General features: G+C 61.7%; 208 protein-coding genes, 1 tRNA gene and 2 pseudogenes (1 of these 211 cut by a window edge). 114 read left to right on the top strand and 97 right to left on the bottom strand.

Annotated elements, in window-relative coordinates; translation table 11 throughout:
- The 11 genes from EFR00_RS13855 to EFR00_RS13805 form a co-directional block, all read left to right on the top strand.
- Positions 1-558, top strand: partial view of a homoserine dehydrogenase gene (locus tag EFR00_RS13855; RefSeq protein ID WP_077990596.1) — the 3' portion only. It extends 501 nt beyond the left edge of the window; 558 of the gene's 1,059 nt are visible here — the last part of the coding sequence; the start codon falls outside the window, past its left edge; it ends in the stop codon at positions 556-558.
- On the top strand, positions 555-1,964 hold the full coding sequence (locus EFR00_RS13850) for an aldehyde dehydrogenase family protein (protein WP_077990599.1): 1,410 nt from the start codon (positions 555-557) through the stop codon (positions 1,962-1,964). Before EFR00_RS13855 ends, EFR00_RS13850 begins: the two co-directional genes overlap by 4 nt.
- A gap of 133 nt (positions 1,965-2,097) precedes the next feature.
- Entirely contained in the window at positions 2,098-2,877 is a 780-nt protein-coding gene (locus EFR00_RS13845; protein WP_077990601.1) for an ABC transporter ATP-binding protein, read from the top strand.
- 38 nt (positions 2,878-2,915) lie between these two features.
- The gene (locus EFR00_RS13840) at positions 2,916-3,686 is read left to right on the top strand and encodes a transporter substrate-binding domain-containing protein (protein WP_009992142.1); all 771 of its coding nucleotides are present in this window, start codon (positions 2,916-2,918) and stop codon (positions 3,684-3,686) included.
- A 119-nt stretch (positions 3,687-3,805) separates the two neighbouring features.
- Positions 3,806-4,528 carry an ABC transporter permease gene (locus tag EFR00_RS13835; RefSeq protein ID WP_038691195.1) on the top strand — a complete coding sequence of 241 codons (723 nt, stop codon included), beginning with the start codon at positions 3,806-3,808 and terminating at the stop codon, positions 4,526-4,528.
- Positions 4,529-4,540: 12 nt separating this feature from the next.
- Positions 4,541-5,230, top strand: a complete 690-nt coding sequence (locus EFR00_RS13830) for an ABC transporter permease (protein ID WP_038691197.1) — start codon at positions 4,541-4,543, stop codon at positions 5,228-5,230.
- A 28-nt stretch (positions 5,231-5,258) separates the two neighbouring features.
- A complete protein-coding gene (gene dapA, locus EFR00_RS13825) occupies positions 5,259-6,140 on the top strand; it encodes a 4-hydroxy-tetrahydrodipicolinate synthase (protein WP_077990603.1) in 882 nt (293 codons plus the stop codon).
- A gap of 114 nt (positions 6,141-6,254) precedes the next feature.
- A complete protein-coding gene (locus EFR00_RS13820) occupies positions 6,255-7,529 on the top strand; it encodes a trans-sulfuration enzyme family protein (protein ID WP_077990605.1) in 1,275 nt (424 codons plus the stop codon).
- 20 nt (positions 7,530-7,549) lie between these two features.
- On the top strand, positions 7,550-8,959 hold the full coding sequence (locus tag EFR00_RS13815; protein WP_077990607.1) for an aspartate ammonia-lyase: 1,410 nt from the start codon (positions 7,550-7,552) through the stop codon (positions 8,957-8,959).
- Between the two features lie 11 nt (positions 8,960-8,970).
- A complete protein-coding gene (locus tag EFR00_RS13810) occupies positions 8,971-9,765 on the top strand; it encodes a phosphotransferase (protein ID WP_009996778.1) in 795 nt (264 codons plus the stop codon).
- The gene (locus tag EFR00_RS13805) at positions 9,762-10,205 is read left to right on the top strand and encodes an Lrp/AsnC family transcriptional regulator (RefSeq protein ID WP_009996780.1); all 444 of its coding nucleotides are present in this window, start codon (positions 9,762-9,764) and stop codon (positions 10,203-10,205) included. Before EFR00_RS13810 ends, EFR00_RS13805 begins: the two co-directional genes overlap by 4 nt.
- 269 nt (positions 10,206-10,474) lie before the next feature.
- Here the strand turns inward: EFR00_RS13805 and EFR00_RS13800 are convergent, their stop codons facing one another.
- Positions 10,475-10,648 carry a YdcH family protein gene (locus EFR00_RS13800; RefSeq protein WP_009996782.1) on the bottom strand — a complete coding sequence of 58 codons (174 nt, stop codon included), beginning with the start codon at positions 10,646-10,648 and terminating at the stop codon, positions 10,475-10,477.
- 228 nt (positions 10,649-10,876) lie between these two features.
- Here EFR00_RS13800 and EFR00_RS13795 point away from each other — a divergent pair, with 228 nt between their 5' ends.
- The 8 genes from EFR00_RS13795 (at position 10,877) to EFR00_RS13760 (ending at position 17,789) form a co-directional block, all read left to right on the top strand.
- Complete coding sequence (locus tag EFR00_RS13795; protein WP_009996784.1) at positions 10,877-11,080, top strand: YdcH family protein; 204 nt, start codon at positions 10,877-10,879, stop codon at positions 11,078-11,080.
- A gap of 42 nt (positions 11,081-11,122) precedes the next feature.
- Positions 11,123-11,617 (top strand): 5-(carboxyamino)imidazole ribonucleotide mutase, encoded by a 495-nt coding sequence (gene purE / locus EFR00_RS13790; protein ID WP_004679370.1) that lies wholly within the window; start codon positions 11,123-11,125, stop codon positions 11,615-11,617.
- Positions 11,614-12,684, top strand: coding sequence for a 5-(carboxyamino)imidazole ribonucleotide synthase (locus EFR00_RS13785; protein WP_009996790.1), 1,071 nt, complete (start codon positions 11,614-11,616; stop codon positions 12,682-12,684). The genes purE and EFR00_RS13785 overlap by 4 nt, the downstream gene beginning before the upstream one ends.
- A gap of 171 nt (positions 12,685-12,855) precedes the next feature.
- A complete protein-coding gene (ykgO, locus tag EFR00_RS13780) occupies positions 12,856-12,981 on the top strand; it encodes a type B 50S ribosomal protein L36 (RefSeq protein WP_003582204.1) in 126 nt (41 codons plus the stop codon).
- Between the two features lie 109 nt (positions 12,982-13,090).
- Complete coding sequence (locus EFR00_RS13775) at positions 13,091-13,705, top strand: tetratricopeptide repeat protein (protein WP_009996795.1); 615 nt, start codon at positions 13,091-13,093, stop codon at positions 13,703-13,705.
- A gap of 92 nt (positions 13,706-13,797) precedes the next feature.
- Positions 13,798-14,883, top strand: coding sequence for an alpha/beta fold hydrolase (locus EFR00_RS13770; protein ID WP_077990610.1), 1,086 nt, complete (start codon positions 13,798-13,800; stop codon positions 14,881-14,883).
- 74 nt (positions 14,884-14,957) lie between these two features.
- Positions 14,958-16,694 (top strand): gamma-glutamyltransferase, encoded by a 1,737-nt coding sequence (gene ggt, locus EFR00_RS13765; protein ID WP_077990613.1) that lies wholly within the window; start codon positions 14,958-14,960, stop codon positions 16,692-16,694.
- Between the two features lie 120 nt (positions 16,695-16,814).
- Positions 16,815-17,789 (top strand): threonine ammonia-lyase, encoded by a 975-nt coding sequence (locus EFR00_RS13760; RefSeq protein ID WP_077990614.1) that lies wholly within the window; start codon positions 16,815-16,817, stop codon positions 17,787-17,789.
- A 66-nt stretch (positions 17,790-17,855) separates the two neighbouring features.
- On the opposite strand, the gene EFR00_RS13755 is transcribed toward EFR00_RS13760, so the two are convergent.
- The gene (locus EFR00_RS13755; RefSeq protein WP_038691217.1) at positions 17,856-18,668 is read right to left on the bottom strand and encodes an SDR family NAD(P)-dependent oxidoreductase; all 813 of its coding nucleotides are present in this window, start codon (positions 18,666-18,668) and stop codon (positions 17,856-17,858) included.
- A 128-nt stretch (positions 18,669-18,796) separates the two neighbouring features.
- Here EFR00_RS13755 and EFR00_RS13750 point away from each other — a divergent pair, with 128 nt between their 5' ends.
- Entirely contained in the window at positions 18,797-19,741 is a 945-nt protein-coding gene (locus EFR00_RS13750; RefSeq protein ID WP_077990855.1) for a GlxA family transcriptional regulator, read from the top strand.
- A 52-nt stretch (positions 19,742-19,793) separates the two neighbouring features.
- Here EFR00_RS13750 and EFR00_RS13745 read toward each other — a convergent pair whose 3' ends face one another.
- Entirely contained in the window at positions 19,794-20,687 is an 894-nt protein-coding gene (locus EFR00_RS13745; RefSeq protein ID WP_077990617.1) for a LysR substrate-binding domain-containing protein, read from the bottom strand.
- Between the two features lie 117 nt (positions 20,688-20,804).
- On the opposite strand from EFR00_RS13745, the gene EFR00_RS13740 reads away from it, so the two are divergent.
- Both EFR00_RS13740 and EFR00_RS13735 read left to right on the top strand, forming a co-directional pair.
- Entirely contained in the window at positions 20,805-21,224 is a 420-nt protein-coding gene (locus EFR00_RS13740; RefSeq protein ID WP_009994968.1) for a tautomerase family protein, read from the top strand.
- Positions 21,221-21,772: a DUF4865 family protein gene (locus EFR00_RS13735; protein ID WP_009994969.1), complete on the top strand. Its 552-nt coding sequence runs from the start codon at positions 21,221-21,223 to the stop codon at positions 21,770-21,772. Before EFR00_RS13740 ends, EFR00_RS13735 begins: the two co-directional genes overlap by 4 nt.
- 8 nt (positions 21,773-21,780) lie before the next feature.
- Here EFR00_RS13735 and EFR00_RS13730 read toward each other — a convergent pair whose 3' ends face one another.
- The 3 genes from EFR00_RS13730 to EFR00_RS13720 all read right to left on the bottom strand — a co-directional run bounded on the left by EFR00_RS13730 (position 21,781) and on the right by EFR00_RS13720 (position 24,465).
- A complete protein-coding gene (locus EFR00_RS13730) occupies positions 21,781-22,416 on the bottom strand; it encodes a LysE family translocator (protein ID WP_009994970.1) in 636 nt (211 codons plus the stop codon).
- Positions 22,417-22,540: 124 nt separating this feature from the next.
- Complete coding sequence (gene pyk, locus EFR00_RS13725; protein WP_038691224.1) at positions 22,541-23,980, bottom strand: pyruvate kinase; 1,440 nt, start codon at positions 23,978-23,980, stop codon at positions 22,541-22,543.
- Complete coding sequence (locus EFR00_RS13720; RefSeq protein ID WP_086156370.1) at positions 23,980-24,465, bottom strand: DUF1036 domain-containing protein; 486 nt, start codon at positions 24,463-24,465, stop codon at positions 23,980-23,982. Before EFR00_RS13720 ends, pyk begins: the two co-directional genes overlap by 1 nt.
- Before the next feature lie 200 nt (positions 24,466-24,665).
- Here EFR00_RS13720 and EFR00_RS13715 point away from each other — a divergent pair, with 200 nt between their 5' ends.
- The 3 genes from EFR00_RS13715 (at position 24,666) to EFR00_RS13705 (ending at position 26,127) form a co-directional block, all read left to right on the top strand.
- Entirely contained in the window at positions 24,666-25,454 is a 789-nt protein-coding gene (locus EFR00_RS13715; RefSeq protein WP_077990856.1) for an N-formylglutamate amidohydrolase, read from the top strand.
- 15 nt (positions 25,455-25,469) lie between these two features.
- Complete coding sequence (locus EFR00_RS13710) at positions 25,470-25,775, top strand: DUF1244 domain-containing protein (protein WP_009996634.1); 306 nt, start codon at positions 25,470-25,472, stop codon at positions 25,773-25,775.
- 88 nt (positions 25,776-25,863) lie between these two features.
- On the top strand, positions 25,864-26,127 hold the full coding sequence (locus EFR00_RS13705) for a DUF2312 domain-containing protein (protein ID WP_003585771.1): 264 nt from the start codon (positions 25,864-25,866) through the stop codon (positions 26,125-26,127).
- A 167-nt stretch (positions 26,128-26,294) separates the two neighbouring features.
- Here the strand turns inward: EFR00_RS13705 and EFR00_RS13700 are convergent, their stop codons facing one another.
- Together EFR00_RS13700 and EFR00_RS13695 are read right to left on the bottom strand one after the other, a co-directional pair.
- On the bottom strand, positions 26,295-28,136 hold the full coding sequence (locus tag EFR00_RS13700) for a peptidoglycan L,D-endopeptidase MepK (protein ID WP_077990619.1): 1,842 nt from the start codon (positions 28,134-28,136) through the stop codon (positions 26,295-26,297).
- A gap of 178 nt (positions 28,137-28,314) precedes the next feature.
- Positions 28,315-29,862: a sigma-54-dependent transcriptional regulator gene (locus tag EFR00_RS13695; RefSeq protein WP_077990622.1), complete on the bottom strand. Its 1,548-nt coding sequence runs from the start codon at positions 29,860-29,862 to the stop codon at positions 28,315-28,317.
- Between the two features lie 207 nt (positions 29,863-30,069).
- Between EFR00_RS13695 and EFR00_RS13690 the strand changes: the two genes are divergently transcribed.
- From EFR00_RS13690 to EFR00_RS13645, 10 genes are all read left to right on the top strand, one after another.
- Entirely contained in the window at positions 30,070-31,923 is a 1,854-nt protein-coding gene (locus EFR00_RS13690) for a M3 family oligoendopeptidase (protein WP_077990625.1), read from the top strand.
- Positions 31,924-32,190: 267 nt separating this feature from the next.
- On the top strand, positions 32,191-33,297 hold the full coding sequence (locus EFR00_RS13685) for an aminodeoxychorismate synthase component I (protein WP_210281937.1): 1,107 nt from the start codon (positions 32,191-32,193) through the stop codon (positions 33,295-33,297).
- Positions 33,294-33,923 (top strand): aminotransferase class IV family protein, encoded by a 630-nt coding sequence (locus tag EFR00_RS13680; RefSeq protein ID WP_077990858.1) that lies wholly within the window; start codon positions 33,294-33,296, stop codon positions 33,921-33,923. The genes EFR00_RS13685 and EFR00_RS13680 overlap by 4 nt, the downstream gene beginning before the upstream one ends.
- A gap of 2 nt (positions 33,924-33,925) precedes the next feature.
- Entirely contained in the window at positions 33,926-34,210 is a 285-nt protein-coding gene (locus EFR00_RS13675) for a YciI family protein (RefSeq protein ID WP_077990632.1), read from the top strand.
- A gap of 164 nt (positions 34,211-34,374) precedes the next feature.
- Positions 34,375-35,826: a homospermidine synthase gene (locus EFR00_RS13670; RefSeq protein WP_077990635.1), complete on the top strand. Its 1,452-nt coding sequence runs from the start codon at positions 34,375-34,377 to the stop codon at positions 35,824-35,826.
- Between the two features lie 170 nt (positions 35,827-35,996).
- The gene (omp10, locus tag EFR00_RS13665; RefSeq protein WP_077990638.1) at positions 35,997-36,371 is read left to right on the top strand and encodes an outer membrane lipoprotein Omp10; all 375 of its coding nucleotides are present in this window, start codon (positions 35,997-35,999) and stop codon (positions 36,369-36,371) included.
- Positions 36,372-36,779: 408 nt separating this feature from the next.
- On the top strand, positions 36,780-38,792 hold the full coding sequence (locus tag EFR00_RS13660; RefSeq protein WP_077990640.1) for a bifunctional metallophosphatase/5'-nucleotidase: 2,013 nt from the start codon (positions 36,780-36,782) through the stop codon (positions 38,790-38,792).
- Between the two features lie 126 nt (positions 38,793-38,918).
- The gene (gene hemH / locus EFR00_RS13655; RefSeq protein WP_077990642.1) at positions 38,919-39,953 is read left to right on the top strand and encodes a ferrochelatase; all 1,035 of its coding nucleotides are present in this window, start codon (positions 38,919-38,921) and stop codon (positions 39,951-39,953) included.
- 174 nt (positions 39,954-40,127) lie between these two features.
- Positions 40,128-41,162: an SPFH domain-containing protein gene (locus EFR00_RS13650; RefSeq protein ID WP_039622177.1), complete on the top strand. Its 1,035-nt coding sequence runs from the start codon at positions 40,128-40,130 to the stop codon at positions 41,160-41,162.
- Positions 41,163-41,165: 3 nt separating this feature from the next.
- On the top strand, positions 41,166-41,621 hold the full coding sequence (locus EFR00_RS13645; protein WP_038691241.1) for an NfeD family protein: 456 nt from the start codon (positions 41,166-41,168) through the stop codon (positions 41,619-41,621).
- A gap of 14 nt (positions 41,622-41,635) precedes the next feature.
- On the opposite strand, the gene EFR00_RS13640 is transcribed toward EFR00_RS13645, so the two are convergent.
- The gene (locus tag EFR00_RS13640) at positions 41,636-42,631 is read right to left on the bottom strand and encodes a KpsF/GutQ family sugar-phosphate isomerase (RefSeq protein ID WP_009986194.1); all 996 of its coding nucleotides are present in this window, start codon (positions 42,629-42,631) and stop codon (positions 41,636-41,638) included.
- Positions 42,632-42,774: 143 nt separating this feature from the next.
- Here EFR00_RS13640 and EFR00_RS13635 point away from each other — a divergent pair, with 143 nt between their 5' ends.
- A complete protein-coding gene (locus EFR00_RS13635) occupies positions 42,775-44,295 on the top strand; it encodes an outer membrane beta-barrel protein (protein ID WP_077990646.1) in 1,521 nt (506 codons plus the stop codon).
- 116 nt (positions 44,296-44,411) lie between these two features.
- Here the strand turns inward: EFR00_RS13635 and galU are convergent, their stop codons facing one another.
- Positions 44,412-45,299, bottom strand: a complete 888-nt coding sequence (gene galU, locus EFR00_RS13630) for a UTP--glucose-1-phosphate uridylyltransferase GalU (RefSeq protein WP_038691247.1) — start codon at positions 45,297-45,299, stop codon at positions 44,412-44,414.
- Positions 45,300-45,502: 203 nt separating this feature from the next.
- On the opposite strand from galU, the gene EFR00_RS13625 reads away from it, so the two are divergent.
- Positions 45,503-46,726 carry a lytic murein transglycosylase gene (locus EFR00_RS13625; RefSeq protein ID WP_038691249.1) on the top strand — a complete coding sequence of 408 codons (1,224 nt, stop codon included), beginning with the start codon at positions 45,503-45,505 and terminating at the stop codon, positions 46,724-46,726.
- A 142-nt stretch (positions 46,727-46,868) separates the two neighbouring features.
- Positions 46,869-48,110 (top strand): SGNH/GDSL hydrolase family protein, encoded by a 1,242-nt coding sequence (locus tag EFR00_RS13620; protein WP_077990652.1) that lies wholly within the window; start codon positions 46,869-46,871, stop codon positions 48,108-48,110.
- A gap of 155 nt (positions 48,111-48,265) precedes the next feature.
- On the opposite strand, the gene EFR00_RS13615 is transcribed toward EFR00_RS13620, so the two are convergent.
- On the bottom strand, positions 48,266-49,720 hold the full coding sequence (locus EFR00_RS13615; protein ID WP_077990663.1) for a glutamate synthase subunit beta: 1,455 nt from the start codon (positions 49,718-49,720) through the stop codon (positions 48,266-48,268).
- Between the two features lie 225 nt (positions 49,721-49,945).
- Entirely contained in the window at positions 49,946-54,670 is a 4,725-nt protein-coding gene (gltB, locus tag EFR00_RS13610) for a glutamate synthase large subunit (RefSeq protein ID WP_183738771.1), read from the bottom strand.
- 539 nt (positions 54,671-55,209) lie between these two features.
- Here gltB and EFR00_RS13605 point away from each other — a divergent pair.
- Positions 55,210-56,262 (top strand): threonine aldolase family protein, encoded by a 1,053-nt coding sequence (locus tag EFR00_RS13605; RefSeq protein ID WP_077990666.1) that lies wholly within the window; start codon positions 55,210-55,212, stop codon positions 56,260-56,262.
- A 46-nt stretch (positions 56,263-56,308) separates the two neighbouring features.
- On the opposite strand, the gene EFR00_RS13600 is transcribed toward EFR00_RS13605, so the two are convergent.
- Complete coding sequence (locus EFR00_RS13600; protein WP_077990667.1) at positions 56,309-57,163, bottom strand: LysR family transcriptional regulator; 855 nt, start codon at positions 57,161-57,163, stop codon at positions 56,309-56,311.
- Between the two features lie 94 nt (positions 57,164-57,257).
- On the opposite strand from EFR00_RS13600, the gene EFR00_RS13595 reads away from it, so the two are divergent.
- A complete protein-coding gene (locus tag EFR00_RS13595) occupies positions 57,258-58,262 on the top strand; it encodes a bile acid:sodium symporter family protein (RefSeq protein ID WP_009997118.1) in 1,005 nt (334 codons plus the stop codon).
- A gap of 74 nt (positions 58,263-58,336) precedes the next feature.
- Here EFR00_RS13595 and EFR00_RS13590 read toward each other — a convergent pair whose 3' ends face one another.
- A complete protein-coding gene (locus tag EFR00_RS13590; protein ID WP_009997119.1) occupies positions 58,337-58,807 on the bottom strand; it encodes an Hsp20 family protein in 471 nt (156 codons plus the stop codon).
- A gap of 423 nt (positions 58,808-59,230) precedes the next feature.
- On the opposite strand from EFR00_RS13590, the gene EFR00_RS13585 reads away from it, so the two are divergent.
- Entirely contained in the window at positions 59,231-60,205 is a 975-nt protein-coding gene (locus tag EFR00_RS13585) for an alpha/beta fold hydrolase (protein WP_009997121.1), read from the top strand.
- 50 nt (positions 60,206-60,255) lie between these two features.
- Here EFR00_RS13585 and hisN read toward each other — a convergent pair whose 3' ends face one another.
- Positions 60,256-61,029, bottom strand: coding sequence for a histidinol-phosphatase (gene hisN / locus EFR00_RS13580; protein WP_009997125.1), 774 nt, complete (start codon positions 61,027-61,029; stop codon positions 60,256-60,258).
- Positions 61,030-61,310: 281 nt separating this feature from the next.
- Entirely contained in the window at positions 61,311-62,192 is an 882-nt protein-coding gene (locus EFR00_RS13575) for an N-formylglutamate amidohydrolase (RefSeq protein WP_009997126.1), read from the bottom strand.
- A gap of 189 nt (positions 62,193-62,381) precedes the next feature.
- On the opposite strand from EFR00_RS13575, the gene cpdR1 reads away from it, so the two are divergent.
- From cpdR1 to EFR00_RS13545, 6 genes are all read left to right on the top strand, one after another.
- Entirely contained in the window at positions 62,382-62,744 is a 363-nt protein-coding gene (gene cpdR1, locus EFR00_RS13570; RefSeq protein WP_003542883.1) for a response regulator CpdR1, read from the top strand.
- Between the two features lie 84 nt (positions 62,745-62,828).
- A tRNA-Val gene (locus tag EFR00_RS13565) sits at positions 62,829-62,903 on the top strand.
- A 100-nt stretch (positions 62,904-63,003) separates the two neighbouring features.
- Positions 63,004-63,285 carry a hypothetical protein gene (locus EFR00_RS13560; RefSeq protein ID WP_009997131.1) on the top strand — a complete coding sequence of 94 codons (282 nt, stop codon included), beginning with the start codon at positions 63,004-63,006 and terminating at the stop codon, positions 63,283-63,285.
- Positions 63,282-63,581, top strand: coding sequence for a hypothetical protein (locus tag EFR00_RS34210; RefSeq protein ID WP_009997132.1), 300 nt, complete (start codon positions 63,282-63,284; stop codon positions 63,579-63,581). The genes EFR00_RS13560 and EFR00_RS34210 overlap by 4 nt, the downstream gene beginning before the upstream one ends.
- A 356-nt stretch (positions 63,582-63,937) precedes the next feature.
- Positions 63,938-64,981, top strand: coding sequence for a porin (locus tag EFR00_RS13550; protein ID WP_077990669.1), 1,044 nt, complete (start codon positions 63,938-63,940; stop codon positions 64,979-64,981).
- 373 nt (positions 64,982-65,354) lie between these two features.
- The gene (locus tag EFR00_RS13545) at positions 65,355-65,849 is read left to right on the top strand and encodes a hypothetical protein (protein WP_086156472.1); all 495 of its coding nucleotides are present in this window, start codon (positions 65,355-65,357) and stop codon (positions 65,847-65,849) included.
- Positions 65,850-65,855: 6 nt separating this feature from the next.
- Here EFR00_RS13545 and EFR00_RS13540 read toward each other — a convergent pair whose 3' ends face one another.
- Positions 65,856-66,575: a hypothetical protein gene (locus tag EFR00_RS13540; RefSeq protein WP_077990861.1), complete on the bottom strand. Its 720-nt coding sequence runs from the start codon at positions 66,573-66,575 to the stop codon at positions 65,856-65,858.
- A 221-nt stretch (positions 66,576-66,796) separates the two neighbouring features.
- On the opposite strand from EFR00_RS13540, the gene EFR00_RS13535 reads away from it, so the two are divergent.
- On the top strand, positions 66,797-67,309 hold the full coding sequence (locus EFR00_RS13535) for an MgtC/SapB family protein (RefSeq protein ID WP_038691273.1): 513 nt from the start codon (positions 66,797-66,799) through the stop codon (positions 67,307-67,309).
- 57 nt (positions 67,310-67,366) lie between these two features.
- On the opposite strand, the gene EFR00_RS13530 is transcribed toward EFR00_RS13535, so the two are convergent.
- Both EFR00_RS13530 and EFR00_RS13525 read right to left on the bottom strand, forming a co-directional pair.
- Positions 67,367-67,546 carry a hypothetical protein gene (locus tag EFR00_RS13530; RefSeq protein ID WP_009983521.1) on the bottom strand — a complete coding sequence of 60 codons (180 nt, stop codon included), beginning with the start codon at positions 67,544-67,546 and terminating at the stop codon, positions 67,367-67,369.
- Between the two features lie 46 nt (positions 67,547-67,592).
- Positions 67,593-67,811: a hypothetical protein gene (locus EFR00_RS13525; RefSeq protein WP_009983518.1), complete on the bottom strand. Its 219-nt coding sequence runs from the start codon at positions 67,809-67,811 to the stop codon at positions 67,593-67,595.
- Positions 67,812-68,156: 345 nt separating this feature from the next.
- Here EFR00_RS13525 and EFR00_RS13520 point away from each other — a divergent pair, with 345 nt between their 5' ends.
- A complete protein-coding gene (locus tag EFR00_RS13520) occupies positions 68,157-69,248 on the top strand; it encodes a DUF475 domain-containing protein (protein ID WP_038691276.1) in 1,092 nt (363 codons plus the stop codon).
- 115 nt (positions 69,249-69,363) lie between these two features.
- Here the strand turns inward: EFR00_RS13520 and EFR00_RS33010 are convergent, their stop codons facing one another.
- The 12 genes from EFR00_RS33010 to EFR00_RS13465 all read right to left on the bottom strand — a co-directional run bounded on the left by EFR00_RS33010 (position 69,364) and on the right by EFR00_RS13465 (position 82,362).
- Complete coding sequence (locus EFR00_RS33010; RefSeq protein ID WP_086156371.1) at positions 69,364-69,534, bottom strand: hypothetical protein; 171 nt, start codon at positions 69,532-69,534, stop codon at positions 69,364-69,366.
- A 152-nt stretch (positions 69,535-69,686) separates the two neighbouring features.
- On the bottom strand, positions 69,687-71,204 hold the full coding sequence (locus EFR00_RS13515) for a tripartite tricarboxylate transporter permease (RefSeq protein ID WP_077990673.1): 1,518 nt from the start codon (positions 71,202-71,204) through the stop codon (positions 69,687-69,689).
- 83 nt (positions 71,205-71,287) lie between these two features.
- Positions 71,288-71,776, bottom strand: a complete 489-nt coding sequence (locus tag EFR00_RS13510; protein ID WP_064683230.1) for a tripartite tricarboxylate transporter TctB family protein — start codon at positions 71,774-71,776, stop codon at positions 71,288-71,290.
- Positions 71,773-72,717, bottom strand: coding sequence for a Bug family tripartite tricarboxylate transporter substrate binding protein (locus tag EFR00_RS13505; protein WP_038691282.1), 945 nt, complete (start codon positions 72,715-72,717; stop codon positions 71,773-71,775). The genes EFR00_RS13510 and EFR00_RS13505 overlap by 4 nt, the downstream gene beginning before the upstream one ends.
- 256 nt (positions 72,718-72,973) lie before the next feature.
- Entirely contained in the window at positions 72,974-74,419 is a 1,446-nt protein-coding gene (locus tag EFR00_RS13500) for a M20 family metallopeptidase (protein ID WP_077990675.1), read from the bottom strand.
- Between the two features lie 112 nt (positions 74,420-74,531).
- A complete protein-coding gene (locus tag EFR00_RS13495; RefSeq protein WP_077990676.1) occupies positions 74,532-76,073 on the bottom strand; it encodes an ABC transporter substrate-binding protein in 1,542 nt (513 codons plus the stop codon).
- A 28-nt stretch (positions 76,074-76,101) separates the two neighbouring features.
- Positions 76,102-76,884 carry a serine hydrolase gene (locus tag EFR00_RS13490; RefSeq protein WP_225887898.1) on the bottom strand — a complete coding sequence of 261 codons (783 nt, stop codon included), beginning with the start codon at positions 76,882-76,884 and terminating at the stop codon, positions 76,102-76,104.
- 82 nt (positions 76,885-76,966) lie between these two features.
- Positions 76,967-78,595, bottom strand: coding sequence for an ABC transporter ATP-binding protein (locus tag EFR00_RS13485; RefSeq protein ID WP_077990678.1), 1,629 nt, complete (start codon positions 78,593-78,595; stop codon positions 76,967-76,969).
- Positions 78,592-79,410, bottom strand: a complete 819-nt coding sequence (locus EFR00_RS13480; RefSeq protein WP_077990679.1) for an ABC transporter permease — start codon at positions 79,408-79,410, stop codon at positions 78,592-78,594. The genes EFR00_RS13485 and EFR00_RS13480 overlap by 4 nt, the downstream gene beginning before the upstream one ends.
- A complete protein-coding gene (locus tag EFR00_RS13475; protein ID WP_009995199.1) occupies positions 79,407-80,351 on the bottom strand; it encodes an ABC transporter permease in 945 nt (314 codons plus the stop codon). The genes EFR00_RS13480 and EFR00_RS13475 overlap by 4 nt, the downstream gene beginning before the upstream one ends.
- Positions 80,352-80,524: 173 nt before the next feature.
- Complete coding sequence (locus EFR00_RS13470) at positions 80,525-81,430, bottom strand: LysR family transcriptional regulator (protein WP_077990680.1); 906 nt, start codon at positions 81,428-81,430, stop codon at positions 80,525-80,527.
- Complete coding sequence (locus EFR00_RS13465; RefSeq protein ID WP_077990681.1) at positions 81,427-82,362, bottom strand: LysR family transcriptional regulator; 936 nt, start codon at positions 82,360-82,362, stop codon at positions 81,427-81,429. The genes EFR00_RS13470 and EFR00_RS13465 overlap by 4 nt, the downstream gene beginning before the upstream one ends.
- Before the next feature lie 109 nt (positions 82,363-82,471).
- Between EFR00_RS13465 and EFR00_RS13460 the strand changes: the two genes are divergently transcribed.
- Positions 82,472-83,863: an MmgE/PrpD family protein gene (locus EFR00_RS13460; protein ID WP_009994636.1), complete on the top strand. Its 1,392-nt coding sequence runs from the start codon at positions 82,472-82,474 to the stop codon at positions 83,861-83,863.
- A 40-nt stretch (positions 83,864-83,903) separates the two neighbouring features.
- Here EFR00_RS13460 and EFR00_RS13455 read toward each other — a convergent pair whose 3' ends face one another.
- Positions 83,904-84,968 (bottom strand): ABC transporter substrate-binding protein, encoded by a 1,065-nt coding sequence (locus tag EFR00_RS13455; RefSeq protein WP_038691285.1) that lies wholly within the window; start codon positions 84,966-84,968, stop codon positions 83,904-83,906.
- A gap of 349 nt (positions 84,969-85,317) precedes the next feature.
- Between EFR00_RS13455 and EFR00_RS13450 the strand changes: the two genes are divergently transcribed.
- From EFR00_RS13450 to EFR00_RS13385, 14 genes are all read left to right on the top strand, one after another.
- The gene (locus EFR00_RS13450; protein ID WP_077990683.1) at positions 85,318-87,186 is read left to right on the top strand and encodes an adenylate/guanylate cyclase domain-containing protein; all 1,869 of its coding nucleotides are present in this window, start codon (positions 85,318-85,320) and stop codon (positions 87,184-87,186) included.
- A 95-nt stretch (positions 87,187-87,281) separates the two neighbouring features.
- Positions 87,282-87,959, top strand: coding sequence for a response regulator (locus EFR00_RS13445; RefSeq protein WP_038691288.1), 678 nt, complete (start codon positions 87,282-87,284; stop codon positions 87,957-87,959).
- The gene (locus EFR00_RS13440; protein WP_077990684.1) at positions 87,956-89,338 is read left to right on the top strand and encodes a sensor histidine kinase; all 1,383 of its coding nucleotides are present in this window, start codon (positions 87,956-87,958) and stop codon (positions 89,336-89,338) included. Before EFR00_RS13445 ends, EFR00_RS13440 begins: the two co-directional genes overlap by 4 nt.
- Before the next feature lie 110 nt (positions 89,339-89,448).
- Positions 89,449-92,772 carry a transglutaminase family protein gene (locus EFR00_RS13435; protein ID WP_077990685.1) on the top strand — a complete coding sequence of 1,108 codons (3,324 nt, stop codon included), beginning with the start codon at positions 89,449-89,451 and terminating at the stop codon, positions 92,770-92,772.
- Between the two features lie 24 nt (positions 92,773-92,796).
- A complete protein-coding gene (locus EFR00_RS13430; protein ID WP_077990686.1) occupies positions 92,797-95,214 on the top strand; it encodes a circularly permuted type 2 ATP-grasp protein in 2,418 nt (805 codons plus the stop codon).
- Entirely contained in the window at positions 95,211-96,098 is an 888-nt protein-coding gene (locus EFR00_RS13425; RefSeq protein WP_077990692.1) for a transglutaminase family protein, read from the top strand. Before EFR00_RS13430 ends, EFR00_RS13425 begins: the two co-directional genes overlap by 4 nt.
- A gap of 119 nt (positions 96,099-96,217) precedes the next feature.
- Positions 96,218-97,453, top strand: a complete 1,236-nt coding sequence (locus EFR00_RS13420; protein ID WP_077990693.1) for a pilus assembly protein — start codon at positions 96,218-96,220, stop codon at positions 97,451-97,453.
- Between the two features lie 272 nt (positions 97,454-97,725).
- Positions 97,726-100,188 carry a glycogen/starch/alpha-glucan phosphorylase gene (locus EFR00_RS13415; RefSeq protein WP_077990694.1) on the top strand — a complete coding sequence of 821 codons (2,463 nt, stop codon included), beginning with the start codon at positions 97,726-97,728 and terminating at the stop codon, positions 100,186-100,188.
- Complete coding sequence (gene glgB / locus EFR00_RS13410; RefSeq protein ID WP_077990695.1) at positions 100,185-102,392, top strand: 1,4-alpha-glucan branching protein GlgB; 2,208 nt, start codon at positions 100,185-100,187, stop codon at positions 102,390-102,392. The genes EFR00_RS13415 and glgB overlap by 4 nt, the downstream gene beginning before the upstream one ends.
- An 18-nt stretch (positions 102,393-102,410) precedes the next feature.
- The gene (glgC, locus tag EFR00_RS13405) at positions 102,411-103,673 is read left to right on the top strand and encodes a glucose-1-phosphate adenylyltransferase (RefSeq protein ID WP_077990696.1); all 1,263 of its coding nucleotides are present in this window, start codon (positions 102,411-102,413) and stop codon (positions 103,671-103,673) included.
- Between the two features lie 3 nt (positions 103,674-103,676).
- Positions 103,677-105,119: a glycogen synthase GlgA gene (gene glgA / locus EFR00_RS13400; protein WP_038691307.1), complete on the top strand. Its 1,443-nt coding sequence runs from the start codon at positions 103,677-103,679 to the stop codon at positions 105,117-105,119.
- A gap of 6 nt (positions 105,120-105,125) precedes the next feature.
- Positions 105,126-106,757 carry an alpha-D-glucose phosphate-specific phosphoglucomutase gene (locus EFR00_RS13395; RefSeq protein ID WP_077990697.1) on the top strand — a complete coding sequence of 544 codons (1,632 nt, stop codon included), beginning with the start codon at positions 105,126-105,128 and terminating at the stop codon, positions 106,755-106,757.
- Positions 106,758-106,769: 12 nt separating this feature from the next.
- Positions 106,770-108,749: a glycogen debranching protein GlgX gene (glgX, locus tag EFR00_RS13390; RefSeq protein WP_077990698.1), complete on the top strand. Its 1,980-nt coding sequence runs from the start codon at positions 106,770-106,772 to the stop codon at positions 108,747-108,749.
- Between the two features lie 92 nt (positions 108,750-108,841).
- Positions 108,842-109,330: a MaoC family dehydratase gene (locus EFR00_RS13385; protein WP_038691313.1), complete on the top strand. Its 489-nt coding sequence runs from the start codon at positions 108,842-108,844 to the stop codon at positions 109,328-109,330.
- 12 nt (positions 109,331-109,342) lie between these two features.
- On the opposite strand, the gene EFR00_RS13380 is transcribed toward EFR00_RS13385, so the two are convergent.
- The 5 genes from EFR00_RS13380 to EFR00_RS13360 form a co-directional block, all read right to left on the bottom strand.
- Entirely contained in the window at positions 109,343-109,744 is a 402-nt protein-coding gene (locus EFR00_RS13380) for a VOC family protein (RefSeq protein ID WP_077990699.1), read from the bottom strand.
- Between the two features lie 47 nt (positions 109,745-109,791).
- The gene (locus EFR00_RS13375) at positions 109,792-110,340 is read right to left on the bottom strand and encodes a sarcosine oxidase subunit gamma (protein ID WP_077990700.1); all 549 of its coding nucleotides are present in this window, start codon (positions 110,338-110,340) and stop codon (positions 109,792-109,794) included.
- Positions 110,333-113,326, bottom strand: a complete 2,994-nt coding sequence (locus EFR00_RS13370; RefSeq protein WP_077990702.1) for a sarcosine oxidase subunit alpha — start codon at positions 113,324-113,326, stop codon at positions 110,333-110,335. Before EFR00_RS13370 ends, EFR00_RS13375 begins: the two co-directional genes overlap by 8 nt.
- The gene (locus EFR00_RS13365) at positions 113,323-113,664 is read right to left on the bottom strand and encodes a sarcosine oxidase subunit delta (protein WP_039622247.1); all 342 of its coding nucleotides are present in this window, start codon (positions 113,662-113,664) and stop codon (positions 113,323-113,325) included. The genes EFR00_RS13370 and EFR00_RS13365 overlap by 4 nt, the downstream gene beginning before the upstream one ends.
- Positions 113,665-113,773: 109 nt before the next feature.
- The gene (locus EFR00_RS13360; protein ID WP_004668351.1) at positions 113,774-115,027 is read right to left on the bottom strand and encodes a sarcosine oxidase subunit beta family protein; all 1,254 of its coding nucleotides are present in this window, start codon (positions 115,025-115,027) and stop codon (positions 113,774-113,776) included.
- A gap of 281 nt (positions 115,028-115,308) precedes the next feature.
- Here EFR00_RS13360 and EFR00_RS13350 point away from each other — a divergent pair, with 281 nt between their 5' ends.
- Positions 115,309-116,343, top strand: a complete 1,035-nt coding sequence (locus tag EFR00_RS13350; RefSeq protein ID WP_077990705.1) for a FecR family protein — start codon at positions 115,309-115,311, stop codon at positions 116,341-116,343.
- 160 nt (positions 116,344-116,503) lie between these two features.
- Here the strand turns inward: EFR00_RS13350 and EFR00_RS13345 are convergent, their stop codons facing one another.
- Positions 116,504-118,684 carry a CHASE2 domain-containing protein gene (locus EFR00_RS13345; RefSeq protein WP_077990863.1) on the bottom strand — a complete coding sequence of 727 codons (2,181 nt, stop codon included), beginning with the start codon at positions 118,682-118,684 and terminating at the stop codon, positions 116,504-116,506.
- A 267-nt stretch (positions 118,685-118,951) separates the two neighbouring features.
- Here EFR00_RS13345 and EFR00_RS13340 point away from each other — a divergent pair.
- The 5 genes and pseudogenes from EFR00_RS13340 (at position 118,952) to EFR00_RS13320 (ending at position 124,618) form a co-directional block, all read left to right on the top strand.
- A pseudogene (locus EFR00_RS13340) lies at positions 118,952-120,573 on the top strand (adenylate/guanylate cyclase domain-containing protein).
- A 155-nt stretch (positions 120,574-120,728) separates the two neighbouring features.
- Positions 120,729-120,941 carry a 30S ribosomal protein S21 gene (gene rpsU / locus EFR00_RS13335; protein ID WP_003585885.1) on the top strand — a complete coding sequence of 71 codons (213 nt, stop codon included), beginning with the start codon at positions 120,729-120,731 and terminating at the stop codon, positions 120,939-120,941.
- A gap of 134 nt (positions 120,942-121,075) precedes the next feature.
- Positions 121,076-121,945, top strand: coding sequence for a tetratricopeptide repeat protein (locus EFR00_RS13330; protein ID WP_039622258.1), 870 nt, complete (start codon positions 121,076-121,078; stop codon positions 121,943-121,945).
- Between the two features lie 386 nt (positions 121,946-122,331).
- Positions 122,332-123,984 (top strand): sensor histidine kinase, encoded by a 1,653-nt coding sequence (locus EFR00_RS13325; protein WP_038691326.1) that lies wholly within the window; start codon positions 122,332-122,334, stop codon positions 123,982-123,984.
- 151 nt (positions 123,985-124,135) lie between these two features.
- On the top strand, positions 124,136-124,618 hold the full coding sequence (locus tag EFR00_RS13320; protein ID WP_009994679.1) for a DUF992 domain-containing protein: 483 nt from the start codon (positions 124,136-124,138) through the stop codon (positions 124,616-124,618).
- Positions 124,619-124,718: 100 nt separating this feature from the next.
- Here EFR00_RS13320 and EFR00_RS13315 read toward each other — a convergent pair whose 3' ends face one another.
- The 6 genes from EFR00_RS13315 to EFR00_RS13290 all read right to left on the bottom strand — a co-directional run bounded on the left by EFR00_RS13315 (position 124,719) and on the right by EFR00_RS13290 (position 131,524).
- The gene (locus tag EFR00_RS13315) at positions 124,719-126,113 is read right to left on the bottom strand and encodes an NAD(P)(+) transhydrogenase (Re/Si-specific) subunit beta (RefSeq protein WP_077990708.1); all 1,395 of its coding nucleotides are present in this window, start codon (positions 126,111-126,113) and stop codon (positions 124,719-124,721) included.
- Positions 126,114-126,120: 7 nt separating this feature from the next.
- Positions 126,121-126,519, bottom strand: coding sequence for a proton-translocating transhydrogenase family protein (locus EFR00_RS13310; protein WP_010053318.1), 399 nt, complete (start codon positions 126,517-126,519; stop codon positions 126,121-126,123).
- Entirely contained in the window at positions 126,519-127,667 is a 1,149-nt protein-coding gene (locus tag EFR00_RS13305) for a Re/Si-specific NAD(P)(+) transhydrogenase subunit alpha (RefSeq protein WP_077990710.1), read from the bottom strand. Before EFR00_RS13305 ends, EFR00_RS13310 begins: the two co-directional genes overlap by 1 nt.
- 206 nt (positions 127,668-127,873) lie before the next feature.
- On the bottom strand, positions 127,874-128,098 hold the full coding sequence (locus EFR00_RS13300; RefSeq protein ID WP_038691333.1) for an aa3-type cytochrome c oxidase subunit IV: 225 nt from the start codon (positions 128,096-128,098) through the stop codon (positions 127,874-127,876).
- A gap of 225 nt (positions 128,099-128,323) precedes the next feature.
- A complete protein-coding gene (locus tag EFR00_RS13295; RefSeq protein WP_077990711.1) occupies positions 128,324-129,076 on the bottom strand; it encodes an N-acyl amino acid synthase FeeM domain-containing protein in 753 nt (250 codons plus the stop codon).
- A gap of 144 nt (positions 129,077-129,220) precedes the next feature.
- Positions 129,221-131,524, bottom strand: a complete 2,304-nt coding sequence (locus EFR00_RS13290) for a putative bifunctional diguanylate cyclase/phosphodiesterase (RefSeq protein ID WP_077990712.1) — start codon at positions 131,522-131,524, stop codon at positions 129,221-129,223.
- A gap of 393 nt (positions 131,525-131,917) precedes the next feature.
- On the opposite strand from EFR00_RS13290, the gene EFR00_RS13285 reads away from it, so the two are divergent.
- Positions 131,918-132,457 carry a TRAP transporter small permease subunit gene (locus EFR00_RS13285; protein ID WP_039622271.1) on the top strand — a complete coding sequence of 180 codons (540 nt, stop codon included), beginning with the start codon at positions 131,918-131,920 and terminating at the stop codon, positions 132,455-132,457.
- An 18-nt stretch (positions 132,458-132,475) separates the two neighbouring features.
- Positions 132,476-133,966, top strand: coding sequence for a TRAP transporter large permease (locus tag EFR00_RS13280; RefSeq protein WP_077990713.1), 1,491 nt, complete (start codon positions 132,476-132,478; stop codon positions 133,964-133,966).
- 82 nt (positions 133,967-134,048) lie between these two features.
- Here the strand turns inward: EFR00_RS13280 and EFR00_RS13275 are convergent, their stop codons facing one another.
- Together EFR00_RS13275 and EFR00_RS13270 are read right to left on the bottom strand one after the other, a co-directional pair.
- Positions 134,049-135,155, bottom strand: a complete 1,107-nt coding sequence (locus tag EFR00_RS13275) for a TRAP transporter substrate-binding protein (RefSeq protein ID WP_039622275.1) — start codon at positions 135,153-135,155, stop codon at positions 134,049-134,051.
- A 104-nt stretch (positions 135,156-135,259) separates the two neighbouring features.
- On the bottom strand, positions 135,260-135,469 hold the full coding sequence (locus EFR00_RS13270; RefSeq protein ID WP_125461989.1) for a hypothetical protein: 210 nt from the start codon (positions 135,467-135,469) through the stop codon (positions 135,260-135,262).
- Here EFR00_RS13270 and EFR00_RS13265 point away from each other — a divergent pair.
- Entirely contained in the window at positions 135,447-136,226 is a 780-nt protein-coding gene (locus EFR00_RS13265; RefSeq protein ID WP_077990718.1) for a gamma-glutamyl-gamma-aminobutyrate hydrolase family protein, read from the top strand. The genes EFR00_RS13270 and EFR00_RS13265 overlap by 23 nt on opposite strands.
- A gap of 22 nt (positions 136,227-136,248) precedes the next feature.
- Here the strand turns inward: EFR00_RS13265 and EFR00_RS13260 are convergent, their stop codons facing one another.
- The 3 genes from EFR00_RS13260 to EFR00_RS13250 form a co-directional block, all read right to left on the bottom strand.
- Entirely contained in the window at positions 136,249-137,205 is a 957-nt protein-coding gene (locus tag EFR00_RS13260; RefSeq protein ID WP_077990719.1) for a 2-hydroxyacid dehydrogenase, read from the bottom strand.
- Positions 137,206-137,233: 28 nt separating this feature from the next.
- Complete coding sequence (locus EFR00_RS13255) at positions 137,234-138,256, bottom strand: LacI family DNA-binding transcriptional regulator (RefSeq protein ID WP_029532233.1); 1,023 nt, start codon at positions 138,254-138,256, stop codon at positions 137,234-137,236.
- Positions 138,257-138,378: 122 nt separating this feature from the next.
- Positions 138,379-138,891: a MarR family winged helix-turn-helix transcriptional regulator gene (locus tag EFR00_RS13250; protein ID WP_009993768.1), complete on the bottom strand. Its 513-nt coding sequence runs from the start codon at positions 138,889-138,891 to the stop codon at positions 138,379-138,381.
- Positions 138,892-138,976: 85 nt separating this feature from the next.
- Between EFR00_RS13250 and EFR00_RS13245 the strand changes: the two genes are divergently transcribed.
- From EFR00_RS13245 to cysE, 5 genes are all read left to right on the top strand, one after another.
- Entirely contained in the window at positions 138,977-139,765 is a 789-nt protein-coding gene (locus EFR00_RS13245) for a creatininase family protein (protein WP_077990721.1), read from the top strand.
- A gap of 148 nt (positions 139,766-139,913) precedes the next feature.
- Positions 139,914-140,981 carry a CobW family GTP-binding protein gene (locus tag EFR00_RS13240; protein WP_077990724.1) on the top strand — a complete coding sequence of 356 codons (1,068 nt, stop codon included), beginning with the start codon at positions 139,914-139,916 and terminating at the stop codon, positions 140,979-140,981.
- Positions 140,981-141,970, top strand: coding sequence for a WD40 repeat domain-containing protein (locus EFR00_RS13235; protein ID WP_077990727.1), 990 nt, complete (start codon positions 140,981-140,983; stop codon positions 141,968-141,970). Before EFR00_RS13240 ends, EFR00_RS13235 begins: the two co-directional genes overlap by 1 nt.
- A gap of 16 nt (positions 141,971-141,986) precedes the next feature.
- Positions 141,987-142,466: a GNAT family N-acetyltransferase gene (locus tag EFR00_RS13230; RefSeq protein ID WP_077990729.1), complete on the top strand. Its 480-nt coding sequence runs from the start codon at positions 141,987-141,989 to the stop codon at positions 142,464-142,466.
- Between the two features lie 118 nt (positions 142,467-142,584).
- Positions 142,585-143,403 (top strand): serine O-acetyltransferase, encoded by an 819-nt coding sequence (gene cysE / locus EFR00_RS13225; RefSeq protein WP_077990731.1) that lies wholly within the window; start codon positions 142,585-142,587, stop codon positions 143,401-143,403.
- 67 nt (positions 143,404-143,470) lie between these two features.
- On the opposite strand, the gene EFR00_RS13220 is transcribed toward cysE, so the two are convergent.
- The 3 genes from EFR00_RS13220 to odc2 form a co-directional block, all read right to left on the bottom strand.
- Positions 143,471-144,499 (bottom strand): serine hydrolase domain-containing protein, encoded by a 1,029-nt coding sequence (locus tag EFR00_RS13220; RefSeq protein WP_077990733.1) that lies wholly within the window; start codon positions 144,497-144,499, stop codon positions 143,471-143,473.
- Positions 144,500-144,721: 222 nt separating this feature from the next.
- Entirely contained in the window at positions 144,722-145,312 is a 591-nt protein-coding gene (locus EFR00_RS13215) for a GNAT family N-acetyltransferase (protein ID WP_077990740.1), read from the bottom strand.
- Positions 145,313-145,406: 94 nt separating this feature from the next.
- A complete protein-coding gene (gene odc2, locus EFR00_RS13210) occupies positions 145,407-146,540 on the bottom strand; it encodes an ornithine/lysine decarboxylase (RefSeq protein ID WP_009994341.1) in 1,134 nt (377 codons plus the stop codon).
- Between the two features lie 523 nt (positions 146,541-147,063).
- On the opposite strand from odc2, the gene EFR00_RS13205 reads away from it, so the two are divergent.
- The 3 genes from EFR00_RS13205 to EFR00_RS13195 all read left to right on the top strand — a co-directional run bounded on the left by EFR00_RS13205 (position 147,064) and on the right by EFR00_RS13195 (position 149,797).
- Positions 147,064-147,957, top strand: coding sequence for a LysR family transcriptional regulator (locus EFR00_RS13205; RefSeq protein ID WP_077990742.1), 894 nt, complete (start codon positions 147,064-147,066; stop codon positions 147,955-147,957).
- 128 nt (positions 147,958-148,085) lie between these two features.
- Positions 148,086-148,727 (top strand): DUF1007 family protein, encoded by a 642-nt coding sequence (locus EFR00_RS13200; RefSeq protein ID WP_077990744.1) that lies wholly within the window; start codon positions 148,086-148,088, stop codon positions 148,725-148,727.
- Positions 148,721-149,797, top strand: coding sequence for a nickel/cobalt transporter (locus EFR00_RS13195; protein ID WP_077990746.1), 1,077 nt, complete (start codon positions 148,721-148,723; stop codon positions 149,795-149,797). The genes EFR00_RS13200 and EFR00_RS13195 overlap by 7 nt, the downstream gene beginning before the upstream one ends.
- 2 nt (positions 149,798-149,799) lie before the next feature.
- On the opposite strand, the gene EFR00_RS13190 is transcribed toward EFR00_RS13195, so the two are convergent.
- From EFR00_RS13190 to EFR00_RS13175, 4 genes are all read right to left on the bottom strand, one after another.
- Entirely contained in the window at positions 149,800-150,006 is a 207-nt protein-coding gene (locus EFR00_RS13190) for a hypothetical protein (protein ID WP_010059443.1), read from the bottom strand.
- Positions 150,003-150,698 (bottom strand): GNAT family N-acetyltransferase, encoded by a 696-nt coding sequence (locus tag EFR00_RS13185; RefSeq protein WP_077990748.1) that lies wholly within the window; start codon positions 150,696-150,698, stop codon positions 150,003-150,005. Before EFR00_RS13185 ends, EFR00_RS13190 begins: the two co-directional genes overlap by 4 nt.
- A 63-nt stretch (positions 150,699-150,761) precedes the next feature.
- Positions 150,762-151,481 (bottom strand): tellurite resistance TerB family protein, encoded by a 720-nt coding sequence (locus tag EFR00_RS13180; protein ID WP_039622297.1) that lies wholly within the window; start codon positions 151,479-151,481, stop codon positions 150,762-150,764.
- A 104-nt stretch (positions 151,482-151,585) separates the two neighbouring features.
- The gene (locus EFR00_RS13175) at positions 151,586-152,224 is read right to left on the bottom strand and encodes a 2-dehydro-3-deoxy-phosphogluconate aldolase (protein ID WP_077990749.1); all 639 of its coding nucleotides are present in this window, start codon (positions 152,222-152,224) and stop codon (positions 151,586-151,588) included.
- Between the two features lie 153 nt (positions 152,225-152,377).
- Between EFR00_RS13175 and EFR00_RS13170 the strand changes: the two genes are divergently transcribed.
- The 5 genes from EFR00_RS13170 to trhO all read left to right on the top strand — a co-directional run bounded on the left by EFR00_RS13170 (position 152,378) and on the right by trhO (position 155,346).
- Complete coding sequence (locus EFR00_RS13170; protein ID WP_009993598.1) at positions 152,378-152,866, top strand: CYTH domain-containing protein; 489 nt, start codon at positions 152,378-152,380, stop codon at positions 152,864-152,866.
- Between the two features lie 65 nt (positions 152,867-152,931).
- Positions 152,932-153,492 carry a CHAD domain-containing protein gene (locus EFR00_RS34205; RefSeq protein ID WP_406550266.1) on the top strand — a complete coding sequence of 187 codons (561 nt, stop codon included), beginning with the start codon at positions 152,932-152,934 and terminating at the stop codon, positions 153,490-153,492.
- Positions 153,493-153,499: 7 nt separating this feature from the next.
- Complete coding sequence (locus tag EFR00_RS34200) at positions 153,500-153,742, top strand: hypothetical protein (protein ID WP_406550265.1); 243 nt, start codon at positions 153,500-153,502, stop codon at positions 153,740-153,742.
- A gap of 127 nt (positions 153,743-153,869) precedes the next feature.
- On the top strand, positions 153,870-154,346 hold the full coding sequence (locus EFR00_RS13160; RefSeq protein ID WP_077990750.1) for a VOC family protein: 477 nt from the start codon (positions 153,870-153,872) through the stop codon (positions 154,344-154,346).
- A gap of 70 nt (positions 154,347-154,416) precedes the next feature.
- The gene (gene trhO, locus EFR00_RS13155; RefSeq protein WP_077990752.1) at positions 154,417-155,346 is read left to right on the top strand and encodes an oxygen-dependent tRNA uridine(34) hydroxylase TrhO; all 930 of its coding nucleotides are present in this window, start codon (positions 154,417-154,419) and stop codon (positions 155,344-155,346) included.
- A gap of 41 nt (positions 155,347-155,387) precedes the next feature.
- Here trhO and EFR00_RS13150 read toward each other — a convergent pair whose 3' ends face one another.
- Together EFR00_RS13150 and EFR00_RS13145 are read right to left on the bottom strand one after the other, a co-directional pair.
- A complete protein-coding gene (locus EFR00_RS13150; RefSeq protein ID WP_077990754.1) occupies positions 155,388-157,601 on the bottom strand; it encodes a putative bifunctional diguanylate cyclase/phosphodiesterase in 2,214 nt (737 codons plus the stop codon).
- A gap of 114 nt (positions 157,602-157,715) precedes the next feature.
- The gene (locus tag EFR00_RS13145) at positions 157,716-159,101 is read right to left on the bottom strand and encodes a GH1 family beta-glucosidase (RefSeq protein WP_077990756.1); all 1,386 of its coding nucleotides are present in this window, start codon (positions 159,099-159,101) and stop codon (positions 157,716-157,718) included.
- Positions 159,102-159,364: 263 nt separating this feature from the next.
- On the opposite strand from EFR00_RS13145, the gene EFR00_RS13140 reads away from it, so the two are divergent.
- Complete coding sequence (locus EFR00_RS13140) at positions 159,365-159,766, top strand: DoxX family protein (RefSeq protein WP_077990758.1); 402 nt, start codon at positions 159,365-159,367, stop codon at positions 159,764-159,766.
- 82 nt (positions 159,767-159,848) lie between these two features.
- On the opposite strand, the gene EFR00_RS13135 is transcribed toward EFR00_RS13140, so the two are convergent.
- The 5 genes from EFR00_RS13135 to EFR00_RS13115 all read right to left on the bottom strand — a co-directional run bounded on the left by EFR00_RS13135 (position 159,849) and on the right by EFR00_RS13115 (position 166,239).
- Entirely contained in the window at positions 159,849-161,036 is a 1,188-nt protein-coding gene (locus tag EFR00_RS13135) for a Gfo/Idh/MocA family protein (RefSeq protein WP_077990760.1), read from the bottom strand.
- Between the two features lie 200 nt (positions 161,037-161,236).
- The gene (locus EFR00_RS13130; protein WP_077990761.1) at positions 161,237-162,289 is read right to left on the bottom strand and encodes a sugar phosphate isomerase/epimerase family protein; all 1,053 of its coding nucleotides are present in this window, start codon (positions 162,287-162,289) and stop codon (positions 161,237-161,239) included.
- Between the two features lie 248 nt (positions 162,290-162,537).
- Positions 162,538-163,485 carry a substrate-binding domain-containing protein gene (locus EFR00_RS13125; RefSeq protein ID WP_077990763.1) on the bottom strand — a complete coding sequence of 316 codons (948 nt, stop codon included), beginning with the start codon at positions 163,483-163,485 and terminating at the stop codon, positions 162,538-162,540.
- A gap of 85 nt (positions 163,486-163,570) precedes the next feature.
- Positions 163,571-164,575 (bottom strand): ABC transporter permease, encoded by a 1,005-nt coding sequence (locus EFR00_RS13120; RefSeq protein ID WP_039622312.1) that lies wholly within the window; start codon positions 164,573-164,575, stop codon positions 163,571-163,573.
- Positions 164,576-164,712: 137 nt separating this feature from the next.
- On the bottom strand, positions 164,713-166,239 hold the full coding sequence (locus EFR00_RS13115) for a sugar ABC transporter ATP-binding protein (RefSeq protein ID WP_038691393.1): 1,527 nt from the start codon (positions 166,237-166,239) through the stop codon (positions 164,713-164,715).
- Between EFR00_RS13115 and EFR00_RS33005 the strand changes: the two genes are divergently transcribed.
- Positions 166,187-166,426 carry a hypothetical protein gene (locus EFR00_RS33005; RefSeq protein WP_164519013.1) on the top strand — a complete coding sequence of 80 codons (240 nt, stop codon included), beginning with the start codon at positions 166,187-166,189 and terminating at the stop codon, positions 166,424-166,426. The genes EFR00_RS13115 and EFR00_RS33005 overlap by 53 nt on opposite strands.
- Before the next feature lie 82 nt (positions 166,427-166,508).
- Entirely contained in the window at positions 166,509-167,540 is a 1,032-nt protein-coding gene (locus EFR00_RS13110) for a LacI family DNA-binding transcriptional regulator (protein WP_038691397.1), read from the top strand.
- A gap of 51 nt (positions 167,541-167,591) precedes the next feature.
- Here the strand turns inward: EFR00_RS13110 and xylA are convergent, their stop codons facing one another.
- The 5 genes from xylA to EFR00_RS13080 all read right to left on the bottom strand — a co-directional run bounded on the left by xylA (position 167,592) and on the right by EFR00_RS13080 (position 174,618).
- The gene (xylA, locus tag EFR00_RS13105) at positions 167,592-168,902 is read right to left on the bottom strand and encodes a xylose isomerase (RefSeq protein WP_077990766.1); all 1,311 of its coding nucleotides are present in this window, start codon (positions 168,900-168,902) and stop codon (positions 167,592-167,594) included.
- 173 nt (positions 168,903-169,075) lie between these two features.
- On the bottom strand, positions 169,076-170,530 hold the full coding sequence (xylB, locus tag EFR00_RS13095; RefSeq protein WP_077990768.1) for a xylulokinase: 1,455 nt from the start codon (positions 170,528-170,530) through the stop codon (positions 169,076-169,078).
- A 19-nt stretch (positions 170,531-170,549) separates the two neighbouring features.
- A complete protein-coding gene (locus tag EFR00_RS13090) occupies positions 170,550-171,575 on the bottom strand; it encodes a LacI family DNA-binding transcriptional regulator (protein WP_077990771.1) in 1,026 nt (341 codons plus the stop codon).
- A 206-nt stretch (positions 171,576-171,781) separates the two neighbouring features.
- Positions 171,782-173,383 (bottom strand): DHA2 family efflux MFS transporter permease subunit, encoded by a 1,602-nt coding sequence (locus EFR00_RS13085; RefSeq protein WP_039622322.1) that lies wholly within the window; start codon positions 173,381-173,383, stop codon positions 171,782-171,784.
- 26 nt (positions 173,384-173,409) lie between these two features.
- A complete protein-coding gene (locus EFR00_RS13080; protein WP_077990866.1) occupies positions 173,410-174,618 on the bottom strand; it encodes an HlyD family secretion protein in 1,209 nt (402 codons plus the stop codon).
- Between the two features lie 150 nt (positions 174,619-174,768).
- On the opposite strand from EFR00_RS13080, the gene EFR00_RS13075 reads away from it, so the two are divergent.
- The 5 genes from EFR00_RS13075 to lysS all read left to right on the top strand — a co-directional run bounded on the left by EFR00_RS13075 (position 174,769) and on the right by lysS (position 180,597).
- Positions 174,769-175,449, top strand: coding sequence for a TetR/AcrR family transcriptional regulator (locus tag EFR00_RS13075; protein WP_038691407.1), 681 nt, complete (start codon positions 174,769-174,771; stop codon positions 175,447-175,449).
- Between the two features lie 108 nt (positions 175,450-175,557).
- Positions 175,558-176,397 carry an AraC family transcriptional regulator gene (locus EFR00_RS13070; RefSeq protein ID WP_077990774.1) on the top strand — a complete coding sequence of 280 codons (840 nt, stop codon included), beginning with the start codon at positions 175,558-175,560 and terminating at the stop codon, positions 176,395-176,397.
- A gap of 219 nt (positions 176,398-176,616) precedes the next feature.
- The gene (locus EFR00_RS13065; RefSeq protein ID WP_039622327.1) at positions 176,617-177,366 is read left to right on the top strand and encodes a TerC family protein; all 750 of its coding nucleotides are present in this window, start codon (positions 176,617-176,619) and stop codon (positions 177,364-177,366) included.
- A gap of 245 nt (positions 177,367-177,611) precedes the next feature.
- Positions 177,612-179,078, top strand: a complete 1,467-nt coding sequence (gltX, locus tag EFR00_RS13060; protein ID WP_077990777.1) for a glutamate--tRNA ligase — start codon at positions 177,612-177,614, stop codon at positions 179,076-179,078.
- A 22-nt stretch (positions 179,079-179,100) separates the two neighbouring features.
- Entirely contained in the window at positions 179,101-180,597 is a 1,497-nt protein-coding gene (gene lysS, locus EFR00_RS13055) for a lysine--tRNA ligase (RefSeq protein WP_077990780.1), read from the top strand.
- A 68-nt stretch (positions 180,598-180,665) separates the two neighbouring features.
- Here the strand turns inward: lysS and EFR00_RS13050 are convergent, their stop codons facing one another.
- Positions 180,666-181,409, bottom strand: coding sequence for a hypothetical protein (locus EFR00_RS13050; RefSeq protein ID WP_039622333.1), 744 nt, complete (start codon positions 181,407-181,409; stop codon positions 180,666-180,668).
- Positions 181,410-181,588: 179 nt separating this feature from the next.
- Between EFR00_RS13050 and EFR00_RS13040 the strand changes: the two genes are divergently transcribed.
- The 7 genes from EFR00_RS13040 to EFR00_RS13010 all read left to right on the top strand — a co-directional run bounded on the left by EFR00_RS13040 (position 181,589) and on the right by EFR00_RS13010 (position 188,558).
- Positions 181,589-182,497 (top strand): LysR family transcriptional regulator, encoded by a 909-nt coding sequence (locus tag EFR00_RS13040; RefSeq protein ID WP_038691418.1) that lies wholly within the window; start codon positions 181,589-181,591, stop codon positions 182,495-182,497.
- A gap of 120 nt (positions 182,498-182,617) precedes the next feature.
- Positions 182,618-183,778: an ABC transporter substrate-binding protein gene (locus EFR00_RS13035; RefSeq protein ID WP_077990869.1), complete on the top strand. Its 1,161-nt coding sequence runs from the start codon at positions 182,618-182,620 to the stop codon at positions 183,776-183,778.
- A 231-nt stretch (positions 183,779-184,009) separates the two neighbouring features.
- On the top strand, positions 184,010-184,996 hold the full coding sequence (locus tag EFR00_RS13030) for an ABC transporter ATP-binding protein (protein ID WP_077990781.1): 987 nt from the start codon (positions 184,010-184,012) through the stop codon (positions 184,994-184,996).
- Positions 184,993-185,955, top strand: a complete 963-nt coding sequence (locus EFR00_RS13025) for an ABC transporter permease (RefSeq protein ID WP_077990784.1) — start codon at positions 184,993-184,995, stop codon at positions 185,953-185,955. Before EFR00_RS13030 ends, EFR00_RS13025 begins: the two co-directional genes overlap by 4 nt.
- On the top strand, positions 185,945-186,757 hold the full coding sequence (locus tag EFR00_RS13020; RefSeq protein ID WP_039622341.1) for an ABC transporter permease: 813 nt from the start codon (positions 185,945-185,947) through the stop codon (positions 186,755-186,757). Before EFR00_RS13025 ends, EFR00_RS13020 begins: the two co-directional genes overlap by 11 nt.
- A gap of 13 nt (positions 186,758-186,770) precedes the next feature.
- The gene (locus tag EFR00_RS13015; RefSeq protein WP_077990786.1) at positions 186,771-188,198 is read left to right on the top strand and encodes a gamma-aminobutyraldehyde dehydrogenase; all 1,428 of its coding nucleotides are present in this window, start codon (positions 186,771-186,773) and stop codon (positions 188,196-188,198) included.
- Between the two features lie 186 nt (positions 188,199-188,384).
- The gene (locus EFR00_RS13010) at positions 188,385-188,558 is read left to right on the top strand and encodes a DUF1328 domain-containing protein (protein ID WP_004678026.1); all 174 of its coding nucleotides are present in this window, start codon (positions 188,385-188,387) and stop codon (positions 188,556-188,558) included.
- 80 nt (positions 188,559-188,638) lie between these two features.
- On the opposite strand, the gene EFR00_RS13005 is transcribed toward EFR00_RS13010, so the two are convergent.
- The 3 genes from EFR00_RS13005 to tal form a co-directional block, all read right to left on the bottom strand.
- A complete protein-coding gene (locus tag EFR00_RS13005) occupies positions 188,639-189,082 on the bottom strand; it encodes a DoxX family protein (RefSeq protein WP_077990789.1) in 444 nt (147 codons plus the stop codon).
- A gap of 94 nt (positions 189,083-189,176) precedes the next feature.
- On the bottom strand, positions 189,177-189,845 hold the full coding sequence (locus EFR00_RS13000; protein WP_086156474.1) for a DUF1345 domain-containing protein: 669 nt from the start codon (positions 189,843-189,845) through the stop codon (positions 189,177-189,179).
- A 93-nt stretch (positions 189,846-189,938) separates the two neighbouring features.
- On the bottom strand, positions 189,939-190,904 hold the full coding sequence (gene tal, locus EFR00_RS12995) for a transaldolase (protein WP_039622348.1): 966 nt from the start codon (positions 190,902-190,904) through the stop codon (positions 189,939-189,941).
- A gap of 422 nt (positions 190,905-191,326) precedes the next feature.
- Between tal and EFR00_RS12990 the strand changes: the two genes are divergently transcribed.
- The gene (locus EFR00_RS12990) at positions 191,327-192,307 is read left to right on the top strand and encodes a sugar-binding transcriptional regulator (protein WP_009996522.1); all 981 of its coding nucleotides are present in this window, start codon (positions 191,327-191,329) and stop codon (positions 192,305-192,307) included.
- A 22-nt stretch (positions 192,308-192,329) separates the two neighbouring features.
- Here the strand turns inward: EFR00_RS12990 and EFR00_RS12985 are convergent, their stop codons facing one another.
- Complete coding sequence (locus tag EFR00_RS12985) at positions 192,330-193,202, bottom strand: methylated-DNA--[protein]-cysteine S-methyltransferase (protein WP_077990791.1); 873 nt, start codon at positions 193,200-193,202, stop codon at positions 192,330-192,332.
- 77 nt (positions 193,203-193,279) lie between these two features.
- Complete coding sequence (locus EFR00_RS12980; protein WP_077990793.1) at positions 193,280-193,777, bottom strand: DUF2244 domain-containing protein; 498 nt, start codon at positions 193,775-193,777, stop codon at positions 193,280-193,282.
- 22 nt (positions 193,778-193,799) lie between these two features.
- Here EFR00_RS12980 and nth point away from each other — a divergent pair, with 22 nt between their 5' ends.
- Complete coding sequence (gene nth / locus EFR00_RS12975) at positions 193,800-194,582, top strand: endonuclease III (RefSeq protein WP_077990796.1); 783 nt, start codon at positions 193,800-193,802, stop codon at positions 194,580-194,582.
- On the opposite strand, the gene EFR00_RS12970 is transcribed toward nth, so the two are convergent.
- On the bottom strand, positions 194,547-195,125 hold the full coding sequence (locus EFR00_RS12970; protein WP_077990801.1) for a TetR/AcrR family transcriptional regulator: 579 nt from the start codon (positions 195,123-195,125) through the stop codon (positions 194,547-194,549). The genes nth and EFR00_RS12970 overlap by 36 nt on opposite strands.
- Positions 195,126-195,207: 82 nt before the next feature.
- Between EFR00_RS12970 and EFR00_RS12965 the strand changes: the two genes are divergently transcribed.
- Complete coding sequence (locus tag EFR00_RS12965; RefSeq protein WP_039622355.1) at positions 195,208-195,633, top strand: VOC family protein; 426 nt, start codon at positions 195,208-195,210, stop codon at positions 195,631-195,633.
- Positions 195,634-195,636: 3 nt separating this feature from the next.
- Here the strand turns inward: EFR00_RS12965 and EFR00_RS12960 are convergent, their stop codons facing one another.
- Entirely contained in the window at positions 195,637-196,350 is a 714-nt protein-coding gene (locus EFR00_RS12960) for a sulfate transporter family protein (RefSeq protein WP_077990802.1), read from the bottom strand.
- Between the two features lie 235 nt (positions 196,351-196,585).
- Here EFR00_RS12960 and EFR00_RS12955 point away from each other — a divergent pair, with 235 nt between their 5' ends.
- Positions 196,586-197,440: a MurR/RpiR family transcriptional regulator gene (locus EFR00_RS12955; protein WP_038691442.1), complete on the top strand. Its 855-nt coding sequence runs from the start codon at positions 196,586-196,588 to the stop codon at positions 197,438-197,440.
- 137 nt (positions 197,441-197,577) lie between these two features.
- Here EFR00_RS12955 and EFR00_RS12950 read toward each other — a convergent pair whose 3' ends face one another.
- The 9 genes from EFR00_RS12950 to EFR00_RS12910 form a co-directional block, all read right to left on the bottom strand.
- Positions 197,578-199,161, bottom strand: a complete 1,584-nt coding sequence (locus tag EFR00_RS12950) for an FGGY-family carbohydrate kinase (RefSeq protein ID WP_077990803.1) — start codon at positions 199,159-199,161, stop codon at positions 197,578-197,580.
- A complete protein-coding gene (locus EFR00_RS12945; RefSeq protein ID WP_038691446.1) occupies positions 199,161-199,850 on the bottom strand; it encodes an HAD family hydrolase in 690 nt (229 codons plus the stop codon). The genes EFR00_RS12950 and EFR00_RS12945 overlap by 1 nt, the downstream gene beginning before the upstream one ends.
- Positions 199,851-199,908: 58 nt before the next feature.
- Entirely contained in the window at positions 199,909-201,390 is a 1,482-nt protein-coding gene (locus EFR00_RS12940) for a mannitol dehydrogenase family protein (RefSeq protein WP_077990804.1), read from the bottom strand.
- Between the two features lie 83 nt (positions 201,391-201,473).
- A complete protein-coding gene (locus EFR00_RS12935; protein WP_077990806.1) occupies positions 201,474-202,472 on the bottom strand; it encodes an ABC transporter ATP-binding protein in 999 nt (332 codons plus the stop codon).
- 16 nt (positions 202,473-202,488) lie between these two features.
- Positions 202,489-203,319 (bottom strand): carbohydrate ABC transporter permease, encoded by an 831-nt coding sequence (locus tag EFR00_RS12930; protein WP_039622366.1) that lies wholly within the window; start codon positions 203,317-203,319, stop codon positions 202,489-202,491.
- Position 203,320: 1 nt separating this feature from the next.
- On the bottom strand, positions 203,321-204,193 hold the full coding sequence (locus EFR00_RS12925; protein WP_038691454.1) for a carbohydrate ABC transporter permease: 873 nt from the start codon (positions 204,191-204,193) through the stop codon (positions 203,321-203,323).
- Between the two features lie 134 nt (positions 204,194-204,327).
- Positions 204,328-205,638: an ABC transporter substrate-binding protein gene (locus tag EFR00_RS12920; protein WP_077990808.1), complete on the bottom strand. Its 1,311-nt coding sequence runs from the start codon at positions 205,636-205,638 to the stop codon at positions 204,328-204,330.
- A 145-nt stretch (positions 205,639-205,783) separates the two neighbouring features.
- Complete coding sequence (locus EFR00_RS12915; RefSeq protein WP_077990809.1) at positions 205,784-206,737, bottom strand: sugar-binding transcriptional regulator; 954 nt, start codon at positions 206,735-206,737, stop codon at positions 205,784-205,786.
- 114 nt (positions 206,738-206,851) lie between these two features.
- Positions 206,852-207,430: an exopolysaccharide biosynthesis protein gene (locus EFR00_RS12910; RefSeq protein ID WP_183738805.1), complete on the bottom strand. Its 579-nt coding sequence runs from the start codon at positions 207,428-207,430 to the stop codon at positions 206,852-206,854.
- Positions 207,431-207,710: 280 nt separating this feature from the next.
- Here EFR00_RS12910 and EFR00_RS12905 point away from each other — a divergent pair, with 280 nt between their 5' ends.
- Entirely contained in the window at positions 207,711-208,628 is a 918-nt protein-coding gene (locus EFR00_RS12905; protein ID WP_077990811.1) for an ROK family protein, read from the top strand.
- Here EFR00_RS12905 and EFR00_RS12900 read toward each other — a convergent pair.
- From EFR00_RS12900 to EFR00_RS12855, 10 genes are all read right to left on the bottom strand, one after another.
- Positions 208,625-208,987, bottom strand: coding sequence for a family 20 glycosylhydrolase (locus EFR00_RS12900; protein WP_281040125.1), 363 nt, complete (start codon positions 208,985-208,987; stop codon positions 208,625-208,627). The genes EFR00_RS12905 and EFR00_RS12900 overlap by 4 nt on opposite strands.
- Positions 208,953-212,102, bottom strand: a complete 3,150-nt coding sequence (locus EFR00_RS12895; RefSeq protein WP_077990812.1) for an efflux RND transporter permease subunit — start codon at positions 212,100-212,102, stop codon at positions 208,953-208,955. The genes EFR00_RS12900 and EFR00_RS12895 overlap by 35 nt, the downstream gene beginning before the upstream one ends.
- A 24-nt stretch (positions 212,103-212,126) precedes the next feature.
- Positions 212,127-213,266 (bottom strand): efflux RND transporter periplasmic adaptor subunit, encoded by a 1,140-nt coding sequence (locus tag EFR00_RS12890; RefSeq protein WP_077990814.1) that lies wholly within the window; start codon positions 213,264-213,266, stop codon positions 212,127-212,129.
- A 49-nt stretch (positions 213,267-213,315) separates the two neighbouring features.
- A complete protein-coding gene (locus EFR00_RS12885) occupies positions 213,316-213,924 on the bottom strand; it encodes a TetR/AcrR family transcriptional regulator (RefSeq protein WP_077990815.1) in 609 nt (202 codons plus the stop codon).
- Between the two features lie 227 nt (positions 213,925-214,151).
- Positions 214,152-214,583, bottom strand: coding sequence for an OsmC family protein (locus tag EFR00_RS12880; protein WP_004668726.1), 432 nt, complete (start codon positions 214,581-214,583; stop codon positions 214,152-214,154).
- Positions 214,584-214,729: 146 nt separating this feature from the next.
- Positions 214,730-215,509, bottom strand: coding sequence for an SDR family oxidoreductase (locus EFR00_RS12875; protein ID WP_009993576.1), 780 nt, complete (start codon positions 215,507-215,509; stop codon positions 214,730-214,732).
- Complete coding sequence (locus EFR00_RS12870; protein ID WP_077990817.1) at positions 215,509-216,399, bottom strand: aldose 1-epimerase; 891 nt, start codon at positions 216,397-216,399, stop codon at positions 215,509-215,511. Before EFR00_RS12870 ends, EFR00_RS12875 begins: the two co-directional genes overlap by 1 nt.
- On the bottom strand, positions 216,396-217,346 hold the full coding sequence (araH, locus tag EFR00_RS12865) for an L-arabinose ABC transporter permease AraH (protein ID WP_077990820.1): 951 nt from the start codon (positions 217,344-217,346) through the stop codon (positions 216,396-216,398). Before araH ends, EFR00_RS12870 begins: the two co-directional genes overlap by 4 nt.
- A gap of 17 nt (positions 217,347-217,363) precedes the next feature.
- The gene (gene araG / locus EFR00_RS12860; protein ID WP_077990821.1) at positions 217,364-218,869 is read right to left on the bottom strand and encodes an L-arabinose ABC transporter ATP-binding protein AraG; all 1,506 of its coding nucleotides are present in this window, start codon (positions 218,867-218,869) and stop codon (positions 217,364-217,366) included.
- A gap of 68 nt (positions 218,870-218,937) precedes the next feature.
- Positions 218,938-219,921: an arabinose ABC transporter substrate-binding protein gene (locus EFR00_RS12855; protein ID WP_077990822.1), complete on the bottom strand. Its 984-nt coding sequence runs from the start codon at positions 219,919-219,921 to the stop codon at positions 218,938-218,940.
- Positions 219,922-220,124: 203 nt separating this feature from the next.
- On the opposite strand from EFR00_RS12855, the gene EFR00_RS12850 reads away from it, so the two are divergent.
- From EFR00_RS12850 to EFR00_RS12835, 4 genes are all read left to right on the top strand, one after another.
- Positions 220,125-220,886 carry a FadR/GntR family transcriptional regulator gene (locus EFR00_RS12850; RefSeq protein ID WP_406550264.1) on the top strand — a complete coding sequence of 254 codons (762 nt, stop codon included), beginning with the start codon at positions 220,125-220,127 and terminating at the stop codon, positions 220,884-220,886.
- Between the two features lie 65 nt (positions 220,887-220,951).
- Complete coding sequence (gene dgoD / locus EFR00_RS12845) at positions 220,952-222,100, top strand: galactonate dehydratase (RefSeq protein WP_077990825.1); 1,149 nt, start codon at positions 220,952-220,954, stop codon at positions 222,098-222,100.
- A 94-nt stretch (positions 222,101-222,194) separates the two neighbouring features.
- Entirely contained in the window at positions 222,195-222,590 is a 396-nt protein-coding gene (locus EFR00_RS12840; RefSeq protein ID WP_077990828.1) for a DoxX family protein, read from the top strand.
- A gap of 79 nt (positions 222,591-222,669) precedes the next feature.
- Positions 222,670-223,449: an SDR family oxidoreductase gene (locus EFR00_RS12835; RefSeq protein WP_077990830.1), complete on the top strand. Its 780-nt coding sequence runs from the start codon at positions 222,670-222,672 to the stop codon at positions 223,447-223,449.
- 18 nt (positions 223,450-223,467) lie between these two features.
- Here EFR00_RS12835 and EFR00_RS12830 read toward each other — a convergent pair whose 3' ends face one another.
- Positions 223,468-224,688, bottom strand: a complete 1,221-nt coding sequence (locus tag EFR00_RS12830) for an adenylate/guanylate cyclase domain-containing protein (RefSeq protein ID WP_077990871.1) — start codon at positions 224,686-224,688, stop codon at positions 223,468-223,470.
- 203 nt (positions 224,689-224,891) lie between these two features.
- Here EFR00_RS12830 and EFR00_RS12825 point away from each other — a divergent pair, with 203 nt between their 5' ends.
- The 4 genes from EFR00_RS12825 (at position 224,892) to EFR00_RS12810 (ending at position 230,554) form a co-directional block, all read left to right on the top strand.
- Positions 224,892-226,073, top strand: a complete 1,182-nt coding sequence (locus tag EFR00_RS12825) for a phytanoyl-CoA dioxygenase family protein (RefSeq protein WP_077990832.1) — start codon at positions 224,892-224,894, stop codon at positions 226,071-226,073.
- 153 nt (positions 226,074-226,226) lie between these two features.
- Positions 226,227-227,048 carry an SDR family oxidoreductase gene (locus tag EFR00_RS12820; RefSeq protein ID WP_077990835.1) on the top strand — a complete coding sequence of 274 codons (822 nt, stop codon included), beginning with the start codon at positions 226,227-226,229 and terminating at the stop codon, positions 227,046-227,048.
- 93 nt (positions 227,049-227,141) lie between these two features.
- Complete coding sequence (locus tag EFR00_RS12815) at positions 227,142-228,053, top strand: SMP-30/gluconolactonase/LRE family protein (protein ID WP_077990838.1); 912 nt, start codon at positions 227,142-227,144, stop codon at positions 228,051-228,053.
- 254 nt (positions 228,054-228,307) lie between these two features.
- Positions 228,308-230,554, top strand: coding sequence for a glycoside hydrolase family 2 protein (locus EFR00_RS12810; protein ID WP_077990841.1), 2,247 nt, complete (start codon positions 228,308-228,310; stop codon positions 230,552-230,554).
- A gap of 6 nt (positions 230,555-230,560) precedes the next feature.
- Here the strand turns inward: EFR00_RS12810 and EFR00_RS12805 are convergent.
- Positions 230,561-230,686 (bottom strand): annotated as a pseudogene (locus tag EFR00_RS12805) (sugar ABC transporter ATP-binding protein); the annotation flags it as partial.

Genomic DNA, 230,686 nt, shown 5'->3' with positions numbered 1-230,686 from the left:
ATGCTTGCCGGTTCTGGGCTCAACGGTTTCGAAGGTATTCTGAACGGCACCTCAAATTTCGTTTTGGGTCGCATGGAGAGCGGGCTCGGCTTTTCCGAGGCCATCGGTGAGGCGCAGGCACTTGGATATGCCGAGGCGGACCCAACTGCAGACGTCGAGGGCCATGACGTGCGGCTCAAAGTGGTCATTCTCGCGAACGAACTGCTGGGCGCCACGCTGACGCCGGGTGACGTTTCCTGCCGCGGTATCTCGTCGCTGACCGTCGGGGACATCGAGTCTGCGGCAAAGGAGCGATGCCGTTGGAAGTTAATCGGCTCGGCAATTCGTGGCGAGGACGGTCGGATCGAGGCCTCCGTGGCGCCACGGCGCTTGGCTCTCGACCATCCGCTCGCAGGGGTGGCCGGTGCCATCAATGCGGTTTCCTTCAATACCGACCTGCTTGGTGCCGTGACCGTCACCGGCCCGGGAGCTGGGCGAGTCGAGACGGCCTATGCGCTTCTCTCCGACATTGTCGCCATCCATCGCGCCGTCCACATGAACAAGGAAGCTGCCGAATGACTGCTGTAAAGCGCCAGATCGCCTCGACCGCCGCAGAGATCGCCGTTTTAAATCCCTATGATGGCTCCCTCGTCGAGATCGTTTCGGCCAGCGGTCCGAACGACATCGACGCGCTCCTTGCCCGCACCAGACATGGCGCCACGCTGTCGCGCGCATTACCCCGGCATCGTCGTGCAGCGATTCTGGAAAAGGCGGCACGGCTCGTCGAAGAACAGTGCGAGGCTTTCGCCCGTACCATCGTCAGCGAAGCAGGCAAGACGATCGTACAAGCGCGCAAGGAGACGTTACGCTGTATCAACACGCTGAAGCTCTCCGCAGAAGAGGCCAAGCGTAATGCCGGGGAGATCGTGCCGTTCGACGCCTATGCGGGCTCCGAGACCCGTCAAGGTTGGTTCACACGCGAACCCCTTGGCGTGATCGCCGCCATTACACCCTACAACGATCCTCTGAACCTCGTCGCGCACAAGCTCGGCCCTGCCATTGCCGGCGGCAATTCGATCCTGCTGAAGCCTTCGGAGTTAGCGCCGCTTTCGGCCCTGAAGCTCGTCGAGACGCTGGTTGCCGCGGGTCTCCCGGAAACGATCGTCACCGTCGCCATCGGGGGCGCCGACCTCGGACACGCCATCGTTTCTGCTCGCGATATTCGAATGGTGTCGTTTACCGGCGGATTTGTGACCGGCGAGGCCATTGCCCGGTCTGCCGGGCTGAAGAAGCTTTCCATGGATCTCGGCGGTAACGCACCGGTCATCGTCATGGCAGATTGCGATATCGACAAGGCCGCGGCGGGGTGCATTTCGGGTGCCTATTGGGCGGCCGGTCAAAATTGCATCGGCGTGCAGCGCATTCTTGTCCAGGCCAGTTGCTATGAGCGTTTCCGCCAGACATTCGTCGCTGGCACCGCCAAGCTTCTCGCCGGGGATCCGAGCCGTGAGGAGACGGATGTTGGCCCGATGATCTCGCCGACCGCGGCCAAACGCGCCGAAACCGCGGTTGAACAGGCGATCGGAGCCGGAGCCCGGCTTTTGTGCGGACACCAGCGCGATGGCGCGCTCTACAGCCCGACGGTGCTTGAGGGCGTTGGCCGCCAAAGCAGACTCTGGCGGGAGGAGATATTCGCGCCGGTGGTCATGCTTGAGCGCTTCGAGACGCTTGCCGACGCGATTTGCATGGCGAACGAGCCGGATTACAGCCTGCATGCCGGGATGTTCACCAGCAACCTCGCCGATGCGCTGGAGGCTGCCGCGGGCATCGAAGCGGGCGGGGTCATGATCAACGATTCCTCAGACTATCGTTTTGACGCGATGCCCTTCGGCGGTTTCAAGCATGGGAGCATGGGGCGGGAGGGCGTTCGCTTTGCCTATGAGGATATGACGCAGCCGAAAGTCGTCTGCATCAACCGCGCATAAGCCGTAAAACTGCGAGGTTTGAAAATATTCGCGGGGGAACGCCTCAAGGACGGCAAACTGCGCGGCCGAACCCCAGCAGACGGGGGTTAAACTCCTTGACCATAAGCCACGCAAAAAGTGGGGAACGAAGTGGATGACGAATGATATCTCCTGCGCTTTGCGGGTCGACGACGTGCACAAAAGCTACGGCGCTCATCAGGTGCTGAAAGGAATTTCCCTCACCGCGAGAAAGGGAGACGTCATATCGCTGATCGGCTCCTCCGGCTCCGGGAAAAGCACCTTTCTGCGTTGCATCAACTTTCTGGAGATTCCCGATCGGGGGCGCTTCGTCGTCAACGGTGAGGAAGTGGTCTTAAGGGCAGGATCGGACGGGCGCGCCCACCCTGCGAATTGGCGGCAAGTGGAGCGCATTCGCACCGGCCTCGGCATGGTGTTCCAAAGCTTCAACCTCTGGGCCCACATGACCGTTTTGGAGAATGTCGTCGAAGCGCCGATCCATGTGCTCGGCATAGGCCGCAAGGAGGCGACGGAAAAGGCGGAGGCGCTGCTGCAAAAGGTCGGCCTATATGAGAAGCGCAACGTCTATCCGGCCTTCCTGTCGGGCGGCCAGCAGCAGCGCGCCTCGATTGCGCGGGCGCTGTGCGTCGACCCCTCCGTGATGCTGTTCGACGAGCCGACCTCGGCGCTTGATCCCGAACTGGTAGGGGAAGTGCTCAAAGTCATTCGTGATCTCGCCGACGAGGGTCGGACGATGCTGCTCGTCACCCACGAGATGAAGTTCGCGCGCGATGTTTCGAGCCATGTGATGTTCCTCCATCAGGGTCGTGTTGAGGAAGAGGGCAGGCCGGAGCAGGTCTTCGGCGCCCCCAGTAGCGTCCGATGTCGCGAATTCACAAGCTCTTCACGCCACTGAGCACCGTTACCGGCCAATCAAAAACAAAGGGAACTGACATGAAAACTACAATCTGCCTCATTGCCGGAGCCACTCTTCTCGCCTCGGCCGCCGGTGCGAACGCGGAGATCCGCTTTGGCATCATGAACGAAGCCTACCCACCGTTCTTTACGAAGGACGCGAGCGGCAATTGGGTCGGCTGGGAAATCGACCTGATGAACGCCGTTTGCTCCGAAATGAAGGAAACCTGCTCGGTCGTCGACATGTCGTGGGATGGCCTAATTCCCGGCCTCCAATCGAAGAAGTTCGACGTTATCTGGTCTTCCATGTCGATCACCGACGAACGCAAGAAGACGGTCGCTTTCACCAACAAGTACTACAACACGCCGAGCAAGCTGATCGGCGCGCAGGATGGAAAGACCGGCACCGCGGTCGAGGATCTCGCCGGCAAGACGATCGGCATCCAGGTTTCCACGATCCAAGCGGATTACTACAAGAAATATTATGCGAGCGTTGCCTCCGAGAAGACCTATGCCACGCTCGACGAAGCGTTTCAGGATCTGGCCGTCGGCCGCATCGATTACGTCTTCGGTGATTCCATCCCGCTGATGAGCTTTCTCCAGACGGATTTTGGCAAGGGCTGCTGCGAGGACAAGGGCAACGTCAAGGATGACCCGCAGGTTCTGGGACAGGGTATCGGCGGCGGCTTGCGCCAGGAGGACACCGAGCTTCTGGCAAGGCTGAACACTGCCATCGCCGCTGTTCGAGCGAACGGAAAATACGCTGAAATCTCCAAAAAATATTTCGACTTCGACCCCTACGGCAAATGAACGGAGTGCTCAGGCGCGGCTGACGCGCCTCGCTGCGTCTATCCAACCCGATACCTTCTCAGAGAGAGAAAAGCGTTCGAGCCGCAGGGCCCTCGGTCGAACGCCAAGGAGCTGTTTTCATGGCGACAAGCTCATCCATTGTGGAACTGCTTTCCCCATATCCGCCTGGGTGGGGTGGGGTGCTGCTTGCCGGCGCTGCCTCAACCATCCTGATTTCGCTCGGTGCGTACGTGTTCGGCATACTGATCGGGCTGACCGGTGCGACAGGTAAACTCAAGGGCAGCCGTGCCGTCGTTACCCTGCTGGATTTTTATACGACGGCGGTGCGCGCCATTCCCGAGCTGATCCTGATAATCGGTCTTTATTACGCCGGGACGGACGGCATCAACAGGATGCTGTCCACGCTCGGCTTCCCATCGATCGAGATCAACGGCTTCCTTGCCGCGGTCGTCGTGCTGGGCATCGTCCAAGGCGCCTACATGATTGAGGTATTGCGCGGCGCGATTCTCGCCATTCCCATTGGCCAGATAGAGGCCGCGAGCGCCTTCGGCATGCGACCCTGGTTGCGCTTCCGGCGGGTCGTGCTGCCGGCGCTAATGCCGAACGCCCTGCCCGGCATGGCCAATTTGTGGATGTCGGTGACCAAAGACAGCGCGCTGATTGCCGTCGTCGGCTACCAGGAACTGGCCTTGGCGACGCGGCTCGCCGCCGGTAACACCAAGCATTACTTCCTGTTCTTCTTGGCCGCCGCCGTCCTCTACCTGGCGATCACGCTCGTCTCCAATGTCGTCTTCGGAGGCCTTGAGACTCATTTCCGGCGTGGTCAGCCGAAATCAGCCTGAGGGGGATAGGCAGTGAATTTCTCATGGGTTTCCAACTATTGGCCGCTTCTCGCCGCAGGCGCGACGCAGACCGTAATGCTGCTTGTCATCTCGGTCGCTCTCGGCTTCGTCCTGGCGATTGGTCTTGCGCTCGCGCAGATCGGCGGACCCCACTGGCTGCGATGGTGCGCCAAGAGTTACTGCACCTGCTTGCGCGGCACACCTTTGCTCATCCAATTGTGGTTGCTCTACTACGGTGTCGGATCCTTGCTGCCCATGATCCCGGGTCTGCGCTCAAGTTTCGTTTGGCCGATCGTGCGTGAGGGCTTCTTCTTCGCGGCGGTTAGCTTCACGCTCAACTACGCGGCCTACGAGGCCGAGGTATTGCGCGGTGCGCTACTTGCCGTGCCGAAGGGCGAACTGGAAGCCGGTCGCGCCTTCGGCATGACCCACTGGACGCTTCTGCGACGCATATGGTTGCCGCGGGCGATCCGCATCGCCCTGCCGACGATCGCCGGCGAAGTGGTGCTGCAACTGAAGGCAACGCCGCTCGCCTTTACCGTCACAGTGATGGATCTCTATGCCGTCGCCTACAAGATCAGGCAGGATACGCTGCTCGTCTACGAGCCTCTGATCGTCGTCACCATCTTCTATGTCTGCCTCACCATCGTCATCACCCGCGCTTTTCGCATTGTCGAAAGGCAGGTGCCGGCGAGGCGCTGACGCTCTTTTGCAATTATCGGAGAATGCAATGTTCAAAGGATCGATCACGGCGCTCGTCACGCCCTTTCTCGACGGCAAGGTTGACGAGGAGGCCTACACTTCGCTGGTGGAGTGGCAGATCGCGGAGGGCAGCCATGGCGTTGTTCCCTGCGGGACGACCGGCGAGAGCCCAACCCTCTCGCATGCCGAGCACAAGCGGCTGGTCGAACGAACTGTAGAAGTGGCGAGGGGGCGAGTTCCCGTGATCGCTGGCGCTGGTTCGAACAGCACCGACGAGGCGATTGATTTTTCCCGGCATGCGCAGGCGGCGGGTGCCGATGCGCTGCTCATCGTCGCGCCCTACTACAACAAACCGACCCAGGAAGGCCTCTACCAGCATTTCCGAGCCATCGACGCAGAAGTCTCCCTACCGATCATTGTCTACAATATTCCTCCACGCAGCGTCATCGACATCTCCGTGGATACCCTTGCTCGGCTCAAGCGGGATTGCCGTAACGTGGTCGGCGTGAAGGACGCCACCGCAAATCTGCTGCGTCCGTCTCTGGAACGCATGGCGTGCGGCCGCGATTTCAACCTGTTGTCCGGGGAGGACGGCACAGCACTTGGCTACATGGCGCATGGCGGCCACGGCTGCATTTCAGTGACCGCCAATGTTGCGCCCCGGCTTTGCGCTCAATTCCAGACGGCATGCCTTTCGGGTGATTTCCGCCGTGCACTGGAGCTTCAGGATCGGTTGATGCCGCTCCATCGCGCGCTTTTCCTGGAGACCAATCCGGCAGGGCCGAAATATGCGCTCTGGCGCCTGGGCCGGATGCGACGCGATATGCGCCTGCCGTTGGTCACCGTCTCGCTCGGGGTGGAGGCCGAAATCGATCTGGCCATGCGCCATGCCGGCCTTCTGACTGATTAGCTCCATTGCCGCGCAGACAACTCCTCCGCACGCCTCAAGCGGCTAGCGAGATTACACGGCTGAAAACGACGCCACCTCCCTCAATTCAAGGGAACGAAATTGCAGGAGAATGCGATGACCGCAACAAGACTCTCAGATCTGCCCGCGCGCGGCATCGACCAGCACAAGGTGGTGCCTGCCGCAAACGCTGGGCAACCTAGTCGAGAAACCCTGGCGCTGAACGGCGGGCTCGTCATCGACCCGGCGACGAAGGCGATCGCCCCGAACATTTCGATGTCCGTCAACAATGTGTTGACATCTGGCGACGGCCCATTTTCCGCCGATGGCGTCGACGACCTGACGGCGCTGCCCTTTCTCTATGCGCGCTGGACCAACCCGACCGTGCGCCAACTGGAACAGCGCCTCGCCGCGCTCGAAGGGGCCGACGACGCGGTGGCCACAGCGACGGGCCTCGCCGCGATCGGAGCCACCTTCTTCACCTTCCTCAAGAAGGGCGACCATCTGATCCTAAGCGATATTTGCTACGCCGGCGCCAACGAGCTCGCCCGGCGGATATTGCCGGACTACGGCATTGAGGTTACGCCGGTCAACATGTCCCGCCCCGAAGATGTGGCGGCCGCCTTCCGGCCCAACACGCGGCTCGTCCATTGCGAAAGTCCGTGCAATCCGATCCTGCGCCTGACCGATCTTGCGGCCATTGCCGAGCTTGCGCGAAAACACGGGGCTTTGATGTCGGTCGATTCGACGCTTGCCACCCCGGTGGCCACGCAGCCGCTCTTGCTTGGCGTGGATCTCGTCATCCATTCGCTGACGAAGTTCATCAACGGCCATGGCGACGCATTGGGCGGGGTTGTCTGCGGACGGAAGGAATTGGTGGAGAAAATCCGCTCGCGCGCCGGCGTCTATCTCGGTGCGGCGATGCCGGCCATGAACGCCTGGCTGATCATGCGTGGCATCGATACGCTGTTTCCCCGAATCCGCACGATCTCGGAGTCGGCCGCGAAAATCGCGGCCTTCCTTCAGGGCCATTCCGCTGTGGAGGCGGTGACCTATCCCGGACTTGCCTCCCATCCCCAGCATGATCTGGCGAAGCGCCAGATGGGCATGTTCGGGGGCATCTTGACCTTCCAGGTGAGGGATCCCGGCCAGATGGCGCAACAACTCGCTGAGCGCCTCAAGGTTGTCCATTATGCGTTTTCGCTCGGTCATCAGCGCTCGATTGTCGTGTTGCTCGACACGCAAGAGATCATGAAATCCACTTACCAGCTTACCGGCGAGCAGCTTGAGGATTATCGCCGTTTTGCGGGCCACGGCGTGTTCCGCCTGTCGGTTGGGCTGGAAGCGACGGACGATCTGATCGTGGATCTCGACCAGGCTATTTCCGTCTGAGCGAGAAAGGAGAAGGGGCCATGGCGATAACGCGCATCGAGACAGATCTCTTGGGTAGCCGGGAATTGCCGGCCGATGCTCTGATCGGTATTCATACACTTAGGGCTGTCGACAACTTTGATATTTCCGGCATTAAACTCCAGAATTTTCCGGAGTTCCTCCAATCTTTCGCAATGATCAAGAAAGCTGCCACCGCAGCCAATCTGGAGCTAGGGTTGCTCGATCCCGTAATCGCGAGGGCGATCGATCGAGCCTGCGACAGGCTGATCGCCGGTGAAATCCTGGCGCCGCATTTTCCGATCGATATGATGCAAGGCGGGGCCGGGACCTCGACCAACATGAACGTCAACGAGGTCATCGCCAATCTGGCCCTTCAGGGCATTGGCCTGTCGGCTGGCAGCTACGACACCGTCAACCCGAACGATCACGTAAACCTTTGCCAGTCAACCAACGACGTCTATCCGACTGCGATCCGGCTGACGATATTGCGGGAAAGCGAGACACTCTGCTCGGCGCTATCTGCTCTGGTCGCCGCCTTCCGGCGCAAAGGGGAAGCCTTCGCCGATATTGTGAAGGTCGGAAGAACGCAGCTTCAGGACGCTGTACCAATGTTCCTTGGTCAGGAGTTCGAAGCCTTCGCCGAAACGCTGGAAGAGGACATCGAGCAATTTCTCAGCGCGGCTGAGTTGATGCGCGAGGTCAATCTGGGCGGAACGGCGATCGGCACCGGCGTAAACGCACCGGTGGGCTTCTCGGCTGTGGTCTGTGCGCACCTATCCACGATCTCCGGCATTGCCGTTCGTCCGGCGCGAAATCTCGTCGAGGCTACTTCCGATACTGGCGCTTTTGTTTCGGTATCGGGCATGCTCAAACGTATGTCGGTGAAGCTCTCCAAGATCTGTAACGACCTTCGCCTCCTGTCGAGTGGTCCGCGGGCCGGCTTTGGCGAGATCCGTCTTCCGGTTATGCAAGCGGGCTCTTCAATCATGCCGGGCAAGGTCAACCCGGTGATCCCTGAATTGCTGAACCAGATCAGCTTCCAGGTAATTGGCAACGACCTGACGGTCACACTCGCCGCCAGCGCGGGGCAACTGCAGCTGAACGCCATGGAACCGGTCATCGTGCTCAACATTCTGCAATCCATGCGGCTATTGGCGAGAGGAATGGATACACTTCGCACTCGCTGCATCGACGGAATCGAGGCGGATCCGCAGCGATGCCGGGCGCTTCACGACGGTGCTCTCATTCTTGCCGCAGCACTCAATCCCTTCGTTGGATACGCCCGGGCAGCCGCGCTTGCCCGAACCGCGCTGGCGGAAGGAATTCCGCTGCGAGAGGCGGTCGAGCGCGACAGCGGTTTGCCTACGGCTCAGATCGAGATGATCTTCGGCATGAAAACCATCGAAACTAACGAGTCGGCGCGGCATTGAAGGGAAGGGAAATGGCTGTTTTCACGGATCTGTCGGAGGCGGACTGTGGCCGGATCGCGACAGCCTATCGCCTAGGAAGCCTTACATCGGTAATCGGCATTGCCGATGGCGACGCCGAAACCACCTACCTTTTCCGCTCCGGGCGCGGCGAGTTCATCGTCACCCTGTTCGAAAGCGGTGCCGAACCATTTGACGTCGAACGCGCCTTCCAGACTATGGAAACGCTCTCCGGCGCCGGCATTCCTTGTCCGGCAACCTTGCGCACTGATGTCGGTGCGGCCACGATCACCGTGGCGGGCAAGCTTGTCGCGGTTGTCGGTTTTGTGCCAGGTTCTCGACTAAGCGAAGCCACTCCCGGCAAATGCCATGCCCTTGGCACCTGTGTCGCGCGGATCCATCAGACGCTGGGGCGCTCAAGGAATAGAGTGCCGCTCGGCCTGCCGACGGGCCCCGTGCACGGTGCGCTTAATCGCGATAACGTCTTCTTCGTCGACGAGATGGTGAGCGGTGTCATCAATTTCCGCTTTCGCCATAATGATGTTCTGATCGCCGAACTCGCTGAGGTCATTTTGCATTGGGCTGTGACAGCAGACGGCACTCTCGAAAGGACGCTGGTCCGCGCATTGCTCGCTGGGTACGAAGACATCAGGTCCCTCAACGAAGCGGAGTGGCGGGCCGTGTCGGCTTTCGTCATGGCAGCGGCCGCCACCGTATTTGCGCGGGATGGCAGGCTAACCGATCTCGAAGCCGCCACACAGCGGGTCTTTCTCTCCGCCAAGAATTGCATTGAGGAAATCCGGCCATGAAGCGAACCCTCGACCGATCCGACGAGCGCATCCTCACCGAGCTAACCCGCAATGGGCGGATTCCCCACGCGGAACTGGCCGAAAAAGTCCACCTGTCGCGCAACGCCGTTCGCCAACGCATCGAGCGATTGGAACGCGACGGGCTGATTCAGGGCTATACGATTGTCGTGGGCGAGGGAAAACCGCGGGCCGCAGCCATCACAGCGATGATCTTCGTGTATCGCCACGACCGCATGCGCGGCGGCGACGTCATTCAGACGCTCAAAGGGATACCGGAGGTCATCTCCTGCGACATTATGAGCGGTGAATTCGACCTGGTAGTGCGGGTTGAAGCAAGCGCGGCAGACCGCATCCGCGAAATCTGGCAAGAGGTTTCGGCGCTACAAGGCGTGCGCGACACGCTGACGGCATTTGCCCTGTCTTCGATGATCAAGCGTTGAGCGAAGTGGGCGGCAGGTCAATGGCATAACCAATACACGGCACGCTTGCGATTTGACGGCATCGGGATTCTGTCATTGAACGGATGTAGTTACATTTTTTCGGCCACTACAGCGCCGAGTTCGTCCTCGCAAAAGCGCCAGCCGCGATGCCGCGAGCATCGGGCTGGCGCAATTCTGGTGTCAAATCACCGGGTCTTGCAAATTTTAGGCGGAATGGATGGATTTACCTCTTCATACGCAAGATGATCGGCCGGCGACCCTTGGGAAGATCAGTGGACGGATGACTTGAGACGCTGAATCTCGTCCTTGATGCGCAGCTTGCGGCGCTTGCATTCGGCAATTTCCGTATCGGAGATAGAGGGAGCTGTTCTGAGCGCGTGCAGCTCCTCTTCGAGAGCAACATGCTTTTTCTGGAGTGATTCAAGATGAGCTTGAACTGTCATTTGACCCTTCCTTCCTCTTACCCTCCCCGGCCATCATCGTCGGGGATCAAGGTGTCAACGCGCCGGACTGTGACATATTTTTGAAGGCTTGTCGAAGGCGAAAAGATGAAGATGAGATGGCAAATTCATGATCAAGACTAACTAGCCGTTACCCGTATTTGGTGATAGGAGCTTGCGGAAATCATCGGCAGATCGGACAACATCCGAAGACGACAACGGGGAATGCATATGGCCGATCAGGAACAGGCGGAAATCAGGCTCATCGTGGCGCGTCTGCGTCAGGAGCACGAGGATTTCGACGCCGCGATCAACGCCATGATCGAGACCGGATGCGACGCTCTGCGAATCCAGCGCATGAAAAAGAAGAAGCTCGTTATCAAGGACAAGCTCTCCAAGCTGGAAGATCAGATCGTCCCTGATATCATCGCCTGATCGCATCGCCCGATCGCATCGCTTGGAGGAATAGCGGCAACGATGACAGACAGACCACCCGTCGCCATTATCATGGGCAGCCAATCCGATTGGGAAACCATGAAGAACGCGGCCGACACTCTGGAAGCCCTGGAAATCCCTTATGATGCGCGCATCATCTCGGCGCACCGCACGCCCGACCGCATGGCGAATTTCGCCAAGGGCGCACGCGCCGAGGGCTTCAAGGTCATCATCGCCGGTGCCGGCGGTGCCGCCCATCTGCCGGGCATGACCGCATCGATGACGCCCCTGCCGGTCTTCGGCGTCCCGGTCCAATCGAAAACCATGTCCGGCCAGGACAGTCTGCTGTCCATCGTACAGATGCCGGCCGGCATTCCTGTGGGAACGCTCGCCATCGGCAAGGCGGGCGCCGTCAACGCCGCCCTTCTCGCCGCCGCCGTACTTGCCCTTTCCGACGAAGAAATCGCCGAGCGGCTCGACGAATGGCGCGAACGTCAGAGTGCCAGCATCGCCGAATACCCGATGGACGACCAATGACTGTAAGAACGATCGGCATTGTCGGCGGCGGCCAGCTCGGCCGCATGCTGGCGATCGCCGCCGCCAGACTGAATTTCCGCACGGTCATTCTCGAGCCGCAGGCGGACTGCCCGGCCGCTCAGCTCGCCAACCGGCAGATCACCGCCGCCTATGATGATCCGGCGGCGCTGGCCGAACTTGCCGCCGCCTGCGATGTCGTCACCTACGAATTCGAGAATGTGCCCGTCGCGGCCGCAGAAACGCTTTCGGCAAGCATTCCCGTCTATCCGCCGCCGAAGGCGCTGGAAGCCGCTCAGGACCGCCTGGTCGAAAAGCGCTTCCTCAACGATTGCGGCATCACCACCGCCGGCTTTCACGCGATCGACAGCCAGGCCGATCTCGAGGCGGCACTGAAGGATTTCGGCGGTCAGGGCGTATTGAAGACCCGCCGGCTCGGTTATGACGGCAAGGGACAGAAGGTTTTCCGTTCAGTGGCCGACAGCCCTGATGGCGCCTATGCCGCGCTCGGCGGCGTGCCGCTGATCCTCGAAAGCTTCGTCGCCTTCGAACGCGAGGTCTCGATCATCGCCGCGCGCACCGCGGAGGGGACGGTCGTCTGCTTCGATCCCGCCGAGAATATACACCGCAACGGCATCCTCCATACCTCGACGGTTCCCGCCGCGATCTCCACAACGACGGGCGAAGCCGCACGTCGTTCGGCCGAAAAAATCCTCGCGGCATTGAACTATGTCGGCGTCATCGGCATCGAATTCTTCGTGCTTGCCGACGGCGGCCTGATCGCCAACGAGATGGCACCGCGCGTCCACAATTCCGGACATTGGACCGAGGCGGCCTGCGCCGTCAGCCAGTTCGAGCAGCATATCCGCGCCGTCGCCGGCCTGCCGCTCGGCGATGGCGCCCGCCATTCCGACTGCGTCATGCAAAACCTGATCGGCGACGATATCCTTGCCGTTCCCGACTGGCTGCGACGCCCCGATACGCTGGTCCATCTCTACGGCAAGACGGAGTGGCGCCCCGGCCGCAAGATGGGCCATGTCACCACATTGGCGCCGAAATTGCCGCTTTGACGGTGACAAAACGGTCTTGCAGCTTGGGAAAAACACCGCCACGTGGTTGACACGGAAAAGGTGACGGGGTATCTGCACCCCCACCTAAAGAGCGCGCCCCGACGGCGCGCTTTTGATTGTTAAAGTTACGGGCGAATGTGAATTCCCCCATAGAGATCGCGGATCAGAAAAATGAAGATCAAGAATTCGCTCAAGTCGCTCAAGGCTCGTCACCGTGACAACCGTCTGGTTCGTCGCAAGGGCCGCATCTACATCATCAACAAGCTGAACCCGCGCTACAAGGCTCGTCAGGGCTGATTGCGCGCATCCGGATCGCCGCGCCGCGCAGATTGCGCCGTCCGACATCCGGTAGGTCGCTGCGGTGATCACGTCAAATTTGTTTGATCTTCGGCGTTGGCGGGCTAATATGTCCGCCATGCGCTTTTTTGCTTTGATGCCGGCGGCATTGCCGCTCTTCCTCGTCCTCTCCACCTCTCCGCTTCCTGCCATCGCGGCGGAAAAGGATGTCATCGTCGAGCAGAGGAACACCGACAATTCGCCGAAGCAGCGCCTCGACCAGCTCTTCAGCCAGCTGAAGCGCGAGCGCGATCCCGACAAGGCCAGCAGCATCGCCAACGAAATTCGCCTGGAATGGAATGATTCCGGCAGCGCGACCGTCAATTTGCTGATGCAGTGGGCCGACAAGGCGATTGAGGAAAAGCGCAATCCAGCCGCTCTCGATTTTCTCGACGAGGCAATAGCGCTGAAGCCCGATTACGCCGAAAGCTGGAATCGGCGCGCCACACTGAATTTCGTCATGGGCAATTACCGCAAGTCGATGTCCGACATCGAACACGTGCTGGATCTTGAGCCGCGCCATTTCGGCGCGCTCTCCGGCATGGCCGCGATCCTCAGCAATGCGGGGAACGATCAACTGACGTTGAAAGCCTGGGAGCGGTTCCTCGACATCTATCCCGCCGAGCGCACCGCGCAGGAGCAGGTTAATACGCTGTCAGAAAAACTTGCCGGCAACCGCACTTGATGTCGACCGCACAAGTTTAGAATCCTCGAGGGGCCACGCGGCGCTTCGCCCACCCCTCTCGAGAACCGCCGCGACCATCGCCCGTAAAGATCATGCTTGCAGAAGTTTCCGCTCTTCTCGCTCCACTTGCCGCCGCCATCGGCTACTCCTCCTACAAGGCGCGGCGGCTCGAACAGACCTATCCCAATATCGGTGAACTGACGGATGTCGGCGGCTACCGCATGAATGCCGTCCATATCAAGCGTCCGCAACATGCGGATCTGCCCCCTCTCGTCTTCATTCACGGCGCCAGCGGCAATCTGCTCGACCAGGTCGTCGCGTTCCGCACCGCACTCGAGGGCCGGGCCGAAATGCTGTTCGTCGATCGTCCCGGTCACGGCTATTCCGAACGTGGCGGCCCTGAAAACGCGGTCCCTTCCGGCCAGGCGGATGCGATCGCCCGGCTGATGGAGGCACGCGGCATCGAGAGGGCGATCATCGTCGGTCATTCTTTCGGCGGCGCGGTCACTGCAACCTTCGGCCTGCGCCATCCCGAAAAGATATCCGGCCTGCTCTTTCTGGCACCCGCCACCCATCCCTGGCCGGGCGGTATCGACTGGTATTATCATGTCGCGACGGCGCCGGTCGTCGGCTGGCTGTTCAACCACGCCATCGTCGTGCCGCTGGGACTCAGCAGGCTGGAACGCGGCACGCTGAATGTCTTCCGTCCCAATGCGCGCCCGCTCGATTACATCGAAAGGACCGGCCCATCGCTGGTGCTGCGGCCCCGCACCTTCCGCAACAACGCCGCCGATTTCAAAAGGCTGCTTGCCTATCTTAAGGAGCAATCGCCGCTCTATTCGCAGATCACCGCGCCGACCGTGATCATAACCGGCGACAGCGACGAGATCGTCTGGGAACACCTTCATTCACGCGGCCTTGCCCGCGATATAGCAGGCTCCGAACTCATCACCGTGCGCGGCGTCGGCCACAAGCCGGATTATCTTGCGACCGATGTCGCCATCGCCGCCATGGAAAAGATCGCCGGCAAGCCGCGCGACCTGCAGGCAATCGCCCGCCGGGCCGAGCAGCGGCTCGCCGCGGCGTCACCCGATCGGACATCGCTGCCATCACTGGAGCCAGGCGCCCCGCCCAGGCATGACCCTTCAGCCGGAAACTCGATCGAACGCCTCGCATAAAGCCGATCGCTGCATTGCCTCGCGCCGGCGCAGCCCCATATGTTTTTCCGTTGTTGTCCATAGGAGGGGAAATCATGGGCCGCCTGCATATCGGGACGATCTCGGTCATATCGGCATTGTCGCTCTGCCTGACCTCGGCTTTCGCGGCCTCGCCCGCACCTGTTGAAGCCGAACACGGCATGGTCGTCACCGCCCAGCATCTGGCCACCGATGTCGGCGTCGAGGTGCTGAAGAGCGGCGGCAACGCCGTCGATGCGGCCGTCGCTGTCGGTTACGCGCTGGCGGTCGTCTATCCCTCGGCCGGCAATCTCGGCGGCGGCGGCTTCATGACCATCCGCCTGAAAGACGGCACCAAGACCTTCCTCGATTTCCGCGAACGCGCGCCGCTCGCCGCAACGAAGACCATGTATCTCGATGCCAAAGGCGAGATCGTGCCGCGCGCCAGCCTCGACGGTTATCTCGCCGTCGGCGTTCCAGGCTCGGTCATGGGTTTTGAAACGGCGCGCGAGAAATACGGCACCCGCTCACGCCAGGATCTGATCGCGCCGGCGCTCCGCTTCGCCAAGGAGGGCTTCACCCTGGAACAAGGCGATGCGGCCATCCTCGCCGGCAGCGCCAAACGCCTCGCCAAGGATGAGACGGCGGCGAAAATCTTTCTGAAGCCGGATGGCCAGCCCTATGCATCGGGCGAAAAACTGCAGCAACCGGATCTCGCCGCGGTCCTGGCCGCCATCTCCGAAAAGGGCCCCGACGCCTTCTACAAGTCCGCTCCCGCCGAGGCGATCGTCACGGCGAGCCAGTCCAAGGGCGGCATTCTCGCCAAGCAGGATTTCGAGCAATATGCCGTGCGCGAACTGAAGCCGATCGAGTGCAATTACCGCGGCTACGACATCATCTCCTCGCCGCCGCCCTCCTCCGGCGGTATCATCATCTGCGAAATCCTCAACGTCCTCGAAGGTTATCCGCTCTCCTACCTCGGCTATGCCTCGGCCGAAACGGTGCACGTGATGGTCGAGGCGATGCGCTACGCCTATGTTGACCGCAATGCGGCGCTCGGCGATCCCGATTTCGTCGAGAATCCGGTCGGAAAACTGCTCGACAAGAACTACGCCAAGGAGATCGCGGCAAAGATCGACCCTTACAAGGCCGGCACATCGGCGGATTTAAAGCCGCTCGGCGGCAAGGAAAGTAACGAGACGACGCATTATTCGATCATCGACGACGAGGGCAATGCGGTTGCTGTCACCTACACGCTGAACGGCTCCTTCGGCGCTGCCGTCGTAGCACCCGGCACCGGCGTCCTGCTCAACAACGAGATGGACGATTTCACCTCCAAGCCGGGCGTGCCGAACCTCTACGGTCTGGTGCAGGGCGAGGCGAACGCCATCGCCCCGAAAAAGACGCCGCTCTCCTCGATGAGTCCGACGATTATTACCCGCGACGGCAAGCCCTTCATGGTGATTGGCAGCCCCGGCGGCTCGCGCATCATCACCATCACGCTGGAGGCGTTCCTCAATGTCGTCGATTTCGGCATGGACATCAGCCAGGCCGTCAACGCCCCGCGTTTCCATCACCAATGGCAGCCTGACAAGATCTTCCTCGAGCCCTATGCGCTTTCGCCGGATACGGAGAAGGCCCTCGCTGCCATGGGTTACAGTTTCGACGGCGGCAATGATGCGCCGCTCTGGGGCCAGGCTGCCGGCATCCTGGTCGGCGGCAAAAGCCTCGCCGCCATCGCAAAGGGCGGCGGCGCCCGCTATAACGGCGCCATGGACGCCCGGGCGGCGGAAGGGTCGGCCGGCGGCTATTGATGGCGCCAAAAAGGTTCAGGCGGCGGATCTCCATTCATGTCACGGTGACAAAGTCGACGTTCACAAACGGCGTGCCGCATCCTATGCATGTGCGAACTCTCCAAGCAGGACGATTCCCGAATGGCAAGCATTGAAATGATTGTCGCCGCCCGCGCTCGTCTGCGCGGCCATATCAGGCGCACGCCGCTTCTCTCCTCCCCCTTCCTCAACGACATCGCCGGCCGGCGCCTGTTCGTGAAGGCGGAATGTCTGCAGCATTCCGGCTCCTTCAAATTTCGCGGCGGCTGGTCTGCCGTCTCCGGCCTCGATCCGGCCGTGCGCGCCCGCGGCGTCATCGCCTTTTCCTCCGGCAACCATGCCCAGGGTGTGGCGCTGGCTGCCAAGCTGCACGGCGTGCCCGCCGTCATCATCATGCCGAGCGATGCGCCGAAGCTGAAGATCGCCAACACCCGCGCCTTCGGCGCCGAAGTCGTGCTCTACGACCGCGCCAACGAGGATCGCGACGAGATCGGCGCCCGGCTCTCGGCCGAGCGCGGCCTGACGCTGATCAAACCCTTCGACGAACCGCTGGTCATCGCCGGCCAGGGCACGACCGGCCTCGAGATTTCCGAACAGGCCGAAGAAGAGGGCGTGACATCAGCCGACGTTCTCGTGCCCTGCGGCGGCGGCGGATTGACCTCCGGCATCGCCCTTGCCCTCGAAGCCAGTGCCCCCGGCCTTCGCGTCCGGCCCTGCGAGCCCAGGGATTTCGACGACACGACCCGCTCGCTCGCCTCCGGCAGGATCGAGCGCAACGCGTCGATATCAGGCTCGATCTGCGATGCGATCCTGACGCCCCAGCCGGGCAACATCACCTTCCCGATCCTCAAGCGCCTTGCCGGCGCCGGTATCGTCGTCACCGACGACGAGGCGCTGCGCGCCATGGCGCTCGCTTTCGTCAGGCTGAAGATCGTCGTCGAGCCCGGAGGCGCCGTGGCGCTCGCCGCCGCGCTCTTCCATGGCGAGGCGCTGGAAAGCGACGCGGTCATCGCCGTCACTTCCGGCGGCAATGTCGATGCCGATATCTTCGCTATGGCTCTCGAACGTTTCGGCTGAATATCATGCGAATGAACGCCGTTCGCCATCCGCGCAACAGCCGCGGATGGCCTTTGCCCATGGCAATCAGGCAATGTTGTAGCGCTTCGCCGGCGCGGCGCGCGACAGATTCGGCATCAGTGCCTGGCGCGCCTGCTCGTAGGCGGCAAGCAGACCGGCATCCTCAAGCGACGGGATCGTCGCGAATTCGCCCTGCTCCAGGCCGGCGAGCGACGCATCGACCATGTCTTCCGCCGACATTACGATCTCGTTGGGCAGATGCTCGACCGGCGTGCCGGCGATGCCCCAGAATTCCGTTGCCGTGGCGCCGGGCAGTACGGCCTGGATGCGGATGTTCTTCTCCGCCAGCTCATGCTTCAGCGACTGGCTGAATGCGTGCACGAAGGCTTTCGTACCGCCGTAGACGCCGTTCAGAAGCTCCGGCGCGATCGCGACGATGGAGGCGATGTTGATGATCGTGCCGCCGCCGCGTGCGACGAAGCCGGGAACCGCGGCATAGGTCAGCCGCGTCAGTGCCGTGACGTTGAGCTCGATCATCTCCTGCATCTTGTCGACATCGGCGGAAAGCAGCGGCGCCGTTCCGCCGAAGCCGGCATTGTTGACGAGAAGCGTGATGCTCCGGTCTTGCCTAAGCACGCCTTCGACGCGGGCAAGGTCTGCCCTGTTGCCGAGATCGGCGGTGACGGTCTCGACGGTCCGGCCGGTTTCATCGGTCAGCCGGCTTGCCAGCGCCTTCAGCCGCTCGCCGTTGCGGGCGACGATGATCAGGTCGTAACCCTGCTTCGCCAGCCTATGGGCATAGATTGCTCCAATGCCCGAAGATGCGCCGGTTATCAGCGCCGTGCCCCTATGCTCCGGTATATTGCGTTCCTGCGTCATGGCCCGTCTCCTTCAATTGCGCCGGCCCGATGCCTTGCGCTTGAGGAGAGTCTTACGCCCGATTGCGAATGACCTGAATGTCATATATACCACCTTTCAGGACATCCTCTTTTCAGGACTCGATGACCATGCAGCGAATCGGCTTTCTGCTCTATCCCGGCTTCCAGATCATGAGCCTGGCGGCGATCTCAGCCTTCGAGTTCGCCAATCTCGAACTCGAGGAAAAGGTCTACGAGATCCGCTACCTCTCCGAAAATGGCGGGCCGATTGCAAACTCGCTTGGTATGGTGATGGAGACGGAGGCCTTCGGCGAGCCGAACTTCGATACGCTGATCGTGGCCGGAGCACCGGGTATCAGGCTTCCGAATGCTGCGGAAGCCGATTTCATCCGCGCCGCCCTGCCCGCCACACGTCGTCTGGCCTCGATCTGCACCGGCGCCTTCTTCCTTGCCGAAGCCGGTATCCTCGACGGCCGCCGCGCGACGACGCACTGGTATGTCTCCCGCGAACTGCAAAGCCGTTATCCCAAAATAAAGATGGAAGAAGACCGGATCTTCATCGTCGACGGATCGGTCTGGACTTCGGCCGGCATGACGGCCGGTCTCGATCTGGCTTTGGCGATGGTCGAGAAGGACCATGGTTTCGAGGTAGCGCGCGCCGTTGCCCGCACGCTCGTCGTCTATCACAGGCGCGCCGGCGGTCAGTCGCAATTTTCAGCCCTGCTGGAACTGGAGCCCAAATCCGACCGCATCCAGAAGGCGCTCGCCCACGCCCGCGGCAATCTGAAATCGACGCTTTCCGTCGAAGAATTGGCGGAAGCGGCCCATCTCAGCCCTCGCCAGTTCAGCCGCGCCTTCCGCGCCGAAACCGGACAATCACCGGCCAAGGCCGTCGAGAACCTGCGGCTTGAAGCAGCCCGCCTGATGATGGAGCAGGGCCGGCACCCGATCGACGTCGTTGCCCGCGAAACCGGTTTCGCCGACCGCGAGCGCATGCGCCGCGCCTTCCTGCGCGCTTTCGGCCAGCCGCCGCAGGCGATCCGCCGCAGCGCCCAGCAGCAACATCAGGCTTGAGGCATCCGGCCCTTTCAAGCCGGATGCCACGATCAACCGTCAGCAGGAAGGGTCAATGTGCAGAGACCAACGCCTCATGCACGGATTGCATCACCAGTTCGCCAAGCCGCGCCGCCGCCGGTTGCAGTTCGGCTTCGGCCCGATGCAGGACCAGACCAAGCTTCGGCAGGTCGGGCAGGCCGAGCGTCGCGGGCGTCAGCGGCCGGAGCTTCGCCGGCAGGCCGATTGGCGTGCGGATGGTGAGACCGAGGCCGGCTGCCGTCGCCGCCCAGAGGCCGCCGAGACTTGCACTGACGAAGGCGAGCCGCCAGGAAATGCCGGCCGCATCAAGCGCCTTTGTCGCCGCGGTGCGCAACAGGCACGGCGCCTCCAGCGAAGCGAGCGGCATCGGTTCGCCGCTGGCCGCATGCCAGCCGAGCGGCCCCTCGACAGGCCCGATCCAGCACATCGGCACTTCGCCGATTCGCTCGCAATGTGCCGTCATCGCGCCGTCGCTCCAGGCAAGCGCCAGATCGAGCTTGCCTGATGTGACGCGCTCGAGCAGTTCGGTATTGCGTGCCACCCGCGCCTCGATGCGGACCTTCGGATGGGCGCGGGCGAAACGGCCGAGCACCTCGGGCAACAAGGTCTCTCCGAAATCCTCCTGCAGCCCAAGCCGCACCCAGCCCTCCAGCTCGATGCTGTGCACGGCGGCGGCCGCCTCGTCGTTGAGTTCCAACAGCCGCCTGGCATAGCCGAGCATCGTCTCACCGGCATCGGTCAGCGCCAGCCCGCGCCCCGCCTTGCGGAAGATCGGCGTGCCCGCCTGTTCCTCCAGCTTCTTCAGCTGCGCGCTGACCGCCGAGGTCGAACGCCCGAGCCTTTCGGCCGCCTTGGCAAAATTGCCGAGCTCCATGCCGGTCGAAAAGGTTCGAAGCACGTCAAGATCGAAGATGGTCCGCCGCATCACACAGTCCAGATTTTCGGGATTATTTATCCAAAATATTCTGATTTTCAGCATCATCGTGCCGTGCGATGGTGCTGTTGTCAAGGCCGCCGGACGGCCCCAACAATGGAGATCCCGATGCCCTTTGTTCGCATTTCCCTTCGCAAAGGCAAGTCGCCGGACTATCTCGCGGCACTCGCCGACGCCATCCAGCGCGCCCTGGTCAAGACCTTCGACGTGCCTGAGGACGATCGCTTCCAGGCCATCCACCAGCATGATGAGAACGAGCTGATCTTCGACAGCAGCTATCTCGCCGGCCCGCGCTCCGGCGATTTCGTCTATATCTCGATCACCATCGGCCGACCCCGAACGGCCGAGATGAAGGCGGCGCTCTATCGCCGGCTTGTCGATCTCCTGGCGCAATCGCCGGGTCTTCGGCCGGAAGACGTGATGATCGTCATCAGCACCAGCGCCCCGGAAGACTGGTCCTTCGGCAACGGTATCGCGCAGATGACGGATCCCGACTGGCGGCTGCGGGCAGCAGGGGAACGCTCATGATTGCCATGCAATACAGCTTCACCCTGCCCGCCGATTACGACATGTCGATCGTCGACCGACGCATCCGCGACAAGGGGCCGCTGCTAGACGGTTTTCCCAATCTCGGCTTCAAAGCCTATCTCGGCGCCCGCCGAGGCGAATGCGCCAGCCGCGACAATCTCTATGCGCCCTTCTATCTCTGGCAGAAACCGGAAGGGGCAAGCGACTTTCTCTGCGGCGCGGGATTCGAAGCCCTGACCGGCGCCTTCGGCTGGCCTACGGTCAGAACCTGGATTGTCTGGCAGGCCGAGCTTTCGGCTGAGATCGCTGCTGCAAGATTCGCGACCCGCGATATCCTGTTGACTGAGCCTTACGCGCCCCTCGCTGATATCCGGCGGGCCGAAAGCGCGCAGGCTGAAGCCGAGGTTGCGGCAGGCGGCGCGCTCGCCTCCGTCTCCGGCTTCGAACCGACGACATGGACGCGAGTGCGCTTCAGGCTATGGCGAGAGATTCCAGAGATCGGCGCGCAGACGCAGGCCTATCGCGTCGGTCACCTGTCCCTTCCCTGACGCTGACGTCAAACGGTCGCTCGGCGATAGAAGGCAAGCGAGCCCGCAAGCGCCAGGAGCGCGCCGCCGCAGGCCCGCTCCAGCCAAAGGGTGCCTGAGCTCTTCAGGAAACGCACCGCCTGCGAACCGAAGAACGCGTAGCCGAACATGATGACGAAATCGAGCGCGGCAAAGACCAGCGCCAGCAGCGCATATTGCCCTGCCTGCGGCTGGGTAGGATCGATAAACTGCGGCAGGAAAGCCGAGAAGAACAGATAGCCCTTCGGATTGGTCGCCGCGACCATGAAACTCTTCAGGCCGATCGAGAAAGTCGACGCCGCGCCGGCCGGCGCACCTGCTTGCAACGCCGCATCGATCCCGCCTCTCGAGCGCAGCAGCATGATGCCGAGAAAGGCAAGGTAAGCAGCACCCGCCCATTTCAGCATCGAGAACCAGAATTCGGATGCCGCCAGCAGCGCGCCGAGCCCGACCGCCACGGCGCCGATCAGCACGAAATCGGAAAGCACCGCGCCGATCATTCCGGCAATTGCCCGGCGCAGACCATGCCGCGAACCGTTGGTCAGGGCCAGCAGCACTGTTGGCCCCGGCGTCGCAATACCGACAAAGGAAACGGCTGCAAAGGCGGCAAGCGTGACGATATCCATGACGATCCCTCCCAATCCACCGGTCGAAACTTGCACGCCCAGGAGCTCTTGGCAATGATACCCTATCAACGAAAAAGCCCGCCGCCTCCTCGAGGCAGCGGGCTTTCGAACGGACGCGATCGGATCAGATGCCGCTCTGGCCGTCGGAACCGATATAGGCAATGCGGATCATGTTGGTGGCGCCGGGCGTGCCGAGCGGCACGCCGGCCGAGATGATGATGCGGTCGCCCGGCTTGCCGAAGCCTTCGTCCGCAACGATGCGGCAGGCGCGGTTGACCATGTCGTCGAGATCGGTGGCGTCATGGGTGACGACGCAATGCAGGCCCCAGACGATGGCAAGCCGGCGCGCCGTCTTGATGATCGGCGACAGCGCCAGGATCGGCACCTGCGGACGCTCGCGCGAGGCGCGAAGGCCTGTCGTGCCCGACGAGGTATAACAGACGATCGCCGACAGCTTCAGCGTTTCGGCGATCTGGCGGGCCGCAAGCGAGATCGCATCGGCGCCGGTCGCTTCCGGCTGGGCGCGCTGGGCATAGATGATGCCGGGATAATGCGGCTCGCGCTCGATGGCCGTGGCAATCGACGCCATGGTCGAGACGGCTTCGATCGGATAATCGCCCGAAGCCGATTCGGCCGAGAGCATGACGGCATCGGCACCTTCGAAGACGGCGGTCGCAACGTCCGACACTTCGGCGCGCGTCGGCACCGGCGCCGAGATCATCGATTCCAGCATCTGCGTGGCGACGACGACCGGCTTGCCCGAACGGCGGCAGGCGCGGATCAGCTGCTTCTGGATGCCGGGAACCGATTCGAGCGGCATTTCGACACCGAGATCGCCGCGGGCGACCATCAAGGCATCGGAAAGCTCGATGATTTCCTCGATGCGCTCGAGGGCCTGCGGCTTTTCGATCTTCGACATCAGGCCGACACGGCCACGGGCGATCTTGCGCACTTCGGCAAGGTCGTCGGGACGCTGGACGAAGGACAGCGCCACCCAGTCGACATCGTCCGTGGCAAGCACGGCGTCGAGGTCGGCGCGGTCCTTGTCCGTCAGTGAGCCGACGCCGAGCAGCGTGTCGGGAAGGCTGACACCCTTGCGGTCGGAAATGCGGGTACCGGATATAACCGTCGTGACGATGCTCTTGCCGTCGCATTTTTCGGCGCGGAGCGCGAGCTTGCCGTCGTCGATCAGCAGGCGATGGCCGGGCTGCACCGATTCCAGGATTTCCGGGTGCGGCAGATAGACACGGGTCTGGTCGCCGAGCGCTTCGTTGTTGTCGAGCGTGAAAGTCTGGCCGGGCTTCAGATCGACCTTGCTGTCGACGAACTTGCCGACGCGCAGTTTCGGCCCCTGCAGGTCGGCCAGAATGCCGATCGGCCGGCCGGAGCGGGCCTCGACCGAGCGGATACGCTGGATGAGCGTACGCATCAGGTCGTGGCTCGCATGGCTCATATTGATGCGGAAGACATCGGCACCGGCCTGGTGCAGCTTCTCGATCATCGATTCCTCGGAGGAGGCGGGCCCGAGGGTGGCGAGGATTTTAATTTTGCGATTACGCTTCATCAATTCTGGCTTTCTTGCGTCCCTGGGGTGTCGGAGAGTTGGACCATCCAGCTGCCCTGACGGCCGGTGTCGTATTCCTTGAATCCCATCTTCTGGTAACCGCGGGCATAACAATCCTGCACACCCGAGATCTTGAACTCATTTTCCGCCACGCACATCTGGACATCCCCCGTCCATCGTCCTCCCCGGGCGGCGTCCTCTGCGTAGAGGTAATAATAACGCGACTGCAGTTCTCCCTCGATCAGCGTGGCGCAGGTCGTTGCCGGCACTTGCCACCAGCCTTCCGTGACCCAGCCATCCTTGGCCCTGTATCCGATCGCAACGCCGACGAGATTCTGTGTTCCGTTGCAGACGCGAAAATCGGCGCGTGCGGCATCTGCGATGAAGAACGGCATAAAAGCTGCAAGAGCGAACAGAGCGAGTCGGACCAGCGGTCCGGACCGCGTGCGGAAACTTGGCGCGGCTTGAATCAACACGGCTCCCAAATAGCTCCACGGTTATTCGTATCCGTGTCTTCTTGCGCCGCCGTCATGCGAAAGTCAACGCGATGCTAATCGATTATATTTCCTTTCATAAACTGCGCGTCAAGGGTCGTCTCCGTTCTCGCCGCTTGTCGCGCTTGAACCGGCGGCAGCCCCATGCGATCAGTGAGGCCGACTGCGCAATGACGAATGGCAAATCCTTCATGGACGACTTCCAATCCTTCGAAATCCTACCCGGCAAACATGACAAAGGCATGGTGATCCTCGCCGATCACGCGATGAACCGCCTCCCCGCGCGATATGGCCGGCTCGGCCTGCCCGATGCGGCCTTTGCCCGCCACATCGCCTATGACATCGGGATCGAGGGCCTGACGCGGCAGCTCTCGGCGAGACTCGGCGTGCCCGCGGTGCTTGGCGGCTTCTCGCGCCTGCTGATCGACCCGAACCGCGGCGAGGATGATCCGACGCTGATCATGAGGATTTCCGACGGGGCCGTCATCTCGGGCAATCATCCGATCGGGCGGCAGGAGTGGGAGTATCGTATCGAGACTTTCCATCGCCCCTATCACAATGCCGTGGCGGCAACGATCGATAAGGTGGCGAATGCCGCCGGCCGGGCGCCGCTGGTGCTGTCGCTGCATTCCTTCACGCCGGCATGGAAAGGGATCCCCCGTCCCTGGCATGCCGCAGTCCTCTGGGACAGCGACCGACGCGCCGTCGGCCCGCTGCTCGACATGCTACGCGCCGATCCGGACCTCTTCGTCGGCGACAACGAGCCCTATGACGGCGCCCTGAAGGGCGATACCATGTACCGGCACTGCATGATAACCGGCATCCCGCATGCGCTGCTCGAAGTGCGCCAGGATCTGATCGCAGACGAGACCGGGATTGCTGCATGGGCCGAACGCCTTGCGCCGATCTTTGCGGCGATGAACGCCGATCCTGCCCTGCACGAATACGACGTCCATCCGTCGCGCACCGGCCCCTATTGAATGAAGGAAAGCGAGATGACCGCGCTCAGCAAAGAACAGCAGACCGAATTCGAAGCCGCCGCCTTCCGCCGCCTCGTCGCGCATCTTCGTGAGCGCAGCGACGTGCAGAACATCGACTTGATGAACCTGGCCGGCTTCTGCCGCAACTGCCTGTCGAACTGGTATCGCGAAGCGGCCGAGGCCGAGGGTGTGGCAGTGACGAAGGACGAATCGCGCGAAATGGTCTACGGCATGACTTACGAGGACTGGAAAAATCTCCACCAAAACGAGGCCTCGCCTGTGCAAAAGGCCGCTTTTGAACTGAACAACCCGCACAAATAGCCCATCACGCGGCGAATAGGCTTGACCCTCGCGCCGCTTCGCGGCAGTCACGGGCATCCAAAATGATCATCCCAATCAGGAGAACACGATGTCTGATGCTCATGGCGTCGCCCGCGACCAGCTTCGCGCTTTCATCGAGCGCATTGAACGGCTGGAAGAAGAAAAAAAGACAATCGCCGACGACATCAAGGACGTCTACGGCGAAGCCAAGGGAATGGGCTTCGACACCAAGATCCTGAAGAAGGTCGTGGCGTTGCGCAAAAAGGACGAGCAGGAGCGCATGGAAGAGGAAGCGATCCTCGACACCTACCTGCACGCGCTCGGCATGATCGAGTCCCCGCCGGAAGGCTGATCCGACTGGTATCGCTGATATGTCGACAAGCCGCTGGAGCAATCCGGCGGCTTTTCTTTTGCGGAAAACGCGCCGGGCCGAACATCGACAGAGTCCGATCGAACCAACCAAAAGAAAAACCGCCGGATTGCTCCAGCGGTTTTTCGATATTCCGATGATCGGCACGCTCAGTTCGTGTTGAACTTGCGCACTTCCATGAAGTTGACGGCCGTGCCACTAAAGCGAGCCGGATCGACCGAAGCGGTCTTGACGTTGAAGCCTTCGGCATAGACGGCGGTCGGCTGGGCGCGCATCGTCTGGCTGACGAAGCGCGGCGCCTTGACCTGCTTGGAGGCCATTTCGAGACGGGCATTGGTCAGCGCCCACTGCGAAATCATCTTCTGCGTCAGCTTCGGCTCGGTACGCACCGTCGCGCGGCTGGCGTCTGCTGCGGCGGCCTGCTTCTGCGTCGGGCGGCCACCCTTGGTGGGAAGAGCCGGCACCACGGCGTTTTCGGCGGCCGGTTCGTCGAAGGCGTCGCCGAAGCTTGCCGACTTTGTTGCTGGCGCCAGGGCTGCGAGTTGAAGCGACGGTTTCTGGGCAGGCGTCTGTTGCGGCATCGCCGCGTTGATCGCCTGCTCCACCGTCATCTCGGGCGCATGCGCGGCGACCTGGTTTTCGTCACCCTTGTTCTGCTGGTCGAGCGCATCGGCAAGGGCAGGAGACAGTCCGCCGTCCTGATCGGCCTCGTCGGCCTCTGCTTCCGGATCGGCATTGGCCGCAGCGAGAAGCTTCTCGGCAAGGGCAGGACGTTCGACCGGCGTCGGAACCGGCATGCCGTTCGACATGGCGGGATCGGTCGACGCGACTTCGGCATCGCCGGGCGCGCGGCGCTGACCAAGAAGCGAGGGAACCGGGATGCTGTAGGCGCTGAGATCGGCGAATTGCTGCGGCTGGGCCTGATCGGCCGGGAGCGCGGCGGCTAGAGCCTGCTGCGCGGCATTACCCGAAGACGGCGCGACCAGCGCGTTTGCCACTTCGCTGCCGGCCGGCTGGTTGCTGAATGCCGGACGAACCTGCGGCACCGGCGCGTTCACATCGGCGACCTCGGTCTGCTGCGGCTCGGCAGGGGCAGGCTCGGCCTTCGGCGGCGTTGCCTTGGCGACGGCGACCGGGGCCGAATCGTCGGAATCGTCTTCCTGCTCGTCGGCTCCGCCACCGAAAAGCGCCTCAAACAGCGTCTTGTGCTTCGGTGCCGATTCGGAAGCGCTGGCGATCTCGATCTGCGTGCCGCTGGCGCGGCGCTTGTAGTCGGCCATTGCCTGCTGATAGCCCGGCAGCGGCTTGCCGTCGGCCGGAATATGGATGGTATTGCCGTTCGGGAAAAGCCGGACAAGCTCGTCGCGGCTCATGCGCGGCCAGGCGCGAACACCGCCGACGTCCATATGCACGAAGGGCGAACCGGACTTCGGATAGAAGCCGACACCGCCGACCTGCATCTTCATGCCGATGGCGCGAAGCGTCGCCAGCTTGACGTCGGGAATGAAGAAGTCCATCGCCTTGCCGAGCATGTGCTGGCTCTTTTCGGCAACGCCGGATTTGCGTGAGCGGCCGCGCAGCATTTCATTGGTCGCCGGCGAGCGGAAACCGCAGACGACGTTGATGTAGTCCCGTGAACCGCTCTGGCGATAGACTTCCCAGATCAGGTCGAACAGGCGTGGATCCATCTTCGTCGGCTGGTTCTTGCGCCAGTCGCGCAGAAAGCGGTTCAGCTGCTCCAGACCCTTGGGGTCGAACTTGCCGTTGCGCTTGTAGGTGATGACGGCTTTTTCGCCGGTATGGATGAAATAGAGCTTGAGGCTGCGGGTGTCGCCCGCTGCCTGAGACGGCGTACTGACGAATACCGGCGAGGAAACCGCAAGCGCAAGAAGGGCGGCCGCCGCCGTCCTCACTGCCTTTCCGCAGATGTCGGCGCACAAAGAACGCCAGCTCAAGCGCGAAGGCTTGGAATTCCCATTCAGATTCGGCAACTCGATCCCCGTCAGACAGACAATGTCCCGTACTGTCTCAGATGACTGTCAAATGCGGTCACACGATGGCAAAAATGCCACACATGATCAACCTTTTCTTTACATAGTGAACGAGCCACTAACAAGTGGTTTATGATCAGTAACAAATCGTGGTTGCCTGAGTCTTAATAAATAGGGCTTAAGCCGCATCTTTCTGGGGATTATCGGGGTCGATGCCGTAATCTTTGAGTTTGCGATAAAGTGTGGATCGTCCGATGCCAAGCTTGCGCGCCACTTGACTCATCTGTCCGCGATAGAATTTGAGTGCGAATCGGATGAGCTCCTCCTCGACATCGGCAAGCTTGCGCACGTCGCCTGAGGGGTTGACGCTGGCGATTGCATTTTCGGGGGTCTCGGACAGGCGGTGGTGGTGAACCTCCCCCTGCATCGGCGCCCGGTATTCTTCGCTATAGGCTTCGTCCGGGTCGAGGCCGGTATTGTCGGCGACGAGCGCCAGGTGATCCACCACTTCATATTCCGGAAGCTGGGCGGCGATCTGCGGGAAGTCCGCCTCGGTCAGCTCCGGCCCCTCGGCGAGAACGACCGCGCGGAAGATCGCGTTTTCGAGCTGGCGGATATTGCCCGGCCAGTCATAGGCGGTCAGCAGCGCCAGCGCGCCTGAGTTCACCGTCATGCGGCGGCCGTTCTTCTGCTCGCTGGAGAAGCGGTCGGCAAAGACGCGCACCAGGTGCGGAATGTCTTCCTTGCGCTTGCGCAGCGCCGGGATGGTGATCGGGAAGACATTGAGGCGATAGTAGAGATCCTCGCGGAAGTGGCCATTCTTGACCTCTTCGATCAGATCCTTGTTGGTCGCCGAGATCAGCCGGACATTGACCTTGTGGGCAGTGCGCGCACCGACGGTCTCGATCTCGCCCTGCTGCACCGCGCGCAGCAGCTTCACCTGTACTTCGAGGGGCAGGTCGCCGATCTCGTCGAGGAAGATGGTGCCGCCGTCGGCCTCCATGAACTTGCCGATGTGACGTTCGGTCGCGCCGGTGAAGGCGCCCTTCTCGTGGCCGAAGAGAATGCTTTCGACAAGGTTGTGCGGGATCGCCCCGCAATTGACGGTGACGAACGGCTTGTTCGAGCGTTCGCCGCCGGACTGGATGGCGCGTGCCACCAGCTCCTTGCCGACGCCGGATTCACCTTCGAGCACGACGGGAATGTTGGATTGAGCCGCCCGCTGAGCGAGATCGATGACGCGGATCATCGCCGGGCTTGCCGAGACGATGTCGTCGAAACCTACCGCGCCCGAGCGCGACCGGCGTCCAGCCCGTGCCTTGACCTCGCGCTGGTCGAGCTTCATTGCATTGGAGATCGACGTGGCGATGCGTTCGGGAGAGACCGGCTTGACGACGAAATCGAAGGCGCCGGCGCGCATCGCCTGTACCACGGTTTCGATGCCGCCTTGGCCCGTCTGCACGATGACCGGGATCTGCGTGCCGAATTCGTGAAGCGCGTCGAGGAATTCAAGGCCGGTCATCTCCGGCATCATCAGATCGAGCACGATGACGTTGAAAAGGCCGCTGTCGCGCTTGACCATTTCCAGGCCGATCCGGCCGTTCTCCGCCTGGTGCACGACATGGCCGTGACGCTCGATTGCGTTTTTGAGCAGGCGGCGCTGCACCGGGTCGTCTTCGACCACGAGTATTTGCCCTGCTCCCTTGAGCTCATTGTAACCGGTCATTGTCGCTCCACTTCATGCGAAACCTTGGAGGGCACTCTGGCAGAAAGGCTTGAACATCCAGTTTTGAGAAATAATTGCATTTTAACGATTGCGACGGCCGTTTTTCGTGCCGAAGCGGGGCCTTCGATGGGCCGAAAGGCCCTTGATGCGGCGCCTTCTCACGCTTATTCAAACAGACCTGTAATAAAGTGGAGAGGAATTGCGTTCATGAAAATCAAGCTCCAGCACGCCAGCCTTCGTTTGTCGCCTGCAGCCCCAGCCGGGCCCGCCGATCCGGCGCTCGGCGATCTGCCGGTCTGGAAGCTGCAGGACCTTTACCCCTCCGCCACGTCAACCGCCTTCGTCGCCGACATGGAAAAGGCGGGCAAGGCCGCAATCACCTTCGAGGAAAGGTGGAAGGGCAAACTTGCCGAGGCCGCGACGAAAACCGGCACCGAGGGCATCGGCGCGGCGCTGAAAGAATATGAAGCGCTTGATGACATTATGGGCCGGCTCGGCTCCTTTGCCGGCCTAACCTATTTCTCCGACACCACAAACCCGACCAACGGCAAGCTCTACGGCGACGTGCAGGCCAAGCTCACCGAATTCTCGGGCCATCTCCTGTTCTTCGCGTTGGAGCTGAACCGCATCGACGACGCGGTCATCGACGCCTGCATCGCCAGCGACCCCGATGCCGGCCATTATCGTCCCTGGCTCATCGATCTCAGGAAAGACAAACCGTATCAACTCGACGACAGGCTGGAGCAGCTCTTCCTCGAGAAGTCGATGACTTCGGCCGCCGCCTTCAATCGCCTGTTCGACGAAACCATGGCGGAACTCCGCTACGAGATCGATGGCGAGAAAGTGCCGCTCGAGGTCGCCTTGAACATGTTGCAGGAGAAGGATCCGGAAGTGCGCCGCAAGGCCGCCATGGCGCTCGCCGAAACATTCAAGGCCAATATCCGCATCTTCACGCTGATCACCAACACGCTTGCCAAGGACAAGGATATTTCCGACCGCTGGCGCGGCTTCGAGGACATTGCCGACTCCAGGCACCTCGCAAACCGGGTCGAACGCGAGGTCGTCGACGCGCTCGCCGCCGCCGTTCGCGAAGCCTATCCCCGCCTTTCGCACCGCTATTATAAGATGAAGGCTAAATGGCTCGGCATGGAGCAGATGAACTTCTGGGACCGCAACGCGCCGCTTCCGGAAACCTCCAGCGCCGTCATCTCCTGGTCCGACGCGAAGGACACGGTGCTGTCGGCCTACGGCAATTTCGCTCCTGAGATGGCTGATATCGCCAGGCGCTTCTTCGACGAACAATGGATCGACGCCCCGGTCCGCCCCGGCAAGGCGCCCGGCGCCTTCGCCCATCCGACGGTTCCCTCGGCCCATCCCTATGTGCTCGTCAATTACTTGGGCAAGCCGCGCGACGTGATGACGCTTGCCCATGAACTCGGCCACGGCGTGCACCAGGTTCTGGCCGGCGCGCAGGGAGCGCTGATGTGCCAGACGCCGCTGACGCTTGCCGAAACCGCCTCCGTCTTCGGCGAGATGCTGACCTTCCGCGCGCTCCTCGAAAAGACCACCGACAAGCGTGAGCGCAAGGCGATGCTCGCCCAGAAGGTCGAGGACATGATCAACACGGTCGTGCGCCAGATCGCCTTCTACGAATTCGAGCGTAAGCTGCACACTGCCCGCAAATCAGGTGAACTCACCGCCGACGACATCGGCGAACTCTGGCTCTCCGTCCAGTCCGAAAGCCTCGGGCCGGCGATCAGCATCTCCGAGGGCTACGAGACCTATTGGGCCTATATCCCCCATTTCATCCACTCGCCCTTCTATGTCTACGCCTATGCCTTCGGCGATTGCCTGGTGAATTCGCTCTATGCCGTCTACCAGAAGGCCGAGACGGGTTTCCAGGAGAAGTATTTCGAACTGCTGAAGGCCGGCGGCACCAAGCATCATTCGGAACTTTTGAAGCCTTTCGGCCTCGACGCCACCGATCCGTCGTTCTGGAGCCACGGCCTGTCGATGATTGAAGGGCTGATCGACGAACTGGAAGCTTTGGATAAGGCTTAAGAGAGCGAGTCCCTTCTCCCCTCGGGGAGAAGGTGCCGGCAGGCGGATGAGGGGGCTGCACGGCAGCCGCTCTCCTTCGCATATGCTCAGGACGTCGCTTCGCTCCACCCCTCATCTGCCCTTCGGGCATCTTCTCCCCGAGGGGAGAAGAGAGAAAATGTCTGACGCTCCCGATCGCATCCGAGCCATGGGGAGCAGAACAACTGAAAGCGTTGCGTGTCCGATCAACCCTATATTCTCTTCCGCGACGACACGACCGGCCAGGTGATGCTTTTCGCTAAGCCGTCGGAACTCATCGTCGCCAGGACGAGCACCGAATTCTTTGCCGGCCTCGCCCGCATGGAAGAAGCAAAGGCCGCAGGCAAATGGCTCGCCGGTTACATGGCCTACGAGGCCGGATACCTTTTCGAGGACAAACTCGCCTCCTTCGCCGACGAAATCCGCGAAACACCGCTTCTCCTTTTCGGCGTCTTCGAAGCCCCGCAAGCGGACACACACCCGCTTGCCCAGCCGAAACAGCGTCTGGAAAACGAGGAATTCCTCACGGCCCCGAAAGCCGCTTGGGATTTCCCTATATATAAAGAGCGTTTCGACCGTCTTCACGAGCATCTCAGGCTCGGCGACGCCTACCAGGCGAACCTCACCATGCCAGTCGAGACCCGCTGGAATGGCGATCCGCATGCCGCCTTCTGGTCGCTGATCGAACGCCAACCGGTCAAATATGGTGCGCTGGTCGATCTCGGCGGCCCCGTCATCCTGTCGCGCTCGCCCGAACTGTTCTTCCGCACCGATGAGCAAGGCTGGATCGAGACCCATCCGATGAAAGGCACGGCCAAACGCGGCGCCACCGCCGCCGAGGATGCCGAAATCATCGAAGCCATGCGCAATGATATCAAGACGCAGGCCGAAAACCGCATGATCGTCGATCTGCTGCGCAACGATATCTCACGCATCACCGAGGTCGGCACGCTCGATGTCCCGAAGCTCTTCGATGTCGAGACATATCCGACCGTCCACCAGATGGTCAGCCATGTGCAGGCAAGGCTCATCCCCGGCCTTTCGATCCGCGACATCTTCTCCGCCCTCTTTCCCTGCGGTTCGATCACCGGCGCACCGAAGATGCGGGCGATGGAAATCCTCCACGCGCTGGAGGATGCTCCCCGCGACGCCTATTGTGGCGCGATCGGCATGATCTCGCCGAGCGGCGCCATGCGTTTTTCCGTCGCGATCCGCACCATCACGCTTTTTGACGGCGGCAGGGCTGTCTTTAATGTCGGCGGCGGCATCGTCTTCGATTCGACCGCCGAGGCCGAATATGAGGAATGCCTGCTCAAGGCCCGCTTCGCCGTCGGCGACCAATGGATCGCGCGATGACGGATTTTTCGTTGATCGAGACGCTGCGCTGGCAGCCTGGCGACGGCTTCATCCGCCTGCGGCTGCATTTCGCCCGGCTTTCCCGCTCCGCCCGTCGCCTTGGCTTCCCGCAGCCGGTCGATGCCGCCGCCAAGCTCGAGGACGCCGTTGCGGGCGCCGCCGGTCCGCTGCGCATCCGCCTGACCTTCGACGCGCAGGGTCGCATCGAGGTAACGAGCGCGGCTTTCGTGCCGCTGGCGCCGGAGACGGTCTGGACGGTGCGCATCGCCGAGACCCGTCTTGATTCCACCGACAGGCTGCTACGCCACAAGACCACCCGCCGCGCCGTCTACGAGGTGGCGCGAGCCGAATATGCGCCGGATGAGGCCGACGAAGTCATCCTGCTGAACGAGCGCGGCGAGGTTTGCGAGGGCACCATCACCTCCGTCTTCCTGGATGACGGAACCGGCACGCTGCGCACTCCGCCGATCTCCTGCGGCCTGCTTGCGGGCGTGCTGCGCACCGAACTCATTTGCACGCGCAAGGCGCGTGTCGGCCGCCTCACACTGGCCGAACTCGATGCCGGCACGCTTTATATCGGCAACTCGCTGCGCGGCCTGATCCGCGCCAAACTTGTCAGGAACTGAAAATGTTCATTCTCTCCCTCACCTATCGTAAGTCCAACGAGGAAGCCGACAGGCACATGGAGCCGCACATGGCCTGGGTGAAGGAGGGTTATGCCAAGGGCTGGTTTCTCGCCTCCGGCCGCAAGGTGCCGCGCACCGGCGGCGCTATCCTCGCAATCGGCGAGCGCGCCGCAATCGAGGCTTATGTGGCAGCGGACCCCTTCACCATCCACAACGTCGCTGAATACGAGATTACCGAGCTTGCCATGACGACGACCGCCGAAGGGCTTGAAATTCTGAAACGTTGATTTTCGGTTAGATGATCTCGTCCCGATATTCGACCTTTCCCGGTCAACACTCTTTATTGTGACGCCGTTTTGTGGTTAGAGCCGGTCACCTCGCATTTCTGCGGCAATTTCAAAAAAGAATTCTTCAGGCTGAACGCCTTCGTCCCCTTCCACAGGAGAAAAGAATGACGGACAAGAACCACCCGGTATATGCCGAAATTACCGGTCCGATCGTGATGATCGGCTTTGGCTCCATTGGCCGCGGCACCCTGCCGCTGATCGAGCGCCACTTCAAATTCGACAAAAGCCGGATGGTCGTCATCGACCCACGTGAAGAACCCTCCGACATGGAAATTCTGAAGAAGCACGGCGTCCGCCACATCAAGGAATATGTCACCAAGGACAATTACAAGGAGCTGCTGAAGCCGCTCCTGACGGAAGGCGAAGGCCAGGGTTTCTGCGTCAACCTCTCGGTCGACACTTCCTCGCTCGACATTATCAAGCTCTGCCGCAAGCTCGACGTCCTCTACATCGACACGGTCGTCGAGCCCTGGCTCGGCTTCTATTTCGACAAGGGCATGAGCAACGCCGACCGCACCAACTATGCGCTGCGCGAAACCGTGCGCAAGGAAAAGGCCAAGAACCCGGGCGGCGCCACCGCTGTCTCGACCTGCGGCGCCAACCCGGGCATGGTTTCCTGGTTCGTCAAGCAGGCGCTCGTCAACCTCGCCAATGACATCGGCCTGAAGTTCGAGGAACCGGACCAGCACGATCGCGAAGGCTGGGCGAAGCTGATGAAGAAGCTCGGCGTCAAGGGCATCCACATTGCCGAGCGCGACACCCAGCGCACCAAGCATCCGAAGCCGCTCAACGTCTTCTGGAACACCTGGTCCGTCGAAGGCTTCATCTCCGAAGGCATGCAGCCGGCCGAACTCGGCTGGGGCACCCATGAAGAATGGATGCCGAAGAACGCCAAGCAGCACAAGAAGGGCAACAAGGCGGCGATCTACCTGGAGCAGCCGGGCGCCAACACCCGCGTGCGCACCTGGTGCCCGACGCCCGGCCCGCAGTACGGCTTCCTCGTCACCCATAACGAGTCGATCTCGATCGCCGATTATTTCACGGTCCGCGACAAGGACGGCGAAGTGACCTTCCGCCCGACCTGCCACTACGCCTACCATCCGGCCAATGACGCCGTGCTCTCCCTGCACGAGATGTTCGGCAATGGTGGCACGCCGCAGCCGGTCCATCACGTTCTCGATGAGGACGAACTGGAGGACGGCATCGACGAACTCGGCGTTCTGCTCTACGGCCATGAGAAGAACGCTTATTGGTATGGCTCGCGACTATCGCTCGAGGAAACCCGCCGCATCGCGCCCTATCAGAACGCCACCGGCCTGCAGGTCACATCAGCTGTTCTCGCCGGCATGGTCTGGGCGCTGGAAAACCCGACGGCCGGCATCGTCGAAGCCGACGAGATCGACTACAAGCGCTGCCTCGAAGTGCAGATGCCCTATCTCGGCCCGGTCGAAGGTCATTACACCGACTGGACCCCGCTCGACGGCCGTCCGGGCCTCTTCCCAGAGGATATCGACACCAAGGATCCGTGGCAGTTCCGCAACATTCTCGTTCGCTGAGAGTGCTCGCACAAGCTCGATGATGCCCGCCGCAAGGCGGGCATTTTTGTAACGCTGGCTGTATAAATGGCGCCCCCGCCGCGCCAAGCCTTGCCATCATGGCGGGCGCACGCCATGTTTTGCCCGAACTTGGCGGGTGACCGCCACGCCGAATCGCCGGGAGAAGCCTTATGAAAATCAGAACTGGTCTCGTTCTTGTCGGAGCCGCGGCCGCTCTTGCCGCCTGCGTTTCATCGGAGCCGCGACAGAGGGTGGTTGCAGCCGCCCCACCCGTTACGAATTCTGTTGAAGGCGAATGGACGGATGCCAATGGCTTAACCTCCACCTTCACAGGTGGGCAGTTTGTAACTCGCACAAGCGACGGAACAAACACGCAGATGGCATCGGGAACTTATACGGTCGGACCTGATCAAATTATTCAGATTAACCTTTACTCGAATGTGAAAAAAACAACCTCTCTCGTCAATTGCGCCCTCATTGGACCAACCCAGCTTAATTGCACCACCGCAACAGGGTCCCAATTCACGCTTTCCCGCCGCGGCTGAAGCGTGAGGCCATAGGCCGAGCACACCATCCGGGCCATCGCCGGTTACCTCATTCTGCTCGCAATACCGCTTGCCGCGTTGGCCGTCGTTTTGCCGGCCAACGTCTATCGCGCCCGCTGCAGGTTGGTCTTCGCCTTGCCGGTCGTGCTGATCTATGGCGTCAGCGCGCTTCCTTCGGTTCCGAATATTACCGAGGCTGTGCACGAACTCCACCGTAATGACGCCGGTGGCGAATGCCGGAGCAGCCGGCTTTTTTGTCCCGCCCCTCTTGGAAAGAGTGCCGCCTGGCCCAGCTTTCCCTTGCAGACCTATGCCGTGTCATGGAACATCGGCAAGCCGGGTACCGCCCCGGCGGACTATGGAAGGGATCGGCGAGGGGGATCTTTCGCCTCAATCAGGAGAACAGGGATGACGAAGTCTTTCAGCTTCGGTCTTTTGACCGCGTCCATGCTGGCGCTGAGCGCGGGCGCCGCCTTTGCGGATTACGAACTCAATATTCTTCATATCAACGATTTCCATTCCCGCATCGAATCGATCAACAAGTTCGATTCCACCTGCTCGGCCGAGGAGGAAGGCAAGAAGGAATGCTTCGGGGGCGCTGCCCGCCTGAAGACCGCGATCGACCAGCGCCGCCAGGCGCTATCGGGCAAGAATGTCCTTCTGCTGAATGCCGGCGACAATTTCCAGGGCTCGCTCTTCTACACCACCTATAAGGGCGCGGCCGAAGCCGAATTCCTCAACCTGATGAAGTTCGACGCCATGACCGTCGGCAACCATGAATTCGACGACAGCGAAGACGGGCTTGCCACCTTCCTCGACAAGGTGCAGTTCCCCGTCGTGACGGCCAACGTCAAGGCGACGGCTGCCTCCAAGCTCGGCGACCGCATCAAGCCCTCGCTGGTGCTCGACGTCGGTGGCCAGAAGATTGGCATCGTCGGCGCCGTCACCAACGATACGCCGGAGCTGTCTTCGCCCGGCCCGAACGTCACCATCGAAGATGACGTTCAGACCATCACCGCCGCGGTCCAGGACCTGAAGGGCCAGGGCGTCAACAAGATCATCGCGCTGACCCATGTCGGCTATCCCCGCGACCTCGCTTTCATCGCCAAGATTCCCGACGTCGATGTCGTCGTCGGCGGCCATTCGCACAGCCTGCTGTCCAACACCGATCCGAAGGCCGAAGGCCCATATCCGACGATGGTCGACAATCCCGGCGGCTACAAGGTGCCGGTCGTCCAGGCCGCCTCCTACAGCAAATATCTCGGTGATATCGTCGTCAATTTCGACGATAACGGCGTCGTCAAGGATGCCAAGGGCGACCCGATCCTGATCGACTCGTCCTTCACACCCGATCCGGCTGTCGTCACCCGCGTCGCCGAACTGGCAAAGCCGATCGAGGAATTGCGCAAGAAGGTGATCGGCGCCTCCGAAGGCCCGATCGAGGGCGATCGTAAGGTCTGCCGCGTCAAGGAATGCTCGATGGGCAATCTGGTGGCCGACGCCATGCTCGACCGCACGAAGAACCAGGGCGTCACCATCGCCGTTCAGAACGGCGGCGGCCTGCGTGCGTCGATCGATGGCGGCGATGTCACCCAGGGCGAGGTCATCACCGTCCTGCCTTTCCAGAATACGCTCGCCACTTTTGAGGCCACCGGCGCAGACATCGTCAAGGCGCTCGAAAACGGCGTCAGCCAGATTGATCAGGGCGCCGGCCGCTTTCCGCAGGTCGCCGGCCTGAAATTCTCGTTCGACCAGTCGAAGCCCGTCGGCAGCCGCGTCAGCGATGTCCAGGTGAAGGAGGGCGACAATTTCGCTCCGATCGACCAGGCCAAGACCTATAAGGTCGCCACCAATAACTTCATGCGGGCCGGCGGCGACGGCTATTCGATCTTTAAGGAAGGCAAGAACGCCTATGACTACGGTCCGGATCTTGCCGACGTGACAGCCGAATTTTTGGCCGCCCACTCTCCCTATAAGCCCTATACCGATGGCCGCGTCACAGAAATCGGCGCGACCATAGCACAGGCACCCGCTGCCGAACCGGCTACTCCCGCTCCCGCGCCGGCAGCACCTGCACCGGCAACAGAGCCCGCGCCTGCCCCTGCGACACCCGCACCGGCTACCGAGCCCGCCCCTGCGGCACCGGCCACGCCAGCACCAACCACCGAGCCTGTCCCTGCTGCGCCAGCCCCGGCCACGCCAGCAGCACCCGCGCCTGCTCCGGAACCAGCGCCGGCTGCCTCCGCGCCTGCCACCACGACGCCGTCCACCCACGTCATCGCGGCGGGCGACACCTTCTGGGACCTCGCCGTCACCTTCTATGGCGATGGCACCCTGTGGCGGAAGCTCTCGGAGGCGAACGGCAGTCCGAACCCGCGCCACCTGACGGTTGGCAAGGAGATCGAAGTTCCGGCGAAATAAGACAATTTGTCCCGGTTGCAACGGCCGGTCCGGGGTTTCCCGGGCCGGTTTTTCTTTCTATAGGGTGAACCATGGTCTTCCGGCTGCGTATGAGCCGACGAGACAGACGAGAGCGTTGGGGCCAGAATGACAGCAGATATTTCTCTCCGCCCGGCCGACCATCCGGCGGTCAAGTCAGGCAAAATCGGGGTCCTGCTGGTCAATCTCGGCACGCCTGACGGCACCGACTACACGTCGATGCGTCGCTATCTCAGGGAATTCCTGACCGATCGCCGTGTCATCGAATGGTCTCGCTGGAAGTGGTACCCGATCCTGTTCGGCATCGTGCTCAATACCCGCCCGCAGAAGGTCGGCAAGGCTTATGAGCTGATCTGGAACAAGGAAAAGAACGAAAGCTATCTGCGCACCTACACGCGCAATCAGGCAGAGTTGATGGCCGGGCGCCTCAAGGATCTTGAGAACGTCAAGGTCGACTGGGCAATGCGCTACGGCACGCCGTCGATCGCCTCGCGCATCGAGGCGCTGAAGCAGGAGGGCTGCGATCGTATCGTACTCTTCCCGCTTTATCCGCAATATGCCGCGGCGACGACCGCAACCGTCAACGACAAGGCCTTCCATAAGCTGCTGTCCATGCGCTGGCAGCCGGCGCTGCGCACCGTGCCCGACTATCATGACGACGAGACCTATATCGAGGCGCTTGCCCAATCCGTCGAAAGTCATCTCTCGTCGCTCGACTGGAAGCCGGAGATGCTGCTCGCCTCCTTCCACGGCATTCCGATGTCTTATTTCAAGCAGGGCGACCCTTATTACTGCCAGTGCCGGAAGACCGGCCGGCTGCTGCGCGAGCGGCTCGGCCTCACCCAGCAAAATTTCATGGTCACCTTCCAGTCCCGCTTCGGGCCGGAGGAATGGCTGCAACCCTATACCGACAAGACGGTGGAGAAACTCGCCCAGGACGGCGTCAAGCGCATCGCCGTCATCAACCCCGGCTTCGTTTCCGACTGTCTGGAAACTCTTGAAGAGATCGCCGAACAGGCCGCCCACTCCTTCCACGAAAACGGCGGCGAGAAATTTGCGCATATTCCCTGCCTCAACGACAGCGATGACGGCATGAAGGTGCTGGAAAAGGTCGTCCGCCGAGAATTGCAGGGCTGGGCCTGAGAATAACGGCGCCGCAGGGATAACCGGCGGCAGCCCGCGGATCTTAGCGAGAGGAAACCTGCTTTTCACGTGGAGGTGGAAGTGTGGCCTCCGTGTGGCATTTCTTCCTCGCGAAGAACGTGCTAACTCCCCACATCAGTGAGTGGGCGCACGCGCCGTTGGGAGGAATTTTTCATGCTGTTCGGCGGCTTCGACATCGTCGTGATCGTGCTCGTCATCTTCGTCATCCTGGTGCTTTTTGCCGGGATCAAGACCGTGCCGCAAGGCTACCGCTACACGATCGAGCGCTTCGGGCGTTATACCCGCACGCTGGAGCCTGGTCTGAACCTCATCACCCCCTTCATCGAGCGCGTCGGCGCGCGGATGAATGTGATGGAACAGGTGCTTGATGTGCCGACGCAGGAGGTGATCACCAAGGACAATGCATCGGTTTCCGCCGATGCCGTCGCCTTCTATCAGGTGCTGAACGCCGCCCAGGCCGCCTATCAGGTTTCCCACCTCGAAAACGCCATCCTTAATCTCACCATGACCAATATCCGCTCGGTCATGGGTTCCATGGATCTCGACGAACTGCTTTCCAACCGCGATGCGATCAACGACCGCTTGCTGCGCGTCGTCGACGAGGCCGTGCAGCCCTGGGGCATCAAGGTCACCCGCGTCGAAATCAAGGACATCCAGCCGCCACGCGACCTCGTCGATGCCATGGCCCGCCAGATGAAGGCCGAGCGCGAGAAGCGCGCCCAGGTCTTGGAAGCCGAAGGCTCGCGCAACGCGCAGATTCTGAGGGCCGAAGGCGCCAAACAATCCGCCATCCTGCAGGCGGAAGGCCAGCGTGAGGCCGCCTTCCGCAATGCGGAAGCCCGCGAGCGGCTTGCCGAGGCTGAAGCCAAGGCGACGAGGATGGTCTCCGAGGCGATTGCCGCCGGCGACGTTCAGGCGATCAACTATTTCGTTGCGCAGAAATACACAGAAGCGCTCGCCTCGGTCGGTTCGGCGCCCAACTCCAAGATCGTGCTGATGCCGATGGAAGCCTCCTCTATCCTCAGTTCCCTCGGCGGCATCGGCGCCATTGCCCGCGAGGTCTTCGGCGATGCCGGCAACAACTCGGCAACGCCGCCGCCGCCGCGTCCGCGCCCCGCACCCGTCCGCTCGACCCCGCCGATCAATCCGCCGAGCCCCAATCCCTTCAATCCCGATCAGGAGCGCTAAGCCATGCTGGCGAAGATCATCGCCGAACTCGGTCCGTGGAGCTGGTGGGTTGTTGGCCTGGTTCTGCTCGCCGCCGAAATGATCGTGCCCGGCTTCTTCCTGGTGTGGATCGGCCTCGCCGCCTTGATCGTCGGCGCATTGTCGCTGCTCTTCTGGGATAGTGCCTTCTGGGTCTGGGAGCTGCAGGCGATCTTTTTTGCCCTGCTCGCCGTTGCCACGACCTTCGCCGGCCGCAGGCTGATGCTACGCAATGCCGCCACCGACGAGCCCTTCCTCAATCAGCGCGGCGCGAGCCTGGTCGGCCGTACCGCGACGCTGCACGAGCCGATCCGCGAAGGCCGCGGCCGAATCCGTCTCGACGATACATTGTGGCAGGTAATGGGGCCTGATCTGCCCGTGGGCACACAGGTGAAGGTGGTGGCGAGCAACGGCCGCGACCTCAGGGTCGAACCCGTCTGATCAAACAGGGCCGATCAGGCGACGCCGATCCGCAGCAGGTCATGGAAATGCACCAATCCGAGCGGCCGTCTGTCCTCGTCGATGACGATCAGCGCGCCGATGCTGTGCTGATTGAGCAGCGCCAGGGCCGCGGTCGCCAGCATCGTCGGCTTCACCGTCTTCGGCGTCTTCGTCATGATGTCGTCGACGGCAAGCTCGGCGAGATTGCGGGTCAGGTTTCGCGCCATGTCGCCTTCGGTGACGATGCCGCAGAGCCGTCCCTCTTCGTCGAGCACGCCGACGCAGCCGAAGTGCTTGCGCGATAGCACGGTGATCGCTTCCGGCATCGGCGTGCCCTTGGCCACGAGCGGCACCCGCTCGCCGGTATGCATGATGTCGGCGACATGCGTCAGGCTGGCGCCGAGTTTGCCGCCGGGATGGAAGACGTGGAAATCGGTGGCGGTAAAGCCGCGCGCCTCCAGGAGCGCTACTGCCAAGGCATCGCCAAGCGCAAGCTGCATCAGTGTCGAGGTCGTCGGCGCCAGCCCGTTGGGGCAGGCCTCCTGCTCGTTCGGCACGAGAAGCACGATATCGGCGGCCGTGGCAAGCGAGGAGTGTTCGCCGCAGGTGAGCGCAATCAGCGGAATGGAGAAGCGCCGCGTGAAGGAAATGATGCTCTTGAGCTCGGCGCTTTCGCCACCTTTGGAAATCGCCAGCACGACGTCGTCGCGCGCGATCATGCCGAGATCGCCGTGATTGGCTTCGGCCGCATGCACGAAGAAGGCGGGCGTCCCGGTCGACGCGAAGGTCGCCGCCAGCTTGGCGCCGATATGGCCGCTCTTGCCGACGCCGGTGACGATCACCCGGCCGGAGATATCGCCGATGACTTCGATCGCGCGGGTGAACGGGCCGGCCAATCCATTGTCCAAGGCCTGTTCGAGCGCTTCAAGACCGCGTTTTTCGATTTCAATCGTGCGTTTTGCTGATTCGAGCACGCCGTTTTCGACCAGTTTTATCGCTCTTCTGTTCATGGAATTGCGTTAGACCTTTTCACTTTCCAAGTCCACCCCGGCCTCTTTCCGAATTGTGAACGGCGCCCACCGTCGGCAACGAATGATTAACCACGAGGCTTTACCTTTGGGTAAGAACCGAAAGCATGTCAGGCGCGAATTGCATGGGCCAGCCAAATCAGACGAGCAGTGTGACGCCGCTCCGCGCCATGAGCCGTGCCGTCTCCTTTGCTGCATTCGGCTGTCTGCTTCTCGGCCAGACCCCCGCCTTCGCGCAGTCCGCCTCACAGCCGTCGGCAAGCGCGACGAACGACCGCACCACAAACAATACAGCCATCGGTTTCGATGAGGAAACCGATGTTTCCACCATGCCTGCGGCAAACGGCACGGCCGCGAAGGCGAATGACGCCCAGCAGCGGCCCGCCATATCGGACGCACAATCCGGCGACGAGATTACCGGCTCCATCCTCGACGAGAACATGCGCCGGCTGAACACCCGTGAGGCGCGGGTCGACGAGACCCTGCCGGGGCGCCGGGTTGCCGAAAGCGCCTCGACGGCGGAAACGCCGGGCATTCCGCTCGGCACTTTCGTGCTCCGTCCGAGCGTCACCCAGAGCATCAACACCGAAACCACCAAGGATGGCGACACCAGGCAGCGGCGCGCCTTCCTCGAAACAGATGCGGCAGCGACGCTGACCTCCGACTGGGGCCGCCACCAGCTGAGCGTCACCTCGGAAGGCGCATGGCAGAGGAATATCAGCGGCGAAGGCGAGGAGCAGCCTTCCTTCAAGATCAACGGCGATCTCAGACTGGACCTTCCCCAGGATACGGTGGCGCACCTCACCGCCGGGTATAATTTCTACCGCGAAGATACGGACGACCCTGACGCGGTCGCCAACGCCACGCAGCAATCCGATGTGCAGGAGTTTTCGGCCGGGGCCTCCGTAGAACGCGATTTCGGCATCCTGCGCGGCACGACGGCGCTGGCGCTCACCCGTTCGATCTATTCCGACGCCACGCTGGCCAGCGGCGCGACCGTCGCGCTCAGCGACCGCAATCAGACGACGGGTACGTTGCGCGGCCGCGTCGGCTACGAGCTGTCGCCCGCGCTGATCCCCTTCATCGAGGCCACGATCGGCCGGACGCTCTATGACGAGACACGCGATTCCGCCGGCTACGAGCGTTCGGGCCATAGCTACGGCGTCAAAGCCGGCGTCGAGGTCGATCTCGGTGAAAAGCTGAAGGGAGAAGTCGGCATCGGCTACGCGAGGGCGGACTTCGAAGATAACAGGCTCTCGTCGATCGACACGGCCACGCTCGATGCGAGCCTGCTCTGGTCGCCGATCCGCAGCACCGATGTTAATCTCGACCTGCAGACGAGCATCCAGCCTACGACTACGGCGGGCGAGAGCGGTTACGTCTCGCACGCGCTGACGACGACGGTCACGCATCAGTTGCGCGACAATCTGGTCGGCACGATGATCGGCGGGGTCATCTGGCGCGATTATCCCACCGACAGCACCATCAACGATGAGCTCGTCTATACCGCGGCGACCGGCCTGACCTGGAACATCAACCGCTATCTCGATCTGACCAGCACGCTTGGCTACGAGCTGACGACGCGCAAGGAAGGCACCGATTCGCAGCAATGGCGCGCCGGCGTCGGCCTTAAGCTCAAACGCTAAGCCTGATGTTGAAGTGTGAGCGGTTTGCGGACGACATCAGGCTAAAACATTAATAAAGAGCGCCGCGCATCTGGGAGGATACGCGGCGCTCGTCATTCATATGCTGTACGGAAAACTTACCTCAGGCCGGCAAGCAATTCCTTGAAGCCACCTTCGACGGTCGGGCGGATATCGGCGCGTTCGAGGGCGTAGGCGACATTTGCCAGGATGAAGCCGTCCTTGGCGCCGCAGTCGTAGGTCGTGCCGCGGAAGTGATACCCGGCGAAATCCTGTTCCTTCAGTAGCTTGAGCATGCCGTCGGTGAGCTGGATCTCGTTGCCGGCGCCGCGCTCCTGGGTTTCGAGGATCTTGAAGATCTCCGGCTGCAGGATGTAGCGGCCGTTGATGAAGAAGTTGGAGGGCGCCGTTCCCTTGGCGGGCTTTTCAACCATGCCGGTGATTCGGAAGCCCTCGCCGATCGCTTCGCCGACGCCGACGATGCCATATTTATGCGCCTGGTCGGGCGCGCATTCTTCAACGGCGATGATATTGCCGCCGCTCTGGCCGTAAAGGTCGATCATCCCCTTCATGCAGCCCTTGTCGCCCTTCATGATCATGTCGGGCAGCAGCAGCGCGAAAGGTTCGTCGCCGACGATTTCGCGGGCGCACCAGACCGCATGACCGAGGCCGAGCGGCTCCTGCTGGCGGGTGAAGCTCACCGTGCCGGCCTTCGGCAATTGCTGCTGCAGGAGAGTAATTTCCGCCTTCTTGGCGCGCTCCTTAAGCGTCTGCTCAAGCTCGAAATGAATGTCGAAATAATCTTCGATGACGTGCTTGTTGCGCCCGGTGACGAAAACCAAATGTTCAATCCCGGCCTCGATCGCCTCATCGACGACATATTGAATGATTGGCTTGTCGACGACGGTCAACATTTCCTTCGGAACAGCCTTTGTCGCCGGCAGGAATCGCGTCCCCAACCCGGCAACCGGAAATACTGCTTTACGAACTTTGTTATGCTGAGCCACACCCGGCCTCCTGCTTCGCCATATCGCTTTGGAAAAAGAGCCTTTTGGCTCTACCTAGTATAGAATTGCTACTGTTTTGCAATGGTGACCGCAGCCGACCGCCATGGTAAAGAATTTGTTGACTCCGTTCCTGTAGTCTCGGGTCTGGGCGGACATGACGCCTCTGCTGCACCGAAAACTGAAGATGACGGATACGACTGTCGATGATCCAGAATCACAAAAACTCCCTTCGTGGTCTTGCTCTCGCCCTCGTTGTCGCCGCCCAGGTAGGCCTGGTTCCCGACAGCGCGAAAGCTGATTCCCGGTTCCAGAAATGGATCGCGGATTTTTACCAAACAGCCGCTCAGAGTGGCATCAGTAAGGCAACCTATCAAAAGGCCTTTTCCGGGGTGAGCGAGCCCGATCCCACCGTGCTCGAGAAGGCGGCCTATCAGCCCGAATTCACCTCGAAGATCTGGGACTACGTCGATTCGCGCGTCAATCCCTACACGGTCAGGATCGGCCGCGAGATGGCCGCCAAGCACGCCCGCACGCTCAATGCGATCGAGCAGCGCTTCGGCGTCGACAAGAGCATTCTGCTCGCCATCTGGTCGATGGAATCGAACTATGGTGCGATTCTCGACAAGGATGACCGGCTGCACTACGTGCCGCGCGCGCTGGCGACGCTTGCCTATGCCGACCCGAGCCGCGCCAAATTCGCCAAGAAGCAGCTGGTTGCCGCGCTGAAGATCCTGCAGAACGGCGACGTGCCGGCACGCGAGATGACCGGCTCCTGGGCGGGCGCCATGGGCCACACCCAGTTCATCCCGACAAGCTACCTGCTTTACGCCGTCGACGCCGACGGCAACGGCCATCGCGACATCTGGAATTCGGTGCCGGATGCGCTGGCGACCTCGGCCAATCTCCTGATGAAGAACGGCTGGGATACCGGCAAGACCTGGGGCTACGAGGTCGTCGTTCCCGCTGCCGCCGCCAAGCAGGCCGGCAAGACCCATACGCTTGCCCAATGGGCGGAGCTCGGCCTGAAACGCCCAAACGGCAAGGCCTTCCGCGAAGGCGCCACCAAGGCCGTGCTGAAGATGCCGGCCGGACCGAACGGCCCGGGCTTCCTGATGACCGCCAACTTTTTCACCATCAAGAACTACAACGCCTCGGATAGCTACGCGCTTGCCGTCGGCCTGCTGGCCGATCAGATCGCCGGTTATGGCGGCATGCAGCAGCGCTGGCCGCGCCCGGACGGCGCCCTTGATATCACCGAGAAATTCGAGCTGCAGACCCGCCTGAAGACCCTCGGCTATTACAATGGCGAGGTCGACGGCAATTTCGGCTCGGGTTCGAAGGCGGCGATATCGGCGGTGCAGGAGCGCATCGGCATGCAGCCGGACGGCGAGCCCTCGCTGCCGCTCCTGAACGCACTTCGCCGCTAGAACAGGATGTGGTCCGAAAACCGCTGACACTTTTCGGCATCATGCTCTAGCGCCATGCCGAAAAGTAAGCCCTGATTGGAAGCGGCAGAACCGTGACCTACATGAATAGCGGGAGTGGACGCTGACCTATCCTGCGTGCAAGATGCCGGCAGATGCGGAACTGCCCATGATGAAGAAAACTGATCGGACCCCGAAAATCCGTTGGCTGGTGCTCGCCTTGACGGCGGCTTCGCTGTGCGTCGGCGCGCTTGCGCCGGTGCATGTCGCCGAGGCCCAGGAACAGCGCTACGAGCGCCGGTCGATCCTCGATTTTTTCCTTGGCCGGCGCTATCTCGATGACGGGCCGCAGGCCCCTGATGCCCAGCAGCCGAGGCGCCAGCAGCAGCGCAAGCGCCCGCCGGCGCAGAAGGCGGTGATCAATCCCCGCACCGCGCCGCCGGTGCGGCCGCCGGTGCAGGAAGAGCCCGTCGTGCAGAAGCTCGGCGACGCCAAGAAGATACTGATCGTCGGCGATTTCCTCGCCAGCGGCCTCGGCGACGGCCTGACCGCCGCCTTCGAGACCTCGCCCGGCGTCGTCGTCGAAGCCCGCGGCAACGTCTCCTCAGGCCTTGTCCGCGACGATTATTACGACTGGCCGGGACAGCTGCCGAAGATGATCGACGAGCTGAAGCCGGCAATGGTCGTCGTCATGATCGGCGCCAATGACCGCCAGCAGATGGTGACCGACACCGCCAAGGAAAAATTCCGCACCGACGGCTGGTTCGCCGAATATCGCCGCCGTGTCCTTTCCTTTGGCAAAGAAGTCACCGACCGGAAGATCCCGCTGCTCTGGGTCGGGCTGCCCGCCTTCGAATCCGATCAGATGACGGCCGACGCCGTCCAGATGAACCAGCTCTACCGCAACCAGGTCGAAAGCATCGGCGGCGAATTCGTCGATATCTGGGATGGCTTCGTAGACGAAAACAGCAACTTCATCGTCACCGGTTCGGATGTAAATGGCCAGCAGGTGCGCCTGCGCACGTCCGACGGCATCAACCTCACGCAGGCCGGCCGCCGCAAGCTTGCCTTCTATGTGGAAAAGCCGGCCCGCCGCATTCTCGGCACCCAAGCAAGCCCGGATCTGGTGCGGCTGGACGAAAGTGCCCTGCCCGGTCTCGGCCTTCCCACCAATCCGGTCGAACACACCGTGCCGATCAGCCTCTCCGATCCCAATCTCGACGGCGGCACCGAGCTTCTCGGCGCAAGGCCGCCGCCTATCACGCTGACGAAATCGCCGCGCGATCTGCTTGTCGAGCAGGGCGAGATGACGCCGGCCCCAATCGGACGCGTCGACGATTATCGCATGCCGGCGACCAAGACGCCGGCCGAAGTCTCGGTGAAATGAGAAAGTCGGTGCAAGCATGATGCTGAAAAGTGTCGGCGGTTTCGGACCACAATAAAAAGTCCGCCTGTGAACTGCCCCCCGAAAGTTGAACAACAACATTCGGGGTCAGTTCACAGGCGGAGTTCGTATCGTCATGAGCCCGTGTGAGCCGACAGTCAGTTCGGCAGCACGCTCGAGCCCATCAGAGCCTCGTCGATGGCGCGAGCAGCCTGGCGGCCTTCGCGGATCGCCCAGACCACCAGCGACTGGCCGCGGCGCACGTCGCCCGCCGTCCAGAACTTCTCGATCGAGGTCTTGTAGTCCCGGTCGTTGGCGACGACGTTGGTCGAGCCGCGCTTATCGGTATTGAGCGTCAGCTTGCCCTCGAGCTCCTTCAGCACGCTCGTCGTAAACGGGCCGCGGAAACCGATGGCGATGAAGGCGAGATCGGCGCGGATGACGAATTCCGTGCCTGGAACCGGCCGCCGGCGCTCGTCGACCTCGCAGCACTTGACGCCGGTCAGCACGCCGTCTTCGCCGACGAATTCAAGCGTTGCCACCTGGAACTCACGCACGGCGCCCTCGGCCTGCGAGGAGGAGGTACGCATCTTCGTCGCCCAGAAAGGCCAGACGGCGAGCTTGTCTTCCTTCTCCGGCGGCTGCGGCCGGATGTCGAGCTGGGTGACCTTGACGGCGCCCTGGCGGAACGCCGTGCCGACACAGTCCGACGCCGTATCACCACCACCGACGACGACGACATGTTTGGCGCCGGCCAGAATCGGGTCCGACGGCCAGCCGACGCTGTCGATGTTCTCGCGCCCGACACGGCGGTTCTGCTGCACCAGATAGGGCATGGCATCATGCACGCCGGCAAGGTCAATGCCCGGAATGCCCGCCTCGCGCGGCGTCTCGGAGCCGCCGCAATAAAGCACGGCGTCATGATCGGCGAGCAGCTGCTCGACCTTGACATCGACGCCGACATTGACGCCGCAATGGAAGGTGACGCCCTCGCCCTTCATCTGCTCGACACGGCGGTCGATGAAGTTCTTTTCCATCTTGAAATCGGGAATGCCGTAGCGCAGCAGACCGCCGGGCTTGGTCTCGCGCTCGTAGACATGTACCTCGTGGCCGGCGCGGCCGAGCTGCTGGGCGGCCGCCATGCCGGCGGGACCAGAGCCGATGACGGCGACCTTCTTGCCGGTATGGACGGTGGCCGGTTGCGGCCGGATGAAGCCGAGCTCATAGGCCTTGTCGGCGATCGCCTGCTCGACCGTCTTGATGGCAACAGGCGCATCTTCGAGATTCAAAGTGCAGGCTTCCTCGCAGGGCGCCGGGCAGACGCGGCCGGTGAACTCCGGGAAGTTGTTGGTCGAATGCAGGTTCTGGATCGCCGCTTCCCAGTTGTTGTTGTAGACGAGGTCGTTCCAGTCGGGAATCTGGTTGTGCACCGGGCAGCCGGTCGGGCCGTGACAATAGGGGATGCCACAGTCCATGCAGCGCGCGGCCTGTTTCTGCACTTCCGGATCCGACATCGGGATCGTGAATTCGCGGAAATGGCGGATACGATCCGACGCCGGCTGGTACTTCGCCACCTGCCGGTCGATTTCCAGAAACCCTGTTACCTTACCCATCTCTTCGTCCCTTACCCTCATGACCGGCTCATCCGCGGCCAATTGTCTGTCGTCAGTCCCGGCATTCCGGGCGGGTTACTTCTCTTGACCGTCATTGGAACATATCCCCTGAAACTTCCGGGCGATCTCGACGGCCGTCGGCCGTCGCATGATCGTCACGGATCATCGAGACGTTTCCGATATTCGCCACCCGCAATCAGCACGTGGCGAATATCCCGGTGCAAATCACTCCGCGGCGATGCCCATCCGGCTGCGTTCCATTTCCTCGAGCGCACGGCGGTATTCGACCGGCATGACCTTGCGGAACTTCGGACGGTAGTCGGCCCAATGATCGAGGATCTGCTTGGCGCGGGTGGAACCCGTATAGTGCAGATGATTGGAGATCAGCTGGTAGAGGCGCTCCTCGTCGTGGCGGGTCATGTCGCCCGAGACGTCGACGCGTCCCTTGTGCATGAGATCGCCGCCGTGATGATGCAGCTTCTCCAGCATGTCGTCTTCTTCCGGCACCGGCTCGAGTTCGACCATCGCCATGTTGCAGCGGCTGGCGAAATCGCCGGTTTCATCGAGCACATAGGCGACACCGCCGGACATGCCGGCCGCGAAATTGCGGCCGGTGGCGCCGAGCACCACGACGACACCGCCGGTCATATATTCGCAGCCATGGTCGCCGACACCCTCGACGATGGCGATCGCGCCGGAATTGCGCACAGCAAAACGTTCGCCCGCCACCCCGCGGAAGTAGCATTCGCCCTCGGTAGCACCGTAAAGCACGGTGTTGCCGACGATGATCGAGTTTTCGGCGACAATCCTCGAATTCTCCGGCGGCCGGATGATGATCTTGCCGCCCGAAAGGCCCTTGCCGACATAGTCGTTGCCGTCGCCGATCAGGTTGAAGGTGACGCCGCGCGCCAGGAAGGCGCCGAAGCTCTGACCTGCCGTGCCGCGAAGCGTCACGTTGATCGTATCTTCCTTCAGCCCGCGGTGGCGGTAACGCTTAGCGACCTCGCCGGACAGCATCGCGCCCGCCGAGCGGTCGACGTTCTTGATTTCGACCTCGAAGGCGACGGGCGTCTTGTCGGTCAGCGCTGGCTGCGCCTGTTCGATCAGCACGCGGTCGAGAATGTCGTCGATCGGGTGCTGCTGCCGGCTCGTCCAGAAGGTCTCCTCCTTGGCGGCATCGACTTTGTGGAAGATGCGGCTGAAGTCGAGACCCCTCGCCTTCCAGTGCGCCAGCATCTCGTCCTTCTCCAGCAGCTCCGAAGCGCCGATGATATCGTCAAGCCGGGTAAAGCCGAGCGAGGCGAGGATTTCACGCACTTCATTGGCGACGAAGAAGAAGTAGTTGATGACGTGTTCCGGCGTTCCCTTGAAGCGCTTGCGCAGCACCGGATCCTGTGTCGCCACGCCGACTGGACAGGTGTTGAGATGGCACTTGCGCATCATGATGCAGCCGGCCGCGATCAGCGGCGCGGTGGCGAAGCCGAATTCGTCGGCGCCGAGCAGCGCCCCGATGATGACGTCACGGCCGGTCTTCAGACCGCCGTCCACCTGCAGCGCAACACGCGAACGCAGGCCGTTCAGCACCAGCGTCTGCTGGGTTTCGGCAAGGCCGATCTCCCAGGGGCTGCCGGCATGCTTGAGCGAGGTCAGCGGCGACGCACCCGTGCCGCCGTCGAAGCCGGCGACCGTGATATGGTCGGCGCGCGCCTTGGCGACGCCGGCGGCAACCGTGCCGACGCCAACTTCGGAGACGAGCTTGACCGAGACATCAGAGGTCGGGTTGACGTTCTTCAGATCGTAGATCAGCTGCGCCAGATCCTCGATCGAATAGATGTCGTGGTGCGGCGGCGGCGAGATCAGGCCGACACCCGGTGTCGAATGGCGGGTCTTGGCAACCGTCGCATCGACCTTGTGACCGGGCAGCTGGCCGCCTTCGCCGGGCTTGGCGCCCTGCGCCACCTTGATCTGCAGCACATCGGCGTTGACCAGATATTCGGTTGTGACGCCGAAACGACCCGACGCGATCTGCTTGATCGCCGAACGTTCCGGGTTCATCGAACCATCGGAGAGCGGCATGTAGCGATCGGATTCCTCGCCGCCCTCGCCGGTGTTCGACTTGCCGCCGATCCGGTTCATGGCGATCGCCAGCGTCGTATGCGCCTCGCGGGAGATCGAACCGAAAGACATCGCTCCGGTCGAGAACCGCTTGACGATATCGGCGGCCGGCTCGACCTCGTCGATAGACACTGGCTTGCGGCCAAGCGCCTCGGCGCTCTTGATGTTGAACAGCCCGCGGATCGTGTTCATCCGCAGCGCCGAATTGTTCACCATCTCGGCGAATTCGCGGTAGCGGTCCTCGGCATTGCCGCGCACGGCATGCTGCAGGGCGGCGACCGCGTCCGGCGTCCAGGCATGGCTTTCGCCGCGCATGCGGTAGGCGTATTCGCCGCCGATATCGAGCGTCGTCGCAAGCAGCGGATCCTTGCCGAAGGCGGCGTTGTGGCGGGCGACGGTCTCTGCGGCGATTGCCTCGAGGCCGATACCTTCGATCATCGTTGCGGTACCGAAGAAATACTTGTCGACTAGTTCCGACGACAGGCCGATCGCATCGAAAATCTGCGCGCCGCAATAGGACTGATAGGTCGAGATGCCCATCTTGGACATCACCTTGAGGATGCCTTTGCCGACCGCCTTGATGTAGCGGTAGACGATTTCCGAGGCATCGACTTCCTTCGGGAATTCGCCCTTGGCATGCATGTCGAGCAGCGTGTCGAAGGCGAGATAGGGGTTGATCGCCTCGGCGCCGTAGCCGGCGAGCAGGCAGAAATGATGCACTTCGCGCGGCTCGCCCGTCTCGACGACGAGACCGACGGAGGTGCGAAGCCCCTTGCGGATCAGGTGATGGTGGACGGCCGCTGTGGCGAGCAGTGCCGGAATGGCGATTCGATCAGGCCCGATCTGCCGGTCGGAGAGCACGATAATGTTGTAGCCGCCCTTGACGGCCGCTTCCGCGCGCTCGCAGAGCCGGTCGAGCATCTCGGGCATGCCTTCGGCGCCGCGCTCGATATCATAGGTGAAATCGAGCGTCTTGGTGTCGAAACGGTCTTCCGTATGGCCGATCGAGCGGATCTTCTCGAGATCGCCATTGGTCAGGATCGGCTGACGCACCTCGAGACGCTTGGCGTTCGCCATGCCTTCATGGTCGAGAATGTTCGGACGCGGACCGATGAAGGAGACGAGGCTCATGACCAGCTCTTCGCGGATCGGATCGATCGGCGGGTTGGTCACCTGCGCGAAATTCTGTTTGAAATAGGTGTAGAGCAGCTTCGGCTTTTCCGACATCGCCGAGATCGGCGTGTCCGTGCCCATCGAGCCGATCGCTTCCTGGCCCGTCGTCGCCATCGGCGACATCAGGATGCGGGTGTCCTCGAGCGTGTAGCCGAAGGCCTGCTGGCGGTCGAGCAGCGACACGTCGCGGCGCAGCGCCCTGGGCTCCACCGGCTTCAGCTCTTCGAGGATCAGCTGGGTCCGGTCGAGCCAGCTGCGATAGGGATGCGCGGTCGCAAGCTGCGACTTCACCTCGTCGTCGGAGATGATGCGGCCTTCTTCCATGTCGATCAGCAGCATCTTGCCCGGCTGCAGGCGCCACTTCTGGATGATCTTCTCCTCCGGAACCGGCAGAACCCCGGCTTCGGACGCCATGATGACGCGGTCGTCATCGGTCACGAGGTAACGCGCCGGCCGCAGGCCGTTGCGGTCGAGTGTGGCGCCGATCTGCTTGCCGTCGGTGAAGGCAACGGCAGCCGGCCCGTCCCAAGGTTCCATCAGCGCGGCATGATATTCGTAGAAGGCCTTGCGTTCGGCCGCCATCGACTGGTTGCCGGCCCAGGCTTCCGGGATCAGCATCATCACCGCATGCGCCAGCGAATAGCCGCCGCGCACCAGGAATTCGAGCGCATTGTCGAAGCAGGCGGTGTCCGACTGTCCCTCGTAGGAAATCGGCCAGAGCTTGGAAATATCTTCGCCGAACAGCGGCGAGGAAACCGAGGCCTGGCGCGCCGCCATCCAGTTGACGTTGCCGCGCAGCGTGTTGATCTCGCCGTTATGGGCGACCATGCGATAGGGATGGGCGAGCTTCCACGACGGGAAGGTGTTGGTCGAGAAACGCTGGTGCACCAGGGCGACCGCGCTTTCGAAACGCGGGTCCGACAGGTCCTTATAATAGGCGCCGACCTGATAGGCCAGGAACATGCCCTTATAGACCACCGTCGCCGACGACAGCGACACCGGATAGAAATTGCTCTCCTCGCCGTCGAACTCGTCATAGATGCGGTTGGAGATCACCTTGCGCAGCGTGAACAGCCGGCGCTCGAACTCGTCGTTGTTTTCGGCATCCTCGCCGGCACCGATGAAGACCTGGACGTGATGCGGCTCGGTGGCGGCAATGGCCGGCGCCTTAGAGAGCGAGGAATTATCGACCGGCACGTCGCGAAAGCCGATCAGGACCTGGCCTTCCTCTTCAATGACGTCCTTGATGACCTTCTTGAAGTGCTCGATCTGATTTTCATCGCGCGGCATGAAGATATGGCCGACGCCATATTCGCCGGCCGGCGGCAGGGTGATGCCCTGCCCGGCCATCTCCTCACGGAAGAAGCGGTCGGGAATCTGCACCAGAATGCCGGCGCCGTCGCCCATCAGAGGATCGGCGCCGACGGCGCCGCGGTGCGTCAGGTTCTCGAGGATGAACAAGCCGTCCTTGACGATCTGGTGCGACTTCTCGCCCTTCATATGCGCGACAAAGCCGACGCCGCAGGCATCATGCTCGTTACGTGGATCGTAGAGGCCCTGTTTCTTCGGCAGGCCGGAGGCGCATTTGGACATATTGGCCGTCGCGCGCATCTCAGCAGCGGCAAACCGGTCAAATTCCATGGATGGCGTCTTCGTCATCATCTTTCCTCCTGTCGAAACCCGCGGGCCGCGGGCGGCTTTTCGTCCCGCACCGCAACCCGAAGATAGGTTCGGCGCATGACAGCGCTGTTGCATTGTGAAGATCGCCGCAGACATCTGCTTTTAGGGAAAGCAAACCGTCGCGTTCCGCGCCTGCCATTCGCCTCCGTGCACCGCCCGTCCTGGGGCTTGGCGCTCGGAAGAACTATAGCGTGAAAGCCCGCCTGTTCCAGGGCTTTCGGCGCCTCTTCGGCCGCAAAGGCCAAAATAGGACAGCAACACTGTCCTAATTCAGCTGTTCTATGCCAGAAAGCATTTGGCTTCGCAAGAGCACCGGGACAAAAATCGTCATTTTGCGACGTAAGATTACCAAATCAGTCGCAATCACGAAATAAAATTACGCTACTCCGGCTTATTTTATTTATTGATTGCGCCGGTCAATTTTCGTGATGGATTATGGGCAATAGCCTTGATCCCGTAAAGGATTGACGTAATGTCCGCTGCGACCCTCCCAATCTGTTTCACTCCCCACGGTCTCCGCTATGTTCTTTGCATCCGACAATTGGGCCGGCGCCCACAGATCCATTGCCGAACGCCTGCTGGCGGAATCGGCTGGCTTTGCCCCTGCCTATGGCGCTGGCGATCTCGACAAAAAAGTCGAGACCCGCTTCTGCGAGATCTTCGAACGTAAGGTTTCCGTCTTCTTCGTCGCCACTGGCACGGCCGCCAATTCCCTGTCGCTGGCAAGCGTCCAGCGCCCCGGCGGTATCACCTTCTGCCATTCCGAGGCCCATGTGATCGAGGATGAATGCGGCGCGCCGGAATTCTTCTCCGGCTCCGCCCGCCTCGTTGCCGTCGACGGCGAAGCCGGTAAGATCGATCCGGCGAAACTCTCCGCAAAAATCGCCAACTTTCCAGAGGACGCCCTCCGTCACGGCCGTGCCAGCGCCGTCACCATCACCCAGGCAACCGAGATCGGCACCGTCTATTCCCTGCCGGAGATCGGCGAAATCGCCGCCATATCACGAAAGCGCAACCTGCCGCTCCACATGGACGGCGCCCGCTTTGCCAATGCGTTGATTGCGCTCGGCGCCACCCCGGCCGAAATGACCTGGAAGCGCGGCGTCGACATGCTCTCCTTCGGCGGCACCAAAAACGGCTGCTGGTGCGCCGAGGCGATCGTCTTCTTCGATCCGGAACGGGCGCGCGAAATGCCCTTCATCCGCAAGCGCGCCGCGCAGCTCTTCTCCAAGTCGCGCTTCATCGCAGCCCAGTTCGACGCCTATTTCGAAAAGGGCCTCTGGCTCGACCTCGCCCGCCATTCCAACGGCATGGCCGATCGCTTGCGCGCCGGTATCGGCGCCAGCAACGCCGCACGGCTCGCCTGGCCGACCGCGTCAAACGAAGTCTTTGCCGTCATCAGCAAAAGTGCGGCGAAAACCGCCGAGGAAAAGGGTGCGAAATTCTATGAGTGGCCGGTGCCTGCGGCAACGCCCGAACTCGTCTCCGAAGGCGAAACCCTGATCCGCCTCGTCACCAGCTTTGCGACCACGGACGCGGATGTGGATGGTTTCCTGAAGTGCCTGGCCGCCTGATCGGTCGAGCCCGCCTGCCGGGCAGGCTCCGGGTGCCGACGGTGGCTCACGCCGACCTCAGCCCCCTCACCTTTTGCAGAATATCGTCCGAGAGTGCGGCGACCAGCGCCTGATCGGCGCCCTTGCGCGGCACAAGCACGAATTCCACGTCCTCCAGCGCCGGCAGTCTTCCCGCGGCGATCTCTTTCAGCCCCGATGGCGCCATGCTGCGCGGCTGCACCAGCACGCCCATCCCGGCCCGCGCCGCCGCCGTCAGCCCGCTGAGACTGCCGCAAGTACAGACGATCCGCCAGGGTACGCCGTTGCGCCCGAGCGCTTCCAGGGCGATCGCCCGTGTCACGCTCGGCGGCGGGAAAGCAATCAACGGCAGTGGCCCGGCGGCCAGCAGCCGCTCAGGATCACGCGCCAGCCAGACGAGCGGCTCGCGATAGACGAGCTGTCCGCGTGAGTCACCGAGCCGGCGCTTGGCAAGCACCAGATCGATGTCGCCATTGTCCTGCATCTCGTAGAGGACGCCGGAGAGCGCCACGGTCAGCTCCAGGTCGACGGACGGGTGCGACCGAACGAAATCCTCCAGCGCCGCCGGCAACTGGCTGGTGACGAAATCCTCCGAGACGCCGAGCCGCAGGCTGCCGCGCAAGCTGTTGCTCTTAAACAGCGACTGCACCTGCCCCTCGATCGAAAGCATGGCGCGCGCATGCGTCAGCAGCGCTTCGCCGTCGCCTGTTAGCATGACCTTGTGTGTGTCGCGCGCCAGAAGTTTGCGACCGAGCGTCGCCTCCAGCCGCTGAATATGCTGACTGACCGTCGATTGCCCGAGACCCAGCCTGTCCGCGGCGAGCGTGAAACTGCCCATCTGTTCGACGGCGACGAAACTGCGCAACTGCGAAAGGTCCAGCATGACATCCGGATTCTTGATAACTGTTATTTCTTGCATCCTGGATCATAATGGAGGACAGAACAATCACCAAACTTGTTTTTGCCGCGAGACCGCTATGCGCCGCTTTCTGCCCGATACATTCACCAGCCTGCTTGTCTGCACTGTCATCCTCGCCTCGCTGTTTCCGGCAAGCGGCACCTTCGCGGCTTATTTCGGCCTCGCCACCGATCTCGCCATCGCCGCCCTGTTCTTCCTGCACGGCGCCCGCCTCTCCCGCGATGTCGTCATCTCGGGCCTCCTGCACTGGCGCCTGCATCTCGTCATCCTGCTGACGACCTTCGGCATCTTCCCGCTGCTTGGCCTGGCGCTCGGCTTCATTCCGGACGCGATCCTGCCGCAGCCGCTCTATCTCGGCATCCTCTTCCTCTGCGTCCTGCCGTCGACGGTGCAGTCATCCATCGCCTTCACCTCGATGGCCGGCGGCAACGTGCCCGCCGCCATCTGCTCTGCCTCCGCCTCTAATATCTTCGGCATGTTTCTGACGCCGCTGCTCGTCGGCCTGCTCTTTTCCGTCGGCGGCCATGGCGGCTTCTCCCTCGACGCGCTTCAGCAGATCCTGCTGCAACTGCTTGCCCCCTTCATCGTCGGCCAGATCCTGCAGCCCTGGATCGGCGACTGGATTCGCGCCAGGAGGAAAATCCTGATGCCCGTCGACCGCGGCTCGATCCTGATGGTCGTCTATCTCGCCTTCTCGACGGCCGTCGTCGAGGGCCTCTGGCATACCTTCTCGCTCGCCGATATCGCCGTCGTCATCCTTGCCGACATCGTGCTCCTGGCGCTCGTGCTCGTTTTGACGATGTTCGGCAGCCGCTGGCTGGGCTTCAACAAGGCCGACGAGATCACCATCACCTTCTGCGGCTCCAAGAAAAGTCTCGCAAGCGGCGTGCCGATGGCAAACGTCATTTTTGCCGGCCAGTCGATCGGCGCGATCGTGCTTCCGCTGATGCTCTTCCACCAGATCCAGCTGATGGTCTGCGCCGTCATCGCCCAGAAATACGCCGCCGCCGCGGCCCGCCGCGCAACGGAACAGCAGATCAAGGATGCCGCCAGCCCCGCCTGAACAGCAACAAGCGAACGGCAATAAAAAACGGCGCCCCAAGCGGAGCGCCGTCCTTTATCCACGTGGGATAATGATCAGTTGTTGACGACCTGCGCCTCGATGGCCTTCGGAGCCTCGACCGGCTCTGCGGCAATCGCGATCCTGCGGGGCTTCATGGCCTCGGGAATGTTGCGCAGAAGGTCGATGTGAAGCAGGCCGTTCTTCAGCGAAGCTGCGGTCACCTCGACATGGTCGGCGAGCTGGAAACGGCGCTCGAAGGCGCGCTTGGCAATGCCGCGATAGAGGAATTCGCCGCCTTCGGCGGTATCCTCGTTCTTTTCACCCTTCACGGAAAGCACATGGGCATGGGCTTCGATTGAAAGTTCGGTCTCGTCGAAACCGGCAACAGCCATGGTGATGCGATAGGTGTTTTCACCGGTGCGCTCGATATTATAGGGCGGATAGGTCTGCGCCTGCTCCGGCTGAGCGAGGCTGTCGAGCATGGTGAACAGCCGGTCGAAACCGACCGTCGAACGATAAAGGGGAGAGAAGTCTACGTGACGCATGATGTCCTCCTGTGGAAGCGACGTGTTGCGATAAATGTCCCTGAAACCCCATGTTCGGCGGCCCCGGAACGGCTGCGCGGGCCCTTCTTGGCACCCGTAGCAAGGAGATGGTGATGGGATTTGCGAAGTTCAAGACCGTTTCGAACTCGCCCTGAACGGCCCGTGAACCCTGCATGAACGGCCGGTTCGGAACGCATTCAGACGCATGCGCCTAGAAATAGCAGCGTCGGGTAAAATCTGGTCCCGGCGGCTGAAGTGCATCGTCCCTTCTTCTTCAGCCTCAACTTAGGCCGGCTGCGGGCACCCTCATGCTCCTGCCGGCCCATTTCTCCCGCCGCTTTGCGGACGCCGCCGCTTTCCAAGGCGGGAGCCATGCGTTATCCCTGATAGCGAAGCAGTCAGCAGCGGCGCATTGGCAAAGTCATGGATCAGGTTCTCTATTCGACGCCCGACAATCCCGCCCCGGAAAACCGCACGGAAGGGTATTTTGAAACCCATGACGGCCACCGGCTGCGTTACGCCGTCTTTCGCTCCGGCGCCCAGGTCGCCAGGGGCACGGTGGTCATTCTCCATGGCCGCAATGAATATATCGAAAAGTACTTCGAGACCATCCGCGACCTGACGGCGAAAGGCCTCTGGGTCGCGACCTTCGATCTGCGCGGCCAGGGCGGTTCGCCGCGGCTGATGAAACGCCGTAATCACGGTCACATCCGCCGCTTTGTCGATTACGAGCACGATCTCGACACCTTCCTCGAAAAGGTGGTGCTGCCGGATACGCGCCTGCCTTTCTACCTGCTCGGCCATTCCACCGGTGGGCTGATCGCGCTGTCGGCCGCCCCTTATCTGACGACCCGCATCGACCGCATGGTGCTGTCGGCTCCCTTCATCGGCCTGACCGGCCAGGCGGCCTCGCCCCGTGCCATCCGTGCCCTTGCAGGCACGCTGACCGCTCTCGGCCTTGGTTTCCTGCCGTTGACCTCGAAATTGAAGGAGCCGGACTTCAGCCACAACCCGCTGACCTCGGACGAACAGCGTTTCGACCGCAATGCCGCGATGATGACGGCGCATCCGGAGCTGACGCTCGGTCCGCCGACAGCCCGTTGGCTCAGCGAGGCGTTCCGGACCATAGATCGGGTCACCTCGCCCAACCATCTCTTTTCGATCACCATCCCGACCATCGTCATCGCCCCGACCCGTGACGGCGTCGTGCCCTATACGGCGCAGGAGCGGCTCTCGCGTTATTTCCGCGCCGGTCAGCTGGTGCCGATCAACGGCGCCCGCCACGAGATCTTCCAGGAACGGGATATCTACCGCGCCGCCGCGCTCGCCGCCTTCCACGCCTTCATTCCTGGCAGCGATGCCGAGGAAAACCAGGATGTCGCAGCCCTCGGCACGTGAGGCCGGATCAGTGGGGCTGACCGGGGGATTGGCCCGGTCAATCCTCGGGATCAGCGTTGCAGCACGGCGACTGCCTGCTCGTAGACCGCCCGGCTGCCGGCGGCGATGATCGAGCCGCCATTTTCCGGCCGGCCGCCGTCCCAGGTGGTGATGATGCCGCCCGCCCCCTCGATGACGGGAATGATGCCGCCGACATCATAGGGCTTCAGGCCGTTCTCGATGACGAGATCGATATGGCCGGCAGCAAGCAGCGCATAGGCATAGCAGTCGCAGCCGTAACGGAAGAGCCGCACCTGGCTCTCGATCTCCCGGTATTTCTCCATCTCCGCGCCGGCGAAGAGATGCGGCGAGGTGGTGAACAGGATGGCGTCCGAAAGCCTGTCGCACTGGCGCGTCACCAGCCGCCGCTCGCCCTCGGGCCCGCTATAGATCGAGCCGTTTTCGTCGGCGAAATAACGCTCGCCGGTAAAGGGTTGTTCGATCATGCCCATGATCGCCCGGCCCTCCTTCTGCAGGCCGATCAGCGTTCCCCACACCGGCACGCCCGCTATGAAGGCGCGGGTTCCGTCGATCGGATCGATTACCCAGACATAGTCACGGTCGAGCCCGACATTGCCGTGCTCCTCGCCGAGAATGCCGTGATCGGGGAAATTCTCCTCGATCAGCGCTCGGATGGCGAGCTCGGCAGCCCGGTCGCCTTCCGTCACCGGATCGAACCCCGAGGAAAGCTTGTTGGTGACATCAAGGCCGGAGCGGAAGCGCGGCAGCGTCTCGGCGCGGGCGGCCTCCGCCAGACGATTGAAGAACGAACGGTCAGGAAGCATGGTGGCACCATTTGGCTGGCGGGAACGGGGTTTCATAGCGAAACGTGACGGGAATGCAAACGCAGCGGGCAATTTCGGACGAATTCCCAAAGATATCGCAGCGCAATATATTGCTTGACATTTGTGCAATGCAATAGTAGCGTCGTCGGTACAGTCTTCTGACTGTAAATACCCTCCTTGGGTGTTTCCTCCCTAGACTTAGCCGCGCTGACCAGCGCGGTTCTTTTTTGGCCGTTACGAAAGACGACGGCCACACGAATATCGCCAAATTGAAAAGAAGATTATTCGGCGGCCAGCGCCCGGTCGCCGGCGAACTTTTCGACGTAATCGGCCATCTGCTGCATGAAGGCCGTCACGGCCTCGGCCACCGCGGCAAAATCCTCGCGCTTCTCCAGCGTCACCTCGTCGACATAGATCGCCCGGTTCACCTCGATCTGCAATGCATGCAGGCCGCGCGCGGGGCGGCCGTAATGTTCGGTGATGAAACCGCCGGCATAGGGCTTGTTGCGGATCGCCGCGAAGCCCATTTCCTCGAGGATGGCGATGGCGGCGCGCGAAAGTTCTGCCGAAGCGCTGGTGCCGTAGCGATCGCCGATGATAAAATCGGGCCGCCCGGTGCAGCCGGCGACGCGCACATTGCCGGGCATCGAATGGCAATCAATCAGCACGCCGAAGCCGAACTGTACATGGGTGCGCGCAATCAGCCGGCGCAGCGCCGCATGGTAAGGCTTGTAGACCGCTTCGACCCGATCCAGCCCCTCCTGCACCGGCAGGCGCCGCGCATAGATCTCCATGTTCTCGGCGACGATGCGCGGAATGGTGCCGAGTCCGCCGGCGACCCTCAGCGAGTTGACATTGGCATAGGGCGGCAGCAGCCCGTCGAACATCCTGGGATCGAGCTCGTAAGGCTCGCGGTTGACGTCGAGATAGGCGCGCGGAAAGTTGGCGGCGAGAAGCGGTGCGCCGAGGGTGACGGCCGAACCGAAGAGCTCATCGACATAGTGATCCTCGGAACGGCGGATGGCGATGCCTTCGAGCCTCGACTGGGCGATGAATTCCGGTGGATAAATGCGGCCGCTATGGGGGGAGTTGTAGACGAAGGGAATGGTCTGCGACACGGGCTCATGGACTTCAAAAAGCTCGTATTCGCGGATTTCCGGCACTTTCTGCCCTCTTTACCATGTCATGAACTGACTGCTTCGGCCATGTTGCCAGTTGCCCGGCCTCAAGTCCATACTATGTAGAAGGGATGGCAATCACGCACAGGCAATTCACCGGTTGTTTACCGGGCAAAGACTAGTGTAAACGGCTGGCAGCCCCACCCAAAACCTATTGATCAGCGGTCTGGATTGATGACTCAGAAGATACTTCTCGCCGAAGACGATAACGACATGCGCCGCTTCCTGGTGAAAGCGCTGGAAAAGGCCGGTTACAAGGTCCTTTCTTATGATAACGGCGCCAGCGCCTACGACCGGCTGCGCGAGGAACCGTTTTCCCTGCTGCTGACCGATATCGTCATGCCCGAGATGGACGGCATCGAACTGGCGCGCCGCGCCACCGAACTCGATCCCGACCTCAAGGTGATGTTCATTACCGGTTTTGCCGCCGTGGCGCTGAACCCTGATTCGAAGGCGCCGAAGGATGCCAAGGTCCTTTCCAAGCCCTTCCACCTGCGCGACCTCGTCGACGAGGTCAACAAAATGCTTGCCGCGTAAGGCTTGCCGGGCGGCGCGTCACAAAACTGAAAAAAGCCTATTGACGGCTCCGAATGTTTTGTGATCTATGCGCCGCCATCGGATGGGCGTGTAGCTCAGCGGGAGAGCACTACGTTGACATCGTAGGGGTCACAGGTTCAATCCCTGTCACGCCCACCATCCAGATTGCTTGATCTAGAAGGCCTTTCGAGAAATCGAGAGGCCTTTTTACATCGCCGCTCGCGGGTGTGATCCACCTGCACCAGTAGGAGTTCTAGACTTGGCCCAGGTCATCAAACGACGCAAAACTCTTGTGGTTTCCAACGACAAGATTTCCCTCGCAAAAGGTATCAGCCTTCCTGAGGGACGCTACCCCGTCACTGCCGAGTACGTCGTCTCCCATATGCGCGGCAGACCGGTCGAGCAGGCCGGCCGGATCATGCTTCACCTGACGCGTCAGAACCTCCTGGACTACGGTGTCGATCTGACCGGCAGCGCGATGTTGGGCAGTGATATCGATGTGAGCGGCAATGTCGCCCGCAAGGAAGCCACCCTGGAGTGAATTCTTGGGGCACAGGTGTTCGTCACGGCGTCAAGGCAGCAATTCAAGCCGAGAACACCCCCAATTACGTCGCAGCACCATGCGAATACCTGACCTTCCAGCGCACGGCGGTTCGCCGGCGCAGACAGCGTTGGGAGATCTCTCGCCCGGCAGCCGCCGCCCTTGTTTCCGCCGTCCTCGCCTTGCCGGCCTTTGCCGCGCCTGAGACACTTCCCGGCACCGCTGGCGTCATTACGCTTTCCGGCAAGCGCGCCAAACTGGTCGTCGCCACTCCTCTCTCCCCGGCAGCTTATTAGCCATCCCCGGATTCGCACAGATTGCGGTTATGGCGTGTGCGCATATGAGGACATGCTTACGCGAGCACGAATTGCATATTGTTTTCGTGGCTCAGCCCACCGTTGTTCACGGCAAGATTTGCGACAGACACGTGACAGATTCGTGACAAAATACGTGTTATTTCAGCAACATAGCTGCGCCAGCCTGCTGTCATGAACAACATCCTTATTGCGACGCAACATCCGCTATGTAACGTCCGCGGCGAGGCAGGCACCTGGTCAAAAAGGCGCCGCTTCGCTCACACGGGGTGAAGATCCGTAGGGGCTGCCGATGGCAACGGTCTTCATCCTCTCGCATCTGAACTGGAGGTTATTCCATGAACATCAAGAGCCTTCTTCTCGGCTCCGCTGCTGCTCTCGCAGCAGTATCCGGCGCTCAGGCGGCTGACGCTATCGTTGCTGCCGAGCCGGAACCGGTTGAATACGTCCGCGTCTGCGACGCTTACGGCACCGGCTATTTCTACATCCCCGGCACCGAAACCTGCCTCAAGATCAACGGTTATGTCCGTTTCCAGGTTGACGTTGCTCCGAACGCCAGCTCGATCGGCGCCGGCGGCGGCGGTTCCGTTGCCAACGACTCGGACTGGGATGCCCGTACGCGCGGCCAGGTTCAGTTCACGGCCAAGAGCGACACCGAATATGGTCCGCTGACCGGCGTTATCGTCATGCAGTTCAATGCTGACAACGCTTCGGCCCAGAAGGCCCAGCTCGACTCCGCTTACCTCGACATCGCTGGCTTCCGCGCTGGTCTGTTCTACAGCTGGTGGGACGACGGCCTCTCGGGTGAAACCGACGATATCGGCTCGCCGGTCACGCTGCATAACTCCATCCGTTATCAGTACGAAACCGACGGATTCTACGCTGGCATCAGCGTTGACGAGCTGGAAGACAGCCCGTTCTACAACGGCGAAACCGCCAACAACGTCGGTGTAGCCGTTGGTCTCGGCGGCAAGGCTGGTATCTTCAGCTACCAGATCACTGCCGGTTACGACACCGACAACGAAGAAGGCGCCGTCCGCGCTATGGGTACGGTTGCCGTCGGTCCGGGTACGCTCGGCCTCGCAGTCGTCTACGCATCCAACCCGAACGCCTACTACAACAAGGCTGAATGGGCGATCGCTGCCGAATACGCCATCAAGGCAACTGACAAGCTGAAGATCACCCCGGCTGTTCAGTACTACGACAACTACGGCATCACCGCTGGCGAGTTCAACGATGACGTCAACGCCTGGAAGGCCGGCGTAACGATCGACTACCAGATCGTCGAAAACTTCTCGGCCAAGGTTTCGGTTCAGTACCTCGATCCGGACAATGCCAGCGACGTCACCTCGGGCTACTTCCGCCTGCAGCGCGCGTTCTAATGAAAAGGGCTGCCGGCTCGTCCGGCAGCCGCAAATTCCTGATCCGACTGACCTCCGATCGGGAAAGAATGGGTCTGGACTTCCCTGCCTAGACCCATTCCCCCTGATCAGACAGTGCATTCAAGACGGCAGGCGCTCGACGAGTGCCTTGCCACCGTCATATCATGCCGGCCTGTTGTCGATAACTGGCAGCTGCGCCATTGCCGAGCCTCCCGGCCAACAAGTTCAACGGGCTTGTTCAAAGATCACCGCAGCCGGTGATAATCTTGTTAAGCGGAAGTGGCGGAACCAAATTCGGACACAGAACCATGCCATGGCGAATCGAGGATGAGGCAGTGATTCGCCTCGCCAGCACATGGGGTTTGAATTCGAAATGAACTTATCCGCGCTTGCCGCCGCCGCATTTTTGTCCGCCGCCTTTGCATTGCCGGCGACCGCCGCGCCGGCCTCTCCCGCCGAAACTTTTCCCGGCGCCCCCGGCGTCATTACGCTTTCCGGCAAATGCGCCAAGCTTGTCGTCGCCAAGTTCGACGCCACCAAGGGCTGCAAGAACGAGCTTGCCAGCGTTACGCTGGCCAACGGCTCGGTGACGTTCATCTTCACGTCGGATGGCAAGGCGCTCGGCTTCCAGGGCGATGGCGCCGGCATCAAGCCCGCGTCCAATGGCAATGCCCGACTGCCGCTCAGCCTGGTCACGACAGGCGTCGGCAACAAGATGACCGGCCAGGTCAAGGTCGCCGGCTTCTGCACCTTCGGCAATCCCTATGCCGGCAAGCCGATCGCGATCGAATGCACGGCCGAAAGCAAAGATTCCTCCTTCACCGGCAGCTTCCGCACCGGCGGCAAACTGGTGAAAAAGGGCAAGTAGCTTCCGTCAGGCGGCGCACCAGGCGCCGCCGGCAGCCCCTGGCTTGTGCGCCAGCCCCTCATTGATCAGCTGCACGCCGAAAGAGCGCCCGTCACGCGAGACCACGCGCGGCGCGCCTGCAGGGTCGGTCTTTCCAGCCGCATTCATGGTGAAGGGTCCGGCGTTCAGCAGCGACAGCAGACGCAACTTGGCGGCAAAGGCCACCCGGCGTTCGTCATCGCAGCGCGCCCGGTCGGCCACCGGGCTCTCCATGTCGGCAATGACGATCTTTTCGCCCTTATACCAGAAGACGCCGCCGTCGCCGACGCAATTGATGTGGGCGCCCTGCCCGCAATAGCCGAAGGCGCCCGTACCGGTTTGCGGGGTCGCGGGAGAAGAAGCAGACGGCGTCGCCTTTACCGGCTGAGCCGTCGGCGTGGGAATGGCCGCCGGTGGCAATGGTTGCGCGGGCGGCGTCACTTTCGGCGCCTGCGCGGCAAGCGCCACCTGCTTCGGTGGCGCATCCCTCCTGATTGCGGGCTTCGTCTCCGCGCTCTCCCGCATCGCCACAGCCGGCTGTTTGCTCAGCATTGGCTTGATACTCTTCCAATTGTCATAGGCGGCGATGCCTGCGAATGCGGCAACGCCGATCACCATCCACGGCAGCAGTCCGCCACCGCCGCTGCGCGCCTTGCTCTTTCCTCTCGCCGGCGCCTTGCGGCGGCCGCGTGTCGCTGTCTTGGCCATCTGTCCGAATCCCGTGAGGCCGGGATTATCGCCGCCCAATCCTTTCCGAAAGGTTGGCGCGACAGAAGGATAATGTATCCTCCACCGATCCTTCCCTCCGGCGGCCAGGCTCGATCATGAATGTGGGCGCAGAAGTCGAAACGCGTGGCCGGCAAAAGCCGAACAAATCCCGCGCTACGACGTTAGCCAGCGATGAATCCGATATCCCTGAAGGAATTTCCATGGATCTTATTATCGCCGATATGATACCGGCATCGCGCATCCACTATCCCGTCATCTTCGCCCGCCTGCTCGGCGCCATCGTCTTTGGCGGGCTCATCGGTTTCGAACGTGAGGCGCGCGATCGCCCTGCCGGCTTCCGTACGCATATTCTGATCAGCCTTGCCGCTGCCCTCTTCGCCATAATTTCCATCGAGGCCGTGCATATGCCGGGCTTCGCCGATGGCCAGCAGGTCCGCATCGATCCGCTGCGCGTCATCGAAGCCGTGACCGCAGGCGTCGCCTTCCTGGCCGCGGGGATGATCGTCTTTGCCAGGGGTCGCATCCATGGACTGACGACGGGCGCGGGCATGTGGCTCTCCGGCGCGATCGGCCTCGCCATGGGCTTCGGCTATTGGCCGGTTGCCTTCTTCACGACGCTTGCTGCAATTTGCGTTCTCTTCGCCTTCGGCAAGCTCGAGCAGTGGCTCGGCTATAATTCCGGGCAACGTGTCGACCGGGATGAGAGGCGATAGACAAGCAAAACGCCCGGCTTCATGCCGGGCGCCCATGCTGAGATTATTGTCTGCTGCCTACTCGGATCGTGCGGCCGAAGCATCGCCTTTCCCAACCGATGCCGGGTGATTGCCGGATGTGCCGAACGGTCGCTGGCGCTTGCCGATATCGATGCGTTCGTCGGCCGCTTCACGAACGGCCTTCCATTCATTTTCGTGCCGGATGAAGATATCGCGGGGCACAAAGTTCACAGTCATATGCTTCTTATCCTCTTTCGATTTGCCGGAGTGCCAAAGGGCAGCTTCATTTTTTGCTTTTGATGTCGGGGCCGCCCTTGGAGAGGTCGGCACCGGTCACATGGGCCGGCACATGAATGTCGTGGATGACGCCGGGCGTCAGGGTCAGGTCGACATGATGCGGCGGCAGCACCTGCGCTTTCTGCATGCGGTTCGGCCTTGCCCGCTTCATGCGGTCGGACGCTTCCGTGCGTTTGTCAGGAACATGGGTCGAGGTGTGCATCATCGGCCTCCTTCAAGCTCAACCGAAGTCTAACGGGCGGGGGGCCGGATGGTTCCCTAAAAAATGCCGATTTCTGTGTCGCGATTGGGCTTGACTGGTTTGGGAAGTTCATTACCTAGGGCATATCCCGCAGCCTCCCAGACATCGGCTGCGGGGAACATTGGTGCCGGGCCCCTCTGGCGAGAGTTTTTACGGCGCTCTCGTGATGTCGGTACCGCCTGCAGCTCAGCCGGCGGATTTTTCATCGATGAAAAAGCTCACCATGCCTTATCCGCATGCCTATTGTGGCGTGCTTCGTTTTTCCCTCTTCACCCTTCCCAGCAAGGTTTGCGGCCGCGAGGTGCGGCCATGAATCAGATCGGGACCGATAAATCCTCGCTCAGCTATTTTCGCTGGGCGTTCATCGTCACTGCCCTAGGTCTCGTTCTCGGCGCCGTGCTCGGATGGCAGACAACAGGCACGATCGGCGGCATGGCGACCGTCTTCTTCATCTGTGCCGTGCTTGCGGTGCTGGAGATTTCACTCTCCTTCGACAATGCCATCGTCAATGCCAACAAGCTGAAGGAGATGACGCCGGTCTGGCAGCACCGATTCCTTACCTGGGGCATCATCATTGCCGTCTTCGGCATGCGCATCGTCTTTCCGCTGGCGATCGTCGCCATCGCGGCGCGGATCGGCCCCTGGGACGCGCTGGTGCTGGCTGCCCGCGAACCCGCTGAATATGCCCGCATCATGAACGATGCGCATCTGCCGATCGCAGCCTTCGGCGGCACCTTCCTGATGATGGTCGGCCTCAGCTATTTCTTCGACCACGAGAAGAAGATCCATTGGCTTCGCGGCCTGGAAAAGGTGATGGCGCGCTCGGCCACCATCAGGGGCATTGAAATCGCCTTCGTGCTGGCGCTGATGCTTGTGTTCTCCTGGCTGATCGGCGGCGAGGAAGCCAGCGTCTTCGTCCATTGCGCCATTTACGGCCTGCTCACCTTCCTCGCGGTCGAGGTCGTCGGCGAACTGCTCGATGCGTCGCAGCAGACGATGAGCGCTGCCGCCAAGGGCGGCCTCGGTGCCTTCATCTATCTGGAGGTGCTGGATGCCAGCTTCTCCTTCGACGGGGTCATCGGCGCCTTCGCTTTGACGCAGAACCTGTTTGTCATCGCCATCGGCCTCGGCATCGGCGCCATGTATGTGCGCTCGATGACGATCATGCTGGTGGAAAAGGGAACGCTTGCCGAATACCGCTACCTCGAACATGGCGCCTTCTACGCCATCCTGATCCTCTCGGTGATCATGTATGCGCAGACCCTGGTGCATATTCCCGAGGTAATCACCGGCCTCGGCGGCGCGGTCCTGATCGGCCTGTCGCTCTGGTCGTCCATCCGCCACAACAGGCGCGTACGGGTGGAAGATCACGCCAGTAACCGAGAAGAACTGCACGCCTGACGCGGCATTTGATTGAGGTCGCAACGCGCTTCAGCGTTGCGGCTGTCAGTCGGACAAAATAAAGCCCGCTACCAACCGGTTGCGGGCTGTTTCATTCGTGCATGCCGTGCAAGGCTTAACGGATGACCTGACCGAAGGAGGCCGGGTCGATGCCAAGATCCTGAAGGTCACGGGCGCGCGGACGGCGACCGGCTTCGACAGCGGCACTGACGGCATTTGCGGCGCTCAGCGTAGCAAATGCCCGGCCCAGAAAGCCGGCACGGATTGAATTACGGATGGCGGACATTGTCCTTTTCCTCTTTCTCTATGATTGACCACTGATAGATGGCAGCGCACGGACCGATCCACAATGCACGTAAAATCACCTCAGCTATGCAAAAAGAAGAGGCCGGCGCATGTCTCCATGGCCGGCCTTGAGGCAGGGGTAAGTTTGTCTTTTTAGTCTTCGTTTGCGGCCAGCTGCGCAAGCACCTGTCCCCGGCCGCGCAGCCGCAGGATCAGCGGGATGAGGAAGGCGGCTGCGGCGACAACGAGCAGACCGGCTGCGATCGGCGACATGACGAGGGTCGTGACGTCGCCCTGGCTGATCGCCAGTGCCCGGCGCAACTGTTGTTCGGCCAGCGGCCCGAGGATCAGGCCGACGACCGTCGGCGCAATCGGATAGCCGAAGAGCCGCATCACGTAGCCGAGCAGGCCGAAAGCCAGCAGCATGCCGAGTTCGAACACCGACGGGTTGGCGCCGATCGTCCCGAGCGTCGCAAACAGCAAGATGCCCGCATAGAGCCACGGCTTTGGAATGGTCAGCAGCCGCACCCAGAGGCCGATCAGCGGCAGGTTCAAGACCAGGAGCATGGCATTGGCGATGAGCAGGCTGGCGATCAGGCCCCAGACGAGCTGCGGGTTGGTGGCAAACAACAATGGCCCGGGCTGCAGGCCGTATTGCTGGAAGCCGGCCAGCATGATCGCCGCCGTCGCCGTCGTCGGCAGACCGAGCGTCAGCAGCGGCACCAGCGTCCCGGCCGCAGATGCGTTGTTCGCTGCCTCCGGACCGGCCACGCCTTCGATCGCGCCATGGCCGAACTCCTCGGGGTTCTTCGCCAGCCGTTTTTCCGTCGCATAGGACAGGAAGGTGCCGATTTCGGCACCGCCCGCCGGCATGGCGCCGATCGGAAAGCCGATCGCCGCGCCGCGCAGCCAGGCTTTCCACGAGCGCGCCCAGTCCTGCGCGTTCATCCACAGAGAGCCCCTCACGGCCTCGACCTTGTCCGCAAGGCGGTTGCCCTGCGCGGCGATATAAAGCGTCTCGCCGATCGCGAACATCGCCACCGCGAGCGTCGTCACCTCGATACCGTCAAGCAGATCTGGTATGCCGAAGGAAAGCCGCGCCTGCCCTGTCTGCTGGTCGATGCCGACCATGGCGAGCGCAAAGCCGATGAACAGCGAGGTCAGCCCCCGCAGTGCCGAATCGCCGAAAGCCGAGGAGACGGTGACGAAGGCGAGCACCATCAGTGCGAAATATTCACGCGGCCCGAAGACCAGCGCCAGCTTGACGATATAGGGCGCGATGAAGGCGAGCCCGAGTGTGGCGAGCAACCCGGCGACGAAGGAGCCGATCGCCGCTGTCGCCAGCGCCGGCCCGCCGCGCCCGGCGCGCGCCATCTTATTGCCCTCGAGCGCGGTGACGATCGAGGCGCTTTCTCCCGGTGTATTCAAGAGGATCGAGGTGGTCGAGCCGCCATACATGCCGCCGTAATAAATGCCGGCGAACATGATCAGCGAACCGCCGGGGTCGAGCTTATAGGTGGCGGGCAGCAGCAGCGCCACGGTGAGTGCGGGTCCGATGCCGGGCAGCACGCCGACGGCAGTGCCGAGCGTCACGCCGACCAGCGCATAAACCAGGTTCATCGGCTGCATCGCAACCATGATCCCCTGCCATAGGAATTCGAATGTGCTCATCTTGATATCCCAAGCGCGTTCCCGGCCGTGCGTTACGCGATCCGGCACTGCGCAAAAATAAAAAGTGCTGACAGCGCGCGCCGTCAGAAGAACAGGCGTTCGAGCGGGCCGGCCGGCAGCGTCAGCTGCAGCAGCTGCGAGAAGATCGCCCAGACGACGAAGCTGAAGACGATGCCGAACGGCAGCGAGATCCAGAGCTTCCGCTTGCCGAAACCGCGTGCAGTGAATGCAAACAGCAGACCGGTGGCGATCGAGAAGCCGGCAAGACGCAGAAGCAGCATCTGTCCGACAAGACCGGCAATGATCCAGATGACGGGCGCCACTTCCTGCCGATCGCGTTCCGGAAACTCGCCGCGCCAAGCTTCGGCGATGGTCCAGATCCCAAGACAGAAGAGGCCGAAGGCCACCACTTGGGGCATCGTTGCCGGGCCGATGCGGTCATACTGCGCGATTGTCTTCAGATGCGATGCATCCCAGAACATCACGCCGGCGACAACAAAGAGGAAAGCGGCAATGATGAACGCCGCCCAATCAGGGCGGCGCGTGGTTGCCGAGGAGTTATCCCCGCTCATTGAACAAGTCCGATCTCTTTGAGAATGCCTTCAGTGGCAGCGACATCCTTTTCAAGCTGCGCCTTGAACGCGTCGCCGGACAGATAGGTGTCGGCCCAGCCCTTGGTCTTCAGAATTTCCTGCCAGGTGGCGGAGCCGTGCAGTTTCTCGAAATCGGAGGTGATGGCCGCGACCTGCTCTGCCGACAGGCCAGGAGCAGCGGCAACCATGCGCCAGTTCTGAATGCTGACATCGGTGCCGGCTTCCTTCAGCGTCGGGGCATCAACGCCGTCGATACGCTTGTCGCTCGACACGGCAAGAAGACGCAGCGTGCCCGCTTTCACCTGCGATTCGAACTCGCTGTAGCTCGATACTCCGGCAGTGACCTGGCTGCCGAGAATGGCTGCAAGCGCCTCGCCGCCGCCGGAAAAGGCGACATAGTTGATTTTGGTCGGGTCTACACCGGCTGCCTTGGCGATCAGACCGACGGTGATGTGGTCGGTGCCCCCGGCCGAACCGCCGCCCCAGGAAACCGAGCCCGGATCCTTCTTCAGCGCCGCGACCAGATCGGCCATGGTCTTGATATCGGACGAGGCGGGAACAACGACGGCCTCGTATTCGCCGGTAAGGCGGGCGATCGGCGTAACGTCCTTGAGGGTCACCGGCGACTTGTTGGTGAGGATGGCGCCGACCATGACATAGCCGCCGACGATCAGCGAGTTCGGGTTGCCGGCAGCCTGGCTGCTGAACTGCGCCAGCCCGATAGTGCCACCGGCGCCGGGAACGTTCTGGACCTGCACGTTGCCGGAGATCTTCTCCTGCTGCAGCGCGGTCTGCAGCGAGCGGGCCGTCTGGTCCCAGCCGCCGCCGGGAGCGGCCGGCGCGATGATGGTGTAGTCGGCCGCATAGGCCGGCAGCGCGATGGCCGCTGCGATAATGGTTGCGATGAACGTATGCTTCACGATGTGTCCTCCGTGGGCGGCTGAGCGCGCCGCCTGTTATTCTCCAGGGAATCGGGAGGGTAGCCGGCCGGCGGACACAATTGTCCTGAATGACGAACGGAAGACCTCCCAAGACTTCAGTTCTCCGCCTCCACGGAGAAGAAGTAGCCAAAGCCACCACAACAAGCTGTCATTTAGCTGACATCGGCAAGATATCCAGGAGGAAAGGACACTTTTTTGCCGTAATTGCCCGCGCGGCGGATCCGCCGTGTTGCTTTCAGCTGCTCACCGCTCCCGGCATCACATCCGTCGGGATCGGGCAGATGTAAGGCTTTCCACCGGTCTTCTCCATCCATTCGGCCTTGGCCGCCTTCATCAGCTCCGGTGATTTCACCAGGGAAAGACCGGTCAGGGCGAGAGCCTTGGCTGCATGCGCCATGGCCTTATGCGCAGCGGGCGCCTTTCCTTGCGCAACGACCTGCCATGTATGCGGGTTGGTGCCGATGGCCCAGGCAGGAGCCCAGCATTGGGCCGTGGGGGTCACCCAGCTCACATCGCCCACATCGGTCGAGCCCGCCCGAAAGTGCGAATGGCCCTCGAAATGCCGCAGCCCGAGATGGAGCGGCATCGCGCCATCGATCTTGGCAGCGGAGAAAACGTCGCGCCCGATCTGATACAGCCTGATGCTGCTGGCGATGGCTTCGTCGGTAAACGTCTTCTGGATGCGACGCGCAAAGGCGATATCGGTTTCGTCGAAGGCGACGGGGCCGAGCGCCATCATGTTTTCATGCATCGTCGTTTCCAGCGTAATATTCGGGAGAAGGTTCGTGGAAGCCGTATCGAAGACGATCTCCACGTCGGTCTCCGTCATCATCGCGGCGCCGCGCGCGACTTTTTCCACGCGCGCGGCGAGATTGAGAGCCTGTGGCATGTCCGGCGCCCTGATGAGATAAAGCACCTCGGCCTGCGCCTGCACGACATTGGCAGCCCGGCCGCCGGCATCGGTAATGGCATAATGCACTCGGCAGTCCTGTGGCATGTGTTCGCGCAGGAAATTGACGCCGACATTCATAAGCTCGACAGCATCGAGGGCGGACCGGCCGAGATGCGCAGCATTGGAAGCGTGGGCCGCAACGCCCTTGAAGCGGTAATAATATTCTAGCACCGCAAGATTGTTTGTGGAGCGGACACCGTTGAACGGTGCGGGATGCCAGGTGAGCGCCGCGTCCACGTCGTCGAACGCTCCCGCACGCACCATAAAGGTCTTGCCCGAGCCTCCTTCTTCGCCCGGGCAACCATAGTAACGGACGGTTCCGGAAATGCCTTTGTCGTTTAGATAGTTGGCTAGCGCGACGGCCGCCATCAACGACCCGACGCCCAGAAGATTGTGACCGCAGCCATGTCCGGTCGCGCCAGTCGTAACCGCACGCTGCTCGGCGATGCCTGCAACCTGGCTCATGCCGGCAAGTGCGTCGAATTCCCCAAGAAATGCGATGATCGGCTTGCCCGCGCCCGCTTCTGCGATAAAGGCGGTCTCGATGTCGGCAACGCCGCGACGCACAGCAAAGCCCTCCTCCTCAAGGGCCTTTGCCAGCAGACCGGAAGAGCCCTTCTCCTCGAATTTCAGTTCGGCTAGATCCCAAATCCTGTCGCTCAGCACCTCGCAGGCGGGCCGCATACGCTCGATCGCCGAAACGATCTCGTCCAATGCTTCTTTGCTCATCGCTTATCCTTGCTTTCTTCAGGCATGAGATATCGGTCCGGCAGGCGAGCCTGCCGGTCTTGTCGAGTTGCCAATGTCAAGTGCCGCGCTCCGCCTCGGCGCCGCAAGATTTTCAGTCGACCGAAACTTCCCAGAGGCGGGCGTTCGACTGCCAGACCGGCTGGCCCTTCAACGTCTTCGTCGCACCCCACACGTCGACCATGTCGTAAAGGAAAATGCCCGGCATCTCCTTCAGCATCAGCTCATGGAACGTGTCGAAGATCTTTTGACGCTTGGCCGGGTCGGTCTCGATGTAAGCCGCCTTCATCAGTTCCACGGCCTTTGGATCGTCCCACATCAGCGAAGCATTCTTGTCCTTGTTGCCGACATAGAAGCTGTACATCAGAGCCGGGTCGAGCCGCGGGGCGACGGATTGCGAGATCACCTGATAGTTGCCGGACCGGCGGCGGTCGACTTGCGTTGCGTAATCGAGAACTTCGATCTGCACATTCAATCCGGCCTGCTGCATCATCGCCTGCGCCATAACCGCGGCGGGAAAGCTTGGAACATTGCCGCGCTTGTTGGCAATGATGGTGATCGGCTCGCCCTTGTAGCCGGCATCGGCCAATTCCTTCTTCGCCGCCTCGATGTCGTAAGGTAGCCTCTGCTTCTGGGTATCGTCGAAATAAACAGAATCCTGCGACACCATCGAGCCGTTCGCCTCGCCGGTTCCATTTGAGGCGGCTGCGACAAGCTCGCCAAGGTCGAGCGACATTGCCATCGCCCGCCGCACGCCGGGCTTGCTCAATACCTTGTCGCGCGTCTGGATGTAGAACAAGTTCTTGCCGTTGTTGCGGGCGACGATCAGCTGCAGCTTATCGCTCGCCTTGATTTCCGGAATAAGGTCCGGAGATATCTCTGCCGTGTCGAGGACGCCGGACTCCAGTCCCGCCTTGACGGTGGATGCGTCAGGAATGACCATGAACTTGATGCCGTCGGCCAAAGGCCGCTTTGAGCCAACCATCCCGTCGGGCTTGCCGTCATTTTCGGGCGAGATGTAGTCAGTGAATTTGGCAAGGCGGATGTACTCGCCCTTTTTCCATTCGTCCCACATGAACGGACCGGTCCCGACCGGTTTGACGAAACTGCCGTCCGCAGCGAGAGAATCGGGAGAGATGATGGCCGTGTAGCCGCATTCCGGACGCGACATCAGACCCAAAAAAACGGCCGAGGGCTTCTCGAGCGTGATCTGGACGGTCGATGCGTCAACGGCCTTCACACCTGTCACGGGGGCGGCGCCACTTGGCGCAAAATCGGAAAGGCACGTCCATTTCGTCTCGGGCTTGAGATAGCGGTTCCAGTTCCAAACGACGTCGTCAGCCGTCAACGCCTTGCCGTTGTGGAATTTCGCATCGCCGCGAAGGTGGAATGTATATGTAAGGCCGTCGCCACTGACGTCGAAGCTCTTGGCGAGCAGCGGCTTGACCTCGCCGCTGTTATTGTAGCCGACCAGGCCCTCGACGATATGCAGGATAACACCATCGGTATTTCCGTCCCGGTTGACGCCGGGATTGCTGCTGCGCAGATCCGAACTCTGGGCAATGACGATGTCACGCGTGTGCCCGAGACTTGCCATGCCGAGCAGTATCGTGCCGGCGAGAAGAATTTTCTTCATTGTTCCACCCTCTTTGTTTTGCTGATGATTACCGTTGAAAATTGTCCCAGCAGGCCCGCGAGAGCCGGCCAATGGTTTCGAGCGCGATCGTATAACCCGGCGTGCCGTCAGGCATGACCTGGGGTACCTCATCCGTGAATACGGCAATCGCATAGAAGGGCTCTTCGCCCCGATAGACGATGCCGGCGTTCATACGGCCGCGCTTGCCCGTGCCGCCCTTGTGCGCGACGACTGTACCGAAGGGCAGCCTCGACGGGATCGCATAGCGCAGGATCTGGTTCTTCAGGGTCTCGAGCGCATAGCGGCAGAGCGCTTGCGAGCAGCGCAATGTGTCGGCCGCTTGTTGCGAGAACTGTGCGTCGAGGATTGCCTGCAGAAGAAAAACCTGGTCGCGCGCCGTGGTCGTGGTGACGGATCGCAACGAGTGGTCCGGCGATAGCGCCAAGGGCGGGATCAGAAAGCGGTGGTGGGTGCCGCTCATGCCGATCGACTTGCAATAGCCATCGACCTCCTCGAGCGTCAGCCGCTCGAAAACCATCTTGGTGCACACATTGTCGCTCAGCACCATCATTCCGGTGATCGCATCACGCAACGAGATCACGATGCCCGGCGTCAGATAGCGAAACATGCCGCTCGCCACCTCCTGGGCAAAACGAGCCTCGTAGGTGATCGGCTCCTCGAGATCGAGTCGGCCTTCATGAACGGCCCTGAGCGCCGCCATCATGATTGAGGTCTTGCGGGTACTCGCCGAAGGCGTTTCTTCATCAGCGCCACGCTCGATCGTTTCACCCGAGCGTAGATTGCGCACCATAAACCGCGTCACGAATGGCTGTGCATCGCAGATTGCATGAAGTTGTTCGGCCGCATCAGCCGTTGTCGTTACGATCGCCACGCTAATTCTCCAAACGCCATTTGAGTGTGACACCACCGCTTGCATTGTGGTCGAGCGCGGGGATGGCCGAGAGGAGACGACGCGTGTAGGGCTCCTTCGGGCTGTCGAAGATCGCGCCGCGATCGCCTTGCTCGACGATGCGGCCCTCCTGCATCACCACCACGCGGTCAGCCACCTGCTCGACCACGCCAAGATCGTGGCTGATGAAAAGGCAGGAAAAGCCGTAGCGTTTCTGCAGATCCGAGAAGAGGTCGAGCACCTGTGCACGGACGGTGACATCGAGGGCTGACACCGGCTCGTCGGCGATCAGGAATTTCGGCCGGCGCGCGATGGCGCGGGCAATGGCGACGCGCTGCCGCTGGCCGCCTGACAATTCATGCGGATAGCGGCTGGCATAGTCTTTCCCCAGGCCCACTTCCTCGAGCGTTTCGAGGGCCCGTCGTCGCTTGCCCTCGCCGTTCAGGTTCGGCACCAGACGCAAGGCCTCTTCGACAAGCGCGAGAATGGTCATGCGCGGATCAAGCGAGGAATAGGGGTCCTGGAACACCATCTGGCAATCCAGCCGGTAGTTCCTCCAATCTTCGTCGCGGGACCGGCCCTGGAATTTGATCGTTCCGCCGCTTTCCTTGACAAGGCCGGCGATCGTGCGGCCGAGCGTCGTCTTGCCCGAACCCGAGCCGCCGACGAGCGCCACCACCTCGCCTTCGTGGATATGGATGCTGACGCCATGCAGGGCCCGCTTTCCCCGCCCCTTTTTCAGGAACGACCGGCGGCCGGGATAATCGACGACGATGTTCTGCGCCGACACCATCGGCGCTTTGCTCTTGTCGATGGCACGCGTTTCACCGCGATAGGGAAGCGAGGAGAGGAGCTTGCATGTGTAGGGATGCTGTGGCGTCGCGAGGAGTTCGTCCGCTCTCCCCTGCTCTACAATCGCCCCCTTCTCCATGACGATGATGCGATCGGTATATCGAGCAACCATCGGCAGATCGTGGCTGATCAGGAGGACGGCCGTCCCTTCCGCAGTCGTCAAATCGACCATCAACTCCATCACGTCGCGCTGGATCACCGCATCCAGCGCCGTGGTCGGCTCGTCGGCGATCAGCAATGCCGGCTTCAGCAGCATGACGGAGGCCAGCATGATGCGCTGGCGCATGCCGCCGGAAAACTCATGCGGGTAGGAAGTGAGGGCGCCTTCAGGGTTGAGAATGCCGACGCGCTTCAGCATGTCGAGGATGCGCGCACGCCGCTCTGCCGGCGCCAGCTTCGTGTGCAACAAAAGCCCCTCCTCCAACTGACGGCCGATGGTCATGGATGGATTGAGGGACGTCATCGGTTCCTGGAATACGACACCAATCTCCAGGCCCCGCATAGCGCGAAGATCGCTGTTGCTCATTGAAAGCACGTCGCGGCCCTTGTAGCGCACCGTTCCGCCAGTCACGCGGACCGCCGCCGGCAGCAGCGATATCAGCGCGCGGGTCGCCAGCGTCTTGCCTGAGCCGCTCTCGCCGACAATGCCGACAATCTCGCCTGGCGCTATGTCGAAGCCGACGTCCTTGACGACGTGCAGGCCGGTCCCTGCAACCTCAAGCGAGAGACCGCAAACGTTCAAAAGCGTGTCGCCGGTCATTTCAGCCCCCTCATACGCGGATCCAGCTTGTCACGAAGGGCATCGCCCAGAAGATTGATGCCGAGCAGCGTCAGCGCGATGCAGAGGCCGGGAAATAGGCCGAGCCACACGGCCTGCTGGATGAAAGGGCGGCCAGCGGCCAGCATGTTGCCCCAGGTGGGCGCCGGTGGCGGCACGCCAAGACCCAGGAAACTCAGAGCGCTTTCCGAGAGAATGGCCCAACCGAACATCGACGTGGCAAGCACGGTGATCGGGGCAAGGCAATTGGGCAGGATGTGGCGGACCATCGTGAAAAGCTCGCTATTGCCCATCACCCTGGAGGCCTCGATGAACTCCCGCTCCCGCAACGACAGAACCGCGCCGCGCACCACCCGCGCCATGGACGGCGTGTAGGCAATGCCGAGTGCGAAGATGATGCCGTATTGATTGGCGCCGAATACAGCCAGCAGACCCAACGCCAGCAGAATGCCGGGGAATGCCAGTAGCGCATTGTTGATCGCCATGATGACGCCATCGACCCAGCCGCGAACATAGCCACTGACAACACCGATCAACGTGCCGAAGAAGGTCGCGAAACCGACGGTCAGCGTCCCGATCCATACACTGGCCCGCGCACCGACCATCAAGCGGCTGAGTACATCGCGCCCGAACTCGTCGGTCCCGAGCAGATGAGCGCCGCCGGGAGCAGCAAGCCTTACTGCAAAGCCGAGTTTCATCGGATCATACGGGGTCCAGAACAGACCAACTGCGGCGGTGATCAGCAGGCTGGCAATCAAAATGCTGCCGATGAGGCCGTTGAAAGTGAACTTTTTCATTCGGCAACTACCCGCGGATCGAAGAAGGGATAGAGGAGATCGACCACCAGATTGACCAGAACATAGGATAGCGCCACGAACAGCAGGCACCCCTGGATGACCGGGTAATCACGGGCAAAAATGCTATCGACCATCAGACGGCCAAGACCCGGAATGGTGAAGACGGTTTCGATCACCGCGATGCCGCCAAGCAGATTGCCGAGGATCAGGCCGATAACCGTCCATGTAGGGCCAAACGCGTTCTTGAAGGCATGGCGCCAGAGGACCGCGCTTTCCGAAAGGCCTTTCGCCCGCGCATGCGTAATGTAATCCAGGCGCAGAACTTCCAATGTCGAAGCACGCGCCATGCGGATCAGAACGCCCATTTCATGGATCACCAGTGTCATGATCGGCAGGACCAGATACAGCATTCCGCCGGCTATGTTGTCGCCGACCGAGACATAACCGAGAACCGGCAACCAGCCGAGCTTCAGGCCGAAAAACAGCAGCAGCAGGAGGCCAAGCCAAAAAGTCGGAATGGAAAGCAGTACTGTTGCCGTGCCCACCAGAGCCAGGTCCGTCAGACTGTTCTGTCTCCACGCCGCGATCACGCCGGCGGGCACTGCGATGACGCTCGCCAGCAATACGGCAATGACGACAATCTCGGCACTGACCATAAAGCGGGAAGCGACAAGCGGTAGCACCGCCTCGCCATTGACAATGGAACGGCCGAAATCACCCTGCAGAACATTCCCGGTCCAGATGACGAATTGCTGAATCATCGATTTGTCGAGCCCAAGCTCGATGCGCATCGCCGCCACCTGGTCAGGCTGTGCCATGTCACCCAGCATCAGGGCGGCGGGATCGCCGGGGATCAGTCGGATAAGTGCGAAAACAGTGACGGCCACAAGGGCGATCGTCGGCAATGCCATCAACAGGCGGTTAAGAATGAAGCGTATCATGTGTTCCCCACGATTGGCGGCAGAGCCTACGCCGCCATCGGTTTCGTTAGGGGAGACTATGACGGAATGAAAAAATCTCCGCAATATTATGCGTAACCGTCATAGGTTTATGCAAAATGATAGGCTGACAGAAACGGTGCGCCTCACAAGTCCTGGCGGAGCAAGGGTCTGATTCATATGTCTTTTTGCGACAGCTGGATCTGCCGTTTCAATGCGTTGCTGAGGGCTTGAGCTGCAATCGACAGTGGAACACCTGCAGCACGTGCAAGCCCGAACTGCTGACGTGCATGCGGAATGAACGGGCGATGCACGACGGGGAGATGGCGATAGAGATTTGCGTAGAAGCTGCTGATAATGGTGACACCGAGGCCGTGGGCGACATAGGAACAAGCAGAACTGTTCGTATGGGTTTCGATCTTGACGATCTGTTTCACGCCTGCCTGTTTGAAGCTCTGATCGAGCGCCATACGATTGGGCCTTTGTCGGCCGATCAGAATCAGCGGTATGTCTCGCAGGTCTTTGGCGGAAATCTCCGCCAGTTCTGCCAGCTGGTGATCTCTCGGGATGACGCAGACGCTTTCCCCGCTCGCCACCTGCTCGACTTCAATGCCGAGGCCGATTTCCCCTTCCATACGCAGGAAGCCGATATCGAGCACACGCTCCTCGACCAGCTTGTTGATGGCGATGGTCGTGTCGAAAAACGTCTCGATCCGGACGCTGGGGAAATCCCGCACGTAATCCACCAGCATGGCCGGCGCGAAGTTCTCCCACATGCTGCTTGGCAGACCGATCCGCACGATTTCCGGCCCCGCAGCGCCGCTGCGAAGATCTTGGGCATGCCCGGACATCCGGTCCACGGCCAAGAGGATATTCTCTGCATCCCGGGCCAGAATGGCCGCCTCGGGGGTAGGGATCAGCCGTCCCTTGTCGCGCACAAAAAGTGCGATGGACAAGTCCGCCTCGAGTTGCTGCAGGAGCCGGCTTACCCCCGACTGGCTGAGGCCCATTGCTTTGGCCGTCGCAATGGTCGATCCGGTGGACATCAGCGTCCGCAAGACCTCGAGCTGTCTGATGTTCATCGTGAAGCATCCTCTGCACCGGCGGCCCAGCGCCAGTCGGCGATGCTTTCCAGAAAGAGGCCTGCGGATTTGGCCAAGGGATATTTCTCACCGCTGACGAGGCAATAGGTCACCGGCACTTCCGGCGCCAATGGCACGAAACGCAGCGGCAGGGCCGCGTATTCGCGCGCGATGATGTCGCCCACCAGGGCGATCCCCAAACCATTGGCAGCCAGCGCACATGCACTGGCCACCGAATGTGCCTCGAGCAGCGGGCGCTGGCGTAGGCCGCCCTGATAGAAAAGTGCCTCCAGCTCGTGCCGAACAGGCCGCTCGCGGTTGAGGACGATGAGGTCCTGCCCTTTAAGGTCCGATATTGTCAGAGCGCTCTGTTTTGCCAATGGATGATCGGCATGAAGAGCGCAGACGATGCGGGAGAAGAGCTGTTTCTCCTGCCGCAGTCCGGGCGTCGCCAGCGGCAGGCGAGCGAAGCCGATATCGGCCTCTCCATCCGCCACCATCCTCTCGATCGCCAGATAGCTGCCGGAAGCGAGCTCCACGCGCACCGGACCATGGGCGCCGAAGAAGGCCTTGATCATGTGGGGAAGCACGGTGGATGACAGGCTGGCCGGGAAGGCAAGGCGCAGCAGCATCTCGCGTGAACGACCGCTTTCCAACTCCACCGCCGCCGTTTTCAGCTCCCGCAACCGATCCGAAATAGCGCGGATATCCGGCCCGAGCTGCCGGCCTTCACGGGTCGGAGACAACCGGTTCTTGTCACGTTCGAACAGACGGACGCCGAGATAGTCTTCAAGCTGCTGCAGCAGCCGGCTGGCATTGGATTGTGAAATGCCGAGTTCCAGGGCGGCGGCGATCGTCGATCCCGTTGCCGCGATCGCGTCATAGGCCTCGATATGCTTGAGGCTGATCCCTGCGCTGACTGCCCTAACCATGTGATGACTTTCCTCGGTAGCCTTATTCGAGAACTGCATAAGATTGCAGCGCTGTCAAAAGCAGAACAATTTCCAGTCTCGACCGAAGACCATGGAAAGAGTTTCGTCAATGACCACCGTTCTGCAGCGCATCGCGGCCCAGCTTTCATCCCGAAAGCATTTCTCTGAAACTTCCATTGAACGGGCAATCGATGCCGTCGCCGATACTTTTGGCTGCATGATCGCCGGCGCTGGAGATCCGGCCGTCACCGGCGTAACCACGGCTTTCGCAAGCGAAATCGCAGGCGGAGGAACCGCCTGGCTCGTGGCCGGCGGCGGCGCGCCCACCTCCATTGCCGCGCTCGTCAATGGAACTGCAGCGCATGCACTGGATTTCGACGACAATTTCCATCCTGCCCGCGCCCATGCATCCGCGGTCCTCGTCCCTGCATTGCTGGCCACGGTTACAGCAGGTCGCCCGGTAAGCGGCGGCGCTTTTCTCGGAGCATATCTTGCAGGCCTGGACGCGCAGGCCGCCGTGGGTTTCGGCGTCAATCCCTCGCATTACAACAGGGGCTGGCATGGAACGGCGACGGTCGGCGCAATCGGCGCCGCTGCGGGCGTGGCTGAGTTGCTGGGCGCAGGCGAGGAGGAGACGGCGCAGGCGATGAGCCTTGCAGCGTCGCTCGCCTGCGGCCCCAAAGGTCAGTTCGGTACTCTGGCCAAGCCGCTTCATGCAGGCATTGCAGCCCGAAATGCGGTTGAGGCGGCGCGGCTCGCCATCGCTGGCATCAGAGGCCGGCTCGACATCCTGGAAAGGCCGCAGGGATTTCTGGATCTTTTTGGCGGAGACGACCCGCGGGCATGGACCGATCTGCGACCGGAGCCGGACCATATCATCGAAAGACGCGGCTTGGTCACCAAGCGACATCCATGCTGCGCATCGACCCACCGGGCAATCGATGCGCTGCTCGAGCTTAAACGAGACTATGGACTGACGGCGGACGACATCGTGTCGATCGACACCAAGGTCGGCGTCTCCGCCTTTCGCAACCTCGCCTATGCGGAGCCCGCAGACGAGATGCAGGCCCGCTTCTCGATGCAATACTGTCTGGCGACAGCCTTCCTGAAAGGATCCGTCAGCCTTGGCGATTTCACGCGTTCTGCCGTTTCGCGAGCGAATGTGAGGATGCTGGCAAAACGCATAACGATGGAATCCTATTCAGCCGACGAAGAAAGAGGAAATGAGCGGTTGCCGCATATTGTGACCGTGCGGCTGTCGGACGGGACGACGCTGCACCGACAACGTCTCCATGCAAAGGGTTCAGTGCAAGACCCGCTGAGCGCGCAGGAGCGCCGCGAAAAATTTGAAGACTGCCTGAAATGGGGAAATCGTCAACCGGGCTGCGATCTCTACGCGCGGCTCAGGAGATTGACTGAGGCCGCAGACCTGTGGACCGAGCTTGATATGGCGAACCACAGCCGGAAAGCTGAATTGCTTGCGGGACCACAGGCCATTTAACCCCTGTCAACCCTGGCTTTTCGAAAGAACACGCCTTCCTTCACTGCGCCCGCAGGACCTCGTTCCAGTGCGCGATCAGCCGCGCTCTCTTCACCTGGTCGAGATAGACCATCAACCCGGGGCTGACAGGCACTGGCCGAAGTTGCGCGCCGAGCAGCTCCTGCAGCGTATTGGCGGTGTTCTCGCCGGCCACCTCGGGGCTGACAGCGGGGATCTGCAGCTCGCGCGCCATGATCGTCTGGCCCTCCTTCGACATGAAAAAGGCAAGGTAGCGACGCCCGAGCTCCGGCTCGGCGGCCGCCTGCGGCACCAGCCCGATCCGCGACATCACCACCGTATAGTCCTTTGGCAGCACGATCCCGACATCGGGATGCCGCGAAGCCCAGTCGGCGGCGTAGGAGCCGAGGATATTGTAGCCGAGCACGAAGCGCCCGTCGGCGATGCGTTCGAGGATCGCCGAGCTCGTCGAGTAAAGCTTGACGCCGGCCGCGCCCATCGCGCCGATCACCGACCAGATGTCGCCGAACTGCTCCTGGTCGCGGGCCATGAACAGAAAGCCGACACCGGACCGCTCGATATCGTAGGTGCTGATCCGGCCATAGACCGCATTGCCCTTGCGCTTCAGATAATCGACGAATTCCGCCCGCGAGCTTGGCACCGGCTCATGCGCGAAGCTCGGCTTGTGATAGACGAAGACCGCCGGCTCGAAGGTCAGCGCATAGGCGGTGTTGCGCCAATTCGCCCATTTCGGCCATGCGGCGCTCATAGGCAGATTGCTGACCTGCGCATAGCCGTCATTCGAAAGCTTCACCTGCAGGTCCATCGCCGAGGAGAAAGCAAAATCCGCAGTCTTCTTGCCGGCATCCGTCTCCCCGACGATCCGGTCATAGATTTCGCCGGTCAGCATATCCTCGTATCTGACGGCGACATCGGGATTGGCCTCCTGAAAACCCCGGATCATTGGCTGCGCCAGCGGCTCGTCGAGCGAGGAATAGACGGTCAGCACCGGCGCCTCGGCCTTGCCCGATTTCGCCGGATAGAAGGCCTGATCAGCCAGGGCAAAACCCGGCCAGAACGCCAGCAGTAAGATGAAAATACTCCGCATGCCGCAACAATGCCCGAGCGTGCGGATGGGAGCAAGGGCGCGCCGGAGCGGGACCCTCGATCAGGCCGGGCGCAACTCGATCACTAATGGTTTTCGATGCCAACCGGCAAGCTTTCACCAAGCCGTATATTTCGTTTCCGCCGACGCGCACCCTTGTTCACCACAAAGGATTAGCAATCGAGGCCATCCTTCACCCTTTTAGAGTATTGATGAAGATTGGCGACGATATAGGGTGCGCTACCGCGTCAAACCGTCGAAACCGCCCGAATTTCTATTTCGGGGGACGACTCTGCGCGACAAAAACTCTATAAAAAGCTGGGTTATTCTGGGAAGATCCATGGGAGGGGTCATGGAACGACGACTGAGCGCTATTCTCGCTGCGGATGTCGTCGGCTACAGCCGACTGATGGGCGTCGATGAGTCAGGCACGCTGCAGGCGCTGAACCGCCATCGCTGCGAGCTGGTCGATATCAGGATTTCGGACTACAAGGGCCGGATCGTCAAACTCACCGGCGACGGCATCCTTGCCGAGTTCCAGAGCGTGGTGAATGCGGTCGCCTGCGCCGCCGAAATCCAGCGCAGCATGTCGACCCGCAACGAGAACGTTCCTAAGGATGAGCGCGTCGAATTCCGTATCGGAATCAATCTCGGCGACGTTGTCGTCGAAAACGGCGACATCTTCGGCGACGGCGTCAATCTTGCCGCCAGACTCGAGCGTATCGCCGCGCCCGGCGGCATCGCCGTGTCGGCTTCGGTGCGCGATCAGGTCGGCTCGCGCCTCAATCTTGGCTTCGAATTTATCGGCGAACACATGCTCAAGAACATCCGGCAGCCCGTGCAGGTCTATACCGTCACCCTCACGCCGCCCTCTTCCGCCAGGCTCACCGCGCAGAACCGCAATACCTGCTTCATCGCGGTGTTGCCTTTCACCAATATGAGCGGCGACGCCGACCAGGATTATTTCTCCGATGGCATCACCGAAGACATCATCACCGATCTCTCCAAGATTTCCAGCCTGCACGTCGTGCCGCGCAATACGATCTTTACCTACAAGGGCATATCGGTGAAGTTGAAGCGGCTCGCCCAGGAACTCGGCGTGCGCTATGTGCTCGAAGGCAGTGTGCGCATCTTCGACAAGCGCGTGCGCATCTCTGGCCAGCTGATCGATACCGCCAACGGCGATCATCTCTGGGCCGAGCGCTACGACCGCGACCTCACCGACATCTTCGCCATCCAGGACGAGATCACCCATGCGATCGTCGGCCAGTTGAAGGTGCGCCTGCTGCCGGAAGAAAAGAAGGCGATCGCCAACGAGCCGACGGCCAATGTCGAGGCCTATACCTATTATCTCCGGGGCCGCCAGCTTTCCCACACCTGGACGAAATCCTATCTGCAGCTCGCCAGGCGCATGTTCTGCAAGGCAGTCGAGCTCGATCCGGATTATGCCCGCGCCTATGCCGGCATCGCCGATTGCGACGCCGCGATCCGCGACTGGGCGCCGGACGATGTGCCGCTGGGACGCATCCTCGAGATGAGCGCCCGCGCGCTCGCGCTCGATCCGGATCTTCCGGAGGCCCATGCCTCGCACGGCTTGGCCCTGCATCAGAGCGGCTACGACGATCGGGCTGCGGCGGCTTTCGAACGAGCCCTGACACTCGACCCGAACCTCTTCGAGGCGAATTTCCATTATGCCCGGTTCTTCTTCATGCACGGAAACTTTGCCGAATCCGTTCAATATTTCACCCGCGCCGCCGAAATCCGCCCTGACGACTATGTCTCGCCGATCCATCTGATGGCCGCCTACCATTCGCTCGGCCGCGGGGTGGACAGGGAAAACTGGGCGCGCCTCGGCTTGCTGCGCGCCGAACGTGCGCTCAATCTCAATCCGGAAAATTCCGGCCCCGCCCATCGCGGCGCGCTGGCGCTTGCCCATCTCGGCGATGTCAAACGTGCACGCGACTGGGCGGCGCGGGCGATCGCCATCGATCCCGACGATATTGTCGCCCAGTATAATCTCGCCTGCGTCTATTCCGTCCTCGGCGATGTCGACCAGGCGATCGACCTTTTGGAAAAGCTGCTGCCGCACAGCTCCGTCTACCATATCAAATGGTTCAACAATGATTCCGACCTCGACAACATCCGCGACGACCCGCGCTTCCAGAAGCTGCTCGCCGCCGCGATGACTCAGCGCGAGGAGATGGAGCGGGCGGGCAGCTGAGATCGGTCTCATCCGGCCCGTTCACCAATCTTCAAAATCGCTGTGACAACCCGTCTTCACCCCTGTAACGTCGCTTGAAAAACAGGGGAACATCCGTGCGCATCCTGCTCACTGAAGACAATATCGCGCTGGCCGACGGGCTCTCGGCGATCTTGCGCGGCACAGGCCATGCCGTCGATGTCGTCCATGACGGGGCCTCCGCCAATGCCGTCATCGCCGCGGAAAATTTCGATCTTGTCATTCTCGACCTCAATCTGCCCGAGATGGACGGGCTCGACGTGCTGCGCGCCATGCGCGCCCGGCAGAATCAGGCAGCCGTGCTGATCCTGACGGCGCGCGGCACACCGGAAGAACGGGTGAAGGGTCTCGATCTCGGCGCCGACGATTATTTGATCAAACCGTTCGATATTGCCGAATTCGAGGCCCGCGTACGGGTGCTGCTGCGCCGCCAGGCCGGGCTGCGTTCGGCAACGGTCAGCTTCGGCGGTATTTCTTTCGACCTCAATTCCCGCACCTTTTCATCAGGCGACACCCCTCTTGATATTCCCGCCCGAGAACTTGGCCTGCTCGAAATCCTGTTCATGCGGGCCGGCAAGGTCGTCGCCAAGGAGGCGATCATTCAGTCGCTGACGGCCTTCGATGATGACATTTCCGCAAACGCCATCGAACAATATGTCAGCCGGCTGAGAAAGCGCCTCTCGCCGCACGGCCTGACGGTCAAGACTGCCCGCGGCATCGGCTATTATCTCGACAAGCTGCCCGAGGCTTCATGAAATCCGCCTATTCTCTCAGGCGCCGGCTGCTCTTCTGGCTGCTCGTCTCCACGGCCGTCATCGGCATGCTGGCGCTTGCCGACACCTATCGCGAGGCTGTGCAGACTTCGAACATCGTCTCCGACCGTGTTCTCGCCGGCTCGGCGCTCGCTATCGCCGAACGCGTCGTCGTCGCCGAAGACGGCACGCTGCAGGTCGATATCCCTTATGTGGCGCTCGAAATGCTGACCTCGGCCGCGCAGGACCGTGTCTTCTACCGCGTCGACGGCCCACCGGGCCAATTCATCACCGGCTACCAGGCTCTGCCGGTCCTGCAGAAGACGCCGAGCGGTGCGGCCGCCTTCGCCGACGACACTTTTCGCGGCGAGCCGATCCGCATCGCCACGCTCGAACGTTCCGCCTCGACCGGCATCCGCTCGGTGCCCTTCGTCGTAACGGTCGCCGAAACCACGATCGCCCGCCGGCAGTTGACCCAGGCGATCCTCGTGCGCTCGGCATTGCGCCTCGCCGTCATGATCGCCGGAGCGGCGGTCATCGTCTGGATCTCGGTGACGATGGCGCTCCGTCCGCTCTACAAGCTCGGCGACGCGATCGGCGAGCGCAATCCCGACGATTTGCATCCGATCGAACAGACCGTTCCGAGCGAGGTCGAGCCGCTGGTCGATACGGTCAATTCCTTCATGGTCCGCCTGCAGTCGGCGCTCGATGCCCTGCGCAATTTCACCGGCAATGCCAGCCATCAGCTGCGCACGCCGCTGGCGATCATTCGCACCCAGCTTGCGCTTTCGGTCCGTGCCGGCTCGCTCGGTGAAGCCCAGGCGGCGGCGCTGAAGGGCGATCAGGCCGTCGCGCATGCCGAACGCATTCTTGCCCAGCTTCTGCTGATGGCGAAGATCGACGCAGCCACCGCCAAGGAGGCGCTGACCGCCTCCGCCATCGATCTCGCCGCCATCGCCCAGGAAATCACCGGCGAACAGATCCCGGCCGCTGCCGTCGCCGGCATCGATCTCGGCTTCGAGGGCGAGAGCCCGGCAATGATCCGCGCCGAGCCGCTGTTGATCGGCGAAATGCTGCGCAATCTTGCCGGCAATGCCATCGCCTATGCCGGAAAGGGGGCTGAAGTCACCGTCCGCGTCATCGCCGCCGCCGAGACGATCCGCCTCGAAGTCGAGGACAACGGCCCCGGTATTCCGCGCGAGAAGCTGGAGGCGGTGCGCCGCCGTTTTTCCCGCGGCAATGATTCCGCCGCGCCCGGCGCCGGCCTCGGCCTTCCCATCGTCGAGGAAATCGCCAATCTTTTCAATGCCGTCCTGATTTTGGAGCCCGGACCAAGCGGCAGCGGGCTGAAGGTGGCCGTCACCTTTGCCAAGGCGCCGTAAAAGCCATCGCCACGCCGGCCATTGCACCTTGCTTTCTTTCGCTGCATTGCACAGACTGGTTTTGGGAACAGCAAGCCGCACGACGATGCGCGCCGGATAAAAAGAGAAATATGTCGATCAAAGCCAGCATCTACCACCTGACGCATTACATCTATGACAAGCCGGTCCGCCTCGGCCCCCAGATTATACGGTTGAAACCGGCCTCGCATTCGAAGACACGGGTGCTCAGCCACTCGCTGAAGGTCACGCCTTCCAACCATTTCGTCAATCTGCAGCAGGATCCCTACGGCAATTATCTCGCCCGCTACGTCTTTCCCGATCCGGTGACGGAGTTCAAGATCGAGGTCGATCTCGTCGCCGACATGACGGTCTACAACCCGTTCGACTTCTTCGTCGAAGAGGAAGCGACCAAGTGGCCCTTCGATTATCCTGAAACGATCCGCGAGGATCTGTCGATCTACATGACGCCCGAGCCAGCCGGCCCGCGCCTGAAGGCGTTGCTGCCGACGCTCGATTGGTCGCCGGGCCAGGCGACGATCGATATGGTCGTCGGTTTGAACGCCCGCCTGCAGCGCCAGATCGGCTATGTCATCCGCATGGAAGCCGGCGTGCAGACGCCGGAGGAGACGCTGGAAAGCGCCAAAGGCTCCTGCCGTGACACCAGCTGGCTGCTCGTCCAGATCCTTCGCCATCTCGGCCTTGCCGCCCGCTTCGTCTCCGGTTACCTCATCCAGCTGACCCCGGATCTGAAGGCGCTCGACGGCCCCTCCGGCACCGAAGTCGATTTCACCGATCTGCATGCCTGGGCGGAAGTTTATCTACCGGGCGCGGGCTGGGTCGGCCTCGACCCGACCTCCGGCCTCCTGACCGGCGAAAGCCACATCCCGCTGGCCGCCACGCCGCATTACCGCAATGCCGCGCCGATCTCCGGCGGTTACTTCGGCGAGGCCGGCACCGAATTCGCTTTCGACATGAAGGTCTCGCGCGTCGCCGAACACCCGCGCATCACCAAGCCCTTCTCCGATGAAAGCTGGGACGAGCTCAACGAGCTCGGCGAGAAGGTCGACCACGTCCTCGAAGCAGAGGACGTACACCTGACGATGGGCGGCGAGCCGACCTTCGTCTCGATCGACGATTTCCAGTCGGCCGAATGGAATACCGACGCTGTCGGCCCGACCAAGCGTGAAAAGGCCGACAGCCTGATCCGCCGGCTGCAGGAGCGCTTCGCCCCCGGTGGCTTCCTGCATTACGGCCAGGGAAAATGGTATCCGGGCGAAAGCCTGCCGCGCTGGACCTTCTCGCTCTACTGGCGCCGCGATGGCAAGCCGATCTGGCAGAACCTCGATCTGGTCGCCGCCGAAGGCAAGGATACCGGTGTTGCGGCCGAAGATGCCGAACAGCTGCTGACGGCGATTGCAAGAGAACTGGCGATCAAGCCCGACATGGTGCAGCCGGCCTTTGAGGATCCGGCCGACTGGATCATCAAGGAAGGCAATCTTCCCGAAAACGTCGATCCGACAAATTCGAAGCTGAAGGATCCCGAGGAACGCAACCGCATCGCCCGGGTCTTCGATCGTGGCCTCACCGTCCCCACAGGCTACATCCTTCCGGTCCAGGCATGGAACGCCAGGGCCGCTGAAAGCCGGGTCTGGGTCAGCGAGAAATGGCGCACCCGCCGCGGCAAAATCTTCCTTGTGCCGGGCGACAGCCCGATCGGCTACCGCCTGCCGCTCGGCGCTCTGCCCTATGTCCCCCCGGCACGCTATCCCTATATCCATCCCGCCGATCCGACGATCCCGCGCGAGCCGCTGCCCGACGTTTTCGTACCGGCCGGCCGCGCCATGCCGGAAGCCTCCTTCCAGGCCGGCGAGAGTAATCGCAGCCGGATCGAACAGACGCTTGAGATCGGCGGCGCGGTGCGCACCGCCATGTCGGTCGAGCCGCGCGACGGCAGGCTCTGCGTCTTCATGCCACCGGTCGAGCGCATCGAGGATTATCTCGAGCTGATCGCCGCGGCCGAAAACGCCGCCGCCGAACTCAAGCTCCCCGTCCATATTGAAGGTTATCCGCCACCGCAGGACGAGCGCATCAACGTCATCCGCGTCGCTCCCGATCCCGGCGTCATCGAGGTCAACATTCATCCGGCCTCGAACTGGAGGGAATGCGTCGACATCACCACGGCGGTCTACGAAGAGGCGCGCGCCACCCGGCTCGGCGCCGACAAGTTCATGATCGACGGCCGCCACACCGGCACCGGCGGCGGCAACCATGTCGTCGTCGGAGCAGCCAATCCGAACAACAGCCCCTTCCTGCGCCGTCCGGATCTGTTGAAGAGCGTCGTCCTCCACTGGCAGCGCCACCCCTCGCTCTCCTACCTCTTCTCAGGCATGTTCATTGGCCCGACCAGCCAGGCGCCGCGCATCGACGAAGCGCGCCACGACACCCTCTACGAGCTGGAGATCGCCATGGCGCAGATCGCGGCTCCCGGCCGTGGCCAGCCGCCGCTGCCCTGGCTCGTCGACCGGCTGTTCCGCAATCTGTTGACCGATGTCACCGGCAACACTCACCGCGCCGAGATCTGCATCGACAAGCTGTTTTCGCCCGACGGCCCGACCGGCAGGCTCGGCCTCATCGAGTTCCGCGGCTTCGAGATGCCGCCGAATGCACGCATGTCGCTTGCCCAGCAATTGCTGGTGCGCGCGCTGATCGCCCGCTTTTGGGTCAACCCGGTCGACGGCAAATTCGTTCGCTGGGGCACGACCCTGCACGACCGTTTCATGCTGCCGCATTTCGTCTGGGCCGATTTCCTCGACGTGCTCGCCGACCTTCGCGAAAACGGCTTCGACCTCAGCCCGGAATGGTTCAAGGCCCAGCTCGAATTCCGCTTCCCCTTCTGCGGCGAAGTCGAATACGAGGGCTCGAAGCTGGAACTGCGCCAGGCGCTCGAGCCTTGGCATGTCATGGGCGAGGAAGGCGCGGTCGGCGGCACCGTCCGCTATGTCGACTCCTCCGTCGAGCGCCTGCAGGTGCGGTTCGAGACCAGCAATACGAGCCGCTACACCGTGACTTGCAACGGCCGCACCCTGCCGCTGACGCCGACCGGCACGTCAGGCGTGTCGGTCGCTGGCGTCCGCTACAAGGCATGGCAGCCGGCTTCGGGTCTGCATCCAGTCCTGCCGGTCAACACGCCTTTGACTTTTGACATTTATGATACATGGTCGAAGCGTTCGATCGGCGGCTGCATCTATCATGTTGCCCATCCGGGCGGCCGGACCTATGACACCTTCCCGGTCAACGGCAACGAGGCGGAAGCAAGGCGGCTCGCCCGCTTCGAACCGTGGGGACATACGGCAGGCGGTTATATCCCGCGCGCCGAGACGGGTTCGCTTGAATTCCCGCTGACGCTGGATCTGCGGCGGCCCGTCGGAATTTGAGCCGGGGTTGGGATGTGAGTTTTGATGGGTAAAAGGCCTGCAGCGGAGCGCAGGGGCGAGGCAGAGGATCGCATCGGCAAGCATGCGGCCTTCGACTATGCGCCGCTTCCCGGCACTGCCGACGAGATGGTCGACAACAATGGCGTCGTCCGCCCCGTCTGGCAGCGTTTCCTCTCGCATCTCGGCGCAATGCCGGAAAAGGATCTCACCGAACGTTTCGCTCGCGCCGACCGCTATCTCAGGGATGCCGGCGTCTTCTACCGCGCCTATGGCAGCAAGGGCACCGGCGAGCGCGCCTGGCCGATCTCGCATATCCCGGTGCTGATCGATGAGCGCGAATGGCAGGCGCTGTCGGCGGGCCTCGTCCAGCGCGCCGATTTGTTGGAAGCGATCGTCGCCGATATCTATGGCGACAACCGGCTGGTGAAGGAAGGCGTCCTGCCGCCGGCGCTGATCGCCGCCAATCCCGAATTCCAGCGCCCGCTCTCCGGCATCAGACCGGCATCCGGCCACTATCTGCATTTCTGCGCTTTCGAGATCGGCCGCGGCCCTGACGGTAACTGGTGGGTTCTCGCCGACAGGACGCAGGCGCCGTCGGGCGCCGGTTTCGCGCTGGAAAGCCGCGTCGCCACCACCCGTGCCTTCTCGGATATCTACGCCGAAACCCCGGTCCACCGCCTCGCCTCCTTCTTCGGCGCCTTCCGAGATGCACTGCAGGGCATGAAACATTCCGGCGACGACCGCATCGCTGTGCTGACACCGGGCCCGGCCAACGAGACCTATTACGAACACGCTTACATCGCCCGTTATCTCGGCTTCATGCTGCTCGAGGGCGAGGATCTGACCGTGGTCAAAGGCCGCGTCATGGTGCGCACCGTCGCCGGCCTGAAGCCGATCGGCGTGCTCTGGCGCCGTCTCGATTCCGCCTTCGCCGACCCGCTGGAATTAAACCAGAATTCGCATATCGGCACACCCGGCCTCGTCGAAGCCTTGCGCACCGAAAGCGTCACCATCGTCAATGCGCTCGGCACCGGCATTCTCGAAACCCGGGCGCTTCTGGCCTTCATGCCGATCATCTGCCGCCGTCTGCTGGGGCAGGATCTGCGGCTGCCCTCGATTGCGACCTGGTGGTGCGGCCAGGAGGAAGAACGCGAGCACGTCGCCAAGAATATCGAGAAGATGGTGATCGGCCCGGCCTATTCCCGGGCGCCCTTCTTCGACGACGACGGCGAATCCGTGCTCGGCTCGTCGCTGCGGGCGACCGCCAGGGATTCCATCACCGACTGGCTGAGTTCGGACGGCCCCAAGCTTGTGGGACAGGAGGTCGTCACACTCTCGACGACGCCCGCCTGGGTGGACGGCAAGCTGGTGCCGCGGCCGATGTCGCTGCGCGTCTTCGCTGCCCGCACCGCCAATGGCTGGCAAATCATGCCCGGCGGTTTTGCCCGCATCGGCTCCGGTGCCGATGTCGCGGCTATTGCCATGCAGTCTGGCGGCGCAGCCGCCGATGTCTGGATTGTCAGCGACAAGCCCGTCGAGCGTCACACGCTGCTGCCGGCCGAAGGCAGCTTCACCCGCAACATGCCGGGCAGCCTTCCGAGCCGGGCAGCCGACAACCTGTTCTGGCTCGGCCGCTACATCGAACGCGCCGAAGGGGCGTTGCGCATCTTGCGCGCCTGGCACTCGCGTTATGCCGAGGTCGCCGATCCGAGCCAGCCGCTGCTCGCTGATGTCTCCGCCTATCTCGCCGCCGTCGATATCGATACTGCCGAGGCAGTGCCGGAAACGCTGTTGCGCAACATCGACAGCGCGGTTTATTCGGCAAGCAACATTCGCGACCGTTTCTCGCCGGATGGCTGGCTGGCGCTCAACGATCTCGCCAAGACGGCCCGCCGTTTCCGCGTCACCGTCACTGCCGGCGACGACGCCAGCCACGCGATGACCATTCTTCTGCGCAAGCTCGCCGGTTTTGCCGGCCTCGTGCACGAGAACATGTACCGCTTCATGGGCTGGCGCTTCCTCTCGCTCGGCCGCTATATCGAGCGCGGCCTGCACATGACCCGCCTGCTCGGCCACATGTCCGGCCCGGAAGCGCCCGACGGCGCGCTCGACATGCTGCTCGAGATCGGCGACAGCGTCATGACCCACCGCCGTCGCTACAACGTCAATACGGCGCGTCTCACCGTCACCGACCTCTTGGCGCTCGATCCGCTCAATCCGCGCTCGGTGCTCTTCCAGGTGAACGAGATCCACCACGAGGTCGAGCAATTGCCGAATGCCCTGATCAACGGCCAGATGTCACCCTTCTACCGCGAGGCGATGCGGCTTCATTCCGGCCTGGCTGTGATGACGCCCGAGGGCATGGGAACCGAGGTCTATCAGCGGCTCGAACGCGAATTGGAGCAGCTTTCCGATCTGCTCGCCCAGACCTATCTCGGGTGACGGCAGTGCTTTACGACCTCTCGCTCCGCATGGGTTACAGCTACGACGTGCCGGCCTCCGGCGCTCGCCACATCATGCGCCTGATGCCGCTGTCGCTGACCAACCGGCAGCGCTTGGTCGCCGGCTCGATCACGATTTCGCCGACGCCGGACGAGCAGTCGCATTTCGTCGATTTCTTTCAGCACCCCGCCACCGCCTTCATGCTGCGCGCGCCGCACGAGGCGCTCGACATTCGCATGCAGGCCCGCGTGCAGGTCGAAAGCCAACCGATCGCCGCCGATTTCTCACCGCTGCTTGCCGATCTGCCAGAGGAGATAGCAGGCATCTGGTCGCTGGCGCCGGATTCGCCGCACCACTTTCTCGGCGAAAGCCCTCGCCTGACGCAAACGCGCGACATCGCCGACTATGCGCGAAGCTGCGCCAAGCCCGATCTGACGGCCATGCAGATCGCTCATGCGCTCTGCACCCGCATCAACAAGGATTTCACCTACGATCCCGACGCGACGACGGTCGACACGACGCCGCTCGAGGCTTTCAAGCTGAAGCGCGGCGTCTGCCAGGATTTTACCCACGTCATGATCCTGGCGCTGCGAAGTCTCGGCATTCCGGCCGGTTACGTCTCCGGTTTCCTGCGCACCATTCCGCCGCCCGGCAAGGAACGGCTGGAAGGGGCCGATGCCATGCATGCCTGGGTCAGGATCTGGTGCGGCGAGACGATCGGCTGGATCGAGCTCGACCCGACCAACGACATATCAGCCGGCACCGACCACATCGTCGTCGCCTATGGCCGCGATTATTCCGACGTCGTCCCCGTTATCGGCGTGTTGAAAAGCTATGGCGGCCAGCGCGCCGTCCAGGCGGTCGACGTGATCCCGCTGAAATAAGCCAATCCCAAAACTGGAAAAAACCGCCGATTCGTTAAAATTCTATTGACGCCGTAAGGACGGCATAAAGAACCAGCATGCGTTAATCACCTGACAGGGTTTCCAGTTGGGTGAACATGATGAGCACCTTCTTTTTGCATCCCTGCCTGCGTCGCATGTTCAGCGATCGAGGCGGTAATTTCGGTATCATGACGGCGATTTTGGCGCCGGTTCTTCTCGGTGCCGCCGGCATGGCGGTCCACGTCGGCGATATGCTGCTCTCCAAACAGCAACTGCAGGAAGCCGCCGATTCGGCGGCGCTTGCGACCGCCACCGCACTGGCGAATGGCAAGATCCAGACCTCTGAGGCCGAGGCCTACGCGCGGAATTTCGTCGCCGGGCAAATGGCGAATTATCTGCAAAGCGGCGTCGATATCAAGGGCGGGACGAGCGTCAATGTGCAGACAAGCACATCGGGCAAATCGACATCCTACCAGGTGACGGTTTCCCCGAGTTACGACCTGTCGGTCAATCCGCTGATGCAGGCGGTCGGCTTCAAGACGCAGCATCTCTCGACCTCCGGCACGACGGTCGGCGGCCACTCACAGACCCAAGGCTCGATCTCCATGTTCCTCGCACTCGATAAATCGGGGTCAATGGGAGAGAGTACTGCCACAGTCAATGAGGACGATCCGACGGAAACGTTCACCTACGACTGCAACCTCCACTACAACAGCAAGAATAATAAGTGGGTTTATGACAAATGCACCGGTAGCCGCACAAATTACTACACCAAGATAGAGGCGCTTAAGATCGCCGCGGGCAATCTCTTCAGCCAGTTGAACAGCGCCGATCCCAACGCCCAATACGTCCGCACCGGCGCCGTGTCCTATGATATCAACCAATACACTCCGAGCAATCTCGCCTGGGGAATTACCGGTGTAACCAGCTATGTCAACGCACTTCAGGCGAATGGCGGCACGAATTCAAGCGGTGCAATGAACACGGCTTACACGTCGTTGATCGCTAAGAATGCCGCAGGGAATGACGCCGAAGACTCCGCCCACAAGCTGAAGACCGGCCAGATACCCAAGAAGTACATCGTCTTCATGACGGATGGCGACAATAACAACGACAGCAGCGGCGGCCGTTCATATGACACGCTGACCAAGGCGACATGCGACACCGCCAAGTCCAAGGGCATCGAGATCTATACGATCGCCTTCATGGCACCCGCCGGCGGACAGGCGTTGCTGCATTATTGCGCCTCCGATGACTCCCACTATTTCCAGGCGGAAAAAATGGAGGACCTTCTCGCTGCGTTCAAAGCGATCGGAGCGAAGGCCTCTTCGCAGCTGACACGTCTGACGAACTGATCGAACGCTCAATAACAACCAACGAAAAGCCGCGCCGGAACAAACCGGAGCGGCTTTTCGTTATCGCTATCCCATCCATCTGGTCGGGAAAAGAGTTTGAAATCAATTGCCTCAAACCCGTGAATTTGAAGGTTTCGCAAATTTTTCGTTTGCCCAAATCCTTTGTTGCAAGTGCTTCCTAACGATGCATAAACTGTGGCCAGCGCAAGCGACAAATCGATTAAATCAGGCATAACACCCTGAAACCAAATTAAAATTGGCGAGATCAGACCATGAATACCGTTTCCAAGCCGGTTATCCCTTCTCCCGCTCCCCGCAGTTCAAGGCCGGAAATTCTCGCTGAAGAAATCATCGAACGTCTGACCTACCGCATCGGCAAGGACGCCAAGGTGGCAAAGCCGCATGACTGGCTCACGGCGACGATCCTGGTGGTGCGCGACCGCATCATCGACAAGTGGATGGCCTCCACCCGCGAGGTCTATGCGACGGGCGCCAAGCGCGTTTATTATCTATCTCTCGAATTCCTGATCGGCCGCCTGATGCGCGATGCCATCTCGAACCTCGGCCTGATGGAAGAGGTGCGCGATGCGCTCGCCTCGCTCGGCGTCGATGTCAATGTCATTGCCGGCCTCGAGCCGGATGCCGCTCTCGGCAATGGCGGCCTCGGGCGTCTCGCCGCCTGTTTCATGGAGAGCATGGCGACGGTCAACGTCCCGGCCTATGGCTACGGTATCCGCTATGTCCATGGCCTCTTTCGCCAGCAGCTGGCCGATGGTTGGCAGGTAGAACTGCCTGAAAACTGGCTTGCCCACGGCAACCCGTGGGAGTTCGAGCGCCGCGAGAGCTCTTATGAAATCGGCTTTGGCGGTTCCGTCGAATTCATCACCACCCATGACGACCAGCCGCGCTACGTCTGGAAGCCGGCCGAGCGCGTTATCGCCGCAGCCTTCGACACGCCGGCGGTCGGCTGGCGCGGCAAACGCGTCAACACGCTGCGCCTGTGGTCGGCGCAGCCGATCGATCCGATCCTGCTCGATGCCTTCAACGCCGGCGACCACATCGGCGCGCTGCGCGAAAGCAACAAGGCCGAAAGCCTGACCCGGGTTCTCTATCCGGCCGACGCGACGCCAGCCGGTCAGGAATTGCGCCTGCGTCAGGAATTTTTCTTCTCCTCCGCTTCGCTGCAAGACATCCTGCGCCGCCACCTGCAGCAATATGATGATTTCACCTCGCTGCCGGATAAGGTGGCAATCCAGCTGAACGACACCCATCCGGCCGTCTCCGTCGCCGAACTCGTGCGTCTGCTCTGCGACGTGCACGGCATGGATTTCGAACAGGCCTGGGAGATCACCCGCCACACTTTCTCCTATACCAATCACACGCTTCTGCCCGAAGCGCTGGAAAGCTGGCCGGTGCCGCTGTTCGAGCGCCTGCTGCCGCGCCATATGCAAATCGTTTATGCGATCAACGCCAAGATCCTGCTTGATGTGCGCAAGACCAAGAACTTTTCCGACAGCGAAATCCGCTCGATCTCGCTGATCGAGGAAAGCGGCGAACGGCGCGTGCGCATGGGCAATCTCGCATTCATCGGCTCCCATTCTATCAACGGCGTCTCGGCGCTGCACACCGATCTGATGAAGGTCACGGTCTTTGCCGACCTGCACAAGCTCTATCCCGACCGCATCAACAACAAGACCAACGGCATCACGCCGCGCCGCTGGCTGCAGCAGTGCAATCCCGGCCTCACCGGCCTGATCCGCGAGGCAATCGGCGACGAGTTCCTCGATGATGCCGAAAAGCTGCGCCCGCTCGAGGCGCATGCTTCCGATCCGGGCTTTCAGCAGAAGTTCGCAGCGATAAAGCGGGCCAACAAGGTGGCGCTCTCCAATCTCGTCGCCAGCCGCATGGGCGTAAAGCTCGATCCGTCGGCCATGTTCGACATCCAGATCAAGCGCATCCACGAATATAAGCGCCAACTTCTGAACATCATCGAAGCCGTCGCGCTCTATGACCAGATCCGCTCGCATCCTGAAATGGACTGGGTGCCGCGCGTCAAACTCTTCGCCGGCAAGGCGGCGCCAAGCTACTACAACGCCAAGCTCATCATCAAGCTGATCAACGACGTCGCCCGCACCATCAACAACGATCCATCGGTGCGCGGCCTACTTAAGGTCGTCTTCGTGCCGAACTACAACGTCTCGCTCGCCGAGGTCATGGTTCCGGCCGCCGATCTCTCCGAGCAGATCTCGACCGCCGGCATGGAGGCATCCGGCACCGGCAACATGAAGTTCGGCCTCAACGGGGCGCTGACGATCGGCACGCTCGACGGCGCCAATGTCGAGATGCGCGACAATGTCGGCGAAGACAACATCGTCATCTTCGGCCTCAGGGCCGACGAGGTCGCCAAGGTCCGCAGCGACGGCCACAATCCCCGCGCCATCATCGAGGGCTCTCGCGAACTTTCGCAGGCGCTTGCCGCCATCGGCTCCGGCGTCTTCTCGCCCGACGACCGCAACCGCTACGCGGCGCTGATCGACGGCATCTATTCGCACGACTGGTTCATGGTCGCCGCCGATTTCGACGCCTATGCCCAGGCTCAGCGCGACGTCGACCAGATCTGGATCAATCAGTCCGCCTGGTACACCAAGACGATCAACAATACGGCGCGGATGGGCTGGTTCTCTTCCGACCGCACGATCAGGCAATATGCAGACGAAATCTGGAGAGCTGGATGAAAACGCCGAAAACACTCCCTGAAGTAAAGCTTTCCTGGGAAATTTCGGCAGATGAAATCAAGGCGATCCTGGCCGGCTCGCATTCCAATCCCTTTGCCGTTCTAGGCGTGCACCAGGCCGGCGACGCCTTGGTCGCCCGCTGCTTCATCCCGGGCGCCGAAGACGTGACCGCCATGACGCTCGACGGCGGCGTCATCGGCGAACTGAAGCAGCTGCATGCTGACGGCTTCTTCGCCGGCCCGGTCTCATTGACCAGGCTGCAGCCGGTGCGCTACCGCGCCCGGCGCGGCGATGCCGAATGGGCCGTCACCGACCCCTACAGCTTCGGGCCGGTGCTCGGGCCGATGGACGATTATTTCGCCCGCGAAGGCTCGCACCTGCGTCTGTTCGACAAGATGGGCGCCCACCTCATTCGCCACGACGGCGCCCAAGGCATACACTTCGCCGTCTGGGCCCCGAATGCGCAGCGCGTCTCGGTCGTTGGCGATTTCAACAATTGGGACGGTCGCCAGCACGTCATGCGGCTGCGCGCCGACAGCGGCATCTGGGAGATCTTTGCCCCTGATGTGCCGATCGGCGTCGCCTACAAATTCGAGATCCGCGGCCATGACGGCGTCTTGCTGCCGCTGAAAGCCGATCCGTTCGCCCGGCGTAGCGAGCTGAGGCCGAAGACCGCCTCGGTCGCCGCCGCCGAACTGGAGCAGGTTTGGGAGGACGAGGCCCATCTGAAGCATTGGCGCGAGACCGACAAGCGCCGCCAGCCGATCTCGATCTATGAAGTGCATGCCGCCTCCTGGCAGCGCCGGCAGGACGGCACCATGCTTTCCTGGGACGAGCTCGCCTCGAGCCTCATTCCCTATTGCGTCGACATGGGCTTCACCCATATCGAATTCCTGCCGATCACCGAGCATCCCTACGATCCCTCCTGGGGCTACCAGACGACCGGCCTCTACGCACCGACCGCCCGCTTCGGCGAGCCGGAGGGTTTTGCCCGTTTCGTCAACGGCTGCCACAAGGTCGGCATCGGCGTCATCCTCGACTGGGTGCCGGCGCATTTCCCGACCGACGAGCATGGCCTCGGCTGGTTCGACGGCACGGCGCTCTACGAGCACGAAGACCCGCGCAAGGGCTTCCATCCCGACTGGAACACGGCAATCTATAATTTCGGCCGCACCGAGGTCGTTTCCTATCTCGTCAACAACGCCCTCTATTGGGCCGAGAAGTTCCATCTCGACGGCCTGCGCGTCGATGCCGTCGCGTCGATGCTCTATCTCGATTATTCCCGCAAACACGGCGAATGGATCCCGAACGAATATGGCGGCAACGAGAACCTCGAAGCTGTCCGCTTTCTGCAGGACCTCAATATCCGCATCTATGGCCAGCATCCCAATGTCATGACCATCGCCGAGGAATCGACCTCATGGCCGAAGGTCTCGCAGCCCGTCCACGAAGGCGGCCTCGGCTTCGGCTTCAAGTGGAACATGGGCTTCATGCACGACACGCTGAGCTACATGAAACGCGATCCGGTACACCGCCGGCACCATCACAACGAGCTCACCTTCGGCCTGCTCTATGCCTATTCGGAAAATTTCGTCCTGCCGCTATCGCATGACGAGGTCGTCCATGGAAAAGGCTCGCTGATTGCCAAGATGCCGGGTGACGATTGGCAGAAATTCGCCAATCTGCGCGCTTATTACGCCTATATGTGGGGCTATCCCGGCAAAAAGCTGTTGTTCATGGGGCAGGAATTCGCCCAGTGGAGCGAATGGAGCGAGGCGAAGTCGCTCGACTGGAACCTGTTGCAATACCGTATGCATGAAGGCATGCGCCGTCTGGTGCGTGATCTGAATTTCACCTACCGCAGCAAGCCGGCGCTGCATGAGCGTGACTGCGAGGGCGACGGCTTCGAATGGCTGGTCGCCGACGACCGCGAGAATTCCGTCTTCGCCTGGTTGCGCAAGGCGCCGGGCCAGAAGCCGGTCGCCGTCATAACCAACTTCACGCCCGTCTATCGCGAGAATTATTCCATCCGCCTGCCCCTGGCGGGCCGCTGGCGGGAGATTCTGAATACCGATGCCGATATCTACGGCGGCAGCGGCAAGGGCAATGGCGGGCGCGTGCAGGCCGTCGATGCCGGCGGCAACATCACCTGCTCGATTACGCTGCCGCCTTTGGCAACGATCATGCTTGAACCTGAAAATTAAGACTGGTGGGAGGAGAAAATGGTAGAAAAGCGTATTCAGCCACTTGCCCGCGATGCAATGGCCTATGTTCTGGCGGGCGGCAGGGGGAGCCGTCTCAAGGAACTCACCGACCGGCGTGCCAAGCCCGCCGTCTATTTCGGCGGCAAGGCCCGCATCATCGATTTCGCCCTGTCTAATGCCCTGAATTCAGGCATCCGCCGCATCGGCGTCGCGACGCAATATAAGGCGCATTCGCTGATCCGCCATATGCAACGCGGCTGGAACTTCTTCCGCCCGGAGCGCAATGAGAGTTTCGACATCCTGCCGGCCAGCCAGCGCGTTTCGGAAACGCAATGGTATGAAGGCACCGCCGACGCCGTCTATCAGAACATCGACATCATCGAGGATTACGGTGTCGAATACATGGTCATTCTGGCGGGCGACCACGTCTACAAGATGGACTATGAGTGGATGCTGCAGCAGCACGTCGATTCCGGCGCCGACGTCACCATCGGCTGCCTGGAAGTGCCGCGCATGGAAGCGGTGGGCTTCGGCGTCATGCATGTCAACGAAAAGGACGAGATCATCGCCTTCGTCGAGAAGCCGGCCGATCCGCCGCCCATTCCCGACAAGCCGGATTTCGCTCTCGCCTCGATGGGCATCTATGTCTTCCACACCAAGTTCCTGCTCGATGCGCTGCGCCGCGACGCCGCCGACCCGAATTCGAGCCGCGATTTCGGTAAGGACATCATCCCCTATATTGTCCAGCACGGGAAGGCGGTCGCTCACCGCTTCGCCAAGTCCTGCGTCCGCTCCGATTTCGAGCATGAACCCTATTGGCGCGACGTCGGCACGATCGATGCCTATTGGCAGGCCAATATCGACCTGACGGCGATCGTGCCGGAGCTCGATATCTACGACAAGTCCTGGCCGATCTGGACCTATGCCGAGATCACCCCGCCGGCAAAATTCGTCCATGACGACGAGGATCGCCGCGGCTCGGCCACGTCTTCCGTCGTGTCGGGCGACTGCATCATCTCCGGCGCCAGCCTCAACAAGAGCTTGCTCTTCACCGGTGTCAGGGCCAACTCCTTCTCCAAGCTGGAAGGGGCGGTCATCCTGCCGAATGTGAAGATCGGACGCCGCGCGCAGCTCAAGAATGTGGTGATCGACCACGGCGTCGTCATTCCGGAAGGTCTTGTTGTCGGCGAGGATGCCGAACTCGACGCCAAACGCTTCCGGCGGACGGAAAGCGGCATTTGCCTGATCACGCAACCGATGATCGACAAGCTGGATATCTGACGTATGAAAGTTCTTTCGGTTTCGTCCGAAGTCTTCCCTTTGATCAAGACAGGGGGCCTGGCCGATGTGTCAGGCGCCCTGCCGATTGCCCTGAACGCCTTCGGGGTCGAAACCAAGACTCTCCTGCCCGGCTATCCCGCCGTCATGAAGGTCATTCGCGACCCTGTCGTCAGGCTCGAATTCGCTGACCTGCTCGGAGAAAAGGCGACCGTGCTCGAGGTCCAGCACGAGGGCCTCGATCTGCTCGTCCTCCATGCCCCGGCCTATTACGACAGGCCGGGCGGCCCCTATCTCGATCCGCTCGGCAAGGACTATCCGGACAATTGGCGCCGTTTCGCCGCCCTGTCGCTCGCCGCCTCCGAGATCGCCGCCGGTCTGCTGCCCGGCTGGCGGCCGGATCTGGTCCATTCGCACGATTGGCAAGCGGCGCTGACATCCGTCTACATGCGCTATTATCCGACGCCGGAACTGCCGAGCGTGCTGACGATCCACAACATCGCCTTCCAGGGCCAGTTCGGCTCCGAGATCTTTCCCGGCCTGCGCCTGCCCGATCATGCCTTTGCCATCGACGGCGTCGAATATTACGGCACGACCGGCTTTCTGAAGGGCGGCCTGCAAACCGCGCATGCGATCACCACTGTCAGCCCCACCTATGCCGATGAGATCCTGACGCCGGAATTCGGCATGGGACTCGAAGGCGTCATCGCCACCCGCATCGACGATCTGCACGGCATCGTCAACGGCATCGATACCGATATCTGGAACCCGGCAACCGATCCCGTCGTCCACACCCATTACGGCCCGACGACGCTGAAGAACCGCGACGAGAACCGCCGCTCGATCGCCGAGTTCTTCCATCTCGACAATGACGATGCCCCGATCTTCTGCGTCATCAGCCGTCTCACCTGGCAGAAGGGCATGGATATCGTCGCCAATGTCGCCGACGAAATCGTCGGCATGGGCGGCAAGCTCGTCGTGCTCGGTTCCGGTGAAGCCGCGCTGGAAGGCGCGCTGCTCGCATCCGCCAGCCGTCATCCCGGCCGCATCGGCGTCTCGATCGGCTATAACGAGCCGATGTCGCATCTGATGCAGGCCGGCTGTGACGCGATCATCATTCCCTCGCGCTTCGAGCCGTGCGGCCTGACCCAGCTTTACGCTCTGCGCTATGGCTGCGTGCCGATCGTCGCCCGCACAGGCGGGTTGAATGACACGGTGATCGATGCCAATCACGCCGCGCTTGCAGCGAAAGTGGCAACCGGCATACAATTCTCACCCGTGACGGAAACGGGCATGCTGCAGGCAATCCGCCGTGCAATGCACTTTTACGCGGACCGAAAACTCTGGACCCAATTGCAAAAGCAGGGCATGAAATCGGATGTCTCCTGGGAGAAGAGCGCCGAACGCTACGCTGCCCTCTATTCAAGCCTCGTCTCGAAAGGCATGTGACCTAAAATGATCAAGTCCGTACCCACCACGCCCTACCTGGACCAGAAGCCCGGCACGTCAGGCCTGCGCAAGAAGGTTCCGGTCTTCCAGCAGCCGAATTATGCGGAGAACTTCATCCAGTCGATCTTCGATTCGCTGGAAGGCTACCAGGGCAAGTGCCTCGTCATCGGCGGCGACGGACGCTATTACAATCGCGAAGTCATTCAGAAGGCGGTCAAGATGGCCGCCGCCAACGGCTTCGGCAAAGTGATGGTCGGCAAGGGCGGCATCCTGTCGACGCCGGCCGCCTCTCACATCATCCGCAAGTACAAGGCCTTCGGCGGCATCATTCTGTCTGCAAGCCACAATCCCGGCGGCCCGACCGAAGATTTCGGCATCAAATACAACATCAACAACGGCGGTCCGGCCCCGGAAAAGATCACCGACGCGATCTATGCCCGTTCTAAGACGATCGACAGCTACAAGATCGCCGATTTCGCCGACGTCAACCTCGATCGCATCGGCAAGGACGAACTTCCCGGCGGCATGATCCTCTCCGTCATCGACCCGGTCGAGGACTATGCCGCACTGATGGAGGAATTGTTCGATTTCGGCGCTATCCGCAATCTGATCAGCCTCGGCTTCCGCATCGCCTTCGATGGGATGAGTGCCGTCACCGGCCCCTATGCCAAGGAAATCTTCGAAAATCGCCTCGGCGCCCCCTCGGGCTCTGTGCGCAACTTCATGCCGCTGCCGGATTTCGGCGGTCATCATCCGGATCCGAACCCGGTTCATTGCAAAGAACTCTTCGATGAGATGATGAGCGACGACGCGCCTGATTTTGGCGCCGCTTCCGACGGCGACGGCGACCGCAACCTGATCATCGGCCGGGGCATCTTCGTCACTCCCTCCGACAGCCTGGCGATCCTCGCCGCCAACGCCAATCTCGCTCCCGGCTATTCCGGCGGCCTCGCTGGCATCGCCCGCTCGATGCCGACCTCAGGTGCGGCCGACCGTGTCGCCGAAAAGCGCGGCATCGGCATGTATGAGACGCCGACCGGCTGGAAGTTCTTCGGAAACCTGCTCGACGCCGGCATGGCGACGATTTGCGGCGAGGAAAGCTCCGGCACCGGATCGAGCCACGTCCGCGAAAAGGATGGCCTCTGGGCGGTGCTGCTGTGGTTGAATATTCTTGCCGTGCGCGGCGAGAGCGTCGCCGATGTCGTCACCCAGCACTGGCAGACCTACGGCCGCAACTATTATTCACGCCACGATTACGAAGGCCTCGACACCGATGCTGCGAACGGGCTTATGGACAACCTCCGCAGCCAGCTTTCCACCCTGCCCGGCAAGAGCTTCGGCAGCCTGAAGGTCGAGAAAGCCGACGATTTCGCCTATCACGATCCGGTCGACAAATCGGTGAGCGAGCACCAGGGCATCCGTATCCTCTTCGAGGGCGGCTCCCGTGTCGTCTTCCGTCTCTCCGGTACCGGCACGTCTGGCGCAACCTTGCGTGTCTATATCGAGCGTTACGAGCCGGATTCGACTCGCCACAACATCGAAACGCAGGAAGCGCTCGCCGATCTGATTACCGCCGCCGACAGCGTGGCCAGCATTCGGGAACGCACGGGACGCGACGCGCCAACCGTGATCACCTGATCCGGGGGAAACATGCGCGGGAACAATGCGGCGCAGGCCGGAGCAATCGTCTTCGAAACCGGCGTCGAATTTGCCGTGTGGTCGCATCATGCCGCACAGATCGAACTCTGCCTTTTCGAAGATGACGGCGCCAGAGAATTCGCGCGCCTGCCGATGGCGCGCGACAGCAACCACATCCATCGTCTCTTTGTCGACGGGCTGAAGGCAGGCGCGCGTTACGGCTATCGCGCCGACGGCATCTATGCGCCCGACAACGGCCTCTGGTTCGATCCTTCCAAATTGCTGATCGACCCCTACGCCAAGGAGATTGACCGACCGTTCCGCTACGATCCCCGCCTCGGCGTCTATGGCGAAGACAGCCAGGACCTGATGCCGAAGGCGATCGTCACCTCAGATACGCGCGCCGTCATCGCCAAGCCACTCTTCAAACCGGGCGGCTTCATTTACGAAGTAGCGGTGCGGCCCTTTACCATCCTCCATCCCGACATACCGGAGGCCCAGCGCGGCACCATCGCCGCCCTAGCCCATCCCTCCGTCGTCGCCCATCTGAAGCGGATCGGCGTCGATGCCGTCGAATTGATGCCGATCACCGCCTGGATCGACGAACGCCACCTGCCGCCGCTCGGCCTCACCAACGGCTGGGGCTACAATCCTGTCGCCTTCATGGCGCTCGATCCGCGGCTCGCCCCGGGCGGCATGGCGGAGCTGCGCGAGACCGTTGCCGCCCTGCATGCCGAGGGCATCGCCGTCATCCTCGACCTGGTCTTCAACCATACCGGCGAGAGCGATCGTTACGGCACGACGCTGTCGCTGCGCGGCCTCGACAACCTGCATTATTTCCGCCATGTCCAGAATTGCCCGGGCGAACTGGTCAACGATACGGGAACCGGCAACACGCTTGCCTGCGACCATCCTGAAGTTCGCCGTCTCGTCATCGACAGCCTGCGCCATTTCGTGCTCAATTCAGGCGTCGACGGTTTTCGTTTCGATCTCGCCCCGGTGCTCGGCCGAACCACGACAGGCTTCGAGCGCGATGGGGGAACACTTGCCGCCATTCTGGCCGACACCGTGCTTGCCGACCGGATCATGATCGCCGAACCCTGGGATATCGGCCCGGGCGGTTACCAGCTCGGCAACTTCCCGCCGCCCTTCCTCGAATGGAACGACCGCGTCCGCGACGACCTGCGCTGTTACTGGCGCGGCGACCAGTGGAAGACCGGCGCGCTGGCAACCGCGCTTGCCGGCTCTTCCGACATCTTCTCCCGTCACGACGGCAAAGCGACGCGCAGCGTCAATTTCCTTGCCGCCCATGACGGCTTCACGCTGATCGACCTCGTCTCCTATGCCGGGAAGCACAACGACGCCAATGGCGAGCACAATCGTGACGGTCACAATGAAAACCACTCCTGGAACAACGGCGTCGAAGGCGAAACGCTCTACCCCTCGATCCGCAAGCGCCGGATAAAGGATGTCATGGCGCTGATATCAACGCTCTTTGCCAGCCGCGGCAGCATTATGCTGACCGCCGGCGACGAAGGCGGACGCAGCCAGCGCGGCAACAACAATGCCTATTGCCAGGACAACGAAATCACCTGGCTCGACTGGAAGGCATTGGATGAGGATCTCATCGCCCATACCGCCTTCGTCGCCGGACTGCGCCGCCGCTTCACCGTCTTTTCAGAAACGGGTTTCCTGTCGGGAAATGGCGACGTCGAATGGATCTCGGTATCGGGCGAACCGATGACAGTCGCCGAATGGGAGACGCCGTCGCTCCCGACCCTTGGCATGCTGCTGGCAACCGGCGACCGCGCCTCAGGCGGCAGGCGGACCCGGCTCGCCGTGCTCTTCAATCGTTCCGAAAGCCGCGAGCTCTTTACGCTTCCGTTGGAAGGCGAAGCGTCCTGGCGTCAATTGACGCCGGCCGGTGCGAAGAAGGCCGGCCCCCGAGTCACCGTCGAGCCACGCTCCGTCGCCTTTTTCATAGAAAAATGACCGGCGCCTCCCATTGGCGCAAATCCTTGTCGCAATCGTCATAAATGCACGATAAGGCTTTGGCGCGGCGGGCTTATCTGACGAGGAAATGCATGGGCACGGAAATTTCACTCTCCGACGTGCGGGGATTGATCGGCATGGAAACGGGCCTGTCGGATTGGATCACCGTCGACCAGACGATGATCGACGCCTTTGCGGGGGCAACGGATGACCACCAGTTCATTCATGTCGATCCGGAGCGCGCCGCCGCCGAGAGCCCTTTCGGCGGCACTATCGCCCATGGCTTCCTGACACTGTCCCTGCTCTCGGCGATGAATTACAACTGCCTGCCCAAAGTGCGAGAGCAGACCATGGGCATCAATTACGGCTTCGATCGCGTCCGCTTCATGACGCCGGTCAAAAGCGGCGCCCGCGTGCGCGGCCGTTTCCTGCTCTCCGACGCCCGCTTCCGCGGCGGCGGCATGCTGATGACCACCTACGACGTCACCATCGAAATCGAAAACGAGAAGAAGCCGGCGCTGACGGCCAAGTGGATCACCATCATCCAGTTCGACCCGAAGGATCGTCCCGAGGACGTGTAAGCCCGGATGCGGCTATGATTCCGCGGAATTAAGAACCGCTTCAAGAGCGTGGCCGTCCGGATCGATGACGAAGGCGGCATAATAATGCTCGCCATAATGGGGTCGAAGACCGGGACCGCCATTGTCACGGCCGCCATGCGCGATTGCCGCGGCATGAAACGCATCGACCGCCGCACGGCTCAGGGCGGCAAAGGCCAGATGAAATCCGGGGCCGGCCGGGGGCTGGCCCTCTGGCCGATGTTTGATCGCCAGTTTGTCTCCGCCGCCGGGAAGGCCGTAGCCGACCGCCTGTCCCGTCTGGCCAGGCCTGATGTCATCCCAGACCCTGACATAGCCGAGCGCGCCGAGGGCGGCATCGTAAAATGCCGCCGACCGCTCTATATCGGAAACGCCGAGGAAGGCATGATGCAGCATTCGCCCTCCCTCGGATGGGCGCCCTATGCAGTCAGGATTGGTCCCGCTCAATGGCCGGCATCATGGGCCGCCTCGTTGAGCAGGCCAAAGACGAAGTCGGAAAATGACCGCCAGCATTCTACCCGGAACGTCTCTTCATCGGTGCGCAGAAGCACGATCTCGGCCTTGCCGAAAATGGTCCGCGAAGCGGCGCCGACCGGAAAGGACGAAAGCGACAGGTCCTGCGGGCAGCCGGCCGCCAGCGTCAGCTCCGCGCCCGGTCCCGAAACGATGATTGCCACATTGCGGTGGGAAACGTCGGTCGCCGAATGCAGCGCGCCGGCGCTTGAACACGCCGCCATCAAATCGCCGCCCGCCTCGTCGATCAACAGCCACTCGTCCGGCCCAAGCCAGAGCGCCGATCGTGCACCGGCGCGGCCGGATGTTTTCGGCGTGGTCGGTACGGACAGGCCGAGAGCCAAAGAAAGTGCTGCGAGCGATTGCGCCGGCGCGCGTAGCGCCACGCGGGTCGCGGCCGGTGCGACCGTCAGGCGCACGGTGGCGGAGCCGCCGAGACGGCCGGCCAGCGCCGGCTTGCGAATTGCAACATCAGCCATGGATGCGGCCTCCTTCCTTGTCAAAGAACACCAGATCCGTCACCTCGACGGCGATCGTCCGGTCCGGCATCGGCACGTAGAGCGTCTCACCCATCCGCGCCCGGCCGCCGGCGACGAGCGCGAAGGCAATCGACCGGCCGCAGTTTTCCGACCAGTAGGCCGAGGTGACGTGGCCGAGCATCGTCATCGGCTTCGGCTCGTTCGGGTTCGCGACGACCTGCGCGCCTTCCTCAAGCACCAGCTTCGGATCCTTGGTGATAAGCCCGACAAGCTGCTTGCGTCCCTCCTTTACGAGGTCCGGCCGCTGCAGGCCGCGAATGCCGACAAAGTCCTTCTTCTTCTTCGAAACGGCCCAGGCAACACCCGCATCGTCGGGAGTAACCGTCCCGTCAGTATCCTGGCCGACGATGATGTAGCCCTTTTCGGCGCGCAGAACGTGCATCGTCTCGGTACCGTAGACGCAGGCGCCGAGCGGCTCGGCATTGGCCCAGATGGCTTCGAGCACCGACTGGCCATAATCGGCCGGCACGTTGATTTCGAAGCCGATTTCGCCGGTGAAGGAGACGCGGAAGAGCCGCGCCGGCACACCGCAGACCGTGCATTCGGCAACGCTCATATGCGGGAAGGCCTCGTTTGAAAGGTCGACCCCTTCGACCAGCGGCTCGACGATCGCGCGCGCCTTCGGTCCCTGCACGGCAATGACGGCCCATTGCTCGGTGACCGAGGTCAGCCATACCTTCAGGTCCGGGAATTCCGTCTGCAGGTAATCTTCCATGTGGTGAAGAACGCGCGGCGCTCCGCCGGTCGTCGTCGTGACATGGAAACGGTCCTCGGCCAGTCGCCCGACGACACCGTCGTCATAAACGAAGCCGTCTTCGCGGGTCATGATGCCGTAGCGGGCCTTGCCCGGCTTCAGTGTATCCCAGGCATTGGTGTAGATGAGGTTGAGGAACTTCGCCGCATCCGGCCCCACTACCTCGATCTTGCCAAGTGTCGAAGCGTCGAAAATACCGGCCGACTCTCGGGCTGTGCGGCATTCGCGCGCGACCGCCTGATGCATGTTCTCGCCGGCACGCGGATAGAACCAGGCGCGTTTCCAGTTGCCGACATCTTCAAAAACGGCGCCGTGGGCTTCTTCCCAGCCATGCAGCGGCGTCTTGCGCGTGGGATCGAACAACTCTCCGCGCGAATGGCCGACCAGCGTGCCGTAAGTGACCGGCGTGTAGGGGGCGCGGAAGGTGGTGAGACCGACCTGCGGAATTTCCTTGCCGAGCATTTCGGCGGCGATCGCCAGGCCATGCATGTTGGAAAGCTTGCCCTGGTCCGAGGCCATGCCGTTGGTCGTAAAGCGCTTGATGTGCTCGATCGAATGCATGCCCTCGCGCACGGCAAGGCGGATATCCTTGGCACAGACATCGTGCTGGAAGTCGATGAAAGCCTTGGCGTTGGTTTTCGGCCCGGCGCCTTCGGCGGCACCGATCATGCCGCCTGTCCATTCAAACGCCTGCTCGGCCGACATTGCGATCTTCTCGCCGCTGCTTCCGCCGGTGGCCTGCGCCATCAGCTCGCCGGCGGCAAGCGATTCCTCGATCGTCTGCTGCAGGTCGTCGGTGCCGTTGCAGGCGCCGACCGACAGGCAGTCCTGCGCGTAGGAGCCGGGCAGGAAACGCTGGCTCTCAGCGTCGAAGGCCACTTTGCCGCGCGACTGCGAGAACAGATGCACGGACGGTGTCCAGCCGGCCGAAACCAGCAGCGCATCGACGGCGATCTTGCGCGGCGAACCGCCGCCGTTGCGTGCCACCGTCATCGACGAGATGCGCAGCCGCCCGGCGGTATTGATGACCGACTGGCCAGCCAGCACGTCGATGCCGAGCGCACGTGCCTCCGCCAATACCGCCGCACCCGGCGCCTGCCGGCAATCGACGATCGCAGCGATCGAGACACCTGCTCGTTTCAGATCGAAGGCCGCTTCATAGGCGGAGTCATGCGCCGTGTAGATGCCGACATTCTTGCCGACGGCGACGCCGTAATGGTTGAGATAGGTCCGCGCCGCCGAGGCCAGCATGATGCCCGGCCGGTCGTTGTTCGGAAACACCATGTGCCGTTCGATCGCGCCGTTGGCGAGGATCACCCGCTTGGCGCGGACCTGCCAGAGCCGTTCGCGCGGCAGATCATGGGGGGGATTGGCGAGATGGTCGGTGACGCGCTCTGCAAGGCCGACGAAATTGTGGTTGTAGTAGCCGAAAGCCGTCGTGCGCAGCAGCACTTGGACATTGTCCATCGCCTTCAGCTGCGCCACGGTCTTCTGCGCCCAGGTGAAGCCGTCCTGCCCGTCGATCTTGGCGCCGGCATCATAGCGCAGCGCACCGCCCGCTTCCGGCTGCTCGTCGCAGAGGATCACCTTGACGCCGGTCCGGGCCGCGGCCAGCGCCGCCGAAAGCCCGGCAACGCCGCCGCCGACCACCAGCACGTCGCAATGCGCGTAACGGCTGGCATAATGGTCCGGATCGCCTTCCGTCGGCGCAACACCGAGGCCGGCGGCGCGACGGATGAGCGGTTCATAGACGTGCTTCCAGGCGGCACGCGGCCACATGAAGGTCTTGTAGTAGAAGCCGGCCGCAAAGAACGGCGACATCAGATTGTTGATCGCCCCGACATCGCGGGCAAGCGAGGGCCAGCGATTCTGCGAGCTGACGATCATGCCGTCGAAGACTTCCTGCACAGTGGCGCGCACGTTCGGCTGCTTGCGTGCTGCATCCCGAGCGACGTCGATCAGGGCGTTCGGTTCCTCCGCGCCGGCTGAAAGAATGCCGCGCGGCCGGTGATATTTGAACGAACGTCCCAGAAGATGCACGCCGTGGGCGATCAGCGCCGAGGCGACGCTATCGCCTTCCAGCCCCGTGTAGCTCTTGCCGTCGAAGCTGAAGCGCGCGGTTTTGGCCGGCGTCAGGCGCCCCTTGCCGGCGATACGGTTGACGCCGCTCATTGCGCCTCTCCTTCCAGGGCTTCATATGTCTCGACAGGCGCGTGCTTCTCGGCAGCAGCGCCGACCACGGGCTTTGGCTCACCGGCCTTATAGGTCATGAGGAACTTGTCGCTCACCGTGTCGCGGACTGCATTGAAGAACCGTCCGCAGCCATGGATGTGCCGCCAGCGTTCGAATATCAGCCCCTTCGGATTGTCGCGCAGAAAGAAATAGGCTTCGAATTCCTCGTCCGAGATCGAGGCAATATCGGCGGGCCGCGCAATATGCGCGTCACCCGCGCCGCGGAATTCGAGCTCGGAGCGCTCTTCCTGGCAGTAAGGGCAATGGATCAGCAGCATGTAGGATTTCCTTCTCCTCCTCTTCTCCCCAGCGGGGAGAAGGTGCCTGAAAGACGGATGAGGGGGTGAGCGACGAAAGGAGCGAGCGTTAGCACGAAAACACCCATCGTCAGTGCGCCACCGCCGCCGCAGCAGCCTCGTCAATCAGTCGGCCGCTGCGGAAACGCTCCAACGTCAGGCCGGCGTTGAACTTGTGCGGTTCGTCGCGGGCGATCAGATGGGCGAAGAGATTGGCCGAACCCGGCGTCGCCTTGAAACCGCCAGTGCCCCAGCCGCAATTGACGTAAAGACCCGGAACCGGCGTCTTCGACTGGATCGCCGAACGATCCGGCGTATTGTCGACGATGCCGCCCCATTGGCGCATCATCTTGACGCGCCGGAACATCGGGAAGAGTTCGCAGATGGCATCGAGCGTATGGGTGATGATCTGCAGCCCGCCGGTCTGTGAGTAGGAATTATACTGGTCGGTGCCGGCGCCGATGACGAGCTCTCCCTTGTCGGACTGGGAGATATAGGCGTGCACGGTGTTCGACATGACAACGCAGGGGAAGATCGGCTTCAGCGGCTCGGAAACCAGCGCCTGCAGCGGGCTCGACTGCAGCGGCACCCGTACATCGGCCATCTTCATGATCGTCGTCGTGTGGCCGGCCGCCGACACGCCGATCTTTCTGGCGCCGATGAAACCGCGCGTCGTCTCAACGCCGGTCACGCGCCCATCGGGCGCACGGCGGATGCCGGTCACTTCGCAATTCTGGATGATGTGGACACCGCGGTCCGATGCTGCGCGCGCATAACCCCAGGCAACCGCATCATGCCGCGCCGTGCCGCCGCGCCGTTGCAGTGCCGCACCGTTGATCGGGTAACGGGCGCTGGCGGAGATATCGAGCGGCGGACAATAGGCCTTCGCCTGTTCCGGCGTCAGCCATTCATTGTCGATGCCGTAGAGCCGGTTGGCATGGATATGCCGTTTGAAGGACTGCTGGTCGTGAATATTGTGCGAGAGCATCATCACGCCGCGCGGCGAATACATCACATTGTAATTGAGCTCCTGCGAAAGCCCCTCCCAGAGCTTCATCGAATGCTCGTAAATGTGCATGCTCTCTTCATAGAGATAGTTCGAGCGGATGATGGTGGTGTTGCGGCCGGTATTGCCGCCGCCGAGCCAACCCTTTTCGATCACCGCCACATTGGTGATGCCATGCTCCTTGGCGAGATAATAGGCGGCGCCCAGGCCGTGCCCGCCGGCGCCGATGATGACGACGTCGTATTCGGCGCGCGGTTCCGGCGACGTCCATTGCTTCTCCCAGCCTCTGTGGCCACGAAGGGCCTCTCGCGCCACGGCAAAAACCGAATATTTCCGCATCCGCCTTCTTCTCCTTCGGGCAAGGCCATTCTCCGTGCCCATACAAATCGCAAATCCAAATGCGGCACAACGGCTCTTTTGCGACGCGCGAGAGCTTTGGTTTTGACACTGAGCGACATGATGTCGAAAAGCGCCCTGCCTCCAGGACACGCGCTCCGTTTCCTCTGGAGTTGGCACAACCAGCAATCGATCGGCCGCCGGCTAGCCCTCACCCAAGAGGGCGAGAAGACAAGCAGTTACTAAAATGTTAACTCTCCCCCTGTTTCCAGGGTTCTTGTATCATGTGGGGTCGGCGTCCATTCTTCCACGCGCTTCTCATCGCGTTTTGCAGCGCCCAGGCGTCGCCCGCCGCCGAGCCGGTTGGTCAGGCTGTCCTCATCAAGACCGAAGTCACCGGACAGTCCGGACCGATTGCGGTCAATACCAGCGTTCACCGCGACGAGCGTATCCGAACATCGCCATCCGGGCTTGGCCAGTTTCTGTTTCGTGACGGCACCAAACTTGCGGTCGGCTGGGGCTCCTCTGTCGTCATCGACAAATATGTCTTCGACGACACGCAATCGGTTAGAAAGCTCACCATCAAAGCCGCCAAGGGGACCTTCCGCTGGGTCAGCGGCAATTCCAAATCGTCAGCCTATCAGATCCTGACTCCGGCCGGAACAATCGGCGTGCGCGGCACCGCATTCGATTTCTATGTCGGCCCGGACGGCACCACCGCCGTCGTACTCCTGAACGGAGCGGCAAGCTTTTGCGGCCCCGGCGGCTGTCGCCAGCTGCAGCAACGCTGCGATTGCGTTGTCGCCAAGCCGAATGGCGATATGACGCCGGCCCGCCGGGTCGATCCCAGCGTTCTCGATACGCTTGGAAATCTCCGCGCCCTCCCCTTCCTCTCCGGCAACCAGCGGCTTGCCGGCGGCATCGGTATGCTCGGCGGCTGCAATATGGCCTCCGTCATGCCGGAAAGAAAAGACAGAACACGGCCTCCGCCGGCAGTTGCACCTGCTCCGCAGAGGCAGGATCCGCCACAGAGACAGGCCGAGCCGCAAAAAGAGCGACCGAACAAGCCCGATAAGCCTCATCACGACAGGCCGCACCACGACAAGCCACATCACGACCGGCCGCACTATGATAAGCCCCACCATGACAAGCCGGATAGACCCGACAAGCATGAGGGCCATGGGCGCCATGACGATGACGGAAAGCCCGGAAATCACGGTCTGGATCATCGGGAGCACGGGCGCCACCATGATGGAGATCGCGATCATAAGATTGATCGAAACCACGACAGAAATCGGGATTTCAAGCGCGGCCGGTGAGGCTGTTTTCGGGATCTTCGCAAGTCAAGGCGTCGGCACCGCTATATCCGCCTCGCAATGAGGTAGTACGTCAACGAGCATTGCAGGGCGGCGAGGACTGTCGGCGTGTCGGGTAGTGAAGGTGATATCCTTCCCAAGAAGGGCACTCCGAAAATCGCTTTTACTTTTCGGTATCGGCAGCCCTCTTTTCGATCCCCGCAGCCAATTCCCGAAAATGGTCGGTCCTGCTGGGTATCCGCCGATAGAATTCCACCAAACCGCCCACCACGTCATCCGCCCTGAGCTTTGCCGTATCCATAAGTTTGCGGGTATTCCTTGAATGCGAATGCAGGGCCTGCACCAATTGCCGGTGAACGGCATTGAGCGCGGCGAATTCCCGGGATGCCGCCACCTGCTCATTGCCGAGGACGGCAAGGATTTTGGTGCGGCTGCTCTTTCCCTTCAGTGGAATGGCGCCGGCGTCGATCAGCGCCATTCCATCCACTGAACGTGCAGTACTGTCGGAGATGAGGATATCGAAGCCTACTTCTTTGCACGACGACTCGATGCGGGCGGCGACGTTGACGGCATCTCCGACGGCCGAATAGTTGAAGCGGGTCTTGGCGCCCATATTGCCGACGCAGGCAATGCCGGTATGGATGCCGATGCCGATGTCGACCTGCTGATCGGGACCGAAGCCGAAGGCGTCGCCGGCGTTCAGTTCGGCGAGTGTCTCGCGCATGGCGAGGGCTGTGCGAACCGCCTTGGTTTCATGATCGGCAACATCAACCGGCGCGTTCCAGAACGCCATGATCGAATCGCCGATAAATTTGTCGAGTGTGCCTTCATTGGCCACGACATGACGGCTCAGCGCGTCGAGCAATGTGTTCAGGAAGGCGACGACATCCGTCGGCGCCAGCCGTTCACTCATCTCGGTGAAGTTCCTGACGTCGACGAACATGACCGTCAGCTCGCGGTCGTCGCCGCCGAGGCGCAATGCATCGCGGTTATGCTCGATGCGATGGAGCAGCGACGGAGACAGATAATGGCCGAAGGCGCGTCGCACCTCGCGCCTTTCCCGATCGATCACGAGAATGCGGAACGAGGTCGCGGCAAAATGGGTGATCGATCCGCTGACGATCGGAGCCAGCGGATCGAGGAGAAGCCCTGCATAGAGGAAGGAGAGCCAGGAGGCCACGAGCGCCATTGCGGTAATAAGCAGGCCGCAGACCAGTGCGACGGCGGGACTGACGAAGGTGGTGACTAAGACGAGCAGGCATCCGAGCACCGCGATCGTAAGGATTTCCAGCCCATCGGCCCAATCGGGACGCGACAGGAAACGGCCGGAGAGAATCTGCTCGACGGCCTGCGCATGCATCGAAACACCGGGAACATTCTCACCGAGCGCCGTGACACGGATGTCCTGCAGGCCTGCCGCCGAGGTGCCGATGAAGACGATGCTGCCGCCAATGGCGGCAGAGACCTCTGAAGAGGCGCCTTCGGCGGCGAGCACCCGGCGGACGGATATATAGCGCTCAGCCCGGTCGGGGCTGACATAGAGCCAGAATTCACCCGCCGCCGTCAGCGGCACGACGAAATCGCCGATCTTTGCCGATGTCATTACGCCGGCACGATCGGGGGCGCCGGCCAATACATAAGTGGAAGCGCCCTGCGCGACGCGTAGCGCCTCGACCGCGAGGTTGGGGTAGAGCTGCACACCATCGGTCAGGAACAACGGCACCGTCCGCACCACCGGCGAAGGATTGCCGGGATTGAGGCTGATGTGGCCGAGCCCTGCCGCGTTGGCTTCCAATTGTGGTCTGAGCGGCGTCGATGCGGTAAGATGAGGCGGCGCCGAGACAGGGCTTTCGCCGGTGAAAGCAAAGCCCGCCTTGACAGGCGGCCGGTAACTGCCCTCATTGGAAAGCCCGAAGCCGAGCACGACAGGCTTGCCAGAGATTGCCTGGGCAAATATCTCGTCATTATCAGGAAGTTTCTCGGCCAGGGACCGATCGACCCCGGTGACCTCGCGCACGACATTGCGCGGCGACAGCCGATCCGGCTCGGAAAAGAGAATGTCGAATGCAATGGCCGCAGCGCCCATCTCCGAAAGCCGGTTCACCAGCAGGGCCAACCGGTCTCGTGGCCAAGGCCATTGGCCGAATTCGCGCAGCGACGCCTCGTCAATATCGATCACACGGACCGGCATCGGCTCGAAGGTTCTCGGAAGAAGACGCTGATATTCGTCGAAGGTCACGCCACGGATCAGCTTGAAAATCCCGGGGTCGTCTGCCCGCAGCATCGTCAGCGCGGCCACGATCACCAGGCCGATAATGACACCGATTTGCTGCACGCGAGTCATCATCTCAACCGGCGTTCCCTCCCACGGCCGATCGAGCGGCCACGCACCTGCCGCCCGACAGGCTACGCCGCTTTCTGTCCGAACACCATTCGCACATACGCTACGGACGGTTCTTTTGCTTCCGCGCCCTCCGCTTTCCATCGATCAGCGCAACAACGCCGTCAGTTCGGCCACGCCTTTGCTTTAACGACATGGCTTCGATCTTGTCGCGAGCGCGGCGAAATGATCTTGTACCGAGCGAAGCGCGAATGCTTTTCAAATAAGAGAGTGGGGGCTCCCGTGATTTCCGAAACCGCCGTGCGCCGCAGCGGCTATTGGCTGATCGTCGTCGTGCTGGCGATGCTTGCGGGACTGCCGCTTGCCGTCTGGCTCGACATCAGCGATCTCTCCGGAAATACCCTCAGACGCCAGGCGCGCGACATGAGCTCGCTGATATCGAGCATCCGCTCCTACTATTCCGCCAATGTCGTAGGACGCGTCCTGGCCGCCCATGCCAGCGGCACAACGGCGGTCACGGTCGTTTCGCACAACTACGCCAATATACCAGGCGCCATTCCGCTGCCGGCGACACTCTCGCTGGAACTCGGCGATGTCATCAAGGAGCAGCAGGCCAATATCACCTACCGCTTCGTCTCCGACCTGCCGTTCAAGAGCCGCGCGTCCCACGAGCTCGACGATTTCGAGAGACGAGCGCTTGCCGCGTTGCGCGCCAACCCGCAACAGACGCTGAACGATCTCACGCGTGTCGGACTGACTGATACCCTGCGGTTCATCACGCCCGTTGTCATGGGGCAGGCCTGCGTTGCCTGCCACAACAGCCACCCGGAAAGCCCGAAGACCGATTGGAAGGTGGGCGATGTGCGCGGCATCCAGGAAGTGATCATCCGGCAGCCCTATGCGAGTAACGTCTTCGCCTTCAAATACCTGCTCTGTTATTTTCTGTTTGTCGCCATCATCGGCCTCAGCTTCATTCTGCTGCAGCGGCAGCAGGCGCGCGCGACCATAACGCCAACCAGGATCTGGAAGCGGCCAACGAATTCCTCGCCAGCGTCTCGCTGAAGATTTCACGCTACCTCTCGCCGCAGATCTACAAGAGCATCTTCAGTGGGCAGAAGGACGTGGTGGTCCATACCGAGCGCAAGCGCCTGACGATCTTCTTCTCCGACATCAAGGATTTCACCGCGACCACCGAGCGGCTACAGCCGGAAGCGCTGACGGAGATGCTCAACGAATATCTCACCGAGATGTCGAACATTGCCTTGGCGCATGGCGGCACGGTGGACAAGTTCATCGGCGACGCCATGCTGGTCTTCTTCGGCGACCCGGAAACGAAGGGGCCGGAGGAGGATGCGAAAGCCTGCCTGCGCATGGCCGTCGACATGCAGCGCCGCCTCGGCGAACTCAAGGACAGATGGCGCAGAAACGGCACCGAAGAGCCTTTCGTCGTGCGCATGGGCATCAACAGCGGCTATTGCAACGTCGGCAATTTCGGCAGCAACGACCGCATGGACTACACGATCATCGGCGCCGAGGCCAATCTGGCGGCCCGGCTGCAATCGATCGCCCAGGGTGGAGAAATCGTCATCAGCTACGAAACCTATGCGCTGGTGAACGAAATCGTCGCCGCTCATCCGCTGCCGCCGATCACGATGAAGGGCATACAGCGTGAGATCGTGCCCTATGCCGTGGACGGGCTGACGCTCGGCACGGACCATAAGAGCCGCGTTCTGAGCGAACACCTCTCCGGCCTCGACCTGCATCTGGATATGAGCCGGGTGGAGCCTGCCGACCGGCTTCGGGTCAGAACGGCGCTCAAGGAGGCGATTGCCGCTCTGGATGAGGCCTTGCCTGAGGCGGCGCGATCGAGACAGGATGCCGGTCAGGTGTGATTTTTCCGGCTGCTTCCCATATCCATCTGGACTTCCCCTACTCGATCTGCTATCTCGCATCACCAATCGCAAGGCTGCGGCCGCGCGAACGTTATTTTTTGCCCCTGGCGCTGCGCCGCCTCAGGCATCAACCAAACCAAAGGAACGTGATTCTCGTGCAGGTACTTGTCCGCGATAACAATGTCGATCAGGCTCTCCGCGCTCTCAAGAAGAAGATGCAGCGCGAAGGCATTTTCCGCGAAATGAAGATGCGCGACTACTACGAGAAGCCGTCGCAGAAGCGTGCTCGCGAAAAGGCCGAAGCTGTTCGCCGCGTTCGCAAGCTGGCCCGCAAGCGCGCCCAGCGCGAAGGCCTGGTCGCACGCTAAGCGTTGCCGTCGTTTTTTCGACGTTTTCAGATGCATTGTGGCGGGGGCGATTGGTTCGCCGCCGCCTTTTTAGTTTATCGCTGAAGATCGCATATCCCGGTCTCGGATATGCCGCATGGGGAAAGCGAGCCCGAATGGCTGATACCACCTTCAATTTGTCCCGCGCCTGGCGCTTGCAGAAAACCGCATTGCTGCCCGCTGTGGCATTGGCCGCCGTGTTCGGCCTCGCCGGTTGTGAGACGACCAACACCACTGACGCCGTGATCCGCATCGACAAGGCTCAAGGGTCGGAAGAGAATATCGCGTCGCTGACGGCTGTTATCAACGCCAACCCCAGGGATCCCGAGGGCTACAACGTCCGCGGCTCCGCCTATGGCCGCGGCGGTCAGTTCCGCCAGGCGCTGAACGATTTCAACACGGCTTTGCAAATCAATCCGCGCTTCTTCCAGGCCTATGCCAACCGCGCCCTTGTCTATCGCAACATGGGTCAACAGCAGCAGGCGATTGCCGACTACAATGCCGCGCTGCAGATCAATCCAAGCTACGACGTCGCTTATATCGGCCGCGGCAATGTCTATCGCATGGCCGGTCAGGACGATGCGGCCTTCAACGACTTCAGCAAGGCAATCCAGCTCGGCACCACCGACGGGCGCGCCTACCACAATCGTGGGCTGATCTATCAGAAGCGCAATCAGCAGGATAAGGCGATCGACGATTTCTCGAAGGCGATCTCGCTCGCGCCGAATTCGGCCGAGCCCTATAATGGCCGCGGCATTTCCTATTTCGCGCTGAACGACGACGACAACGCCTTTGCCGATTTCAACCATGCAATCGAACTCAACGGTAACATCGCCGAATCCTGGGCCAACCAGGCGCTTGTCTACGAACGCCGCGGCGATAAGGCGAAGGCTGCCCGCTCCTACCGCCATGCAGTCGGGCTTGATCCGAAATATCAGCCGGCCCGAGATGGACTCGCCCGAGTGGGCGTCGCGCCAGCCGGCTAAGGATGTGCATTGGCGCGGCCACCGATGACAACGACGCTGTCATGAAGGCGGCCGCATCGCCTTGAAAAGAGAGGCGGAAAAAACATCCGTCATCGTCGATGGCGTGTCATACGATGTTGCAACCGGCTCATGCTCCCCCTAACATGTCGCTGCTTCGATGGCCCGCTGTCGGGCATGGAAAAACGTGTTGAGGGCGTTTTGCGAGAGATGCGAATCTTTGCGTTCCTGACCGCGAGCGAAAACTGTTGCGGGCAGCGCCCGCCTCAGCGCCGCGCATCTGCCGAACGGCGCCAGCGGTACGGCCACGTTCTCTGCCCCGCGATTTTATCCTTCGCTCGAGTGGACCTGATGGATTGTGCGATGGTACAGGCGGCGCGGCACATTCAATGAAGATCGTCGCGCTGTTCTTCCCAAAGGCTTCGATCGGCACTTATCTCGTCGCCATGGCGGTGGCAATCGCGCTGCCGATTTTCGCCTTCGTGGCGCTGCTTTTATTGCAGCTGGAGGATAACCAGCGCTCGACGCTGAAGCGCGAAACGGCGCAGGACGCGCTTGCCCTTTCACGCATCATCGACCGCCAGCTTCAGGACATGGCGACAACGCTGCGGCTGCTGTCGAGCTCGCCGGAGCTTGAAAACGGCGATCTCGCCTCCTTCCACGAGCGCACGGAAACGGCTCTGCGGAACAATACGCTCTACGTCCTCGCCGTCGACCGCAGCGGTCAGCAACTGCTGAACACGCGCCGGCCTTTCGGCACGCCGCTCGAAAAGACGGCAAACATCGCCGCGCTCGATGCCGCAATGAAATCCGGCCGCATCGAGGCTTCGGATGTTTTTCGCGGCAGAACTAGCGGCGAATGGGTCTATAATGTCACCCTCCCGCGGGCGGATGATCCGGTCGCCGCCCTCATCATCACGCAGGATGCCAAGGATCTCGGCAGGCTGGTCACGACCCAGGGCCTTGCCCCCGGCTGGTCGGCAGCCGTCGTCGATCAAAGCGGTCACGTGGTCGTTGCTGCCGGCCCCGCAGCCCCGGAACCCGGCACGCCCTTTGATCCGCGCATCCTGCCGGCGCTGAGCTTCTCCCGCGGCGTCTTCGAAGATGAGGCGATCCTGCCGCACATGCTTCTCGGTTATGCCCAGATCCCCGGCTGGTCATGGAAAACAGTGATCTGGGGGCCGGTCGCGCAGGCTTCGATCCTCAGCACCTGGCGCTTCCTGATCATCGGCGGCGTGGCGCTTGTGCTCGTCGCAGTGCTCGCCGCCTATGCCGTCGCAAGGCAGGTGCGCACCACCATCCGCGATATCGCCGAAATGGCAAAGCGTATGGGCGACGGCCACATTGTCTCGCCGGTCGAGACCAGCGTCATCGAGGCGAACCAGGTGGCGATCGCTCTGTCGAATGCTTCCTTCGACCGCAGCCAGACCGAGGACCGGCTGCGTTTCGTCATGCACGAGCTCGTCCACCGCACGAAAAATCTTCTGACGCTCGCCCAGGCAATGATGCGCCAGCTCGCCAAGCAGGCCGACAGCGTCGAGACCTTCCAGTCCGCTGTCGCCGATCGCCTCGACGGGCTGGTGCGTTCGATCGAGCTCCTGACCAGCGAGCAATGGGGAGGCGTATCGCTTCGGCGGGTCGTCGACATCCATCTGCAGGCCTTCCCGCAATCGCGCGAACAGATCGAAATCACAGGTGAGGATTTCGTCCTGAAGCCGGATGCGGTGCAGAATCTCGGTCTGGCGCTGCATGAGTTGGCCACCAATTCGGTGAAATACGGCGCACTTTCCGTTCCGCAAGGCCGTGTCCGCTTCGAATGGCGAGATGTCAGGGAGGAAGACAAGCCGGATGCCCTGCTCCGCTTCACCTGGGAGGAGCGCGGCGGCCCGCCGGTGGTAGAGCCGTCACGCACGGGCTTCGGCACGACCGTTATCAAAGCCCATGCCGCCGCCGCCTTCCGCGGCACTGTTGAGATCGATTTCCGGCTTGAAGGTCTCTTATGGGTGTTGACGGCGCAACGCGCCACGCTGGAGCGGGCCTGACGCATGTCGCCCGCAAGGGCTGAGCGTTTCCGGGGAAATCAAAGCGCGAGAACGCATCCCATGCATCACGTTTGATGCGGCGGGCTTCAGCCTCCCGGAACAATCGCCACCGGCACCCGTTTCGAACAGGTCGTTCCCAAGGAGAAAGACCATGTTCAAGCAAACCATGATCGCAGCCGTGGCTCTGACGGCCGCGGCCTGGGCAAGCCCGGCAGGCGCCGAAAGCTATGTCACGCTTGGCCGCCTGGTCTGCGGATCGGATGGCGGCCAGGGTCTGATCATCACGTCGCAGAAGAACCTGATCTGCACCTACACGCCGGCATCCGGCGGCGCCAAGGCGGTCTACGCCGGCAAAATCGAGAAATTCGGCCTCGATATCGGCCAGACCGGCAAGAGCGTGATGATCTGGCAGGTGCTTGCGAAAACCGGCACGGATATGCCGCAGTATGCCCTGGCCGGCGAGTACTACGGTGTCGGGGCGGATGCGAGCATCGGTGCAGGCGCCGGCGCCAAGGTGATCGCCGGCGGCACAAACAAAGCCTTCATGCTGCAGCCATTGAACGTCCAGGCTCAGGAAGGACTGAACCTGGCGATCGGGGTCGAGAAGATGACGCTGGTGCCGGGCGAGGTATGACGGAAGACTTGCTTGCGGCAAGGCGACACCGAGCCGGCATGGCACAGACCGGCCGGCATGAATCGAACAGCCGCCCGATGGGCGGCTGCATCTCGCTCGATCAATGCGAAATCGCCTTGTTGATATCCTCGGTCATTTTCTTCGCATCGCCGAGCAGCATCATCGTGCCGTCCTTATAGAACAGCGTATTGTCGATGCCGGCATAACCGGAGCCGAGCGAGCGCTTGACGAAAAGGCAGGTCTTTGCCCGGTCGACGTCGAGGATCGGCATGCCGTAGATCGGCGAGGTCTTGTCGTCGCGCGCGGCCGGATTGGTGACGTCGTTGGCGCCGATGACATAGGCGACGTCGGCCTGAGCGAATTCCGAATTGATGTCCTCGAGCTCGAAGACCTCGTCATAGGGGACATTGGCTTCGGCAAGCAGCACGTTCATATGGCCCGGCATGCGGCCCGCGACCGGATGGATCGCATATTTCACCTCGACGCCGTTCTTCTTAAGATTGTCGGCGAGTTCGCGTAGCGCATGCTGGGCCTGGGCCACCGCCATGCCATAACCCGGCACGATGATCACCTTCGAGGCGTTAGCCATCAGATAGGCTGCATCCTCGGCCGAGCCGAGCTTGACCGTCCGGTCCGACGTATCGGGTCCGGCGGAGGCCGCCTCGCCGCCGAAACCGCCGAGGATGACGGAGACGAAGGAGCGGTTCATGCCCTTGCACATGATGTAGGAAAGGATCGCGCCGGAGGAGCCGACGAGCGCGCCGGTGATGATCAGCGCCAGATTGCCGAGCGTGAAGCCGATTCCGGCCGCGGCCCAGCCTGAATAGGAATTCAGCATCGAAACGACGACGGGCATATCGGCGCCGCCGATCGGCACGATCAAAAGAACGCCGAGCGCCAGCGACAGCGCCACGACGGCCCAGAAATCAAAATGGCTTTCGGTGGCGGCAAGCCCGATGATGAAGAGAATGATCAGCGCCAGCAGCGCCGCATTGATCACATGCCGGTAGGGCAGCAGGATCGGTTTGCCGGACATGCGTCCGTCGAGCTTCAGGAAGGCGATGATCGAGCCGGTGAAGGTGAGCGCTCCGATCGCCACGCCGAGCGCCATCTCGATACGCGCCTCGGTGTGGATATGGCCGATCTCGCCGATGCCGAAGGAAGCAGGCGTATAGAGCGCCGAGGCGGCGACCAGGACGGCTGCAAGGCCGACCAGCGAATGGAAGCCGGCGACGAGCTGCGGCATCGAGGTCATGGCGATGGTGCGGGCGACATAGGCGCCGACGCTGCCGCCGATGGCAAGGCCGAGGATGATCAGCACGAAGCCGCCGAAATTAGGCGTCGCCAGCACGAGCGTCGTCAGAATGGCGATCCCCATTCCGACCATGCCGTAGAGATTGCCTTTGCGGCTGGTGGCCGGATGCGACAGGCCGCGCAGCGCCAGGATGAACAGAACGCCGGAAACGAGGTAGAAGAAGGCTGCAACATTGGTCATCGGTCCCTCACCGGTCCTTCTTGCGGTACATCGCAAGCATTCGCTGCGTGACGAGGAAGCCGCCGAAGATATTGACCGAGACGAGCACCAGCGCGACGAAGCCGAAGCCAGTCGCAAGTCCGCTTGTGGAGATGCCGACCGCCAGAAGCGCGCCGACCACAATGACCGAGGAGATCGCATTGGTGACGGCCATCAGCGGCGTATGCAGCGCCGGCGTCACCGACCACACGACATAATAACCGACGAAGATCGACAAGACGAAGATCGCGAATTGAAAGACGAAGGGATCGATCGCCCCACCGGTCGCGGCACTTGCCGCCTCCGGCGCCTGGGCCGCCGCCGTAACGACGGCCGTCACCGCCTGGTCGAGCTGTTCAAGCGCTCTGTCCATTGCTTCACTGGCCATCACATGTCCCCCTTCTTCGCGCCGCCGAAGGCGGGATGAACTACGTCGCCGGCATAGGTCAGCATCGTCGCCTTGACGAGTTCGTCGTCGACATTGACGACCACGCTCCCGGTTTCCTTGTTGACCATGGTCTCGAGGAAGGTGACGAGGTTTTTGGCGTAGAGCGCCGAGGCGCTGGCCGCAACCCGGCCCGGCATGTTGGCGAAACCGATCACGCTCACGCCTTCGACATCGGCGATTTCACCGGCAACGACGCCCTCGATATTGCCGCCGCGCTCGACGGCAAGGTCGACGGCGACCGCACCCGGCTTCATCGAGGCGAGCATGGCGCGTGAGACGAGACGCGGCGCAGCGCGACCAGGGATCAGCGCCGTGGTGATGACGATATCCTGCTTGGTGATATGTTCGGCCACGAGTGCGGCCTGCTTGCCCTGATAGTCGGCCGACATTTCCTTGGCATAGCCGCCGGCCGTTTCCGCCGCCTTGAACTCCTCGTCCTCGACGGCGATGAACTTGGCGCCGAGCGATGCGACCTGTTCCTTGGCGGCCGGGCGCACGTCGGTGGCCGAAACCGCCGCGCCGAGACGGCGCGCGGTGGCGATCGCCTGGAGGCCGGCGACGCCGGCACCCATGACGAAGACCTTGGCGGCCGGCACGGTGCCGGCGGCCGTCATCATCATCGGCATGGCGCGGTCATAAACCGCCGCCGCTTCGATGACGGCCTGGTAACCGGCGAGATTGGCTTGGGACGACAGCACGTCCATCGATTGGGCGCGTGTGATGCGGGGCATCAGCTCCATCGCAAAAGCCGAAAGCCCGGCGCTGGCGAGAGCCGCAATCGCCTCGTCATTGCCATAGGGGTCCATGATGGCGATCACAACCGCGCCGCTCTTATAGCCTGCGATTTCCGACGCGCTCGGGCGGCGCACCTTCAGCACCACGTCTGCCGAAGCGGCATCGACCAGACTGCCGATCCTGGCGCCGGCAGCCTCGAACTCTCCGTCCGGAATACGTGACGCCGCCCCGGCACCGGCTTCGACGACCACATCGAAGCCGAAACTCTTCATTTTCTTCACGGTTTCGGCAGAAGCCGCGACCCGTGTCTCCCCGTCCGTGACTTCGCTTGCAACGAAAATAATATTGCCCAACTGCCCCCTCCTCCGGGTCAGCCAGACCGCCGCAGGCGCGCCTGCGCAGGCCAAGCACCTAAGCATGTCGCGCAAAACTGTACGGCGGTTCTGCGATAACGACGTGCGAGAAAATAAAGACCTGAAGCGCGAGGAGCGAATCTGAACGATCGCGACGCGCCTCAGTCACAAAGCTGCGGAAAAGCCCCCTCCTCCCCTTACCGCAATCAGCGGACCAGGAAGATGCCGGCAGCGAGAAGAATGATGAAGACGAAGAGACCGCCGAGAAGGCCGGCGCCGCCGAAGAAACCGGCAGTCATCGCAAGCAGGAGGACGATCAGAAGCATCGAGCCGTACTTCGTGGCCGCGATGAACATGTCGTAGGTTTTTTCATGTTCCCTGTAATCCATCGGCGCGCCGGTCTCGACCGGTCCGGTATGATGTTCGGCCATTAATATCGTCTCCCTGAAATGCCTCTGCGCTGCCTGATTCCCCCGCTTAGACCGAGGGAAATCCTGCTTGCAGGAATTACACAATGACAGGCGAAAGCGCAATGCATGAGAATGCCGCAGCCACAGTTCCAAACCACCCATCTCCCATGGAGGAAGAGCATGGCGGGACATCGGCTGCGGATCTTGTCATCGCCCCTATGTCGCCCCGTCCGGCGGCAGGAGAAATCAGAGCGGCAGGTCAGTGCCGAGTTCACCCGGCGGCACGAAACGCGCCGTCGGAATAATGGTGAGCGGCGGCAACGTGTCGTTGGGATTGCGCGAGAACATCATGCGCTGCTCGCTGGCGCTGGAGATGAAGAAGGGATAGCGCGTCAACAGCTTGCGCCCGACCTCGACCACATTCGTCGCCATCAGCGTCATGTCGATCCCGTAATTCTTCGCCAGTCGGCCGGGGACGATCGTGTCGGCATAGAAGACCCGCTTATAGAAAGCCGCATGCGGCGGTCGAACAAACTGAAGCACGCGGTCTGCGCGGAAATAAGCTGCCGCAACGATGGTGGGTCTCAGCGTCAGGTAGGGAACCCAGGGCAGATCCGCGGTGAGTTCCGGGTCAGCTGCGAAACGCGCCGGATCAATCAACGTCAGCCCGGCGTCCAGGAGTTCGTCCATCGCCTCAGGAAAAGCGCCACCGGACTGGCTGAGACGATGCTCGGGTGTCACATAATGAACTCGGATCGTGCTGATCAGCTCACCATAATAGTACAACCCGAAAATATAGGCGTGGCTGTCGAAATCGCTGTCATCAAGGAGCCCTTTCGGAGCGAGCGCCAGGACGTCATGGGCCTTGTAAGCCTTGTAACGCAGGCGTTCCACCTGTTCCATGTCTTCGCTGCTTTCGACGCGGCGATATTCGACATGATCCAAAATATCCAAAATTTTCGTGCTGAAATCATTACGCTTGAACAGTGTCTCTGACATTCTCTCGATCCGCTCGTTAACGGATCATTAATCATACGCCGGTGAAATTTAGGCAAGGAAATCCGATAATTCGGGCGGTAAATAAACTATTAAGGTTAACGGTGCGGGGGATTGTCAGTGGTAGAATTGGCGCTCACAGAGCGCTCAGGCGACCTTATTGCGGCGACGTTGCACAGGGCGGCGGCCGATGCCCTGCTGCAGCAGCGGGATGTTTTGGGAGGGCACCGGCTGCGAGAAAACATAGCCCTGCACCAGATCGGTGCTGCGGTGCTTGTTGAGCAACGCGAGCTGCTCCTCGGTCTCGACGCCCTCGATGACGATCTTCAGGCCGAGTTCGCGGGCGAGATGGACTGTGCCGCGCAACAGCTTGAGACGGCGGGTATCCTCGACGATGTTGCGCACGAAGGAACGGTCGATCTTGACGATATCGAGCGGCAACGTGTCGAGATAGCTGAGGCTGGAGAAACCGGTGCCGAAATCGTCGATGGCGATGGTGATGCCGCGGGCCCTCAGTTCCGCCAGGATGGCGCGCACGGCCTGCGGCTCGTCGATCAGGCAGCTTTCGGTGACTTCGAGATGCAGCCGCGCCGCATCGAGACCGGAATGAGCAAGCGCATCGGCGACAACCGAGAGAATATCGGCATCACGCAAGTCACGCGCCGAGAGGTTGACCGAGACGGCGATATGGTCCGGCCAGCTCATGCACTCGCTGCAGGCCTTGAACAGGACGAAACGGGTGATGTCGGAGATAATGCCCATCTCTTCGGCAAGCCGGATGAATACGTCGGGCGGAATCGAGCCCTTCTCCGGATGCACCCAGCGGGCCAGCGCTTCGGCGCATTCGATCCGTGCGCCATCGGCCCGGAACATCGGCTGGAAGACGAGGTGCAGCGCCTGTGCCGAAACCGCTTCGCGCAGGTCAGCCTTCAGCTTTTGCTGCTCGATATAGCGCCCGTCCATCTCCCGCTCGAATCCTGAAATGCCGCCCTTGAGGCGGGACTTGCTTTCGAACAGGGCAAGATCCGCCTTGACGCTCCACTCGTCCATTGCAAAGGCCGAACTTTCGAGGACCGCGTAGCCGGCGCTGAGCGACACGAGGAAGGTCAGCTCGTCGACCTCGTAATGGCCCTGGATCGCGGCGTGCACGCGGCGAATCGAGAGCTCGAGCGATGTGGGCTCCTTCGCATGCGGGAAGAACAGGATGAACTGATCGCCCATCAACCGGCCGAGGATGGCATTGCCGCAAGCCTGCTTGATACGGGCGGCGATGGCGCAAAGCAGATGGTCGCCGGTGACGTGACCACGCATGTCGTTGACATGTTTGAACTCGTCGATATCGAGAACCATGAAGCCGAGCGGTCCTGATTTGCGCGGGTGCCTGGCGAGATATTCCTGGACCAGCTGCCCGAAATATTCGCGGTTCGGCAGACCGGTCAGCGCATCGAAGCGGACCATGTGCATGATCTTCTGCTCCGCCTTCACCCGGCTCGACACGTCTTCGAAGATCAGAACGGCGCCGCCGTCGGCCCTGCGGCTGGCGGAGAATTCGAGCGACAGGTTCTCAGGGAAATGAATGAGCGTACGTGACAGGTTGCCGTCGGCGACCTGGGTGAGCTGGCGCAGGATGAGCTCCGGCTGCGAGGCATCCATAAAGCTGTAACGCGCGCCATAACGCAGCACGGCGCCGAGATCGCGGTCCTTCAGCCGCTCCGGCGCACCGATCTTCAAAAGCTCGCAGGCCTTGCGGTTGACGACCTGAATGCGGTTTTCCATATCCACCATGACCAAGCCGTGCGGCATGTTGTTGAGCGCCGTATCGAAACGGTCGGCGATCATGGTGATTTCCCGACGCGCAATCACGTTCTCGTATAGGAAATCGCGCACGCCATTCGCCATTGCCCGCGTCGTCAGCCAGAAGGGAATAAGGAAGATCGACAGTAGACCGCGGTAGAAATCCAGCGCCAACAGGCTGCAGATTATCATCGGCAGGCAACAGGAGAACGTCTGAAGGTCGACCGCGAGGCGCGAACCGTAGTTGCGGCCGACGACCGAAACCATGGTTGCCATAGTGACGGCAATGCAGGCAAGCTCGGCAAAGGAATCGCGTACGACGAAGATCGCGTAGCCGCTGGCGATGCCGAGCAATGCTGTGGTGCAGGCAGCACCGGCAACCAGAATCCGCTCCCAACGCTCGATTCCGGCGTGCGACAGCCTCTCCTTGTCGACGCGGTCAAACTGCCGGAAGATGGCCATGCGCACGTTGAAGACCAGAAGGAAGGCGGCTGAGAGGAGAATGTAGACGGAAGACTGTGTCTTGGCGGCGACGGCAAGGCATGTCGCCACATGGACGATTACGCCAGCAAGAAGCGTCATGCGGTTCCCGGAAAGGGAACTCACAAACGACAGATACACATCTAAAGGGACCCTGTTCGGGCTATCTGGCTTCATCCACACTTTCCCTGTGCGCGGGAATTCTAGTGGCAACCCTTTAAAAATTGATTTCAATCGAATCAAACATTTGGGCAAATTTTCTAAAACCCCAGGATGAGCATCACAGCCACGGGGTGATATTGCAGCCTTATCGCGAGTTTTTTGAAAAAATCATCCACGCCTAGGTTGTCAGAAAATGTGCCGATCATGCGGACCGGCCATCTTGATGCCGAAAATCGGAATCGTTTTCGGAAAAACCCGAGCCCCGCGCGCGCGCGGACGAGGGCAGCGCTGTACGACTATGCGCCTATGCACGGCATTTATCCTTCCAATTCCAAAGGCCGTAGTCTACACCGACTTCAAAGAGGGAAAGCTGCCGAAATAACGGCAGGACAAGAATAAGGGAAACGAATGTCGGGACTTCTGGCGGCAAGCCGGCTGATCGATTCGCTCAGCCGGATCATGGGCAAACTTTCCGAATATATGGTGCTGTTCTGTTGTCTGATCAGCGCCGGAAATGCCATCGTACGTTATGCCTTCAACTACAGTTCGAACGGCTGGCTGGAAATCCAGTGGTATCTCTTCGCCTTCGTCGTCATGCTCGGCGCCTCGCATGCGCTGCGCAACAATGAGCATGTCCGCGTCGACCTGATCTACGGCGCCGTGTCAGACAAGGCGAAGATCTGGATCGACATCGTCGGCCTCATCCTGTTCCTCATCCCCGTCTGCATCTTCCTCACCTGGCTCTGCTGGCCATTCTTCGCGCTGTCTTACACGCAGGGGGAAATATCGGGCAACGCCGGCGGACTGATCCGCTGGCCCGTCAAGCTGATCCTGGTCGCAGGCTTCGCACTGCTGTCCCTTCAGGGCGTTTCCGAGCTGATCAAGCGGATCGCCGCCCTCACCGGCCAGATCAGCATCGACACGAAATACGAAAAGCCGCTGCAATAGCGCCCGGGAGGAACGGATTTGTTTGATTTCGGCATTATTCCGCCGGCCATGTTCCTGGGCATGGTCATCTTCATGCTCTACGGCTTTCCGGTCGCCTTTTCGCTCGCCGCCGTCGGCCTGTTCTTCGGCATCATCGGCATCGCCACTGGCCATTTCAGCGAAGCCTTTCTGCAAGCGCTGCCGCTGCGCTTTTTCGGCATCGTCTCCAACGACCTGCTGCTCGCCATTCCCTTCTTCACCTTCATGGGCGCGGTGCTGGAACGCTGCGGCCTTGCCGAGGATCTGCTCGAAGGCACCGGCAAGCTCTTTGGCGGCATTCCCGGCGGTCTGGCCTATGCCGTCATCCTGGTCGGCGCCGTGCTCGGCGCCATCACTGGCACGGTGGCCGCCTCCGTCATCACCATGGGCGTGATCTCGCTGCCGATCATGCTGCGCTACGGCTACAGCCCGCGCCTTGCCACCGGCGTCATCGCCGCCTCCGGCACCATCACCCAGGTGATCCCGCCCTCGCTCGTGCTCGTCGTCCTCGCCGACCAGCTCGGCAGATCGGTCGGCGACATGTATCTCGGCGCGATCGGCCCCTCGATCCTGCAGGTGTCGATCTTCGTGCTCTTCATCCTGGTGATGTCGATCATCAGGCCAAAATCGATGCCGCCGCTGCCGAAGGAGGTGCGCGGCGACTTCAACTGGGCGCTGCTGGCAAAAGTACTGATGGGCATGGTGCCCTCGATCGTGCTGATCTTCCTGGTGCTCGGCACGATCTTCATGGGCCTTGCGACGCCGACGGAAGCCGGCGCGCTCGGAGTCGTCGGCGCCATGGCGCTCGCCGCGATGAATCGACGTCTCACCTGGCCGCTGATCCGCGAAGCGATGACGTCGACCACCCACATCACCTCGATGGTAGTGATGATCCTGATCGGCTCCACCTGTTTCAGCCTGGTCTTTCAGGGCATGGACGGTTCGCGCTGGATCGAGCACATGTTGTCGGGCATCCCGGGCGGTCCGGTCGGCTTCCTGATCTTCGTCAACATCTTCATCTTCGTGCTGGCCTTCTTCCTCGATTTCTTCGAAATCGCCTTCATCGTCATCCCGATGCTTGCCCCCGTCGCCTCCAGTCTCGGCATCGACCTGATCTGGTTCGGCGTGCTGATCTGCGTCAACATGCAGACAAGCTTCATGCATCCGCCCTTCGGCTTCGCGCTCTTCTACCTGCGCTCGATCGCCGGCAAGGAGGTCAAGACCTCGGATATCTACATGGGCGCGCTGCCCTGGGTCGGCATGCAGCTGATCCTGGTGGCGATCGTGATCTTCTGGCCGCAATCGGTCACCTACTGGCTGGACCATGGCCCGAAGGTCGACCCGAACTCGATCAAGATCGAAGTGCCTGGCTTCGGCGGCCAGCTCGGCCTGCCGCCGGTGGGCGGCGGCGGCAATGGCGCACCACAGATCCCAGGCCTGAACCTGCCGCCGCTCGGCTTGCCGGGAGCCCCGCCGCCACCTGCGAAATAACCCCAAATAGCAGGGCCAAAACAAAACCCCGGACCAAGCGATCGGGGGTTTTCGTATGCGTTTGATGCGCGGATGGGAGCGCTCAGAGCTTGCCGGCCCGCTGCTGGATCATCATGAACGTATCGAAGGTGTATTCCGAAAGCTGCATCCACAGATAGGCGTCGCGCTTGAAGGCGGTCTGATCGTCGTAGATCTTCTTGAAATACTGGTTGTTGGCCGAGATTTCGCCGTAAATGCCCATAGCCGCCTGGAAGCAGGCTTCCATGATTTCCTGGCTAAACGGACGCAGCGTTGCGCCTTCGGCCACGAGCTGCTTCAGCGCCGTCGGGTTCTTCGTGTCGTATTTCGCCAGCATGTTGGTGTTGGCGAAGGCGCAGGCGTCGGTGAGCGCTGCCTGGTAGTGCTTCGGCAGGTTGCTCCATTTGTCGAGGTTGAAGAACGCATGCACCGTCGGGCCGCCTTCCCACCAGCCCGGATAATAGTAATATTTCGCCACCTTGTGGAAGCCGAGCTTCAGATCGTCATAGGGACCGACGAATTCCGCCGCATCGATCGTGCCCTTTTCGAGCGCCGGATAGATGTCGCCGCCGGCGATCTGCTGCGGGATGACGCCGACCTTCTCCATGACGCGGCCGGCAAGGCCGGCGATGCGCATCTTGACGCCCTTGAGGTCGTCGAGCGTGTTGATTTCCTTGCGGAACCAGCCGCCCATCTGGGCACCGGTATTGCCGGCCGGCAAAGCATACATGCCCTGCGTGGCATAAAACTCGTTCATCAGCTTGTTGCCGTTGCCGTCATTAAACCAGGCATTGGTCAGGCGGCTGTTGAGCCCGAACGGAATGGCCGTTCCGATGGCGTAGGTCGGATCCTTTCCGACGAAATAATAGGAGGTGGTGTGGGCTGCCTCGACCGTACCGGCAGCCACCGCATCGACGGCCTGAAGTCCCGGCACGACTTCACCGGCCGCGAAAGGCTGGATGGTGAAATTGCCGTCCGTTGCGGCGGCGACATGCTTGGCGATGTCTTCGGCACCGCCATAGATCGTGTCCAAGCTCTTCGGAAACGACGACGTCATGCGCCACGCGATCTTCGGATTCTCCTGCGCGATCGCAGGCGCTGCCAATGCCGTTGCGGCAACCGCGCCGGCCCCGGCGGTTCCCGCCTTCTTGAAAAACGAACGACGATCCATCAAAAACCTCCCGTATAGATGGCACTGCGCGGCCAATCTTCACCCCTACCCGCAGCGAGGGCAGAGCTAAGCATGGCGAGGGCCGCGATTCAAGCTTTAGTCTATTAGCCTTTGGCATCAAGTCGGCAATAAGGCAACAGGCAGGCACCCATCAAAATCAGCAGCTTAGCCGCGAGACCAGACGCCACGGCAAGGCGCTGGCGGAAATCGGCCGCCAGTTGCAGCCAAACGTTGACTTCGCGGCCATTCTGGCGGCAAAAACGACAAGCAGAAGATTTCACCGGGGCGAACATGACGAAACCGATCGTTGCCATTCCTGCCGATATTCGCAGCTTCGACGGCGCGACCTGGCACGCCGTGCAGCATCAATATCTCAGTGCCGCATTGAATGCAGCCGGCGTCATGGCCTTTGTCATCCCGGCTTTCGAAGCGGGCTACGACACCGACGCAATCCTCGACCGCGTCGATGGTCTGCTGGTATCGGGCTCGGCCAGCAATGTGCATCCTTCGCTTTACGGCGCCGAGGCGAACGACAGGGACGGCCCCTTCGATCCCGCCCGCGACGCCACAAGCCTGCCGCTCATCCGCCGCGCCATCGACCGCGCCATCCCGCTGCTCGCCATCTGCCGCGGCATTCAGGAGCTGAACGTCGCTCTCGGCGGCTCGCTGGCAAGCGAGATCCACGAACAGCCCGGCATCTGGGACCACCGCCGGCCGGAAGGCGTCGACCGTGACGGCATGTACGCCATCCGCCAGACCGTCCACGTCAAGGAAGGTTCCTGCATTGCCGGCATCCTCGGCCCCGGTGATATCCGCGTCAACTCGCTGCACCGCCAGGCGATCGCCAGGACTGCGCCGCGCTTGCAGGTGGAAGCCACCGCCGAAGACGGCACTGTGGAGGCCGTTTCCGTCATCGATGCCAAAGCCTTCGCCGTCGGCGTGCAATGGCATCCGGAATATTGGGCCGAAACCGACAAGATGTCGAACCGGCTGTTTGCCGCCTTCGGCGACGCCGTCCGCAGTTATGCCACCGCGAAATTGCCAGCGACCGCGGCACAGGCAATCGCCTGAAGAGGCAGCAGGCTGCGTGTCCTCAGGCCTTTTGCGGCGTCTCCGGCACCGGCGTCAGCGCCGATCCCTTCTCGAACCAGGCGATCAGATTGTCGGCGACGAGATCGGCCATTGCGTTGCGCGTCGGCACCGAGGCCGAGGCGACATGGGGCAGCAGCACGGCATTGGCCGGTTCCAGCAGCGTGGCCGGCACGGTCGGCTCTTCATAGAAGACGTCGAGACCGGCCGCACCGAGCGCGCCTGATGCAAGGGCGGCACTCAGCGCCTCTTCATCAACCGTCCAGCCGCGGCCGACATTGACGAGAATACCGTTTGGACCGAGAGAAGCCAGAATATCGGCATCGATCGTCTTATGCGTCTGCGGCGTCTTCGGAACGATGGCGATCAATGTGTCCACCGCCTCGGCCAACCCGCTCAATGAAGAGTAATAATCATAGGGCGCATCGGCATGACGCGAGCGTGTGTGATAGCTGATCTTTACCTTGAAGGGCTCCAGCCGCTTGGCGATTTCAAGGCCTATGCGGCCGAGGCCGTAAAGGCCGACATGGCGGCCTTTGAGCGAGAAACGCGATAGCGGATAGGCCGTGCCCCGCTTCCAGTTGCCCGCGCGCAGCCATGCTTCGGCCCGCGGCAATTCGCGGATCGTATTCAAAAGCAGGCCGATCGCCGTATCGGCCACCTCGTCGTTCAGGACATCGGGCGTATTGGTGACGACGATACCCTTTTCGGCTGCACGCTTTACGTCCATACCGTCATAACCGACGCCGAAACTGGCGATCACCTCGACACCGGGCAGCTGATCCATCCAGGCGCCGGGAAAGGCGCCGGAGACGGCGACGCCGCGGATGCGGGCGGCAGTCTCGTCGTCGAGCCCCAGCTTTTCCTCTCGGGCGACGGTGATGATCTCAAAACGATCCTTCAGTCTTTCGAGAACACGCTCGTGTATCTTCCCAGGAACGAGAATGGCGATGCGAGACATGGCTTTTCCTCTTGGATGGGCTTTTGGTTCAGGCGCGGGGCCGATGGGGACTGGTCGACTGGCGAATGCGCATCTCCGGCTTGATTAGATGCATGCCGTCAGGTTCGTGGCTGCCGGCAAGACGATCGAGAAGCGCGCGCGCCGCCAGGCGGCCGACTTCGGTCTGACCGTTCCAGACGGTTGTCAGTGCCGGCGTGGCGATCGAGGCTTCCTCGAGGTCGTCATAACCGGTGACGGAAATGTCGCGCCCCGGCACCAGCCCGGCGCGCGCAATGCCGTTCATCAGGCCGATGGCAACGAGATCGTTCCAGCAGACGGCCGCCGTCGGCTGCTGCGGCAGCGAGAGGAAATGCACCGCGGCCTCGAAACCGCCCTGCTTCGAGCGAGGGCCGGGAATGCGCAGGTTCGGATCGACTTCGATGCCGGCCTTGCGCAGCGCATTGACATAACCCTGGTAGCGGTCGCGCCCGGTGGACGTCTGGTCCGTGCCGCCGATCATCGCGATCGAGCGGTGACCGAGGCCGATCAGGTGGTTGGTGGCGAGCGAAATGCCGTAGCTGTCGTCGCCGCGATAGGTCGGCAGCTCCAGACCGTCCATCGAGCGGGCGACCAGGATTGCCGGCATGCCGTTTTCCTCCGCCAGCTGCAGATCTTCCGGCGGCGTGCCGATCGCCGGCGACATGATGACGCCGTCGCCGCCGAGCTGCAGCAGCGTCTCGATGAAGGTGCGCTGCTTTTCGACGTTGTCGTAGTGGTTGGACAGGATGAAGGTGTGACGGCTGCGATCGAGCTCGCTTTCGATCGCCTTCAGGATCTCGCCGTAGAACGGGTTCATGATGTCGTGCACGACGACGCCGATAATGCCGGAGCGCGAGGTGCGCAGGCTGGCGGCACGGCGGTTGTAGATATAGCCGAGCGCGCGCGCCTGTTCCTTGATCTTCTCCCGCGTGTTGCCGGCGACGAGCGGACTGTCGCGCAGGGCAAGCGATACGGTCGCCGTTGAGATGCCGAGCGTTTCGGCGATTGTCGAAAGCTTGATCTTCTGGACCACGTGTCCTCCTCCCCTAGGCAGCACGCAAGACAGCAGACCGCGTCGGAAAACTGGTGCGGCCCCTTAAAATGTTTAATTAAAAGATTTAACAGGTGGAGGCAATTCGTCTTTTTTGCGAAATTTCACTCTTCGTCCGGTTCCTCCAGAGGAAGCGCTTCGGCCTGCAGATTGGCGTCGATCGCCTTCAGCAGACGCACGAGATTGCGGATTTCCTTGTCTGAAAACTCCAGTGTCGCCAGTCTGTCGCAGGCGGACGCCGCCATCTCGATCGCCTGCACGCTGTCGCGGCCGAGCGGAGTGAGATAGACCTTGGTCAGGCGCGCATCCTCGGCGTCGGGCTTGCGCTCGAGAAAGCCCTGCGCTTCCATGCGGCCGATCGTGCGCGTCATCGTCGGCGCCTTGACGCCGAGCTTCTGGGCAAGAGCGCCCGCCGTCATGCCGTCACTCTCGGCGAGCGAGAGAATGACGCCGTCCTGGCCGGCATAAAGGCCGCTTTCGAACAGGTTGCGCGAGAGCACCGTACGCATGGAACGAGCCGCCTGGGTCAGCGCCGGCGAGAGATCGACGAGCGTATACTCCGTCTGGTCCTTCTTCTTGGACTTGCTCTTCTTGCCGTCCTTACGCTTCTTTCCCATAGCCATCCCTTTGATCTTTAAGCACCGACGCCGCTGCGATATGACATTGCCCATGATCTCGTCATAAACAAGAGGCAACGACCGGATGATGACGCCTTCGCCACGCTTCGAGGACAGCGACCCGGCCTCCGCCGCCGGCAGGCGCTGCCCGATCGCCGTGCTGCCGCTGGGCGCGCATGAGCAGCACGGCCCTCACCTGCCCTTCGAAACCGACACGCTGATTGCCGAAGGCATTGCCGGACGGTTGAAGGCGGCCCTGCCCGCCGGCCTGCCGGTCACCTTCCTACCGGCCGAATCGGTCGGCTACTCCATAGAGCATATGGATGTTGAAGGAACGAAGACGCTCACCTTCGACGAGGCCGTCCACCGCTGGCTCGGCATCGCCGAAGGCCTTGCCAAGCAGAATATCCGCAAGTTGGTGATGCTGAACGCCCATGGCGGCAACTCGCCGCTGATGACGATCGTCGCGACGGAGGCGCGAGTCCGCTTTGCCATGCTGGCCGTGGCGACGAGCTGGACCCGCTTCGGCCTGCCGGATGGCGTGATCCCTCCCGTGGAAAAGGCGATCGGCATTCATGGCGGCGATATCGAGACCTCGGTGATGCTGGCGCTTCATCCTGACAGGGTTGATATGGCGAAGGCTGCAGATTTCCCTTCGCGACAGACGGAATTTGCCAAACGCTTCAAACATCTGCGCGCCTACGGGCCGCACGCTTTCGGCTGGAAAATGTCGGATCTCAATTCGCAAGGCGCGGCGGGCAACGCCGCGGCCGCGACAGCCGAAAAGGGCGAGGTGCTGATTGCCCATGCAGCGAAGGGGCTGATGGAATTGCTCGAGGATGTCGATGCCTTCGACCTCGGCGAGCTCCGGTGAGGGCGACCGATCCGCGCCCGCAGATGATGTGATCTTATAACATTATAAAACCCTTTGAACTGCCGCACCCATGCCATTATATGAGACCAACCGTTTCAAGCAGCCGATCCAAAGCCGCCCGGCCGCACGCCTAATCCTAGAGGTTCCCATGACCGACGCGATTGCCACCCAAAAGCCCATTCCCGTTACCGTGCTCACCGGTTATCTCGGCGCCGGCAAGACGACGCTGCTCAACCGCATCCTGTCGGAAAACCACGGCAAGAAGTATGCGGTCATCGTCAATGAATTCGGCGAGATCGGCATCGACAACGACCTGATCGTCGAGTCGGACGAAGAAATCTACGAGATGAACAATGGTTGCGTCTGTTGCACCGTGCGCGGCGACCTGATCCGCGTCGTCGAAGGCCTGATGCGCCGCCCCGGCCGCTTCGACGGCATCATCGTCGAGACGACGGGCCTTGCCGATCCGGTGCCGGTCGCCCAGACCTTCTTCATGGATGACGACGTGCGCGCCAAGACCGAGCTCGACGCCGTCATCGCTCTCGTCGACGCCAAGCACCTGCCGCTGCGCCTGAAGGACAGCCGCGAGGCCGAAGACCAGATCGCCTTCGCCGACGTGGTCGTCATCAACAAGAGCGACCTGGTGACGGCGGAAGAACTTGACGTGATCGAGGACATTGTCCGCGCCATCAACCCGGCCGCCCGGGTCTACAAGACCAGCCGCTCGGGCGTCGACCTCGCCCGCGTGCTCGACCAGGGCGCCTTCAACCTGGAGCGGGCGCTCGAAAACGATCCGCATTTCCTCGAGCACGGCCATGACGACCATGTCTGCGGCCCGGACTGCGATCACGATCATCACCATCATGATCACGATCACGGCCATCATCACCATGGCGCGATGTCGGCGATCCATGATGTGACGGTGCAGTCGGTTTCGCTGCGCGGCGGTGAGATGAACCCGGAGCGCTTCTTCCCCTGGATCCAGAAGATCACCCAGGTTCAGGGCCCGAATATTCTGCGTCTCAAGGGCATCATCGCCTTCAAGGACGATCCCGAGCGTTACGTCGTTCAGGGCGTGCACATGATCATCGAGGGCGATCATCAGCGGCCTTGGAAGGACGGCGAGAGACATGAAAGCCGTCTCGTCTTCATCGGCCGCGATCTCGACCGCGAAAAGCTCGAGGCCTCCTTCAAGGCCTGCGAGGCAGCCGCCTGATGCCGACAGTTGCACCACTTGATCTCGACGGCCACGTTCTGGCCGTCGAATTTTTAGGTGATATCCCCTTCTTCGCAAACGCAAACGGCACGTTTCACCGGCTGGACGGCGGCGAGAAGGTTTGCGAAGCCCATCAGGGCATGCTCACCGCCATCCGCGATCCTTATAGCGACAGCCTGATCTCCGGCGGCGAGGACGGCAAGGTTCTGCGCATTGCCGCCGATGGCAGCGTCAGCGAACTTGCAACGGCGCCACGCAAGTGGATCTCGCAAGTCGCGGCCGGCCCGCAGGGCGCCGTCGCCTATTCTTACGGCAAGAGCTCGCTCGTCCGCCTCGCCGACGGCACCACCAAGGAATTCCCCGAGGAGCGCACGGTTGAAGGCCTCGCCTTCGCGCCGAAGGGCCTGCGCATCGCCGCCGCCCGATACAACGGCGTGTCGCTGCATTGGGTCGGCACGAGCGCCAAACCGGTCGATCTCGAATGGAAGGGCGCGCATACCGGCGTCACCTTCTCGCCTGATGGCAATTTCCTCGTCACCTCGATGCAGGAAAATGCCCTGCATGGCTGGAAGCTCGACAGCAAACCCGGTGCCGAGGCCCGGCATATGCGCATGACGGGCTATCCCGCCAAGGTGAAATCGCTTTCCTGGTCGATCAAAGGCAAATGGCTCGCCTCATCGGGCGCGCCCGCAGCGATCGTCTGGCCCTTCCAAGGCAAGGACGGGCCGATGGGCAAGGCGCCGCTCGAACTCGGCACCCGCGCCAATATCATGGCGACCTCGGTGAGATTCCACCCGTTGGAAGACATTCTTGCCATCGGCTTCATCGACGGCATGATTCTGGCCGTACGCATTGCCGACAGCAAGGAAGCGCTGCTGCGCCGCCCCGGCAAGGGCGCGATCACGGCGATGAGCTGGAGCGCAAACGGCAAGCTGCTCGCCTTCGCCTCCGAAGCCGGCGATTGTGGCGTTGTCGATATTTCGGCGTGAACTCCTATTGCCGGTCATGGACGATGCCATGATGGAACCGGAGATCGTGGGGCTTGGCGCCGAGCATATGCGGGCGGCGGCAAGAATCCGGCGCGCCGCCCTGTGGCAGCGCCTGCCCTGGCTGCTCGATATCCACACGCCTGACGAAGAAGAGCAGTATTGGTGCATGCATCTCCTGCCGAATTGCACCATCCTCGGCGCCGCCATGGGAACTGACCTTGTCGGCGTCGTCGCCTATGGCGATGACTGGATTGAGCAGCTTTACGTTCTCCCGGATTTCCAGGCGAAGGGTATCGGTTCCCTGCTCCTCGGCTGCGCCAAGGAAGAGATGGACGAGATCAGGCTCTGGACGTTCCAGCGCAACAGGGGCGCCCGCGCTTTCTACGAGCGGCACGGTTTTTCCGTCGAGGAAGAGACAGATGGCAGCGACAATGAGGAAAAGGAGCCTGACGTGCTTTATCATTGGCGCCGGTTTTCCGAACTGACGCCTGCTTGAACCCGTCTGACTAGGACACGCGCCAGGCCCCCGAATCCATCTTGCCAAATGCTTTGCATGGGCCAAACATGAAAAATCACGCAGGTATTCCTGCGCGTAGGTGACAGAGGAAATGCCAATGCCGAAATCAACCGGCCTCGGTGTAGCCGAGCAACAGCCGCCGCCTTTGGGCGATGCGTCCGTTTGGAACGCCATCCGCGCCGAGGCAGCCGAGCTTGCGGCGCGAGAGCCGATATTGCAGCGGCTGCTTGCCGCAGAGGTGACGGATGCCATCGGCAATAATGAGATCCTTGCCCGGGTAATCGCCGCCCGGCTTTCCGTGACGCAGGTGGAAACCGGCAATCTGTTGGATCTTATACTGTCGACCCTGAGCGACGACATCATGCGGAAGGTCGAGGCAGACCTCGCAGCCGTGCGCCAGCGCGATCCCGCTTGCACGACATTTCTGCACGCGCTCCTCAACCTCAAGGGCTTTCATGCGCTGCAGACGCACCGCGTCGCCCACGCGCTCTGGAACGCCGGCCGGCCGGAGATCGCCACCTGGCTCGCCAATCTCGCCTCGCTGGTCTTCGGCCCCGATATTCATCCGGCCGCACGAATCGGCGCTTCCATCATGCTCGACCACGGCTCGGGAATCGTCATCGGCGAAACGGCCGTGATCGAGGACGAAGTATCGATCCTGCAGGGCGTCACGCTCGGCGGCACCGGCAAGGAAACCGGTGACCGCCACCCGAAGATCCGCCATGGCGTCATGATCGGCGCCGGCGCCAAGATCCTCGGCAATATCGAAATCGGCGCCTTCAGCAAGATCGCCGCCGGCAGCGTCGTGCTGAAGCCGGTTCCCGAACATTGTACGGTCGCCGGCGTGCCGGCCACCGTCGTGCGCATCCACCGCGCCGACGAAATCCCGGCCGAGACCATGGATCAAAATATCTAGATCTTTCCGAAATGTGCTTCGGTCGTTATGCGGCCTGCTGATTGTCCAAGATGCACGGGCGCTTTAATCAGGCGGCCCGCACCGCGCCGATGATGTCAGCCAACAGACCGTGCAGCAGATCCCGGTAGCCGTTTCGGGCGGACGGACCGCTCTCTTCCGAAGTCATGACGACCGTCAGATCGAGCGACGGCACGATATAGAGCATCTGCCCGCCGTAACCCCAGGCGAAATGCACCTGCTCGCCGCCGATCTGCCGCGTGAACCAGCCATAGCCATATTCGTCGCCCGAAAAGCGTGAGTTGGTGCGATGCTGCCACGATCGGGAGATCCAGTCGGCCGGGATGACCTGGCGGCCTTCGGCGGTCTTGCCGCCGTTGCGATAGAGTTCGCCGAAGGCAAGCAGGGAGCGGGCGCTCATCGCCATCTGGTTGCCGCCGAGATAGATGCCCTGCGGATCGCGCTCCCATGCGCCGATGCGGAAACCGTCGACCGGACCCAGCCATTCCTGCGCCAGGGCCAGCGTCGACCGCCCGCTGACCTTGGTGAGAATGGCCGACAGCAGATGCGTGGATGCGGTGGAATAGAGCATTTCTCCACTGGGCTGATCGACGAAAGGCTGCGAAAGGGCAAAACGCACCCAGTTGCGCGAGGAGACCCAGCGGCCGTAATTCGGCCCCGACATGCGATCGAGCCCAGTCTGCATGGAGAGAAGATTGCCGATGGTGATGTCGTTGAGGCGCGGATCGGGTGTTTCAGGCAGATCGGCCTTCAGGATCGGTGCGATCTTCTGATCCGGCCCCTTCAGCAGGCCTTTGTCGATAGCGATGCCGACCAGCGCCGAAATGATCGACTTCGAAGCGGATTTGATATTGGTCGATTCTGCCGGTGAATGACCGTGGAAACCGCGTTCGGCAAGCACCCGCCCACCGCGCGCGACGATCACCACCTTGAGCGGCCGCATCGCCAGGTCATCAGCCGCCTGATCGAGACGCGGGTCAAGCCCGGTGCTGGCGCGGGCTACGCTCTGGGCAGTGGCCGGCGCCGTTGTGGCAAGCGGCAGAGAGAAAAGAAGCAGAAAGGAGAGAACACGGAGCATGCGGCGCAAGATAGGATATCTCAGCGATATCTTCGCGGGCCGGCGGCACTTTTCACGCGATTGTGTTGCCGCGTGCGCCGGTGATCATGCGCCGCGTCGGCCGCCAAAAAGGACAATCCGCGCCGCAACCACGGCAGGCCCGCCTGCCTCCATGATCAAACGGCGCGGATATTGCCGGCCGGGGTAAGGACGTTCCACCCCGGCCAGCCGATCGGCACAGCCTCAGGCGGCGCGGCGAACCGGCGCGCCGGTCAGCATGCGCCCCGAGGGGACGATCATGCCGGCCGCGCCGTCAAGCCAGCCTTCCGTGAGCTCGAGCGCCAGAAAGCGCGAGCGTTCGAACGGACCCGGCATGACAAGATGGCGAGCCTTTTCGGCGAAGAAGCCGAAACGCTCGTAATAGGCGGCGTCGCCGACGAGCAGGATAGCGCCATGCCCACGGTTCTTCGCCTCCAGGATCGCCGCGCGCATCAGCGCCGCGCCAATGCCCTTGCCGCCGTGACGGCCATCGACGGCGAGCGGACCGAGCAGCAGCGCGTTGATCGGCGTGCCTGCATCGTTGACGCCGGCCTCGACGTTCCAGAGCCGCACCGTGCCGATGACATGACCGTCGCGGTCACGCGCGACCAGCGCCAGGCCCTCGGCCGGAACACGGTTGCGGCGAATCTTCTCCGACGACTTCTTGCGGCGGTCCGGTCCCATGACGCGGTCGAGCAAGTTTTCACGGGCAACGACATCCGAGGGATTTTCGGCGTCGATGGCGAAGGTGGTGGGCGCAAAGAATGCGCGGACAGAATCAAGAACAGCGGCCATCTTGGCCTCCCGTACCCAATACCGTTATCAGCGGCGATAAATGAAAATTGTGAAGTTGCCGCCCCGGCTGGTTACGGGGCCGGCGGAAACAACCTTAGATGACGTAGGCCTTCAGCGGCTCGAAGCCGTTGAAAGCGACCGCCGAATAGGTCGTCGTGTAGGCGCCGGTGCCTTCGATCAGGACCTCGTCGCCGATCGAAAGGGAGATCGGCAGCGGATAGAGCTTCTTCTCGTAGAGCACGTCGGCCGAATCGCAGGTCGGGCCGGCGATGACGCAGGGTTCCATCTCGTCGCCGTCGTGCTCCGTGCGGATCGGATAGCGGATGGCTTCATCCATCGTCTCGGCGAGACCGCCGAACTTGCCGATGTCGAGGAAGACCCAGCGGGCATCGTCATTGTCCGACTTCTTCGAAATCAGCACGACTTCCGCCTTGATGACACCGGCATTGCCGACCATGCCGCGGCCCGGCTCGATGATCGTCTGCGGGATCTGGTTGCCGAAATGCGTGCGCAGCGCCTGGTAGATCGACTTGCCGTAAGCCTCTGCCGACGGAACGTCGCGCAGATACTTCGTCGGGAAGCCGCCGCCCATGTTGACCATCTGCAGGTGAATGCCCTGCTTGGCAAGCGATACGAAAACGCGCTTCGCATCGGCGAGTGCCGAATCCCAGGCATCGACCTTGGTCATCTGCGAACCGACATGGAACGAGACGCCGTAGGACTGCAGGCCGAGCTGGTGGGCGTAGACGAGAACGTCGACGGCCATCTGCGGAACGCAGCCGAACTTGCGCGACAGCGGCCATTCGGCGCCTTCGCCATCGGTCAGCACCCGGCAGAAGACACGGGCGCCGGGAGCGGCGCGCGAGATCTTCTCGACTTCCTCGTGGCTGTCGACGGCAAAGAGGCTGACGCCGAGCGCATGAGCGCGAGCGACATCACGCTCCTTCTTGATCGTGTTGCCGAAGGAGATGCGGGCAGCGGTCGCACCGGCGTCGAGCGCCATTTCGATTTCGGCAACGGATGCGCAATCGAAATTGGAGCCGAGACCTGCGAGCAGCTTCAGCACCTCAGGGGCCGGGTTGGCCTTGACGGCGTAGTAGATCGCGCTGTCCGGCATGGCGTGACGGAAGGCCTGGAAATTGTCGCGAACGACATCGAGGTCAACCACGAGGCAGGGACCGTCGGGACGTCGGGTTGCGAGAAAGTCGCGGATGCGCTGGGTGGTCATATCGATTCCCTCTTCCAGTTCCAGAGCTCCGGCATGAACCGGAGGACAAAGGGCATACGAGAACTCGCATTGGAACCAGCCGGTGGAGACCCCGGAACCATAGCAAGCGCTCGATGCGCGGATAGTGAACCAACGCCGCGATGCGGTGTAAGTTCGGCTTTGTCTGCCATGGATTGGAGGGAGAATCCCAACCGCACTTCCGGCAATGATGGTGTGCCTCTTCAGTAACCCCCGCTGATGGAAAGCAGGGAGAGAACAAAAAGGCCCGCACCGTCGTTGCTTCAGGCGTCCTCGCATTTTCCGGTTGGCCGGAATAGCGACTGGAGGGGTTAATTCCAGGTACCTTACCGATTTCCTCACCAATTCGAGGGTTCGGCGGACACCCATGGGCACGTGCGACTTTGGGCTGAGGTGGAAATAAGAATATTCGCCTTCACAATCAAGCGTTTTTTTGATCTTGGGGTCAAAAAAATAATTGAACAGCTCGGGCCAATTTGTTCAACGTTTCGAAAGGGGGAAGGCCATGGACACTCTGACCCGCATACGCGCCTTCATCGATGTCGTCGAGGCCGAAGGCTTTTCCGCCGCCGCGCGCCGGACCGGCCGCTCGAAGGCACTGCTCTCCAAATACGTGCGCGAACTGGAGGATGAGCTCGGCGCGCTGCTGCTCAACCGTACCACCCGGCAGTTCTCGATGACCGAGGCCGGCCATACCTACTACCGCACCGCCTCCGATATCCTCAAGGAGATCGACAACCTCGCCGATCTCGTGCGCGAAAACAATGCGCAGCTCAAAGGACGGCTGCGCATCTCGGTGCCGCGCACCTACGTCGACGCCGATGTCGGCCAGTCGCTGATCGATTTCGCCAGGGAGAACCCCGAGGTTTCGCTGGAGATCGCCGCCGACGACCGCTTCGTCGATCTGATCGAGGAAGGTTTCGACGTGGCGATCCGCATCACCAAGCTCGAGGATTCCGGCATGATCGCCCGCAAGATCTCCGATTTCCGGATCCATCTCTGCGCCACCCCGGAGTTTCTCACCCGCTATCCGAACATCGAGCATCCGAGCGATATTTCCAACGTCCCTTTCATCGTCGACACCAACGCGCGCAGTCAGGCGAGCATCCGCTTCTACAATCCCGACAACACCTCGTTCGCGGTCGCCGTTTCCGGGCCGATAGAGGTCAACAGCCCGCATGCGACATTGCGCGCGGCCCTTGCCGGCATCGGTATTGCCTTCATTCCGGATTTCATCGCCCGCAAGCCGATCGAGAGCGGCGAACTGGTGACGCTGTTCAACGACTACATCCCGACCGACCGCGGCATCTATGCCGTCTATCCGCACCGGCGCTACCTGCCGGCCAAGGTGAGGATCTTCGTCGACTACCTGCACAACTGGTTCAAGAAGCATCCGTGAGGCTGCACCAAATGATCCGCGCGGCCGGACGATCGGGTGATCCCGGGCAAGTTCAGCCGGCAGGCCGTCCCAATTCCGTCCCAATTTCTGGCAAGAACTCGGGTCGAGCGAATAAGGCAGCGGGACGCATGAAAAAATCCATACCATTGATGACCGCGCTTCTTTCGCTGGCGCCAGCCGCCGCCTTTGCGCATCCGCACATCTTCGTGGAGGCGCGGCTCGAAGTCGTTGCCGGCGCTGACGGCAGCGTCGAGGAACTGCGCAATGTCTGGCGCTTTGACGAGGTCTTCTCCTCCTCGGTCGTCATGGATTTCGACAAGAACACCGATCTGAAGCTCGAGCCGAACGAACTCGCGCAGGTCGGCAAAACGGTGAAGCAATCGCTTGCCGATTACGATTACTACATGAACCTGACGGTCAACGGGAAAAACGTCACCGTCCAGCAGCCCGACATCATCCATGTCGACTACAAGGATGGCCAGCTGCTGATGTTCTTCGCGGTGAAGCCGGCGGAGAAGATGCCGCTCAAGGGCAGGCTGAGCTTCGGCGTCTACGACCCGACGCTCTATACGTCGATCGACTTTCCGACCGACGCCGAACTTTCAATCGTCGGCGACGGCTTCAAGGCGTGCAAACACCAGGTGGTCAGGCCCGATGCCGACCAGGTGATCTCGGAAAACAAGCAGTCGTTGACCGATGCCTTTTTTAACGATCCCACCGGCACCAACATGTCCAAACTCTTCGCCACCCGGCTGGAGGTTACATGCTGACGAAACGCCCGTCCTTCATCCTTTCCGCAGCCCTTCTTGCGCTCGTGATGGCGGCAAGCCTCGCCCATGCGCAATCGCCCCTCGGCATCGGCACGGCCGAACCGAGTTTTCAACCGACTGGCGGACCGTTCGCACCGCTTTTGCTCTATGTGAACTATGAGCAGCAGGCCTTTTACCGGGCGCTGACGGATGCCTTGAAGGGCATGCGCGAGGATCCGTGGCAGCTGACATCGCTGATCGGTCTTTCCTTCGCCTACGGCGTCTTCCATGCCGCCGGCCCCGGCCACGGCAAGGCGGTCATCTCCTCATACATGATCGCCAACGAGGTCGAGCTGAAGCGCGGCGTGGTGATTTCCTTCATTTCGGCGTTCATCCAGGGCGTCGTCGCCGTCGCCCTGGTCGGCGGCGCCTGGCTGGTGCTGCGCGGCACAGGCATCACGCTGACGGCTGCGACCCATGCGATGGAAATCGCCAGCTTCGTCATGGTCATCTTCTTCGGCGGCTGGCTGCTGTTTCGCAAACTGCGCTCCATGGCGGGCAATTTGCCGCGCCGCCGGCTGATGGCGACATCCGCCGGCCCGGTCAGCATGATGCTCAATTGGAAGGACAACGCGTCCGAACGCCAAGCCTATGCCTTCAACGGCAAGGCGCAGGCCGTCGGCGCCGGCCATACCTTCGTTCCCGGCATGGTCTGCGAGACCTGCGGCAATGCCCATCTGCCGGATCCGGCCCTGCTCGCCGGCGACAAGTTCAGCGCCCGCGAGGCCTGGTCGGCGATCGTTGCCGTCGGCCTTCGCCCCTGCTCCGGCGCGCTCCTGGTCATGACCTTCTCGCTGCTGAACGGGCTTTATCTCGGCGGCATGCTGTCGGTCGCCGCCATGTCGCTCGGCACCGCGATCACCGTTTCCGTGCTTGCCACCCTCGCCGTCACCGCCAAGGGTGCTGCCGTCCGCCTCTCCGGACGCGGCTCGACCGCCTCGATCTGGATCGGCCACGCCATCGAAATCCTCGGCGCGCTTCTCGTCATCCTGATGGGCGTCTTGCTGCTCGGCGCCTCCCTGCAGGGCTGACCTTATTTTTCTCGGCCGCGCTGGTAACGCGCCCTGAGCCAGAAGACCGCGAAAAACGCCATGATCAGGCAGACGCCGACGGCAATTCCCAGCACCGGCGAGAAATTGCCGATCCATAAGACGATGGTCGGCAGAAAATAAATGACGAGGCCGGCGCCGAGCAGAATGATGGCGGCGGCGATCGCCTGCGAGCGGCTCTCCTGATTCACGCGAGCCTTTCCTTTTCCAGATCGGCGCGGATATCATGCAATCGCCGGATCTGGTTGCCGGCGGCGTCGAAATTATGCGGCGAAAGCCAAGCCTCGAAGGCAGCGTTGATCAGCGGCCATTCGGCATCGATCATCGAGAACCAAGCGGTGTCGCGGTTGCGATGTTTGGAAATCATGTGCTGGCGGAACACGCCTTCGAAGCTGAAGCCGTACCGCACCGCCGTCGTCTTGCTCGCCTCGTTGTTATTGTCGCATTTCCATTCGTAGCGACGGTAGCCGAGATCCTCGAAGACGTGTTTGGCCATCAGGTAATGCGCCTCGGTGGACAGCGGCGACCGCTTCATGTCGGCGCCATGCGCCACCCCGCCGATCTCGACGACGCCGTTTGCCGGGTCGGCGCGCATATAGTTCGCCATGCCGACAATCTTGCCGGTGGCGTTGTCGCGGAAAATATGGGTGAGCCAGCCGGACTTGGTGTTCACGGCTTCCAGCCAGTTGGCGAAATCCTCGATACCGGAGAAATCGTCCTGCGCGAAATAGAGCAGCAGCGGGTTGATGCCCATGCCACCGAGACCTTCCCACAGCGCTTCGAGATGCTCCGCACGCTGATAGGGCTCGACGGTGACGAAACGGCCCTTCAGCATCACCGGCTTCGGCGCCGGGCAGCCTTTGAAATTTGCAAGATCGCGCATGTTCACTCCCTTATGTAGGAGTGGGATAGGCCAGCCGCCCCATAAAGGCAACCGGCCGAGGTGTCACTGTGACAAGGTCGTCTTGGCGGAAGACACCGTCGCCTCGATATGGTCGACCAGCTGGTCGGCGAGGCCGAGCCTCCCGGCGAGCAGATCGAGGTAGCCGCGTTCAGCGCGCGAATCCGGTTCGATGGTGAGCCGCGAGGCGGTGTAGAGTTCGACCCGCTGTTCTTCCGTCACTGCCGCTGCGACGAGCGCATCGATATCCGTCGGCGAAGCGAGTTCATGCTCGATGAAGGCCGCAGCCTCGCCGCTGACATCTGCGGCCTTGACCTTGTCCATGATGAGGGCGCGTTCGGCATCGTCGATATGGCCGTCGGCCTTGGCGGCGGCGATCATCGCACGGATCAGCACCAGCACGAATTCGTTGCTGCCGGCAGGCGACGCCGGCCCGAAACCGGATTCGACAGGCGGCGGCAGAAGAACCGGATTGTTTGCCGAGGGTGCATCCGAGGGGGCTGCAGGCGCCTGCCCCGCCTGGTAATTCTTGTAGGCCTGGTAGCCAAGGCCGGCAATGGCCGCAAGACCGCCGATCGCCAGGGCATTGCCGGCAATACTGCGGCCGGTCTTGGTGCCGAGAAGTGCGGCGGCGATCGCACCGGTCTTCATCGGGTTGTTCTTTGCCGTCTGCACGGCATCGCCCGCCCTATCGCGGACCGATCCGCCGAGACCCGGCACCTGCGAACCCAAGAATTGGTCGAGAAGCTTCTTCGCGTCGAACATTCCTCGTCATCTCCCTGTTGAGGCTGGAGGAGAACATAGGTTTGCGACGGCTGAAATACAAATATGGGGCTCGCCAAGAAGCGCACCCCTAAGAAAATCCAATGTCAGGCCTTCAGCGCTGCCGCCTCGGCCGCAAGCTTGGTAATGCCTGCCCAATCGCCGGCGGCGACTAGTTCCTTCGGCGCCACCCAGGAACCGCCGACGCAGATGACGTTCGACAGCGACAGGTAATCATTGGCGTTTTTCAGCGAAATACCGCCGGTCGGGCAGAACAGCGTGCCGGCAAGCGGTGAGGAAAGCGCCTTGAGAAAGGCGGCGCCGCCGGCCTGCTCGGCCGGGAAGAACTTCAGCACCTGGTAGCCTTCTTCGCGCAGCGCCATGACTTCGCTGGCGGTGGCAGCGCCCGGAAGCAGCGGCACGTCGGAATCGGCGGCGGCATTGAGCAGCTCCTGCGTCGTGCCCGGGCTGACGATGAACTTCGAACCGGCCTCGACGGCCGCTTCCCAATGGGCAGCATTGAGGATCGTACCGGCGCCGACTTCGGCGCCTTCGACCTCGGCGGCGACGGCGCGCACGGCTTCAAGGGCGGCCGGCGTGCGCATGGTGATCTCGATCGCCTTCAGGCCACCTGCGACGAGCGCGCGGGCCAGCGGCACCGCCGACTTGGCATCGTCGACGATCAGGACCGGTACGACCGGCTGGAGTTTCAGGATGGAAAGGAGCTTCTCTGTTTTCTCGCCCATGGCCGTGCGACTTCCTTGAAACGATTGAATTCGACCCCGAATAACGCCCTTGCGGAACCTTGTCGAGATAAAACCAATTCATATGACAAGGTGGGTATGAAATACCGGGAAAGTGGGATACCGTGCCGCACTCGTCACAAAAGGTTCACCGATATGGCGAAAGAGATCGAGCGGAAGTTTCTGGTACGCAGCGATGGATGGCGGTCCGCCGTTGAAACGAAGTCCGTTCTCAGGCAGGGTTACATCGCCTCGATGGACGACCGTTCCGTTCGGGTGCGCACCCTTGACGGCAGGAACGCGAAGCTGACGATCAAGATCGGCCGCAGCGCCATCACCCGTGACGAATTCGAATATGACATTCCGATCGCCGATGCCGAGGAGCTGTTGCAGAACGCGGTCGGCATCGTCATCGAGAAAACGCGCTACCGCGTTCCGCATCAGGGCTTCGTCTGGGAGGTCGACGTTTTTGCCGGCGAGCATCGCGGACTTGTCATCGCTGAGGTGGAAATGGCGGCGGAAACCGACAACCCGGCCCTGCCCAGCTGGCTTGGCCGCGAAGTGACCGGCGATTTCCGCTATTCCAACCAAGCCCTTGCCACGGAATATGGGCACGACAGGCATGGCCTATCGCATACGGCCTGACGCCGATTTCACCGAGGCGTTCCGGAGCGTCGCGACCGAGCAGCTGGAAAGCGCCATCACGGTTCTTGAGGAGCGACCCGGACGGCGCGCATGAGGCGATCCATTCCTCCCGCAAGAACCTGAAGCGATTGCGCTCGCTCTGCCGGCTCGTAGCGCGCGAGGCGCCGGAATTCCAAGAGCATGAAAATACAGGGCTGCGCGATGTCGCACGCTCGCTGTCGGCAATCCGCGACGCAGCCGCTCTTATCGGCACGGCGCAATATCTGCAGCAGTCGGCCCGTGAGCCGGATGAGAACGAAGCGCTCGGCCGGATTGTCACTATTCTCGAAGGGCGGCGTGATTGGATGGCGGCGGCCGAAAGCGGCCTGGAGCAACGGCTCGCGGAAACCTCTGACGTTCTGAAGAAGCGATTGCCACCCTCGCTACAGTCTCATTTGATGGCGATCACCGCAAGAATGCCCGCAAGCTGGCAAACAGCTGGCGCCGCACCGCGCGCAAGGCCAAGGCTGCGCTCGCCGCCTGCCATGGCCAGGCAGCGGCCGACGATTTCCACGATCTCCGCAAACGCACCTACGATTATCGACTCTATCACGCTCTTTTGCGCGACATCTGGCCGGGCGCGATAAGCGCGATGTGGCCAAAGAACTGGTCGAGGATCTCGGTTATATTAACCTGGCCGTGCTCTGCGAACTGGTGGAAGCCGAGCCGCAGCTCTTCACCCGCAATGATGATCTGGCGCATCTGCTCGACGCCATCATCTTCCGCCAGCAGGAGGACCGGCGGCAGGCGCTTGTCAAAGCAGAAGCCGTTTTCGCCGACGATCCCGACGAGGAAGCACAGCGCATCGAGCTCCTCTGGCTGACGGTCGCAGGCTGAGCGGCGACGTCATTATTGCGATTGCGCCAGCGCCTCGTAAATGTCGAAAGAAAGCCCATTGACCTCAACCAGACTTGGGGTCCTACCCTCCGGCAACCGACCAAGCAGACCTGACTGCGAGGAAACAATGATTGCCGTAAATGCTGCTATGCCAAAGCTGCTCGGGCTCTACGAGACGCATCTGACCGTTGCCGACCTCAAGACCTCCACGGATTTCTACCGGGATGTCGTCGGACTCGAACCGGCGGCGTCATTCGAGGAGCGCAAAGTCGCTTTCCTCTGGGTGGACGACAGGAAGACTGGCATGCTCGGCCTTTGGGAAACCGGAACCGGACCCCTGAGGATGCGGCTGCATATTGCCTTCCGCATGACTGTCGAAGGTGTGCTGCAGGCGCCCGCCGCTCTCAAGGCAAAGGGTGTTGAACCTCTCGGCTTTACCGGCGAGCCGGCGACGGAGCCGGTGGTTCTCGGCTGGATGCCGGCCCTGTCGATCTATTTCAAGGATCCGGATGGACACTCGATCGAGTTCATCAGCATTCTCGACGACACTCCCGACCGAAGCTTCGGCGTGCGGCCGTTTTCGGAATGGACGGCGAAAGCATAATCGGTAACCGTCAAAGCCGCTACCGGCGAAGGCAATTGCGCAAGCCGCCGATTTTCTGTATTTCCCGGCCATGACCGACAGCCTGACACACACCGGCCCGTTCCTCGTAGCGGCGCTCTACCATTTCGTTTCCGTACCGCGCTTTGCCAGCCTGCAAGCGCCGCTGCAGGCGCTTTGCGAAGAGAACGGCGTCAAGGGAACGCTGCTTCTGGCGCATGAGGGCATCAACGGCACGATCGCGGGACCGGATGCCGGCATTGGCGCCGTGCTCGCCTTCCTGCGTGCCCAGCCGGAATTTGCGGGGCTGGAGCACAAGGAAAGCCGCGCGTCGAAAATGCCTTTCCTGCGTCTGAAGGTGAAGCTCAAGAAGGAAATCGTTACCATGGGCGTCGAAGACATCGACCCCAACAAGGTGGTCGGCACCTATGTGGCGCCTCAGGACTGGAACGCGCTGATTTCCGACCCCGATACGATCGTCATTGACACGCGCAACGATTATGAAACGGCGATCGGCACGTTTCGCGGCGCGCTCGACCCAAAGACGAAGACGTTCCGCGAATTTCCGGACTGGGTGCGTCAGAATTCCGGCCTGCACAACAAGCCGAAGATCGCCATGTACTGCACCGGCGGCATACGCTGCGAGAAGGCCACGGCCTTCATGAAGGCTGAGGGCTTCGACGAGGTCTATCATCTCAGGGGCGGCATCCTGAAATATCTGGAGGACGTGCCGCCGGAAGAAAGCCTCTGGGACGGCGCCTGCTTCGTCTTCGACGAACGCGTCTCCGTCGAGCATGGGCTGAAGGAGGGCGAACACAAGCTGTGCCACGCCTGCCGCAATCCGATCACTTCAGAGGAAATCACCTCGCCGCTCTATGAGGAAGGCGTTTCCTGCAGCCACTGCTATCACGCGCGCACCGAGGAAGACCGGCTGCGCTACCGTCAGCGGCAGCACCAGATCGCGCTGGCAAGAAAACGCGGCCAGCGGCATATCGGCAGCTGAGCCTGTTCCGTTGGACGGGTTTGCTGCCCGCGAATTCGCCGTCAGGCGGCCCCGAGACGGCGCCGGTTCGACGGCTCCGCAGCACGAAGCTCGTTGAGCATGTCGGTAATTCGCTCGGCCACCATGGGCTTTCCGAACAAGTAACCTTGCAGACAGTCGCAGCCGAACAGGCGCATGGCGACGGCCTGACCTTCGGTCTCGATGCCTTCAGCTGTCACCGGGATATCGAGCGAACGGGCGAGCGCCACCGTCGCCTGCAGCATTTCGCGCTGGCGCTTGTCCTCGTTGACCCCCATGACCAGCGAGCGGTCGATCTTGATGCGGTCGAAGCCGAACTGCCTCAGATAACCTATCGAGGAGAAGCCGGAACCGAAGTCGTCGAGCGCCACTTTCACTCCCAGCCCCTTCAGCCGTTCGATCGACTGGCGGGTGCGCTGCGGATTCTGGATCATGTAACCTTCGGTGATCTCCAGCGTGATGCGGCTGGCCTCGATCTCCGTCTGCTTCAACACGTAGCGCACATAGTCGGTGAAGGCGGGATTGCGGAACTGGCCGGGCGAGACGTTGACTGAGACATTGAGTTCCGGCCATTGCTTGGCCGTCTCGCAGGCTTTGCGCAGCACAAACAGGCCGAGCGATTCGATCAGCCCGCTGGTCTCGGCGATTGGAATGAATATTTCAGGCGAAACAGGGCCGTGGCCCGGGCGGTTCCAGCGCACCAGCGCTTCGACGCCGTTCAGCGCATGCGTGGTTGCATCGACCAGTGGCTGATAGGCGAGCGTCAGGTCGCCGCTTTCGATGGCGATCCTGAGATCGAGCTCCAGCGCATTGCGCTGCTCGCGGTCCGCATCCATCGACGGATCGTAGAGCGTCATGCGCGCGCGACCGGCCTCCTTCGCCTTGTACATGGCAAGATCGGAACGGCGCACCAGCTCTTCGCGGTCGATCGCGCCGGCAGGCGACATGGCGATGCCTATGCTGGCCCCGACGACGACGACGCGGCGACCGATCTCCAGCGGATCGACCAGAAAATCGAGGATCTGCTCGGAAAGCTGCAGCGCCGCGGCATTCTCGCCGTCGGAGAGAAAGGCGATCGCAAATTCATCGCCACCGATGCGGGCGAGAACCGCACCTTGTGGAATCAACACCTTGAGCCCGGCCGCGACCGCGCGGATCAACTGGTCGCCGGTGCCGTGTCCATAGCTGTCATTGACTTCCTTGAAACCGTCGAGGTCGAGATAGAGGAGCAGCACATTGCGCCTGCTCTGGCGGGCTTCGGCGACAAAGCGGTCCACAGCCAGCCCGAGACCCTCGCGATTGGACAGCCCGCTCAGCCTGTCGCGCAGCGCCTCCTCGCGGGCCCTGTTTTCCTCCGCCTTCAAGCGGCGGCCGGCGAGCCAGCCGATGGCCAGCAGCACCACGAAAAACAAGCCGACCAGACCGAGCGCCTCGAGGACCATCGGCCGCACCTGCGCATAGGCCACATTCCCCGGTGAGCGCGAGGTCCAGACCAGCTTGCCGAGCGTGGCCCCCATCGGATCGACGATGGGCACGAGATAATCGGCGTTGAAGGTCGGCGGCGCCAGCCGCAGGCCACCGATGACATAGGTCTGGCCGAGCGCGCTCACCCTGTCGTCATCGAGATGCCGGGCGAAAATAAGATAGCGATGTTGACCGGCCGGCACATCGAGTGCCCCGGATTTCTGCCGCACCAGCGCCACGCCGGCAGCTGCAATCCCGCGTTTGGTGCTGATGAAACCGACGGCCTGAGGCCTGTCGGCTGGGCCGGCCGCCTTCGCTGTATCGAGCAGCTTCCAGAGCGAAGGCCCGAAGAAATCTGCGAGCGGCTCCTCCATCGGCTTGCCGTCGCGATAGGCTATAATCGCATTCCTCGCATCATCGATGACGATCGCCATGTCGAAAAGCGAGCTGTTGACCGACATCTCGCCGTAGTTGCTGATCGTCCACCCCATCCCATCTGGCGCGTAGACGTTGGCGGCGGCGTCGTCCCAGGCGGCATAATCGTCGAGCGTCGCGCCGAGCTGATCCTCGAAGGTCCTCAACGCGCCGATCGTTGTTTCGCGCGAGCGCTCGTCATCAAGGACATTGGCATTTTGAGCGACGCGTTCGATTGCCGTCAACACCATAATGGTGGCGACCGCAACGATGACCGCAAAGGAAAACAGCACGCCGGTAACGGTGATGTGACGGCCTATTCCCGAGCCTTTGCGCTGCAATTTTCCGAGTATCTGCATTACCGCTCCCTGACCATCGGACTATGCCAGCCAAGGGTTCAGAAACGTTTAAGCACGCGGCTGTTGCAGATCTTGTCGGTTCATTTTTTGCCCCGCTGCCGGCGGGATTCGCGCTCAGACAAACGGCTGACCCGGCTTGTGGTTTCCTTTCGGAAATTGCTCCGCGAGGTCGCGATACCATTTGCCGCTCTTCTTCACCGTGCGCAGCTGCGTCTCATAATCGACATGGACGAGGCCGAAGCGCATGCGGTAGCCTTCCGCCCATTCGAAATTGTCCATCAGGCTCCAGGCGAAATAGCCGCGCATCGGATAGCCGTTCATGATGAGATCTGCGACGACGTCAAGATGGTCGCCAAGATAGTCGAGGCGCATCGTGTCATTGACCTCGCCATCGGCGAGACCGGCATTGTCGCAGGCACCGTTCTCGGTGATGTAGCATTCCGGCAGATCGTAGCGGCGATAGAGACCCTCGACGAGGAGCTTCAGGCCCGGCGCATAGATTTCCCAGCCGATGTCGGTCTTGACGTCGGTTGCCGGCGGCGCTTTCACGGTCCACGGAAAAACGCCCTTGCGGTCAGCATCGTCGGCGACGCGCTCGGGCGTGTAGTAATTCAGACCCCACCAGTCGAGCTTCTGGCTGATCAGCTTCATGTCGCCCTCCTCGATGACAGGCATCCGGTCGCCGAGCGCCTCGACGAATTCCTTCGGATATTCGCCTTTGAAGACGGGATCGAAGAAGGCGCCGTTGTGGAACTGATGCGCGCGTTCGGCGGCGGCAAGATCGGCCGGGCTGTCCGAGCCCGGGATGATCGAGGCGGCATTGAGCACCAGGCCGACGGGTACGTTCGAAGCTTCCGAGCGGATCGCCTCGACCCCGAGGCCGTGGGCGAGGTTCATGGTGTGCATCGCGTGAAGGGCAGCCTGCATGTTGCGCTCGCCGGGAGCATGGATGCCATAGAGATGGCTCAGCCAGACGATGCACCAGGGTTCGTTGAAGGTCGCGACGGCGTCGAGACGGTCGCCGAGGCGGCTCATCACCGTCTTGGCATAACGCTGAAAGGCGTAAGCCGTCGAGCGCGCCGTCCAGCCGCCATCACCGGCAAGCAGCAACGGCAGGTCCCAATGGTAGAGCGTCGCAAAGGTCTTGATCCCCCGCGCCTTGCAGCCGTCGACCAGTCGGTCGTAGAAATCGAGGCCCGCTTCGTTCACCGGGCCTGTGCCATCGGGGATGATGCGCGGCCAGGCGATGGAGAAGCGATAGGCTTCGACACCCATCTCCTTGATGAGATCAAGGTCCTGCTCCAGCCTGTTGTAATGGTCGCAGGCAATTTCGCCATTATCGCGGTTATGGACGCGGCCGGGCATGTTGCAGAAAGCGTCCCAGATAGACGGCTTGCGGCCGTCGGCCTTGCTCGCGCCTTCGATCTGGAAGGCGGCGGTGGCAACGCCGAAGGTAAAGTCACCGGGAAAGCGGCTTGCAAGCGTCTTGGCATCGATCATCTCTAATCCCCGTCTCTGAGCATATGGACTGGCCATTGGGCCGGATTTAGCCAAGCCGAAAAGCAAAGTACAGGTCTCGGCCAAGAAAAGCTGCAACGTTGCAGTAGGAAGAGCGGAACGGCCATGACCGGCATCATTTGATCGCTTCGGACATCACGTTCCGACCGCAACGGATCTCATAACGCGAATGTCAGCAGTCGTGACTTGCTGCCGAGGCGGCGATCACTACACAGCGAAGACATCGCAAACATGAAAGGAACCCAATGCTGTCTTCGATCCATCTGCTGCAGCCGCATCTGCTGAGCCTGCTGCGCATCATCTCCTCGCTTGTGCTTTTCAGCTACGGCACGCAGAAGATCCTGCATTTTCCCGCCGCGGCAAGCGTGCCGCCGATGGGCTCGCTCTCCTGGATTGCCGGGCTGATCGAACTCACCCTCGGCTTCCTCGTCCTGGTCGGATTCCAGACCCGCATCGCGGCCTTCGTGCTTTCGGGCCTGATGGCCTTCGCTTATTTCATCGGCCATGCGGGAAAGAGCTTTTATCCCGCGCAGAATGGCGGCGTCGCGGCGATCCTGTTCTGCTTCGTATTTCTTTATCTGGTGGCGGCAGGCGCTGGGCCGCTCAGCGTCGACAGCTTGACGAAGCGCAACCGCGCTGCGGCCTGACGAATGACGGACAGGCCGAGGCAGCCAATGGCCGCCTCGGCATTTTCGCGGGCTCCGCCAATTTCACGCGGATCGCCAAGCCTCAGAGCTTGACCCAGGCGCCGTTTCTCTTCGACGAGGCAACACAGGCTTCGACGAAGGCGACACCCTTCACGCCGTCATCGACTGTGGGATAGACTACCGCCTTGTCGACCGCCTTGCCCTTCTTGCGGGCGTTGATCGCATGCGCGGCTTCCGTATAGATCGTCGCGAAGGCCTCGAGATAACCTTCCGGATGCCCTGACGGCACGCGCGTAACCCGGCCGGCAGCAGCTCCGGCGCCGGCGCCGCCACGGGTGATCAGCCGCTTCGGTTCACCGAAGGGCGTGTACCAGAGGTAATTCGGATCCTTCTGCGTCCATTCCAGGCCGCCCTTGCTGCCGTAGACGCGGACCATCAGGCCGTTCTCATGGCCGGGTGCGACCTGGCTGCACCAGAGCATGCCCTTGGCCGGCTTCTCCGAGCCCTTCGCCTTGAAACGCAGCATGACATGCGCATTGTCGTCCAGCCGGCGGCCGGGCACGAAGCTGTCGAGATCGGCGGCCAGGCTGTCGAGTTCCAGGCCCGATATGAACGAGGCCAGGTTATAGGCATGGGTGCCGATATCGCCTGTGGAGCCGCCGACGCCGGACTGGGCCGGATCGGTGCGCCAGGCGGCCTGCTTCTGGCCGGTCTGCTCGACCGCTTCGGTCAGCCAGTCCTGCGGATATTCGGCCTGGACGACTCTGATATCGCCGAGTTCGCCGTTCGCGATCATCTCGCGCGCCTGGCGGACCATCGGATAACCGGTGTAATTATGCGTCAGAATGAACAGCGCGCCGTTTTCGTCGGCGACCTTTTTCAGCTTCTTGGCATCGGCAAGGTTCGAGGTCAGCGGCTTGTCGCAAATGACGTGAATGCCGCGCTTCAGGAATTCCTTGGCCGCATCATAATGCACATGGTTCGGCGTGACGATCGCCACCGCCTCGATGCCGTTCTTCAGCTTCGCCTCGCGGATGGCCATCTCGCGGTAGCTGGAATAGGTCCTGGACGGATCGAGGCCGAGGTCGCGGCCGGACTGAACGGCCTTTTCAGGCGTCGACGACAGTGCGCCGGCAATGAGATCGTATTGATCGTCGATGCGCGCCGCGATCCGGTGCACCGCACCGATGAACGCGCCGGCGCCGCCGCCCACCATGCCGAGCCGGATGCGCGGCTCGCGGGTCTGTTCCGATGATGCTTCGATTGCCATTCTTGTCCTCCTGAAATTTGAACTTGTGCGGATGCGCCCCTCATCCGGCTGCCGCCACCTTCTCCCCGTTCTGACGGGGAGAAGGGGATATGCCGCGACCTCTCCATCCCTCGCTAACGTCTCGCAAGGCAAGTCCCCTCTCCCCGTCAGAACGGGGAGAGGGTTAGGGTGAGGGGCAGCCTCCATGCATGCCCGAAGTCTCAGAGCCCCAGCATCCGCCGGTTGGCCTCCTGATCCGTACCGCTGCCGGCAAAATCGTCGAAGGCTTTTTCGGTGACGCGGATGATATGGGCGGCGACGAATTCAGCGCCTTCGCGGGCGCCGTCCTCCGGGTGCTTCAGCGCGCATTCCCATTCGACCACGGCCCAGCCGTCGAAATTATTGGCCGTCATCTTCGAGAAGACCGCGCCGAAATCGACCTGGCCGTCGCCGAGCGAACGGAAGCGGCCGGCGCGTTCCACCCAGCCCTGATAGCCGCCATAAACGCCCTGGCGCCCGGTCGGATTGAACTCCGCATCCTTGACGTGGAACATCTTGATGCGGTCCTTGTAGATGTCGATGTTCTCGAGATAATCGAGGCACTGCAGGACGTAATGTGAGGGGTCGTAGAGCATGTTGGCGCGCGGGTGGTTCTTCACCCGCTCCAGGAACATCTCGAAGGTGATGCCGTCATGTAGGTCTTCACCCGGATGGATCTCGTAGCATACGTCGATGCCGTTTTCATCGGCATGGTTGAGGATCGGCGTCCAGCGGCGGGCAAGCTCGTCGAAGGCGGTCTCGACCAGACCGGCGGGACGCTGCGGCCAGGGATAGATGAACGGCCAGGCCAGCGCGCCGGAGAAGGTCGCATGCGCCTTGAGGCCGAGATTCTTCGACGCGGTCAGCGCCATCTTGACCTGCTCGACCGCCCATTCCTGGCGGGCCTTCGGATTGCCCCGCACTTCGGGCGCTGCGAAACCATCGAATGCTTCGTCATAGGCCGGGTGAACGGCAACGAGCTGGCCCTGCAGATGTGTGGAAAGTTCGGTGATCTCGATGCCGTTTTCACGGGCCTTGCCGGCGAACTCGTCGCAATAATCCTTGGATGTCGCAGCCTTCTTCAGATCGATCAGCTGGCTCGCCCAGGTCGGCACCTGAACGCCCTTGTAGCCGATATCGGCTGCCCATTTGGTGATTGCGTCCCACGAATTGAAAGGCGCTGCATCGCCCGCGAACTGGCCAAGGAAAAGGCCGGGGCCCTTGATCGTCTTCATGTCAGATTCCTCCCTGAACATCGACCGTAAACGTTTCTGATAACTTGTAGCACGCAATTTTGCGGGAGCAAGGCGCTTCCTTGCTTGCTGTCGTATTTGGCGCAGAGCCGGATGGTGTATGGCTGCGAACTAACCATGATGGGCATTGGCGGGCAAGAGGTACGTGCAGCATTTTCGCCTGCTCGCCAAAACGACGGCAAAAAAATGCGCCCATCCTTACGAATGGGCGCGCTTGCATAGCGGATCAATCAGAACGGAGAATCCGGGAAGTAGAAGTCCTTGGCATTCTCCTTGGTGACGAGCGTCGCGTCGAGGATGTAGTTGCCGTGGACGGGAACCTGGTCGTAGAGAGCAGCCGCCGTCAGCTCCATCGCCGTGCCGACCATTGCCGGCGGATAAAGAACGTCAACCGGGATCAGCTTGTCGCCGTCCATGACCTTCTTGATCATGTCCTTGGAACCGGCACCGGCGACGACATACTGGATGTCGGTGCGCTTGGCCTGCTCGATCGCCTGAAGAACGCCGACGGCCATGTCGTCGTCCTGGCACCATACGACATCGATTTTCGGGTACTTGGTCAGATAGTCCTGCATGACCTTGAAGGCGTCGTCGCGGTTCCAGTTGCCGTACTGGCGATCAAGAACCTTGACCTTCGAGCCGGCGATGCCCTTGTCGAAACCGTCCTGGCGCTGCTGGTCGATGGGGATCGGCAGGCCGCGGATGACGACGACTTCAGCCTCCGGGGTTTTTTCGGCAATGTATTTGCCGGCGACTTCGCCGAGCGCCGGATTGTTGCCGGCGACATAGAGGTCGCGTACGGAGTTGTCGTTGTTCGACGGTGCACGGTCGACCAGCGCCACGAACTTGCCCTTGTCCTTGACTTCCTTGATGGCGTTGACGAGCGGATCCGGATCCGAGGGCAGGATGACGAGCGCATCGATGCCCTGCGTATCGAGGTCCTGCACGGCATTGGCCTGCGTCGCAGCATCCGGCGAAGTCTTGACGATGACGTTCAGACCCGGATGTTCGGCCATCAGCTTCTTGGCAATACGCTCGGCATGGAACACGACCCCGGAAGTCCAGCCGTGATCGGCCGCCGGAATGGATACGCCGATCGTGTAGTTCTTGTCCTGGGCGTAGGCTGCGCCGGCAAAAGCCACCCCCGCAACCGCCAGACCCAACATGAGCTTGCGCATGCTATTTCCTCCCAAAAATATCAGGGACTTTTCCAATCCGAGCCGGGTGCCCTGTAAAGCCCGGCCAATCCGAGAACCGCCTGCTTTACGATTTGCGCACCAGCGACCGCTGCACCAGCATGGCGATGATGATGATCGCACCCTGGATCGCGCCGATCAGATACTCGCTGATGAAGTTCGAGAGCAGCATGATGTTGCCGACGAGTTCGAGAATGAAGGCGCCGCAAATCGTGCCCCAGACGCGGCCGGCGCCACCCTTGAGGGCCGTGCCGCCGACGACGACGGCGGTAATGGCCTGCAGCTCCCACAGAATGCCGGTCGTTGCCGAGGTGGAGCCGAGACGCGGCACATAGAGCAGCACGGCGATCGCCACGCAGAGGCCCTGGATGACAAAGGCAATGGTGCGCACGCGATTGACCGCGATGCCCGAATAGCGCGCGACGTCACTGTTCGAACCGACAGCGACGACATGGCGGCCGTAACGCGTGCGATACAGGATAAAGGCCGCAATCGCGGTCACGACGAGGATCACCACGATCGGAACCGGAAGACCGAGAATATTGCCGAAATAGGCCGGCCGGTAGAGCGTCTGGATGTCGCTCGAGCGCAGCGTGATCGCGCCGCCCTGCGACAGCCAGGTGGTCAGGCCGCGATAAATGCCCATGGTGCCGAGCGTGGCGATGAAAGGTTCGATTTTGCCGACGGTGGTGATGAGCCCGTTGGCGAGGCCGCAAAGAGCACCCGCAATGACTGTGAAGAGCACAGCCGCGGTCAGCATCAGCACCGGATCGGCAATGACGCCCGAATTGATCAGCAGGATCATTAGACTGGCGACAAAGGCCACCATCGCGCCGACGGAAAGATCGAGATCTCCGGCCGAGATCACGAAGGTCGCGCCGACAGCGATAATGGCGATGAAAGCGCAGCGTGTCGCGACGTTGGCAAGATTGGTGATGCCGATGAAATTCGGATTGACCAGCGCGCCGACGATGAGAAGCAAGGCCAAAGCGGCAAAGGGTGCAACTGCGCGCAGATCAACGTCACGCCAGGACCTGCGCCGGATTTCCCTGGTCTCCTCGTTAACACTCATGTCCAAAACCAACCTCCCGTCCCAGACTGCCTGGGCATTTATCTATTGTCCGCGTCGGCAAAGTCCCGCCCGCTCTCAGCTCTTTATTCTCTGCTGTCGTCTTCCGAACCCGCGGCATGCTGTTGGGCGACATGCATTTAGGCCGCCGCCTTCTTCTTGAGCCCGGCGGCGTAGCGCATGATCTCCTGCTCGGAAATCTCGTCTCCCTCGAGCACGCCGACGATATGTCCCTCGCGCATCACCACCACCCGGGTGCAGAGTCCGATGACCTCGGGCATTTCCGAGGAAACGACGATGATCGATCGGCCGTCGCGGGCGAGCGCCGAGATGAAATGATAGATCTGCTGCTTGGTGCCGACGTCGATGCCGCGGGTCGGCTCGTCGATGATGATGATGTCAGGCTCGGTCTCCATGACCTTCGCCAAGAGCAGCTTCTGCTGGTTCCCGCCGGACATGCGGCCGGCAATGATATTGCCGTCGCGAACCCTGATGTCGAAGCGGCGCTTGGCCGTCGCCAGCGCAGCCGCTTCACTGCCGGGGCTGAGATAACCGTGGCGAGAATGCCTTCCGAGCGATTGCAGCGTTAGATTGGTCATCATGCCGGAGCGCAGCAGCAAGCCCTTCGACTTGCGGTCCTTGGTCATGTAGGCAAGCCCGCAGCGGTTGGCCGCATGCACATCACCGGAGGGAACGTTTTGCCCCTTGATGACCACTTCCCCCTCAAGGCGGGTTCGCAGGCCGGCGATCGCCTCCATCAATTCGGTGCGGCCGGAGCCGATCATCCCGGAAAAGCCGATAATCTCGCCCTTGCGCACCTCAAAGCTCGCATCCCTGACATAACCAGTCGACACCGAGGAGACGCTCAAGACGATTTCCTCGTCGACATCCGGCTCGACTTTGGCGGGATAGAGGCTGGAAAGCTCGCGGCCGACCATCAGCTGCGCAATCGATTCCCCGTCGAGGATTGATGTCGGTGACGTCTTGACCCACTGGCCGTCGCGCAGCACCGTCACCCGATCGGTCAATTCCATCACTTCGTCGAGCTTGTGGGAGACGAAGACGAAGCTGGTGCCCTGGTCGCGCAGCTTGCGGACCTGCTTGAAGAGCATATTCGTCTCTTCCCGCGACAGCACGGCCGTCGGTTCGTCCATGAACACGACACGCGCGTCGCGGCTGATTGCCTTGGCGATCTCGACCATCTGCTTGTCGGCGATGGAAAGCGTGCTGATCAGCGCATTTTCGTCGACATGCGAGCCGAGCACATCGAGGACCTTGCGCGTTTCCGACCGCATGTATTTGCGGTCGAGCACGCCGAAACGCGTCACCTCACGCCCGAGAAAGAGGCTCTCCGTCACGGTCAGGTGTTCGGCAAGATTGAATTCCTGGTGGATGATGACAATGCCGAGCGCCTCCGCCGCGCCATTGGGCGGCAGCACGACAGGCTTGCCGTCGAGCAGGATTTCACCGGAACTCGGCTGCTCGAAGCCCGACAACACCTTGACAAGGGTGGACTTGCCGGCACCGTTCTCACCCATGAGGGCATGGATCTCGCCGGCGCGGAGATCGAAGTTCACGCTGAACAGGACCTGCACGCCGCTGAAAGATTTGCATATGCGCCTGGCGGACAGCACCACGGGTGCGGTGTCGGCGATTTCCACGGTCATCATGCCTCCCCCAGAGCGCTTTGCAATTGGCAATGCACCGGCAACGCTCCATCACTTTGAACTAGCGCAGATTCCGTTTCTGAAAACAGCTTTCGCTTTTCCGGCGTTTGCGCTGGCGGCTCCCGTCCGCTTTGAACCTTATGTAAACCTTTACATCATCCATGTAAAGGTTTACATCGTGGATTAGCACAGATCCGTTGAAGCCTGCCTTTGACCTCTCGACAAGTCTGTGTAGTGTCGCGGCGAAGACAGCCCCAAGGCAGAGCTCAGTGTCGAATTCCACACCCGCAACAATCGAAGACGTCGCCCGGATCGCCGAAGTCTCCATCGCAACGGTTTCGCGGGCGATCCACACGCCGGAGAAGGTCGCCAACTCCACACGGCTCAAGGTCAACCAGGCAATCGCCGTCACCGGCTACACCACCAATGCCATGGCGCGCAGCCTGAGGCTCGGTCGCTCCAATATGATCCTCGTGGTGGCGCCCGACATCGGCGACCCCAATTTCTCCAATATCCTCGTCGGCCTGGAGAACGAGGCGCGGGCGCACGGTTACGGCGTCCTGATCGGCCACACGCAGAACGACGCCCAGCGCGGCCTGGAGTATCTGAAATTCTTCAACTCCAACCAGGCGGCCGGGCTGATCCTTTTCACCGGCATCCTGCCCTTCGGCCATCAGACCATGACCGCGCGGCTGCCGCCGAGCGTCGGCGTTTTCGAACCCGTCTTCAACGGCGGCATTCCCTATGTCGGCGTCGACGATACCGAAGGCGCGCGAAAGGCGGTGGATCTGCTGCTGGCCGAAGGCCATCGCAAGATCGCCTTCATCGGCGATTCGCGCACCCGGCTTGCCTATGTCAGGCGCCGCATGGGTTACGATGCCGGCCTCGACGCCGCCGGCGTCCCGCCGGATCTCAGGATCGTGCTGGAAGGCGACGGCACGATCGAAAGCGGCCGGCATGCGGTCGAACAGCTCTTCATGCGCGACACGCTCCCGACCGCCTTCATGTGCGTGAACGATCAGACGGCAATCGGCGTGATGATCGGGCTCGGCGCGCGAGGCTACGACATTCCGCGCGATTTCTCGGTGACCGGTTTCGACGACGTGCCGCAGGCCGTCTTCATATCCCCGTCGCTGACGACGATCCGCCAGCCGCGAACGGCGATCGGCAAACAGGCGATGGCGCTGCTGTTGGAGCTCTTGTCCGATGGTCGGCCGGCCGAGACGGAAATCCTGCTGCGGCCGGATCTGGTGGTTCGAAACTCCGTCTCCGCGCCGTCGCGCAATTGGTTGAAACGCTGACGCCAACCGAAAAAGGTAGCGCCGGCGACCGATGGCCGCCGGCGTCTGCCATCAGACGTAACGGTTGACGACGTTTTCGAGCAGTTCCTGCTTGCCGGATCTCGGCTGCGGGTTGACGTCCTTGGTCTCGACCCAGTTGTTGATCTCATCCAGCGAGTATTCGCCGCGGAAGAGCTTCTGCGCCTCGGCCGTTTCCCAGCCGGCATAACGATCGGCGAGCGGCTGCGACAGGGCCTTGTCCTCGATCATCTTGGCGGCGGCCTTCAGGCCGCGGGCGCAGCAATCCATGCCGCCGATATGGCCGATCAAAAGGTCCGCAGGATCGAGCGACTGGCGGCGCAGCTTGGCGTCGAAGTTGGTGCCGCCGGTCTTGAAGCCGCCGCCGGCCAGAACGTGGTAATAGGCAAGCGCCATTTCCGGAACATTGTTCGGGAACTGGTCGGTGTCCCAGCCGGACTGGTAGTCGTTGCGGTTCATGTCGATCGAGCCGAAGATACCGAGCGCATTGGCGAGCGCCAGCTCATGTTCGAAAGAGTGGCCGGCGAGGATCGCATGCCCCTGCTCGATATTGACCTTCACCTCGTTTTCAAGGCCGTGCTTCTTGAGGAAGCCGTAAACGGTCGCGACGTCATAGTCATACTGGTGCTTGGTCGGCTCCTGCGGCTTCGGCTCGATCAGGATCGTGCCCTTGAAGCCGATCTTGTGCTTGTACTCGACGACGAGGTTGAGGAAGCGGCCGAGCTGGTCGAGCTCGCGCTTGAGATCGGTATTGAGCAGCGTCTCGTAACCTTCGCGGCCGCCCCAGAGCACGTAGTTCTCGCCGCCGAGCTTCTGCGTGGCGTCGATGCAGGTCTTGACCGTCGCGGCTGCGAAAGCAAAGACATCGGGATCCGGGTTGGTCGCCGCACCCGACATATAGCGCCGGTTGGAGAACAGGTTGGCCGTACCCCAGAGCAGCTTGGTGCCGGTCGCAGCCTGCTTCTCGGCGAAATAATCGACGATCTCGTTGAGGTTTCTGGTGTTTTCGGCAAAATTCTTGCCTTCAGGGCGCACGTCGGCGTCGTGGAAGCAGTAATAGGGCGCGCCGAGCAGCGAGAAGAATTCAAACGCGACGTCGGCCTTGAGCTTGGCAGCCTTCATCGTGTCTTCGAACCAGGGGCGCAGGAAGGTCTGGCCGCCGAAGGGATCGCCGCCCGGCCAGGTGAAGGTGTGCCAATAGGCCACCGCAAAACGCAGATGGTCTTCCATGCGTTTGCCGAGAACGATCTCGTCCGGCTGGTAATAGCGGAAGGCCAGCGGATTGGTGCTGTCGGGGCCTTCATATTTGATCTTCTGGATATCGCCGAAAAATCCGGTGCTCATGTCAGGTCTCCTTGGGTTCTCGTAGTTCAGTTTGATCGTTCGTGCCGTTCAGCCCCCTCATCCGACCCTTCGGGCCACCTTTGCCAGGGGCGACCCGCGGGTCTCGCCCCGTCATTCGGACCCCCCAGGGGAGAAGGTGCCGGCAGGCGGATGAGGGGCCGCTGGCTCCAGTTTCAATGCGCCAGCGACTTGATCGCCGGATAGAGTGCACGGTAGCGCGTGTAGGCATCCTCGTAAGCGCCGCTCAGCGAAGCCACCGGCTCGATCGTGTCTGATGTCACCGGCGGCGTGCAGACAGCAATCGGATCGGCACCCGTTGCCGCGATCAGGCCGAGGCGGGCGGCACCGAAGGCCGCGCCGAAATCGCCGTCGGCGGGCAGATCAACCGGAACACCGAGCGCAGTGGCGATCGACGCCAGCCAGTAGCGCGAGCGTGAACCGCCGCCGATCGCCGTGACGCGGGAGATGCCGGTGCCGGCCGACCGCAGCGCTTCGAGATTGTCGCGGATGGCGAAGGCGACACCTTCGAGCACGGCCTGGGTCAGCACGGCGCGGCTGCTTTCATGTTCCAGCCCGATGAAGGCGCCGCGGATGACCGCATCATTGTGCGGCGTACGCTCGCCGGAGAGATAGGGCAGGAAGGTGACGCCGGTCGGCGCCTTCAGCGTCTCGCCGAGTTCGCCGGTGAGATCGGCGGCCGACTTGCCGGTCACGCCGGAATGCCAGTTGAGCGCATCGGTCGCCGACAGGATGACGCCCATCTGGTGCCAGGTATTCGGCAGCGCGTGGCAGAAAGCATGCACGGCGCTTTCCGGCTTCGGCAGATAGGAGCCGTTGGCGGCAAAAAGCACGCCCGACGTGCCGAGTGAGACGAAGGCCGCACCATCGCTGACCGTGCCCATGCCGCAGGCAGAAGCGGCGTTGTCGCCGGCGCCGCCGGCAACGACGACATCCCCTGATATGCCCCATTGCGCCGCAAGTTCCGCCCGCAGCTTGCCGGCCTGTGCAGTGCCTTCGACGAGCGTCGGCATCTGCTCCTCGGAAAGATCGGTGGCGGCGAGCAGATCGGACGACCAGACGCGCTTGCCGGTGTCGAGCCAGGAGGTGCCGGCCGAATCCGACATTTCGGAAATATATTCGCCGGTCAGCCAAAGACGCAGATAGTCCTTCGGCAGCAACACCTTGGCCACCTTTGCGAAAACGTCAGGCTCGTGCTTCCTGACCCAGGCGAGTTTAGGCGCGGTGAAGCCGGGGAAGACGATATTGCCGGTGAGTGCGCGGAAACGCGGATCGGCGTCGAGCGCCGCGGCCTCGACATGACTGCGCGTATCGTTCCAGAGGATGCAGGGGCGCAGCACCTTGTCGGCGGCGTCGATCAGTGTCGCGCCGTGCATCTGGCCGGAAAGGCCGATACCCCTCACCGCGGCAAGCTCTTTCGGATGTTTCGCCTTGAGACCGGCGAGGGCCTCTTGCGTGGCGCGCACCCAATGGGCCGGCTCCTGTTCCGACCAGCCGGAATGCGGGCGCGAAACGTCGAGCGAACCGTTGGCCGAGCCGACGATCGTCTGATCGCCGTCGATCAGCATCGCCTTGACGCCGGAGGTTCCGAGATCGAAACCGAGATACATCTGGTATTCTCCTTTGCCGTTACGGCAGATTGTCTTTCAGGAATATGTCGAGACGGATGCGCTCCTGCGCGTCGATGACTGGGAGCCCGTCCGCCTTGGCTTTCAGCACGCGGATCGCGCTGCGCACTTCGTGGCCGGCGTCCTGATTGAGGATCGCATCGATCGTATTGTCGATCAGCGCCGCCCGCGTATGGGTGGTCAGTTCATGGGCGATGACGGTCAGCGTCCTGTCGACGGCCTTCTCCTTCAGCGCCCGGATGAGGCCGCGATTGCCGGCGCCGAGGCTGTAGACGCCGACAATGCCGGCATTCCTGGCAAGCGCGTCGGCGACGAGCATATGGGCGATCTCCGGATCGTCACGGCCTTCGAGCACCGGCAGGATCGCCAGATCGGGAAATTCCTCGGCCATGACTGCAGTGAAGCCCTCCAGCCGCTCGCGATGGTCGCGCACCAGCATGGATCCGGCGAGCACGGCGATCTCGCCCTTTCGCGGCCTGAGAAAGCGGCCGAGCAGACGCGCCGCTGTGCGGCCGGCCGCGATATTGTCGACGCCGGCATAATGGTGGCGCAGCGAGCCCGTGAGGTCGGACACCAGGGTGACGATGGGAAAGCCCGCATGCACCAGCTTGTCGACGGTGGCGCACACCTCAGGTGCATCGGTGGCGACCATGGCAACGCCGCAAGGCTTTTCCCGAGAGAGCTCTTCGAGCATAGCGACGAGAGCAGCCGGATCGAAGGCCGGCACCTCGATGGTGCGAATATCAGTGCGTTCGGCAGCCGAACGGAGGATCGCTTGCCGGATTTCCCCGTTGAGCCCGTGCATGAAGGAATTGTCGCTGGCCGGCAGGATGAACACCAGCGGATAGGTGCGGCCCTTCGCAAGATTGGCGGCAGCCACGTCCCTGATGTAACCAAGCTGCCGAATCGCGGTCTCGACCTTTTCGCGCGTCACATGGCGCACACCCGGACGCCGGTTGAGCACCCGGTCGACAGTCGCAAGGCTGACCCCGGCGGCGGCAGCGATATCGTGAACTGTTGGCCTCATCATTCCTCCTGATGAGACCATTAACGCCAATTCTGATGTACGTAAATCAAAAAATCGAAGGGGGTGACTCGCGCATTGCGTTTCCGCATCGCCGCCGGCCTGGAGCCGGTCAGCAGGTCGATTTTTGGCTGATCGCATAGAGGCTGGAAAACTGCAAACAAAAAGGCCCTCCGGAGAGGGCCTTTTCGAGGAGCGGAGGCCGGAGGTCAGTGGCCGCCGCCACCTCCACCGCCGCCTTGCGGCGCGGGTTTCTTGATCATTGCTACACCGAGGATCATTGCGAGAAAGAGCACGGTCAGGATCAGGAATACGTCACTGAAGGAGAGGATGACCGCCTGTTCGGTGGCAAGGCCGACCATCTGCTTGATCGCGACCGACGCCCCGTCCATGCCATAGCTGTTGAAATTGGCAGTCATATTGTTCATCTGGTCGATCGCCGCCGGGTTGCCCCAGTCCATGTTCTCCCGCAGCCGCTCATAGTGCACGTCCTGCCGGTTGGTGAGCACGGTATTGATGACGGCAAGGCCGACGGCGCCCCCAAGGTTTCTCGTCAGATTGAACAGGCCGGACGCACCGCGAATGCGCGAGGGCGGCATCGTGCCGAGCGCGATGTTGTTGATCGGCACCATGCACATCATCAGTCCGAAACCGCGCAGGATCTGCGGAATGAAAAGCTCGTAGAAATCCCAGTCCGCGGTCAGGTGCATCATGATATAGGTGCCGGCGGCGAAGCTGACGAAGCCGATCACCATCATCAGGCGCAGGTCCATCTTGGTCGACAACCGGCCGGCGATCGGCGCGGTGAAGAACATTGCCAGGCCGGAAACGAACATCGTCTCGCCGATCATCAAAGAGTCATAGCCGCGGATGCGGCCGAGATAGACCGGGTAGATATAGGTGAGGCCATAGAGGCCGATGCCCATGACGAAGGAAAATACCGATCCGAAGGAGAAATTTCGGTTGGCGAAAGCCTTGAGGTCGACGACCGGAAAATCCACTGTGAAGGCGCGATAGAAGAACACGATGGCTGCGGCGCCGGAGGCAACCGCGGCAATGGCAATGGCACTGTCGTTGAACCAGTCGTTGGAATTGCCCTCTTCGAGCACATATTCGAGGGCGCCGAGGAAGACGCCCATCGAAACCAGCCCCCACCAGTCGAACTTTTTGAAGAGCGACAGTTCCGGCTTGTCGAAATCGATGAAGTTCCAGGTGACGATCGTGACGACGATGCCTGGAATGATATTGACGAGGAACAGCCAATGCCAGGAGAAGGCGTGGCTGAGATAGCCGCCGACGGTCGGGCCGATGGTCGGTGCAAGTGTCGCGATCAGGCCGATGATCGGCGAGACGATGCTGCGCTTCGAAGGCGGGAAGATCGTAAAGGCGGCCGCGAAAACCGAGGGGATCATGCCGCCGCCAATGAAGCCCTGAATGGCGCGATAGACGATCATCTGGTCGATATTCGTCGCCGTTGCCGCAAGAGCGCTCGCCATGGTGAAGCCCGCGGCTGAAATCGCGAAGAGATAACGTGTCGAGATGATGCGCGCCAGCGTACCCGAGAGCGGGATCATGATCACTTCGGCGATCAGATAGGATGTCTGGACCCAGCCGATCTCATCGCTACCGGCCGAAAGGCCGGCCTGGATCTCAGCAAGCGAAGCCGAGACGATCTGGATGTCGAGGATCGACATGAACATGCCGAGCACCATCGCGAAGAAGGCGATGAGTTTCCTCGGATCCATGCGGTCCTCGGCGTGAGCAGGCGCTGCCGGGATCGAACCCGCTGTCGCTGTCGCACTTGCGGCCATGGGACCACCTCCGCCTTTTATAAGGCTTACTTGCTGGGCGCCGTGCGGGTATCGACGTCGACCACGACGCTGAGGCCCGCGCGTAGCCGCCCGCTGTCGAGCGCATCCTGCGGCAGCGCGATGCGCACCGGCACACGCTGGATCACCTTGGTAAAATTGCCCGTCGCATTTTCCGGCGGCAGCAGCGAAAAGACCGAGCCGGACGCCGGCGAAATCGATTCAACGGTGCCGACGATGGGATGGTCGTCATAGGCATCGACATGGACGTTGACCTTCGAGCCCGGGACGAGATGCTGGATCTGCGTTTCCTTAAAATTGGCGTCGATATAAAGCTGGCGCACCGGAACGAGCGCCATCAGGCGCTGGCCGGGCGAGACGAGATCGCCTTCCTGCACGGACCGGTTACCGACGATGCCATCATAAGGCGCCTTGAGCACGGTGAAGGAGAGATCACGGGCGGCTTTGTCCCGGGAAATTTCCAGCGAACGGACCGAACCCTCCGCCTCCTTGCGCTGGGCCTGAAGGATGGTGATGTTGGCCTGCGCCGCGGCAATATTGGCGTCACCGGCAGCAAGATTGGCCTTGGCTTGGTCGAGCGCGATATTGGCATTGTCGAGATCGGCAGCAGTGCCGACCGACTTTGCCTGAAGCTCGCTCTGGCGCTTCTGGGTTATTTCGGCACCGCGAACGGCCGCTTCGAGTGCCACCTTCTGCGCCTGCGCTTGAGCGAGGCTCGCATCGGCGCCTTCGATCTGCGCATCGATACGCTGCAACGAAAGCTTTTCGGTGGCGATCTGGGCCTGGGCCTGATCGAGCGCGTTCTGGTAGTCGCCATTGTCGAGCGTGGCGAGCACGTCGCCTGCTTTGACTTCCTGGTTGGCGACAACGTTCACCTTCGCGACGTAGCCCGTGACCTTCGGCGAAATCGTTGCGATATCGCCCTCGATATAGGCGTCGTCCGTCGACACCATGAAGCGGCCGTTCGTCCACCATTCGTAACCATACCAGGCACCGCCTGCGAGAATGGCGAGCACGACAATCGGCAGCACTGGGCTGCGGCGCTTCTTGGCAGCCGCGGGTGTTGCGACCGAAGCCGGCGCCGACTGCGCGGGAGCAGGCGGCGCCTCGCGTGCCTCAGCCGTCGGAGCTTCCGCGACGGCGGCGACCTTTGCCTCTTCGGCTTCGGCGTTTTCGCTGACGATACGCGCGACGCTGCTTTTTGAATTGCTCGACATGGCCATTACCGATCTTGGTGTAATTGATCGAACTGAACGGTTCGGTTCAGTTGACATAAACCTGTTTTGTCGTCATATCAAGATGCATAGAACCCATCGGTTCGATTTCTTTTAAGGGAAAGGCGAAACCGTAAACACGGTTAAGGAGACATGACGCTGAAATCCGACAATGCCGCCGTATTCAGTCCTCCCGCTGCCGGAGGCCGGTTTGCCGCAGGCGAAGATCCGGCCAAGCGCCAGCAGATCCTCGACGGCGCCAAGCGCGTCTTCATGAAAATGGGCTTCGATGCCGCCAGCATGAACGATGTGACGCGTGAGGCCGGAGTTTCCAAGGGAACGCTCTACGTCTACTTCACCAACAAGGAAGAACTGTTTTCGGCGATGGTCGAAACCGAGCGCGCCGCCTTCGTAGCCGCTGTGCGCACGGCGCTTGCCGAACACGACGACCCCGAATCCGGGCTGTATGAATTCGGGATAAGCTTCGTCACCCATATGACCGACGAGAAGGTCATCACCGCCATGCGCACCGTTCTCGGCGTTCGAGACCGCATGCCTGCGCTCTGTCAACGCTTCTTCAAGGGGCCGGTCAATCTTCGCACCATAATGCGCGATTTTCTCGAACGCCACATCGCCGCGGGCACACTTGAGATCGATGACATCGATCTCGCCGCCGGCCAATTTCTCGATCTTGCCAGCGGCAGTTTCTTCAAGCTGCGCCTGTTCGGCAGCATGGAAGAACCGCCGAGCCGCGAAGAAATCGACCGCGTCATCCGCGGTGCGATCAAGGTCTTCATGGCGGCCTATGGCGCCCGCCGGCCCGCCACCGTCTGACGCCCTTTGTTGACGGCCGCCCTCCATCGGCCAAAACTCCGCAACAACGATCAAACCCGGCCGGCAGCTTTTTTCTAAGAAGGAAGCCGCAATCAGGAGAGATAAGGGATGAGCGCCATCGCACGGGCGATCTGGTTCATAGAGAGCCATTTCGAAAGCGATATATCGCTGGAAGAGATATCGGAAGCAGCCGGATTGTCGCGCTACCATCTGTCGCGCGTCTTCGGGCTGGTCACCGGCCACTCGATCAGCGGCTATATCAGGGGGCGGCGCCTCAGCCGCGCCGTGCCCGACTTGGTCAGCGGCTCATCCACCATCCTCGAGGTTGCGCTTTGCGCGGGCTACGGCTCCCACGAAGCTTTCACCCGTGCCTTTCGTGACCAGTTCGGCATGACGCCGGATGCGGTGCGCAGACAGGGGCACACCCGTAATCTCGTCTTACTGGAGCCGATCAGAATGGACCCCGCCCACCTCAGCGACCTCGAAGCGCCCCGCTTCGAAACCCTTCAACCACTGCTTCTTGCCGGCTTGGAGGAAACCTATCCCTATGGCGGCAATGCCGCCATCCCCTCTCTCTGGCAGAAGTTCAATGCCCATTTCGGCCATATATCAGGCCAGAAGGGCAACGTCGCTTACGGCATCTGCACACATATCGACGGCGAAGCGGAGAAATTCCGCTATATGGCCGCGGTCGAGATCTCCGATGCCGGCGATCTGCCGGCGGATTTTGCCACACTCAAGCTGCCGGGCCAGCGCTACGTCGTCTTCAACCATCGCGGCCATGTCTCCGGCATTTCCGCGACGATGAACCGGATTTTCGGCACATGGTGGCCGACCTCCGGCCTGGAGCACGGCGAGACGCCGGACATGTTCGAACGCTACGACGAGCGCTTCGACCCCTATAGCGGCACGGGCGTCACCGAAATCTGGTTGCCGATCAGAGCATGATGCCGAAAAGTGTGAGCGGTTTTCGGACGAAAGCATGCTCTAACTCTTTAACTTAGAACGGGATTCAAATTTAAGGCCGACCCGGCCTTAAATCATCCCGTTCTAGGGAATAAAAGTCACATCGATTTCGTATATCCCCTTGCGGCGCTTGCGCGGCCAGCCGCCGACACTACATTGCGGGGCGTCATCGCTCATGTGACGCAAAGGGGAAATACGCTGATGCAGGAAATTATGACGCTCATTCAGGATCCGGCCGCCTGGGTGGCGCTCATCACGCTGGTGGTGATGGAAGTCGTTCTCGGCATCGACAATCTGATCTTCATTTCCATCCTCACCAATAAGCTGCCGCCCGAGCATCGGGAGAAGGCACGCAAGATCGGCATCGGTCTCGCCCTCATCATGCGCCTGGCGCTGCTGGGCACCGTCGCCTGGATCGTGCAACTGACCGAACCGCTTTTCGAGGCTTTCGGACACGGCTTCTCCTGGAAGGACCTGATCCTGATCGCCGGCGGCCTGTTCCTCGTCTGGAAAGCCACCAAGGAAATTCACCACAGCGTCGATCCGATCGATCATGAGGAGGATTTTATCGCCACCTCGGCCACAACAGGCTTTGCATCGGCCATCGGCCAGATCCTGCTGCTCGACCTGGTCTTCTCCGTCGACAGCATCATCACCGCCGTCGGCATGACACCGCATCTGCCGATCATGGTGATCGCCGTCATTGCCGCCGTCACCGTGATGCTGGTCGCGGCAACTCCGCTCGCCAACTTCATCGAGAGGAATCCGACGATCGTCATGCTGGCACTCGCCTTCCTGCTGATGATCGGCACGACGCTGATCGCCGAAGGTATGGGCTTCCACGTGCCCAAGGGTTACGTCTACGTCGCCATGGCCTTCTCGGCGCTGGTCGAGGTGCTGAACATGTTCGCGCGCAACGCCCGCAAGCGGAAACGCGAAGGCGCTCACTGAGAATGGGATTGGGAGGGCGCGTCGCAATCGCCGCGACCCTCCCTCGCCGTCATCGGGCCGGTGCGGGCGCGGTTTTTCTTGACGCGCCGAATTGAATATGGCCTAAGGCCAGCCGAACGGACGATCGGCGGATAGTGCGGGCGCATGCCCTTTTTCCGGCCGGTTTGCCGAAGATATCTGCATCCTTCCGGCCGAACGTCGCTTTCCCGTGAAAGCAGTCCGGCATTCATTGACGGGCACACACAATGACAGTTTCCGGCACAGCTACCGGCGTTCGCGTCCGCATCGCTCCCTCGCCGACCGGCGAGCCGCATGTCGGCACCGCTTACATCGCTCTCTTCAACTACCTTTTCGCCAAGAAGCACGGCGGCGAGTTCATCCTGCGCATCGAGGATACCGATGCGACGCGCTCGACCCCTGAATTCGAGACGAAGGTGCTGGACGCGCTGAAATGGTGCGGGCTGGAATGGAAGGAAGGCCCCGATATCGGCGGTCCCTATGGCCCCTATCGTCAGTCCGACCGCAAGCCGATGTACCAGCCTTACGCGCAGGAGCTCCTCGACAAGGGCCACGCCTTCCGCTGTTTCTGCACGCCCGCGCGGCTGGAGCAGATGCGCGAAGCGCAGCGCGCCGCCGGCAAGCCGCCGAAATATGATGGACTCTGCCTCAGCCTGACGGCGGAGGAAGTGACGTCGCGCACCGCTGCCGGCGAAGCCTCGGTCATCCGCATGAAAATCCCGGCCGAAGGCTCCTGCGATTTCACCGACGGCGTCTACGGCGATGTCTCCATCCCCTGGGATTCGGTCGACATGCAGGTGCTGATCAAGGCCGATGGCATGCCGACCTATCATATGGCCAACGTCATCGACGACCATCTGATGCAGATCACCCATGTGGCCCGCGGCGAGGAATGGCTGGCGTCGGTGCCGAAACACATCCTGCTCTATCGCTATTTCGGCTGGGACCAGCCGGTCTTCATGCATCTGTCGCTGATGCGCAATGCCGACAAGTCGAAGCTGTCGAAGCGCAAGAACCCGACCTCGATCTCCTATTACTCCGCGCTCGGCTATATCCCGGAAGCGCTGATGAACTTCCTCGGCCTGTTCTTCATCCAGATCGCCGAAGGCGAAGAGCTGCTGACCATGGACGAGCTGTCGGAAAAGTTCGACCCCGACAACCTCTCCAAGGCCGGCGCGATCTTCGACATCCAGAAGCTCGACTGGCTGAACGGCCGCTGGATTCGCGAAAAGCTCTCCGAAGAGGAGTTCCAGGCGCGCGTGCTGACCTGGGCCATGGAAAATGAGCGTTTGAAGGAAGGTCTGCGCCTGTCACAGACCCGCATTTCCAAACTCGGCGAACTGCCCGACCTCGCCGGCTTCCTGCTGAAATCCGATCTCGGCCTGCAGCCGTCCGACTTCGCCAAGATCAAATCGCCGCCGGAAGAGATTCTGGAGATCCTCAACACCGTTCAGCCGGATCTCGAAAAGATTCTGGAATGGAATGTCGAGACGATCGAGGCGGAACTGCGCGCCATCTCCGACCGCATGGGCAAGAAGCTGAAGGTCGTGGTCTCCCCGCTCTTCGTCGCCGTCTCCGGTTCGTCGCGCTCGCTGCCGCTCTTCGATTCCATGGCGATCCTCGGCCGCTCGGTCGTGCGCCAGCGCCTGAAGCTCGCCGCGCAGGCGGTCGCCGCCCTCGTCGGCTCGAAGTAAGAACAGTCAGAGGATTTCGACAGTGGCTGACAACAAGACCGAAAACACTCTTTCCTCCGACGCGACCGAAGTGCGCGCCCAGAAGCTGAAGCTGCTGCGCGAACAGATCGGCGACGTCTATCCGGCGCATTTCCACCGGACGATGACCAATGCCGAGCTGACTGCGAAATACGAGAACCTAGAGCCGGATGCCGAGACGCAGGATGTGGTCACCGTCGCCGGCCGCGTCTATTCCTCGCGCAATTCCGGCATGTTCATGGATATCCATGACGCCTCCGGCAAGATCCAGATCTTCTCGCACAAGGACGTCACCGGCGAGGAAGCCCGCGCCCTGCTGCCGATGATCGACATCGGCGACATCATCGGCGTCAGCGGCGTCGTGCGCCGCACCAAGCGCGGCGAGCTAACGATCAACGCCCAGAAGATCGAAATGCTGACCAAGTCGCTGCTGCCGATGCCGGAAAAGTGGCATGGCCTTTCCGACATCGAGCTGCGTTATCGCAAGCGCCATCTCGACATCATGACCAACGAGGATTCGAAGCTGCGTTTCCAGCAGCGCTCGAAGATCGTCTCCGGCATCCGCCGTTTCATGGAAAATGACGGCTTCATGGAAATCGAGACGCCGATGCTGCAATCGATCTATGGCGGCGCAACCGCCGAGCCGTTCAAGACGCATCACAACACGCTGAAGCTCGACATGTATCTGCGCATCGCGCCGGAACTGTTCCTGAAGCGCACGCTGGTTTCAGGGTTGACCGACAAGGTCTTCGAGATCAACCGCAACTTCCGCAACGAAGGCGTCTCCACCCGGCACAATCCGGAATTCACCATGATGGAGTGTTACTGGGCCTATGCCGATTACGAGGACATGATGGACCTCGTCGAGCGGCTATTCGAGACCCTGGCGCTCTCCATTCACGGCACGACGGAATTCGACTTCGGCGACAAGCGGTTGTCCTTCAAGGGACCGTTCAAGCGCGTGCCGATGCCCGATGCCGTCAAACAAGCGACCGGCATCGATTTCCTGGCGATCAAGACCGACGAGGAAGCGCGCGCCGCCGCCAAGGCTGCCGGCTTCGCGGTCGAAAAGGATTGGACCTGGGGCGAATGCCTTGCCTCCATTTTCGAGGAAAAGGTCGAAGCCACGCTGATCCAGCCGTCGCATGTCATCCATTTCCCGAAGGACATCTCGCCCTTCGCCAAGGAAGTGCCGGGCGAGCCGCGCCTGGTCGAGCGCTTCGAAACCTATTGCAACGCCTGGGAACTCGGCAACGCCTTCTCGGAACTCAACGATCCCGAAGAGCAGCGCCGCCGCATGGTTGAGCAGCTCGAACAGGCGCATGCCCGCGGCGAAAAGGGAAAGCAGCTGGACGAGGAATTCCTCGATGCGATCGACCAGGGCATGCCACCGGCCGGCGGCCTCGGCATCGGCGTCGACCGCCTCATCATGCTGCTGACCAATGCACCGTCGATCCGCGACGTCATTCTCTTCCCGGCCCGCCGCAGCAAGGCCGACTGACCCTCAGAAACACGGAAAAAATAAAAGCGGAGTGCCGGCTGGAGCTCCGCTTTTTTCATGCCGCCGATTCAGTGTGTCTTGGGGGCATCCGCCGGCGGTTCTTCTGCCGGCGCTTCGGCTGGGGCGTCGGCACCGTGGCCGCCTTCGGCGGCAGGCGCCGCTTCGGTTTCGGCCGCTGGCGCTACGCCATGCCCGCCGCCTTCGGCCTTCTTCGCCTTCTCTCCGCCCTTGGTGGAGGCAACGGCAACCGGATCGACGCAATCCTCCGGATCCTTGAAGGAAGCGCTGATCATGGCAATCTCGTCGGCCGGCATGTCGATGCGCTCGCCGAAGAACAGCCCATTTTCGCTGGCCTTGCCGTCGTAGTAGCGCGCCGTATAGGGTTTGTCGTCGAGGCCCGGAACGGTCTTGTCGGGATGCGGGATATAGACGACGTCGGCGCCGATTGCCCGGCCGCGAATATCGGCGCGCAGCGTCGGGCCGTTCTCGTCGAGCACCACCACCTGTACCAGATCCGGTTTCTGCGCGGCATAAACGGCCTGGGCGACACGCAGCGCGGTCCTGACACGCGTCATGCCGTCGGTCGGTTCGGTCTTGATGTATTTCCGCACCCAGACGTGATCCTGCTTCTTGATCGTCACCAGGTTGACGTCGGAGCATTCGAGCCCGGAACCGCCGCCGGCGGCACCCATCAGCCTGTCCTTGCCAACATAGACGGCTGCGCCGCCGGAAACGCCCATGAGAAGAGCGACTCCACCGATGATGATTGCCAATTTCCGGGAAGGCCGGAATATGCGCAGTAAGGCCTTCACGCCAACTGCTCCGCCATCTCAAACTCCAACGCAGGACAGGTGCTGGGAATGCTAGAGAAATGACGTTTCCGAAAGTTTAAGTGAGCATACCAAGCCTGCCCCATTTTGAAAAAACACCAAAAAAGGTCCGCCTTTTTCAACCGCTTGCCACTGCACATTCCGCCATGCTCTAAACGCTGATGGCCTTCACGCTTCGCCAGATCCAATATTTTGTCGCCGTCGCCGAACAAGGTTCGGTGACACGCGCCGCGCAGAACCTTTCGATCTCGCAATCCTCGGTGACCGAGGCACTGAAGGAGCTCGAAACCGACCTCGGCGTCGAGCTCTTCGAGCGCCATCCGCGCGGCCTAACGATCACCCACAACGGACACCAGTTCCTCCGTCACGCGACGAAGATCCTAGCCTCGGTTTCCGACGCGCGCACCAGCTTCTCCGGCCGGCAGAGCGCCCTTTCCGGCACTTTGAACATCGGCGTCACCTCGCTGGTCGCCGGCTACGTCCTCTCCGATTTGCTGGCGCGATACCGGCGCGCCTGTCCTGGAGTCGAGGTCAGTGCGATCGAGGACAATGGCGGCTATCTCGAACACCTTCTGGTAGGCGGCGAACTCGATGTCGCGGTCATGGTGATATCGAACCTGCGCGACCGCATGGCGCTGCAGGCGGAAATCCTCGAAACCTCGCCCTATCGCCTATGGCTGCCGATGGGCCATCCGCTGGTCTCGGCCGATATTATCTCGGTCGCCGATATCGCCCGCGAACCGCTGATCATGCTGACGGTCGACGAAATCGAGGAAAATACCGGCAAGCTACTTTCGGCGCTCGGCGCCCGCCCGCATGTCGCCTTCCGCACCCGCTCGGTGGAGGCGGTGCGCAGCCTGGTCGCAACGGGCGCCGGCGTGGCGTTGCTTCCCGATCTCGTCTACCGCCCGTGGTCACTGGAAGGCGACCGCATCGAGAGCCGCGACGTCTCCGGTTCGCTGCCGGTCGTGCAGGTCGGCATGGTCTGGCGCAAGGGCTCCAGCCTGCCGCAGGCGGCACGGGATTTCGTCGGTATTGCCGAAAGCATGCGCTCCGGCCGCATGCGCTGAAATCGGAATTTCCGATATCGCCTTTCTGATAAATGAATTTGCGAAAGCGGCTTTTTCGGATCACCTTCGTAATCGGGAACGAACGGCCACGAAAAGTGGCACCAAACCGGGAGACGGATGATGACGAATCTCTTGAAATCCTGCACGGCAGCGCTCGCCTGCATGAGCTTCGCGACACAGGTGGTCGGAGCCGAACCGCTGAAGGCCTTGGGCAAGGGTGAAGGCGCTGTCAGCATCGTCGCCTGGGCCGGCTACATCGAACGCGGCGAAACCGACAAGAATTACGATTGGGTCACCGGCTTCGAAAAGGAGACCGGCTGCAAAGTCTCGGTCAAGACCGCCGCCACCTCCGATGAAATGGTCTCGCTGATGAACGAGGGTGGCTTCGATCTCGTCACTGCATCGGGCGACGCATCGCTCCGCCTCATCGCCGGCAAGCGCGTCCAGCCGATCAACACCGACCTGATTCCGAGCTTCAAGAATGTCGACCAGCGCCTGCAGGACGGTCCGTGGTACACGGTCGGCGGCGTGCATTACGGCGTGCCCTATCTCTGGGGCCCGAACGTGTTGATGTACAATACCGATGCCTTCAAGGACAAGGCGCCGACCAGCTGGAACGTCGTCTTCGAGGAGCAGACCCTGCCGGATGGCAAATCGAACAAGGGCCGCGTCCAGGCCTATGACGGCGCGATCTATATCGCCGATGCGGCCATGTATCTGATGGCCCACAAGCCGGATCTCGGCATCAAGGACCCGTACGAGCTGACCGAGGATCAGTACAAGGCCGCCCTCGACCTGCTGCGCGGCCAGCGCAAACTGGTCTCGCGCTATTGGCACGACGCCATGATCCAGATCGACGACTTCAAGAACGAAGGCGTCGTCGCCTCCGGCTCCTGGCCCTTCCAGGTCAACCTTCTGCAGGCAGACAAGCAGAAGATCGCCTCCACCTTCCCCGAAGAAGGCGTCACCGGCTGGGCAGACACGACGATGCTGCACGTCGACAGCGAACATCCGAACTGCGCCTATATGTGGATGGAACACTCGCTCCAGGCCAAGGTCCAGGGTGACGCAGCCGCCTGGTTCGGCGCCGTGCCCTCCGTTCCCGCCGCCTGCAAGGGCAACGAACTCATGGGCGAAACCGGCTGCGCCAACAACGGCTTCGATCACTTCGACAAGATCAAGTTCTGGAAGACCCCGGTCGCTAAATGCACGACCCAGGGTGAATGCGTGCCGTACCACCGCTGGGTCTCGGACTATATCGGCGTGATTGGCGGGCGGTGAGCTAATTCCCCTTCTCCCCAGCGGGGAGAAGATGTCCGAAGGACAGATGAGGGGGTGAGCGACGAAGGAGCGAACGACCGAGCCAAGCGAGGTCGTACATGCCTCACCGTCCCCCTCATCCGACCCTTCGGGCCACCTTCTCCCCGCTGGGGAGAAGAGGAAAGCCCAGCACTCCCTCGGCGTTCAGCTCTCCTACCAGGGAGAAGCCAGATGACAATATCCGGAGCTCCAATGACCTCAGCCGTCCGTTTCCAGCAGGTATCGCGCTATTTCGGCCAGGTTCGCGCCGTCGACGACGTCGACCTTGAGATCGCGGCCGGCGAATTCTTCGCCATGCTCGGCCCCTCCGGCTCCGGCAAGACGACGTGCCTGAGATTGATCGCCGGCTTCGAGCAGCCGAGCGCCGGACATATCCAGATCTTCGGCGAGACCGCCGAGGGCGTTCCACCCTATCGCCGCAACGTGAACACCGTGTTCCAGGACTATGCGCTCTTCCCGCATCTGAACATCCTCGAAAACGTCGCCTACGGGCTGATGGTCAGGGGCGTCGGCAAGGCGGAACGGCTGAAGGCGGCGAACGATGCGCTGGAGCTCGTCAAGCTGCCGGGCTACGGCCCCCGCAGATCCGGACAACTGTCCGGCGGCCAGCGGCAGCGCGTGGCGCTCGCCCGCGCGCTCGTCAACAAGCCGAAGGTGCTGCTGCTCGACGAGCCGCTCGGCGCTCTCGACCTGAAGCTGCGCGAGCAGATGCAGGAGGAATTGAAGAGCCTGCAGCGCGCGCTCGGCATCACCTTCGTCTTCGTCACGCATGATCAGGGCGAGGCATTGTCCATGGCCGATCGCGTTGCCGTCTTCAACGACGGCAACATCGTCCAGCAAGGCACGCCGCAGGATATTTACCGCCGCCCGAGGACCCGCTTCGTCGCCGATTTCGTAGGCTCCTCGAATGTGATCGCGCCGGATCTGATGGCCGCGCTCGGCGGCCAGAAACGCTGGGCGAGCCTGCGGCCCGAGGCGATCCACCTGGCAGGCGACGGCATCGAGGCCACAGTCGAACATGCGAGCTTCCTCGGCGCCGCCACCCGTCTCGGCGTCGATCTCCGCGGCAGCCGGCTGCATGTGATGCTGCCGGCCGGCGCGCCCGTGCCCGATGTCGGCGCCGGTATCCGCCTTGCCTGGCAGCCTGCCGATATCCACTATATGGACGATGCGGCATGACGGCGCTCACCCTATCCGGCGCCAAGACATCGATCCTGCCGGGACGCAGCGGGCTCTTCGGCCGGCTTTCGGATGTCTTCTGGCGGCATCCGAAGCTCTTGCTCTTCCTGATGCTGACGCCGCCGCTGCTCTGGCTCGGCATCATCTATATCGGCTCGTTGATTGCCCTGCTGCTGCAGAGCTTCTTTTCGATCGACGATTTTTCCGGCCTGGTGAATTACGAGTTCACCCTTGCGACCTATGCCCAGCTTCTGAGCCCAACAAATTTCGACATCATCATCCGCACCGTCGTCATGGCCGCGCTGGTCACCGTCGCTTCCGCGCTGATTGCCTTCCCGATTGCCTATTACGCGGCGCGTTATGCGCAGGGTAAATGGAAGGCGCTCTTCTATCTCGGCGTCATGCTGCCGCTCTGGTCGAGCTATCTCGTCAAGATCTACGCCTGGAAGCTGATCCTCGCCAAGGAAGGCATCCTCACCTGGATCTTCGAGAAACTCTCCCTCTCCTGGCTGCTCGACGGCATCCTTAATCTGCCCGTCGTCGGCGGCAATTCGCTGTCGGTGAGCTACATCGGCACCTTCATCGTCTTCGTCTATATCTGGCTGCCCTATATGATCCTGCCGACGCAGGCGGCCCTCGAGCGGGTGCCCGGCAATCTGATCGAGGCCTCGGCGGATCTCGGCGCGACGCCGCGCCAGACCTTCCGCACCGTGCTGCTGCCTTTAGCGCTGCCCGGCATCGTCGCCGGCTCGATCTTCACCTTCTCGCTGACATTGGGCGATTACATCATTCCGCAGATCATCGGCTCCTCCAGGCTGTTCATCGGCCAGGCCGTCTACGCCCAGCAGGGAACGGCCGGCAACGTGCCGCTCGCCGCCGCCTTCTCCGTCGTGCCGATCGTCATCATGGCACTTTATCTGTCGCTCGCCAAAAAGCTGGGAGCCTTCGATGCGCTCTGATCTTAAGACATCGCCGCTGCCCTTGAAGATCGCCGCCGCCAGCGGACTGCTCTTCCTGCACCTGCCGATCCTGCTGATCTTCGTCTATGCCTTCACGACGGAGGAAAAGAGCTATCAATGGCCGCCGCCCGGCCTGACGCTGCAATGGTTTGCCGTCGCCTGGAATCGGCCGGATGTCTGGTCGGCGCTCGGTCTTTCCGTCCAGGTCGCCGCCATCGCCACCGCGATCGCGCTGGTGCTTGGCACGCTCTGTGCGGCGGCCGTCAGCCAGACGAAGTTCTTCGGCCGCGAGGCGATCTCGCTGCTGGTCATCCTGCCGATTGCGCTTCCCGGCATCATCACAGGCATTGCGCTGCGCTCCGCCTTCAGTCTGTTCGACATCCCGTTTTCGGTCTGGACCATCGTGCTCGGCCACGCCACCTTCTGCGTCGTCGTCGTCTACAACAATGCCGTCGCCCGCTTCCGCCGCACTTCCGGCTCGCTGATCGAAGCCTCGATGGATCTTGGCGCCGACGGGTTCCAGACCTTCCGCCATGTCATCCTGCCCAATATCGGCACCGCCCTTCTGGCCGGCGGCATGCTGGCTTTCGCGCTTTCCTTTGACGAGGTCATCGTCACCACCTTCACCGGCGGCCAGCAATCGACCTTGCCGATCTGGATGCTCGAAGAACTCATCCGCCCGCGCCAGCGCCCGGTCACCAATGTGGTCGCCATGGTCGTGGTGCTCGTCACCTTCCTGCCGATTCTGGCAGCCTATTACCTCACCCGCGACGGCGACCAGATCGCCGGCGGCGGCAAATAACAGGGAGAACGTCATGGATACCCAGATGCTGATCGGTTCCCGCTTCGAAAACGGCACGGAGACGGAAGAGCACATCCTGAACCCGAAGACCGGCGAGACGGTGATCGACCTTCCCGAGGCCTCGCTGTCCCAGATCGACGCCGCCGTCGATGCCGCCGAGAAAGCCTTCGCAGGCTGGTCGCAGACGACACCGGGCGAGCGCTCCGCCTACCTCCTGAAGATCGCCGACGCCATCGAGAAGGATGCCGCAGGCTTCGCTGCGCTGGAGGCTTTGAACTGCGGCAAGCCGATCAATTCGGTGCTGAACGACGAAATCCCGGCGATTGTCGATTGTTACCGTTTCTTCGCCGGCGCCGTGCGCAATCTGCACGCACCTGCCGCCGGCGAATATCTGCCCGGACATACCTCGATGATCCGCCGCGATCCGATCGGCATTGTCGGCTCGATCGCGCCGTGGAACTATCCTCTGATGATGATGGCCTGGAAGCTGGCGCCGGCCATCGCCGGCGGCAACACCGTCGTCTTCAAGCCATCGGAACAGACGCCGCTGACGTCGCTGAAGATGGCAAAGCTGCTCTCGGAAATTCTCCCCGAGGGTGTCGTCAACGTCATCCTCGGCCGCGGCGAAAGCGTCGGCAACGCGCTGATCAATCATGCCAAGATCGGCATGATCTCGATAACAGGCGATATCGCCACCGGCAAGAAGGTGCTGCAGGCCGCCGCCAAGACGGTCAAGCGCACCCATCTGGAACTCGGCGGCAAGGCCCCGGTCATCGTCTTCGACGATGCCGATATCGATGCCGTCGTGTCAGGCATCCGCACCTTCGGCTATTACAATGCCGGCCAGGACTGCACCGCCGCCTGCCGCATCTATGCCGATGCCAGGGTCTACGACAATTTTGTCGCAGATCTCTCCTCGGCCGTCGCGAGCATTCGCTTCAACCAGGCCGACGATACCGAAAACGAAATCGGCCCGCTGATCTCCAGGCGTCAGCGCGACCGCGTCGAAAGCTTCGTCGCCCGCGCTTCCGAACACAAGCACATGGAGATCACCACCGGCGGCAAAGTCTCCGGCGACAAGGGCTTCTTCTTCACCCCGACCGTCGTTGCCGGCGCCCTGCAGGACGACGAGATCGTCCGCCGCGAGGTCTTCGGCCCTGTTGTCTCGGTCACCCGCTTTTCCCAAGCCGACGATGCCGTCGCCTGGGCAAACGACAGCGATTATGGCCTCGCCTCCTCGGTCTGGACCAAGGATATCGGCCGCGGCATGAAGACGGCCGCCCGGCTGCAATATGGTTGCACCTGGATCAACACGCATTTCATGCTGGTCAACGAGATGCCGCATGGCGGCGTCAAACAGTCGGGCTACGGCAAGGACATGTCGGTCTATGCACTGGAGGACTACACCGCCGTTCGCCACGTGATGATCAATCACGGCTGACGGCGGAAGGCAGGGGAGGCTCGGGGCGGCCTGGCTGTGAACGCTGCGCAATAGCCGGCCGCCGCGCAAACACATTGTCCGGCAACATCGAGACTCCGCCAGCATCATCCGGCCGATCGCCTGGCGACGACCTGGAACAATTTGCCGGCTGCCGCGTCTTCTCATGCAAAAGCAAAGGATTACGCCATGCTGAAATGGGCTCTGATATTTTTCGTGATTTCGATCATCGCCGGCTTCTTCGGTTTCTCCGGCGTTTCCGCAGCCACTGCGACCATCGCCCGCGTCCTGTTCGGCATCGCCCTGGTGATCTTCCTGATCTTCCTCGTCCTTGCACTGATGGCTGGGCAGGCAGTTCTGTAAGCGCTTGCGGCCCGGCATTTGGCAAGCCGCCCCCTGAAGCCACGCCGGCCTTTCTATCGCAGCGGGCATGATCCCGCCCCCTATATTATCGCCCTTAGCCAGCGGGGCATACGCTCCGTCCCCTTTTTCAGCAGATGGCCGATCGATATCGATCCGGCGCCCGCAGCCACCAGGACGAACATGCCGCCGGCAATCGCCAGATCCTTCTCGAAATGCAGGAGTTCGTTCTGGCTCGCCAAGTCGGTGTGAAAGAGAAAGGCGGTTGCCAGACAAAAGAGCGCCAGCGCCAAGGCGCCGAGCCGGCTGAGGAAACCGGTCGCGATGCAAAGGCCGGCGCCGATCTGAAGGACGATGGTGGCAAAGGCAATCGGCGCCGAAAGACCCAGTTTTTCGAAGGTTTCCACCGTCGCGGCGAGATTGGCCGCAAGCGAAAATCCCTCGTGCAGGAAGATCAGCGACAGCAGAAGCCTGCCCAGGAGAAGAATGAGATCGGCCGGCCAATGCCGGCCTGAGGCACTTTCCATCTTTCCCTCCGGTCGAGGTGCGGCGATCGGCCAGCCGCTCTTTCCTCGTGGCCCAGCCGGTTCTCCGGTTTTCGCAGCCGCTGCTACACGCGCATTATAGCAGGCTTGCGCCAACATTTATCGCCAACGCCAGGATCGTCGTATTGAACAGGAAAGACAGCACGGCATGCAGCAGCGTCAGCTTGCGCATGCCGGTCGACCCGACGGCGACATCCGCGGTCTGCGCCGCAACACCGATGGTGAATGAGAAATAGAGGAAGTCCCAATAGCCGGGCTCTTCGATTCCGTCGGGAAACTTCAAGCCGCTCCCTTCGTCCATCCCGCCATAGAAATAATGGGCATAGTGAATGGTGAAGAGCGTGTGCAGAAAAACCCAGGAGATCAGGATCGTCAGCACCGCGCCGCCTGCCCGCGCGAGCGCCACGTCGGGTGTAGCCTCCTTGATCGAATGAAGCTCGAGGCCGATGCCGGCGATGCTCGCAAGGGCTGCGCCGATCGAAAGCGCCAAAAGAACCGTATCGGAAAAATCGAGATCTTCGGCGCGTTCGCGAATGCTTTCGACCGTCGCCCGCAGCATCTTGCGCCAACTGAGCACGATAAACACGCCGGCGCTCGCATTCCATCCGAACAGGATGTTGCGGGCGCTGACCTCACGCGATGTCATCAGCAAAAAGACCGCCAGCCCAGCCAGGAAAGCGATGATGAAGCTTGCATGTCTTCGGAAAAATGTCGCCAAAGGAATTGCCCGCTCCTCTTGCACTATCGTCGCCTCCGGCCGCATAGGCCGTTGATATCAGCACGAAAAAGGCGCGGAGGCCAGCCGGCCTCCGCGCCTCCAATTGTTTGCGCGCGTCGATCAGGCGGCGGCGAGCTGCAGTTCTTTCTGCACCATGGTGCGCAGCGTCGTCAGGTCCTTGGCGAAGGCACGGATGCCTTCGGCGAGCTTTTCCGTCGCCATCGCATCTTCGTTCATCATCCAGCGGAAGGTCTTCTCGTCAACCGAAACCTTGGCGTCGGGCTTGCGGCTCTCCGGCGAGAGCTTGCGCTCCAGCTTGCCTTCATCCTTGGAAAGCTCGTCGAGCAGGGCCGGGCTGATGGTCAGCCGGTCGCAGCCGGCAAGGGCTTCTATTTCACCGGCATTACGGAAGGAGGCGCCCATGACGATCGTCTTGATATCGTTCGCCTTGTAGTAGTTGTAGATATCACGGACGGAGATGACGCCCGGATCTTCCTCGGCGGTATAGTCCTTGCCCGTCGATTTCTTGTACCAGTCGAGAATGCGGCCGACGAAGGGCGAGATCAGGAAGACCTTGGCATCGGCGCAAGCGATCGCCTGGGCCTTGCTGAAGAGCAGCGTCAGGTTGCAGTCGATGCCTTCCTTCTGCAGCACTTCGGCGGCGCGGATGCCCTCCCAGGTGGAAGCGAGCTTGATGAGAATGCGGTCCCGTTCGATGCCGCGATCCTTGTAAGCGGCAATGATCGAGCGCGCCTTGGCCAGTGAAGCCTCGGTGTCGAAAGACAGATCGGCGTCGACCTCGGTCGAGACGCGGCCGGGGACGAGCTTCACCAGTGCCGCGCCAACCGAGATAGCGAGGCGATCGGCGACGGCGGCGGAGACGGCTTCGGGATTGCCGCCCTGATTCTTGCCCCAGGCGACGGCTTCCTTGATGGCGTCCGCGAACATCGGCGTGCCGAGCGCCTTCAGCACGATGCTCGGATTCGTCGTGCAATCCACCGGCTTCAGGCGCGCGACGGCCTCGATGTCGCCGGTATCGGCGACGACCGTGGTAATCTCGCGGAGTTGGTCAAGCTTGGATGTCATGGTCAATAATCCTTGTTGAACTTGGGCTGCGACCGGCGCGAGTTCCGCCCGGCAAAGGTGATCTACCGACAGGTTGTCTGCATGCTGCAGGCGAAATTGCGCACATCCGTCTCGGATGATTCATAAACGTCAAGGACAGTGGCCGTGTTCCCGCAGGCAAACCGCAGGCCGAACGCAAGCGATATCGCCTGCGGCCGGAAGGCCGGTCGTGACTTTCGGCATGCCCGCACTATATCCTCCTCGGACGGACAGAACGACTTCGTGTCGGCCGGACTATCGCCATTCGCCCGATGAAAAGTCAAGGACATTTGTGCATTTCAATTGACATAAGTGTCACACCCGTCATTATCCCGGCAACAAACGCGCCGCGACAGCCGTTCATCCCTGATGGGATTTAGGGCAGGAATTCGGCTGGAGGAGAAGTGGTCAAGCTCAAACGCGGCACGCACACGGCCTTTTCCGAGGCATCCTCGCTGCGGCTGCGAGCCGCATGGCTCTATTACAACGAGGGCCTGACCCAGAAGGATGTCGCCGAACAACTCGGCATCAGCCGCACCACCGTCATCCGGCTGCTCGACGAGGCGATGAAACGCAGTGAAGTCCAGATCTGGATCAACGATTCGATCGGCGACTGCGTCGAACTCGCGGTGAAGCTGGAGCGCGCCTACGGCCTCGACGAGGCGATCGTCGTCCCGGCGACCATCCAGGGCGACGTCGATTCGCTGGCAAAGAATGTCGGTCTGGCGCTTGGCCAGTTCCTCTCCGAAGCCATCCCCGATGACTATACGATCGGCGTCGGCTGGGGCCGCACGATGACCGCCTCGCTGGCGAGCTTCCGGCCGCCGCGCCGGACCAATTGCAAGGTCGTCTCGCTGCTCGGCGGCATCGTCGCCGTCCACCAGACGAACCCGATCGATTACACTTGGCGGCTGGCAAATCAGCTCGGCGCCGAATGTTATATGTTCCTGGCGCCGCTTCTGGTCGATTCCGTCGAAACCAAACGCAATCTCATCGAGAAGTGCGGTTTGGACACGATCTACCGTCTCGCCGAAAATCTTGACCTGGCGATCGTCAGCTGCGGCGATATCGGCCCGCATTCGACTTCGCTGTCGGAAGGCTGGATATCGAAGGCGGAACTGCAGGAACTGATCGATGCGGGCTGCGTCTGCGACACCATGTTCAACTTCCTCGACAGAGATGGCAATTCGGTCGACCACTCGATCAATCGCCGGGTGATGTCGGTCGATCTCGACACGCTGAAGGAAGCCAAGCACATCGTGCTTTCCTCCGGCGGCGCCCACCGCGCCGTCGCCATCCGCGCCACGATCAAGCGGATCGGCTGCAACACGCTGATCACCGACGAAAGCGCGGCGCGAGCGCTACTGGAATTGGCGGAGCGATAGGCGACGAACGACCTGCGCCCGCTCAGGCGTGCGCCGATTCCCAGCCGAGCATGGCCCGCTTGCGAGTGAGGCCCCAATGGTAGCCCGTCAGCGCGCCGTTCTTGCCAAGCGCACGATGGCACGGCACGACGAAGGAAATCGGATTGGCTCCGACGGCGGCGCCGACAGCGCGCATGGCGGTCGGCCGGCCGATATCCTTGGCGATATCGCTATAGGTTACCGCCTTCCCGAACGGGATCTTCAGCAGGCTCTGCCAGACGCTGACTTGGAAATCCGTGCCGATCAGGACGACCCGCAACGGCTGGTCCGACGTCCAGCGGCCCGGCTGGAAGATGCGATCGGCATAGGGAGTTGTCGCCTGCCGGTCCTCGATGTATTCCGCGTTCGGCCAACGGCAGGTCATGTCTTCCAGGCAACCCTTTTCGTCGCCGCTGTCGCTGAAGGCGAGGCCCGCCAGGCCGCGATCCGTGACCATGACGAGAGCCGCGCCGAAGGGGCAATTGTGGAAGCCGTAGCGGATCGTCAGTCCGCCGCCCTTCGCCTTCCATTCGCCCGGAGACATCGCCTCATGGGTGACGAAGAGATCGTGCAGGCGGCTCGGGCCGGAAAGCCCGACCTCGATCGAGGTTTCGAGCAAGGGCATCTCTTCCTTGCGCAGCAGCCGCTTGGCATGGTCGAGCGTGACGGCTTGCAGAAAGGCCTTGGGAGAGAGGCCGGCCCAGCGGGTGAAGGTTTTCTGAAGCTGCGTTGGGGACTGGTTCAGCCGCGCCGCGATCGCTTCCAGCGAGGGCTGGTCGCGATATTCTTCGCTGATGAGTTCGATGACCCGACGGACGGTATCGTAGTCGGGGCCGCCGGGGGTGATATCTGTGTCGAGCTTCGCGATCATATTCATCGTTTTTCTCCTTTAGACAGGAGATAATCAAGGGCCGGCGGCCAAACCACCCGATTCTTGCGCCTCCGGCAATCGGTTCAGAGACGCTGCTTGACCGTGGCAAGCGCCCCTTTGAAAGCCTTGGCGAAACTCTCGCGATCATCAGGGTTCAGGAAGGAGCCGATATCCGTGCGCCGGCCCTCGCCGAAAATATGCATGGAGAGGATGCCGATTTCCTGATGCCGGCGGACGAGGAAACGCGCCCAGAACGGGTTGAAATGATGCTCCACCATCCGCCCCGACGGCGCAAACTTGCGCACCGATACGTCGGTGCGCGACACCGTGACTTGCTCGCGCGCCCTTCCGGAGCGGTAACTCAGCCAGAAAGCACCGTAAAGCAGGAGGAAATCCAGCCCGAAGAAGAAGCCGATCGGCCAGGCGCCGGTCACGGTGAAGAACATGCCGTAGAGAAAGCAGACGGCGGCCGACAAAAAAAGCAGCACCTTGAAGCCCTTGCGCCCGAGCGATCGGTGGGGAAAGAGTTCGGCTGCGAAAACAGGCTTTTCGTTGAAGCTGTCGGCGTTGCTTTCCATCATGGCGGTTGAGTATAGATTCTCCATGGCGAATCCGAAACTCAAATCCGTTGGCAAACCGTCGCAAAACTCCAATGTCATCACCCACCGCAAACCGGCAGCGGCGGTGAAAACCGCCTATTCCGTGGCTGAGCGCGAGGAGATCTTCCGCCGTTTCTCGGTGCAGCGGCCGGAACCGAGGGGCGAACTCGAGCACACCAACCCCTTCACCCTCGTCGTCGCCGTGGCGCTCTCCGCCCAGGCCACCGATGCCGGGGTCAACAAGGCGACGCGAGCGCTCTTCAAGGTCGCCGATACGCCGCAGAAAATGCTCGAACTCGGCGAAGAGAAGGTCCGCGACTACATCAAGACGATCGGCCTTTATCGCAACAAGGCCAAAAACGTCATCGCGCTCTCGCAGACGCTGGTCGACGAATTCGCGGGCAAAGTACCGGAAACGCGCGAGGAACTGGTCCGCCTGCCCGGCGTCGGGCGCAAGACCGCCAATGTCGTGCTGTCCATGGCCTTCGGCCAAGCGACGATGGCGGTCGACACCCACATTTTCCGCATCGCCAACCGCATCAAGCTCGCCCCCGGCAAGACGCCCGACGAGATCGAGGCGCGGCTGATGAAGGTGGTTCCGAAACACTACCTCTATCACGCTCATCACTGGCTGATCCTGCACGGCCGCTACACCTGCAAGGCACGCCGCCCCGAATGCGAGCGCTGCGTCATCGCCGACATCTGCAAATCGCCGGAGAAAAGTTCCGATATTCCGGCGCCGCTCGTCGAGCTACCGCCGCAGGTGATCGGCGAGGCCGTCGAGTAAGACGGCGATCGCCCGCTCGTAATCCCGCCTGTCCCCGCCGGCGTTGATCGCGATCGCGGCGCGGTCGAAAGCCGCCGACAGCAGCGATGTCAGCGGGTCGAGCAAGGCGCCTGCCTCCGGCAGAAACGCCGCAAGTCCTTCGCGTAAACTCTTTTCCGCATTCTCCGCATCCAGTGCGGCGGCCGCCGGCGATCCGAGGACGGCAGGCGCCTCCATCAACAGCAGCTGTGTTCGTCCTGGCTGCCCCATTGCGGCGAAATAGGCCGAAGCGCCGGCGATCAGCGCAGCCCGCGGTCCTTGTTGCGGCGCCGAAGACACTTCGATTGCCTTGGCCACGTCCTGGGCCTCGCACTTTATCACCGCTTGAAACAGTGCCTTCTTGTCTTCGAAATGATGGTACAGCGCCCCGCGCGTCACCCCTGCCGCCGCGACGATCTCCGGCGTCGCCGTTTCGGCATAACCTTTCTCGACGAAGATGCGCCGCCCGGCGTCGATTAGCGCCTGCCTTGTCTGCTCGGTTCTCTCGCGATTGGTGCGGCTCATACCGTCTCTTTACATACAAACTGCGTGTATGTTAATACGCAAAAACATACAGACTGTATGTAAGAGGAGGGAAGCAAGAGAGATGAAATCGACCAGCTATTATCCTGTCATCATGACGGGCGACGTTGAGGGCACCGCCGCCTTCTACTGCGCCCACTTCGGCTTCAAGGCGCTTTTTGAAAGCGACTGGTACGTTCACCTGCAATCGGCCGAGGCGGAGCATGTCGCGCTCGCCATCCTCGACGGCAGCCACGAAACCATCCCTGCCGCCGCGCGTGGCGAGGTTCGCGGCTTGCTGCTCAATTTCGAGGTCGAGGATGTCGATCGTATCTACGAGGCCTGCCGGAACGCCGGCCTGCCGATTTTGAGAGAGATCCGCGATGAGGATTTCGGCCAGCGGCATTTCATCACCGCTGACCCCAACGGCGTGCTGATCGACATCATCAAGCCGATCCCGCCGAGCGCGGAATTCGCCGCGATGTACGACGCCTCCGCCCTGCCCGGCTGAGACTCAGGCTCGCGAACCGGTGTCGCGAGCCGCAATCAGCTTGTGCAGATGCACCATCATGCCGGCGGCAAACAGCGGCGTCAGCAGATTGACGAAGGGGATCATCAGAAACAGTGCAATCAGCAGCCCGCCGAGAAACACGGTGGGCGCATGCTTGGCGCGAAAAAGCCGCGCCTCCTGCGGCGGACGGAAGCGCATGGTGGCGAATTCGAAGAATTCCCGTCCAAGCAGGTAGCCGTTCACCAGAAAGAAGGCGACCAGATTGACGCCGGGGATGAACAGCAGCAGCAAGGCGACGATATTGCCGAGGATCACGACGCCGAGGAACTTGATCGAGCTTGCCATGGCAGGACCGAGCGGCATGGCGGTGCCCGGCGCGTCCGCGGGATAATCGCGCTTCTCGATGACATCGGCGACGTCGTCGAGAAACAGACCGGCGATCAGCGCCGTTACCGGCGACAGCAGCAGCGCTAGCATCAGCGCAAGGCCGATGCCGGCAAGGATTGCGAAGATCAGCGCGAACCACCCCGCCCAGTCCGGCATATCGGGAAAGAAACTCGTCAGCCAGGGAAAGAGGAAGGCCATGAAGACCCCGCGCAATGCAAACCAGAGACCGACCAGCACCAGAATCGTCAGGCCGAGCACTTTCCAGAAGACCGAACGCGTTTCCGGCGCGAACAGGTTGGCGAGCGATAGTCGAGCGGCGTCAAGGATCATTTCTTCAGCGTCTCCAGTTGCGCAGAAGATGTAGGAAAGGCGAATGCCACCGACAAGAGAGAATAAAATTGCAGGCAGTAATAGAAACTTGTCGCAATATAAGTGCTAATATAATATTATGCCCCATAGAATTAAGCATGGGCCTGAGAAGCAGCTTCCGAAAATAGTTGCAAAGACAAGGGATCGCCATAGCGCATCCACGGAACGCCTCTGAGGGAAGACGGGGGAGGCTGATGTGGAAGATTTTGTGCACAAACTCAGGCAATACGTTAAAAGCGGCACACCGGCCGAGCGTCGTATTGCGAAATATTTCTCCGAACACCTGAATGACCTGCCGTTTGAAACGGCCGCGTCGGTTGCCGACCGGCTGGACCTGTCGCCCATGACCGTCGGGCGTTTCCTGCGCGCGCTCGGTTACCAGGGCCTGGACAGCGTCAAGGTGGAGATCCGCGAGACCGTGACGACATCGCCGGCGCAGTTGCAGAGCGCCATGAGTGAACTGCATGCGGATGCTGCGGAAGGCAAACCGCTCGCCGTGCTGGTCGCCGAACAGATCCAGGCGCTCCATCATATCTATCATCTGACGGCGCAGCCGCACTGGTCCGAAGCTGTCAGCCTGATCAGTACCGCTCGTGAAGTCTCGATCGCCACCCACGCGCGGCTTGCAAGCCTCGCCAATCACTTCTGCCAGCGGCTGATACAGGCCCGCGACGGCGTACGCACGCTCGACGGCGCCGACAACCGTTTTGCCGACCTCTTTGCCCGGCCGGCGGTCGACGACGCCCTGCTCGTGATCATCGACTGTCGCCGCTTTGCCAAGGCGCGCCTTCTTGCCAGAACCGCGCGGCGCTACGGCTACAAGGTCGTCCTGATTTCACCGCAGCAGGCGGATTGGATGGCGGATCAATCCAACGTCATGCTGCCCCTGCCGCCCGCCCGCGCCCCCGATCTCGACAATCTTCCGCCGCTGATCGCCTTGCTCGATTGCCTGTCGGAGTCGGTCATCCTCGAAGTCGGGGAAGAGGCCGCGCTTCGCCGCCGCCGCATGCTGGAATTCGCAACCGTCCTCGGCGAGACAGCCAACCACTGATACAGATTTAAACTGCGCTTTCGGCGGCTAGAGCATGATGCCGAAAAGTGTGAGCGGTTTTCGGACGACATCATGCTCTAACTCTTTAATTTAGAACAGGATGATTTTAGGCCGACCGGGCCTAAAATCATCCTGTTCTAGCGCATCGCTTCGAGTTCCGCGCGGTGTCGATACATCGCCAGAAGACGGCGATAATCGTGATCGTAGAGCGCCTGCTTCGCCCTGTCGGGCAGCCGTTCCTGGCCGCCCGGATACATCGCCTCGCCGGCTGCCGCCAAATCCTTGTGCAGGCCGCAGGCGACCGATGCGGCGATCGCAGTGCCGAGCAGCACCGCCTCATTCATCTTCGGCACCACGACCTTGCAGCCGGTGGCGTCGCTATAGAGTTCCATCAGCACCGGGTTTTTCACATGCCCGCCGGCGACATGCAGTGTATCGGGCACATAGCCATATTCCTTCATCTTCTCCAGGATATGGCGAATGCCGAGCGCAATGGCCACTGCCGACCGCCAATAGAGTGCACACAGCCCATCGAAGGAGGTATCGAGCGTCAGCCCGCTGATGGCGCCGACCGCATGCGGATCGGCGCGTGGTGAACGATTGCCGTGAAAATCCGGCAGCACGAAAATGCGCTCCCCGAAAGCATCGCCTTCCTCGGCCCGCAATTCGGCAATGCGTGCGACGATCCTCTGGTGCAGCGCCGCTGTCGGCTCGCCGCCCGCCGCATGCATGCGGACCATATGGTCGAGCAGTGCCCCGGTCGCCGATTGTCCGGCCTCCACCAGCCAGGACTGCGGGAAGACCACTTCGTAATAGGGACCCCACATGCCATGGCTCGGTTTGCGGTCCTGCGAAAAGGCGACAATACAGCTCGACGTACCGGCGATCAGCGCCAGCTGATGCTCGCGTTTGATGGGATCGGCCGCATAACCGCCAAGTGCGCCGAGCGCGCCGGCATAGGCGTCGATCATCCCGGCCGAGACGTGGCAATCGGTGGTCAGCCCAAGGGCCGCCGCCGCCTCCGGTGTTAGCCGGCCGACGCTGCCGCCGACCGGCGTCGTCTCATCCGGCAGGCGCCCGCGCGCCTGAAGATCTTCGAGACCGATGCGCTGCAGGAAATCTTGCTGCCAGCCCTTTTCGAGATGGGCGAGATAATTCCATTTTGCCGTCAGCGTGCAGCGCGAGCGAGCCGGCGATCCGGTCGATTTCCATGTCATGAAATCGGCGAGATCGAAGAAGTAACCGGCCTTTTCCCATGTGGCGGGCAGCTTCTTCTTCAGCCACATCAGCTTCGGCATTTCCATTTCCGGCGACATCACGTGGCCGGAATGCTCAAGCACCGCATGCTCCGTCGCCGTGCAGAAATCGGCTTCCTTCAGCGCCCGATGGTCGAGCCAGACGATCGTATCGAAACGCTGCTCGCCGCCGGTGGAAACGCTGATCTGCCGGCCCTCGACGTCGCGCACGACTAGCGAACAGGTGGCGTCGAAACCAATCGCGCCGATCGAGGCGGCGGCAATGCCGGATTGCGCCATCGCGCTGCGCACCGCCGTGCATGCGGCCGACCAGATGTTTTCGGAATCGTACTCGGCGTGGTTTTCGCGCGGCCGGTTCATTGCAATCGGATGTTCGGCCTTGGCGAGCAGACGGCCGGCGGCATCGAAGACACCGGCGCGCGCGCTGCCGGTGCCGACATCGACCGCAACCACATGATCACGCATCAAATCTTGGTCCCGTCCAGCTTATGGTTGCGGACAAGGTGTATCAAATCCGGCATCGCGTCAAACACCACTTCCGGCGAAAGCCGGTCGAGTTCGGCACGATATCCGGCGAAATTCGCGTGCGATCCGCCGGTGAAGGCAAAGACAGTCATACCCGCCGCCTTGGCGGCGGCAATGCCGGCCGGACTGTCCTCGACGACCACGCAGGAGTGGGGTTCGACCTGCATCTCGCGCGCCGCATGCAGGAAGAGATCGGGCGCCGGTTTGCCGCGCTTGACCATCGTTGCGCTGAAGATGTCGGGCAGCCTGTCGAGAAGGCCGGTGACCGAAAGCGACAGCCGGATTCGCTCCATCTGGCTGGACGAGGCGACGCAACAGGGAATGCCGAGCCCGTCGATCGTCGCGGCGATGCCGTCGATCGGCTTCAATTCCGTGCGGAAGCGTGCGTAGAGATCGGTGCGGATTCGTTCGAGGAATTCCTCGCTGGCATGGATGTTGAATTCGGTTTCCAGCGTATCGATGAGCGTCGACAGACTGCGGCCGAGAAAGCGCTCATAGGCCTGATCTTCGTTGATCGAGACGCCGAGATCGTTCATCGCACCGACGAGGACGCTGATCGAGATCGGCTCGCTGTCGACGAGCACACCGTCGCAATCGAAGATGACCAGCCGTGGTTCAGCATCAGCCATGGAAGATCCAACCTGGGTTCAATTCGGACGCGCAGCAGATGCCGCCATCCAGTTTCCCTTACACTGCCAGCTTGCCGTCGAGATAGAGTTGCAGCGTCTCCCGCGTGCCCTTTTCCCACAAGGTTTTGAGTGCATGGGCGAAACGCTTGCGGAAGAGTTCGGATTTCGCCACCTCGCCGAAAATATCGTCGAAGACGAGAAAGGCCGACGGATCGTCCTTGGCCTTCAGCGCCGCCGCATGCAGCCGCTCGGCGCTGGCGTCGTTGAAGACGATATCCTTGCCGCTGTCGGTCTTGCCGGCGAAATAGCGGCACCAGAGTGCCGAGACCAGCGCCAGGCCGACGACGTCCCTGCCCTGACGCAGATTGTCGAGCGTTGACGGCAGGATAAATTTCGGCTGGCGGTTCGAGCCGTCCTGCGCCAGACGCGGAATTGTGTCGGCAATCTTCGGATTGAGCAGGCGATGCTCGATCAGGGCGAAATAATCCGTCAGCGACGTGTTCGGCACCGGCGGCACGATCGGAATGATCTCATCTTTCTCGAGCTTGGCCAGGAAGGCGCGAATCAACGGATCTTCCATGGAGTCATGAACGAAATGAATGTCCATCAGCGCCGCCGGATAGGCGATCGCCGCATGTCCGCCGTTGAGGATTCGGATCTTCATATGCTCGTAGGGTGTGACATCGGGTACGAAGGTCACGCCGACTTTTTCCAGCGCCGGACGGCCGGCGGTGAACTTGTCCTCGAGCACCCACTGCTTGAATTCTTCGCAATAGACCGGCCAATTGTCTTCGATGTCGAAATTGTCCCTGAGGAAATCGACCTCCCGCTGGCCGGTCGCCGGCGTGATGCGGTCGACCATCGCATTCGGGAAGGCGACGTTTTCCCGGATCCAGTTGGCGAAGGCCGGATCCGAAAGTGCCGCCGTGCCGACCACCGCATTGGCGGTGACGATGCCGTTGTGGGGAATATTGTCGCAGGACATGACGGTGAACGGACCGACGCCCTTTTCCCTACGCGCCTTCAGACCGGCGACAATCAGGCCGAAGACCGTCTTCGGCGCGCCGGGATTTTGCCCATCGGCGGCAATATCAGGATGGGCCGGATTGAACGTGCCCGACGCGTCGATGAAATAACCGCCCTCGGTGATCGTCATCGAGACGATGCGGATCTCAGGATCGGCAAGCCTGGCGATGATTGCGGCGGCATCGCCGACCGGCAGGATATCGATCATCGGCGCGGTGACGCGTGCCGCCGTCTTGTTGTTGTCCTGCTCGACCACCGTCGTCAGGAAATCCTGGGCCGCAAGCTTCTCCCGCATGGCGGCATCCGACGGCAGCACGCCGGCGCCGACGATCGCCCAGTCGTGATCCGTGCCCGCGTTGAAGAGATCGTCGAGATAGATCGCCTGGTGGGCGCGGTGGAAGTTGCCGACCCCGAAGTGCACGATGCCGGCTTTCAGCGACGCCCTGTCATATCCCGGGATGGCGGCAGTGCGCGCCGCGTCCGGAAGCGTTGCCAGCGATAATTTGCACGTCATGTTTCAGTCCTCTTGAAGGTCTTGCCGAAACGGCCGGGCGCCATCGCCCGGCTCGCATGCCTGCCCCCAGCCGGTTGCCTGCCTCAGACGGCGAGGCCGCCCTCGTTGAATTTATGAATGCGTGAACGGTCCGGCGTCAGATAGACCGTATCGCCGGCCTTGGCGGCAAAATCGCCGCTGCCGCGCGCCGTCACCATGCCGATGCCGTCGACATCGATATGCAGGAAGGTGTCGGAGCCGAGATGCTCGGCGACCACCACCCTGCCCTTCCAGTCACCGCTCTCCATCGACAAGAGCAAATGTTCGGGACGGATGCCGATCGTATGGGCGCCGAGCTGGGCGGCGTTCTGGCCCTTGATGAAATTCATCTTCGGCGATCCGATAAAGCCGGCGACGAACAGGTTGCGCGGCCGGCTGTAGAGCTCCAGCGGCGAGCCGACCTGTTCGATATTGCCGCGGTTCAAGACGACGATTTTGTCGGCCATGGTCATCGCCTCGACCTGGTCGTGGGTAACATAGACCATCGTCGTCTTCAGTTGCTGATGCAGTTCGCTGATTTCAAGGCGCATGTTGACGCGCAGTGCGGCGTCGAGGTTCGACAGCGGCTCGTCGAAAAGGAAGGCCGAAGGCTGGCGCACAATGGCACGGCCGATCGCGACGCGCTGACGCTGGCCGCCGGAAAGCTGGCGCGGCTTGCGCTCCAGATAGTCAGTGAGGTTAAGCACGCGGGCGGCATCCGTCACCTTGCGGTCGATCTCGGCCTTGTCGACGCCCGCCATCTTCAGCGGGAAGGCGATGTTGTTGCGCACGCTCATATGCGGATAGAGCGCGTAGGACTGAAACACCATGGCAAGGCCACGTTCCGACGGCGCCTTTTCAGTGGCGTCCCTGCCGTCGATGACGATCTTGCCGCCGGAAACATCCTCGAGACCGGCGATCAATCTCAGCAGCGTGGACTTGCCGCAGCCCGACGGGCCGACGAAGACGACGAACTCGCCGTCCTTGATGTCGAGATCGATCGAAGGGATGACCTTGGCTTCGCCGAAGACCTTGGAAACCTTCTGAAGGGTAATGCTGCCCATGTTTGTCTCCCTTTTCTTATTTCACTGCGCCGAAGGTCAGGCCGCGGACGAGTTGCTTCTGGCTGAACCAGCCGAGGATCAGGATCGGCGCGATCGCCATGGTCGATGCCGCCGAGAGCTTGGCGTAGAACAGGCCCTCCGGGCTGGAATAGGAGGCGATGAAGGCGGTCAGCGGCGCCGCCTTGGAGGCGGTGAGGTTGAGCGTCCAGAAAGCCTCGTTCCAGGCAAGGATGATGTTCAGGAGCAGCGTCGAGGCAATGCCGGGCACCGCCATCGGCGTCAGCACGTAGATGATCTCCTTCATCAGCGACGCTCCGTCCATGCGCGCCGCTTCGAGGATCTCGCCGGGGATTTCCTTGAAATAGGTGTAAAGCATCCAGACGATGATCGGCAGGTTGATCAGCGTCAGCACGATCACCAGCCCGGTGCGTGTGTCGAGCAGGCCGGAATTGCGGAACATCAGGTAGATCGGAATCAGCGCGCCCACAGGCGGCATCATCTTGGTCGACAGCATCCACATCAGCACGTCCTTGGTCCGCTTGGTCGGCGAAAACGCCATCGCCCAGGCGGCCGGGATTGCGATGATCAGGCCGATCAGCGTCGAGCCGAAGGAAATGACCACCGAATTCATGAAGTGGCCGAGATAGTTCGACCGGCTCTGCACCTCCGCATAGTTCTCCGTCGTCCAGTGGAAGAACAGGAACTGCGGCGGCGAAGCGATGGCGTCGGCTTCCGACTTGAAGCTCGTCAGGAAGGTCCAGAGGATCGGGAAGAAGATCAGGATGCCGAGCGTCCAGGCAATCGCGGTGACGATGACCTTGCGCTGCGTTGTGACTTTTCTGGCCATCTCAAGCCTCCAGATTCTTGCCGACGAGGCGCACGAGGAAGATCGCGACGATATTGGCAAGCACGACCGCGACGATGCCGCCCGCCGACGCGCCGCCGATATCGAACTGCAACAGCGCCTGCGCATAGACGAGATAGGTGAGGTTGGTACTGTCGGTGCCCGGCCCGCCATTGGTGGTGACGAGGATTTCGGCAAAGACCGAAAGCAGGAAGATCGTCTGGATCAGGATCACCACGGTGATGGCGCGGGCCATGTGCGGCAGGATGATATAGATGAATTTCGAGATCGCCCCGGCGCCGTCCATCTCGGCCGCCTCCTTCTGCTCCTCGTCGAGCGACTGCAGCGCAGTCAGGAGGATGAGGGTGGCAAACGGCAGCCACTGCCAGGCGACGATGAGAGTGACCGACAACAGCGGCGCATTGGCGAGCCAGTCGATCGGCTGCAGGCCGAACGCCTTGGCCAGATGCGCGAAGAGGCCGTTGACCGGGTTCATGAACATATTCTTCCAGACGAGCGCGGCGACCGTTGGCATGATGAAGAACGGCGCAATGACAAGGATGCGCACGATGCCCTGTCCGTACATCGGCTGGTCGAGCAGCAGCGCAAAGGCGATGCCGCCGATAACGGTGATGACGAGAACGCCGGCGACAAGCAGCAGCGTATTGATCAGCGCGGCGACAAAGGCCGGATCGGACAGGAAATATTCGTAATTCAGCAGACCGACGAAGCTCTCCATGCCCGGGCTGAGCAGATTGTAGTTCAGCGTCGAGAAATAGATCGTCATCGCGAGCGGAACGATCATCCACGCAAAGAGGAACAGCACGGAGGGCGCAATCATCAGGCGCGCGGAAGAGCGAGTGTGCAAGGTTGCCATAGCAATCACCGATCTGGTCTGAAGCGGGAGCGGCCGCAGGAAAGCTTTGTCTGGAAAAGAGGCCGCCGATGCGGTTCGGGCGATCGGCGGCCAGAGGGGCGGATTGTCAAGGATCCGCCTCTTCTCAGGAGGTTTTATTTGATGTAACCGGCCTTGGTCATTTCCCGGGTCGCCAGCTGCTGTGCGCTCTTCAGCGCCTGATCGACCGAAATCTGGCCGGCAAGCGCTGCCGAAAACTGCTGTCCCACCGCAGTGCCGATGCCCTGGAATTCCGGGATCGCCACGAACTGAACGCCGACATAGGGGACCGGCTTGACGGTCGGCTTGCTCGGATCGGCCGCATTGATCGAGTCGATCGTCGTCTTGGCGAAGGGCGCTGCCTTCTGGTACTCCGCATTCGCATAGAGCGAGCTGCGGGTGCCGGGAGGTGCATTCAGCCAGCCTTCCTTTTCAGCGACGAGGTTGGTGTAGTCCTTGCTCGTGGCCCAGGCGACGAATTTCTCGGCAGCTTCTGCCTTCTGCGAACCAGCCGGGATGGCGAGGCTCCAGGCCCACAGCCAGTTGCCGCGTTTGCCAAGACCCTTGTCCGGGGCGAGCGCGAAGCCGACCTTGTCGGCGACGGTTGATTCCTTGGGGTTGCTGACGAAGGACGCCGCAACGGTCGCATCGATCCACATGCCGCACTTGCCGGTCTGGAACAGCGCCAGGTTCTCGTTGAAGCCGTTGGAAGAAGCGCCCGGAGGGCCGGCATCCTTCATCAGCTTGACGTAGAAATCGAGCGTATCCTTCCACTCGGGCTGATCGAACTGCGGCTTCCAGCTTTCATCAAACCAGCGGGCGCCGAAGGAGTTGGACATGGCCGTCAGGAAGGCCATGTTCTCACCCCAGCCGGCCTTGCCGCGCAGGCAGATGCCGTAGACTTCCTTGTCCTTGTTGGTGATCTTGCGGGCAGCGTCGGCAATGAAATCCCAGGTCGGAGCGTCGGGCATCTTCAGGCCAGCGGCGTCGAACAGGTCCTTGCGGTACATGACCATCGAGCTTTCGCCGTAGAACGGCGCCGCATAGAGCTTGCCGTCCATGGTCAGGCCGCTGCGGATTGCCGGCAGCAGGTCGTCGACGTCGTAATTGGCGCCGAGATTGTCGAGCGGCAGCAGCCAGCCCTGTTTTGCCCAGATCGGAACTTCATAGGTGCCGATCGTCAGAACATCGTACTGGCCGCCCTTGGTCGCGATGTCGGTCGTGACCTTCTGGCGCAGCACGTTTTCTTCGAGGGTGACCCATTCGAGATCGATGCCAGGATTCTTCGCCTTGAAGTCATCCGTCAGCTTCTGCATCCGAATCATGTCGCCGTTGTTGACGGTCGCGATTGTCAGCGTCTCGGCCGAAGCCATGCCGGCAAACGCCAATACTGAGCAGGCGCCCAGCAAAAAGGTTCTCAATGTCATATCTTCCTCCCAGAAGACGAGATGTGAGCATTCGCTTTGCTCATGAGCAATTACTCACCAAGAGGCAGTAAATGTCAATCGGCAATCGTTGCTGCGATGCCGAACAGCTTACCTATCCAATTGATTTAGAAAAAGAATTTTTTGCTCAGCCCTTGAGCAAAAACTCAGCGGTCTCTTCGTCAGTGATCAATCCATTGATCTGGTGGCCGACGACGGCAGCCTTGATCGCCTTGAATTTACGTTTGCCCTTGGCGAGTCCGATGACCATCGAAACCTCGCGCGACGGGATCGGCGCCGAGGCGACGCGCTCGTTGATCGGATTGTCGAGCAGCTTGCCGTCGACATCGAAGATCCAGCCGCAGATCTCGCCGACGGCGCCGCCGCGCATCAGCTCCATCATCTCGTCCTTCTCGAGAAAACCGTCGACGCAAAGCGGCCCGTCTATGCCGAGTTCGCCGATGCCGACGAAGGTGACGTCAGCCTGCGCGCTCATGTCGAGGGTCGAACGCACCAGCTGCTGCCCGTGCAGCGTTTCCCGCTCCTCGGCCGAGGTGACGAGCACCGGCAGCGGCATCGGAAAATGCCGCGCCTTGACCGCATCCGCCATGCTGAAGATGACGTTGTAATAGGCGGCCGAGCCGTCCGGCGCGATGTTGCCGGTCAAGGAAACGATGCGGTGATTGGGACATTCGATCGCCGGAAGCTGGTCGACGGCCGCCTTCAGCGTGCGGCCGGTGCCGACCGCAAGCACTATTGGTTCCGGCCGCTTCAGCCAGCGCTCGATCTCGGCTGCGGCTGCCTCGGCGATTCCGACGGTGGTCGATGAGGAACCCGCATCGCTCGGCACGACCTCCACATGTTTCAGCCCGAATTTTCGCCGCAGCTGATTGGCAAGCTCGAGGCAGGCGGCAATTGGATGATCGAGCCGCACCTTGATCAGACGCTCGGCAACCGCAAGCGACACCAGCCGCTGCGCCGACTGCCGCGAAATGCCCATTGCGGCGGCGATTTCATCCTGCGTGCGCCCGGCGACGTAATAAAGCCAGCCGGCACGGGCCGCATCGTCGAGCCGTGCAGGGGTCTCGGATCTTTTTGCCATATGATGCCTACCGCGCAAAATGAGCCGGCTTGCCGCCGCCGGCACGATGTGAGTCTCTGTCGCGCCAGATCAAAACAAAATTCGCGAAAATGTCGAGCCTGTTGAGACCGACACTCAAGCGAACCATTGCATGACGAAAAAGATCGACGCCTTGGCGAGACCGTAAATTACGCCGCCGGCGATGACTAGCGACACGGTTGTCATGATAAAGCCGATAAGCGCGAAGAGCCCATCACGCCCCATGATGCCGAAAGCGAAAACCGAGATGGTGATCGCCGGCAGGATGTTGCCGAGCGGAACCGGCAGCACCAGCACGATCGAAAGCAGCAGGCAGGCGAGGCCGGCGAAATATTCCGCCGGCGGCTCGGCGAAAATCGCAAGCCTCGGCTTCAGCATGCGTTCCGCCCAGGCGAGCCAGCGGTGGATGCGGCCGACGATCGTCTCGAAGTCTTCCCGCCGCATCGAACGGTTTGCAATCGCCTTCGGCAGCCAGGGTTTGAGTCCGAAGGTCAGCTGCACCGCCAGGAAGACCAATGGCGCACCGAGCACGGCAGACGTGCCGGGCGGCGTCGGGAACGCATTTGGCAGGGCAAAAATCAGCATCAGAGCGCTGATCGCCCTGTCGCCCATTGTCTCGAACAGATCGCCGATCGAAACCCATTCCCGGCCTCGGTCGCCTGCCAGCTGCCGCAGGACGGCTGAGAGGCGGCGACCCTTGGGGCGTGGTGGACGTGGTCTTCTGCGTCTATCGGAATCGGCGTTTTCGGTGGTCATGTTACCGGTGAATGATGGAAGTGCAGGTTCTGATTTTGGCCGCGCAATATGCCAATTGAATGACTTGTGGGACGAATAGCTGCTGGAGGCGATGCCGCTTCTCTTTTAGCAACAAGTGCACGGCGGGCGGCGGAATGAAGGCTTGTAATTCCCCGCCAACAGTGCGAGCACCAAAGACCAGAGAAACGGCAGAGTGGCAATGATCATTTCATTCGATATCGGCGGCTCCGCCATCAAGGGCGGCATCGCCCACTCCGAGACGGACATCGTTCCCCTCGGCCGCCGCCCGACGCCCAAGAACGATTTCACCGCTTTTGTCGAGACCCTGCGCGCCATCATCGCCGAAACCGGCGAAGCGCCGAGCCGCATTGCGCTGTCCATCGCCGGCGTCGTCGATCCCGATACGCAGCGGCTGATCTGCGCCAACATTCCCTGTATCCATGGCCGCACGCTGGCCGCCGATCTTGAAGCCGATCTCGGTCTGCCGGCTCTGATCGCCAACGACGCCGACTGTTTTGCAATGGCCGAGGCCGGGCTTGGCGCCGGCGTTGGCCACCGCATCGTTTTCGGCGCCATCCTCGGCACCGGCGTCGGCGGCGGCCTGGTTGCCGATGGGCGCCTCGTCAACGAAGCCGGCGGCTTTGCCGGCGAATGGGGTCATGGCCCGATCATCGCGTCCGCGGCCGGCAATCCGCCTGTCGCCATTCCCGCCTATGCCTGCGGCTGCGGCCAGAAAGGCTGCGTCGATACCGTCGGCGGCGCCCGCGGTCTGGAGCGGCTGCACAAGACGCTGCACGACCTCGACCTTTCCAGCGAAGAGATCATTGGCCAATGGCGGCAAGGCGAGGAAAAGGCGACACGGACCATCGACGTCTATGTCGATCTCGTCGCCTCGCCCCTGGCGCTGACAATCAACATTACCGGCGCGACCATCGTGCCGGTCGGCGGCGGCCTGTCCAATGTCGAACCCTTGCTTGCCGAACTCGACCACGCCGTGCGCGCCCGCATCCTGCGCAAGTTCGATCGCCCGCTGGTGGTGCGCAGCCAATGCCGCATCGAACCCGGCCTGATCGGCGCCGCGCTGCTGGGACTGAAGGCTGAAGCAGCCGCTCTTTAAAGTACCGGCCACATCCGCACGATCGCTGCAAACCGATCCCAATCCTTGCGCGTCAGAGGCGTCCACGCCGCTTCGGCGATTGCCGGCAGACGCGGAAAGACCAGCCGGTTGAAATGGGCGCGCGAGGCGACATTGCCGCTCAAGATGCAGGCCTGGATGCCGCGTATCTTGTCCCTCAATGCCTCCGGCAGTTCCGCCTCGGCCTCATAAGCATAGCTGCGTTCAGGCGGCGTGAACCCGCGGTCCGCGTTTCCGTGAACCGCCCCAGATTTGACAGGATTACGACCAGCAAAGGAAAACGGCGCGGCTTTCGCCGCGCCGCCTTCACTCGGCTGCCAACGCCGGCGGATGTCGGTCATCCGCCTCTTCCTGGATGGCGTCGGCATCCCGGCCTGGCTCATCCTTTGCCTTCGGCTCGCGGCCGAAGAAAAGCGCGTAACCGGCGGGCAGAACCAGAATGGTGAGCACTGTCGCAACGAGAATGCCGCCCATCATCGCGTAGGCGAGCGGGCCCCAGAAGACGCCGCGCGAGATCGGGATCAGCGCCAGCACCGCGGTCAGCGCCGTCAGCATGATCGGCCGGAAACGCCGCACGGCCGCACCGACGATCGCCTCCTGGCGGTGCATGCCCGCCTTGATATCCTGGTCGATCTGATCGACCAGGATGATAGAGTTGCGCATGATGATGCCGAGCAGCGCGATGACGCCGAGGATCGCCACGAAGCCGAAAGGCGCGCCGCTGATCAGCAAGGCGGCCGCCGCACCGATAATGCCGAGCGGCCCGGTGGCGAGCACAAGCATCGCCTTGCCGAAATGCTGCAGCTGTATCATCAGCAGTACGATGATGACGGCCAGCATGATCGGCGCCTTGGCGGCGATCGACATCTGGCTTTCCGCCGCATCCTCGGCGCCGCCCTGGATCTCGACCTTGTAACCGGCCGGCAGGCTATCGCGCAGGTCCTGCATGTCGGCATACATCTTCATCACCACGTCGTTCGGCTGGACGCCATCGGGCAGCGTCGCCCGCACGGTGATCGTCGGCAGCCTATCGCGCCGCCATTCGATGCCCTGCTCCATGATAGGAACGACCTTAGCGACCTGCGAGACCGGCACGAAACCGCCGAAATCGGTGGGAACATAGACCGAATTGACCGCCGACAGCAGCGAGCGGTTGGCATCCGGCTCGCGGGCGACGATCGACACCGTCTCCTCGCCGTCGCGGAAATCGTCGAGCGCAGCACCCGACATGGCGGTCTGCAGCATCTGGCGCACACGCTGCGAGGTGACGCCGAGCGCACGGGCGCGGTCCTGGTCGATCACCAGCTTCATCGCCGGCACCTGTTCCAGCCAGTCGTCATGAATGGCGCCGAGCATCGGATTGGCCTGGAACCGCGCTTTCACCTGATCGGCGATCTCACGCACTTCCTTGCGGTCCGGCCCCATGACGCGCATCTGCACCGGCCAGCCCGTTGGCGGCCCGAGGAACAGGCGGTCGACCTTGCCGCGGACGTCAGGAAAATCTTCCGCAAGGATGGTGCGCAGCTTGACGATCAGCCGTTCACGCGCCGGTTCGTCATTGGCCATGACGAGAAGCTGGGCGAAGTTCGGATTGCGCAGCTGCTGGTCGAGCGGCAGGAAGAAGCGCGGCGCGCCTTCGCCGATATAGGTGGCGATGAACTTCTTGTCGGGATCATCCATCATCTTGGCTTCGAGCGCCTTTGCCTGCACCTCGACTTCCCTAATGCTGGTGCCCTCGGGCAGCCAGAGATCGACGAGGATTTCCGGCCGCGAGGATTGCGGGAAGAAATTCTGCGGAATGAACTGGAAGGCCCAGAGGCTGGTGGCGAAGGTGCCGAGCGTCAAGACCAGCACGATGACCCGGTGGCGAACCGCCCAGCCGACCGTGCCGCGCAGTCGGCGATAGAAGCCGGTGTCGAAGGCATCATGATGCTCGCCGCCGGCGTGATGGCGCTGCTTGAGGATCATGTAGCCGAGCCATGGCGTGAAATAGACCGCGACGAACCACGAGGTCACCAGCGCGATGCCGACGACATAAAACAGCGAACGCACATATTCGCCGGCCGTCGATGCGGCGAAGCCGACCGGAATGAAGCCGGCCGTGGTGATCAACGTTCCCGTCAGCATCGGGAAGGCGGTCGAGGAATAGGCAAAACTTGCCGCTTCGATCTTGACGAGCCCCTCCTCGAGTTTTCGCTCCATCATCTCGACGACGATCATCGCATCGTCGACGAGCAGGCCGAGGGCGATGATCAGCGCCCCGAGCGAAATGCGCTGCAAGTCGATGCCGAGTTCGTACATCAGCGCGAAGGTGGCGGCGAGCACCAGCGGAATGGCGATGGCGATGACGAGACCCGAGCGCCAGCCGATCGACAGAAATGAGACGACGAGCACGATGACCAGGGCTTCACCGAGCGCATGCATGAATTCGCTGATCGCATCCGTCACCACGTCGGGCTGGTTGGCGATCTGGTCGACGGCGACGCCGTAGGGCAGCGCCTCCTCGAAGCGCTGATAGGTCGCCTCCACATCCTTGCCGACATCGGTGACGTTGAAGCCCTTGGCCATCACGACGCCGACCTGAACGCTGTCATGGCCGTTGAAGCGGTACTTGCGCTGATAGGGGTCCTCGAGGCCGGAACTGACGGTGGCGATATCGCCGAGGCGCGTCACCTGGCCGCCGGCGCGAAGGCGCAGCTCGCGGATATCGGTCGCCTTCTTGACGTCGCCCTCGACGGAGATGCGGACCGAGCGCAGGCCGGTATCGACGGAGCCGGCCGGATCGACATTGTTCTGGCCCTTGACGGCATTCTGCAGGTCGAGGATCGTCAGGCCCCGCTCGGCGAGCGCCTTGGACGAGACGTCGATATAGATCTTCTCCGGCTGGTCGCCGATGATGACGGCCTTCTCGACGCCCGGCGTCGTCAGCAGCATGTCGCGCGCCTGGATCGCGAACTTCTTCAGTTCCGGATAGGAATAACCGTCGCCGCTGATCGAGTGCAGCGTGATGAAAGTATCGCCGAATTCGTCGTTGAAATAAGGGCCGAGCAGGCCCTGCGGCAGCTCGCTGGAGATGTCGCCGACCTTCTTGCGCACTTGGTAGAAGGCATCCGCCACGTCTTTCGAATTCGTGTCGCCCTTGACCTGCAGGGTGATGATCGCGCTACCCGCCCGCGTATAGGACTTGACCCAGTCGATATGCGGGGTTTCCTGCAGTTTGCGCTCGATCTTGTTGACGACCTGGTCTTCCATCTCCTGGATGGAAGCACCCGGCCAGATCGCCTGCACGACCATGACGCGGAAGGTGAATTCCGGATCCTCGCGCTGGCCCATACGCATCAGGCCGAGTACACCGGTGATGATGATGAGGCCGAAGAGGAAGCGGGCGATGCTCGGATGGCCGATCGCCCAGCGCGACAGATTGAAGGGCCGCTTTTCGGTGGTGTTGGCGTCCATGGTCATGTTCCCTTTACGACGCGATCAGCGGACGGTCTGGTCCGTGGCGGCCAGGGCCGACTGCTGGTCCGGCACCTTCACCTTCAGGTTCTCGCTCATGAATTGCGTGCCGGCGGCAACGACGAGATCGCCGGTATCGAGGCCTTCGGTCACGTGCACACCGTCGCCGGTGAAATCGGCGACCTTGATGTCGCGGCTATGCACGGTCGCCGTGTCGCGGTCGACGGTCCAGACCATCTGCTTGCCGTCCTTCTCGGCAAGCGCGCTGAGCGGGATCGAGACATAGCTGTTGCCATTGCTGATATCGGCCTCGATCGTCGCCGTCATTCCGAGAAGCACGCGCGGATCGTTCGGCAGGCTCACCCGAACCGCAAAGGTGCGCGACTGCTGGTCGGCGCTGCCTGAGACTTCACGCACCTTGCCGTCGAGCACCAGCCCGTCGTCGGCCCAGAAGCTTGCCTTGACCGTCTTGCCGGGCTTGAATTGGGCGATGTCATTTTCCGGAACCGCGATCTGCACTTCCTTCTCGCCATCGACGGCAACAGTGATAACGGCGGTGCCGGAGCCGACGACCTGGCCGATGTCGGCATTGATTGATGTGACGATGCCGTTCTGGCCGGCCTTGAGATCGGTATAGCTTACCTGGTTCTTCGCCTGATCGAGCGCCGAAAGCGCGGCATCGCGCTGCGAAACTGCCTGGTCATGGCTGAGGGCTGCCTGTTCGAGCTGCGACTTTGGAGCGACGCTCTTGTCGAAGAGCTGCTCGGCGCGTTTGTTGGCAAGATCGGCAGTTTCAACGCCCCTTTCGGCTGCGGCGAGATTGGCTTCCGCCGTCTTGACCGCCAGCTGGTAGTCCGTGGCATCGATGCGGGCGAGAGTGTCACCCGGCGTCACCCGATCGCCAATATCGACGAGGCGTTCGGTGATCTTGCCGGCGACCCGAAATCCGAGGTTCATTTCCGTGCGCGCCTTGACCGAGCCGGAATAATCGAGTTTGCGGGTGTCGCCGGCCCTGGCGATCTCGACGACCTTCACCGGCCGGATGACCTCTGTCACCTCGGCCTTCTCCTCCGAGCAGGCGGAAAGGCCGATGCCGAGGGCGCTGACGAGCACGAGGCCGGCGGCGGGCGGCATGCGGTGGCTGAGGGTCTTGAGCGAAAACATCTTCCGCACTCCTGGATCGTTTCGGGGATTTGACGGCGGCTGCCGTCCACTATTTCTTCAGCGCCCTGATCACATAATCGATCAGTTCGTCGACGCTCGCGCGGTTGGTTTTGGCAAGACATTGCGCCACCATCTGCGGGTGGACGAGATTGATCGTCGCGGCACCGAAGCAACGCGAGGCAACGACCGGGTCCTGCTCGGCAAACTCACCGGCAGCGATCCCTTCGGCAATGATTTCGGCAATGAGATCATGGACGCGATCGATATGTTTTTCGATGACATGCCAGTCGCGCTCGATCGCGACGATAATCATCTCGTGCACCTTCATCTCGTCGAGCATCAGATCGAGCGTCAACTGATGCTGGGTCTTGACATAACGGCGCAGCCGCTCGCTGGCGCTGACCGGCTGATGGCGGATGTCGTAGGCGATCTGATATGCGGTCGCGAGCATGCGCCCGCAAAGTGCCTGGTGGATCTCCACCTTCGACGCGAAGAACCGATAAATATTGGCCGGAGACATGCCGAGATCGCGGGCAATGTCGGCCACCGTAGTCTTGCTGTAGCCATAGTGGCGAAACAGCCGCTCGGCCGCATCGAGAATGCGCGTGACATTCTCCTGCCGCGTGACGTCGAGCGTATTTTCCGCGATGTCGTTCATGGTTTTCGGCGTCCGAATTACGAATGACGATTTTTGAATTTCGTCAGTCGTAAAATATCAGTCGTCATTTGTCAACATGCGGGCACGCGAATGCGGCGCGAAGGGCTGCCATGGGAGCAGCAAAGCTGCATCAAACATAGCGAAGTTTCGGAAGGGTGAAGATCGGCGCCGGGAAATTGGAAAGTGCCGCGACAACTGAGCGCGGCACCTCGTCGGCGGTAGAGGAATTAGGCGAGCTTGACGTCAAGCGTAATCGGAACGGCGGCGAGCGCCTTGGAAATCGGGCAGCCGGCCTTCGCCTTATTGGCGAGTTCGGTAAAGGTCGCCTCGTCGGCGCCGGGGATGCGACCGGAGAGCGAAAGATGGATGGCGGTGACGGCAAAGCCGCCCTCGACGCTTTCGAGCGTCACCTTGGCGGAGGTCTCCATATGTTCGGCTGTGAAACCGGCTTCACCAAGGATCAAGGACAGCGCCATGGTGAAGCAGCCGGCATGGGCAGCTCCGATCAGTTCTTCCGGGTTGGTGCCGGGAATGCCTTCGAAGCGGCTGGCAAAGCCGTATGGATAATCCTTCAGGGCGCCGCTCTGCGTCGAGATCAGCCCTTTGCCATCCTTGAGACCGCCGCTCCAATGAGCCGAAGCCGTGCGATTGATCTGCATGCCGTCCTCCTGTTTTCGATTGTGCTCTCAGCAAGCGGCAGGGCGCCGCTCCGTGCCTGCGGGAGATCAGATAGCCCCCGACGGGCAATATAATGCTCTATCTCGAGAAGACGACAGGCTTGTAAAAATCGACGCGCCTGAAGCGTTCAGACGGGATGCTGTAGGACGCTGAGGCCACCATCGATCGTCAGGCAGGTGGCATTCATGAACGGGCATTCGTCGGAGATCATGAAGACGGCCGCCATGGCGATCTCCTCCGGTGTGGCGATCCGCCCGCCCGGATGCAGTTTCATCGTCTCGGCCTTGGCGCCTTCCGGATCGGGGAAGCTGTTCCAGTAATCGACCACCTTCTGCGTCGAGACATAGCCCGGCGCCAGCGCGTTGACGCGGATATTGCAGGCCGCATATTCGAGGCCTAGCGATTTCGTCATGCCCAGCAATGCATGTTTTGCCAGCGGATAAGGAAATGTGTGCGGGATGATGGTGAAGGCATGGGTCGAGGCAATGTTGAGAATGACACCGCCGCCCTGCTCGATCAGGCCCGGCAGCACCGCCTTGCAGCAATTCCAAGCGCCCTTTAGGTTGATATCGAAACAGCGGTTCCATTCGTCGTCGCTCGTCGCGAGCGGCTCGGCAAAAACATTGACCCCTGCATTGTTGACGAGCGCATTCAGCGGACCGATCTCCTCATTCGCCTCGGCGACCACCCGCGTGATCGTTCCGGCATCGGTTATATCGGCTGGAAGATAACCGAGCCGGGCGCCGGTGCTCGCGAGATCCGCCGCTGCCCGAGCCAGCAGCGCCGCATCGCGGTCAATGAGATAGACGGCCGCATTTTCGCTGATGAACGCCTTCGCGATCGCAAGGCCGATACCTTGCGCAGCGCCCGTTATCAGGATGTTCTTGCCCTGCAGGCGGTTGCTCATCATCTTCCCTCCGGCTGAACCGGCAGCGCCGACAGCTCGATCGTGACCTTGCCGGAAAGAATCTCACCCGGCGAAAGCGGTATGAGGCCTCCGAGCTCAGGCAGGTGATGGCCGTTCGGCAGATGGCTCATCGGCTCGAGGCAGAAGAAATCGCTCCGGTCGGCCGGCATATAGAGCATAAAGCGGTCGAGCGCGCCGTCGGCTTGCAGTGCCGCCTGAATTCCAAGCTCCGGCCAGGTGATGGCCGCCCGCCCGTTCCAGCCCTCGAAGGCATTGTTCATCCATCTCTGCGGCAACAGCCTTTCCGATCTGAAATCGAAATAGCCAGGCACGGGGCCTAGCACATCAGGCAGATGGTCGGGCCGCTCGCTCCAATAGCGATCGGCCGCAATGGTCATTCTCGTCTCTGGCGTCCGCACGAAGAAGGGATGCTGACCGAGACCGAATGGAAGCGCCGCTTCGCCGCGGTTTTCCACCGAAAGCGTCAGCACCAGCGCATCGCCGGCGAGACGAACCTCCTGCCGGGCAAGATAGGCATAGGGGGAAATCCGATCGGCGCGGCGGGAAAAGGCAAACTGCGCATGCGCTGGACTGCGGTCTTCAATCTGCCAGAGGCCGAGCCAGCCGTCGCCGTGCCGATAGAGCGGCTCGGCAGTATTCGGCTGGAAGGCATAGTCGCGTCCGGCAAAGGACATCGCGTTGCCGTTTACGCGGTTGCCGAAGGGAACCATAGGAAAATTCGCGAACGTCCCGTCCAGCCCTCCGGCCGGAACGAGAAAGGGTATATTTCGAAACGTCGCGGCGACAACCGCCGCACCCCGGGAGCTGACCCGGACGGCGACATCTCCGTTCTCCAGTTCAATGTCGCTCCCGGCTCGTTCCTGGTTCATCCACGTCGTCCCGCGGCCGAAGACCGCAAATTGTCGAGCAGCACCGCGATCAGCAGGATCAGCCCGCGCACGACATACTGATAGAATGCCTGGATATTGAGGAGATTCATAACGTTTTCGGCAATGCCCATGATCAGCACGCCGACAATGACGCCGCTCATCGCCGCCCGGCCGCCGGCCAGCGAAACCCCGCCAAGAACGCAGGCGGAAATCACCGACAGCTCGAGCCCGGTCGCCGCGTTCGGCTGGCCGGAGGTGATGCGTGAGGCAAGCAGGATGCCGGCAATGCCACAGATGAGGCCCTGCAGCGCAAAGATCCAGATGCGGGTGTTGACAACATTGACGCCGGCAAGCCGCGAGGCCTCGGGATTGCCGCCGATCGCCAGCGTGTTCTTGCCGAAGACGGTGCGATTGAGCACGAAGCCGAAGACGACGAACAGGATGAGCATGATCCAAATCGGCGTCGGCACGGTAAGGAAGCGCGACAGGGCAAGCTGGTAGAAGGCGGGATCGTTAATGCCGACGGCACGGCCATCCGAGGCGATCAGCGCCAGCCCGCGCACGATCTGCATCGTCGCAAGCGTGGTGATCAGCGCATTGACGCGAAAGCGGGCAATGACAATCCCGTTGACGAAGCCGACGATGGCGCCGCACAGTAGGGCGGCCAGCAGACCGACCGGAATGGAGCCCGTGGCGTTCGAGACCATCACGGCGATCATGCCGGAGAAGGCGACAATCGAGCCGACCGATAGATCGAAATCGCGCGAAGCCAGGCAGAACATCATCGTGCAGGCGACGATGCCGATCGTGACGACCGACTGCAAAAGCCCTAGCATGTTTCGCTCTGTCAGGAAGTTCGGGACGAAGAGCGAGACGATCACGAAGGCGGCGGCGAAGATCACTACCAGCCCCTGTTCGCCGAGAAGGGTTTTTTTCAAGGCATTCATTGTCCGTATTCCTGATCCTAAGTGGTGCCGGCGGCATTCCTGTCGGGCAGTGCCGCCGTCAGGATGCTGCGCTCGTTGAAATCCGGCCGGGCGACATTCGCCGCCACCCTGCCCTGGCACATCACCATGATGCGATCGCAGATGCCCATGACCTCGGGCAACTCGCTTGATATCACCACGATCGCCATGCCGTCGGCCGCCAGCTCATAGAGGATGTCGTAGATTTCCGACTTCGCCCCGACATCGATACCGCGAGTCGGCTCGTCGATGACGAGGACCTTGATGCCCTGCTCGGAAAGCCAGCGCCCGAGAATGACCTTCTGCTGATTGCCGCCGGAGAGATTGACGATGTCCTGCCGGCGCGTCGGTGTGCGCACTCGAAGCCTGGCGATAAATCGGTCTGCCTGTGCGGCCTCCATCTTCGGCTTCAAAAGGCCGAAGGATGAATAGTGCCGGCGTGAAGAAATGGCGATATTCTCTTCGACCGACCGACCTTGGATGATGCCGTCGAACTTGCGATCCTCGGGGCAGAGCACCATGCCGGCCTTGATCGCCGCTTTCGGATTGTCAGGAGAGACGGCAATGCCGTCGATCGTAACTTGGCCTTGATGTCTGGCATCGGCGCCGTAAAGCAGCCGCGCCATCTCGCTGCGGCCGGCGCCGATCAGCCCGAAGAAGCCGAGGATCTCGCCTCGGCGGACTGAAAAGCCGATAGGGGTGCGCAGTCTCGGCCCGGACAGGCCCTTGACCTCCAGCCTGATGTCGCCGAGCGGACGCTCGCGCCATGCCCAGATATCGCTGATCTCACGTCCGACCATTTCCGAGATGATCTGTTCGCGCGTCGTCTCGGAAATGGCGGGATGATGGGCAGCAAGCCTGCCGTCGCGCAGCACCGTCAGGCTGTCGCAAAGACGAAAAATCTCGTCGAGGCGATGCGAGACGTAGAGAATGACCGTCCCCTTTGCCTTCAGCCTGTCGATAAGCGAAAACAGGATTTCACTTTCACGCGAGGAAAGCGAGGAGGTCGGCTCGTCGAGCGCGATCACCCGAGCGTCGAGCATGACGGCCTTGGCGATCTCGATCATCTGCCGCGCGCCGATCGAAAGCGAGCTGACCTTGGCGGAAGGATCGACGTGGATGCCGATTTCCTCAAGCTTCGCGCGCACCGTCTCGATCAGTGTCTTCGAATGGATGACGCCGCCCTTGGCCGGAAAGCGGCCGAGCCAGAGGTTTTCGGCAATCGTCAATTCCGGAACAAGCTGCAGCTCCTGGTGGATGACGACAATGCCGGCGTGGAAGGCGTCGCGCACCGAGCCGTATTTCTGCTCCTCGCCATCGATGAAGATGCTGCCGTCATCGGCGGCCTGATCGCCGGAAAGCACGCGGATCAGCGTTGATTTGCCGGCGCCGTTTTCGCCCATCAGGCCATGGACGGCGCCTTTCTCGACGGTGAAGGAAACATTCGCCAGCGCCTGCACGCCGGGATAGCCCTTGGAGATATTGTTGAATTCGAGGAAAGCCATCACCGCTCCGCCGAGAAGGATCCGGCAGCGCGCTCGGGTGCTGCCGGATTGACATCATCTGGAGATGGTCACTCGATGCCAAGATCCTTGCGGACCTTCTCGTAGTCGCCGCGCAACGCCAGCGAGCCGGAGGTCAGCGTCAGCTTTGCCGGCTCCTTGCCGTTGGCGATCCAGTCGTACATGTTGATCGCCGTCTCGTAGCCATGAGGCTTCGGCGAGATGATCACCGTGCCGAAGAAACCCGTCGCCGCCGGCTTCTTGAATTCGTTAATCGCCGATTCCGCCCCGCCGATGCCGACACCGATGATGTTCGCCGCCGGAATGCCGACGGATTCGGAAGCACGGACGGCGCCGAGGACGGCTTCGTCGTTGAGGCCGAAGGCAACCCAGTATTTCACATCGGCATGTTTGTTGAGAACCGTGGTCGCGGCATTGAGCGCCGCTTCCGTATCGGTCTTCGCCTGCGGCGCGTCATAAATATTCTCGGCCGGGAAGCCGGCGGACTTCAGCACCGAAATCGCGCCCTCGACGCGGTCGACCGCGGTCGGCAGCTGATCGTAAGAAACCCGGATCGCGCCGACATTCTTCATGTCCCAGCCGCGCTTCTTGATTTCGTCGACGATGGCCTGACCCACGGTCTCGCCGATCTTGGTGGCCGAGATGCCCATATGCGGAACCTCTTCCAACGGCTTGCCGTCGGCGCTGACCAGGCGGTCGTCGACCGTCATCAGCTTCAATTGGTTGGCTTCCGCCTTGGCGACGATGCCCGGGCCGAGCTTGACGTCGGGCGTGCAGATGATGAAGCCCTGCGCGCCCTGGGCGCCGAGATTGTCGATCGCCGACTGAACCTTCTCGCCGTCTTCAGCGCCGATCTTGACGACAGTGAAGCCTTTTTCCTTTGCTGCCTGGTCGGCGAATTTCCACTCGTCCTGGAACCACGGCTCCTCGGGCTGCTTGACGATGAAGCCAATCTTCACGTCCGCGGAAAATGCCGAGCCGGCCGCCAAAACGGCGAAAGCGCCAGCCACGATGGCTGCTTTGAACAAGCGCATGTCTCTCTCCCTAAACTCTGAAATCGAGCAACTGCCCCCCGGCAGTGTCCAATGAATTATGTTAAATCATCATACCAGTCAATTGCCAATGTATGATGATTGAAATAATAGGATAACAGCGAGAGTCGGGAGGGCCCGTCGCAAAGCCGATCGAATTCGGATAATGAGGTTCGGTTTCTTTCGCGGAAGAGAGTTGCGGAGAGGTGAAGTTGGAATCTGAGGGACAAAGCCGAGCGGAAACCTCCAGAAGCAGCGAACGCCGGCCGCGCGTACGCCGTAACGTTACGGCGGCGATCGCTCAGGATATCTGTGCGGATCGCTATCCCTCGGGCTCACCGCTGCCCCGTGAGAATGATCTCTGCGAACTCTACGGCGTCAGCCGCACCGTCATTCGCGAATCATTGAAAGTGCTGGAGTCCAAGGGGCTCGTTCGCGGCAAGCCGCGGGTCGGAACGACCGTTTGCGACAGGGACGAGTGGAATATCCTGGACGCCGAGGTGCTCGACTGGATGGGGCCTTACATCAAGGACTTCGACCTGTTGGGCTGCATTCTCGAAGCCCGGCGCACGATAGAGCCGGCAGCCGCCGAATATGCCGCCGAACGCGCCAGCGCCCAGGAGATCGCCGATCTCGACAGGGCCTGGCGGCAGATGCGCGACAGCGCCGGCGAACCGGAAAGCTTCACCGATGCCGATGTGATGTTTCACACCGTGCTGCTCACCGCCAGCCATAACCAGGTGTTCCGCCGCCTGTCGAGCGCCATCCATGCGGCGCTGAAATATGCATTGCATGCCTCCAACATCGCCGTCGAAAACCGGGAGGATGCTGTGCTCGTTCACGGCGAACTCGTCGAGGCTTTGCGCATGCGGGACAAGACAGGCGCCCGCGAATGCGCCAACCGCATGCTCGACCTTGCGGTACGCGACCTTGCCGCCGCCGAGAAGGTGATCGGCAGAACGAAGTAATCGATCCCACCCACCTCTGCGGAAATGCCGCCGATCTCAACCACAGGAAAAGCTGAAGAACCGCGATGAAGATCACCAAACTCACTACCTATATTGTTCCGCCGCGCTGGCTGTTTCTGAAGGTCGAGACGGACGAAGGTATCGTCGGCTGGGGTGAGCCGGTCGTCGAGGGCCGCGCGCTGACCGTCGAGGCCGCCGTCCACGAACTCGAAGACTACCTGATTGGCAAGGATCCCTTCCTGATCGAGGACCACTGGACGGTGATGTATCGCGGCGGCTTCTATCGCGGCGGTGCCGCCCATATGAGCGCGATCTCCGGCATCGATCAGGCGCTCTGGGATATCAAAGGCAAGGCCCTTGGACAGCCGATCCATTCGCTGCTCGGCGGCCAGCTGCGCGACCGCATCAAGGTCTACTCCTGGATCGGCGGCGACCGTCCCGCCGATGTCGCCAACAATGCCAGGGAGGTGGTCGTCCGCGGCTTCAAGGCGATCAAGCTCAACGGCTGCGAGGAGATGCAGATCGTCGACACCAATGAGAAGGTGGAGAACGCGGTCGAGACGATCGCCGCCATCCGCGAGGCGATCGGCCCGCATATCGGCATCGGCGTCGATTTCCACGGCCGCGTCCACAAGCCGATGGCCAAGGTTCTCGCCAAGCAGCTCGAACCTTACAAGCTGATGTTCATCGAAGAGCCGGTGCTCTCCGAAAACAAGGAAGCGCTGCGCGATATCGTCAACCACACCTCGACACCGATCGCGCTCGGCGAACGGCTTTATTCCCGCTGGGACTTCAAGCAGGTGCTTTCCGACGGTTACGTCGACATCATTCAGCCGGATCTTTCGCATGCCGGCGGCATCACCGAATGCCGCAAGATCGCAGCCATGGCTGAAGCCTATGACGTGGCGCTGGCGCCGCATTGCCCGCTCGGCCCGATCGCGCTCGCCGCCTGCCTGCAGGTCGACGCCGTCAGCTACAACGCCTTCATCCAGGAGCAGAGCCTCGGCATCCATTACAACACCGGCAACGACATCCTCGATTACATCTCCAACAAGGAGGTGTTCCACTATGCCGATGGTTTCGTCTCGATCCCGCAGGGCCCAGGTCTCGGCATCGACGTCGACGAAGCCTATGTCATCGAACGCGCCAAAGAGGGCCATCGCTGGCGCAACCCGGTCTGGCGCCACGCCGACGGCAGCTTTGCCGAATGGTAAAAGGGAAAGGGTCGCGCGAGCGGCCCTTTTTTATTCGCCGTGTCGGAGATCAGGCCGCTCATCCGTCATAGTGGAAGCCCAAGAGGAGGTTTTCATGGCCAGAGCAATCGCAATTTTCGCCGCCCGCATCATCTTCAGTTTTATCTTCTTCATGGCCGCCGGCTTCAAATTCGCCGATGTCGGCGCGACTTCCGGCTATATCGCCGCTGCCGGTTTCCCGATGCCGACCTTCCTGACCTGGATCGCAGCCTTCTTCGAGATCGCGCTGGCCCTCGCCTTCATATCGGGCGCATTTTTCCGCGAGGCCAGCCTGCTCGCAGGCATCTACGTGATCTTTCTCGCCTTCGCCTTCCACGGGCCGTCCCATTGGCAGCAGAACCAGGCCGAGTTCGGCTTCTTCGTCGATCATTTCACCTTCCTCGCCGGCCTGCTCTTTGCCGCCGTCCATGGACCGGAGAAATGGGCCTTCAAGCAGACGCTTCTCAGATAAGCGCGAACAACCCGCTCTCATCCGGAACCAACTGCTGCGCCGGACATTGGCATACGGCGGAACGTCAAGGAGAGCGTCCATGGAGCTGAAGGGAAAGATCGCGTTGGTAACCGGCGCCGGTTCCGGCATCGGCAAGGCAGCCGCGTTGAAGCTCGCTGCCGAGGGAGCGAAGGTCGCTGCACTGAGCCGGACGGCAGACGAAGTCGAAAAGACCTGCGCCGAGATCAAGTCGGCCGGCGGAGAGGCGATCGCGCTGACGGCCGATACCAGCGACGAGGCTCAAATGCGAGCCGCGGTGCAGAAACTCACCAATACCTTCGAGGGCCTGGACATCGTCGTCGCCAATGCCGGGATCAACGGCGTCTGGGCACCGATCGATGATCTGAAACCGGACGAGTGGGACAAAACGATCGCCGTCAATCTGCGCGGCACCTATCTGACCCTGCATCTGACGGTTCCGCATTTGAAGCAACGCGGCGGTTCGATTATCGTCGTCTCCTCGATCAACGGGACCCGCACCTTTACCACGCCGGGCGCCACCGCCTACACCGCCACCAAGGCCGGCCAGGTCGCGATGGTCCAGCAACTCGCTCTGGAACTCGGGCGACACGACATCCGCGTCAATGCCGTCTGCCCCGGCGAGATCGAAACCAATATCAACGCCAATACCGCCAGTCGTGGTCGTGAAGAAACCGAGGTTCCGGTCATCTGGCCGGAAGGCGATATCCCGATCGCTGGCGGTAAGGCGGGCAAGAGCGAGGATGTCGCCGAAACCATCCTCTTCCTCGCCTCCGAGCGCGCCCGGCACATTACCGGCACTCCGATCTGGATCGACGGCGGCCAGGGCCTGCTGCGATAGCCGCGCGTCGTTAGACGGTCAGTCGGCTGCCAGCCGTGCGCTGTCCAAGGTGTAGAGTTCCTGTGCACGCTGCACTCCGCGCAACGCATAACGCCCGACGCAGGCGAGCGCGGCGCGCTCTTCCTCCGGAATGGCCGCAGCAAAATCGGAGGAGATCAACAGGTTGAGATCGACCGAACGGCACATCGAGGCAATCCGGCTGACTTCGTTGACGGCGGGGCCGATGACGGTGAAGTCCAGCCGGTCCTGGCTGCCGATATTGCCGTAGAAGACATCGCCGATATGCAGACCAATATAGACGTCCGTCGTCGGCCTGCCATCCGCCGCGCGCGCGGCATTCAGGGTGACGAGCTTTTCCCGCAGCAGCGATTCGGCGCTGAGCGCCGCCCGGCAGGTCTCGGCCGGCACCTCGCCCTTGAATATGGCGAGCACGCCGTCGCCGATCAGCTTCAGCACATTGCCGCCGGCCTCGTGGATCGCCGAGATCGCTACCTCGCTGTAATCGTTGAGCAGCGGGATGATTTCCTCCGGCGGCACGCGATCGGAAATCTTGGTGTAGTTCAACAAATCGGAAAACCAGAGGGCCGCCGAAATCCGCTCCGATTTGCCGCGGCTGATCTTGCCTTCCATCACCTGGCGCGCCGCATCCTCGCCGAGATAGACTTCCGCGATGGTGCGGGCGATGCGTCCGAGCGCGATGCACTTGATCGCCAAACCGAGGACCGGCACCAGCTTGCGCAGGATGGCGAGATCGTGATCGGAAAACCCCTCAGGATGTTTGGTTGCGAAATGCGAGAAGAAGCAATCCATCTCGCCGATCGTGCCGGCTTCGCTGAAACGATGCATCATCGCCACGAAATCCGTGTGGCCGGCCTCGGCGATCTTGTCGAGCATGGCGAAATCGATCGGATCGCCGAAGCCCAGACGTCGGCGCACCTCCCGCTCGTTGCCCGACCAAAGATGGTAGAAGGCCGAGCGCTGCCAATTCGCCGCCGCTTCGCCCGAACTCGTTGGACCATACTCGAATTCGGCTTGGATCTCCTCCACACTGTCCCAGCGGAAGGCGCGGCCTTCATGCACGGGGTGCAGTGTATCCATCAGCGCCAGGCCGCGGTCGAGCGGCAGGCCGGCCTTGCGGCAGGCCGCGCAAAAACCAGTCATGAGTTCGGCTTCCGAAACGCCCTTCAGTCCCTGCTCCGTAACCCAGGCCGCAATCGTGCTGACGTCGCTGTAATCCATGCCGCTTACCTCGCTCATATCAAGCTTTATCCCAAATCCGGCATCGATGGAAATCCGATTGGCTCAATCGCCGGCCGGCATGTTGTAGGGCGTGATGATTTCAACCGCCGACAGCAAGGCAATGGGTTTTTGATGGATTCCTGATCTACATCACCTCGCATCGCGGCGTATAGTGCCTCATCGAAAACAGGGAGGAGCCTGGGATGAAAACCGATAACCAGCAGAAATTGCGCGCTGACCGTGTCTGGCTCTCCGAAGACGCCTGCGATCTTGCTGATTTTCGCCGTCTTGCGGAAAAGACGACCGCGCTTGCCGATTACCCCACCGCGTCAGCGGTCGAGAAAAACATCCTGATTTATGAAAGCCGCAAGGTGATGGCGGCGGTAGCTGAAGACCGGCGCGCCGTGCTGGCCGAAATCTGCGAGGCCTTCGGCGAGGGCCCCGGCGTCATCGTATTCAAACATGCTTACGAGGATACCGGCATCATCGACCGCGCCAGCGCGATCTTCAATCAGATCATCGAGGAGCAGCACGTCACCTCGACCGGCGGCGGCGATCACTTCGCCAAGCCCGGCGCCAACGACCGGATCTGGAATTCATTGGAAAAACATTGCATCGCCGATCCGGCAAATTTCGCCGAATATTACGGCAACGCCATCGTCGCGCTGGCAAGCGAAGCCTGGCTCGGCCCGAGCTATCAGATGACGGCGCAGGTCAACCGCGTCAATCCGGGCGGCGCAGCACAGTCGGCCCATCGCGACTATCATCTCGGCTTCCAGTCGTCTCAGGTGATCGAGCAGTTTCCAGCGCATGTGCACCGGCTTTCGCCGGTGCTGACGCTGCAGGGCGCGGTCGCCCATTGCGACATGCCGCTCGAAAGCGGCCCGACGCTCTTCCTACCGCACAGCCAGACCTATGTGCCGGGTTATCTCGCGCTGAAGCGCCAGGAGTTCCGCGATTATTTCGAAGCCAGCCACGTGCAGCTGCCGCTCGAAAAGGGCGACGTCGTCTTCTTCAATCCCGCCCTCTTCCATGCCGCCGGCACCAACCGTTCGACCGACATCAAACGCGTCGCTAACCTCCTGCAGGTCTCCTCCGCCTTCGGCCGGGCCATGGAAACCGTCAATCGCGAGAGGATGAGCGCCAGGCTCTTTCCGGCGTTGAAAACCTTGCAGGGCAGGCTTACGCCCGATGAAATCACCAACGCCGTCGCCGCTTGCGCCGAAGGCTATTCCTTCCCGACCAATCTCGACCGCGACCCGCCGCTCGGCGGCCTGGCGCCGAAGACGCAGGCACAGCTGATGCACGAGGCGTTGCGGGAAGGCTGGAGCGAAGTGGCCTTTACGGCAGCGCTTGCCGAGCAGGCGAGGAAGAAGTTGAGCTGAACTTGGAGACTGGAGCCACCTCATCCGCCCTGCGGGCACTTTCTCCTTCGGGGAGAAGGTGGCGGCAGCCGGTTGAGGGGGCCACACACGTTGACATAATCGCTTCCCGCACCCGCGGGGGCCATTCGCCCATCACCACCGAGGAGGAACCACATGAGCACGAACCACGGCCGCCTTGACGGCAAGATTGCGATCGTCACCGGCGGCACGCAAGGACTGGGCGCCACCATTGCCCGTCTTTTCGCCGAGCGCGGTGCGGAAGGCATCGTCATCTGCGGTCGCAATGAAACCAAGGGCGAGGCGAAAGCCGCGGAGATTGCGGCCGCCACCGGCGTGCGAGTCGTCTATGTCAAGGCCGACCTCGGCAAGGTCGAAGACGCGCGGAATGTCGTGCACGCCTGCGACGAGGCCTTCGGCCGGGTGGACGCGCTGGTCAATGCCGCCGCCATCACCGATCGCGGCACCATCCTCGATACCAGTCCTGAACTCTTCGACGCCATGTTCGCCGTCAATGTGCGCGCGCCGTTTTTCCTGATGCAGGAGACGCTGAAGGTCATGCGCCGCGAAAAGACCGAAGGCACTATCGTCAATATCGGCTCGATGTCGGCCAAAGCCGGCCAGCCCTTCATCGCCGCCTATTGCGCCTCCAAGGGCGCGCTCGAAACGCTGACGAAGAACACCGCCTATGCGCTGCTGCGCAACCGAATCCGCGTCAACGGCCTCAATATCGGCTGGATGGCGTCCGAAGGCGAGGACCGCATCCAGCGCGAATATCACGATGCCCCCGCCGACTGGCTGGAGAAGGCGGCGGCCAGCCAGCCCTTCGGCCGCCTCGTCGATCCGCATGAGGTTGCGCGCGCCTGCGCTTACCTGTCGTCAGCCGAATCCGGGCTGATGACCGGCTCGGTCATCTGCTTCGACCAGTCGATCTGGGGGGCTTATGACGGCTCGCCGCATCCGGTCTCCGCCCTCTGAAAAACCGGAGCCCGGCATTTCCGCTCGCCGGGCTCTGGCACCTCCCGGCATTTGCCGCTAGGAAGAAAATGGCAGCATTGAGGAGGAACTGGCGTGGCCGACAATCCGCTTTACGACATCCGCGATGAACGTTTCGGCGCTCTGGTCATCGGCAGCGCCGCGCTCGAGGAACTCTATTGCGGCTGCCGCTGGACGGAGGGGCCGGTCTGGTTTTCCGATCTCAACTGCCTGCTCTGGAGCGATATCCCGAACGAACGCATGATGCGCTGGACGCCCGACGGCACGGTCTCGATCTTCCGCTCGCCTTCCAATTACGTGAACGGCAACACCCGTGACCGGCAGGGCCGGCTTATCTCCTGCGAACATGGCGGCCGCCGCGTCACCCGCACCGAGATCGACGGCAGCATCACCGTTCTCGCCGACAGCTACAAGGGCAAACGGCTGAACTCGCCGAACGATGTCGTCGTCCATTCCGATGGCGGGATCTGGTTCACCGATCCGACCTACGGCATCCTGTCCGATTACGAGGGCCACAAGGCCGAGCCCGAGCAGCCGACCCGAAACGTTTACCGGATCGACCCTTCAAGCGGCGCAATCGAGGCCGTCGTCGAGGATTTCATCCAGCCGAACGGCCTTGCCTTCTCGCCCGACGAGACGAAATTCTACATCGCCGATTCCGGCTCGGCAAAACATGACGTGCCACGCCATATAAGAGTTTTCGACGTCGTCGACGGCAGGAGGCTCGCAAACAGCCGCTATTTCTGCAGCCTCGATGTCGGCAATCCCGACGGCTTCCGCTTCGACATCGGCGGCAATCTCTGGACGAGTGCCGGCGACGGCGTTCATTGCTTTTCGCCCGACGGCACGCTCCTCGGCAAGATCAGGGTGCCGCAGACGGTCTCCAACCTCACCTTCGGCGGCCCCAAGAAAAACCGGCTCTTCATCACCGCGACGCGCTCGGTCTATTCGATCTATACGAAGACCAACGGCGCCCAATTTCCGTGAGGATCAAGGACCGGCTTGAAGATCGCCGTTCCGGGATGACGACTTGCATAAAAAAAGCTAAAGCGCGTCACACGAATGAGATTCGATGTGCGTGCTTCAGAGCGTGAGGCAAGAAACCTGTGAGCGTTTCGGACAACATCCTGTTCTGGCAGCCCGCAGATCCATTGCATCAAGAAGGGATGTTCCGATGACCCGATTTTCACGCGCCGAAGGGCGGCGCACCACTTCTGATGCCATGACCGGGAGAGCCTGAGATGCGTTCCGTCGTTTCCTTCAACGAAGGCTGGAGTTTCCATGAGGGCTTCGGACAGCGTCTGCTCGAAAGCTTCGACGCCGCCAAGTCGGTTAGCCTGCCCCATACCGCCGTCGAACTGCCGTTCAACTACTTCGACGAGAAAAGCTATCAGCGCGCCTTCACCTATCAGAAAGTGCTGCGCTGGCTGCCCGAATTCGAGGGCCGCGAGGTTTCGCTCGTTTTCGACGCCGCCATGGCCGACAGCGTTGTCTATCTGAACGGCGAAGAGATCATCGCCCACAAGGACGGCTACACCCCCTTCGAGGCCCGCCTCACCGGCAAGCTCCTCAAGGGCGAGAACCTCATTACCGTCAAGATCGACGGCAGCGAAAACCCTGCCATTCCACCCTTCGGCGGCCGCATCGATTATCTCACTTATGCCGGCATCTATCGCGACGTCTGGCTGAAGGTCACCGACCCGGTGTCGATCCGCAATCTGAAGATCGAAACCACGGACGTCCTTGCCCTGGAAAAGTCGGCAACCGTCCGCGTCTATATCGCCAATCCGGAGGGCCGCAGCTTCTCGGCGACCGTCACCGCCACGCTGAAGCAGGCCGACGGCACGGTGATCGCCACCGCAGCAACCGAGACGATCGGCGACCGCACCAGGCTTTCCTTCGGCGGCCTTACCGGCATCGCGCTCTGGGAGATTACCGATCCCACGCTCTACGAAGTCACTGTCGAGCTCCGGACCGAGCACGGCTCCGACCGTGTCTCCAGCCGCTTCGGTTTCCGCACCGCCGAATTCACGCCGGAAGGTTTCCTCTTGAACGGCAGGCCGCTGAAGCTGCGCGGCCTCAACCGTCATCAGTCCTTCCCCTATGTCGGTTATGCCGCCGGCCGGTCCGCCCAAGAACGCGACGCCGATATCATGAAGAGCGTACTGAAGTGCAATATCGTCCGCACCTCGCATTATCCGCAGTCGAAATGGTTCCTCGACCGCTGCGACGCCATTGGCCTGCTGGTCTTCGAAGAGATCCCCGGCTGGCAGCATATTGGCGATGCCGACTGGCAGAAGGAATCGATCGAGAACGTCCGGCGCATGATCGAGCGCGACTGGAACCATCCCTCGATCATCATCTGGGGCGTGCGTATCAACGAGTCCCAGGATAGTCACGATTTCTATGTCGAGACCAATCGCCTCGCCCGCGAACTCGACAGCACCCGCCAGACCGGCGGCGTGCGTTACATCACCGAGAGCGAGCTGCTCGAAGACGTCTATACGATGAACGACTTCATCCTCGGCAACGAGGAGCTGCCGGGCGCCAACCGCCCGCGAACCGTGTTACGCGGCCAGCAGGAGAACACCGGCCTTTCCCGGAAAGTGCCGTATCTCATCACCGAGTTCAACGGCCACATGCACCCGACGAAGATCTATGACCAGGAGCAGCGCCAGGCCGAGCATGTGCGCCGTCACCTGGAGGTGCTGAATGCCGCCTATGGCGACCCCGATATTTCGGGCGCGATCGGCTGGTGCATGTTCGATTACAACACCCACAAGGATTTCGGCTCCGGCGACCGCATCTGCTATCACGGCGTCATGGACATGTTCCGCGAGCCGAAATTCGCCGCCTATGCCTATATCAGCCAGTGCGACCCGTCCGACGAGATCGTCATGAAGCCGGCAACCTTCTGGGCGCGCGGCGAGCGCAATATCGGCGGCGTGCTGCCGCTGATCATCCTGACCAATTGCGACGAGGTGGAACTGCAATATGGCGGGCTCAGCAAGCGCATCGGCCCGGACCGCGAGAATTATCCGCATCTGCCGCATCCGCCCGTCGTGCTCGATCATCGCCACTTCACTGCCGACGAGCTCGGCACCTGGGGTCTGGAATGGATCGACGGCACCTTGACCGGCTATATCGGCGGCGAGCCGGTGGCGAGCCTGACGTTTGCCGCCGATCCTCTACCGACGACGCTGGAAATCGTCGCCGACACCCACACGCTGAAAGCCCGGGAACGCGACAGCACCCGTATCATCATCCGCGCCCTCGACCAATGCGGCCAGCGCCTGCCCTTCATGAACGACAGCATTGCGCTGAAGGTGCATGGACCCGGAAAAATCGTCGGCCCGGTCAATGTGCCGCTGCAGGGGGGCACCGCTGGCTTCTGGCTGGAGGCGACGGGTCTGGTCGGCGAGATCACCGTCGAAGCGGTCTCCTCGCGTTTCGCGCCCGTGACCCTCACTGTGACAGCCGCCGCCTGACGACCATCACGCGATCCGCATCTGGCTGTCGGGATCGAAGAACACGGCCTTGTCGAGATTGAAGGCAAGGCGGGTGTTCTGGCCCGGCGCGATGCCGGCATCGGCGCGCAGCCGGGCGACGACGGATTTGCC

The organism is Rhizobium sophoriradicis (assembly GCF_003939025.1).
GTDB classification, from domain to species: Bacteria; Pseudomonadota; Alphaproteobacteria; order Rhizobiales; family Rhizobiaceae; genus Rhizobium; species Rhizobium sophoriradicis.
The sequence above is the reverse complement of the archived record's forward strand: the minus strand, read 5'-3'. Positions and strand labels throughout refer to the sequence as shown.

Excerpts from the sequence above, each read along its gene's own strand:
- EFR00_RS13850 (WP_077990599.1), top strand. The coding sequence starts at position 555 with ATGACTGCTGTAAAGCGCCAGATCGCCTCGACCGCCGCAGAGATCGCC.
- EFR00_RS13845 (WP_077990601.1), top strand. The coding sequence starts at position 2,098 with ATGACGAATGATATCTCCTGCGCTTTGCGGGTCGACGACGTGCACAAA.
- EFR00_RS13840 (WP_009992142.1), top strand. The coding sequence starts at position 2,916 with ATGAAAACTACAATCTGCCTCATTGCCGGAGCCACTCTTCTCGCCTCG.
- EFR00_RS13835 (WP_038691195.1), top strand. The coding sequence starts at position 3,806 with ATGGCGACAAGCTCATCCATTGTGGAACTGCTTTCCCCATATCCGCCT.
- dapA (WP_077990603.1), top strand. The coding sequence starts at position 5,259 with ATGTTCAAAGGATCGATCACGGCGCTCGTCACGCCCTTTCTCGACGGC.
- EFR00_RS13820 (WP_077990605.1), top strand. The coding sequence starts at position 6,255 with ATGACCGCAACAAGACTCTCAGATCTGCCCGCGCGCGGCATCGACCAG.
- EFR00_RS13815 (WP_077990607.1), top strand. The coding sequence starts at position 7,550 with ATGGCGATAACGCGCATCGAGACAGATCTCTTGGGTAGCCGGGAATTG.
- EFR00_RS13810 (WP_009996778.1), top strand. The coding sequence starts at position 8,971 with ATGGCTGTTTTCACGGATCTGTCGGAGGCGGACTGTGGCCGGATCGCG.
- EFR00_RS13805 (WP_009996780.1), top strand. The coding sequence starts at position 9,762 with ATGAAGCGAACCCTCGACCGATCCGACGAGCGCATCCTCACCGAGCTA.
- EFR00_RS13800 (WP_009996782.1), bottom strand. The coding sequence starts at position 10,648 with ATGACAGTTCAAGCTCATCTTGAATCACTCCAGAAAAAGCATGTTGCT.
- EFR00_RS13795 (WP_009996784.1), top strand. The coding sequence starts at position 10,877 with ATGGCCGATCAGGAACAGGCGGAAATCAGGCTCATCGTGGCGCGTCTG.
- purE (WP_004679370.1), top strand. The coding sequence starts at position 11,123 with ATGACAGACAGACCACCCGTCGCCATTATCATGGGCAGCCAATCCGAT.
- EFR00_RS13785 (WP_009996790.1), top strand. The coding sequence starts at position 11,614 with ATGACTGTAAGAACGATCGGCATTGTCGGCGGCGGCCAGCTCGGCCGC.
- ykgO (WP_003582204.1), top strand. The coding sequence starts at position 12,856 with ATGAAGATCAAGAATTCGCTCAAGTCGCTCAAGGCTCGTCACCGTGAC.
- EFR00_RS13775 (WP_009996795.1), top strand. The coding sequence starts at position 13,091 with ATGTCCGCCATGCGCTTTTTTGCTTTGATGCCGGCGGCATTGCCGCTC.
- EFR00_RS13770 (WP_077990610.1), top strand. The coding sequence starts at position 13,798 with ATGCTTGCAGAAGTTTCCGCTCTTCTCGCTCCACTTGCCGCCGCCATC.
- ggt (WP_077990613.1), top strand. The coding sequence starts at position 14,958 with ATGGGCCGCCTGCATATCGGGACGATCTCGGTCATATCGGCATTGTCG.
- EFR00_RS13760 (WP_077990614.1), top strand. The coding sequence starts at position 16,815 with ATGGCAAGCATTGAAATGATTGTCGCCGCCCGCGCTCGTCTGCGCGGC.
- EFR00_RS13755 (WP_038691217.1), bottom strand. The coding sequence starts at position 18,668 with ATGACGCAGGAACGCAATATACCGGAGCATAGGGGCACGGCGCTGATA.
- EFR00_RS13750 (WP_077990855.1), top strand. The coding sequence starts at position 18,797 with ATGCAGCGAATCGGCTTTCTGCTCTATCCCGGCTTCCAGATCATGAGC.
- EFR00_RS13745 (WP_077990617.1), bottom strand. The coding sequence starts at position 20,687 with ATGCGGCGGACCATCTTCGATCTTGACGTGCTTCGAACCTTTTCGACC.
- EFR00_RS13740 (WP_009994968.1), top strand. The coding sequence starts at position 20,805 with ATGCCCTTTGTTCGCATTTCCCTTCGCAAAGGCAAGTCGCCGGACTAT.
- EFR00_RS13735 (WP_009994969.1), top strand. The coding sequence starts at position 21,221 with ATGATTGCCATGCAATACAGCTTCACCCTGCCCGCCGATTACGACATG.
- EFR00_RS13730 (WP_009994970.1), bottom strand. The coding sequence starts at position 22,416 with ATGGATATCGTCACGCTTGCCGCCTTTGCAGCCGTTTCCTTTGTCGGT.
- pyk (WP_038691224.1), bottom strand. The coding sequence starts at position 23,980 with ATGAAGCGTAATCGCAAAATTAAAATCCTCGCCACCCTCGGGCCCGCC.
- EFR00_RS13715 (WP_077990856.1), top strand. The coding sequence starts at position 24,666 with ATGGACGACTTCCAATCCTTCGAAATCCTACCCGGCAAACATGACAAA.
- EFR00_RS13710 (WP_009996634.1), top strand. The coding sequence starts at position 25,470 with ATGACCGCGCTCAGCAAAGAACAGCAGACCGAATTCGAAGCCGCCGCC.
- EFR00_RS13705 (WP_003585771.1), top strand. The coding sequence starts at position 25,864 with ATGTCTGATGCTCATGGCGTCGCCCGCGACCAGCTTCGCGCTTTCATC.
- EFR00_RS13695 (WP_077990622.1), bottom strand. The coding sequence starts at position 29,862 with ATGACCGGTTACAATGAGCTCAAGGGAGCAGGGCAAATACTCGTGGTC.
- EFR00_RS13690 (WP_077990625.1), top strand. The coding sequence starts at position 30,070 with ATGAAAATCAAGCTCCAGCACGCCAGCCTTCGTTTGTCGCCTGCAGCC.
- EFR00_RS13685 (WP_210281937.1), top strand. The coding sequence starts at position 32,191 with ATGCTTTTCGCTAAGCCGTCGGAACTCATCGTCGCCAGGACGAGCACC.
- EFR00_RS13680 (WP_077990858.1), top strand. The coding sequence starts at position 33,294 with ATGACGGATTTTTCGTTGATCGAGACGCTGCGCTGGCAGCCTGGCGAC.
- EFR00_RS13675 (WP_077990632.1), top strand. The coding sequence starts at position 33,926 with ATGTTCATTCTCTCCCTCACCTATCGTAAGTCCAACGAGGAAGCCGAC.
- EFR00_RS13670 (WP_077990635.1), top strand. The coding sequence starts at position 34,375 with ATGACGGACAAGAACCACCCGGTATATGCCGAAATTACCGGTCCGATC.
- omp10 (WP_077990638.1), top strand. The coding sequence starts at position 35,997 with ATGAAAATCAGAACTGGTCTCGTTCTTGTCGGAGCCGCGGCCGCTCTT.
- EFR00_RS13660 (WP_077990640.1), top strand. The coding sequence starts at position 36,780 with ATGACGAAGTCTTTCAGCTTCGGTCTTTTGACCGCGTCCATGCTGGCG.
- hemH (WP_077990642.1), top strand. The coding sequence starts at position 38,919 with ATGACAGCAGATATTTCTCTCCGCCCGGCCGACCATCCGGCGGTCAAG.
- EFR00_RS13650 (WP_039622177.1), top strand. The coding sequence starts at position 40,128 with ATGCTGTTCGGCGGCTTCGACATCGTCGTGATCGTGCTCGTCATCTTC.
- EFR00_RS13645 (WP_038691241.1), top strand. The coding sequence starts at position 41,166 with ATGCTGGCGAAGATCATCGCCGAACTCGGTCCGTGGAGCTGGTGGGTT.
- EFR00_RS13640 (WP_009986194.1), bottom strand. The coding sequence starts at position 42,631 with ATGAACAGAAGAGCGATAAAACTGGTCGAAAACGGCGTGCTCGAATCA.
- EFR00_RS13635 (WP_077990646.1), top strand. The coding sequence starts at position 42,775 with ATGGGCCAGCCAAATCAGACGAGCAGTGTGACGCCGCTCCGCGCCATG.
- EFR00_RS13625 (WP_038691249.1), top strand. The coding sequence starts at position 45,503 with ATGATCCAGAATCACAAAAACTCCCTTCGTGGTCTTGCTCTCGCCCTC.
- EFR00_RS13620 (WP_077990652.1), top strand. The coding sequence starts at position 46,869 with ATGCCGGCAGATGCGGAACTGCCCATGATGAAGAAAACTGATCGGACC.
- EFR00_RS13615 (WP_077990663.1), bottom strand. The coding sequence starts at position 49,720 with ATGGGTAAGGTAACAGGGTTTCTGGAAATCGACCGGCAGGTGGCGAAG.
- gltB (WP_183738771.1), bottom strand. The coding sequence starts at position 54,670 with ATGATGACGAAGACGCCATCCATGGAATTTGACCGGTTTGCCGCTGCT.
- EFR00_RS13605 (WP_077990666.1), top strand. The coding sequence starts at position 55,210 with ATGTTCTTTGCATCCGACAATTGGGCCGGCGCCCACAGATCCATTGCC.
- EFR00_RS13600 (WP_077990667.1), bottom strand. The coding sequence starts at position 57,163 with ATGCTGGACCTTTCGCAGTTGCGCAGTTTCGTCGCCGTCGAACAGATG.
- EFR00_RS13595 (WP_009997118.1), top strand. The coding sequence starts at position 57,258 with ATGCGCCGCTTTCTGCCCGATACATTCACCAGCCTGCTTGTCTGCACT.
- EFR00_RS13590 (WP_009997119.1), bottom strand. The coding sequence starts at position 58,807 with ATGCGTCACGTAGACTTCTCTCCCCTTTATCGTTCGACGGTCGGTTTC.
- EFR00_RS13585 (WP_009997121.1), top strand. The coding sequence starts at position 59,231 with ATGGATCAGGTTCTCTATTCGACGCCCGACAATCCCGCCCCGGAAAAC.
- hisN (WP_009997125.1), bottom strand. The coding sequence starts at position 61,029 with ATGCTTCCTGACCGTTCGTTCTTCAATCGTCTGGCGGAGGCCGCCCGC.
- cpdR1 (WP_003542883.1), top strand. The coding sequence starts at position 62,382 with ATGACTCAGAAGATACTTCTCGCCGAAGACGATAACGACATGCGCCGC.
- EFR00_RS13550 (WP_077990669.1), top strand. The coding sequence starts at position 63,938 with ATGAACATCAAGAGCCTTCTTCTCGGCTCCGCTGCTGCTCTCGCAGCA.
- EFR00_RS13545 (WP_086156472.1), top strand. The coding sequence starts at position 65,355 with ATGAACTTATCCGCGCTTGCCGCCGCCGCATTTTTGTCCGCCGCCTTT.
- EFR00_RS13540 (WP_077990861.1), bottom strand. The coding sequence starts at position 66,575 with ATGGCCAAGACAGCGACACGCGGCCGCCGCAAGGCGCCGGCGAGAGGA.
- EFR00_RS13535 (WP_038691273.1), top strand. The coding sequence starts at position 66,797 with ATGGATCTTATTATCGCCGATATGATACCGGCATCGCGCATCCACTAT.
- EFR00_RS13530 (WP_009983521.1), bottom strand. The coding sequence starts at position 67,546 with ATGACTGTGAACTTTGTGCCCCGCGATATCTTCATCCGGCACGAAAAT.
- EFR00_RS13525 (WP_009983518.1), bottom strand. The coding sequence starts at position 67,811 with ATGATGCACACCTCGACCCATGTTCCTGACAAACGCACGGAAGCGTCC.
- EFR00_RS13520 (WP_038691276.1), top strand. The coding sequence starts at position 68,157 with ATGAATCAGATCGGGACCGATAAATCCTCGCTCAGCTATTTTCGCTGG.
- EFR00_RS33010 (WP_086156371.1), bottom strand. The coding sequence starts at position 69,534 with ATGTCCGCCATCCGTAATTCAATCCGTGCCGGCTTTCTGGGCCGGGCA.
- EFR00_RS13515 (WP_077990673.1), bottom strand. The coding sequence starts at position 71,204 with ATGAGCACATTCGAATTCCTATGGCAGGGGATCATGGTTGCGATGCAG.
- EFR00_RS13510 (WP_064683230.1), bottom strand. The coding sequence starts at position 71,776 with ATGAGCGGGGATAACTCCTCGGCAACCACGCGCCGCCCTGATTGGGCG.
- EFR00_RS13500 (WP_077990675.1), bottom strand. The coding sequence starts at position 74,419 with ATGAGCAAAGAAGCATTGGACGAGATCGTTTCGGCGATCGAGCGTATG.
- EFR00_RS13495 (WP_077990676.1), bottom strand. The coding sequence starts at position 76,073 with ATGAAGAAAATTCTTCTCGCCGGCACGATACTGCTCGGCATGGCAAGT.
- EFR00_RS13490 (WP_225887898.1), bottom strand. The coding sequence starts at position 76,884 with ATGGTGCGCAATCTACGCTCGGGTGAAACGATCGAGCGTGGCGCTGAT.
- EFR00_RS13485 (WP_077990678.1), bottom strand. The coding sequence starts at position 78,595 with ATGACCGGCGACACGCTTTTGAACGTTTGCGGTCTCTCGCTTGAGGTT.
- EFR00_RS13480 (WP_077990679.1), bottom strand. The coding sequence starts at position 79,410 with ATGAAAAAGTTCACTTTCAACGGCCTCATCGGCAGCATTTTGATTGCC.
- EFR00_RS13475 (WP_009995199.1), bottom strand. The coding sequence starts at position 80,351 with ATGATACGCTTCATTCTTAACCGCCTGTTGATGGCATTGCCGACGATC.
- EFR00_RS13470 (WP_077990680.1), bottom strand. The coding sequence starts at position 81,430 with ATGAACATCAGACAGCTCGAGGTCTTGCGGACGCTGATGTCCACCGGA.
- EFR00_RS13465 (WP_077990681.1), bottom strand. The coding sequence starts at position 82,362 with ATGGTTAGGGCAGTCAGCGCAGGGATCAGCCTCAAGCATATCGAGGCC.
- EFR00_RS13460 (WP_009994636.1), top strand. The coding sequence starts at position 82,472 with ATGACCACCGTTCTGCAGCGCATCGCGGCCCAGCTTTCATCCCGAAAG.
- EFR00_RS13455 (WP_038691285.1), bottom strand. The coding sequence starts at position 84,968 with ATGCGGAGTATTTTCATCTTACTGCTGGCGTTCTGGCCGGGTTTTGCC.
- EFR00_RS13450 (WP_077990683.1), top strand. The coding sequence starts at position 85,318 with ATGGAACGACGACTGAGCGCTATTCTCGCTGCGGATGTCGTCGGCTAC.
- EFR00_RS13440 (WP_077990684.1), top strand. The coding sequence starts at position 87,956 with ATGAAATCCGCCTATTCTCTCAGGCGCCGGCTGCTCTTCTGGCTGCTC.
- EFR00_RS13435 (WP_077990685.1), top strand. The coding sequence starts at position 89,449 with ATGTCGATCAAAGCCAGCATCTACCACCTGACGCATTACATCTATGAC.
- EFR00_RS13430 (WP_077990686.1), top strand. The coding sequence starts at position 92,797 with ATGGGTAAAAGGCCTGCAGCGGAGCGCAGGGGCGAGGCAGAGGATCGC.
- EFR00_RS13420 (WP_077990693.1), top strand. The coding sequence starts at position 96,218 with ATGAGCACCTTCTTTTTGCATCCCTGCCTGCGTCGCATGTTCAGCGAT.
- EFR00_RS13415 (WP_077990694.1), top strand. The coding sequence starts at position 97,726 with ATGAATACCGTTTCCAAGCCGGTTATCCCTTCTCCCGCTCCCCGCAGT.
- glgB (WP_077990695.1), top strand. The coding sequence starts at position 100,185 with ATGAAAACGCCGAAAACACTCCCTGAAGTAAAGCTTTCCTGGGAAATT.
- glgC (WP_077990696.1), top strand. The coding sequence starts at position 102,411 with ATGGTAGAAAAGCGTATTCAGCCACTTGCCCGCGATGCAATGGCCTAT.
- glgA (WP_038691307.1), top strand. The coding sequence starts at position 103,677 with ATGAAAGTTCTTTCGGTTTCGTCCGAAGTCTTCCCTTTGATCAAGACA.
- EFR00_RS13395 (WP_077990697.1), top strand. The coding sequence starts at position 105,126 with ATGATCAAGTCCGTACCCACCACGCCCTACCTGGACCAGAAGCCCGGC.
- glgX (WP_077990698.1), top strand. The coding sequence starts at position 106,770 with ATGCGCGGGAACAATGCGGCGCAGGCCGGAGCAATCGTCTTCGAAACC.
- EFR00_RS13385 (WP_038691313.1), top strand. The coding sequence starts at position 108,842 with ATGGGCACGGAAATTTCACTCTCCGACGTGCGGGGATTGATCGGCATG.
- EFR00_RS13380 (WP_077990699.1), bottom strand. The coding sequence starts at position 109,744 with ATGCTGCATCATGCCTTCCTCGGCGTTTCCGATATAGAGCGGTCGGCG.
- EFR00_RS13375 (WP_077990700.1), bottom strand. The coding sequence starts at position 110,340 with ATGGCTGATGTTGCAATTCGCAAGCCGGCGCTGGCCGGCCGTCTCGGC.
- EFR00_RS13370 (WP_077990702.1), bottom strand. The coding sequence starts at position 113,326 with ATGAGCGGCGTCAACCGTATCGCCGGCAAGGGGCGCCTGACGCCGGCC.
- EFR00_RS13365 (WP_039622247.1), bottom strand. The coding sequence starts at position 113,664 with ATGCTGCTGATCCATTGCCCTTACTGCCAGGAAGAGCGCTCCGAGCTC.
- EFR00_RS13360 (WP_004668351.1), bottom strand. The coding sequence starts at position 115,027 with ATGCGGAAATATTCGGTTTTTGCCGTGGCGCGAGAGGCCCTTCGTGGC.
- EFR00_RS13350 (WP_077990705.1), top strand. The coding sequence starts at position 115,309 with ATGTGGGGTCGGCGTCCATTCTTCCACGCGCTTCTCATCGCGTTTTGC.
- EFR00_RS13345 (WP_077990863.1), bottom strand. The coding sequence starts at position 118,684 with ATGACTCGCGTGCAGCAAATCGGTGTCATTATCGGCCTGGTGATCGTG.
- EFR00_RS13330 (WP_039622258.1), top strand. The coding sequence starts at position 121,076 with ATGGCTGATACCACCTTCAATTTGTCCCGCGCCTGGCGCTTGCAGAAA.
- EFR00_RS13325 (WP_038691326.1), top strand. The coding sequence starts at position 122,332 with ATGAAGATCGTCGCGCTGTTCTTCCCAAAGGCTTCGATCGGCACTTAT.
- EFR00_RS13320 (WP_009994679.1), top strand. The coding sequence starts at position 124,136 with ATGTTCAAGCAAACCATGATCGCAGCCGTGGCTCTGACGGCCGCGGCC.
- EFR00_RS13315 (WP_077990708.1), bottom strand. The coding sequence starts at position 126,113 with ATGACCAATGTTGCAGCCTTCTTCTACCTCGTTTCCGGCGTTCTGTTC.
- EFR00_RS13310 (WP_010053318.1), bottom strand. The coding sequence starts at position 126,519 with ATGGCCAGTGAAGCAATGGACAGAGCGCTTGAACAGCTCGACCAGGCG.
- EFR00_RS13300 (WP_038691333.1), bottom strand. The coding sequence starts at position 128,098 with ATGGCCGAACATCATACCGGACCGGTCGAGACCGGCGCGCCGATGGAT.
- EFR00_RS13295 (WP_077990711.1), bottom strand. The coding sequence starts at position 129,076 with ATGTCAGAGACACTGTTCAAGCGTAATGATTTCAGCACGAAAATTTTG.
- EFR00_RS13290 (WP_077990712.1), bottom strand. The coding sequence starts at position 131,524 with ATGAAGCCAGATAGCCCGAACAGGGTCCCTTTAGATGTGTATCTGTCG.
- EFR00_RS13285 (WP_039622271.1), top strand. The coding sequence starts at position 131,918 with ATGTCGGGACTTCTGGCGGCAAGCCGGCTGATCGATTCGCTCAGCCGG.
- EFR00_RS13275 (WP_039622275.1), bottom strand. The coding sequence starts at position 135,155 with ATGGATCGTCGTTCGTTTTTCAAGAAGGCGGGAACCGCCGGGGCCGGC.
- EFR00_RS13265 (WP_077990718.1), top strand. The coding sequence starts at position 135,447 with ATGACGAAACCGATCGTTGCCATTCCTGCCGATATTCGCAGCTTCGAC.
- EFR00_RS13270 (WP_125461989.1), bottom strand. The coding sequence starts at position 135,469 with ATGGCAACGATCGGTTTCGTCATGTTCGCCCCGGTGAAATCTTCTGCT.
- EFR00_RS13260 (WP_077990719.1), bottom strand. The coding sequence starts at position 137,205 with ATGTCTCGCATCGCCATTCTCGTTCCTGGGAAGATACACGAGCGTGTT.
- EFR00_RS13250 (WP_009993768.1), bottom strand. The coding sequence starts at position 138,891 with ATGGGAAAGAAGCGTAAGGACGGCAAGAAGAGCAAGTCCAAGAAGAAG.
- EFR00_RS13245 (WP_077990721.1), top strand. The coding sequence starts at position 138,977 with ATGATGACGCCTTCGCCACGCTTCGAGGACAGCGACCCGGCCTCCGCC.
- EFR00_RS13240 (WP_077990724.1), top strand. The coding sequence starts at position 139,914 with ATGACCGACGCGATTGCCACCCAAAAGCCCATTCCCGTTACCGTGCTC.
- EFR00_RS13235 (WP_077990727.1), top strand. The coding sequence starts at position 140,981 with ATGCCGACAGTTGCACCACTTGATCTCGACGGCCACGTTCTGGCCGTC.
- EFR00_RS13230 (WP_077990729.1), top strand. The coding sequence starts at position 141,987 with ATGGACGATGCCATGATGGAACCGGAGATCGTGGGGCTTGGCGCCGAG.
- cysE (WP_077990731.1), top strand. The coding sequence starts at position 142,585 with ATGCCGAAATCAACCGGCCTCGGTGTAGCCGAGCAACAGCCGCCGCCT.
- EFR00_RS13220 (WP_077990733.1), bottom strand. The coding sequence starts at position 144,499 with ATGCTCCGTGTTCTCTCCTTTCTGCTTCTTTTCTCTCTGCCGCTTGCC.
- EFR00_RS13215 (WP_077990740.1), bottom strand. The coding sequence starts at position 145,312 with ATGGCCGCTGTTCTTGATTCTGTCCGCGCATTCTTTGCGCCCACCACC.
- odc2 (WP_009994341.1), bottom strand. The coding sequence starts at position 146,540 with ATGACCACCCAGCGCATCCGCGACTTTCTCGCAACCCGACGTCCCGAC.
- EFR00_RS13205 (WP_077990742.1), top strand. The coding sequence starts at position 147,064 with ATGGACACTCTGACCCGCATACGCGCCTTCATCGATGTCGTCGAGGCC.
- EFR00_RS13200 (WP_077990744.1), top strand. The coding sequence starts at position 148,086 with ATGAAAAAATCCATACCATTGATGACCGCGCTTCTTTCGCTGGCGCCA.
- EFR00_RS13195 (WP_077990746.1), top strand. The coding sequence starts at position 148,721 with ATGCTGACGAAACGCCCGTCCTTCATCCTTTCCGCAGCCCTTCTTGCG.
- EFR00_RS13185 (WP_077990748.1), bottom strand. The coding sequence starts at position 150,698 with ATGCGCGATCTTGCAAATTTCAAAGGCTGCCCGGCGCCGAAGCCGGTG.
- EFR00_RS13180 (WP_039622297.1), bottom strand. The coding sequence starts at position 151,481 with ATGTTCGACGCGAAGAAGCTTCTCGACCAATTCTTGGGTTCGCAGGTG.
- EFR00_RS13175 (WP_077990749.1), bottom strand. The coding sequence starts at position 152,224 with ATGGGCGAGAAAACAGAGAAGCTCCTTTCCATCCTGAAACTCCAGCCG.
- EFR00_RS13170 (WP_009993598.1), top strand. The coding sequence starts at position 152,378 with ATGGCGAAAGAGATCGAGCGGAAGTTTCTGGTACGCAGCGATGGATGG.
- EFR00_RS13160 (WP_077990750.1), top strand. The coding sequence starts at position 153,870 with ATGATTGCCGTAAATGCTGCTATGCCAAAGCTGCTCGGGCTCTACGAG.
- trhO (WP_077990752.1), top strand. The coding sequence starts at position 154,417 with ATGACCGACAGCCTGACACACACCGGCCCGTTCCTCGTAGCGGCGCTC.
- EFR00_RS13150 (WP_077990754.1), bottom strand. The coding sequence starts at position 157,601 with ATGCAGATACTCGGAAAATTGCAGCGCAAAGGCTCGGGAATAGGCCGT.
- EFR00_RS13145 (WP_077990756.1), bottom strand. The coding sequence starts at position 159,101 with ATGATCGATGCCAAGACGCTTGCAAGCCGCTTTCCCGGTGACTTTACC.
- EFR00_RS13140 (WP_077990758.1), top strand. The coding sequence starts at position 159,365 with ATGCTGTCTTCGATCCATCTGCTGCAGCCGCATCTGCTGAGCCTGCTG.
- EFR00_RS13135 (WP_077990760.1), bottom strand. The coding sequence starts at position 161,036 with ATGGCAATCGAAGCATCATCGGAACAGACCCGCGAGCCGCGCATCCGG.
- EFR00_RS13130 (WP_077990761.1), bottom strand. The coding sequence starts at position 162,289 with ATGAAGACGATCAAGGGCCCCGGCCTTTTCCTTGGCCAGTTCGCGGGC.
- EFR00_RS13125 (WP_077990763.1), bottom strand. The coding sequence starts at position 163,485 with ATGCGCAAGCTCATGTTGGGTCTGGCGGTTGCGGGGGTGGCTTTTGCC.
- EFR00_RS13120 (WP_039622312.1), bottom strand. The coding sequence starts at position 164,575 with ATGAGTGTTAACGAGGAGACCAGGGAAATCCGGCGCAGGTCCTGGCGT.
- EFR00_RS33005 (WP_164519013.1), top strand. The coding sequence starts at position 166,187 with ATGCGCCTGGCGGACAGCACCACGGGTGCGGTGTCGGCGATTTCCACG.
- EFR00_RS13115 (WP_038691393.1), bottom strand. The coding sequence starts at position 166,239 with ATGACCGTGGAAATCGCCGACACCGCACCCGTGGTGCTGTCCGCCAGG.
- xylA (WP_077990766.1), bottom strand. The coding sequence starts at position 168,902 with ATGAGCACCGGATTTTTCGGCGATATCCAGAAGATCAAATATGAAGGC.
- xylB (WP_077990768.1), bottom strand. The coding sequence starts at position 170,530 with ATGTATCTCGGTTTCGATCTCGGAACCTCCGGCGTCAAGGCGATGCTG.
- EFR00_RS13090 (WP_077990771.1), bottom strand. The coding sequence starts at position 171,575 with ATGAGGCCAACAGTTCACGATATCGCTGCCGCCGCCGGGGTCAGCCTT.
- EFR00_RS13085 (WP_039622322.1), bottom strand. The coding sequence starts at position 173,383 with ATGGCCGCAAGTGCGACAGCGACAGCGGGTTCGATCCCGGCAGCGCCT.
- EFR00_RS13080 (WP_077990866.1), bottom strand. The coding sequence starts at position 174,618 with ATGTCGAGCAATTCAAAAAGCAGCGTCGCGCGTATCGTCAGCGAAAAC.
- EFR00_RS13075 (WP_038691407.1), top strand. The coding sequence starts at position 174,769 with ATGACGCTGAAATCCGACAATGCCGCCGTATTCAGTCCTCCCGCTGCC.
- EFR00_RS13070 (WP_077990774.1), top strand. The coding sequence starts at position 175,558 with ATGAGCGCCATCGCACGGGCGATCTGGTTCATAGAGAGCCATTTCGAA.
- EFR00_RS13065 (WP_039622327.1), top strand. The coding sequence starts at position 176,617 with ATGCAGGAAATTATGACGCTCATTCAGGATCCGGCCGCCTGGGTGGCG.
- gltX (WP_077990777.1), top strand. The coding sequence starts at position 177,612 with ATGACAGTTTCCGGCACAGCTACCGGCGTTCGCGTCCGCATCGCTCCC.
- EFR00_RS13040 (WP_038691418.1), top strand. The coding sequence starts at position 181,589 with ATGGCCTTCACGCTTCGCCAGATCCAATATTTTGTCGCCGTCGCCGAA.
- EFR00_RS13035 (WP_077990869.1), top strand. The coding sequence starts at position 182,618 with ATGACGAATCTCTTGAAATCCTGCACGGCAGCGCTCGCCTGCATGAGC.
- EFR00_RS13030 (WP_077990781.1), top strand. The coding sequence starts at position 184,010 with ATGACCTCAGCCGTCCGTTTCCAGCAGGTATCGCGCTATTTCGGCCAG.
- EFR00_RS13025 (WP_077990784.1), top strand. The coding sequence starts at position 184,993 with ATGACGGCGCTCACCCTATCCGGCGCCAAGACATCGATCCTGCCGGGA.
- EFR00_RS13020 (WP_039622341.1), top strand. The coding sequence starts at position 185,945 with ATGCGCTCTGATCTTAAGACATCGCCGCTGCCCTTGAAGATCGCCGCC.
- EFR00_RS13015 (WP_077990786.1), top strand. The coding sequence starts at position 186,771 with ATGGATACCCAGATGCTGATCGGTTCCCGCTTCGAAAACGGCACGGAG.
- EFR00_RS13010 (WP_004678026.1), top strand. The coding sequence starts at position 188,385 with ATGCTGAAATGGGCTCTGATATTTTTCGTGATTTCGATCATCGCCGGC.
- EFR00_RS13005 (WP_077990789.1), bottom strand. The coding sequence starts at position 189,082 with ATGGAAAGTGCCTCAGGCCGGCATTGGCCGGCCGATCTCATTCTTCTC.
- tal (WP_039622348.1), bottom strand. The coding sequence starts at position 190,904 with ATGACATCCAAGCTTGACCAACTCCGCGAGATTACCACGGTCGTCGCC.
- EFR00_RS12985 (WP_077990791.1), bottom strand. The coding sequence starts at position 193,202 with ATGAATATGATCGCGAAGCTCGACACAGATATCACCCCCGGCGGCCCC.
- EFR00_RS12980 (WP_077990793.1), bottom strand. The coding sequence starts at position 193,777 with ATGATGGAAAGCAACGCCGACAGCTTCAACGAAAAGCCTGTTTTCGCA.
- nth (WP_077990796.1), top strand. The coding sequence starts at position 193,800 with ATGGCGAATCCGAAACTCAAATCCGTTGGCAAACCGTCGCAAAACTCC.
- EFR00_RS12970 (WP_077990801.1), bottom strand. The coding sequence starts at position 195,125 with ATGAGCCGCACCAATCGCGAGAGAACCGAGCAGACAAGGCAGGCGCTA.
- EFR00_RS12965 (WP_039622355.1), top strand. The coding sequence starts at position 195,208 with ATGAAATCGACCAGCTATTATCCTGTCATCATGACGGGCGACGTTGAG.
- EFR00_RS12960 (WP_077990802.1), bottom strand. The coding sequence starts at position 196,350 with ATGATCCTTGACGCCGCTCGACTATCGCTCGCCAACCTGTTCGCGCCG.
- EFR00_RS12950 (WP_077990803.1), bottom strand. The coding sequence starts at position 199,161 with ATGCGTGATCATGTGGTTGCGGTCGATGTCGGCACCGGCAGCGCGCGC.
- EFR00_RS12945 (WP_038691446.1), bottom strand. The coding sequence starts at position 199,850 with ATGGCTGATGCTGAACCACGGCTGGTCATCTTCGATTGCGACGGTGTG.
- EFR00_RS12940 (WP_077990804.1), bottom strand. The coding sequence starts at position 201,390 with ATGACGTGCAAATTATCGCTGGCAACGCTTCCGGACGCGGCGCGCACT.
- EFR00_RS12935 (WP_077990806.1), bottom strand. The coding sequence starts at position 202,472 with ATGGGCAGCATTACCCTTCAGAAGGTTTCCAAGGTCTTCGGCGAAGCC.
- EFR00_RS12930 (WP_039622366.1), bottom strand. The coding sequence starts at position 203,319 with ATGGCCAGAAAAGTCACAACGCAGCGCAAGGTCATCGTCACCGCGATT.
- EFR00_RS12925 (WP_038691454.1), bottom strand. The coding sequence starts at position 204,193 with ATGGCAACCTTGCACACTCGCTCTTCCGCGCGCCTGATGATTGCGCCC.
- EFR00_RS12920 (WP_077990808.1), bottom strand. The coding sequence starts at position 205,638 with ATGACATTGAGAACCTTTTTGCTGGGCGCCTGCTCAGTATTGGCGTTT.
- EFR00_RS12915 (WP_077990809.1), bottom strand. The coding sequence starts at position 206,737 with ATGGCAAAAAGATCCGAGACCCCTGCACGGCTCGACGATGCGGCCCGT.
- EFR00_RS12905 (WP_077990811.1), top strand. The coding sequence starts at position 207,711 with ATGATCATTTCATTCGATATCGGCGGCTCCGCCATCAAGGGCGGCATC.
- EFR00_RS12900 (WP_281040125.1), bottom strand. The coding sequence starts at position 208,987 with ATGACCGACATCCGCCGGCGTTGGCAGCCGAGTGAAGGCGGCGCGGCG.
- EFR00_RS12895 (WP_077990812.1), bottom strand. The coding sequence starts at position 212,102 with ATGGACGCCAACACCACCGAAAAGCGGCCCTTCAATCTGTCGCGCTGG.
- EFR00_RS12890 (WP_077990814.1), bottom strand. The coding sequence starts at position 213,266 with ATGTTTTCGCTCAAGACCCTCAGCCACCGCATGCCGCCCGCCGCCGGC.
- EFR00_RS12885 (WP_077990815.1), bottom strand. The coding sequence starts at position 213,924 with ATGAACGACATCGCGGAAAATACGCTCGACGTCACGCGGCAGGAGAAT.
- EFR00_RS12880 (WP_004668726.1), bottom strand. The coding sequence starts at position 214,583 with ATGCAGATCAATCGCACGGCTTCGGCTCATTGGAGCGGCGGTCTCAAG.
- EFR00_RS12875 (WP_009993576.1), bottom strand. The coding sequence starts at position 215,509 with ATGAGCAACCGCCTGCAGGGCAAGAACATCCTGATAACGGGCGCTGCG.
- EFR00_RS12870 (WP_077990817.1), bottom strand. The coding sequence starts at position 216,399 with ATGAACCAGGAACGAGCCGGGAGCGACATTGAACTGGAGAACGGAGAT.
- araH (WP_077990820.1), bottom strand. The coding sequence starts at position 217,346 with ATGAATGCCTTGAAAAAAACCCTTCTCGGCGAACAGGGGCTGGTAGTG.
- araG (WP_077990821.1), bottom strand. The coding sequence starts at position 218,869 with ATGGCTTTCCTCGAATTCAACAATATCTCCAAGGGCTATCCCGGCGTG.
- EFR00_RS12855 (WP_077990822.1), bottom strand. The coding sequence starts at position 219,921 with ATGCGCTTGTTCAAAGCAGCCATCGTGGCTGGCGCTTTCGCCGTTTTG.
- dgoD (WP_077990825.1), top strand. The coding sequence starts at position 220,952 with ATGAAGATCACCAAACTCACTACCTATATTGTTCCGCCGCGCTGGCTG.
- EFR00_RS12840 (WP_077990828.1), top strand. The coding sequence starts at position 222,195 with ATGGCCAGAGCAATCGCAATTTTCGCCGCCCGCATCATCTTCAGTTTT.
- EFR00_RS12835 (WP_077990830.1), top strand. The coding sequence starts at position 222,670 with ATGGAGCTGAAGGGAAAGATCGCGTTGGTAACCGGCGCCGGTTCCGGC.
- EFR00_RS12830 (WP_077990871.1), bottom strand. The coding sequence starts at position 224,688 with ATGGATTACAGCGACGTCAGCACGATTGCGGCCTGGGTTACGGAGCAG.
- EFR00_RS12825 (WP_077990832.1), top strand. The coding sequence starts at position 224,892 with ATGAAAACCGATAACCAGCAGAAATTGCGCGCTGACCGTGTCTGGCTC.
- EFR00_RS12820 (WP_077990835.1), top strand. The coding sequence starts at position 226,227 with ATGAGCACGAACCACGGCCGCCTTGACGGCAAGATTGCGATCGTCACC.
- EFR00_RS12810 (WP_077990841.1), top strand. The coding sequence starts at position 228,308 with ATGCGTTCCGTCGTTTCCTTCAACGAAGGCTGGAGTTTCCATGAGGGC.